General features: G+C 72.8%; 221 protein-coding genes, 9 pseudogenes and 3 riboswitches (2 of these 233 running past the window's edge). Of the genes and pseudogenes, 120 read left to right on the top strand and 110 right to left on the bottom strand.

Going from position 1 to position 225,684, the window contains the following annotated elements:
- A protein-coding gene (locus OHA72_RS39530; protein WP_327001194.1) for a hypothetical protein crosses the window boundary here: on the bottom strand, positions 1–886 show its 5' portion. It extends 170 nt beyond the left edge of the window; the window shows 886 of its 1,056 coding nt (coding positions 1–886); its start codon is at positions 884–886; its stop codon lies beyond the left edge, outside the window.
- 128 nt (positions 887–1,014) lie between these two features.
- On the opposite strand from OHA72_RS39530, the gene OHA72_RS39535 reads away from it, so the two are divergent.
- From OHA72_RS39535 to OHA72_RS39575, 9 genes are all read left to right on the top strand, one after another.
- Positions 1,015–1,356: an LppU/SCO3897 family protein gene (locus OHA72_RS39535; RefSeq protein WP_327001195.1), complete on the top strand. Its 342-nt coding sequence runs from the start codon at positions 1,015–1,017 to the stop codon at positions 1,354–1,356.
- Between the two features lie 85 nt (positions 1,357–1,441).
- A complete protein-coding gene (locus OHA72_RS39540) occupies positions 1,442–2,248 on the top strand; it encodes a class II aldolase/adducin family protein (RefSeq protein WP_327001196.1) in 807 nt (268 codons plus the stop codon).
- A gap of 11 nt (positions 2,249–2,259) precedes the next feature.
- A complete protein-coding gene (locus OHA72_RS39545; protein WP_327001197.1) occupies positions 2,260–3,510 on the top strand; it encodes an amidohydrolase family protein in 1,251 nt (416 codons plus the stop codon).
- 12 nt (positions 3,511–3,522) lie between these two features.
- Positions 3,523–4,290, top strand: a complete 768-nt coding sequence (locus OHA72_RS39550) for a FadR/GntR family transcriptional regulator (protein ID WP_327001198.1) — start codon at positions 3,523–3,525, stop codon at positions 4,288–4,290.
- A 97-nt stretch (positions 4,291–4,387) separates the two neighbouring features.
- Positions 4,388–5,638 (top strand): ROK family transcriptional regulator, encoded by a 1,251-nt coding sequence (locus OHA72_RS39555; RefSeq protein WP_327001199.1) that lies wholly within the window; start codon positions 4,388–4,390, stop codon positions 5,636–5,638.
- A gap of 80 nt (positions 5,639–5,718) precedes the next feature.
- Positions 5,719–6,630 (top strand): LGFP repeat-containing protein, encoded by a 912-nt coding sequence (locus OHA72_RS39560; protein WP_327001200.1) that lies wholly within the window; start codon positions 5,719–5,721, stop codon positions 6,628–6,630.
- Positions 6,546–7,679, top strand: a complete 1,134-nt coding sequence (locus tag OHA72_RS39565) for an RICIN domain-containing protein (protein ID WP_327001201.1) — start codon at positions 6,546–6,548, stop codon at positions 7,677–7,679. Before OHA72_RS39560 ends, OHA72_RS39565 begins: the two co-directional genes overlap by 85 nt.
- A 107-nt stretch (positions 7,680–7,786) precedes the next feature.
- Entirely contained in the window at positions 7,787–8,233 is a 447-nt protein-coding gene (locus tag OHA72_RS39570; RefSeq protein ID WP_327001202.1) for an NUDIX domain-containing protein, read from the top strand.
- 20 nt (positions 8,234–8,253) lie between these two features.
- A complete protein-coding gene (locus tag OHA72_RS39575) occupies positions 8,254–8,688 on the top strand; it encodes a VOC family protein (RefSeq protein ID WP_327001203.1) in 435 nt (144 codons plus the stop codon).
- Between the two features lie 13 nt (positions 8,689–8,701).
- Here OHA72_RS39575 and OHA72_RS39580 read toward each other — a convergent pair whose 3' ends face one another.
- From OHA72_RS39580 to OHA72_RS39590, 3 genes are all read right to left on the bottom strand, one after another.
- Positions 8,702–10,099, bottom strand: coding sequence for a GH1 family beta-glucosidase (locus OHA72_RS39580; protein ID WP_327001204.1), 1,398 nt, complete (start codon positions 10,097–10,099; stop codon positions 8,702–8,704).
- A 67-nt stretch (positions 10,100–10,166) separates the two neighbouring features.
- The gene (locus tag OHA72_RS39585; RefSeq protein WP_327011753.1) at positions 10,167–11,870 is read right to left on the bottom strand and encodes a right-handed parallel beta-helix repeat-containing protein; all 1,704 of its coding nucleotides are present in this window, start codon (positions 11,868–11,870) and stop codon (positions 10,167–10,169) included.
- Positions 11,871–11,896: 26 nt separating this feature from the next.
- Positions 11,897–12,790, bottom strand: coding sequence for an NAD(P)-dependent oxidoreductase (locus OHA72_RS39590; protein WP_327001205.1), 894 nt, complete (start codon positions 12,788–12,790; stop codon positions 11,897–11,899).
- Between the two features lie 107 nt (positions 12,791–12,897).
- Here OHA72_RS39590 and OHA72_RS39595 point away from each other — a divergent pair, with 107 nt between their 5' ends.
- The 5 genes from OHA72_RS39595 (at position 12,898) to OHA72_RS39615 (ending at position 18,974) form a co-directional block, all read left to right on the top strand.
- Positions 12,898–14,805, top strand: coding sequence for a HAMP domain-containing protein (locus tag OHA72_RS39595; RefSeq protein ID WP_327001206.1), 1,908 nt, complete (start codon positions 12,898–12,900; stop codon positions 14,803–14,805).
- A 97-nt stretch (positions 14,806–14,902) separates the two neighbouring features.
- Positions 14,903–15,652, top strand: a complete 750-nt coding sequence (locus tag OHA72_RS39600; RefSeq protein WP_327001207.1) for a hypothetical protein — start codon at positions 14,903–14,905, stop codon at positions 15,650–15,652.
- Positions 15,653–15,679: 27 nt separating this feature from the next.
- On the top strand, positions 15,680–16,708 hold the full coding sequence (locus OHA72_RS39605) for an NAD-dependent epimerase/dehydratase family protein (RefSeq protein WP_327001208.1): 1,029 nt from the start codon (positions 15,680–15,682) through the stop codon (positions 16,706–16,708).
- A 74-nt stretch (positions 16,709–16,782) separates the two neighbouring features.
- Complete coding sequence (locus OHA72_RS39610; RefSeq protein WP_327001209.1) at positions 16,783–17,754, top strand: glycosyltransferase family 2 protein; 972 nt, start codon at positions 16,783–16,785, stop codon at positions 17,752–17,754.
- Positions 17,751–18,974 carry an ATP-grasp domain-containing protein gene (locus tag OHA72_RS39615; protein ID WP_327001210.1) on the top strand — a complete coding sequence of 408 codons (1,224 nt, stop codon included), beginning with the start codon at positions 17,751–17,753 and terminating at the stop codon, positions 18,972–18,974. Before OHA72_RS39610 ends, OHA72_RS39615 begins: the two co-directional genes overlap by 4 nt.
- On the opposite strand, the gene OHA72_RS39620 is transcribed toward OHA72_RS39615, so the two are convergent.
- The 3 genes from OHA72_RS39620 to OHA72_RS39630 are packed head-to-tail and all read right to left on the bottom strand — an operon-like array spanning position 18,958 to position 22,096.
- Positions 18,958–20,241 (bottom strand): phenylacetate--CoA ligase family protein, encoded by a 1,284-nt coding sequence (locus OHA72_RS39620; RefSeq protein WP_327001211.1) that lies wholly within the window; start codon positions 20,239–20,241, stop codon positions 18,958–18,960. The two genes, OHA72_RS39615 and OHA72_RS39620, sit on opposite strands and share 17 nt — an antisense overlap.
- On the bottom strand, positions 20,228–21,499 hold the full coding sequence (locus tag OHA72_RS39625; protein ID WP_327001212.1) for a hypothetical protein: 1,272 nt from the start codon (positions 21,497–21,499) through the stop codon (positions 20,228–20,230). Before OHA72_RS39625 ends, OHA72_RS39620 begins: the two co-directional genes overlap by 14 nt.
- A gap of 33 nt (positions 21,500–21,532) precedes the next feature.
- Positions 21,533–22,096 carry a tetratricopeptide repeat protein gene (locus OHA72_RS39630; protein ID WP_327001213.1) on the bottom strand — a complete coding sequence of 188 codons (564 nt, stop codon included), beginning with the start codon at positions 22,094–22,096 and terminating at the stop codon, positions 21,533–21,535.
- A 63-nt stretch (positions 22,097–22,159) separates the two neighbouring features.
- Here OHA72_RS39630 and OHA72_RS39635 point away from each other — a divergent pair, with 63 nt between their 5' ends.
- Positions 22,160–22,477: a hypothetical protein gene (locus OHA72_RS39635; protein WP_327001214.1), complete on the top strand. Its 318-nt coding sequence runs from the start codon at positions 22,160–22,162 to the stop codon at positions 22,475–22,477.
- A 452-nt stretch (positions 22,478–22,929) separates the two neighbouring features.
- Here the strand turns inward: OHA72_RS39635 and OHA72_RS65080 are convergent.
- Both OHA72_RS65080 and OHA72_RS39640 read right to left on the bottom strand, forming a co-directional pair.
- Positions 22,930–23,412, bottom strand: a pseudogene (locus tag OHA72_RS65080) (AfsR/SARP family transcriptional regulator); the annotation flags it as partial.
- Positions 23,313–24,479, bottom strand: coding sequence for an AfsR/SARP family transcriptional regulator (locus OHA72_RS39640; protein WP_327001215.1), 1,167 nt, complete (start codon positions 24,477–24,479; stop codon positions 23,313–23,315). The pseudogene OHA72_RS65080 and the gene OHA72_RS39640, both read right to left, overlap by 100 nt.
- 200 nt (positions 24,480–24,679) lie before the next feature.
- On the opposite strand from OHA72_RS39640, the gene OHA72_RS39645 reads away from it, so the two are divergent.
- The 4 genes from OHA72_RS39645 (at position 24,680) to OHA72_RS39660 (ending at position 26,961) form a co-directional block, all read left to right on the top strand.
- Positions 24,680–25,141 carry a hypothetical protein gene (locus OHA72_RS39645; RefSeq protein ID WP_327001216.1) on the top strand — a complete coding sequence of 154 codons (462 nt, stop codon included), beginning with the start codon at positions 24,680–24,682 and terminating at the stop codon, positions 25,139–25,141.
- A 156-nt stretch (positions 25,142–25,297) separates the two neighbouring features.
- Positions 25,298–26,026 (top strand): winged helix-turn-helix transcriptional regulator, encoded by a 729-nt coding sequence (locus OHA72_RS39650; RefSeq protein ID WP_327001217.1) that lies wholly within the window; start codon positions 25,298–25,300, stop codon positions 26,024–26,026.
- A gap of 43 nt (positions 26,027–26,069) precedes the next feature.
- A complete protein-coding gene (locus OHA72_RS39655; protein WP_327001218.1) occupies positions 26,070–26,561 on the top strand; it encodes a TFIIB-type zinc ribbon-containing protein in 492 nt (163 codons plus the stop codon).
- Positions 26,562–26,583: 22 nt separating this feature from the next.
- The gene (locus tag OHA72_RS39660) at positions 26,584–26,961 is read left to right on the top strand and encodes a hypothetical protein (RefSeq protein ID WP_327001219.1); all 378 of its coding nucleotides are present in this window, start codon (positions 26,584–26,586) and stop codon (positions 26,959–26,961) included.
- A 7-nt stretch (positions 26,962–26,968) separates the two neighbouring features.
- On the opposite strand, the gene OHA72_RS39665 is transcribed toward OHA72_RS39660, so the two are convergent.
- Entirely contained in the window at positions 26,969–27,352 is a 384-nt protein-coding gene (locus tag OHA72_RS39665) for an STAS domain-containing protein (RefSeq protein ID WP_327001220.1), read from the bottom strand.
- Between the two features lie 189 nt (positions 27,353–27,541).
- Here OHA72_RS39665 and OHA72_RS39670 point away from each other — a divergent pair, with 189 nt between their 5' ends.
- Together OHA72_RS39670 and OHA72_RS39675 are read left to right on the top strand one after the other, a co-directional pair.
- On the top strand, positions 27,542–28,279 hold the full coding sequence (locus tag OHA72_RS39670; RefSeq protein ID WP_327001221.1) for an STAS domain-containing protein: 738 nt from the start codon (positions 27,542–27,544) through the stop codon (positions 28,277–28,279).
- A gap of 145 nt (positions 28,280–28,424) precedes the next feature.
- Positions 28,425–29,953 (top strand): annotated as a pseudogene (locus OHA72_RS39675) (BTAD domain-containing putative transcriptional regulator).
- A gap of 98 nt (positions 29,954–30,051) precedes the next feature.
- Here the strand turns inward: OHA72_RS39675 and OHA72_RS39680 are convergent.
- Both OHA72_RS39680 and OHA72_RS39685 read right to left on the bottom strand, forming a co-directional pair.
- Positions 30,052–30,510, bottom strand: coding sequence for a hypothetical protein (locus OHA72_RS39680; protein WP_327001222.1), 459 nt, complete (start codon positions 30,508–30,510; stop codon positions 30,052–30,054).
- Between the two features lie 71 nt (positions 30,511–30,581).
- Positions 30,582–30,839: a hypothetical protein gene (locus OHA72_RS39685; RefSeq protein WP_327001223.1), complete on the bottom strand. Its 258-nt coding sequence runs from the start codon at positions 30,837–30,839 to the stop codon at positions 30,582–30,584.
- Between the two features lie 324 nt (positions 30,840–31,163).
- Here OHA72_RS39685 and OHA72_RS39690 point away from each other — a divergent pair, with 324 nt between their 5' ends.
- Positions 31,164–31,385 (top strand): hypothetical protein, encoded by a 222-nt coding sequence (locus tag OHA72_RS39690; protein ID WP_327001224.1) that lies wholly within the window; start codon positions 31,164–31,166, stop codon positions 31,383–31,385.
- A 28-nt stretch (positions 31,386–31,413) separates the two neighbouring features.
- Here OHA72_RS39690 and OHA72_RS39695 read toward each other — a convergent pair whose 3' ends face one another.
- A complete protein-coding gene (locus tag OHA72_RS39695) occupies positions 31,414–31,869 on the bottom strand; it encodes a carboxymuconolactone decarboxylase family protein (protein WP_327001225.1) in 456 nt (151 codons plus the stop codon).
- A 180-nt stretch (positions 31,870–32,049) separates the two neighbouring features.
- Between OHA72_RS39695 and OHA72_RS39700 the strand changes: the two genes are divergently transcribed.
- From OHA72_RS39700 to OHA72_RS39715, 4 genes are all read left to right on the top strand, one after another.
- Positions 32,050–32,340, top strand: a complete 291-nt coding sequence (locus OHA72_RS39700) for a hypothetical protein (RefSeq protein ID WP_327001226.1) — start codon at positions 32,050–32,052, stop codon at positions 32,338–32,340.
- Between the two features lie 192 nt (positions 32,341–32,532).
- Positions 32,533–34,035: a DUF4419 domain-containing protein gene (locus tag OHA72_RS39705; protein WP_327001227.1), complete on the top strand. Its 1,503-nt coding sequence runs from the start codon at positions 32,533–32,535 to the stop codon at positions 34,033–34,035.
- Complete coding sequence (locus OHA72_RS39710; RefSeq protein ID WP_327001228.1) at positions 34,032–34,883, top strand: hypothetical protein; 852 nt, start codon at positions 34,032–34,034, stop codon at positions 34,881–34,883. Before OHA72_RS39705 ends, OHA72_RS39710 begins: the two co-directional genes overlap by 4 nt.
- 35 nt (positions 34,884–34,918) lie before the next feature.
- Positions 34,919–35,572 carry a class I SAM-dependent methyltransferase gene (locus OHA72_RS39715; RefSeq protein ID WP_327001229.1) on the top strand — a complete coding sequence of 218 codons (654 nt, stop codon included), beginning with the start codon at positions 34,919–34,921 and terminating at the stop codon, positions 35,570–35,572.
- Here the strand turns inward: OHA72_RS39715 and OHA72_RS39720 are convergent.
- Positions 35,523–36,179 carry an MFS transporter gene (locus tag OHA72_RS39720; protein ID WP_327001230.1) on the bottom strand — a complete coding sequence of 219 codons (657 nt, stop codon included), beginning with the start codon at positions 36,177–36,179 and terminating at the stop codon, positions 35,523–35,525. The two genes, OHA72_RS39715 and OHA72_RS39720, sit on opposite strands and share 50 nt — an antisense overlap.
- 122 nt (positions 36,180–36,301) lie before the next feature.
- Between OHA72_RS39720 and OHA72_RS39725 the strand changes: the two genes are divergently transcribed.
- Positions 36,302–36,505 (top strand): hypothetical protein, encoded by a 204-nt coding sequence (locus OHA72_RS39725; protein WP_327001231.1) that lies wholly within the window; start codon positions 36,302–36,304, stop codon positions 36,503–36,505.
- Between the two features lie 13 nt (positions 36,506–36,518).
- On the opposite strand, the gene OHA72_RS39730 is transcribed toward OHA72_RS39725, so the two are convergent.
- Both OHA72_RS39730 and OHA72_RS39735 read right to left on the bottom strand, forming a co-directional pair.
- Positions 36,519–37,106, bottom strand: a complete 588-nt coding sequence (locus OHA72_RS39730) for a hypothetical protein (protein WP_327001232.1) — start codon at positions 37,104–37,106, stop codon at positions 36,519–36,521.
- Positions 37,107–37,180: 74 nt separating this feature from the next.
- Entirely contained in the window at positions 37,181–37,531 is a 351-nt protein-coding gene (locus OHA72_RS39735; RefSeq protein WP_327001233.1) for a DoxX family protein, read from the bottom strand.
- A gap of 133 nt (positions 37,532–37,664) precedes the next feature.
- Between OHA72_RS39735 and OHA72_RS39740 the strand changes: the two genes are divergently transcribed.
- From OHA72_RS39740 to OHA72_RS39755, 4 genes and pseudogenes are all read left to right on the top strand, one after another.
- Positions 37,665–38,306: a TetR/AcrR family transcriptional regulator gene (locus OHA72_RS39740; RefSeq protein ID WP_327001234.1), complete on the top strand. Its 642-nt coding sequence runs from the start codon at positions 37,665–37,667 to the stop codon at positions 38,304–38,306.
- The gene (locus OHA72_RS39745) at positions 38,303–39,307 is read left to right on the top strand and encodes a LacI family DNA-binding transcriptional regulator (RefSeq protein ID WP_327001235.1); all 1,005 of its coding nucleotides are present in this window, start codon (positions 38,303–38,305) and stop codon (positions 39,305–39,307) included. Before OHA72_RS39740 ends, OHA72_RS39745 begins: the two co-directional genes overlap by 4 nt.
- A gap of 75 nt (positions 39,308–39,382) precedes the next feature.
- Positions 39,383–39,907: pseudogene (locus OHA72_RS65085) on the top strand (MFS transporter); the annotation flags it as partial.
- A 122-nt stretch (positions 39,908–40,029) separates the two neighbouring features.
- Entirely contained in the window at positions 40,030–40,590 is a 561-nt protein-coding gene (locus tag OHA72_RS39755) for an MFS transporter (protein ID WP_327001237.1), read from the top strand.
- A gap of 299 nt (positions 40,591–40,889) precedes the next feature.
- On the opposite strand, the gene OHA72_RS39760 is transcribed toward OHA72_RS39755, so the two are convergent.
- Complete coding sequence (locus OHA72_RS39760; protein ID WP_327001238.1) at positions 40,890–41,120, bottom strand: hypothetical protein; 231 nt, start codon at positions 41,118–41,120, stop codon at positions 40,890–40,892.
- A gap of 46 nt (positions 41,121–41,166) precedes the next feature.
- Here OHA72_RS39760 and OHA72_RS39765 point away from each other — a divergent pair, with 46 nt between their 5' ends.
- Positions 41,167–41,658: a hypothetical protein gene (locus tag OHA72_RS39765; protein ID WP_327001239.1), complete on the top strand. Its 492-nt coding sequence runs from the start codon at positions 41,167–41,169 to the stop codon at positions 41,656–41,658.
- Here OHA72_RS39765 and OHA72_RS39770 read toward each other — a convergent pair.
- On the bottom strand, positions 41,649–42,029 hold the full coding sequence (locus OHA72_RS39770; protein WP_327001240.1) for a response regulator transcription factor: 381 nt from the start codon (positions 42,027–42,029) through the stop codon (positions 41,649–41,651). The genes OHA72_RS39765 and OHA72_RS39770 overlap by 10 nt on opposite strands.
- A 189-nt stretch (positions 42,030–42,218) precedes the next feature.
- On the opposite strand from OHA72_RS39770, the gene OHA72_RS39775 reads away from it, so the two are divergent.
- The 3 genes from OHA72_RS39775 (at position 42,219) to OHA72_RS39785 (ending at position 44,250) form a co-directional block, all read left to right on the top strand.
- A complete protein-coding gene (locus OHA72_RS39775; RefSeq protein WP_327001241.1) occupies positions 42,219–43,301 on the top strand; it encodes an aldo/keto reductase in 1,083 nt (360 codons plus the stop codon).
- Between the two features lie 112 nt (positions 43,302–43,413).
- Positions 43,414–43,575 carry a hypothetical protein gene (locus OHA72_RS39780; protein ID WP_327001242.1) on the top strand — a complete coding sequence of 54 codons (162 nt, stop codon included), beginning with the start codon at positions 43,414–43,416 and terminating at the stop codon, positions 43,573–43,575.
- A gap of 78 nt (positions 43,576–43,653) precedes the next feature.
- Complete coding sequence (locus tag OHA72_RS39785) at positions 43,654–44,250, top strand: TetR/AcrR family transcriptional regulator (protein ID WP_327001243.1); 597 nt, start codon at positions 43,654–43,656, stop codon at positions 44,248–44,250.
- 84 nt (positions 44,251–44,334) lie between these two features.
- On the opposite strand, the gene OHA72_RS39790 is transcribed toward OHA72_RS39785, so the two are convergent.
- Positions 44,335–44,784, bottom strand: coding sequence for a hypothetical protein (locus OHA72_RS39790; RefSeq protein ID WP_327001244.1), 450 nt, complete (start codon positions 44,782–44,784; stop codon positions 44,335–44,337).
- A gap of 101 nt (positions 44,785–44,885) precedes the next feature.
- Positions 44,886–46,001, bottom strand: a complete 1,116-nt coding sequence (locus OHA72_RS39795; protein WP_327001245.1) for a cellulose binding domain-containing protein — start codon at positions 45,999–46,001, stop codon at positions 44,886–44,888.
- Between the two features lie 249 nt (positions 46,002–46,250).
- Here OHA72_RS39795 and OHA72_RS39800 point away from each other — a divergent pair, with 249 nt between their 5' ends.
- Together OHA72_RS39800 and OHA72_RS39805 are read left to right on the top strand one after the other, a co-directional pair.
- Entirely contained in the window at positions 46,251–46,703 is a 453-nt protein-coding gene (locus tag OHA72_RS39800; protein ID WP_327001246.1) for a MarR family winged helix-turn-helix transcriptional regulator, read from the top strand.
- A 38-nt stretch (positions 46,704–46,741) separates the two neighbouring features.
- A complete protein-coding gene (locus tag OHA72_RS39805) occupies positions 46,742–47,200 on the top strand; it encodes a nitroreductase/quinone reductase family protein (RefSeq protein ID WP_327001247.1) in 459 nt (152 codons plus the stop codon).
- Here OHA72_RS39805 and OHA72_RS39810 read toward each other — a convergent pair.
- Entirely contained in the window at positions 47,172–48,386 is a 1,215-nt protein-coding gene (locus OHA72_RS39810) for a sugar kinase (RefSeq protein WP_327001248.1), read from the bottom strand. The two genes, OHA72_RS39805 and OHA72_RS39810, sit on opposite strands and share 29 nt — an antisense overlap.
- Positions 48,387–48,435: 49 nt before the next feature.
- Here OHA72_RS39810 and OHA72_RS39815 point away from each other — a divergent pair, with 49 nt between their 5' ends.
- Genes OHA72_RS39815 through OHA72_RS39850 form a run of 8 tightly spaced genes read left to right on the top strand, consistent with a single transcriptional unit; the run spans position 48,436 to position 56,112 of the window.
- Positions 48,436–49,113 carry a GntR family transcriptional regulator gene (locus OHA72_RS39815; protein WP_327001249.1) on the top strand — a complete coding sequence of 226 codons (678 nt, stop codon included), beginning with the start codon at positions 48,436–48,438 and terminating at the stop codon, positions 49,111–49,113.
- 8 nt (positions 49,114–49,121) lie between these two features.
- The gene (locus tag OHA72_RS39820; protein WP_327001250.1) at positions 49,122–50,006 is read left to right on the top strand and encodes a carbohydrate ABC transporter permease; all 885 of its coding nucleotides are present in this window, start codon (positions 49,122–49,124) and stop codon (positions 50,004–50,006) included.
- A 2-nt stretch (positions 50,007–50,008) separates the two neighbouring features.
- Entirely contained in the window at positions 50,009–50,890 is an 882-nt protein-coding gene (locus tag OHA72_RS39825; RefSeq protein ID WP_327011754.1) for a carbohydrate ABC transporter permease, read from the top strand.
- 31 nt (positions 50,891–50,921) lie between these two features.
- Positions 50,922–52,208 (top strand): ABC transporter substrate-binding protein, encoded by a 1,287-nt coding sequence (locus OHA72_RS39830; protein ID WP_327001251.1) that lies wholly within the window; start codon positions 50,922–50,924, stop codon positions 52,206–52,208.
- Positions 52,205–53,359 carry a mandelate racemase/muconate lactonizing enzyme family protein gene (locus OHA72_RS39835; RefSeq protein WP_327001252.1) on the top strand — a complete coding sequence of 385 codons (1,155 nt, stop codon included), beginning with the start codon at positions 52,205–52,207 and terminating at the stop codon, positions 53,357–53,359. The genes OHA72_RS39830 and OHA72_RS39835 overlap by 4 nt, the downstream gene beginning before the upstream one ends.
- The gene (locus OHA72_RS39840) at positions 53,352–54,089 is read left to right on the top strand and encodes an SDR family NAD(P)-dependent oxidoreductase (RefSeq protein ID WP_327001253.1); all 738 of its coding nucleotides are present in this window, start codon (positions 53,352–53,354) and stop codon (positions 54,087–54,089) included. The genes OHA72_RS39835 and OHA72_RS39840 overlap by 8 nt, the downstream gene beginning before the upstream one ends.
- A complete protein-coding gene (locus OHA72_RS39845; RefSeq protein WP_327001254.1) occupies positions 54,089–55,528 on the top strand; it encodes a glycoside hydrolase in 1,440 nt (479 codons plus the stop codon). Before OHA72_RS39840 ends, OHA72_RS39845 begins: the two co-directional genes overlap by 1 nt.
- Positions 55,525–56,112, top strand: a complete 588-nt coding sequence (locus tag OHA72_RS39850; RefSeq protein WP_327001255.1) for a bifunctional 4-hydroxy-2-oxoglutarate aldolase/2-dehydro-3-deoxy-phosphogluconate aldolase — start codon at positions 55,525–55,527, stop codon at positions 56,110–56,112. Before OHA72_RS39845 ends, OHA72_RS39850 begins: the two co-directional genes overlap by 4 nt.
- Positions 56,113–56,181: 69 nt before the next feature.
- Here OHA72_RS39850 and OHA72_RS39855 read toward each other — a convergent pair whose 3' ends face one another.
- Both OHA72_RS39855 and OHA72_RS39860 read right to left on the bottom strand, forming a co-directional pair.
- Positions 56,182–57,333 (bottom strand): hypothetical protein, encoded by a 1,152-nt coding sequence (locus OHA72_RS39855; RefSeq protein WP_327001256.1) that lies wholly within the window; start codon positions 57,331–57,333, stop codon positions 56,182–56,184.
- Positions 57,330–57,674, bottom strand: a complete 345-nt coding sequence (locus OHA72_RS39860; RefSeq protein ID WP_327011755.1) for a PadR family transcriptional regulator — start codon at positions 57,672–57,674, stop codon at positions 57,330–57,332. The genes OHA72_RS39855 and OHA72_RS39860 overlap by 4 nt, the downstream gene beginning before the upstream one ends.
- 118 nt (positions 57,675–57,792) lie before the next feature.
- On the opposite strand from OHA72_RS39860, the gene OHA72_RS39865 reads away from it, so the two are divergent.
- The 9 genes from OHA72_RS39865 to OHA72_RS39905 all read left to right on the top strand — a co-directional run bounded on the left by OHA72_RS39865 (position 57,793) and on the right by OHA72_RS39905 (position 69,223).
- Positions 57,793–58,152, top strand: coding sequence for a PadR family transcriptional regulator (locus OHA72_RS39865; protein ID WP_327001257.1), 360 nt, complete (start codon positions 57,793–57,795; stop codon positions 58,150–58,152).
- A complete protein-coding gene (locus tag OHA72_RS39870; protein ID WP_327001258.1) occupies positions 58,149–59,516 on the top strand; it encodes a permease prefix domain 1-containing protein in 1,368 nt (455 codons plus the stop codon). Before OHA72_RS39865 ends, OHA72_RS39870 begins: the two co-directional genes overlap by 4 nt.
- A 116-nt stretch (positions 59,517–59,632) precedes the next feature.
- Positions 59,633–59,855, top strand: a riboswitch (cobalamin riboswitch).
- 194 nt (positions 59,856–60,049) lie between these two features.
- Positions 60,050–62,359, top strand: coding sequence for a ribonucleoside-diphosphate reductase subunit alpha (locus OHA72_RS39875; protein ID WP_327011756.1), 2,310 nt, complete (start codon positions 60,050–60,052; stop codon positions 62,357–62,359).
- On the top strand, positions 62,350–63,354 hold the full coding sequence (locus OHA72_RS39880; RefSeq protein WP_327001259.1) for a ribonucleotide-diphosphate reductase subunit beta: 1,005 nt from the start codon (positions 62,350–62,352) through the stop codon (positions 63,352–63,354). Before OHA72_RS39875 ends, OHA72_RS39880 begins: the two co-directional genes overlap by 10 nt.
- 80 nt (positions 63,355–63,434) lie before the next feature.
- Complete coding sequence (locus OHA72_RS39885; RefSeq protein WP_327001260.1) at positions 63,435–64,328, top strand: sensor histidine kinase; 894 nt, start codon at positions 63,435–63,437, stop codon at positions 64,326–64,328.
- On the top strand, positions 64,325–65,026 hold the full coding sequence (locus tag OHA72_RS39890; protein WP_327001261.1) for a response regulator transcription factor: 702 nt from the start codon (positions 64,325–64,327) through the stop codon (positions 65,024–65,026). The genes OHA72_RS39885 and OHA72_RS39890 overlap by 4 nt, the downstream gene beginning before the upstream one ends.
- 179 nt (positions 65,027–65,205) lie before the next feature.
- A complete protein-coding gene (locus OHA72_RS39895; protein WP_327001262.1) occupies positions 65,206–66,276 on the top strand; it encodes an ABC transporter substrate-binding protein in 1,071 nt (356 codons plus the stop codon).
- A 65-nt stretch (positions 66,277–66,341) separates the two neighbouring features.
- Positions 66,342–68,093, top strand: coding sequence for an ABC transporter permease (locus OHA72_RS39900; RefSeq protein WP_327001263.1), 1,752 nt, complete (start codon positions 66,342–66,344; stop codon positions 68,091–68,093).
- Positions 68,090–69,223, top strand: coding sequence for an ABC transporter ATP-binding protein (locus OHA72_RS39905; RefSeq protein WP_327001264.1), 1,134 nt, complete (start codon positions 68,090–68,092; stop codon positions 69,221–69,223). Before OHA72_RS39900 ends, OHA72_RS39905 begins: the two co-directional genes overlap by 4 nt.
- A gap of 396 nt (positions 69,224–69,619) precedes the next feature.
- On the opposite strand, the gene OHA72_RS39910 is transcribed toward OHA72_RS39905, so the two are convergent.
- Positions 69,620–70,189: a DUF1349 domain-containing protein gene (locus tag OHA72_RS39910; RefSeq protein WP_327001265.1), complete on the bottom strand. Its 570-nt coding sequence runs from the start codon at positions 70,187–70,189 to the stop codon at positions 69,620–69,622.
- Positions 70,190–70,580: 391 nt separating this feature from the next.
- On the opposite strand from OHA72_RS39910, the gene OHA72_RS39915 reads away from it, so the two are divergent.
- Both OHA72_RS39915 and OHA72_RS39920 read left to right on the top strand, forming a co-directional pair.
- Entirely contained in the window at positions 70,581–72,149 is a 1,569-nt protein-coding gene (locus tag OHA72_RS39915) for an HAD-IC family P-type ATPase (RefSeq protein ID WP_327011757.1), read from the top strand.
- Positions 72,150–72,159: 10 nt separating this feature from the next.
- Positions 72,160–72,432, top strand: coding sequence for a hypothetical protein (locus OHA72_RS39920; protein WP_327001266.1), 273 nt, complete (start codon positions 72,160–72,162; stop codon positions 72,430–72,432).
- Positions 72,433–72,458: 26 nt separating this feature from the next.
- Here the strand turns inward: OHA72_RS39920 and OHA72_RS39925 are convergent, their stop codons facing one another.
- The gene (locus OHA72_RS39925; protein WP_327001267.1) at positions 72,459–73,397 is read right to left on the bottom strand and encodes a helix-turn-helix transcriptional regulator; all 939 of its coding nucleotides are present in this window, start codon (positions 73,395–73,397) and stop codon (positions 72,459–72,461) included.
- A gap of 63 nt (positions 73,398–73,460) precedes the next feature.
- On the opposite strand from OHA72_RS39925, the gene OHA72_RS39930 reads away from it, so the two are divergent.
- From OHA72_RS39930 to OHA72_RS39945, 4 genes are all read left to right on the top strand, one after another.
- Complete coding sequence (locus OHA72_RS39930; RefSeq protein ID WP_327001268.1) at positions 73,461–74,318, top strand: DNA-3-methyladenine glycosylase family protein; 858 nt, start codon at positions 73,461–73,463, stop codon at positions 74,316–74,318.
- A gap of 213 nt (positions 74,319–74,531) precedes the next feature.
- Positions 74,532–74,846, top strand: coding sequence for a PadR family transcriptional regulator (locus tag OHA72_RS39935; RefSeq protein WP_327001269.1), 315 nt, complete (start codon positions 74,532–74,534; stop codon positions 74,844–74,846).
- On the top strand, positions 74,843–75,808 hold the full coding sequence (locus OHA72_RS39940) for a hypothetical protein (RefSeq protein WP_327001270.1): 966 nt from the start codon (positions 74,843–74,845) through the stop codon (positions 75,806–75,808). The genes OHA72_RS39935 and OHA72_RS39940 overlap by 4 nt, the downstream gene beginning before the upstream one ends.
- A gap of 9 nt (positions 75,809–75,817) precedes the next feature.
- Positions 75,818–76,033 carry a zinc ribbon domain-containing protein gene (locus tag OHA72_RS39945; protein ID WP_327001271.1) on the top strand — a complete coding sequence of 72 codons (216 nt, stop codon included), beginning with the start codon at positions 75,818–75,820 and terminating at the stop codon, positions 76,031–76,033.
- An 11-nt stretch (positions 76,034–76,044) separates the two neighbouring features.
- Here OHA72_RS39945 and OHA72_RS39950 read toward each other — a convergent pair whose 3' ends face one another.
- Together OHA72_RS39950 and OHA72_RS39955 are read right to left on the bottom strand one after the other, a co-directional pair.
- Entirely contained in the window at positions 76,045–76,272 is a 228-nt protein-coding gene (locus OHA72_RS39950; RefSeq protein WP_327001272.1) for a hypothetical protein, read from the bottom strand.
- Between the two features lie 317 nt (positions 76,273–76,589).
- Positions 76,590–77,999, bottom strand: coding sequence for an MFS transporter (locus OHA72_RS39955; protein WP_327001273.1), 1,410 nt, complete (start codon positions 77,997–77,999; stop codon positions 76,590–76,592).
- A 67-nt stretch (positions 78,000–78,066) separates the two neighbouring features.
- Between OHA72_RS39955 and OHA72_RS39960 the strand changes: the two genes are divergently transcribed.
- Positions 78,067–78,651: a helix-turn-helix domain-containing protein gene (locus OHA72_RS39960; protein ID WP_327001274.1), complete on the top strand. Its 585-nt coding sequence runs from the start codon at positions 78,067–78,069 to the stop codon at positions 78,649–78,651.
- A gap of 105 nt (positions 78,652–78,756) precedes the next feature.
- Here OHA72_RS39960 and OHA72_RS39965 read toward each other — a convergent pair whose 3' ends face one another.
- The 3 genes from OHA72_RS39965 to OHA72_RS39975 form a co-directional block, all read right to left on the bottom strand.
- Positions 78,757–79,506, bottom strand: a complete 750-nt coding sequence (locus OHA72_RS39965) for a CbtA family protein (RefSeq protein ID WP_327001275.1) — start codon at positions 79,504–79,506, stop codon at positions 78,757–78,759.
- Between the two features lie 15 nt (positions 79,507–79,521).
- Complete coding sequence (locus OHA72_RS39970; protein ID WP_327001276.1) at positions 79,522–79,737, bottom strand: CbtB domain-containing protein; 216 nt, start codon at positions 79,735–79,737, stop codon at positions 79,522–79,524.
- A 251-nt stretch (positions 79,738–79,988) separates the two neighbouring features.
- Positions 79,989–81,011, bottom strand: a complete 1,023-nt coding sequence (locus tag OHA72_RS39975) for a hypothetical protein (protein ID WP_327001277.1) — start codon at positions 81,009–81,011, stop codon at positions 79,989–79,991.
- Positions 81,012–81,254: 243 nt separating this feature from the next.
- On the opposite strand from OHA72_RS39975, the gene OHA72_RS39980 reads away from it, so the two are divergent.
- Both OHA72_RS39980 and OHA72_RS39985 read left to right on the top strand, forming a co-directional pair.
- Positions 81,255–81,833, top strand: a complete 579-nt coding sequence (locus tag OHA72_RS39980; protein WP_327001278.1) for a class I SAM-dependent methyltransferase — start codon at positions 81,255–81,257, stop codon at positions 81,831–81,833.
- 48 nt (positions 81,834–81,881) lie between these two features.
- The gene (locus OHA72_RS39985; protein WP_327001279.1) at positions 81,882–82,262 is read left to right on the top strand and encodes a hypothetical protein; all 381 of its coding nucleotides are present in this window, start codon (positions 81,882–81,884) and stop codon (positions 82,260–82,262) included.
- A gap of 238 nt (positions 82,263–82,500) precedes the next feature.
- Here OHA72_RS39985 and OHA72_RS39990 read toward each other — a convergent pair whose 3' ends face one another.
- Positions 82,501–82,965 (bottom strand): DIP1984 family protein, encoded by a 465-nt coding sequence (locus OHA72_RS39990; RefSeq protein WP_327001280.1) that lies wholly within the window; start codon positions 82,963–82,965, stop codon positions 82,501–82,503.
- Between the two features lie 69 nt (positions 82,966–83,034).
- On the opposite strand from OHA72_RS39990, the gene OHA72_RS39995 reads away from it, so the two are divergent.
- Positions 83,035–83,448: a hypothetical protein gene (locus OHA72_RS39995; protein ID WP_327001281.1), complete on the top strand. Its 414-nt coding sequence runs from the start codon at positions 83,035–83,037 to the stop codon at positions 83,446–83,448.
- On the opposite strand, the gene OHA72_RS40000 is transcribed toward OHA72_RS39995, so the two are convergent.
- The 9 genes from OHA72_RS40000 to OHA72_RS40040 form a co-directional block, all read right to left on the bottom strand.
- Positions 83,427–83,993, bottom strand: a complete 567-nt coding sequence (locus tag OHA72_RS40000) for a hypothetical protein (RefSeq protein WP_327001282.1) — start codon at positions 83,991–83,993, stop codon at positions 83,427–83,429. The genes OHA72_RS39995 and OHA72_RS40000 overlap by 22 nt on opposite strands.
- 211 nt (positions 83,994–84,204) lie before the next feature.
- The gene (locus tag OHA72_RS40005; RefSeq protein WP_327001283.1) at positions 84,205–84,756 is read right to left on the bottom strand and encodes an NAD(P)/FAD-dependent oxidoreductase; all 552 of its coding nucleotides are present in this window, start codon (positions 84,754–84,756) and stop codon (positions 84,205–84,207) included.
- 27 nt (positions 84,757–84,783) lie between these two features.
- The gene (locus OHA72_RS40010) at positions 84,784–85,116 is read right to left on the bottom strand and encodes an ArsR/SmtB family transcription factor (RefSeq protein WP_327001284.1); all 333 of its coding nucleotides are present in this window, start codon (positions 85,114–85,116) and stop codon (positions 84,784–84,786) included.
- A complete protein-coding gene (locus tag OHA72_RS40015; RefSeq protein WP_327001285.1) occupies positions 85,103–85,540 on the bottom strand; it encodes an SRPBCC domain-containing protein in 438 nt (145 codons plus the stop codon). Before OHA72_RS40015 ends, OHA72_RS40010 begins: the two co-directional genes overlap by 14 nt.
- A 136-nt stretch (positions 85,541–85,676) precedes the next feature.
- Positions 85,677–89,147: a discoidin domain-containing protein gene (locus tag OHA72_RS40020; protein ID WP_327001286.1), complete on the bottom strand. Its 3,471-nt coding sequence runs from the start codon at positions 89,145–89,147 to the stop codon at positions 85,677–85,679.
- A gap of 199 nt (positions 89,148–89,346) precedes the next feature.
- On the bottom strand, positions 89,347–90,270 hold the full coding sequence (locus OHA72_RS40025; RefSeq protein ID WP_327001287.1) for an alpha/beta hydrolase: 924 nt from the start codon (positions 90,268–90,270) through the stop codon (positions 89,347–89,349).
- Positions 90,271–90,388: 118 nt separating this feature from the next.
- Positions 90,389–91,117: a DUF899 domain-containing protein gene (locus OHA72_RS40030; RefSeq protein WP_442788379.1), complete on the bottom strand. Its 729-nt coding sequence runs from the start codon at positions 91,115–91,117 to the stop codon at positions 90,389–90,391.
- A 19-nt stretch (positions 91,118–91,136) separates the two neighbouring features.
- Entirely contained in the window at positions 91,137–92,093 is a 957-nt protein-coding gene (locus OHA72_RS40035) for a sigma-70 family RNA polymerase sigma factor (RefSeq protein WP_327001289.1), read from the bottom strand.
- 323 nt (positions 92,094–92,416) lie between these two features.
- Positions 92,417–92,737: a PadR family transcriptional regulator gene (locus OHA72_RS40040; RefSeq protein ID WP_327001290.1), complete on the bottom strand. Its 321-nt coding sequence runs from the start codon at positions 92,735–92,737 to the stop codon at positions 92,417–92,419.
- 70 nt (positions 92,738–92,807) lie between these two features.
- On the opposite strand from OHA72_RS40040, the gene OHA72_RS40045 reads away from it, so the two are divergent.
- A complete protein-coding gene (locus tag OHA72_RS40045; RefSeq protein WP_327001291.1) occupies positions 92,808–93,368 on the top strand; it encodes a hypothetical protein in 561 nt (186 codons plus the stop codon).
- A gap of 96 nt (positions 93,369–93,464) precedes the next feature.
- Positions 93,465–94,469, top strand: a complete 1,005-nt coding sequence (locus OHA72_RS40050) for a protein kinase family protein (protein WP_327001292.1) — start codon at positions 93,465–93,467, stop codon at positions 94,467–94,469.
- Between the two features lie 7 nt (positions 94,470–94,476).
- On the opposite strand, the gene OHA72_RS40055 is transcribed toward OHA72_RS40050, so the two are convergent.
- The gene (locus OHA72_RS40055; RefSeq protein WP_327001293.1) at positions 94,477–96,762 is read right to left on the bottom strand and encodes a hypothetical protein; all 2,286 of its coding nucleotides are present in this window, start codon (positions 96,760–96,762) and stop codon (positions 94,477–94,479) included.
- A 46-nt stretch (positions 96,763–96,808) separates the two neighbouring features.
- Here OHA72_RS40055 and OHA72_RS40060 point away from each other — a divergent pair, with 46 nt between their 5' ends.
- The 3 genes from OHA72_RS40060 to OHA72_RS40070 are packed head-to-tail and all read left to right on the top strand — an operon-like array spanning position 96,809 to position 100,303.
- Positions 96,809–98,764, top strand: a complete 1,956-nt coding sequence (locus OHA72_RS40060) for a hypothetical protein (RefSeq protein ID WP_327001294.1) — start codon at positions 96,809–96,811, stop codon at positions 98,762–98,764.
- On the top strand, positions 98,761–99,288 hold the full coding sequence (locus OHA72_RS40065) for a GrpB family protein (RefSeq protein ID WP_327001295.1): 528 nt from the start codon (positions 98,761–98,763) through the stop codon (positions 99,286–99,288). The genes OHA72_RS40060 and OHA72_RS40065 overlap by 4 nt, the downstream gene beginning before the upstream one ends.
- Before the next feature lie 46 nt (positions 99,289–99,334).
- The gene (locus OHA72_RS40070; RefSeq protein ID WP_327001296.1) at positions 99,335–100,303 is read left to right on the top strand and encodes an NAD(P)-dependent alcohol dehydrogenase; all 969 of its coding nucleotides are present in this window, start codon (positions 99,335–99,337) and stop codon (positions 100,301–100,303) included.
- 54 nt (positions 100,304–100,357) lie between these two features.
- On the opposite strand, the gene OHA72_RS40075 is transcribed toward OHA72_RS40070, so the two are convergent.
- Complete coding sequence (locus OHA72_RS40075) at positions 100,358–100,498, bottom strand: hypothetical protein (protein WP_327001297.1); 141 nt, start codon at positions 100,496–100,498, stop codon at positions 100,358–100,360.
- 47 nt (positions 100,499–100,545) lie between these two features.
- Here OHA72_RS40075 and OHA72_RS40080 point away from each other — a divergent pair, with 47 nt between their 5' ends.
- The 8 genes from OHA72_RS40080 to OHA72_RS40115 all read left to right on the top strand — a co-directional run bounded on the left by OHA72_RS40080 (position 100,546) and on the right by OHA72_RS40115 (position 110,612).
- A complete protein-coding gene (locus OHA72_RS40080; RefSeq protein ID WP_327001298.1) occupies positions 100,546–100,941 on the top strand; it encodes a LuxR C-terminal-related transcriptional regulator in 396 nt (131 codons plus the stop codon).
- 13 nt (positions 100,942–100,954) lie between these two features.
- A riboswitch (cobalamin riboswitch) is annotated at positions 100,955–101,166 on the top strand.
- A 125-nt stretch (positions 101,167–101,291) separates the two neighbouring features.
- Positions 101,292–103,553, top strand: coding sequence for a 5-methyltetrahydropteroyltriglutamate--homocysteine S-methyltransferase (gene metE / locus OHA72_RS40085; RefSeq protein WP_327001299.1), 2,262 nt, complete (start codon positions 101,292–101,294; stop codon positions 103,551–103,553).
- A gap of 396 nt (positions 103,554–103,949) precedes the next feature.
- The gene (locus OHA72_RS40090; RefSeq protein ID WP_327001300.1) at positions 103,950–104,510 is read left to right on the top strand and encodes a DUF4760 domain-containing protein; all 561 of its coding nucleotides are present in this window, start codon (positions 103,950–103,952) and stop codon (positions 104,508–104,510) included.
- Positions 104,511–104,728: 218 nt separating this feature from the next.
- Positions 104,729–104,929: a hypothetical protein gene (locus tag OHA72_RS40095; RefSeq protein ID WP_327001301.1), complete on the top strand. Its 201-nt coding sequence runs from the start codon at positions 104,729–104,731 to the stop codon at positions 104,927–104,929.
- 167 nt (positions 104,930–105,096) lie between these two features.
- Positions 105,097–106,392, top strand: coding sequence for a ferredoxin reductase family protein (locus tag OHA72_RS40100; RefSeq protein WP_327001302.1), 1,296 nt, complete (start codon positions 105,097–105,099; stop codon positions 106,390–106,392).
- A 91-nt stretch (positions 106,393–106,483) separates the two neighbouring features.
- Positions 106,484–107,731, top strand: coding sequence for an LLM class flavin-dependent oxidoreductase (locus tag OHA72_RS40105; RefSeq protein WP_327001303.1), 1,248 nt, complete (start codon positions 106,484–106,486; stop codon positions 107,729–107,731).
- 132 nt (positions 107,732–107,863) lie between these two features.
- The gene (locus OHA72_RS40110) at positions 107,864–108,991 is read left to right on the top strand and encodes a cation:proton antiporter domain-containing protein (RefSeq protein ID WP_327011758.1); all 1,128 of its coding nucleotides are present in this window, start codon (positions 107,864–107,866) and stop codon (positions 108,989–108,991) included.
- Positions 108,975–110,612, top strand: a complete 1,638-nt coding sequence (locus OHA72_RS40115) for an NAD(P)/FAD-dependent oxidoreductase (protein ID WP_327001304.1) — start codon at positions 108,975–108,977, stop codon at positions 110,610–110,612. Before OHA72_RS40110 ends, OHA72_RS40115 begins: the two co-directional genes overlap by 17 nt.
- On the opposite strand, the gene OHA72_RS40120 is transcribed toward OHA72_RS40115, so the two are convergent.
- The 7 genes and pseudogenes from OHA72_RS40120 to OHA72_RS40150 all read right to left on the bottom strand — a co-directional run bounded on the left by OHA72_RS40120 (position 110,602) and on the right by OHA72_RS40150 (position 116,170).
- Positions 110,602–111,480: an LLM class flavin-dependent oxidoreductase gene (locus OHA72_RS40120; protein WP_327001305.1), complete on the bottom strand. Its 879-nt coding sequence runs from the start codon at positions 111,478–111,480 to the stop codon at positions 110,602–110,604. The two genes, OHA72_RS40115 and OHA72_RS40120, sit on opposite strands and share 11 nt — an antisense overlap.
- Positions 111,395–112,762, bottom strand: coding sequence for a glycosyltransferase 87 family protein (locus OHA72_RS40125; protein WP_327001306.1), 1,368 nt, complete (start codon positions 112,760–112,762; stop codon positions 111,395–111,397). The genes OHA72_RS40120 and OHA72_RS40125 overlap by 86 nt, the downstream gene beginning before the upstream one ends.
- Complete coding sequence (locus OHA72_RS40130) at positions 112,759–113,154, bottom strand: hypothetical protein (RefSeq protein WP_327001307.1); 396 nt, start codon at positions 113,152–113,154, stop codon at positions 112,759–112,761. The genes OHA72_RS40125 and OHA72_RS40130 overlap by 4 nt, the downstream gene beginning before the upstream one ends.
- Positions 113,151–114,269, bottom strand: coding sequence for a molybdopterin-dependent oxidoreductase (locus OHA72_RS40135; protein ID WP_327001308.1), 1,119 nt, complete (start codon positions 114,267–114,269; stop codon positions 113,151–113,153). The genes OHA72_RS40130 and OHA72_RS40135 overlap by 4 nt, the downstream gene beginning before the upstream one ends.
- The gene (locus OHA72_RS40140; RefSeq protein WP_327001309.1) at positions 114,245–114,889 is read right to left on the bottom strand and encodes a methyltransferase domain-containing protein; all 645 of its coding nucleotides are present in this window, start codon (positions 114,887–114,889) and stop codon (positions 114,245–114,247) included. The genes OHA72_RS40135 and OHA72_RS40140 overlap by 25 nt, the downstream gene beginning before the upstream one ends.
- Entirely contained in the window at positions 114,886–115,521 is a 636-nt protein-coding gene (locus tag OHA72_RS40145) for a TIGR04282 family arsenosugar biosynthesis glycosyltransferase (protein WP_327001310.1), read from the bottom strand. Before OHA72_RS40145 ends, OHA72_RS40140 begins: the two co-directional genes overlap by 4 nt.
- Positions 115,518–116,170, bottom strand: a pseudogene (locus OHA72_RS40150) (glycosyltransferase family 2 protein). The gene OHA72_RS40145 and the pseudogene OHA72_RS40150 overlap by 4 nt, the downstream one beginning before the upstream one ends.
- Positions 116,171–116,281: 111 nt before the next feature.
- Between OHA72_RS40150 and OHA72_RS40155 the strand changes: the two are divergent.
- Positions 116,282–117,310 carry an NAD-dependent epimerase/dehydratase family protein gene (locus tag OHA72_RS40155; protein WP_327001311.1) on the top strand — a complete coding sequence of 343 codons (1,029 nt, stop codon included), beginning with the start codon at positions 116,282–116,284 and terminating at the stop codon, positions 117,308–117,310.
- Here the strand turns inward: OHA72_RS40155 and OHA72_RS40160 are convergent.
- Positions 117,307–117,636 (bottom strand): SHOCT domain-containing protein, encoded by a 330-nt coding sequence (locus tag OHA72_RS40160; protein WP_327001312.1) that lies wholly within the window; start codon positions 117,634–117,636, stop codon positions 117,307–117,309. The genes OHA72_RS40155 and OHA72_RS40160 overlap by 4 nt on opposite strands.
- A gap of 46 nt (positions 117,637–117,682) precedes the next feature.
- On the bottom strand, positions 117,683–118,087 hold the full coding sequence (locus tag OHA72_RS40165) for a GNAT family acetyltransferase (protein WP_327001313.1): 405 nt from the start codon (positions 118,085–118,087) through the stop codon (positions 117,683–117,685).
- 56 nt (positions 118,088–118,143) lie between these two features.
- On the opposite strand from OHA72_RS40165, the gene OHA72_RS40170 reads away from it, so the two are divergent.
- The gene (locus tag OHA72_RS40170; protein WP_327001314.1) at positions 118,144–118,551 is read left to right on the top strand and encodes a hypothetical protein; all 408 of its coding nucleotides are present in this window, start codon (positions 118,144–118,146) and stop codon (positions 118,549–118,551) included.
- 3 nt (positions 118,552–118,554) lie between these two features.
- On the opposite strand, the gene ahcY is transcribed toward OHA72_RS40170, so the two are convergent.
- The 3 genes from ahcY to OHA72_RS40185 all read right to left on the bottom strand — a co-directional run bounded on the left by ahcY (position 118,555) and on the right by OHA72_RS40185 (position 124,602).
- Positions 118,555–120,015 (bottom strand): adenosylhomocysteinase, encoded by a 1,461-nt coding sequence (gene ahcY / locus OHA72_RS40175; protein WP_327001315.1) that lies wholly within the window; start codon positions 120,013–120,015, stop codon positions 118,555–118,557.
- Between the two features lie 128 nt (positions 120,016–120,143).
- Positions 120,144–120,923, bottom strand: a complete 780-nt coding sequence (locus tag OHA72_RS40180; protein ID WP_327001316.1) for an SWIM zinc finger family protein — start codon at positions 120,921–120,923, stop codon at positions 120,144–120,146.
- Positions 120,916–124,602, bottom strand: coding sequence for a DEAD/DEAH box helicase (locus tag OHA72_RS40185; protein WP_327001317.1), 3,687 nt, complete (start codon positions 124,600–124,602; stop codon positions 120,916–120,918). The genes OHA72_RS40180 and OHA72_RS40185 overlap by 8 nt, the downstream gene beginning before the upstream one ends.
- Before the next feature lie 388 nt (positions 124,603–124,990).
- Between OHA72_RS40185 and OHA72_RS40190 the strand changes: the two genes are divergently transcribed.
- The 3 genes from OHA72_RS40190 to OHA72_RS40200 all read left to right on the top strand — a co-directional run bounded on the left by OHA72_RS40190 (position 124,991) and on the right by OHA72_RS40200 (position 127,212).
- Positions 124,991–125,524, top strand: coding sequence for an RNA polymerase sigma factor (locus OHA72_RS40190; protein WP_327001318.1), 534 nt, complete (start codon positions 124,991–124,993; stop codon positions 125,522–125,524).
- A complete protein-coding gene (locus tag OHA72_RS40195; RefSeq protein WP_327001319.1) occupies positions 125,521–125,712 on the top strand; it encodes a hypothetical protein in 192 nt (63 codons plus the stop codon). The genes OHA72_RS40190 and OHA72_RS40195 overlap by 4 nt, the downstream gene beginning before the upstream one ends.
- 81 nt (positions 125,713–125,793) lie before the next feature.
- Positions 125,794–127,212, top strand: a complete 1,419-nt coding sequence (locus tag OHA72_RS40200; RefSeq protein WP_327001320.1) for an MFS transporter — start codon at positions 125,794–125,796, stop codon at positions 127,210–127,212.
- On the opposite strand, the gene OHA72_RS40205 is transcribed toward OHA72_RS40200, so the two are convergent.
- Positions 127,187–127,843 carry a hypothetical protein gene (locus OHA72_RS40205; protein WP_327001321.1) on the bottom strand — a complete coding sequence of 219 codons (657 nt, stop codon included), beginning with the start codon at positions 127,841–127,843 and terminating at the stop codon, positions 127,187–127,189. The genes OHA72_RS40200 and OHA72_RS40205 overlap by 26 nt on opposite strands.
- 142 nt (positions 127,844–127,985) lie before the next feature.
- On the opposite strand from OHA72_RS40205, the gene OHA72_RS40210 reads away from it, so the two are divergent.
- Positions 127,986–129,254 (top strand): MFS transporter, encoded by a 1,269-nt coding sequence (locus OHA72_RS40210; protein ID WP_327001322.1) that lies wholly within the window; start codon positions 127,986–127,988, stop codon positions 129,252–129,254.
- Here the strand turns inward: OHA72_RS40210 and OHA72_RS40215 are convergent.
- The 4 genes from OHA72_RS40215 to OHA72_RS40230 all read right to left on the bottom strand — a co-directional run bounded on the left by OHA72_RS40215 (position 129,251) and on the right by OHA72_RS40230 (position 135,401).
- Positions 129,251–131,287 carry a prolyl oligopeptidase family serine peptidase gene (locus tag OHA72_RS40215; protein WP_327001323.1) on the bottom strand — a complete coding sequence of 679 codons (2,037 nt, stop codon included), beginning with the start codon at positions 131,285–131,287 and terminating at the stop codon, positions 129,251–129,253. The genes OHA72_RS40210 and OHA72_RS40215 overlap by 4 nt on opposite strands.
- A 4-nt stretch (positions 131,288–131,291) precedes the next feature.
- Entirely contained in the window at positions 131,292–133,607 is a 2,316-nt protein-coding gene (locus tag OHA72_RS40220; RefSeq protein WP_327001324.1) for a putative bifunctional diguanylate cyclase/phosphodiesterase, read from the bottom strand.
- 128 nt (positions 133,608–133,735) lie between these two features.
- The gene (locus OHA72_RS40225; protein ID WP_327001325.1) at positions 133,736–135,103 is read right to left on the bottom strand and encodes a dihydrolipoyl dehydrogenase family protein; all 1,368 of its coding nucleotides are present in this window, start codon (positions 135,101–135,103) and stop codon (positions 133,736–133,738) included.
- Positions 135,104–135,164: 61 nt separating this feature from the next.
- Entirely contained in the window at positions 135,165–135,401 is a 237-nt protein-coding gene (locus OHA72_RS40230; RefSeq protein ID WP_327001326.1) for an SCO4848 family membrane protein, read from the bottom strand.
- Between the two features lie 305 nt (positions 135,402–135,706).
- Here OHA72_RS40230 and OHA72_RS40235 point away from each other — a divergent pair, with 305 nt between their 5' ends.
- Complete coding sequence (locus OHA72_RS40235) at positions 135,707–137,530, top strand: S8 family serine peptidase (RefSeq protein WP_327001327.1); 1,824 nt, start codon at positions 135,707–135,709, stop codon at positions 137,528–137,530.
- Between the two features lie 64 nt (positions 137,531–137,594).
- Here the strand turns inward: OHA72_RS40235 and OHA72_RS40240 are convergent, their stop codons facing one another.
- Together OHA72_RS40240 and OHA72_RS40245 are read right to left on the bottom strand one after the other, a co-directional pair.
- Entirely contained in the window at positions 137,595–138,392 is a 798-nt protein-coding gene (locus tag OHA72_RS40240) for a serine hydrolase domain-containing protein (protein ID WP_327001328.1), read from the bottom strand.
- A 10-nt stretch (positions 138,393–138,402) separates the two neighbouring features.
- Positions 138,403–140,022, bottom strand: a complete 1,620-nt coding sequence (locus OHA72_RS40245) for a chitinase (protein ID WP_327001329.1) — start codon at positions 140,020–140,022, stop codon at positions 138,403–138,405.
- Positions 140,023–140,991: 969 nt separating this feature from the next.
- On the opposite strand from OHA72_RS40245, the gene OHA72_RS40250 reads away from it, so the two are divergent.
- Together OHA72_RS40250 and OHA72_RS40255 are read left to right on the top strand one after the other, a co-directional pair.
- Positions 140,992–141,531, top strand: coding sequence for a hypothetical protein (locus tag OHA72_RS40250; protein WP_327001330.1), 540 nt, complete (start codon positions 140,992–140,994; stop codon positions 141,529–141,531).
- 197 nt (positions 141,532–141,728) lie between these two features.
- Positions 141,729–142,580, top strand: a complete 852-nt coding sequence (locus OHA72_RS40255; protein WP_327001331.1) for an NAD(P)H-binding protein — start codon at positions 141,729–141,731, stop codon at positions 142,578–142,580.
- On the opposite strand, the gene OHA72_RS40260 is transcribed toward OHA72_RS40255, so the two are convergent.
- The 5 genes from OHA72_RS40260 to OHA72_RS40280 form a co-directional block, all read right to left on the bottom strand.
- Positions 142,549–142,992 carry a hypothetical protein gene (locus OHA72_RS40260; protein WP_327001332.1) on the bottom strand — a complete coding sequence of 148 codons (444 nt, stop codon included), beginning with the start codon at positions 142,990–142,992 and terminating at the stop codon, positions 142,549–142,551. The two genes, OHA72_RS40255 and OHA72_RS40260, sit on opposite strands and share 32 nt — an antisense overlap.
- A 185-nt stretch (positions 142,993–143,177) precedes the next feature.
- Positions 143,178–145,358, bottom strand: coding sequence for an MMPL family transporter (locus tag OHA72_RS40265; protein WP_327001333.1), 2,181 nt, complete (start codon positions 145,356–145,358; stop codon positions 143,178–143,180).
- A gap of 50 nt (positions 145,359–145,408) precedes the next feature.
- Positions 145,409–145,951 (bottom strand): TetR/AcrR family transcriptional regulator, encoded by a 543-nt coding sequence (locus OHA72_RS40270; protein WP_327001334.1) that lies wholly within the window; start codon positions 145,949–145,951, stop codon positions 145,409–145,411.
- Between the two features lie 122 nt (positions 145,952–146,073).
- Positions 146,074–146,412 (bottom strand): hypothetical protein, encoded by a 339-nt coding sequence (locus tag OHA72_RS40275; protein ID WP_327001335.1) that lies wholly within the window; start codon positions 146,410–146,412, stop codon positions 146,074–146,076.
- A gap of 111 nt (positions 146,413–146,523) precedes the next feature.
- The gene (locus OHA72_RS40280; RefSeq protein WP_327001336.1) at positions 146,524–147,003 is read right to left on the bottom strand and encodes a hypothetical protein; all 480 of its coding nucleotides are present in this window, start codon (positions 147,001–147,003) and stop codon (positions 146,524–146,526) included.
- 3 nt (positions 147,004–147,006) lie between these two features.
- Between OHA72_RS40280 and OHA72_RS40285 the strand changes: the two genes are divergently transcribed.
- Entirely contained in the window at positions 147,007–147,411 is a 405-nt protein-coding gene (locus OHA72_RS40285; RefSeq protein ID WP_327001337.1) for a hypothetical protein, read from the top strand.
- Between the two features lie 88 nt (positions 147,412–147,499).
- Here OHA72_RS40285 and OHA72_RS40290 read toward each other — a convergent pair whose 3' ends face one another.
- The 6 genes from OHA72_RS40290 to OHA72_RS40315 form a co-directional block, all read right to left on the bottom strand.
- Entirely contained in the window at positions 147,500–148,741 is a 1,242-nt protein-coding gene (locus tag OHA72_RS40290) for a 6-phospho-beta-glucosidase (RefSeq protein WP_327001338.1), read from the bottom strand.
- A complete protein-coding gene (locus tag OHA72_RS40295) occupies positions 148,738–149,559 on the bottom strand; it encodes a carbohydrate ABC transporter permease (protein ID WP_327001339.1) in 822 nt (273 codons plus the stop codon). Before OHA72_RS40295 ends, OHA72_RS40290 begins: the two co-directional genes overlap by 4 nt.
- 82 nt (positions 149,560–149,641) lie before the next feature.
- Entirely contained in the window at positions 149,642–150,553 is a 912-nt protein-coding gene (locus tag OHA72_RS40300) for a carbohydrate ABC transporter permease (RefSeq protein WP_327001340.1), read from the bottom strand.
- Position 150,554: 1 nt separating this feature from the next.
- The gene (locus OHA72_RS40305) at positions 150,555–151,856 is read right to left on the bottom strand and encodes an ABC transporter substrate-binding protein (protein WP_327001341.1); all 1,302 of its coding nucleotides are present in this window, start codon (positions 151,854–151,856) and stop codon (positions 150,555–150,557) included.
- A gap of 46 nt (positions 151,857–151,902) precedes the next feature.
- Positions 151,903–153,132 carry an ROK family transcriptional regulator gene (locus tag OHA72_RS40310; RefSeq protein ID WP_327001342.1) on the bottom strand — a complete coding sequence of 410 codons (1,230 nt, stop codon included), beginning with the start codon at positions 153,130–153,132 and terminating at the stop codon, positions 151,903–151,905.
- A 73-nt stretch (positions 153,133–153,205) separates the two neighbouring features.
- The gene (locus OHA72_RS40315) at positions 153,206–153,586 is read right to left on the bottom strand and encodes a DnaJ family domain-containing protein (RefSeq protein WP_327001343.1); all 381 of its coding nucleotides are present in this window, start codon (positions 153,584–153,586) and stop codon (positions 153,206–153,208) included.
- A gap of 14 nt (positions 153,587–153,600) precedes the next feature.
- Here OHA72_RS40315 and OHA72_RS40320 point away from each other — a divergent pair, with 14 nt between their 5' ends.
- Both OHA72_RS40320 and OHA72_RS40325 read left to right on the top strand, forming a co-directional pair.
- Positions 153,601–154,191 carry a DedA family protein gene (locus OHA72_RS40320; protein WP_327001344.1) on the top strand — a complete coding sequence of 197 codons (591 nt, stop codon included), beginning with the start codon at positions 153,601–153,603 and terminating at the stop codon, positions 154,189–154,191.
- A gap of 246 nt (positions 154,192–154,437) precedes the next feature.
- A complete protein-coding gene (locus tag OHA72_RS40325; RefSeq protein WP_327001345.1) occupies positions 154,438–155,004 on the top strand; it encodes a chaplin family protein in 567 nt (188 codons plus the stop codon).
- Between the two features lie 119 nt (positions 155,005–155,123).
- On the opposite strand, the gene OHA72_RS40330 is transcribed toward OHA72_RS40325, so the two are convergent.
- The 5 genes and pseudogenes from OHA72_RS40330 to OHA72_RS40350 form a co-directional block, all read right to left on the bottom strand.
- Entirely contained in the window at positions 155,124–155,957 is an 834-nt protein-coding gene (locus OHA72_RS40330) for a PhzF family phenazine biosynthesis protein (protein WP_327001346.1), read from the bottom strand.
- A gap of 83 nt (positions 155,958–156,040) precedes the next feature.
- Positions 156,041–156,259 (bottom strand): hypothetical protein, encoded by a 219-nt coding sequence (locus OHA72_RS40335; RefSeq protein ID WP_327001347.1) that lies wholly within the window; start codon positions 156,257–156,259, stop codon positions 156,041–156,043.
- On the bottom strand, positions 156,174–156,830 hold the full coding sequence (locus OHA72_RS40340; protein WP_327001348.1) for a DUF1800 family protein: 657 nt from the start codon (positions 156,828–156,830) through the stop codon (positions 156,174–156,176). The genes OHA72_RS40335 and OHA72_RS40340 overlap by 86 nt, the downstream gene beginning before the upstream one ends.
- Positions 156,800–157,213, bottom strand: a complete 414-nt coding sequence (locus OHA72_RS40345) for a DUF1800 family protein (protein ID WP_327001349.1) — start codon at positions 157,211–157,213, stop codon at positions 156,800–156,802. Before OHA72_RS40345 ends, OHA72_RS40340 begins: the two co-directional genes overlap by 31 nt.
- Before the next feature lie 90 nt (positions 157,214–157,303).
- Positions 157,304–158,172 (bottom strand): annotated as a pseudogene (locus tag OHA72_RS40350) (LysR family transcriptional regulator).
- 71 nt (positions 158,173–158,243) lie between these two features.
- On the opposite strand from OHA72_RS40350, the gene OHA72_RS40355 reads away from it, so the two are divergent.
- From OHA72_RS40355 to gcvP, 4 genes are all read left to right on the top strand, one after another.
- Positions 158,244–159,134: a dihydrodipicolinate synthase family protein gene (locus OHA72_RS40355; protein ID WP_327001350.1), complete on the top strand. Its 891-nt coding sequence runs from the start codon at positions 158,244–158,246 to the stop codon at positions 159,132–159,134.
- 195 nt (positions 159,135–159,329) lie between these two features.
- Positions 159,330–159,740: a hypothetical protein gene (locus OHA72_RS40360; RefSeq protein ID WP_327001351.1), complete on the top strand. Its 411-nt coding sequence runs from the start codon at positions 159,330–159,332 to the stop codon at positions 159,738–159,740.
- A 136-nt stretch (positions 159,741–159,876) separates the two neighbouring features.
- The gene (locus OHA72_RS40365) at positions 159,877–160,947 is read left to right on the top strand and encodes a hypothetical protein (RefSeq protein ID WP_327001352.1); all 1,071 of its coding nucleotides are present in this window, start codon (positions 159,877–159,879) and stop codon (positions 160,945–160,947) included.
- Positions 160,948–161,049: 102 nt separating this feature from the next.
- Positions 161,050–161,144: riboswitch (glycine riboswitch) on the top strand.
- Positions 161,145–161,218: 74 nt separating this feature from the next.
- Complete coding sequence (gene gcvP, locus OHA72_RS40370; protein ID WP_327001353.1) at positions 161,219–164,050, top strand: aminomethyl-transferring glycine dehydrogenase; 2,832 nt, start codon at positions 161,219–161,221, stop codon at positions 164,048–164,050.
- Positions 164,051–164,071: 21 nt separating this feature from the next.
- On the opposite strand, the gene OHA72_RS40375 is transcribed toward gcvP, so the two are convergent.
- Positions 164,072–164,281: a DUF5999 family protein gene (locus OHA72_RS40375; protein WP_327001354.1), complete on the bottom strand. Its 210-nt coding sequence runs from the start codon at positions 164,279–164,281 to the stop codon at positions 164,072–164,074.
- Between the two features lie 132 nt (positions 164,282–164,413).
- Between OHA72_RS40375 and OHA72_RS40380 the strand changes: the two genes are divergently transcribed.
- Positions 164,414–165,613 (top strand): chorismate-binding protein, encoded by a 1,200-nt coding sequence (locus OHA72_RS40380; RefSeq protein WP_327001355.1) that lies wholly within the window; start codon positions 164,414–164,416, stop codon positions 165,611–165,613.
- 31 nt (positions 165,614–165,644) lie between these two features.
- Here OHA72_RS40380 and OHA72_RS40385 read toward each other — a convergent pair whose 3' ends face one another.
- Positions 165,645–167,360 carry a substrate-binding and VWA domain-containing protein gene (locus tag OHA72_RS40385; RefSeq protein WP_327001356.1) on the bottom strand — a complete coding sequence of 572 codons (1,716 nt, stop codon included), beginning with the start codon at positions 167,358–167,360 and terminating at the stop codon, positions 165,645–165,647.
- Between the two features lie 163 nt (positions 167,361–167,523).
- Here OHA72_RS40385 and def point away from each other — a divergent pair, with 163 nt between their 5' ends.
- The gene (gene def, locus OHA72_RS40390) at positions 167,524–168,021 is read left to right on the top strand and encodes a peptide deformylase (RefSeq protein ID WP_327001357.1); all 498 of its coding nucleotides are present in this window, start codon (positions 167,524–167,526) and stop codon (positions 168,019–168,021) included.
- Here def and OHA72_RS40395 read toward each other — a convergent pair.
- Positions 168,011–169,153 carry a type III PLP-dependent enzyme domain-containing protein gene (locus tag OHA72_RS40395; protein WP_327001358.1) on the bottom strand — a complete coding sequence of 381 codons (1,143 nt, stop codon included), beginning with the start codon at positions 169,151–169,153 and terminating at the stop codon, positions 168,011–168,013. The two genes, def and OHA72_RS40395, sit on opposite strands and share 11 nt — an antisense overlap.
- A gap of 39 nt (positions 169,154–169,192) precedes the next feature.
- On the opposite strand from OHA72_RS40395, the gene OHA72_RS40400 reads away from it, so the two are divergent.
- Complete coding sequence (locus OHA72_RS40400; protein WP_327001359.1) at positions 169,193–170,365, top strand: hypothetical protein; 1,173 nt, start codon at positions 169,193–169,195, stop codon at positions 170,363–170,365.
- Positions 170,366–171,267: 902 nt separating this feature from the next.
- On the opposite strand, the gene OHA72_RS40405 is transcribed toward OHA72_RS40400, so the two are convergent.
- Entirely contained in the window at positions 171,268–172,710 is a 1,443-nt protein-coding gene (locus tag OHA72_RS40405; protein WP_327001360.1) for an IucA/IucC family protein, read from the bottom strand.
- A gap of 236 nt (positions 172,711–172,946) precedes the next feature.
- Here OHA72_RS40405 and OHA72_RS40410 point away from each other — a divergent pair, with 236 nt between their 5' ends.
- The 5 genes from OHA72_RS40410 (at position 172,947) to OHA72_RS40430 (ending at position 176,543) form a co-directional block, all read left to right on the top strand.
- Positions 172,947–173,282, top strand: a complete 336-nt coding sequence (locus OHA72_RS40410; RefSeq protein ID WP_327001361.1) for a hypothetical protein — start codon at positions 172,947–172,949, stop codon at positions 173,280–173,282.
- A 297-nt stretch (positions 173,283–173,579) separates the two neighbouring features.
- The gene (locus tag OHA72_RS40415; RefSeq protein WP_327011759.1) at positions 173,580–174,257 is read left to right on the top strand and encodes a HEAT repeat domain-containing protein; all 678 of its coding nucleotides are present in this window, start codon (positions 173,580–173,582) and stop codon (positions 174,255–174,257) included.
- Positions 174,244–175,245 (top strand): MerR family transcriptional regulator, encoded by a 1,002-nt coding sequence (locus OHA72_RS40420; protein WP_327001362.1) that lies wholly within the window; start codon positions 174,244–174,246, stop codon positions 175,243–175,245. The genes OHA72_RS40415 and OHA72_RS40420 overlap by 14 nt, the downstream gene beginning before the upstream one ends.
- Positions 175,246–175,306: 61 nt before the next feature.
- On the top strand, positions 175,307–176,080 hold the full coding sequence (locus OHA72_RS40425) for a dihydrodipicolinate synthase family protein (RefSeq protein ID WP_327001363.1): 774 nt from the start codon (positions 175,307–175,309) through the stop codon (positions 176,078–176,080).
- Between the two features lie 91 nt (positions 176,081–176,171).
- A complete protein-coding gene (locus OHA72_RS40430; RefSeq protein WP_327001364.1) occupies positions 176,172–176,543 on the top strand; it encodes a nuclear transport factor 2 family protein in 372 nt (123 codons plus the stop codon).
- 743 nt (positions 176,544–177,286) lie between these two features.
- Here OHA72_RS40430 and OHA72_RS40435 read toward each other — a convergent pair.
- From OHA72_RS40435 to OHA72_RS40445, 3 genes are read right to left on the bottom strand one after another with little or no spacing between them, the layout of a single operon-like run.
- A complete protein-coding gene (locus OHA72_RS40435) occupies positions 177,287–179,557 on the bottom strand; it encodes an ATP-binding cassette domain-containing protein (protein WP_327001365.1) in 2,271 nt (756 codons plus the stop codon).
- 37 nt (positions 179,558–179,594) lie between these two features.
- Complete coding sequence (locus OHA72_RS40440; protein WP_327001366.1) at positions 179,595–180,581, bottom strand: endonuclease/exonuclease/phosphatase family protein; 987 nt, start codon at positions 180,579–180,581, stop codon at positions 179,595–179,597.
- A 9-nt stretch (positions 180,582–180,590) separates the two neighbouring features.
- Complete coding sequence (locus tag OHA72_RS40445; protein WP_327001367.1) at positions 180,591–181,769, bottom strand: DNA glycosylase AlkZ-like family protein; 1,179 nt, start codon at positions 181,767–181,769, stop codon at positions 180,591–180,593.
- A 172-nt stretch (positions 181,770–181,941) separates the two neighbouring features.
- On the opposite strand from OHA72_RS40445, the gene OHA72_RS40450 reads away from it, so the two are divergent.
- The 3 genes from OHA72_RS40450 to OHA72_RS40460 are packed head-to-tail and all read left to right on the top strand — an operon-like array spanning position 181,942 to position 184,069.
- Positions 181,942–182,583 carry a class I SAM-dependent methyltransferase gene (locus OHA72_RS40450; protein WP_327001368.1) on the top strand — a complete coding sequence of 214 codons (642 nt, stop codon included), beginning with the start codon at positions 181,942–181,944 and terminating at the stop codon, positions 182,581–182,583.
- Between the two features lie 11 nt (positions 182,584–182,594).
- Entirely contained in the window at positions 182,595–183,554 is a 960-nt protein-coding gene (locus OHA72_RS40455) for a tyrosine-type recombinase/integrase (protein ID WP_327001369.1), read from the top strand.
- Positions 183,551–184,069, top strand: a complete 519-nt coding sequence (locus tag OHA72_RS40460) for a GNAT family N-acetyltransferase (RefSeq protein WP_327011760.1) — start codon at positions 183,551–183,553, stop codon at positions 184,067–184,069. The genes OHA72_RS40455 and OHA72_RS40460 overlap by 4 nt, the downstream gene beginning before the upstream one ends.
- 411 nt (positions 184,070–184,480) lie before the next feature.
- On the opposite strand, the pseudogene OHA72_RS40465 reads toward OHA72_RS40460, so the two are convergent.
- The 5 genes and pseudogenes from OHA72_RS40465 to OHA72_RS40485 form a co-directional block, all read right to left on the bottom strand.
- Positions 184,481–185,722, bottom strand: a pseudogene (locus tag OHA72_RS40465) (acyl-CoA dehydrogenase family protein); the annotation flags it as partial.
- 28 nt (positions 185,723–185,750) lie between these two features.
- Complete coding sequence (locus OHA72_RS40470; protein WP_327011761.1) at positions 185,751–186,389, bottom strand: thymidine kinase; 639 nt, start codon at positions 186,387–186,389, stop codon at positions 185,751–185,753.
- Between the two features lie 95 nt (positions 186,390–186,484).
- Positions 186,485–189,484, bottom strand: coding sequence for an AfsR/SARP family transcriptional regulator (locus tag OHA72_RS40475; protein ID WP_327001370.1), 3,000 nt, complete (start codon positions 189,482–189,484; stop codon positions 186,485–186,487).
- Positions 189,485–189,530: 46 nt separating this feature from the next.
- A complete protein-coding gene (locus tag OHA72_RS40480) occupies positions 189,531–190,910 on the bottom strand; it encodes an MFS transporter (protein WP_442788380.1) in 1,380 nt (459 codons plus the stop codon).
- A gap of 29 nt (positions 190,911–190,939) precedes the next feature.
- Complete coding sequence (locus OHA72_RS40485) at positions 190,940–191,698, bottom strand: glycerophosphodiester phosphodiesterase family protein (RefSeq protein WP_327001372.1); 759 nt, start codon at positions 191,696–191,698, stop codon at positions 190,940–190,942.
- 375 nt (positions 191,699–192,073) lie between these two features.
- Between OHA72_RS40485 and OHA72_RS65090 the strand changes: the two are divergent.
- Both OHA72_RS65090 and OHA72_RS40500 read left to right on the top strand, forming a co-directional pair.
- Positions 192,074–192,820: pseudogene (locus OHA72_RS65090) on the top strand (Hsp70 family protein); the annotation flags it as partial.
- Between the two features lie 415 nt (positions 192,821–193,235).
- On the top strand, positions 193,236–193,430 hold the full coding sequence (locus OHA72_RS40500) for a hypothetical protein (RefSeq protein ID WP_327001375.1): 195 nt from the start codon (positions 193,236–193,238) through the stop codon (positions 193,428–193,430).
- 62 nt (positions 193,431–193,492) lie between these two features.
- Here OHA72_RS40500 and OHA72_RS40505 read toward each other — a convergent pair whose 3' ends face one another.
- Genes OHA72_RS40505 through OHA72_RS40520 form a run of 4 tightly spaced genes read right to left on the bottom strand, consistent with a single transcriptional unit; the run spans position 193,493 to position 198,547 of the window.
- Positions 193,493–194,260, bottom strand: a complete 768-nt coding sequence (locus tag OHA72_RS40505) for a hypothetical protein (protein WP_327001376.1) — start codon at positions 194,258–194,260, stop codon at positions 193,493–193,495.
- A 12-nt stretch (positions 194,261–194,272) separates the two neighbouring features.
- Positions 194,273–196,192: a dynamin family protein gene (locus tag OHA72_RS40510; RefSeq protein WP_327001377.1), complete on the bottom strand. Its 1,920-nt coding sequence runs from the start codon at positions 196,190–196,192 to the stop codon at positions 194,273–194,275.
- The gene (locus OHA72_RS40515) at positions 196,189–197,010 is read right to left on the bottom strand and encodes a nucleotide exchange factor GrpE (RefSeq protein WP_327001378.1); all 822 of its coding nucleotides are present in this window, start codon (positions 197,008–197,010) and stop codon (positions 196,189–196,191) included. The genes OHA72_RS40510 and OHA72_RS40515 overlap by 4 nt, the downstream gene beginning before the upstream one ends.
- A gap of 25 nt (positions 197,011–197,035) precedes the next feature.
- A complete protein-coding gene (locus tag OHA72_RS40520; RefSeq protein WP_203850416.1) occupies positions 197,036–198,547 on the bottom strand; it encodes a dynamin family protein in 1,512 nt (503 codons plus the stop codon).
- Between the two features lie 268 nt (positions 198,548–198,815).
- On the opposite strand from OHA72_RS40520, the gene OHA72_RS40525 reads away from it, so the two are divergent.
- From OHA72_RS40525 to OHA72_RS40535, 3 genes are all read left to right on the top strand, one after another.
- Positions 198,816–200,189, top strand: coding sequence for a P-loop NTPase family protein (locus OHA72_RS40525; protein WP_327001379.1), 1,374 nt, complete (start codon positions 198,816–198,818; stop codon positions 200,187–200,189).
- 74 nt (positions 200,190–200,263) lie between these two features.
- Complete coding sequence (locus tag OHA72_RS40530; protein ID WP_327001380.1) at positions 200,264–201,349, top strand: helix-turn-helix transcriptional regulator; 1,086 nt, start codon at positions 200,264–200,266, stop codon at positions 201,347–201,349.
- Between the two features lie 106 nt (positions 201,350–201,455).
- Positions 201,456–202,007 (top strand): helix-turn-helix transcriptional regulator, encoded by a 552-nt coding sequence (locus tag OHA72_RS40535; RefSeq protein WP_327001381.1) that lies wholly within the window; start codon positions 201,456–201,458, stop codon positions 202,005–202,007.
- Positions 202,008–202,018: 11 nt separating this feature from the next.
- Here the strand turns inward: OHA72_RS40535 and OHA72_RS40540 are convergent, their stop codons facing one another.
- The gene (locus OHA72_RS40540) at positions 202,019–203,911 is read right to left on the bottom strand and encodes a putative bifunctional diguanylate cyclase/phosphodiesterase (RefSeq protein WP_327001382.1); all 1,893 of its coding nucleotides are present in this window, start codon (positions 203,909–203,911) and stop codon (positions 202,019–202,021) included.
- A 207-nt stretch (positions 203,912–204,118) separates the two neighbouring features.
- Here OHA72_RS40540 and OHA72_RS40545 point away from each other — a divergent pair, with 207 nt between their 5' ends.
- Entirely contained in the window at positions 204,119–204,658 is a 540-nt protein-coding gene (locus tag OHA72_RS40545) for a GNAT family N-acetyltransferase (RefSeq protein ID WP_327001383.1), read from the top strand.
- On the opposite strand, the gene OHA72_RS40550 is transcribed toward OHA72_RS40545, so the two are convergent.
- The 5 genes from OHA72_RS40550 to OHA72_RS40570 form a co-directional block, all read right to left on the bottom strand.
- Positions 204,567–205,334, bottom strand: coding sequence for a lysophospholipid acyltransferase family protein (locus OHA72_RS40550; protein ID WP_327001384.1), 768 nt, complete (start codon positions 205,332–205,334; stop codon positions 204,567–204,569). The genes OHA72_RS40545 and OHA72_RS40550 overlap by 92 nt on opposite strands.
- Positions 205,335–206,448: 1,114 nt before the next feature.
- The gene (locus OHA72_RS40555) at positions 206,449–207,234 is read right to left on the bottom strand and encodes a hypothetical protein (RefSeq protein WP_327001385.1); all 786 of its coding nucleotides are present in this window, start codon (positions 207,232–207,234) and stop codon (positions 206,449–206,451) included.
- 94 nt (positions 207,235–207,328) lie between these two features.
- Positions 207,329–207,721 (bottom strand): hypothetical protein, encoded by a 393-nt coding sequence (locus OHA72_RS40560; protein WP_327001386.1) that lies wholly within the window; start codon positions 207,719–207,721, stop codon positions 207,329–207,331.
- A 5-nt stretch (positions 207,722–207,726) separates the two neighbouring features.
- Positions 207,727–207,990 (bottom strand): ribbon-helix-helix domain-containing protein, encoded by a 264-nt coding sequence (locus tag OHA72_RS40565; protein ID WP_327001387.1) that lies wholly within the window; start codon positions 207,988–207,990, stop codon positions 207,727–207,729.
- Positions 207,991–208,103: 113 nt separating this feature from the next.
- Positions 208,104–208,979 carry a hypothetical protein gene (locus OHA72_RS40570; RefSeq protein WP_327001388.1) on the bottom strand — a complete coding sequence of 292 codons (876 nt, stop codon included), beginning with the start codon at positions 208,977–208,979 and terminating at the stop codon, positions 208,104–208,106.
- A 102-nt stretch (positions 208,980–209,081) separates the two neighbouring features.
- Between OHA72_RS40570 and OHA72_RS40575 the strand changes: the two genes are divergently transcribed.
- Complete coding sequence (locus OHA72_RS40575; protein ID WP_327001389.1) at positions 209,082–209,897, top strand: transglutaminase-like domain-containing protein; 816 nt, start codon at positions 209,082–209,084, stop codon at positions 209,895–209,897.
- A 363-nt stretch (positions 209,898–210,260) separates the two neighbouring features.
- Positions 210,261–210,479, top strand: coding sequence for a nuclear transport factor 2 family protein (locus OHA72_RS40580; protein WP_327001390.1), 219 nt, complete (start codon positions 210,261–210,263; stop codon positions 210,477–210,479).
- A gap of 7 nt (positions 210,480–210,486) precedes the next feature.
- On the opposite strand, the pseudogene OHA72_RS65095 reads toward OHA72_RS40580, so the two are convergent.
- Both OHA72_RS65095 and OHA72_RS40595 read right to left on the bottom strand, forming a co-directional pair.
- Positions 210,487–210,984: pseudogene (locus tag OHA72_RS65095) on the bottom strand (DUF3885 domain-containing protein).
- 59 nt (positions 210,985–211,043) lie between these two features.
- Positions 211,044–211,550, bottom strand: coding sequence for a pyridoxamine 5'-phosphate oxidase family protein (locus tag OHA72_RS40595; protein WP_327001393.1), 507 nt, complete (start codon positions 211,548–211,550; stop codon positions 211,044–211,046).
- 100 nt (positions 211,551–211,650) lie between these two features.
- On the opposite strand from OHA72_RS40595, the gene OHA72_RS40600 reads away from it, so the two are divergent.
- Positions 211,651–212,319 (top strand): class I SAM-dependent methyltransferase, encoded by a 669-nt coding sequence (locus OHA72_RS40600; protein WP_327001394.1) that lies wholly within the window; start codon positions 211,651–211,653, stop codon positions 212,317–212,319.
- A 48-nt stretch (positions 212,320–212,367) separates the two neighbouring features.
- Here OHA72_RS40600 and OHA72_RS40605 read toward each other — a convergent pair whose 3' ends face one another.
- From OHA72_RS40605 to OHA72_RS40635, 7 genes are all read right to left on the bottom strand, one after another.
- Complete coding sequence (locus OHA72_RS40605; RefSeq protein WP_327001395.1) at positions 212,368–212,700, bottom strand: ArsR/SmtB family transcription factor; 333 nt, start codon at positions 212,698–212,700, stop codon at positions 212,368–212,370.
- A 10-nt stretch (positions 212,701–212,710) separates the two neighbouring features.
- A complete protein-coding gene (locus tag OHA72_RS40610; protein ID WP_327001396.1) occupies positions 212,711–214,999 on the bottom strand; it encodes a HelD family protein in 2,289 nt (762 codons plus the stop codon).
- 127 nt (positions 215,000–215,126) lie between these two features.
- Positions 215,127–215,891: an ABC transporter permease gene (locus OHA72_RS40615; protein ID WP_327001397.1), complete on the bottom strand. Its 765-nt coding sequence runs from the start codon at positions 215,889–215,891 to the stop codon at positions 215,127–215,129.
- On the bottom strand, positions 215,888–216,775 hold the full coding sequence (locus OHA72_RS40620; RefSeq protein ID WP_442788764.1) for an ABC transporter ATP-binding protein: 888 nt from the start codon (positions 216,773–216,775) through the stop codon (positions 215,888–215,890). The genes OHA72_RS40615 and OHA72_RS40620 overlap by 4 nt, the downstream gene beginning before the upstream one ends.
- 511 nt (positions 216,776–217,286) lie before the next feature.
- Positions 217,287–217,565, bottom strand: coding sequence for a hypothetical protein (locus OHA72_RS40625; protein ID WP_327001399.1), 279 nt, complete (start codon positions 217,563–217,565; stop codon positions 217,287–217,289).
- A complete protein-coding gene (locus tag OHA72_RS40630) occupies positions 217,556–218,830 on the bottom strand; it encodes an MFS transporter (protein ID WP_327001400.1) in 1,275 nt (424 codons plus the stop codon). The genes OHA72_RS40625 and OHA72_RS40630 overlap by 10 nt, the downstream gene beginning before the upstream one ends.
- Positions 218,831–218,930: 100 nt before the next feature.
- Positions 218,931–219,410: a MarR family winged helix-turn-helix transcriptional regulator gene (locus tag OHA72_RS40635; RefSeq protein ID WP_327001401.1), complete on the bottom strand. Its 480-nt coding sequence runs from the start codon at positions 219,408–219,410 to the stop codon at positions 218,931–218,933.
- 103 nt (positions 219,411–219,513) lie between these two features.
- Between OHA72_RS40635 and OHA72_RS65100 the strand changes: the two are divergent.
- Positions 219,514–220,512: pseudogene (locus OHA72_RS65100) on the top strand (Hsp70 family protein); the annotation flags it as partial.
- A gap of 682 nt (positions 220,513–221,194) precedes the next feature.
- Complete coding sequence (locus OHA72_RS40645; protein WP_327001403.1) at positions 221,195–222,025, top strand: hypothetical protein; 831 nt, start codon at positions 221,195–221,197, stop codon at positions 222,023–222,025.
- A 55-nt stretch (positions 222,026–222,080) separates the two neighbouring features.
- Here the strand turns inward: OHA72_RS40645 and OHA72_RS40650 are convergent, their stop codons facing one another.
- Positions 222,081–222,785, bottom strand: a complete 705-nt coding sequence (locus OHA72_RS40650) for a hypothetical protein (RefSeq protein WP_327001404.1) — start codon at positions 222,783–222,785, stop codon at positions 222,081–222,083.
- A 56-nt stretch (positions 222,786–222,841) separates the two neighbouring features.
- Here OHA72_RS40650 and OHA72_RS40655 point away from each other — a divergent pair, with 56 nt between their 5' ends.
- From OHA72_RS40655 to OHA72_RS40670, 4 genes are all read left to right on the top strand, one after another.
- Positions 222,842–222,991, top strand: a complete 150-nt coding sequence (locus OHA72_RS40655) for a hypothetical protein (RefSeq protein ID WP_327001405.1) — start codon at positions 222,842–222,844, stop codon at positions 222,989–222,991.
- 21 nt (positions 222,992–223,012) lie between these two features.
- Entirely contained in the window at positions 223,013–223,174 is a 162-nt protein-coding gene (locus OHA72_RS40660) for a hypothetical protein (RefSeq protein ID WP_327001406.1), read from the top strand.
- Positions 223,175–223,252: 78 nt separating this feature from the next.
- Positions 223,253–223,756, top strand: a complete 504-nt coding sequence (locus OHA72_RS40665) for a hypothetical protein (RefSeq protein WP_327001407.1) — start codon at positions 223,253–223,255, stop codon at positions 223,754–223,756.
- On the top strand, positions 223,757–224,308 hold the full coding sequence (locus OHA72_RS40670; RefSeq protein WP_327001408.1) for a hypothetical protein: 552 nt from the start codon (positions 223,757–223,759) through the stop codon (positions 224,306–224,308).
- 18 nt (positions 224,309–224,326) lie between these two features.
- Here OHA72_RS40670 and OHA72_RS40675 read toward each other — a convergent pair whose 3' ends face one another.
- Positions 224,327–225,133 carry an alpha/beta fold hydrolase gene (locus tag OHA72_RS40675; protein WP_327001409.1) on the bottom strand — a complete coding sequence of 269 codons (807 nt, stop codon included), beginning with the start codon at positions 225,131–225,133 and terminating at the stop codon, positions 224,327–224,329.
- A 139-nt stretch (positions 225,134–225,272) separates the two neighbouring features.
- On the opposite strand from OHA72_RS40675, the gene OHA72_RS40680 reads away from it, so the two are divergent.
- On the top strand, positions 225,273–225,684 hold the beginning of the coding sequence (locus OHA72_RS40680) for a hypothetical protein (protein ID WP_327001410.1). 869 nt of this gene lie beyond the right edge of the window; the window shows 412 of its 1,281 coding nt (coding positions 1–412); it begins with the start codon at positions 225,273–225,275; its stop codon lies off the right edge, out of view.

Here is a 225,684-nt window from a genome sequence, read left to right on the forward strand (position 1 = left end):
GCAGCACGGCCAGCCTGGGGAAGGTGACCAGGGACAGGCCGGTGCCGGCGCCGAGCAGCGTGTTGGCGCCGAAGCCGAGCTGCGAGTTGAAGTTCGTCGTCGGCGGTCCGACCGGCGGCCGGAACCACAGGTAGCCGAAGTACCGCGGCGGCCAGCCGGCGCCCCGCAGCGACTGGTTGTACTGGTACGTGAGCGTGAATCGGGTCCTGAACGGCGCGCCGGCGGAGTTGAAGCAGGCGACGTAGGCGATCTGCCCGGCGGGCGCGGACGTCCAGTTGCGCACCTTGCACCGTGCGGGCGTGCTGCCGACCGCGGTGGCCTGCAGGCTGCCGTCGACCGGGCCGGCCGTCATCAGCCCGGGCAGCTTCACCTCGTAGAGGCCGACGCCCAGCGGGGTGACACTGTTGACCGCGCCGACCGAGTTGTACTGGTCGATCATGGTGCCGGTCGGGTCGTTCCAGTCGACGTAGCCGAACTCGCCGTTGATCGGGCCGGCCGGGCCGGAGCTGCTCTCGAAGAAGGCGCTGAACGCCGCCGGCACCAGCGCGCCGCCGGGCTGGGAGCACAGCACCATGACGATCTCGTCGGCGCCGGACGGCCCCCATTTGACCGCCTGGCAGAACCTGGGGCCGGTGTTGATGGCGGTGACGTGCACGACGCCGCCCTTCGCGGCCTGGCCGGGGAACCTGATGGTGTAGACGCCGGCGGGGCCGCCGACGACGGTGGTCCCGGCGGGCGAGGTGCCCGACGGGACGGTGGCGGTGCCGTTCCACAGCACGAACCCGTGGGCGTCGGGCAGTGCCGCGGCGGCGGGCGGGGCGGCGACGGCGACGCCCGCGAACGTGGTGACCAGTGCGATGAGCAACGCGCCGAACGATCTGCGCATGCGGATCCCCTTCTGGCGGAAAGGAGCGGACAGGACCACCGAAGGGAATCATCATCATCGATCGATAGCCCCGCTGTGACGCTTTGCCGACAGTTGTGTGTCGATGGATGCCCTGGTACCCGTGGGTGATGCCGAAGCTCCTCGCCGTGACCGGTGCGCGTCGCAAGCTGCTCGTCCTGGTGGCCGTGACGGTGATCGTGGCCGGCGCCCTGTGGTGGTTCAACCGCGCCGAGCCGGCCCTCCCCGTCGCCGGGGAGTGCATCAAGGGCCCTTCCGTGACGACCTTGAAGATCGTCTACTGCGGGTCCGCCGGGGCGCGCTACGTCGTCCTCGGCCGCGTCGGGAACCTGCCCGAGGAGGACGCCAGGGCCGTCAGTATCACCTGTGCCCAATGGCCGGACACGACGCTGGTCACCTGGCGCGAGCGGTCCGGCGGCAAGGGCGTGGTGATCTGCATGCGGGACGCGTAGCCGGGCCGCCCCAAAAACAACCAAGCGATTGCTTGATTTACGGGCGACTCACCTCTTAATCTTCTAAAAGATTTGGAGGTGAGCCGTGACACTCACGTCAGCACCGCCCGGAACGGCCGACGCGCCCATGCGCGACGGCGGGACCGCCACCTGGTCGCCGCGCATCACTCCGCCGATCGGCGTCGACCTCACCGAGCGGCAGGCACTGGCCTGTGCGTTCCGCATCCTCGGCCACAGCGGCTTCAGCGAGAACATCGCCGGGCACATCACGATGGTCAAGGACGGCGACACCGACGGCGCCATGTGGGTCAACCCGTGGGGCCTGTGGTGGGAGGAGATCGCCGCGTCCGACCTGTGCGTGGTCGACCGCGACGGCACCGTCCTGGAGGGCCGGTGGGACGTCACCCCGGCCATCCACATCCACACCGAACTGCACCGGGTCCGGCCCGACGCCCGGGTCGTGGTGCACAACCACCCGTACTACGTCACCGTGCTCGCCGCGATCGGTGTCCTGCCGCAGATCGTGCACCAGACCGGATGCATGTACGACGGCGACCTCGCGCTCGTGCACGAGTACACCGGCGAGGTCGACGACGCGGCGCTCGGTGCCGACCTGGCCCGCCGCATCGGCGACGCGTCGGTGGTGATTCTCGCCAGCCACGGCATCATCGTCACCGCCCCGACGATCCAGGAGGCGACGTACCGCTCGGCGAGCATCGACCGCGCCTGCCGCCTGGCGTACGACGTGATGCTGCTGGGCCGCGACCCGCTGGAGATCGCCCCCGGCCTGCGGCACGGGATGAAGAAGTCACTGCTGGAGCGCGGCACCGACGTGTACTGGGCCGGCGCCGTGCGTGCCCTGCTGCGCCGTGAACCCGAAGTACTGGACTGAGAGGCAACGCCATGGCATCGATCGACGAACTGCTGAAGAACACCGCGTTCACCGTCGCCGACCGCTCGAAGGTGACGTTCCTGCCGGACCCGCCGAGGCAGCCGCGCAAGTACACGTTCATCTCCGTCGACGACCACATCGTCGAGCCGCCCGACGCGTTCGAGGGGCGGATGCCGGCGAAGTTCGCCGAGCAGACCCCGAGGGTCGTCGAGCAGGACGGCAGCCACGTCTGGATCTACGACGGCAAGGAGTTCCCGAACGTCGGCTTCAACGCCGTCGTCGGGCGGCCCGTCGACGAGTACAGCATGGAGCCGAGCCGCTTCGACGACATGCGCCGCGGGTCGTGGGACATCCACGAACGCATCAAGGACATGGACCTCAGCGGCGTGTACGCCTCGCTGTGCTTCCCGTCGTTCCTGCCGGGCTTCGCCGGCCAGCGCCTGCAACTGTCCACGAAGGACACCGAGCTGGCCCTCGCCGCCACCCGGGCCTGGAACGACTGGAACATCGAGGCGTGGTCCGGCGCGTACCCCGACCGCATGATCCCGTGCCAGCTGCCGTACTTCCTGGACCCCGAGGTCGGCGCGAAGGAGATCTACCGCAACGCCGAACGCGGCTTCAAGGCCGTCACGTTCACCGAGGCGCCGCACCTGCTGGGCATGCCGTCGCTGCACACCGGGCACTGGGACCCGATCATGCGCGCCTGCGAGGAGACCGGCACGGTCATCAACCTGCACATCGGCTCGTCCGGCACGTCACCGTCGACCGCGCCGGACGCCCCGCCGGACGTCGTGGGCGTGCTGTTCTTCGGGTACTCCATGTTCTCCGCCGTCGACTGGCTGTACTCCCGCATCCCCGTCCGGTTCCCCGACATCAAGATCGTGCTGTCGGAGGGCGGCATCGGCTGGGTGCCGGGCCTGGTCGACCGGCTCAACCACATGCTGAGCTACCACGAGATGTACGGCACCTGGAAGGGCATCGACCTGACCCCGGCGGAGGTGCTGCTGCGCAACTTCTACTTCTGCGCGGTCGAGGACCCGTCGTCGTTCGCCCTGCGCGACGTCATCGGCGTCGACCACATCTTCCTCGAGCAGGACTACCCGCACTGCGACTCGACCTGGCCGCACACCCAGCGCACCATCGAGGAGGAGATCGGCGGCCTGCCCGACGCCGACGTGCGGAAGATGACCTGGGAGAACGCTTCCAGAGTGTACCGGCACCCGGTGCCACCCGCGGTCCAGAACGACCCGGACGCCTACTAAGCTTCTGTCCCCATGACCACCCCACCGCGCGGCGACCGGCTCGCCGAGCAGGTGGCCGACCACATCCGCGGGCAGATCGTGCGCGGCGAGCTCGCCGACGGCGCCCCGCTGCCCAATGCCGAGGAGCTCATCCAGCGGTACCCGGTGAGCATGCCGACGTTCCGTGAGGCGATGCGCATCCTGGAGGCCGAAGGCCTCATCACGGTGCGCCGGGGACGGCTCGGCGGCGCGGTCGTGCACCGGCCCTCCCCGGCGAACCTCGGCTACAACCTGGGACTCGTCCTGGCCGCGCAACGCGTCGGCATCGACGACGTCGCCACCGCACTGCGCCACGTCGAGCCGGCCTGCGCCGCCCTGTGCGCCGGCCGGCCCGACCGCCTGGTTTCCGTGGTCCCCGTGCTGCGGACGCTGCACGAGGAGTACCTCGCCCGCATCGACGACCTGGTCGAGGTCGTCGGCGTGTCCCGCCGCTTCCACGAGGCCCTCGTCGGCCTGTGCGGCAACCCGCCCCTGATCGTGCTCGCCGGCGCCCTGGAAGCCCTGTGGTCCAGCCACGAACAGGACTGGGCGACCCGCATCCGGGAGACCACCGGCGTGCCGCTGCGCGAACGCCGCGCGGCCGGCGAGGCGCACGGACGGATCCTGGCGCTCATCGAGCAGGGCGCCGCCGACGAGGTGCACCGCCTGGTCACCGAACACCTCACGTCCGCGCAGCGCAACCCCAGCCCGGCCGGCCCGTCCTCCGTGATCGACGCCGGCCTGATCCGCCGCCAGCCGTGACACCTGCCGGTTCGCAGTATTTTCGAAAAGCGGCCGGCATCAGGGTGCCCGGCGGCAGCATGCTGTGCGATGCAGGTGGAGTCGGCTGGAGGCACCGATGGTGAGCATGGACCCCACGGGCGTGGGACCGGTCCACGAACCGGCGGACCAGCTCGCCGTGCGCCGGGCCAACCTGAGCCGGACACTGCGGTACATCCGGGCCAACGGGCCACGCTCCCGCGCCGCGATCGCCGCCGCCACCGGCCTGCACAAGACCACCGTGTCCAGCCTCGTCGAGGAGCTGCTCAACCGCCGCCTGCTGCGCGAGACCGGGTTCGAACGCTCCGGCACCGCCGGCCGCCCCGGCCGCGGCGTCGCCCTGTCACCGCAGCTCGGCGCCGTCGGCATCGAGATCAACGTCGACTACCTCGCCGTGCACGGCTGCGACCTGACCGGCCGCACCGTCGTGGAACGCCGGGTCGCCTTCGACGCGCACCGCCGCGACGTCGAGGGCTGCCTGGACGACCTGGCCGACGCCGCCGACCGTACCCTCACCGAACTCGCCGGCCACGGGGTGACCCCGATCGGCCTGACCGTCGCGGTGCCGGGCCTCGTCGACGTCGCGCGCGGCGTGGTCGTCGTCGCGCCGAACCTCCGCTGGCGCGAGGTCCCCGTCGTGTCGCGCCTCGCCAAGGGGCTCGACCCCGCACTGCAGGTCGGCGTGGACAACGACGCCAACCTCGCGGCGCTGGCCGAACACACGTGGGGTGTCGCCGCCGGCACCGCCGACCTCGTCTACCTCACCGGCTCCGTCGGCGTGGGCGGCGGCGCCATCACCGGCGGCCGGTTGCTGCGCGGCGCCGACGGCTTCTCCGGCGAGATCGGCCACCTGCCCGTCGAGCCCGAGGGCGACCCGTGCGGCTGCGGCCGGACCGGCTGCTGGGAGACCAAGGTCGGCCTCGCCGAGCTGGTCCGCCGGATCACCCCTGAGTTCGCGTACGGCCTGGGCGACGGCCCCGTCCCCGACCCGCGGGAACGCATCGCCGAGGTGCGCCGCCGCCTCGACGCCCGCGACCCGGCCGCGCTGGAGGCGGTCGCCGGGATCGGCCGGTGGCTCGGCCACGGCGGCGCGATCCTCGTCAACCTGTTCAACCCGCGCGTGGTCGTCCTCGGCGGCTACTTCGCCGACCTCGCCGACCACCTCATCCCCGCCGCGCAGACCCAGCTCACCCGCCTCGCCATGGCGTCCCCCGCGGCCCGCTGTCACTTCGTCGCCTCCGACCTCGGCTTCACCGCTGCGGCCCGCGGCGGCGCCGGCGCCGTCATCGAGCGCATGATCGACGACCCCGCCGCCGTGGCGTCCGCCTAGGGCTGCCCGAACGTCTATCACTCACGGTCGTCGCCGGCTGACAGAATCGTCGGGAATCGTTCCGATGGAGGGTGCACCGGATGGAAGCGGCGGTCCCGCACGGGCAAGGCGTCGTCGTCGGCGACCAGAACACGCAGTTGAACGTCTGGGTGAACGGCCAGCGCATCGACGCGGCCGCCCTGGAGTCGCGGTCCCCGGCAAGCGCCGCCGACCTGGTGCTGAAGATGCCGCACGACGATGCGGTGAACGCTCTGGTCATGATGTCGCCCGCCGCGTCCGCCGAGGTCACGTGGGTGCTGCTGCACCGGGACGAGGAGTTCGCGTTGTCGGCGCTCGCCGGCATGCACCGCAGCCGTTGCGAGCCCGTGGTCGCCGCGCTCGTCGCCAGGATGCCGTGGCTGGACGGGTTGCCGGCCGCCGCCGAGGCGATCGACCAGCTCGAGCTGCAGCCCGGGTCGAAGCTCGGTGACCGGATCGGCGGGCTCACCTGCGCCAGACCTTCGCCACAGCTGACGCACGGCTTCTCCCAGCAGTACGCAAACGGTCGGATCGTCTGGAGCCCGCGCGGCGGCGCGTGCGTGATGCCCGAGCCGTTCGCGGACTACCACGCTGGGCGGGGCGGCACCGCCGGCCGGCTCGGGTTTCCTGTGTCGCCGGTGGCTTCGGCGACACCGTCGCCGAAGGACAACACGACGGGTGAGTACCAGCAGTACGAGTCGACGTGGAACTACGCCGCCGAGACCCGCAAACGGCTGGGCCGCAAGTGCGGGGCGACGGTCTACAAGTCCGCGCGCGGCGTGTATGCGACCTGGGGCGGCATCGGCGAACTGTACGAACTGGAAGGCGGCACCGGCAGCTGGCTCGGCTTCCCGCTCAGCGAGGAGCTCCCGGCCGGCCGTCGCGGGCGATGGACGACCAGCCCGGCACCACCGGCTGCTGCCAGCGGTTCGAGGGCGGCACGGTGTACTGGTCGGAGCAGACCAACGCCGTGATACCGCTGTCGCAGGACATCGCCGACCACCACGACCGGCTCGGCGGAGCCGGTGGGGCGCTCGGCTTCCCGGTGGGCCACCGGATCCCCGCCGCCGACTCCGTCTTCGGCACCAAGGGCACCTTCCAGCGTTTCGAGGGCAGCTCGGACTACCCGCACGACATCGTCAGCCACTGGACCGAGCGCGAAGGTGTCGGCGGCTGCACCGTCTACGTCAGCAGGCACGGCGTGCACGCCGTCGGCGCCGCCATCGGCGCGCTGTACGAACGGATGCACGGCACCGGCAGCTGGCTCGGCTTCCCCACCTCCGGCGAGATCGACGCCCGCGACACGCCCGACGCGCCGTGGTGCTGCTACGCCACCTTCGAAGGCGGCGCCATCTACTGGAAGCAGCCGTTCGGCGCGGTCGCGGTCTCGCGTACCGTGGCCGACCTGCTGTCCTCGGACGCAGGCCTGGCCCGGCAGCTGGGCTTCCCGACCGCCGCCGAGCAGAGCATCACGCCGGGCGAGCACGAGCGTGTGCAGTTCTTCGAGCACGGCGTGGTGACCACCCGCAACGCCGTCGCCGAGGCCTGGCTGCGCCCCGCGCCCGCCGCGTCCGGAGCGGTTCGACCCCAACGTTCGCTGCCGGACACCGTGTACCTGATCAATCGTGCATGCGGCTTGGCGCTCACGGTCGAGGAGGACAGCAAGCCCGGACTCCTGGTGCAGGCGAGGGCCTTCAACGGCTCGCCGTTCCAGCGGTGGATCCTGCGAACGACCGACCGGCACAGCGTGGTCACGCTGTTGTCCGCCGCGAGCGGTCTCGCCCTCGACGTCGGCGGGAAGAACCGGGGCGGCAAAGACCTGTGCCTGCAGGCCGAGTCCGGTAGGGCCGGCCAGCTCTGGCAGATCACCCCGGATCCGGGTGGCACGTACTCCATCCGTAACCTCGCCGACGGCGGTGCGTACCTGTCGCTCAACGAGAGGGCCGAGGCCGGCTGGAGGCCGTGGTTCAAGCCCGAGGCCGAAACCGACGGCCAACGGTGGGAGCTGCGAGACCCTCGTTGATGCCGGAGTGGAGGTGTCGACTTCGTCACGCTGGCGCCGGAGCCGGCCCCAGCTCCGCAGGCAACCGAGCAGGGCGGCACCCGGGCGCAATGACCTAGGGTGTGCGGATGCCTGCTGAGCGTTTCTGTGTCGCCGCCGCCGTGTACGGCATTCTCCGGGATGAAGGCCGGGTGCTGGTGTTGCGGCGGGACGGGACCGGGTTCCGGCAGGGGCAGCTGAGCCTGCCGGCCGGGCATCTCGACGGCGGGGAGGACGCGGTCAGCGGCCTGGTGCGGGAGCTGCGGGAGGAGCTGCGCGTCGAGGTGGAGCCGGGCGACTGCAGGCTGGTGCTGCTCATGCACACCGCGCCGGAGGACGCCGACGACCAGGAATACCTGCACCTGTTCTTCGACGTGGACCGCTGGCGCGGCGAGCCGGTCATCGGCGAGCCCGGCAAGTGCAGCGAGCTGCGCTGGGTGGATGCCGGAAGGCTGCCGGGCGACGTCGTCGACTACGTCGCCGAGGCGCTGGCGGCCATCGCCCGCGGTGACGCCCTGGCGCTGCGCGGATGGTGAGGAGCACGTATAGATGATGCATGAGTGTCGTGTGGGGGATCGCGGTTGACTGCAGGGACGCGGGCCGGCTGGCCGCGTTCTGGCGGGAGGCGCTCGGTTACGTGGACGCCCCGGTGCCGGAGGGGTTCGCCAGCCGGGAGGAGTGGCTGGTGCGGTGGGAGGTGCCGCCGGAGGAGTGGAACGACAGCGCGTATCTGGTGGATCCGGAAGGGGCCGGGCCGAGCCTGTCGTTTCTGAAGGTGCCGGAGCCGAAGGTGGTCAAGAACCGGTTGCACATCGACATCAAGGCCGGTGGGCGGGACCAGCCGCAGGACGTGCGCTGGCCCAGGGTGACCGAGACGGTCCAGCGGCTGCTGCGGGCGGGTGCGTCGGTGGTCGAGGAGTACTCGGTCGGCGGCGTCCCCGACCACGTGACGATGGCCGATCCCGAGGGCAACGAGTTCTGCGTCGTCTGAACACGGAGGCGACCTACAGGCCGTTGCGGGCGATGACGGTCTTGTACCAGTCGGCGCTGGCCTTGTGGGTGCGGCGCTGGGTGGCGTAGTCGACGTGGATGATGCCCCAGCGTTGCGAGTAGCCCTCGGCCCATTCGAAGTTGTCCATCAGCGACCACAGGTGGTAGCTCTCCAGCTTGACGCCGGCCTGGATGGCGCGGTGGGCGGCGGTCAGGTGGTCGCGCAGGAACGTGATGCGGTCCTGGTCCTGCAGCGGGTTCTCCGTCGCCATGCCGTTCTCCGTGATGGACACGGGGATGTCGCCGTAGTCGCGCTTGATGCGGGTCAGCAGGTCGAACAGGCCGTCGGGGTAGATCTCCTGCCAGGTCGCCTGGGACGTCGGGTGCTGCATGACGCGGGCGCCGGTGCCGGTGAGGTGGGTCGGGCCGTAGTAGTTCACGCCGAGCAGGTCGTTGCGGGTGCCGATGACCGCGAGGTCGCCGTCCTTGATCGCGGCGCGGACCGGTGCGTCGGCGGCCTGCGAGTCCAGCCAGTCCTGCGGGTACCGGCCGCGCAGCAGCGGGTCGAGCCAGCGCCGGTTCTCCTCGGCGTCGGCGGTCGTCGCGGCCGTGCGGGCCCCGTCGGAGTCGTCGGCGGGATAGGTGGGCGACAGGCTGAGCGCGGCGCCGATGCGGCCGTTGCCGCTGGTGGCGCGCAGCGCCTGGACCGCCAGGCCGTGGCCGAGCAGCAGATGGTGACCGACGACGTTGGCCAGCCGGCGGTCCTGCTTGCCGGGTGCGTGGATGCCGGCCGTGTAGCCGACGTCGACGACCGTCTTCGGCTCGTTGATGGTCAGCCAGGTCGGCACCTTGTCGCCGAGGGCGGTGAACATCGCGTGCGCGTAGTCGGCGAACCACTTCGCGCAGTCGCGGTTCTCCCAGCCGCCGAGCTCCTGCAGCGCCTGCGGGGTGTCCCAGTGGAACAGGGTCACCACCGGCGCGATCCCGCGGGCGAGCAGCCCGTCGACGAGCTTGTGGTAGAAGTCGATCCCCTTGGCGTTCACCGTGCCGCGGCCGGTCGGCAGGACCCGCGACCAGGAGATCGAGAACCGGTAGGACCTCAGCCCGAGGTCCTTCATGATGTCGAGGTCCTCGGCGAAGCGGTGGTAGTGGTCGGCGGCCACGTCGCCGGTGTCCCCGTTGCGGATGCGGCCCGGCTGGTGGCTGAAGACGTCCCAGACCGACGGGCCGCGGCCGTCCTCGTTCGCGGCGCCTTCCAGTTGGTACGCCGATGTCGCGGCGCCCCAACCGAAACGGGGAGGGAACGCCAGGGCGGGGGCGGCAGCGGCAGCTTCCGGGCGCGCGGGGCCGCCGCGCGCGCAACCGGCGACCGCGCCTACCGCGGCCAGGGTGAGTACAGATCGCCTACGCATGCGGCGAAAGTAGCGCGCGTCGCTTTATAACCCCAAATATCGCCCGAAAACCGAAAAACCAGTGCGATCAGCTTCCTGTCGCACCGCCAGGGCACGGGTCGATGCCGAGGTTGTGATACCAGCAGCCGCCGACCGGCGCGGTGTCGAACGCGGTGGGGGCGACCGCGTTGTCGGCCAGGTCGTTGCCGTGCACCCGGCCCGCCTCGCAGGTGCCGTCGCCGGTGATGCGCAGGCCGTGCGTCTGGGTCGGGTGCGGGCCGCGGTCCCAGGCCCGGTTGTCCCGCACCGTCGGGGCGAGGGCGGCGGCCGCGAGGGTGATACCCGCCCGCACCGAAGGGGCGTCCGGCAGCCGGTACCGGGTCTCCCGCGGCGGCGTGCCCTCCGGCCACGCGGTGGCGGCGCCGGGACGCACCGGCGCGAGGATCAGCTCCGTGGCCGTGTTCGCCACGACGATGGCCTGCTGCCCGCCCGCGGCGACCATCTTGCCGGTGTGCCCGTCCGGCAGCCATTTCGCCGCCGTGTCGCGCATCGTCAGCCGGGTGTACGAGACCGTCGCGCCGCCGCCGTCCGACCCGGGTGCGGCCTGCAGGCCGTTGCTCCGTACGCGGTTGCCGGCCACGCACACGTCCAGCACGGGGGAGTCGATGAGCACGCCGTCCAGGGCGTTGCCCCAGATGTCGTTGCCGGTGACGGCGATGTCGGCGGCCGGGTGCTCGGCGCTGCCCGCCAGGCGGGCCACCCCGAGCGCGTCCGCGCGGTCCGCCAGGCCGGACGGGCCGAGGCTGTGCTGCCAGTACCCGTACCGGCCGTTGCGGCTGATGCGGTTGCCGTCCACGGTGTACGGTCCGGTCGTGTTGCCGATGGCGACGCCGTCCCAGACGTTGCCGTCGATGACGCAGCCGGTCACGATGCCGCCCCGCCCCGCGACCGACGATGTGCCCAGCGCCGACACGTCGTAGCCGGCCTGATGGTTCGCGGTCATCGTGCACGCCGAGACGATGAGCCCGTCGGCGCCCCAGTCGGAGATGCCGAACCGGTTGCCCTGCGCGTGGCAGCCGATGATGCGGATGCCGCGCGGCGGGGTCCACCGACGCTTCTGCAGCTCGACGAAGATGCCGTTGGTGCCGTTGCCGACCGTGCTGCACCCGGTGATGGTGAGCCGTTCGGTGTCGCCCCAGCCGCCGATGCCGATGCCGATCCCGGCGCCGCCCATCTCCTCGCCGTTGTTCAGCCGGCCGCAGTGCACGGCCAGGACGCCGTCCACGACGGTGTCCTGCAGGAAGTCACAGCCGAAGCCGGTCGCGCCGGTGTCGTGGATGTACAGGTCGTGGAAGCGCCCGCGCAGCACGTACTGCAGGAACAGCCCTTTGGCGTTCACGTCGTACGCGGGCAGCGTCACGCCGGAGCCGTCGATCTCGAAGTGCGCGAAGGTGCAGTCGGCGATGTGGTTGTCGCGCCCGGCGCCGTGGTCGCGGGTGGTGAAGGTGGCAAGGGGGGTCGGTGCGGTCGGCCGCTCCGGGTTGGACAGCGTGAAGCAGGTGGCGGCGGCCCCCGCACCGATGAGCGACACACCGTTGCGCCACCTGACGCCCTCGTCCTGGATGGAGTACGTCCCGGCGGGGCACCGGATCGTGCGGGGGCGGCCGTCCGCGGCGTACGCGGCACCGAGCGATTCGACCAGGGCGGCGAGCGCGGGCTGGTCGTTGGTGGTCCCGTTGCCGGCGAGTCCGTGTGCGTGTGCATCGTAGACGAGCGGGTCGGCGGTGCGCATCACGACCACTTCCTGTCCTGGCGGCGTTACCTGGTGGCGTGGTAGAGCTGGGTCACGGCGGCGATGTCGGCACCGCGCAGCCCCTCGGACGCCGCTTCCTCGTAGCGCTGCCGCACCGCGCCCGCGGCCGGCAGCTCGATCCCGGCCTTGCGGGCGACGTCGAGGGCGAGCCCGGCGTCCTTGGCGCCGAGAGCGGTGGCCCACCACCCCTCCTGCGTGCCGGTCAGCACGTCCTCGAACCGGTTCTGCAGACCGGCCGGCACCACCGGGCTCGACCGGAGCAGGCTGCGCAGCTGGTCGTCGCGCAGCCCGCCGCTGCGGCCGACGGCGAACGACTCGGCCAGGGCGACCACCTCCGACAGCAGCAGCATGTTGGTCGCCAGCTTGGCGGCGATGGCCATCTGCGCCGTGTCGTAGCGCCGCACGGTGTCCGACAGCGAGGCGACGACGGGGCCGATGCGCTTCGCCACGGCGGCGTCGCCACCGGACAGCAGCACCGCGGTGCCGCCCTCGACCGCCGCTGGGCTGCCGACGACCGGCATCGCGAGGAAATGGCCGGGGAAGGCCGCTGCGAGCTCTGCGCTGAGCTCCGGCGAGACCGTCGAGCAGTCGACGTACGTGGTCCGATCGCCGATCGCCGGGAGCAGCGCCCCGAATGCCACGTCCCGGACCGCGTCGTCGTCGGACAGCATGGTGATGACCACGGCGGCGTTGGTCGCGGCGTCGGCGGCGCCGGGCGCCTCCCAGGCGCCCGCCGACACGAGCGAGGCGGCCTTGCCCGGCGTGCGGTTCCACACCGCGACGCGGTGCCCGCCCCGCACGAGCCTGCCGGCGATCGCGCGTCCCATCCGGCCCATGCCCAGCACGGCGACGTCCATGGTGACCCCCGGGGTGTCGGTGTCGGTGTCGGTGTCGATCACGCCGCACGTACCCGCATGGCCGCGCGCAAACGTGCACCAGCCGCCGAGGCGTGAGTGACCCGTTGCGGGGCATCAGCATCAGCCTGAGCGCGGCGGGAGGTGACGGCGTGAAGGGTGCCCAGGGTGGTCTGATCCGGCGGATGGTCCTGGCCACCTGCGTCCTGATGCTGTTCGTCGGTGGCGCCTTCGGCACCCTGCTCATCTCGATCGGCGAGGACCGCGAGACCACCCGCCTGTCCCGGCACTCCCACGAGCTGTTCGCGGCCGCCGACCAGATCCACCGGCACACGGTCGACATGCAGTCGGCCCAGCAGGCGTACGCGCTGTCCGGCGACGGCGTCTTCCTGCAGCGGTGGGAGGCGGCGCACACCGACCTGCTCGCGGCCAACGCGCAGCTGGAAGGGCTCGCCACCACCGCGTCGCAGCAACAGCAGACCGAGCGGATCACGCGGACGAGCGAGTCGTTCGCCGAGGACTACTCGCTGCCGGCGCTGGACGCGGCCCGGCGCGGAGAGCCGACGGCCAGGAGCGCGCAGACCCTGCTGGAGGGCGACCGCCGCATCGAGCGGCTCCGCGCCGACCTGGGGGAGCTGCGGACGTCGGAGCGTGAGGTCATCATGGCCCGCGACGCGCGTGCCGAGGCGATGGCGAACCGGGAGATGCTCGCGATCCTCGCCGGCCTGGCCGGCTCGGCGATCGCCATCGCCCTCGTCGGCGGCTACCAGACCAGACTGCTGGTGCAGCCGATCCGCAGGGCGGCCGCCATGGCCGACCGGCTCGCTGGCGGCGACCTGGGCACCCGGATGCCCGAGACCGGCAAGGCCGAGATAGGGCAGCTCGAGCGGTCGTTCAACGTCATGGGCGCCTCCATGCAGGACAGCCACCGGCAGCTCGGCCGGCTGGTCGAGACGCAGACGGCGCTGCGGCGCGTCGCCACCCTCGTCGCGCAGGGCGGCTCGTCGAGCGAGGTCCTGGCGGCGGTCGTCGAGGAACTCGGGCGGCTCATCGGCGTCGGCACCGCCCGGATCGTGCGGTTCGAGGCCGACGGCACCGGGATCGTGGTCGCCGGGTGGGGCGCACCCGAGCTGGACCTGTCGGTCGGCACGCGCCTGACGCTGCAGGGCGACAGCGTCACGGCGGCGGTGCGGCGCACCGGCCGGACCAGCCGGATGGACACGTACGAGGGGGCGGAAGGCCCGCTCGCCGAGCACCTGCGGGCGTGCGGGGCGCACGCGGCGGTCAGCGCACCGATCAACGTCGAGGGCCGCGTCTGGGGCGCGGTCACGGTCACCGCGTTGGGGGAGCAGGTGATGCCGCCGGACGCCGAGGCGCGGCTGGCGGAGTCGACCGGGCTCATCGGCACCGCGATCGCCAACGCCCAGGCCCACGAAGACCTCATCGCCTCGCGGGCGCGCGTGGTCGTCGCCACCGACCAGGCGCGCCGGCGCATCGAGCGCAACCTGCACGACGGCGTGCAGCAGCGGCTCCTCTCCCTCGGCCTGGACATCCGCCGCGTCCAGCACAGCGTGCCGGCGGACCTGCCGAAGCTGCGGGCGGAGCTGTCCGAGGTGGTCGCCGGGCTCAACGGCACCGTCGACGACGTCCGGGAGATCTCGCGCGGCGTGCACCCGGCGATCCTGACCGAGGGCGGCCTGCGGCCCGCGTTCAAGGCCCTCGCGCGCCGCTCGGCGGTCGCCGTGCAGCTCGACGTGCGCCTGGACGCCCGCCTGCCCGAGCCGGTCGAGGTGGCCGCCTACTACGCGGTCGCGGAGTCCCTCGCCAACGCGGCGAAGCACGCCCGGGCCTCGCTCATCCTCGTCAGGGCGTCGGTCCGCGACGACCACCTGGACGTGACGGTGCGCGACGACGGCGTCGGTGGCGCGGATCCGGGCGGCGGGTCGGGTCTGGTCGGCCTCACCGACCGGGTCGAGGCGCTCGGCGGGACGATCCGCCTCGACAGCCCGCCCGGGCGGGGCACCTGCCTGCAGGTCCGCCTCCCACTGGCGCAAACCTGAGCAAACCCAGGCGCCCCCCTTGCCCGTCCCCTCGATCATTGCCAAACGTCAATATCAAATCGGCCAGTGCAGTGATCCGCGCGTACGCTTCCGGCGTATGAGCCAGGTCCTTCGCCGGAACGCGGCGTTCCTCGTCCTGATAGCGCTCGCGGCCGGCTGTGCCGCCGTCGTGTGGTTCGTGCTGCCGCATGATCGCGAGGTCAAGTCGTTGGGGATCTTCCTGTTCAAGCTGCTGCCGTTCGTCTTCGCCACCGAGGCGATCGCCCGGCTGGACGTGGAGCTGGCCCGGCGCCTGCACCTGGTGCGGATCCTGATCCCGGTCGCGTTCTGCGTGTTCTTCCTGTACTTCGTGCCGAAGATCTTCTTTTACCTGGACGACTTCCCGACCGTCTACTACCACATTCTCGTGCTGACGCCGATCATCATCATGTCGCTCACGCTGGCCTACCGGCTCGGCGGCGGAACACCCGGCAACGTCCGGCGGATCGCCTACGCGATGCTGCTCATCATGGTCTCCGGCCTGGAGGACCTGGCGTTCCTGAAGGTCAACCACCACACCGATCCGCAGTGGGCCACCATCCCCGACGTGTGGACCTGGGCGTCGCACATGACCGTGTTCCTCGGCCACCCCCCGACGAAGAACGAGGCGTTCGCGTTCATCGCCGTGCACGTCGTCCTCGTCGTCTTCCTGCTCGCCGCGCCGTCGCGGTGGCTGACCCTGCCGCAGTCGATGCGCCGCGGCCGGCACGCCGCACCGGCCGCGGACCCGGCCGGGCCACCCGCCGACCCGCCCGCCGTGGCGACCGCCGACGCCGAGCCCGCCGAGGCCCGGCCGACCCGGATCTGACCGCAGGCGACGCGAAGGAGACGTGGCATGGCGATGCCGACGGCGCAGTCGACGGCGCTGGTGACCGGCGGCGCCGGGTTCATCGGCGCGAACGTGGCCCGGTCCCTGCTCGGCGACGGCCACCGGGTGGTGATCCTGGACGACCTCAGCGGCGGATCGCTCGGCAACGTCCCGGACGGTGCGGTGTTCCGGCAGGGCAGCGTGTGCGACCCGGCGGCCGTGGCTGCGCTGTTCGCGCAGTTCCGGTTCGACTACGTGTTCCACCTCGCCGCGTACGCCGCCGAGGGGCTCAGCCACTTCATCAAGCGGTTCAACTACACCAACAACGTCCTCGGCAGCGTCACCCTGCTCAACGCCGCCGTCAACGCGGGCACGGTGCGCTGCTTCGTGTTCACCTCGTCCATCGCGGTCTACGGCAGCAACCAGGTGCCGATGAGCGAGGACCTGGTGCCGGCGCCCGAGGACCCGTACGGCATCGCGAAGCTCGCCGTCGAGCAGGAGCTGCGCGTCACCCACGACATGTTCGGGCTGCCGTACGTCATCTTCCGGCCGCACAACGTCTACGGCGAGTACCAGAACATCGGCGACCGGTACCGCAACGTCATCGGCATCTTCATGAACCAGGCGCTGCGCGGCGAGCCGTTCACCGTCTTCGGCGACGGCGAGCAGGTCCGCGCGTTCACGCACATCAGCGACGTGGCCCCGGTCCTGGCCCGGTCGGTGACGAATCCCGCGGCCTACAACGAGACCTTCAACATCGGCGGCGACACGGTGTACTCGCTCAACGCCCTCGCCCGGGCGACCGCCGACGCCATGGGCGTGCCGCTGCGGGTCACGCACCTGCCCGCCCGCAACGAGGTCCGGCAGGCGTACGCGGACCACGACAAGGTCCGCAAGTGCTTCGGCCTCGCCGACGACGAGATGCCCCTCGCCGACGGCCTCGCGTCGATGGCCGCCTGGGTGCGCCGGCACGGGCCGCGGGAGCCGTCGGTGTTCGACGCGATCGAGGTGCGCCGGAACCTGCCGCCGTCGTGGCGGGCCGTGCTGCGCGACTGAAGTGTCCAGACATCGAGGGAGGTCGGTGGCATGCACCGCAGGTACACCAGCGATCCGGACGGCCGGTGGGCCCCATGACGGCGACGCGGCCCGCGGTCCCGATGCCGCGGACGAGCGACGAGGGGCGCCCGGCCTCGCTGACGGCGTTCATCCCGTGCTTCAACGAGGCCGGGCAGGTCGACGAGGTCCACGCCGCCATCGACGCCGAGCTGTCCGGCTACCCCGGCCTGGAGATCCTGTTCGTCGACGACGGCTCCACGGACGCCACCCTGGACAAGGTGAAAGCCTTGTGCGCCAAGGATCCGAGGGTGCGGTACGTGTCGTTCTCCCGCAACTTCGGCCTCGAGGCCGCCCACGGCGCCGGGTTCCGGTACGCGAGCGGGGAATGGGTGGTGCAGCTCGACGCGGACCTGCAGTCCCCGCCGGCCGAGGCGCCCAAGCTGATCGCCAAGGCCATGGAGGGCTACGACGTGGTGTACGGCATCCGCCGCGAACGCCACGACCCGCTGTTCCGCCGCCTCGGCTCCGCGGTGCAGCAACGCCTCGCGCAGCGGCTGTTCGGCGTCGACCTGGTGTACGGCTCGTCGGTGTTCCGCGTGGTGCGGGCCGCCGTCGCGCGCCGCGCCGTGGACCTGCGGCTGGCCACCCCGTACTTCGTCGCCACGATGCCGCTGCTGGGCGCCCGCTGGGCCACCGTCGACGTGGCACACCGGCAACGCAAGGGCGGCGGGTCCCGGTGGGCGGTGTGGCGGCTGTTCTCCCACAGCGCCGAACTGTTCTTCGGCTTCTCGCTGCGGCCCCTGCTCTGGGTCTATGCGGCGGTCTTCTGCGCGGTCCCGGTGGTGATCGTCGCGGGAGACGCCGGGGCCGTGGCCGGTGAGGTCGTGCTGCTGTGCGCCGTCGGGGTGCTCGCCGCCTACGTGCACCGCCTGGTGCGCGGCTCGGTGCGACCGCGGCTGTTCTACGTCCGCGAGGCGAACATCCCCATCGCCGAGCAGGACCGGCTGCACGCGGGCGGACCCGTGGTGCGGGAGCCGGCCCGATGATGCTGATCCTGGGTGCCAGCGAGGACCAGCTCCCCGTGTACCTGGAGGCGCGCCGCCGCGGCATCCCCACGATCGGGGTCGACGTGCGCGCCGACCGCCCCGCGCTCGCGTACGCCGACACGTGGCTGCCGGTCAGCATCAAGGACCACGAGGGCATCGTCGCCGCGCTCGCCGGTCGCCGGCCGACCGCCGTCGTCGCCGCGGCCAGCGATGCCGGCCTGTGGACCTGGCACGAGCTCAGCAACCGCTACGAGCTGCCGTTCCGCTTCCCGGCCGGCGCCGCCCGCGCGTCGACGGACAAGTCCGCGTTCCACGAGGTCGTCCGCGCCGCCGGCGTCCCCGGCTACCGCTGGCACCAGGGCACCGACCGGGCGGCGCTGACCCGCGCCGCGCACGACATCGGCTTCCCCGTCGTGGTCAAACCGCCGGACACGTCCGGCAGCAAGGGCATCAGCCTCGTCGAGCACCCGGCCGGGCTGCCGGTGGCGCTGGACTACGCGGCCCGCTTCACCACCCCCGGCGGCCCGCTGCTCGTCGAGGAGTTCCTGGCCGGTCGCAACCTCACCGTCGACGTGTTCATGCAGTCCGGGCGGGTCGGGTTCGCCGGCATCACCGAGAAGCGCGTCGTGCCCGGCCCCCGCTTCGTCATCGGCGGCCACATCGGCCCGGCCGCCATCGACCACGCCGTCCGGGAGCGCCTCATCACCGCCGCCGGGCGGCTGTGCCGGGCGATCGACCTCGTCGACGGCCCCGCCAACTTCGACGTGATCCTCCGCGACGACGGCTCGTTCGCCGTCCTGGAGGCCAACGCCCGCCTGTGCGGCAACGCCTTCCCGTTGCTGATGCGGCACATGTACGGCGTCGACACCGTCGCCGCGCTCGTGTCGCTGGCGCTCGGCGAGCCGTTCGACCTCACCCCGACCCGCGACGGCGCCGGCATCATCCACGTGCTGGCCTCGCCCCTGACCGGCGACGGGATCCTGACCTCGGTCGGCGGCGTCGCGCAGGCCCGGGCGCTGCCGGGCGTCGTGTGCTGCGAGGTGTACGCCGAACCCGGCGCGACCGTCCGCCCGTTCGACCAGGCCGCCAACAAGGTCGGCTATCTCGTGGTCACCGGCGCCGACCCGGCCGCCGCGGCGGCGACCCTCGCCGCGGCGCAGGACCTGCTGGTGCTGGGGTTCGCTCCGGCCGTGGCCACGACGCTCAGTCTGCCTGGTTGACCGCGAGGGCCGGCGCGTACTCGCTGACGACGAGGCGGCCCTTGCCGCCGGGCGTGAGCGGGATGCGGTCGCTGAGGCGCATGTCCAGGGGCACCGCCGCGCCGGCCCGCTCCTGCAGCGACCGTCGCGTGCCGGCGAGCACCGTGTCGGCGGGCAGCGAACCGTCCGGCACCACGAACACCCGGATCGTGCCGTCTTCGTCCTGCCGCACGTACATCTCCGCGACCCCGGGCTCGTACATCGCCACGCCCAGGAACAGGTCGCCGAAGAGCTTCCGCCCGTCCGGCAGGACCACGGCGTCGTTCATCCGGCCGTTGGTCAGCGTCATCGTCCGGAAGCGCCGCCCGCACCGGCACGGCTCGGCGTCGATCGCGCCGACGTCGCCGAGCGCGTAGCGGACCAGTGGCATCGCCCGCTCGTCGAACGCGGTCACCACCACCTGTCCCTCGGCGCCGTCCGGCAGCACGGTGCCGTCCTCGCCGAGGATCTCCACGTAGACGCGGTCCTCCGCGATGTGCCGGCCGCCGAGGTGGCATTCGAAGTAGATGTTCAGCGTCTCGTAGGCGGAGTACTCGTCGCGGACCGGCACCCCGAAGCCCTCTTCGAGCAGCGCCCGGCACGCGGGCACGAGCAGCTCCGACTCGGTCAGCACCAGCCGCAGGTGCCGGCGCAGCGCGACCCGCTGCGCGGGCGTCATCGTGCGGACCAGCTCCCGCAGGTGCACGGGGTAGCCGATGAGCACCTTCGGCCGGTACGCCAGCAGCCCGGCGATCCAGTCGGCCGGTGGCGTGGTGGTCAGGATGACGTGCCGCCGGAACAGGCCCACCTTCTCGACCAGCCGGGGCGGCATCGGGAAGGGCTTGAGGTGCGCGAGCCGGTCCGTCGGCAGGTACCGGCGGGTCGCGAAGAACCGGCGGACGCAGGCGGCCATGTGGTAGTCGTGGGCGTTCATGTCGTGCCAGCCGGTGACGCGGTGGCCGGTGGTGCCGCTGCTGGACCACGCGAGGCACGCGTCGGTGTCGACGCCGTCGGCGACGAACTCCCGGTTGGGGGTGCTGCGCATGATCGCCTTGGTCACCAGCGGCACCCGGGCCAGGCCGGCCGTCGATGCCAGCTGCGGCAGGGTGCCCCGGTAGTAGGGCACGCCGGCGTTCGCGTGGGCGAGGAAGCGGTTCAGGCTCCGCAGCTGGTACCGGCGCAGGGCCGCCCGGCTGCCGTACTGGCGCAGCAGCGTCACCGGCACGTACGCCATCTCACGCAGCAACATGGACGTCCTCCTTGACGGGTGGGTGGGCGGGCCGGCCGCGTCCGCCCAGCCGGGCGCGCAGCGTGGCGGCCTGCACGACCTCGGCCGCGGCCAGGGCGATGAGCAGGCCGACGCCGCCGGCGGACGGCACCGCGACGAGACCGGACACGGCGGCGGTGGCCAGGCCCGCGGCGGCGGCGAGCCCGGTGATGCGGGTCGACGCGGCGTCGGTGTTCTCCACCAGGTACCCGGCGAAGATGACGGCGACCAGCATCGGGGTGCGGGCGGCGAACAGGGCCGCCCATACGAGCACGGCGTTGCCGCCGCGGGCGGTGTCGAGCAGGCCCGTCGCGGCGAGCAGCGCGCCGACGGCGGCGAGGTACGCCAGGTCCGCGGCGACGACCCACCGGGTGATGCGCCGGGCCGCGTGCCGCCCGGCCGTGCCGCCCGAGCCGAGCAGCCGCATCGACGCCCACGGCGTGTACACCCGCAGCGTGTACAGCAGCAGGTTGATCCCGGCGGACCAGACGACGTCGACGGCGACGAGCGGGCCGACCTGGTCCCGGAACGCCGACACGGCCAGCAGCGCCACCAGGACGCTGGTGCACAGGTACATGCACACCTCGGGGCTGCCCATCAACGCGACCGTGCACCAGATCCGGCGGACGAACCCGGGCCGGCGGCGGATCGCCAGCGACGGCCGCCCGAGCCGCACCAGCAGCAGTACGCACAGCACGACCTGCGTGCCGACCAGGCAGGCGACGTAGCCGAGGGGTCCGAGCCCGAGCACGACCAGGCCGAGCAGCGCGGCCTGCACGACGGTGAGCACGAAGAAGGTGCGGGAGTCGTGCCGCGGCACCCCGACCGCCCGGTGCAGCCCCACCAGCAGCAGCAACACCCCGGTCGTGGTGCACATCGCGGCGACGCCGAGGTAGACCGCCACCGGGCCGTCCGGCGTCACCGCGGCGGCGACCGCGAACGCCACCAGCGCCGGCACCGGCAGCACCCACAGCAGCGCCGCGGCCGCCCGCAGGATCAGCGGCCCGGTGCGCGGCGCCCGCGGCAGCAGCTTCAGCACCGTCTTCTCCGGGCCGGCGACCAGCAGCGCGACGACCCACGAGCAGATGACGACCGCGGCGGCGTAGGTCGCGTAGCGCTCGGCGCCCCACAGCGGCAGCAGCGCGACGGTCGCCACGAGCTGCACCATCCGGTACGCGCCGCGGCCCGCCAGCAGCGACGCGAGGGTGCGTAACCCGATGCGGGCGGGCCCGGTCACCATGCCGTCGAGTCTGCCCGCTATATGTGCGTCCGTCTATGCGTCTGTCTTCGCCCGGACGGCGCGCACGTCGGGATGGCCCAGCGCGGCGAGCAGCCCGGTCGCGCGCAGCCACGCGGCCCGCGCCTCGCAGTGCCGCCCGAGCGCGGCGTACGTGTCGCCGAGGTGCTCGGTGACGACCGCCTCCATGTAGCGGTCGCCGTGCTCGCGCAGCAGCGCCGCGGCCCGCTCGTAGCAGCGCAGCGCCTGCTCTGGCCGGCCGCTGCGGTGCCGGGAGTAGGCCAGGGTGTCCCAGGTGAGGCCCTCGCCGTGCCGGTCGCCGAGGCGCTGCAGCACCGCGATCGCCCGCACGCAGCACGCCACCGCCTGTTCGTGCTCGCCGAGGTGCGCGAGGTGCCAGCCGATCGCGTTGAGCGTCTGGGCGCGGCCGTGGTCGTGCCCCGCGGCCTCGAACATCGCCAGGGCCCGCCGGTCGTCGGCGAGCGCACGCTCCGGGAGCCCCTGCCGGGCGGAGACCCGTGCCAGGTTGCGGTAGACGAACCCTTGACCCGCGCGGTCGCCGAGCCGCCGGTACGCGTCCAGCGCCGCACCCAGATGCACCCTGGCGTCGTCGAAGCGGCGCAGCCACGTGGCCGCGCGGGCCAGCCCCGGTGCGCGTGCGCGATGCCGGTGTCGTCGGCGAGCCGCCGCGCCGAGCGCAGCGCGACCCGGTGGACCCCGAGCTCCTCGTGCCAGTTGCCGCGCTGGTCGAGCACGTACACCAGCGCCCACGCCAGCTGCCACGCGTGCCGGTGGAAGCCGGCGCCGCCGGCGAACCGCACCGCCGACAGCAGCACCTGCTCCTGCGCCGCGAACCACGCGAGGGCCGTGCGCCGGTCCCCGAACGTCTCCGGCCGCACCCCCGGCAGCGGCGCCGGCAGCAGCAGCGGGTCCCGCAGCGGCTCGAGCCGGCGGGCCGCCGCGCACGCGCTGTGCACGTAGTGGTCCAGCAGCCGCTCCATCGCCCGCCCGGTGCCGGGCCTCGCGGCGGCGACCTCGATGCCGTACAGGCGGACCAGGTCGTGCATCCGGAACCGTCGCGCCGGCTCCTCGACGAGCAGGCTGGCGTCCAGCAGCTCCCGGATCGCGGGCCGCAGCGCGCCCGGGTCGCGACCGGCCAGGCTCGCCACCGCGGGCGCGGCGATGTCGGGGCCGGGCCCGATGCTCAGCAGGCCGAACAGCTCCGCGGCGGGCGCCGGCAGGCGCCGGACCGAACCGGCCATGACCGCGCGCAGGCTCACCGCCAGGTCGCCCGCGTCGAGGGCGTCCAGCCGCGTCGGCCGGGCGCTCAGCTCCGCCACGAGGGTGCCGAGCCGGCAGTGCGGGTCGGTGGCCGCGCGGGCCGCCACGATGCTCAGCGCCAGGGGCAGGCCCGCGCACAGCGGCAGCAACGCCTCCACCGCGCCCGGCTCGGCGGCCACCCGCGCCGGGTCCAGCCGGGCCCGCAGCAGCTCGGCCGCGTCCGCGCGGGACATGCAGTCCAGCATGACCGGCCGGGCGCCGTGGGCGGCGACGAGCCCGGTCAGCCGCCGCCTGCTGGTGACCAGCACCGCGACCGTCGGCGAACCCGGCAGCAGCGGCACGACCTGCGCGCTGTCGCGGGCGTTGTCCAGCAGCACGAGCATCCGCCTTCCGGCGACCAGCCGCCGGAACAGCGCCGCCTGCTCGTCGTGGCCGGCCGGCAGCGCGTCCGCCGCGACGCCGAGCGCGGTGAGGAACGACCGGACGGCGGCGGTGGGGCACAGCGGCTCGCCGGTCGGGTCGAAGCCGCGCAGGTTCACGTACAGCTGGCCGTCCGGGAACCGTCCGCGGTGCTCGTGCGCCCACCGCAGCGCCAGCCAGGTCTTGCCGACGCCGCCGACCCCGCCGATGACCACAACCGGCCCGCCGGCACCGTCCTCGCCGGCCGGCGTCGCCACCGCAATGCCGGGCGTCGCCGCTGCTGTGCCCGCCGCTGCTGTGCCCGGCGTCGCGGTGACCGGCGGTGCTCCCCGGTGGCCGGCGGTGCTGCGGCGGTGTCCAATGGTGGTGCGGCGGTGTCCGGCGGTGAGGCGGCGTCCGGTCGTGGTGCGGCGTCCGGTGTCGTCGCCGCGGTCAGTTCGGCGAGCGGGCCGGTGCGGCCGGTGAACGCCGACGGCGCGACCGGCAGCTGCCGGGGCACCACGCGCCCGGGCACCGGCGGCGAGGCCGCCAGGTCCGGGTCGGCGCGCAGGATCCGGTCGTGCAGGCGGCGCAGGTCGTCACCCGGCTCCACGCCCAGCTGCTCCGCCAGCTGCCGGCGCAGCTCGTCGTACCGCGCGAGGGCCTCGCTGCGCCGCCCGCACCGGTACAGCGCCAGCAGCGCCGAACCGGCCAGCCGCTCGTCCAGCGGCTCCGCGTCGGCGCGGGCCAGCAGCCCGTCGACCACCGTGGCGTGCCGGCCCAGCCGCAGCGCCAGCTCGTCGCGTCGCTGCTGCGCGCTGCGCCGGCGGCGGTGCAGATCCCGGCGGATCCCGTCCAGCCACGGCGTGTCGAGCGAGCCGAACGCGTCGCCGGCCCACAGGTCCAGGGCCGCGTCGAGCAGCTCGACCGCGCTGCGGTCCCCGGCGGCACCGGCCCGCCGGACCAGGTCGTCGAACAGGTGCAGGTCCACGTCGAGCGGATCGATCCGCAGCAGGTAGCCGCCCGGGCGGCGCTCCACCGCGCACCCGGCGGGCGCCAGAACCCGCCGCAGCCGGGAGACGTAGCTGTACAACGCCTCCCGCGGATGCCTCGGCAGCCGGTCGCCCCACGCCCGCTCCAGCAGCACGTCCGCGGGCACCGCCCGGCCCGGCTCGACGAGCAGCGCGGCCAGCACGCACCGCTGCCGCTCGTGACCGAGGTCGACCGGCTCCGGGCAGCCGTCGACGCGCGCGGCGACCTCGCCCAGCAGCGTGACCCGCAGCCGCCCGGACGTCTCCGCCATCCGTCTCACCTCCCGTCCCGGCTGCACTGTCGTGCGGTCCGGGGCGGGCGTCCAAGTCGAATTACGAGGTCACCGGCGGTTGTCGACAACCCGACGCAGCGGTGCTACCGAAGGTTTCCGCAAGGTCCGCGCCAGGTTCGCCGATGGCCCGCGCCGCACGGTGGGGGCCACGAAAGCTCGTCCCTGCCAAGGAGCGAACCATGATCAGCAGAAGGACCCGCGTCCGCGCGGTCACCATGATGCTCGGCCTGCTCGCCGCCGCGACGCTCAGCCTGGCGACGCCAGGCACCGCCCACGCCGGCTGCGTCGCCGGCGTCGAGTTCACCCACTCGCTGACCGTCAACGGCACCGTCTACGTGACCGAGAACCCGGTCAACGGCACCTGCAACGGCAACAACTTCTACCAGACCTACTTCAGCAGCCCGTTCCCCGGCTGGCGTGCCTCCGTGCACTTCCAGAACAACGGGCGGTGGCAGAGCCACTACGGCGGCTACGACACGAACTCCTACTACGCGTCCTACGAGGACGACAACTCCCACTCGCTGATCACGCTGTGCCTCGACCACGGCATCGGCCTCACCTGGTACTGCGGATTCGGCGGCAGCTACACGATCGTCACCGACTTCGACCACACCTACGCCGGCCTGAGCACCGGCTTCTGAACGACCCAGGCCGGGCCGGCGGACGCCGGCCCGGCCACCCGCCGGTGTGGGGTTCGCCACGTCCGGGTCCGGATCACCGGAACCGAAACATTCGTGGTGGACGCTTCGCGCTGACCGGTCCGCGGCCGGCACGGACCTGGTGAGAGGTGGGACCACGTGGAGATCCTGGTAGTCACGGCCCAGCAGGTCGACGGGTCGGCGAGCCGCGTCCTGCCGGCCCTGGACCTGCTGGCGCACTCGCGCCGGGTCGTGGGGTACGACGTGCGCGCCTGCACCACCGGCACCGACCCCGACGTGGTGCTCGTCGACGCCCGGCACCGCCTCGCGGAGGCCCGCGCCTTCTGCCGGCTGCTGCGCACGACCGGCGTGCGCGTGCCGATGCTGGCCGTCCTGGAGGAGTCCGGACTGGTCGCGGTCGCCGCCGACTGGGGCATCGACGACGTCGTGCTCGCGGGCGCCGGCCCAGCCGAGGTCGACGCCAGGATCCGGCTGGCCACCCAGGCCGCTTCGGCGGCGGCGGGCGCGTCCAACAGCCTGATCAACGCCGGCGCGTTGCGCATCGACCCGGACACCTACGCCGCGAAGCTCAAGGGCCGCCCGCTCAACCTCACGTACAAGGAGTTCGAGCTGCTGCGGTACCTCGCGCAGCACCCCGGCCGGGTCTTCACCCGCGACCAGCTGCTGCGTGAGGTGTGGGGCTACGACTACTTCGGCGGCCACCGCACCGTCGACGTGCACGTGCGGCGTCTGCGGGCGAAGCTCGGCAGCGAGTACGAGTCGATGATCGGCACCGTGCGCCAGGTCGGCTACACGCTGGTGCTCCCGGCCCGCTCCGAGCCGCAGCCGGTCGTCGCCGAGGCCGAGGCCCTGCTGGCCAGGGCCTGACCCCGGCTGGACAACCTCGGCGCACCGTCGATAGCGTCGCCGGGTGGGGCAGCCGCGGCGGTACCGCTACGTCGGCCCGGCGGACCTCCTGGAGCAGGTGCCCGCGGTCGACGCCGTCACCGTGGACACCCCCGAGGCGCTGCACCGGTGGCTGGCCGGGCGTGACCGCCGGGACCTCGCCGAACCGGTCACGTTCGTCGTCGCCCCCGATGGGCTGCTCAGGCTCGCGCCGCGCCGCAGCGAGCACGTCACGCTCGCGGGCGGGCAGGACGTCCTCGCCGCCGGGGAGATGGCGTTCGCCGGCGGGCGGGTCGCGGAGGTCACCAACCAGTCGACCGGCTACTGCCCCGACCCGGACTGCTGGCCGGCCGTGGCCGCGGCGCTGGACCGGGCCGGGGTGCCGCACCCGGGCGGCTTCACCGACCGGGTCGTCTTCCGCAGGTGCCCCGCCTGCGGAGAGCGCAACGTCGTGCGCGACGGCGACTTCACCTGCGCCCTGTGTGGCGGCCGGTTGCCCGCGCGCTGGAACTTCTGAGCCGCGCCGGTACGGTGCTGCTGTGGACGGCACAGCACTGCGGGCCGACCGGGCCGACGTCCGGCGTACCGGCGACGAGCACACGCTGATCCTGAGCGCCTCGGGCGTCCACGTGATGCTGATCCGGCTGCGCTACGACGGCTGGGTCGACGAGGTGATCGACGGCGCCGGCACGGTCGCCACGTGGGCGGTGAACGCCTGGACGCTCATTGACCACGACCTGTCCCTGGAGCTCGGCCGGCCCGCGGCCGCGACCCTCGGGGTGCCCTGCGACCTGCGGGTGCGCCTCGACGTGGACGACGACGCGATCGGCCGGGTCCGCGCCGCGCTCCTGGAGATCCTGCAGTCCGCGTGCTTCGTCGTCGACACCCCGGAGGGCCGCGTCACCGACTGGTCGTGAGACCGGATCAGCTGCCCGGCTCCGATTGCAGGCGGTACGTGTCGTGGGGCGGGCAGGTCGGCGTCAGGGTGAACGCGTTGAGCAGCCACCACGCGAACGGCTGCGCCGCGGTGACGGACAGCCGGCCGCCGGCGTCGGCGACGCGGTGATACAGGCGGCGCAGCTGGATCGCGGCGGCAGCGTCGAGGAACGGCACGCCGTCGAGGTCGAGCGCGACCGTGGTGGGGCGGCACTCGGCGAGCGCCCGGTCGGCGTGCTCACGGAGACGGTTGATGCTGAGCGTGTCGAGCTCGCCGACGACGGTCAGGTGCAGCGTGGTCTCGTCACGGCGGGCAAGGACGACCGTCGGCGCCTGCATCGACTGTGGATCGTCCGGCGACGGTGAGCGCATGCCCGACCTCCGGCGTCAGATGCCGGGGTCTGGGGCATGGTCCGTGGAACCCTGGACGTGAATATACCGCAGCGCACCTCGGCGATGCAGGAACCCGTGGCGATGCTCACTGAGCGTAGTATCAATCTGGACAAATGGTGATGAGGCGCGATACGTTGAGGCCGCCATGCCCTCGACCGAGAGATCGACATGGACATTCTCATTCTGAGTGTCGTGCCGCTCGTCGCCCATGACGCGGTGCTGGTGCGTCCCCGCGGCGCGCTGACCAGTCGCAACCACCATCAGCTGCACGGCACCGTCCTCAAATGCCTGATGGACTCGCCGACCGCGGTCATCGTGGACCTCAGCGAGATCGACGTCGCCGACCCGTGCGCGGCCGAGGTGATCCCCGCGCTGCGCCGCGACGCCGCCGCCGGCCCGGGCGTCAACCTGCTGGTGTGCTGCGCCGACCCGGTCCTGGCCGAGCGGCTCCACGCCCTCGATCCGGACCTGCCGCTGTATCCGACCACGGCCGAGGCCATCGACGTCATCCACGACCGGATCCCGTCGACGGACTGGGTGCACCGCAGGCTGCCGCCGGAGCCGGCGTCGTTCGGCGTCGCCGGGTGCCTCGTCGCCGACACCTGCTCGACCTGGCACCTGCCACACCTCGTCCACCCGGCCCGCGCGCTGGTCTTCGGCCTGCTCCAGTGCCTCGACCGGTGCCCCGCCGCCGCCGTGCACGTGATCGCGTCGCGCATCCCGGACCAGCTGCGGATCAGCACGTACACCGAGCTCGACAGCGGGCACCGGGCCGGCTGCCACCCCGACCTGCACGCCCGGTCGCAGATCCTGACCGCCGGCGGGTGCGAGGTGATCCGGCACACGATGGCCACCACGACCCGGCACCTGAGCTGGGCGGTGCTGCCGACGGCGCCGCCGCCGTGACCCGTGCGTCCGCCGCGATGCGGAGGACCCTCAGCCTCGCGGCGGACGACGGCGCGCGGTGATCGCTCTACGGTTCCGGGTGACGCACGATGATCCGGAACCGAGAGGCGAGATGGACGACGTATCGCTGTCGGTGCTGGGGCCGATGCGGGTCCGCGTGGACGGCCGGGAGGTCAGGGTCGGTGCGCCCCGGCCACGCACGGTGCTGGCGCTCCTCGCCGCCGCGGCCGGACGGGTCGTGCCGGCCGGCACGCTCATCGAGCAGGTCTGGCCCGAGCGGCCGCCGGGCCGCGCCGACACCACCCTGCACGGCTGCATCGCCTCCCTGCGGCGGATCCTCGAGCCGGGCGGCGAGGCGCACAGGCTCGTGGTGCGCGACGGCGACGGGTACGCGCTGCGCCTGCCCCGGCTCAGCGTCGACGCGGACCGGTTCGAGCGGGCGGCGGCCGAGGCGCACACGGCGCTGGTCGCGCACCGTCCCGCGGCGGCCGCGGCCGTGCTCGACACGGCGCTGCCGTTGTGGCGTGGCCGGCCCTACGAGGACGTCCCGGACGTGCCGCTGCTCGCCTCGCACGCCGCGCGGCTGCAGGACGTCCGCGCCGGCATGGACGTGGACCGGCAGGCCGCGCGATCGCGCTGGGCGAGCACGCCGCGACGATCGCGCCGCTCACGGCGCTGGTGGAGCGGTCGCCGCTGGACGAGCGGCTGTCGGAGCTGCTGGCGCTGGCCCAGTACCGCGCCGGCCGGCAGGACGACGCCCTCGCCACCCTGCGCGCGGTGCGGCGCCGGCTCACCGCCGAGCTCGGCGTGGACGCCGGTGACCGGCTGCGCCGGCTGGAGGAGCTGATCCTGGTCCAGGCGCCGGTACTGAGCGGCGCGGAGACCGTGCACCCGGCGCCGCGGAGCCCCGGGCAGCTCCCGGCGGCGCTGGACGAGACGGTCGGCCGCGGGCCGGCGGCCGAGCAGGTCGCGACGCTACTCGCCGGGCAGCGCCTGGTCACGCTCGTCGGCCCGGCCGGGGTCGGCAAGACCCGGCTGGCCCTGGACGTGGCCCGGCCCTCGGCGGCCGCCCGGCTGGTCGAGCTCGCCGCGGTCCGCGACACCGAACGGCTCGCCGCGACCGTCGCCGGGGCACTCGGGCTGGTCGGCGTCGAGGACACCGAACGGCTGACGGACGTGCTGCGCACCCGGCAGACGCTGCTCGTGCTGGACAACTGCGAGCACCTGGCCGGCGGCGCCGCCGACCTGGTGACCGCGCTGCTGCAGGGCTGCCCCGGGGTCCGGGTCCTCGCCACGTCCCGGCAGCCGCTGCGGGTCGCGGGCGAGACGATCGTGGACGTCGCCCCGCTGCCCCTCGACGACGCCGCCGAGCTGTTCGTGCGGCGGGCGCGGCCGGCCCGCCCCGGCTGGTCCGCCGACGCCGCCGACGAGCGGCTGATCCGGCGGATCTGCGTGGCCGTCGACGGGCTGCCCTCGCCGTGGAGATCGCCGCGGCCCGCTCGCGGGTGCTGCCCCTGGACCGGCTGGCCGGTGACCTGGCCGCCGGCGCCGGGCTCGGCCTGCTCGACGACGGCGCCCGCGGCGGTCCCGCGCGGCACCGGTCCGTGGCGGCGGCGCTGCGGTGGGGGTACACCCTGCTGCGGCCGGCCGAACAGGACCTGCTGCGGGCGGTGAGCGTGTTCGCCGGCGGGTTCACCCTCGACGCGGTCGACGTCCTGGTCGCCGGCCTGGCCCCGGAAGCGCCCGCCGCGCCGGCCGACGGCATCGGCAACCTAGTGGACCGCTCCCTGGTCGTGCGCGAGCCCGGGGACCGTTACCGGCTGCTGGAGACCGTCCGGCAGTTCGCCGCAGGGGAGCAGGACGACGCGGAACGCGACGCCACGCGCCGCGCGCACCTGCGGTGGACGGTGCAGCTGGTCGAGGAGGCCGACCGGGCGATGGTCGCCGGCGGCGCCGGATACTGGGGTGCCCGGCTGGCCGGGGAGCGCGACAACATCCGTGCCGCGTTCGGCACCGCCCGCGACGACGGCGACCACGAGTCCGGGCAGCGCATCGCGGCGGCGCTGCTGTGGTTCTGGTACCGGTGGGGCGCCGTCGTCGAGGGCACCGCGCTGCTGCGGGAGTTCCTGGCGCACGCGGGCCGCGACGGCGTGCCGGCCGCGGTGACCGCCCGGGCCTGGTTCGCCCTCGGCGCCCTGCGCTACCTCGCCGGTGACATCCGCGAGGCGCACACCCTGACGACGCTCGCCCGGGACCTGGCGTCCCTCGCCGGCGACACGGTCACCGAGGCCCGCTGCCTGGGTTACGCCGCGCACTTCGCGGTCCTGGCCGGCGCGGACCCGCTGCGGGCGGCGGCCGCCGCCGAGCGCGGCACCCGGCTCGCCGCCGCCACCGGGCTGGACTGGGTGCGCGCCGAGGCGTCGGCCTCGCTCGGCCTCGTCCACAGCCTGGTCACCGGGGCGCAGGCGGCAGTGCCGCACCTGGACACCGCGTGGCGGACCGCCGTGCGGTGCGGGCACGAGTGGGTCGCCTGCTCGGCGGCGTGGGCGCTGATCCGCATCGAACGGGAGCGGGGCCGCCCGCGGGTCGCCGCCGCCCTCGGCGCCGCGGTCCTCGCGCACCTGCACCGGTCCGGCGACCGGACGTCCTGGCTGATGATCGCGCAGAGCACCGCGGGCGCGCTCGCGGACCTGCCCGCCTCGGACGGCGCCGACCCGCCGTGCGCGGGGACGGCGCCGACCCGCGGTCCGCCGGGGACGGCGCCGGCCCGCGGTCGGCCTCGGACGGCGCCGGCCCGCTGTGCGCCGGGGACGGCGCCGACCCGCCTTCAGCCGACCCGTCTTCAGTCGGCCCACCCGCGGAGGACGGCGCAAGGGTGGGTGCCTTGCGCGGGCCGGCCGCGGACGCCGCCGTGCTGCTCGGCGCCGTGGACGCCATGGCGGCGGAGCTCGGCGTCGCCGTCGAGCGGATCGACCCGCTGCACGCGCCCGCCGTGCGCGCCGCCGTGCGGGCGGCACTGCCCGCCGGGCAGTTCGACCTCGCCGCGCACCGCGGACGCGCGCTGCGCCGCCCGGACGTCGTCGCGCTGCTGCGGCCCTACCGGTGACGGCCGCCGGTCAGCCGCCGGTCGGCGGTCAGCCGCCGTGCGAACCGGCGACGGCCCGGGTGGCCGCGTTGAGCCGGTTCCACGTGTTGATCGAGGCGATGGCCAGCACCAGCGCCGCAAGCTGCTCCTCGTCGTAGTGCGCGGCGGCCTCGTCCCAGACGTCGTCCGGCACTCCGTCGGCGCGGTCGGCGATCCGGGTGGTCGCCTCGGTCAGCGCGAGCGCGGCCCGCTCGGCGTCGCTGAAGTACGGCGCGTCCCGCCAGCCGGCGACGGTGAAGATGCGCTCGTCGCTCTCGCCGGCCTTGCGCATGTCCGTCGCGTGCATCTCCAGGCAGACGGAGCAGCCGTTGATCTGGCTGGCCCGCAGGTAGACGAGGTTACGGGTGGACTCGGGCAAGGTGTCGCCGGTGGCGCTGCCCAGGGCGTGCAGGGCCTTCAGTGCGGCGGGGAAGACCATGACCGGGTGCTTGATTCGTGCTTGCATGACTGCGACTCCTCCGTGGTGCGTGTTCGTGCGTCAACCACAAGACCCCGCCCGCCGCCGGGATGTGACAGGATCCGGGACATGGATTGGGTGCCGGTGTTCGGCTACGAGAACGTCCCGGGTTGTCCACGGCCGGCGGCGGCGCTGCGGGCCTGACTGCGCGAGCGCGGCATCGACTGGATGCCCATCGCCGACGATCAGTGGATGTTCGGCCTCGCCTGCGGCCGCTACGACGACGGCCGCCCGTGGGGCTACATCGACGTGAGGGTCGACGCCGCCGCGCTGTGGCGGCTCGGGCTGCACCCGGACCAGCCGACGTCGCGTGTCACCGGCCCCTCGCCGCCCGGCTGGTGGCACGCCGCCGCCGAGCGCGGCTGGCACCGGCCCGCGGACGGTTCCGGCGAGCCGCGCCCCGCCGCCGGCCGCACGCGAGCTGAACCGCGCGGCGCGCCCGGCGCCGTCCGTATGTGAGCTGAACCGCGCGGTGCGTCTGGCGCCGTCCGGACGCGAGCTGAACCGCGCGCCGTGCCCGGCCCGCCCGGTGCACCGGCACGCCGCCGGAGAGCGGGCACGGCGACACGCGGGTGCGGCGCCGGCCCGGAGGCGCGGCGGGGCGCCGTCGGTGGGACCGCCCGGCACGAGGCCGGCGGTTATCGTTTCGGCATGGCCACGTTCGCGGTCGACGACGTCACTCCCGCCGGTTCGCGGCTGCCGGAGCGGCCGCTCGGCGACCTGTTCCCCGAGGCTCTCGCGGTCGGCGGCGACCCCGCGCTGCCGGTGCTGGAGCCCGACGGCGTGCACCCGCTGCTGAGCGCCGTCGCCAGGGCGTTCGCCGACCACCGGCCGCTGGTGCTGTCGCCCGACGCGGTGTGGCTGACGATCGCGCAGGGCGTCGCTCAGCACGTCCGGCTGCACGCCGAGGAGCTGCGCCCGCGGCTGGTGCGCCATGCCGGCAAGCGGCGGCTCGCGGTGACCCTCCTCGGCGGCGTGCCCAGCGACGCCGCCGGCTGGGCCGACGCGACCGAGTCGTTCGCGAAGCTGCTCGCCGCCGAGGTCGACGACGCCGACCTGTTCGAGTGTGACTTCTCCACCAGCACCGCCGTCGATCGGGCGGTGGGGCGCATCGTGCTGCTCGACGTGTACTCGCCGTACTTCTCGCTGTGGCTGATCTCGATCTGCGGCATCCCGTCGGTGACGGTGACCGGCACGGTCGGGGACTGGCGGCGCATCCGCGCCCGTCTCGACGCGCTCGACCGCTTCGGCCTGCAGGCGTGGCGCCGGTCGCTGGCGCCGATCGCCGACGAGTTCGTCCGGGCCGCGGCCGGCGAGCCGGACCTGGACTTCTGGCGGCGGATCTACAACCCGGTCGACGCCTACGGCGGCGAGGTCATCACCGGCTGGATCGCCCGCTTCTACCCGTACCTCAAGGGCGCCGCACTCGACCGGCCGAACCCGCTGCTGGAGCTGCCGCTCGGCGAGCCGAGCGGCGTGACCGCGAAGCCGGGCGACCTCTACCACGGTCCCGGCATCGTCAGCAGCGAGGTGCCCGCCACCCTGTCGCGGGTGGTCGTCAACGTCAACGACCGCGGCGGCGGCGACAACCGGGCGGTGGCGCTGCACGGCGGCCTCGTCGGCGTCGCCCAGGACCCCGGCGGCGCCCTGCGTCCCGTCGCCGGCTGGCACGTCGCGCCCGCGGCCGTCGAGATCGACGACGTGCTCGACCGGATGGCGCGCGAGCACGACACCACCCCGCCCGTCGACGAGTGCCATGAGGGGCCCGCCGAGCTGATCGCGCTCTACGACCGGTTCGGCACGGCGTCACTGTTCGGCGGCGACTGGCGGCTGCTGCCGCCGAACGAGCGACCCTCCGTCGACATCGGCACCTGGGACTTCAACATGGGGCTGCTCTTCGACCTGGCCGGCGGCCGGGCCATTGCGTCGCTCACGGACCACGCGACGATGACCACCCGCTGGGTGCTGTGCCGGGTGGAGCACGTCGAGCGCGTGGACGAGTGGCACGCGCCCCGGGCCAACCTGCTCGACGACCCCGCCGACGTGCTGGTGCTCGGCACCTCGCTCGCCATGCTGCTGGAGGCCGCCATGGACGCCGGCGGCAACGTCGCGCACGTGGAGGCCGGCCGCCTCGACGAGCTCCTCGCCACGTGACGCACCCGCGCAGCGCCGACGCGCTCAGCGTGGACGCGTCCGGCATGCTCCGCGGCCTGTTCCCATCCGGTCCGCAGGTCTTCCCGGTCGACCGGGCCGAGCTGATGGCGCTGGATGCCGCGGTACGCGCGGCGAAAAGCGCATGGCGGCAGGTCCCCGGTGCGGCCCCGGCGCAATCGTGGACGGCGGCGCTGGACCGCTACCTCGCCGAGCGTCTGCCGGCGTTCGAGGCGGCGTTGCCCGCCCTGCGGACGGTCGTCGCCGCGCGGACCCTGGCACCGGCCGCCGCCGCGGTGGGCGTGCCGCTGCCCGAGCTGGTGCGGCGCCTGCAACCGGCCGAGGTCGGCGGCGGCCTGGAGCTGCCGCAGGTGACCCTCACGACGCTGACCGCCGCCGCGGCGAAACTGGCCGCCCTCGACGCCCTCGGCGCGCCGGCCGAGATCGTTGCACCGGTCCGCCGGCATGCCCTCGCGGTGTGCACGGCCGGGTGGCGCCCGGCGATCGACCCGGCGGCGTGGATCCCCGGCCCGGTCGAGGTCGCCGCCACCGTGGACGTCGACCGGTGGCCGCCCGGCCCGCCGGTCGTGTACGCCGACATGTCCGACCTCGTGCTGCTCGCCGCGCTGTGCGCCGTCGGCCCCTCGACCCGCGCGGTGACCACGGGTGCCACGGCAGCACAATGGCAGGAGCTCGGCGGGGCGGACCCCGACGTCGACCACGGGCCCCTGCCCGGCGGCACCGTCGTCGCCGGTCTGTCCGTGCACCAGGACAGCGTGGAGCGCCTGGAGTTCGCGCTGCAGCCGGACGGCGGGCTGCTCGCCGTCACCCTCGCCGACGGCGCCGTGTGACGCGCCGCCCGCGACGACCCGGGAGGAGTGATCCCGTGCCAGCATCACCGCGGCCCGGACGCAACGCAGGGCAGGAGCGCTTCGCGCGGGCGTTCGCCGCCGCCGTCCCGCGCATGGACGCCCGCGGCGCCGCCGCCCACCGCGCCAGGCTCCTCGCCGGGCTCACCGGCACCGTCATCGAGGTCGGCGCCGGCACCGGCGCCTGCTTCGCCCACTACCCGCCGCAGGTCACCGCCGTGCGTGCGGTGGAGCCCGACCCGTACCTGCGCGACATCGCGACCCGTGCGGCGGCGGGTGCGCCGGTGCGCGTCACCGTCCTGGCCGGCACCGCCGAGGAGCTGCCCGCGGAGTCCGGCACGTTCGACGCCGCCGTGTGCTCGCTGGTGCTGTGCAGCGTCCCGGATCCCGACGCCGCGCTCAGCGAGATCCGGCGGGTGCTGCGGCCCGGCGGGCAGCTGCGCTTCTACGAACACGTGCGCTCGACCCGCCGGCTGGTCGGTCTCCTGGAGGACGCCGCCACCCCGCTGTGGTCGCGCCTGGCCGGCGGCTGCCACCCCAACCGCGACACCGCCGCCACCATCGCCCGCAACGGGTTCACCCTCGGCGACGTCGAGCGGTTCGGGTTCGCGCCCGCCGCGCTCACGCCGAGGACGGCACACCTGCTGGGTCGCGCATACCTGGCTGCGTGACGCCGGCGGCGCCGCGTGCGCGGAGCATCGCCCATCCGACGAGCGCCGCCGCGACGACGGTGAGCACGGCGCCGCAGACCGTGACCGCCTCCTGGAACTGGGCGGTCTGCCGGGCGCTCCAGTGCGAGGCGGCGATGTCGCCGGTGAACAGCGCCGCGAGGACGGTGCCGGTGACGGCGATGCCGGCACCGGAGGCGAACTCGGTGGCGGTGTCGGTGAGCGCGGCGCCGATCGTGGTCCGGTCCTGCGGCAGGCCGCGCAGCACGTTGACCCCGGCGACCACGCCGACGACCCGCATCCCGGCGGCGACCAGCACCAGCGCCACCGCGACCCACGCGTAGCCGAACCGGCCCAGCGCGCCGTACACGGCGAGCCCGGACACGACCGCGGTGGCGCTGAGCCACGGGGCCCGCTCGAGTCCGACCCGCCGCACGAACGGGCCGACGAACGCGCCGCCCGCGACGAGGACGACGATTTGCGGCAGCATCCCGAGGGCCGCGCGTGCGGGCGTCCACCCCCAGTCGAGCTGCAGCTGCAGCGTCACCAGGTACCCCAGGCCGGCGGTCGCCAGCCCGGCCGCGGCCTTGTACGCCAGGCCACTGGACACCAGGGGACGGGCGCTGCGCGAGCTGCTCCACGCGACGGTGCGGGACTTCGCCAGGCCCCGCCACGGCGCCCTTCTGGCGGCTCGTCGACAGCTCCCCAGCCCTGCGCGACTACGAGTCGAGGATGTGGCTGCGCCACGAGGAGGCCCTGGCGGCCGCGATCGCCGTCGACCTCGGCCTCGCGGAGCCGTCGACGGCCTGCCGGGCGTCCGCCCGCTTCGTCCTGGCCGTCTACCCCCTGGCCCGCGCGGCGGCGGACCCGGCGGCCGCAGTCGACGAGATCTTCGACCTGATCTCACCCGGCTGGGACGCCGCGGTCGCCGGCTGAGTCCCGCTGCGGCTCAGGAGATCGTCATCGAACCGGTCGTGCCGGTGACCCGCCAGCCGGTGCCGGCGGTGTGCTCGACGATGTAGGTCAGCCAGGTGGCGCCGAGGCAGGCGACGTATCCGTTGATGCCGACCTCGACCCGGTCGCCGCGCCCGTCGACCGGCCCGAGGGTGATCAGGATGCCCTCGTCCTTGACGACGCCGCAGCCGCCCTCCGTCTCGATCACCGAGTCCCGGTCCGCCACGAACGACACCGGGCCGAGGTCGGCCAGGGCGCCGGCGATGCGCTGCTGGGTGTCGCCGGGGATGGCGTCGCGCGGGGCCTGGTGCGGCTGCGGATCGCCGATGCCGGGCACCGTGCGGTCGAGGACGAAGACCTTCCGGAACGTGCGTTCGGGGAACGAGTTCTCGTTCGGCGTGCCGAGGTATCGGCGCAGCACCTGCACGTAGACCTCGACGTCCCTGGCATCCGCGGGGGCGGCGACCGGATGGCCCGTCACCGCGGCCGCCGGGTCGCGGGCGACGTCACCACGTGCGCAGGCGGTCGCCAGCGCGAGGACGGCCGTCACACCCGCGAGGGTCTGCCCGAATCTGTTGCGCACGGCATACTCCATCTCGTCGCGGAACCGTTCAGTGGGTTCGACGCACGCGGGCGCCCACCGGATCCTCGACATGCTCACCAGGTGTGGGCCACGTTCACGATGAGCGCGGCGACCGCGGTGGCGAGGAACACGGCCGGGCCGACCAGCTGCCGGGAGCCCACGCGCAGGTGCGCGGCGAACGCGCCGATGAAGTACAGCACCAGGCCCGCGGCCGCGAGGACGCCGAGCAGCGGCACCGCGAACCCGGCCAGCAGCCCCAGCGTCCCCGCCGCCAGCAGCGAGCCCAGCACCGGCACCCACGACCGCGGCACCCGCTTCATGTCCGCCTGCGTCTTCGGGTAGTCGTGGCCGATCAGGTACGTGACGGCGGCGCTGCCGTTGAAAACCACGGCGAGCACGGTGAGCGTGACGTAGGCGGCGAACATGCGTCCTCCTCGACGGGGGTTGTGTGCGCTGAGGACGAGCCGGCCCGCCGGAACGTGACCGCACGGCGCTGTGACCTGAGGCACACGGAGATCACGTCTTGGAACGGCGTTCCAGCTATGTGAGGATGCGTGCATGGCAACCAGGACGGACGCGCTGTCCCGCGAGCGCATCGTCGCCGCCGCCGTCGCGCTGCTCGACGTCGCGGGGGAGAGCGGCCTGACGTTCCGCGCGCTCGCCGCGCACCTGAGGACGGGCCCCGGCGCCATCTACTGGCACGTGGCGAACAAGGACGAGCTGCTCATCGCCGCCACCGACGCCGTCCTCGGCGCCGCGATGGCGGCCGGCGTCACCGGCGACGACCCGCGGGCCACGATCCGGGCGGTCGCGCTCGGCGTGTTCGACGCGATCGACGCCCACCCGTGGGCCGGCACGCAGCTGACCCGTATGCCGTCACAGCGCTCGGTCCTGCGGCTCTTCGAGCGCGTCGGCCGGCAGCTGCAGGCCCTCGGCGTCCCCGCCGCCGCCCAGTTCGGCGCCGCGTCCGCGGTGCTGAACTACATCCTCGGCGTCGCCGGGCAGAACGCGGCGCTCGCCCGCTCGCAGGAGCCGGGCACGGACCGCACCGCAGTCCTCGCCGCGGCGTCGGCCGACCTCGACCCGGACGAGTACCCGTTCACCCGCAGCGTCGCCGCCCAGCTGCGCGACCACGACGACCGCGAGCAGTTCCTCGCCGGCGTCGACCTCGTCCTCGCCGGGATCGCGACCCTCCGATGAGCGGGACCCGGCCGACGATCGAGGACGTCGCCCGGGCGGCGGGCGTGTCCCGCGCGACCGTGTCCCGGGTCATCAACAACGAGCCCGGCGCCTCCGCGCCGGTGCGGGCACGGGTGCACGACGCGATCACCGCGCTGGGCTACCTGCCCAACCCGACGGCACGGGCCCTTGCATCCGGCCGGCAGCGGGTGGTGGACGTCATCGCGGTCACGTTCAGTGCGTCGATCGGCCGGCTGGGGACGCATCCGTACTACAGCAGGGTCCTGGCCGGCGTGATGTCGGTGCTGGAGCCCGAGGACGTGCCGGTCCGGATGCACGCGGTCGGTGAGGACGGCGCCGCCGCGGCGATCGACGCGATCGCGGCGAAGGCCACCCTGGGCGCGATCCTGACGAACGTCCCACCGGCGCTCGCGGCCCGGTTCCACCGGCGGTGCCCGCGGGCGGTGTCGGTGGTGGCGACGGCGGCGTCGGTGCCGGCGGTGGAGGCGGACAACCTCGGCGGCGCGGCTGCCGCGGTCGAGCACCTGCACCGGCTCGGCCGCCGCAGGATCGCGGCGATCCACGGACCCGACGCCAGCACCTGCGCGCTGGACCGCCGGGCCGGCTACGTGCAGGCCGTGCAGCGTCTCGGCCTGCCCCGCATCGAGGTCGACGGCGGCGACTTCCTGCGCGAGCACGGCCACGACGCCGCCCGGCACCTGCTCGACCGGTACCCGGACGTCGACGCGGTGTTCGTGGCCTGCGACCTCATGGCCGCCGGCGCGGTCCAGGCGGTCACCGCCACCGGCCGGCGCGTCCCGCAGGACGTCAACGTCATCGGCTTCGACGACAGCCTGGCCGCGGTGTGCGCCAACCCGCCGCTGAGCACGATGCGCGTGCCCGTGGAGGACATGGCGGCGGCCGCGACCCGTCTCCTGCTGGACGGCGACGTCCCGGCCGGGCTCCGGCGGCGGTTCGCGGTCGAGGCCGTCCTGCGCGGCAGCACCGCATCCTTGTCCTGAGAGCGCTCTCGCCCCTACCGTCCGGCTCGATCAGCTCCCGCCGGGACGCTGCCACGCGAGACTGCGAGCCCCGCCATGCCGCTGAACGCCGCCATCCGCGCCACGTACGTCGTGTTCGCCGCCTGCGGACTGCTGCTGGCGAGCTGGGTCGCCCGGATCCCGCAGCTGCGGGACCACCTGCACCTGAGCCCGGCAGGGCTCGGCTGGGTGCTGCTCGGCGCCGCCGCCGGTTCGCTCGTGTCGCGGCCGTTCTCCGGCCCGGTCCTGGCCAGGCTCGGCCAGCGCCGCACCGTCGCCGCCGCGGCGGTCGTGACCGGCGGCGGGCTGGTCGTCACCGGCCTCGCCGACCTGCCGGGTCCGGCGGCAGGCCGCTTCGTCCTGGTCGCCGGCCTGCTCGTGATCGGCTTCGCCATGTCGGTGTGGGACGTCGCGATGAACGTCCAGGGCGCCGAGGTCGAGCGCCGGATCGGCCGGTCGGTCATGCCTCGCTTCCACGCCGCGTTCGCCGCCGGCACCGTCGCCGGCGCGGCCGTCGCGGCGGCGTTCGTCGCGCTGCACGTCCCGGTCGCGGCGCACCTGACCGCCGTCGCGCTCCTGGTGATCGTGGCCGTGCCCGTGGCGGCCCGCGACTACCTCGCCGAGCCGCCGGTTGCCCGGCGGCACCCGGTGGGGGTTCGCTGCGGGCGTGGCGGGAACCGCGCACCATCCTCATCGGGCTGTTCGTGCTCGCGTTCGCGTTCGGCGAGGGCGCCGCCGGCGACTGGATCGCCGTCGCGCTCATCGACGACCACGGCGCCGCCGCCGCGGTCGGCAGCCTCGGCTACGCCGTCTACCTGGCCGCGACGACCGCCGTGCGCTGGTTCGGCGGTGGCCTGCTCGACCGCTACGGCCGGGTCGCCGTCCTGCGTGCCCTGGGCGCCGTCACGATCGCCGGCCTGCTGCTGTTCATCTTCGGCCCCAACCTGGCCACCGCCCTCGCCGGCGCGCTGCTGTGGGGCGTCGGCACCGCGTTCGGCTACCCGGTCGGGATGAGCGCCGGCGCCGACGACCCCGGCCAGGCCGCCGCCCGCGTCACCGTCGTCTCCACCGTCGGCAAGCTCGCCTCGTTCGCCGGGCCCCCGCTGATCGGGATGGTCGCCGGCCACGTCACCATCCTGCGCGCCCTGCTCGTCGTCGCCGCCCTGCAGGTCGTCGCCATCCTGATCGCCGGTGCCACCCGCCCCCTGCCCCCGTCCACGTCCACCGCCACGCCCTCGGCGACCGGCCTGCCGGCGGGCCTGTGAGGCGCGGCTCGGACGACGTTCCGCCAAGCCGGCGCCGTCGCGACCGGGTCCCGGCGCGGATCCGCCCTGTCCGGGCACGGGCCGCCGAACGCCAGGTCCGTGCCGTCGACGATGCCGGTCTGCCGGATCGACAGGGATCGGGTGCCAGCGGTGCCGCGCCCGGAGGGCAGGAACCGACGTGCGGAGACCGGCACCGGCCGTGGCAACCGCGCCGGGTGCGCCGGCGCGGTCTGCACCGCCTCTCCGCGGCGGGGAACGCCCGATGATCGTCGCCTCGATGCGGTCGAACTCCGCGCCGGTCAGCCTCGGCCGACCTGACAGCACCCGGTCCGCGCCGCCTCCTCGCCCAGGGTGGCACCTGCACCGGGGATCACGGCCGCACGCCCGGCGCCGGTGGACCGGCGGCGGGTCGCGGTGCGTGCGCCGTCGGGCGGCAGGGTCGCCGGCAGGGTGACGGTGACCATGCGCTGCTGCTGCTCGCTGAGCGGTCCGGCGCGGCCGGTGGTGAGCAGTTCGCGGTGGCGTTGCACGGAACGCAACGCACGGGGGCGCCGGCGGTGCCGGTACCGTGCCGGCATGGGCATGTACCTCGTCGACGTCGGGCCCGACAGCTGGGCACACGACGACGTCCTCCGCACGCTGCTGGACCGCGCCCTCGCCGAGCGCGGCCTCGACCCCTACGCGGGCCAGTCGCTGACGGTGCCGCCGCAGGACAGCTTCGAGGAGAAGATCTCGCCGCCGATGGACGGCTTCGCGCGGCTGTGCGACCGGCACGGCGCCGGGGACGTGCTCGAGGCGGCGATGCTGGTCCCGGTGCCGTTCGACGGTCTGATCAGGCTGCCGGCCGGCAACGCGTACGACGACGAGCAGACCGTGGTGCTCAGCGCGCACCGCGCGCTGGACCTGGTGGCGCCGATGGCCGCGGAGGTCGGGCTGCCCGTTGCGCTGCCGCGGGGCACGCTGGCGCTGAGCAACAGCATCGAGGACCCCGTCACGTTCTACGTCGCGGTGTACCGGCAGGCGGCCGAGCACTCGCTGCGCTACGGCTGCCCGATGACCTACATGTGAGGCACGGCGGGGTCGAGGAGCCGCTCGATGCGGTGCAGCAGATCCTTCGGGCTGAACGGCTTGACCACGTAGTCGTCGGCGCCGGCGTCGAACCCCGACGACACGTCCAGCCACTGGCCCAGCGCGGTCAGCAGCACGATCGGCACGTGCGCGGTCTGCGGATGCGCCCGCAGCACCCGGCACACGTCGAGGCCGGACATGCCGGGCATCGACACGTCCAGCACCGCGACGTCGGGGACCCGGTGCAGCGCGTCCTGCAGCGCGGACTCCCCGTCCTGGTGGGCGGCGACCTCGAAACCCGCGGTGCCCAGCACGATCGACAGCATGGTCCGCACACCCTGGTCGTCGTCGGCCAGCAGCACCGTGGTCATCGCATCCCGCCCGTCACACTCTCACCACGAATCAGCGTATGGCGGCGATACCGGCCGGGTCAGGCGTTCCGGCGATCACGTCCGGCGCCGCCCCGGCCCGCATCGTCGGTGCCTCGAGTTCTGGACTGGCGGGTCCATTTTTCCGGAGGCACAGTCGGACCGACGATCCGACGACCCCGGAGGGGCCTCATGCACCACTACTACCTGCTCGGCCGATCCGGACTGCGGGTCAGCCGGCTCGCGCTCGGCACCATGAACTTCGGCGTCGACGGCTTCCACGCCGCCTACGGAAAGACAGAGGAGCAGGTGGAGCCCATGTTCCGCCGGTACCTCGAATCCGGCGGCAACTTCATCGACACCGCGGACTTCTACACGGCGGGGGAGAGCGAACGCATCCTCGGCCGGCTCATCGCCCGCGCCGGCGTCCGCGATCGGCTCGTGCTGACCAGCAAGTTCACCAACAGCGTCGACCCGTCGGACCCCAACGCCGGCGGCAACGGCCGCAAGCACCTCGTCCGCGCCCTCGACGCGTCGCTGCGCCGCCTCGGCACCGACCACCTCGACCTGTACCTGCTGCACACCTGGGACCGCATCACGCCCGTGGAGGAGGTCGTGCAGACCTTCGACGACCTGGTGCGGGCCGGGAAGATCCGCTACGCCGGCCTGTCCGACGTCCCGGCCTGGTACGCCGCCCGCGCGCAGAGCTACGCCGAGGCGCACGCCCTCACCCCGATGGTCACGGTGCAGCTGCCGTACTCATTGATCGCGCGCGGGATCGAACCGGAGTACGTGCCGATGGCCCGGACGCTCGGCATGGGCCTGACCGCGTGGAGCCCGGTCGGCGGTGGCCTGCTCACCGGCAAGTACCGCCGCGGCGCCGGCGGCCTCACCGGTCCCGGGCGCCTCGCCACCGCCGGCGGTGGCCGCGAGGTCCCGGACCGCGACTGGAAGGTGATCGACGCCCTGGAGGCGGTCGCGCTCGAACTGGGCCGCAGCATGGCCCAGGTGGCGATCAACTGGGTGGTCACCCAGCCCGGCGTTGCGTCCGCCGTCATCGGCGCCAGCAGCGTCGAGCAGCTCGACGGCAACCTCGCGGCCCTGGACTTCGAGCTCCCGGCCGAGCACCGCCGCCGCCTCGACGAGGCCGGCGCGCCGCAGCTGGCCATGCCCTACGGCATGTTCACCCCGCAGTACCAGTCGTGGCTGGTCAACCCGGGTCTCGGCGTCGGTGACAAGCCCGCCGGCTACGCGCCGCCGGTGTTCAACGGCTGACCCCCGGGATCCGGCCAGGGTGTGTCCCTGGGGCGACCGCGGGCCGGACGGACCACAGTTGCCGACAGGTACCCCGGAAGGAGCAGAGGTCACGTCTCGGATCCCTGGCCGGGTGGAGCAGGTCGTCTACACCTCGGCCGCCGAGGTGGAGCAGGCGCTGCGGGACGCGGCCGCCGCGCACGGCGAATACGAGAAGGAACTCGGTCACCATGACGCCGACTGGCCCGTCTGGTATGCCGGGTACATGGCCCGCGCGACCGGCCTCGGCACCTGACGCACGGCGGCACGGAGGCACGGCGGTCGGCGTGCGCCGTGCCTCCGCCGAACGTTCACAGGCAGTTCTGGAGGACCGATGACCCGCACGCTGACGAGCAAGGGCGAGCAGACCCGGTCCCGGATCGTGGCCGGCGCCGCCGCCGAGATCCGCGAGCACGGCGTCGACGAGGTTCGCCTCGAGGACGTGATGGCGCACACCCGCACCAGCAAGAGCCAGCTGTTCCACTACTTCCCGGGCGGCAAGGAGGAGCTGCTGCTCGCGGTCGCCCAGTACGAGGCCGACCGGGTCCTCGACGATCAGCAGCCGATGCTCGGCGAGCTCACCACCTGGCCCGCGTGGGAGCAGTGGCGGGACCGCCTCGTCGTGCGCTACCGCGAGCAGGGCACCCAGTGCCCCCTCAACGTCCTGCTGGGCCACGCCGCCCGCCGCACCCCGGCGGCCCAGGCCGTCGTCACCGGGCTCATGCACCGCTGGCAGGCCGCGATCGCCACCGGCATCCGCGCGATGCAGTCCACCGGCGACGTCGCCGCCGCCGTGGACGCCGACCGCACCGCCGCGGCCCTGCTGGCCGGCATTCAGGGCGGCGTCCTGCTGCTCCTGGCCACCGGCCGCACCGACCACCTGGAGGCGGCCCTCGACCTCGCCATCGGCTCCCTGCGCTTCGACCGGTGACCCGTCTGCCACGGGCGGTCACGCCGGGTACCGCACGTTGATGAACGGTGCCGGCCTTCGTGTCCGTTCAGTGCCGTGGCTCCGTCATGGCGTCGCGTTCCGGGCCTCGATGGCCTTCACCGTGCGGCTCAGTGCCTTCTGCAGCTGACCCTTGGCGACGGTGCCGAGCAGAAACCCGATGATCCGCCCTCGCACGTTGCGGCCCTGCCGGACCACGACCGCGTCGACGCCGGTGGTCCCGTCCGGGCGCCTGGTGAAGGTGTACGTGTGCCCCGACGCGCCGCCCCAGATGTTGGAGTCGACGGTCGTCATCACCACCCGGTGCGGGTCGGACCAGTCGTACCGCAGCCGCTCCCAGATGCCGCCCGAACCCTCCGTGACGTCGGCCCGGTCCGGGCCCAGGTCGTGCACCTTGAGGTATTCGTCGGCGCTGTTGCCGAACAGCTGCTGCCGCCCCGGCCCGAAGTCGGTGAGCCCGGCGACGAACTGCTCCGGCGTCGCCGTGGTCGTCTCGCTGAGGTGGATCGTGGGCATGACGCGCTCCTGTGTACTGAGGTCCGCTGGTTGCTCACAGCGTGCCGGGCCCGGGCCCCGGTTCGAGCCCGTGGAACACCCGGGCCGGCACACTGGTGCGCTCAGCTCAGCGTGCAGGTGACCGCCGGGAGCGGGTTGCTGCTGTTGTTCCAGCTGGCGAGGAACCCGAACGACGCCGACCCGCCGGGCGCCAGCACGCCGTTGTAGGTGACGTTGCGGGCCGTCACGGTCGCGCCGCCCTGCGCGACGGCGGTGTTCCATGCCTGGCTGACCTGCTGGCCGCCGGTGAACGTGAAGGTCGCCGTCCACCCCGTGGAGGCGGTGGTGGAGGTGTTCCGCACCGCGACCTCACCCTGGAAGTTCCCGCCCCACTGCGAGATCACCTGGTACGTGGCGGCGCAGCGACCTGAAGCGCTGGCCGACGGGCTCCGTGACGGGCTTGTCGACGGGGACGCGCTTGCCGACCGGGACGGGGATGCGCTCGCTGTGGGCTGGACCCCGCCGTCGAGGACCCGGGTGAGCACCGGGAACCAGGCGTTCGCCATCTTCGTGAAGCCGGCGTCGTTCGGGTGTACCCCGTCGCCGGTGTCCGCGATCGCGTCGAAGCCCGTCCACAGGTCGGCGACGACGATCGGCGACTGCGCGGTCGTCAGCCCCGCCGCCCACCCCGGAATCGCGGCATTGAACGCGACCACGTCCGCCGGGCACGTCGCGCAGGCTCCCGCGCTCATCGGGATGATCTGCGCCACGACGACCTTCACCGCCGGGTTGTTCGCCCGCATCTGCCCGACCAGCTTCGTGAACGCGGCCAGCTTCGTCGCCAGCGGGATGTATCCGCCCCACATGTCGTTCGTGCCCAGGTGCATGAGCACCACGTCGGGCCGGGCCGCGCTCAGCCACGGCGGCAGCTGGTTGTTGTCCGCGATCCCGGTCGCGGAGTACCCGCCGTGCCCCTCGTGGTCGAAGTCGTACGCGTACCCCGGGTTGCACCCGCCACCGTCGGACACCCCGCCGACGAAGTCGACGTTCGCGTACCCACTGGTCTGCAACCGCTGCCACAGCTTGGCCCGCCAGCAACCCGGCCCGGCGGTGATGGAGTCGCCGAGCGGCATGATCCGCACGGGCGCCGCCGCCGACATGGCGGGCCGGGCGACGACGAAGGTGACCGCGACCAGTGCCGCGGCGAGCAGGACGGACAGCGTCGATCTCAACGACATGAGCACTCCTGGGAGACGGTCGTGCGCGGATCCGCCCACGCACGGCGGTGACTGCACCGGCCGGCTCCCATGGCATCGTGCCGCGTCGATGCTACCGCACCCCGCGCCCGCGGCCGCACTGGCGCGGGTCCGTACCGTGTCGCGCTGTGGGCCTGCCCCGCGCCCGCAACCAATACGAGTGACCCGGCCGGCGTCCGCTCGAATGCGTGAGTCAGTCAACTGTTGAGTTGGTGTAGTAATCTGACGCTCGTGAGCGATCAGGAGGCGCGGTTCGCCGAGGCGGGGCGGCTGGTGCGGTTGCTGGTCGACATCGCCGAGCAGGCGAAGGCCGACTTCGCCGCCACGGTCGCCGCGGTCGGTCTGCCGATGCCTCTCGCCCGGGCGATCGTGCTGCTCACCCACCCGGCGCCGATGCGTGACCTCGCTGAACAGCTCGCCTGTGACCGCTCCTACGTCACGAATCTCGCCGACCAGCTGGAGGAGCGCGGACTGGTGGCGCGGGTCCCGGGGGAGGACCGCCGGGTGAAGCTGCTCGCACTCACCGACGCCGGCACGGCGCTGCGCAACCGGATCACCGCGGCAGTGGCGGAGCGCAACATCATCCTGCACCGGCTCACGGACGCGGAGCGCAGGACCCTGGCGCCGCTGCTCGAACGTCTCGCCGGCGAGGGCCGGGGATGCCATCCGGGTGGCACCTGCTAACTGCTCAGGCCGGCCCGGCAACCGGACAGGAGAAACCGATGAGCTTCGACACCCACCGGGGTACCCGTGGCAACCGTCAACCCAAAGGACGGCTCATGCGCTGGGCGAACACGCTGATGGCCCGGCGCGTCCGCAAGCGCGGCGCGATGATGGGCTTCAACACGCTCGTGCTGCTCACCGTCGGCCGTCGCAGCGGCGCCGAGCGCGTCACCCCGGTCGGCTGGTTCCCAGGCCCTGACGGCGCACGGCTCGTCGTCGCGTCCGCCAACGGAGCCGCGGACAACCCCGCCTGGTATTACAACGTCGCCGCGCACCCCGACCGGGTCCGCATCGAGGTCGACGGCCGCATCGTCGCCGTGACCGCCGAGCAGCTGCACGGGGCGCCACGGGAGCAGGCCTGGCAGCAGATCATCGCGGCGGCGCCCCGGTTCGCCCGCTATCAGGAGCAGACCGACCGCGAGCTGCCGATCATCCAGCTGATCGAACGTCCCGCCTGAGCCTGTCAATGGCGTTCGTGGCACCCGACGCGTGCATCCTGCCCCCGGCGGAGCGGCCGACTTCACGGTCCGCGACCCGACCGCCGACGGCGAGGCGCTGACACACTCGACGCCGAGGCCCGCCCCGGCACGCCGCGTCCCTCGCACTCCTCGCAATCCGGGGATCAGATCGGTGACGAGCGGAGGTCTGTGGGCGGATGAGTCCGGCCGCTGGCGGCGACCCTGGCGGCCTCCGTGAGCAGGGCGGCGGCTGACGGTGCCGGCGGCAGGCCGTCGGTGTCGCCGTGGGAGGCGACGACGCCGGCGGCGAACCGGGTGCCGAGCCAGGCGGCGCCGCGCGGGGCAGGCCGGCGAGGCGGGCGGCCAGGTATGCGCCGGCGAAGGCGTCGCCCGCGCCGACCGGATCGACGACCGTCGCGGCGGCCGACGGCAGGTGGCGGGGGCTCTCGGAGCGGCTGCCGCCCGCGTGCCAGCAGCCGTCGGCGCCGGCCTTCAGGACCACCTCCGTCACGCCGGCCGCCGCCGCCCGCGTGAACACCGACGCCGGGTCGTCGGTGCCGAACAGGGGGACCGCCTCGTCGAGGCCGAGCAGCAGGTACGTCGTGAACGGCACCAACGACGTGAGCAGGTCGGTCACCGGTGGGAGGCCCGGCCGCAGGTTGGGGTCGAGGGCAACGGCGATGCCGCGGGCGTGCGCCTGCCTGGCGAGGTGCGTCACGGCCCGGCGCGGCCCGTGCCCGAGTGCGGCCGTGAGACCGGAGACGGCGACGACGGACGGCGTGGCGGCGAGGGCGCGGGAGGCGTCGGCCGTGGACAGAGCGGAGGCGGCCGAGCCGTCCCGGTAGTAGTGGACGCGGCGGGCGCCGTCGGGTCGCACGTCCTTGACGAACAGCCCGGTCGGCCGGGTGTCGTCGACGGCGACCAGGCCGGTGCCGACGCCGAGCGAGGACGCGGCCGAGATCACCCGGCGGCCGAAGGGGTCGGCGCCGACGCGGCTGCAGAACCCGGTGCGCGCGCCGGCGCGGGCGGCCGCGGCGAGCAGGTTCAGCTCCGCGCCGGCCACGTGCACGGTCGCGGAGCCGCAGGTTTCGAGCGGTGCGCCGCCGGCCGGCTGGAACAGCACCATCGCCTCGCCGAAACCCACGATGAGGGCTTGTCCGTCGCCGGATCTCCGTGTCACACTCATCCGCACAAGGTAGATAGTATACTTTCGCCGAACCGGGGGAGTGGAACGCATGGCGCTCGCGGGATTCCAGACCAAGGCCGATCTCGTCTACGAGCGGTTGCGTGACGCGATCCTCAGCGGCGAGCTGAAGCCCGGCGAGCGGGTCAACGTCGACGCCCTGGCCCGCCAGCTCGGCACCAGCAAGATCCCGCTGCGGGAGGCGGTGCAGCGGCTCACCACCCAGGGCCTCGTCGTGCAGCCGAACCCGCACGCCGGCGCGCAGGTCGCGCCGCTGTCGCTGCGGGAGATGCGCGGCGTCTACCTCGCCCGTGGCGCCCTCGAGGGCCTCGCCGCCCGCGTGGCCGCCACGACCGTCAGCGACGCCGAGCTCGCCGAGCTGCAGCAGATGCACGAGCAGATGCGGCAGCGGCTCGTCGACGGCGACCACCGCGACCTGTCCACGCTCAACCGGCGGTTCCACACGGGCATCGCCGACGCCACCCATTACGCGACCTTGCGCGAGCTCACCGACCTGGCCCTGCTGCGCGTGCAGCACTACCGCATCGGCGTGCGCGTCGAGCCCGCCTGGGATCAGGTCATCAGCGAGCACTCCGCGATCCTCGACGCACTGCGCCGCCGCGACGCCGAGCAGGCCGAGCAGGCCGCCCGCGACCACGTCGAGTGGCAGCTGGGCGTCGAGCTGCGCGCGACCCTCGACCCTTCCCTCATCGACCTGGATGACGACTGAGGTACCACATGAATGTTCGTGGCGGTCTGAGCGACCGCACGTTCGGCTTCCTGCTGACGCTGCCCGCGTTGGCCCTGCTCGGCGCCGTGGTGCTGTACCCCCTCCTCGGCGCCCTCACCACCAGCCTGTTCGACCAGAGTCTGGTGCTGCCCGGCCGCTCGTTCGTCGGCCTGGACAACTTCCGAACGGTGCTGGACCAGAACTTCTGGCCGATCCTGCAGCACACCGTGGTCTTCACCGCCGGCGCGACCGTGGCGCCGGTCGTGATCGGGTTCGCCCTGGCATTGGCCCTCAACGCGAAGCTGCGTGGCCGGGCGGTGCTGCGCGGGTTGTTCCTGATGCCGTGGGTGATCCCGGGTGTGGTGGTGTCGTTCGTCTGGCTGTGGATCTTCAACGCGAACTACGGCCTGCTCAACGGCCTCCTGGTCCAGTTGCACCTGGTCGGCGAGCCGATCGTGTGGCTGGGCAGCCCGGGCACGGCGATGGCCGCGATCATCGTGGCGAAGAGCTGGGCCAGTTTCCCGTGGATCATGGTGATGCTCCTCGCCGGTCTGCAGACGGTACCGGTGGCGTTGCACGAGGCGGCGGCGTTGGACGGTGCGGGTGCGATCAACCGGTTCTGGCATGTGACGCTGCCGCACCTGCGGGGGATTCTCGGCATCGTCGTGCTGCTGGAGGTGATCTGGAACGTGCAGCACTTCGACATGATCTACGTGCTGACCGGCGGTGGCCCGGCGGGTTCCACGACGACGTTCGCCGTGGCCGTCTACGACACCGCGTTCAAGGCCTTCGACCTCGGTACCGCCAGCGCGCTCGGCGCACTCTGGCTGGTCCTGATCCTCGCCCTGGTCGTCGTCTACCTGCGGATGTCGGAGCGGGGTGAGCGCGCGTGACCATGACCCAGGAGCGCCCCACCCGCACCGTGCCGACGCCGCGAGCGCCGACCCGCAAGCCGCGCCGCCCGCGCACCCTCGCCCCCGCCATGACCGTTGCGCTGATCGGGATCTTCGCGTTCGGGCCGGTGTACTGGGTGCTGGTCACGGCGTTGACGCCGACGCATGACGTGTTCCGGTTCCCGCCGCATTTCATCCCCGACCGGGTCACCTTCGATCATTTCACCGCGATCTTCGACAACCCGAAGCTGTTGCGGTACCTGACCAACAGCCTGATCGTGTCGACGGTCACGGCGGTGCTGACCGTCATCGTCGCGGCCTACACCGGGTACTCGTTCGCCAAGTTCCGGTACCGGGGCCGCCGTTCGCTGATGTACCTGGTCCTGGCGTCGCAGATGTTCCCGCAGGCGCTGTTGCTGATCACCCTGTACCTGGTGTTCTCGCAGGTCGGGCTGATCAACTCGTATCTGGCGCTGATCCTGTCGTTCACCACGTTCACCCTGCCGCTGTGCGTGTGGATGCTCAAAGGGTTCTTCGACACCATCCCCGACGAACTCATCGAGGCCGCCAAGGTGGACGGCGCCGGGCAGGGCGCGATCATCCACCGCATCCTGCTGCCGGTGTCGCTGCCGGGGCTGGTCGCGACCGGCCTGTTCGCGTTCATCCGCGGCTGGAACGACTTCATCTTCGCCCTGACCCTCGCCGGACCTGACAAGCAGACCCTGCCGCCCGGTCTGGTCAACACCTTCCTCGGCGAGTTCGAGACCGCCTGGCCCGACCTGATGGCCGCCTCCCTGGTCGTGTCCCTGCCCGTCGTCATCGGCTTCACCATCCTCCAGCGCTACCTCGTCGCCGGCCTCACCTCCGGCGCCGTGAAGGGCTGAACACCCCCACACCCCGTTTCCTGGAGCCACCATGCCCTTTTCACTGACCAGAAGATCCGCCCTCGGCCTGCTCGGGCTCGGCGCCCTGGCCGCCTGCGCCCCCTCGACGAACACGCCCGCTCCCGCCGGCACCGAAGGCCTCAAGGACGACGGCGTCAAGGAGTTCCCGCTGACGTCGTGGTCGTTCAACGAGGCCGTGACGAAGCAGCCGATGACGGACGCCATCGCGAAGTACTCCGCCGCCAACGCGGGCGTGAAGATCAGTACTCCTTCGTATCCGTACAACGACTATCTCAACCAGCTGCTGCTGCAGGTCCAGGGTGGACAGTTGACCGGCGCGGTGCAGCTGGACGTGGCGTGGCTGGCCACCCTCGCCGCCACCGGCAAGCTCCTCGATCTCAAGAGCGTCGCCGCCGGTCTGGACTACGCCCCGGCCGCCCTCGCACTGGGGCAGTCCGGCGGCGTGCAGTACGGGCTGCCGTGGACGTTCGCCGGGATCGGGCTGATCAGCAACACCGAACTGCTCACCAGGGCCGGCGTCACCTCCGCGCCGAAGACCGTCGCGGAGTTCGAGGCGGCGCTCACCGCGGTCAAGGGCCTCGGCGGCGGGATCGTGCCCTGGGCCGGCATGACCAAGGTCGACCAGCTCAAGGACATCATCCCGTGGATGTGGGAGTTCGGCTCCCCGATCGTGGCGGGCAACAAGGTCGTCATCGGCGACGACGGCAGCGTCGAGGCCCTCACCTGGTACAAGAAGCTCTACGACCAGAAACTCATCGCCCCCGACGTCAACCGCGTCGACGCCCGCGCCCTCATGTCCCAGGGCAAGACCGCCTTCTACGAAGACGCCATCGGCGGCAAGGCGACCGTCACCAAGTCCTCACCCGACAAGGACCTCGCCGCCAAGATGGTGCCGATCGCCAGGCCGGTGAAGAACTCCGGCGACAAACCCCGGCACCTCGCCTGGGGCCAGGTCATCGCCGTCGTCAACGGCGCCGGCGCGGCCGCCGCGGCGAACTACGCCAAGACGGTCACCACCGACAAGGCCTACAGCATCGACTGGTTCACCAAGACCGGCCTGCCGCCGACCACCACCTCGGGCCTCGCCGACCCGGTGGTGAAGAACGACAAGTTCGCGAACGACTTCACCGAGCGGATCGGCGCGAACTCCAGTGCCAGCCCGTTCTGGGTCTACCCGCAGTTCTCCCAGATGGAGAAGGTCCTCGCCGAAGAGGTCCAGTCGATCCTCATCGGCAAGAAGAACCCCAAGGAGGCCCTCACCTCCGCCCGCGACCGGATGAACGCCCTCATCAAATGAAGCTCACCATCGCCTCCGTCGAAGCCGTCGCGCTCGCCGCACCGTTCGCGGGAATGTACGACGAGGTCCCCGAATGGCTGCTCACCCCGGCCTCCAGTCATCGCGTCATGCCACGGCTGGGCCAGTACACCACCCTCGTTCGTATCCGAACGGTTGACGGTCTCGAAGGGATCGGCGAGGCGTACGGGCTGCCGGAGCCGCGCGTGACGGCGACCATCGTCGGGCAGCTGCTGGCCCCGATGCTGGTCGGCCGGGACGCGGGTGCGTCGGAGGCGTTGTGGGAGCTCATGTTCGGCGCGCAGGCCGGCGCCGGACGCACCGGCGGGTTCTACCTCGAGGCGATCAGCGGGGTCGACCTCGCCCTGTGGGACCTGCGCGGCAAGGCCGCCGGGCAACCGGTCCACCGGCTGCTCGGCGGCCCTGTCCGCACCACCGTGCCCGTCTACGCCTCACCCATCCCATTCCTGCCCTCCACAGCACAGTCCGCCCAAACAGCACTGTCCTTCGTGGACAACGGCTTCCACGCCGTCAAACTCAAACTCGGCCGCGGCGAAACCACCGACCTCGCCCACGCCACCGCCGTCGCCGACGCACTCGACGGCCGCGCCGCCCTGCACGTCGACCTCAACTGCGCCTACGACGTCAACACCGCCATCCGCCTCGGCCACGCCCTGGAACACCTGGGCGTCCGCTGGCTCGAAGAACCCCTCGCCACCGACGACGTCGCCGGCCTCGCCGAAGTCAGAGCCGCCGTCCGGATCCCCGTCGTCACCGGCGAAAGCGAATTCATCCGATACGGCTACCGCGACCTCCTGCTCGCCCGAGCCGCCGACACCGTCATGCCCAACCTCACCCGCGCCGGCGGCATCACCGAAGCCCGCCGCATCGCCGCACTCTGCTCCGCCTTCCACGTCGACGTCTCACCCCACGGCGTCGGCTCCGCCATCGGCCTCGCCGCCGCCCTGCAGTTCGCCGCGGCAACACCCAACGCGACCAGCCTCGAATACAACCGGCTGCCCAACCCGCTCCGCGACGACCTGGCGGCACCACCGTCCCTGGTGGACGGTGCGCTCGTCGTGCCGGACGGCCCGGGACTCGGCGTGACCCTCGACGAGGACCTGATCACCCACTACGAGGTGTTCCGTGCCTGACCTCGCCGTGGTGACGGGCGCCACCGGCGGCATCGGATCCGCCGTCGCCGCCAGGCTCCGCGCGGACGGTTACCGGGTCGCCGGCCTCGACCGCGACGACGGGGACCTCACCGACGAGGCCGAGGTGGCCCTGCTGTTCGCCGGGCTCGGCACCGTCGGGGCACTGGTCCACTGTGCCGGCGTCACGGCCGGCGCACCCGCGCACGAGACGACCCTCGCCGACTGGCGCGCCGTCCTGGACGCCAACCTCACCTCCGCGTTCCTCTGCGCCAGGCACGCGCTGCCCGGCATGATCGCCGCCGGCCGGGGCGTCATCGTGACCATCGGCTCGGTCCACGGCCGCGTCTTCGCACCCGGCTACCCCGCCTACGCCGCCGCCAAGGCGGGGCTCGCCGCCTTCACCCGCCAGCTCGCCGTGGAGTACGGCCGGCACGGCATCCGCGCCCTCACCATCAGCCCCGGCTGGGTCGGCACCCCCGACGCGCTCACCCGCGTCGCGGACCCCGCCGACCTCGCGCGGCTCGCCGAGACCCAGCGCCCCGGCGAGCCGGCGGACGTCGCCGCCGCCGTCGCGTTCGCCGTCTCCTCCGGTGCCGCGCTGCTCACCGGCACCGAGATCGTCCTGGACGGCGGCGCCACCGCCGTCCAGCCCGCCGCCCTGCTCAGGCCCGGACCCCGGGCCCGCCTCGGCCTCCCGCCGCTCACGGAGGCCCCTCCAAAGGAGTCCTGATGCCTCTCACCCGCCGAACCGCCCTGGCCGCCGCCGCCGGGACGGCTGGTGCCCTCGTGGGCGCCGCCGTCCGGCCGGGCCCGTCCGCCGCCGCCGCGTCCGACTACGTCATCCGCCACGACCAGCCCCGCCAGACGATCCTCGGCCTCGGCGTCGAGATCCAGTCCGACTCGATCGGCTCCGGCAACAACGGCCTGCCGACGGCGACCACGTCCGTCCCGCACGACCTGGTCGCGTCCGAGCGCACCCGCATGTACCGCGACCTGCTGAAGATCCGCGACGACCGGGGCTTCCGCTACCTGCGGCTGGCCCTCGGCCTGTACCTGCGGGGCCTGGACAGCACGCAGCAGCAGATCATCGGCCGCTGGCCGACCCAGATGGCGGAGCTCGCCGAACTGATCGCCCAGTCCGGGATCGAGGGCGTGTCGGCCGAGTACTGGTCGCCTGCGCCCGGCTGGAAGTCGAACGGCAACTACGTCGGCGGCACGATCGCCTCCACCGACCCCGGCTGGCTCGACCAGTACGGCGACGCGATCGTGCGGGACCTTGCGTACCTGCGCGACAACGGCGTGCCCGTGAAGATGTTCAGCCTGCAGAACGAGCCCAGCATCAACTACGTCGCCTACTCCTGCTGCAGCTACAGCAACGACCAGTACTACAAGGCGTTCAAGGCCATCGCCCCGAAGATCCGCGCCGAGTTCCCCGGCATCTTCATCCACGCCGACGCCGAGAACGGCCAGCGCGGGCGGGGCGGCGCCCTCATCCGCGCCGACGCCACCGCACTGTCCCAGGTGGACGGCTGGTCGTTCCACCGCATCGGCAGCGACAGCAACGACCAGCTGCAGAACAACTACACCAGCGACGCCGCCGGCAAACCGGTGTTCAGCAACGAGTTCGAGTACCAGGTGCCGACCAGCGACTGGAAGATGGTCAACACCGCGCAGTCCATCATGAACTGGATGACGTTCCAGAACTCGCCGACCTGGTTCTGGCTGCACGCGCTCAAGCCGACCTACAACTCGGAGGCCTCCGGCTACTCGCTCGGCTTCTGGCGGCCCTATGACGACGACGACTTCACGAAGTACCCGAACATCGCCAAGGGACACTGGGACTACAACCCGCGCAACTTCAACGGCATCCACGGGTTCGTGAAGTACCTGCCGTGGAACTCGGTGCGCTACCAGGTCGACGAGGGCACGGTGCGCACCGAGCAGCGCATCATGGCGTGGAAGACCCCGCAGGGCAAGCTGGTCTTCGCCATGACGAACCGCAGCCTGTCCACGGTGACGTACACCGTCGACACCGGCAGCGTCCGGTCCTTCCAGGGGCAGCAGTACACGCCGACCGCCCGCAACACCAACCTGACCGACAAGACCGGCCCGGTGCTCACCGTCACCCTGCCACCGACGTCGGTCCAGTTCTGGATCGAGCGGCTGTGACCCTCGGCTTCGACGAACTGCTTGCGGGGCGCCCGCTGATGGCGATCCTGCGTGGGGTTCCCCTCGCGCGGGCCGTGGAGCTGGCGGGCGCCGTGTGGGACAGCGGCCTGGGCGTCGTCGAGGTGCCCATCCAGACCGGTGACGCCGTCGGCGTGCTGCGGGACCTCGCGTCCCGTGGCGCGCCGGTCGGCGCCGGCACCGTGCGCAGCACCGAGCAGGTCGCGATCGCGGCGGCGGCCGGGGCGGCGTTCACCGTCGCTCCGGGGTTCGACGCCGACGTGGCCCGCGCCAGCCACGATGCCGGGCTGCCGCACCTGCCCGGCGTCGCCACCGCCACCGACGTCCACCACGCGCTGCGGGCCGGCTGTCGCTGGCTCAAGGCCTTCCCCGCGGGGTCGCTCGGGCCGGGCTGGCTGCGGGAGCTGCGGGGCCCGTTCCCCGAGGCGCGCTTCGTCGCCACCGGCGGCATCGGCGCGCACAACGCCCGCGACCACCTCGACGCGGGCGCGGCGGCCGTCGGCGCCGGCGGCGCCGTGACCCGCGACGGCGGGCTCGCCGCCCTCCTCGACGTCCTGCGCGCCTGACGGTCACGTCCTGCGCGCCTGACGGTCACGTCCTGCGCGCCTGACGGTCACGTCCTGCGCGCCTGACGGTCACGTGATGACGATCTGACCCGACAGGCCGAGGAGAGCGACCACGAGACTCAGCGCGACCAGCCACACAACCGGATGCTTGGCGCGCGGCAGGGGACCGGCGGGCACCGCGACCGCCGGCGCGAACGCGGCGAGGACCGCCGTGCCGGCCAGGCCGAGCCCCGCCGCGGACGCCATGATGCTCGCACCGCGCAGCACCGCCGCGGCGATGAGGGAGTCGTGCGGCGACCAGCCGTCGATGGCGGCGAGCCCCAGGACGCCGGCGACGGTGGGCAGCAGCACGGTGACGACGCCGAGGGTCACCGACGACAGGCCGAGGATCATGGTGGCGGTGCGAAGCCGGGAACGGTGCCGGGCCCTGGCGTGCAGCGCCCAGGCGGCCAGGAGCCAGCCGGCGACGGCACCCGCGAGCAGCCCCGCGAGAGCCAGGGTCGTGACGGCGGTGGGTGCCGGGCGGTGCACGCTCACGATGAGATACACCGGGTCGTCGACGCTCCACGAGCCGCCACCGTTGGGGTCGCGGTCCCCGAGCAGCGCCGTGACCCGCACGATCTGGTCGCCCTTCGAGGCCCAGAACACACCGTCGGCGGTGGGCTGGTCGGTGCGCCAACCGGCCGCTGCCAACCGCTCCCGGGCGCCGGCCAGCACGGCGGCGACGTCCTGCGTGCCGGTGCGCAGACGCAGGTGGACCGCGCCGGGCGCGGGCGGCGGGCCGGTGCTGCCCTCGTCGCCCGGCGCCGTGCGGACGCCGAGCCAGTCCAGGTCCAGCGGGTCGCCGGGGTCGACCACGGGTGCCTGCGCGGGCTGCCCGAAGACCACCTGCGCGGTCGCGGCGCTCGCCGCCGCGGACGGCATCGTGCTCGACGCCTGCCAGCCGAGCCAGCCTGCCGCGGCGGCGGCACCGATCCCCATGAGCAGCGCCACGACGGTGGCGAGGACCGCGGCGGCCGCTCCGGGCGGCGGCAGGAACCGCGCCCGGGCACCGCCCGCGAGCAGATCGACGGCATCCCACGCCGTTGGGCGGCGCCGGTCGGGAGGGGCCGCGTCGAGCAGCGTCGTGAGGATCTCCGTGCCCTTGTCCCGCCGGAACCGGCGCGGGTACGCGAGGAGCAGCCACCGGTAGGCGCGCTCCAGCCTCGGGTTGTCGTTCATGACGCGCCGCCGGGCGCGAAGGCGAACCCGCCGGCCTCGTGGGTGCGCAGGCGGGCCGCGGCCATCGACGCGGCCGCGCGCATCCGCACCACCTCGGCGCCGAGCGCGGCGGACCCGGCGTCGGTCAGCCGGTAGTAGCGGCGCAGCCGGCCCTGCAGCGCCTCCTCGCGGTCCACGGCAAGGAGGCCCTCGGTGGTGAGCCGGTCCAGGGCCGCATACAGCGTGCCGGCCCGCAGCATCACCCGCTCCCCGGACAGCCGGGCCACCGTCTGCATGATCCCGTAGCCGTGCTGGGGTCGCTCGGCGAGGGCGGTCAGGATGTAGAACGTCGGCTCGTGCATCGCCATGCCGCCACTATACCGGCCATCGGTATATGCAATCCATAGGTACTTCAGTCGATCATTGCGGAGCTTGATACCTAGAAGTACTATGCATCGTACTTCTAGGGGTGTGATGTCCGTGAAGGTTGCCAAGGACCTGGTGGCCGCGTCGGCCACGCCGCTCGTGCTCGGCATCCTCGCCGAGGGCGAGAGCTATGGGTACGCCATCCTCAAGCGCATCAACGAGCTCTCCGGCGGCGAACTGGACTGGACCGAAGGCCTGCTCTATCCGCTGCTGCACCGCCTCGAGCGGCTCGGCCACGTCGAGTCGACCTGGCACGCGGTGGCGGGGGAGCGGCGCCGCAAGTATTACCGCGTCACCGACCAGGGGCTCGCCGAGCTCGCCGAGCAGCGCCGCCAGTGGGACACGGTCGTCGACACGCTCAAGGAGATCTGGCGCGCCCCCTTCACCGGCATCCCATTGGAGGGCCCGTCATGACGACACCGGACGAGGGCCTCGAGGCGCAGATCGGGCAATGGCGGCAATACGTGCAACGCCGCCGCGAGCTGCAGACGCCCGACGCCGACGAGCTCGAGGACCACCTGCGCGGCTCCGTCGACGAGCTCGTCGCCGCCGGCCTCAGCGAGGACGAGGCGTTCCTCGTCGCGGTCAAGCGCATGGGCAGCCTCGACGAGCTGTCCCGCGAGTTCGCCCGGGAGCACTCCGAGCGGCTGTGGAAGCAGCTGGTCCTCACCGGCGAGCCCGGCACCCCCGCCGCCGACACCCGCTCCCGGCGCACCCTGTGGGTGATGATCGGCTGCGCCGCCGGCGCCGCCGCGACGTTCAAGGTGCCGGAGCTGTTCGGCATGGACCTCGACGACGACGGCGTGTTCTACGCGACCAACATCGCCCTGTTCACCCTGCCGTGGCTGGCCGGGTTCCTCGCCTGGCGCCGGCGGGCGTCGCGCCCGCTGATTGCGGTCGTCGCCACGCTGTTCGTGCTCGGTGCCGTCGCCGCCAACGTCTATCCGCTCGGCGGGGACTCGCAGTCGCTGGTCATCACCGCCATCCACCTGCCCATCGCGCTGTGGCTGGTGGTCGGCCTGGCGTATGTCGCCGACGACTGGCGCTCCACCCGCCGACACATGGACTTCATCCGCTTCACCGGCGAGGTGTTCGTCTACTTCGTCCTCATCGCCCTCGGCGGCGGCGTCCTCACCGCGTTCATGTTCGGCACGTTCGAGGCCATCGGCGTGCAGCCCGAGACGTTCGTCAGCCATTGGCTGATCCCGTGCGGCGCCATGGCGACGGTCGTCGTCGCCGGTTGGCTGGTGGAGGCCAAGCAGAGCGTGGTGGAGAACATCGCCCCCGTCCTGACCCGCCTGTTCACCCCGCTGTTCACGGCGGTGCTGCTCGCGTTCCTCATCGCCGTCGGCGTCACCGCCTCCCGCATCGACGTCGAGCGCGAGGCCCTGATCCTGTTCGACCTGCTGCTGGTCGTGGTCCTGGGCCTGCTGCTGTACTCCATCTCCGCCCGCGACCCCCTCGCCCCGCCCGGCGGCTTCGACAAGCTCCAGCTCGCCTTGGTGCTCAGTGCCCTCGCCATCGACTTCCTGGTGCTCATCGAGATCACCGGCCGCGTGACGGAGTTCGGCACCACCCCCAACAAGGCCGCCGCCCTCGGCGAAAACGTGATCCTGCTGGTCAACCTGGCCGGCTCGGCACTGCTCCTGCTGCGTTTCATCCGCCGCCAGGGCAGGTTCGCCGCCCTGGAGCTGTGGCAGACCCGCCACCTGCCGGTCTACGCCGCCTGGGCGTGGATCGTCGTGCTCGCCTTCCCGCCGCTGTTCGACTTCGCCTGACCGCCAACCCGTGACCACGGGACGATCCTGGCCGCCGGCGACCCCCGGCGGCCGGTGATCGTGATGCGACACGCCGGCACGACATGTGGTGTGCGTGTTCCCGGTTGCCACCAGATATAGTCCGTGGCGCAGCTGGTTCGGCCGGGTATCCAGTCCGGTCGAGGCAAGAGGGAACCCGGTGCGAGACCGGGACTGCCCCGCAGCGGTGAGCAGGAACGAAAGCCGTCGAGTGAACACTGGGCCATCCGGGCCTGGGAAGTGACGGCCGGTAGGAGGTTCGCGGCGAGCGCCGTGACCGTGCCCGCGAGTCCGAAGACCTGCCAGCAGCGCCGCACGCCGGAGGACCGGGTGCGGCGGTCCGAGGCCGCGTGGGACGGCCGACGGCTGTGACGTGCCCGGACCGCCAGGCGAGCCGTGCCGTCCCCGCCTGCGTGTCCCGCGTTCGCCTCTTTCCGGAGACGAGCAAGAGGAGCACCAGGGTGACACTCACGCAGACGACCGCGCAGGATGCGCCGGTCCAGCGACGGGCGCAGATGCAGGTCCGCAAGCGCAACGGCGCGGCCGAGCCGGTCGACGTGAACAAGATCGTGCGGGCGGTCGGGCGGTGGGCGGACGACCTCGACGACGTCGACCCGCTGCGGGTGGCGACGAAGACCATCAGCGGCCTGTACGACGGCGCGACCACCGCGGAACTGGACCGGCTGTCGATCCAGACGGCGGCGGACATGATCGGTGAGGAGCCGCAGTACTCGCGGCTCGCGGCGCGGCTGCTGGCGGCGTACCTCGACAAGGAGGTCCGCGGGCAGGGCATCGCGTCGTTCAGCCAGGCGATCCGGGTCGGGCACGCCGAGGGGCTGATCGGCGCCGGGACCGCGCAGTTCGTGGCGGTCAACGCGCGCAAGCTCGACGACGCCGTCGACCTCACCGCGGACCTGCGGTTCGAGTACTTCGGGCTGCGCACCGTCGCCGACCGGTACCTGCTGCGGCACCCTTCGACGCGGCTGGTGGTGGAGACGCCGCAGTACTGGCTGCTGCGGGTCGCGTGCGGGCTGTCGACCACCCCCGCCGAGGCGATCGGGTTCTACCGGCTGATGTCGTCGCTGGCGTACCTGCCGAGCTCGCCGACCCTGTTCAACTCCGGCACGGCACACACGCAGATGTCGTCGTGCTTCCTCGTCGACTCGCCGCGTGACGAGCTCGACTCGATCTACGACCGGTACGCGCAGGTGGCGAAGCTGTCGAAGTTCGCGGGCGGGATCGGCATCTCGTGGTCGCGGGTACGGTCGCGGGGCGCGCTGATCCGGGGCACCAACGGCCTGTCCAACGGCATCGTGCCGTGGCTGCGCACCCTCGACGCGTCCGTGGCCGCCGTGAACCAGGGCGGGCGGCGCAAGGGCGCGGCCTGCGTGTACCTGGAGCCGTGGCACCCGGACGTCGAGGAGTTCCTGGAACTGCGGGACAACACCGGCGAGGACGCGCGGCGCACCCACAACCTCAACCTCGCCAACTGGATCCCCGACGAGTTCATGCGCCGCGTCGAGGCCGACGCGGACTGGTCGCTCATCGACCCGGCCGGGGCGCCGGAGCTGCCCGACCTGTACGGGGCGGCCTTCGACGAGGCGTACCGCGCAGCGGAGCAGGAGGGGAAGGCGGTGCGGACCGTCAAGGCCCGCGACCTGTTCGGCAGGATGATGCGCACCCTGGCGCAGACCGGCAACGGCTGGATGACGTTCAAGGACCCGTCGAACCGGCTCAGCAACCAGACCGGCACGCCCGGCGAGGTCGTGCACCTGTCGAACCTGTGCACCGAGATCGTCGAGGTGTCCAGCGACGGCGAGACCGCCGTGTGCAACCTCGGTTCAGTCAACCTCGCCGCGCACCTGACCGGCGACGGCATGGACTGGGAGCGGCTGCGGGCCACGGTCCGCACCGCGGTCACGTTCCTGGACCGGGTCATCGACATCAACTACTACCCGAGCGCGGAGGCGGCGGCGTCCAACCCGCGGTGGCGGCCGGTCGGCCTCGGCGTCATGGGCCTGCAGGACGTGTACTTCGCGCTGCGGCTGCCGTTCGACGCGCCAGAGGCGCGGGAGCTGTCGACGCGCATCGCCGAGGAGATCTACCTGACGGCGCTGGAGTCCTCCGCGGAGCTCGCCGAGCGGCACGGGCCGCACCCGGCGTATCAGCTGACCAGGGCCGCCCGCGGCGACCTGCAACCGGACCTGTGGGGCATCACCCCGGCGCAGGAGTCGCGGTGGGCTGCGGTACGGCAACGCATCGCCCTGCACGGGCTGCGCAACTCGCTGCTCATCGCGATCGCCCCGACGGCCACGATCGCCTCCATCGCCGGCTGCTACGAGTGCATCGAGCCGCAGGTGTCCAACATGTTCAAGCGCGAGACCCTGTCGGGGGAGTTCCTGCAGATCAACACGGCGCTGGTGCGGGAGCTGAAGTCCCGCGGGCTGTGGACGGCGCAGATCCGGGAGGAGATCAAGCGCGCCGACGGGTCCGTGCAGGGCATCGCGGCGCTGCCGGAGCAGACCCGGGCGCTGTTCCGCACCGCGTGGGAGCTGCCGCAGCGGGCGCTGATCGACCTGGCCGCGGCCCGCGGGCCGTACATCGACCAGAGCCAGTCGCTGAACCTGTTCATGAGCGCGCCGAGCATCGGCAAGCTCTCCTCGATGTACCTGTACGCGTGGAAGGCCGGCTTGAAGACCACCTACTACCTGCGGTCCCGCCCCGCGACGAGGATCCAGCAGGCGACGGTGTCGCTGGTGGCGCCCCCCGAAGACGCCGTGGCGTGCTCGCTGGAGAACCCCGAGTCGTGCGAGGCATGCCAGTGAGCCTCTTGGACCCCGGCATGGATCTGACGTTGCGGCCCATGCGCTACCCGCAGTTCTTCGACCGGTTCCGTGACGCCATCAAGAACACGTGGACGGTCGAGGAGGTCGACCTGCACACCGACCTCACCGACCTGGCGAAGCTCACCCCGGCGGAGCGGCACCTCGTGAGCCGGCTCGTCGCGTTCTTCGCCACCGGCGACACGATCGTCGCCAACAACCTCGTCCTCAACCTGTACCAGCACGTCAACTCGCCCGAGGGCCGGCTGTACCTGTCCCGGCAGCTGTTCGAGGAGGCCGTGCACGTCCAGTTCTACCTGAACCTGCTCGACACGTACCTGCCGGACGACACGGCGCGGGCGGAGGCGTTCGCGGCGGTCGAGAACATCCCCTCGATCCGCCGCAAGGCGGAGTTCTGCTTCCACTGGATCGACTCGCTCGGCGAGCTGCGGGAGCTGACGACCCGCGACGACCGGCGGGCGTTCCTGCTCAACCTCATCTGCTTCGCCGCATGCATCGAGGGCCTGTTCTTCTACGGCGCCTTCGCCTACGTGTACTTCCTGCGTTCCCGCGGCCTGCTGCACGGACTCGCGTCCGGCACCAACTGGGTGTTCCGCGACGAGTCGATGTACATGGCGTTCGCGTTCGACGTCATCGCCGTCGTCCGCGCCGAGGAGCCCGGCCTGTTCGACCACGAGCTGGCCGCGCAGGTCCGCGACATGCTGGCCGAGGCCGTCGAGTGCGAGGCGCAGTTCGCCGAGGACCTGCTCGGCCAGGGCGTGTCCGGGCTGTCGACCGCGGACATGCGCCAGTACCTGCAGCACGTCGCCGACCGGCGGCTCGCGCAGCTCGACATCGCACCGCTGTATGGCGCCGCCAACCCGTTCGGGTTCATGGACCTGCAGGACGTGCAGGAGCTGTCGAACTTCTTCGAGCGGCGGGTGTCGGCGTACCAGGTCGGCGTCACCGGCACGGTCACCTTCGACGACGACTTCTGAGCCGTCCGGCGGGGGTGCCGCGCGGCGGTGCCCCCGCCGGGGAGTGGACGTGGCGGCCGCAAGCCGCTTAAGTGGCCGGGGTGCAGTGGATCGTTGCTCGAGCGCTCTGGGTGGCCTGGACCGCCGCGGCCTGCGGTGCCGTGGCGGTGACCGGGCTGGGCATCGCCGGGCGCTGGTCGCCGGCGACGGCGGTGGCCGGGCTGGCCGCCGGCGTCGTGGTGGCCGCGGCCGGCACGCACCAGGTCCTGCGGCTGCAGAGGGCGGAGCTGGCCGGGCTGGCGGAGCAGGTCGAGCGGCGGGCCGAGCAGGTCACCGCGCTCAGCCACGAGCTGCGGACCCCGCTGAGCATGATCAAGGGCGCGGCGGACCTGCTGCTGGAGCGCACCCCGGGTCCGCTGACCACCGCGCAGGAGCGGTTCCTGCTGGTGATCGGCCACCAGTGCACCCATGTCGTCGCCCTGTGTGAGAGCCTGCTGACACAGGCGAAGATCGAGGCGGGCCTGTTCACCCCGCGGCTGGAGCGGGCCGACGTCTCCGTGCTCGCCCGGGACGTGGTCACCGCGATGCGGCCGCTGTGCGCCCAGCGGCAGCAGCGCATCACGCTCGACACGCCGCAGGTGACGCCGCGCATCCCCGCCGATCCGCTGCTGATCTCGCAGGCGCTGACGAACCTCGTGTCCAACGCCAGCCGCTTCACCACCGTCGGCGGCAACGTCGACGTGCGGGTGATGGCGGTGGACACCGGCGTCGCGATCTACGTCACCGACGACGGGGCCGGGATGAGCCGGGAGCAGCGCCAGCAGCTGTTCCGCCGGTTCGCCACCGGCCGGCCCCTCGAGGACGGCACCGGCCTGGGCCTGGTGATCACGAAGACCATCGTGGAGCTGCACGGCGGGTCGATCATGGTCGACACGGCGTCGACCCGCGGCACCACGTTCCTGCTGACACTGCCGTCGAACCAGGGGGCCGCGTGAGCACCGCGCTGATCGTCGACGACGAGCCGCAGATGACGATGATCATCGGGTACGCCCTGGAGACGCAGGGCTTCACGGTGCTGGTCGCGCACGACGGCGCCACCGCCCTGCACCTGCTGCGGTCCCGCGAGGTCGACCTCGTCGTGCTCGACGTGCTCATGCCGGCGATGGACGGGCTGACGCTGTGCGAGCGGATCCGGGCCCGCTCCGACGTGCCGATCATGCTGCTGACCGCCCTGGCCCACCACGACGACGTGATCGCCGGGCTGGAACGCGGCGCCGACGACTACGTCACGAAGCCGTTCCACCCGCGCGAGGTGGCGCTGCGCGCCGCGGCGCTGATCCGCCGCCGCCGCGAGACCGGCACCGTCCTGCGCGTGGGCGAGCTGGTCATCGACCCGACGGCCAGGTCCGCGACGCTCGCCGGCCAGCGCCTCGAACTGCCGTACACGGAGTTCAAGCTGCTGCTGCACCTGGCCACCCACCGCGGCAACCCGCAGTCGTGGCAGGACCTGCTGCGCGCGGTCTGGGGCACCACGGAGATCATCGGCGGCCGGGACGTGGTGAAGTCGACCGTGTACCGGCTGCGGTCCCGGCTGACCGGCGACGGCGACGGCACCACCTACGTGCGGACCATCCGCGGCGCCGGATACGTCATGCCCGACCTGCCACCCCCGGCCGGCAGCCCGGCGCCGTGACCGGTCTCGTGACCGGCACCGTGATCGGCCCTGGGCGCCGGTAACACGGCTGTCACCGAAGCCCACCTCGCTGTCACCGCGGCCATGCCTCCCGCCGCATACGTTGACCACACCCCGCCGGCCCCCGCCCGGCACACCCCCCCGCCGGTGGACACCGGCTGCTCAAGGAGGTCGAGTCGATGGCACCGCCTCAGCACCGACGTGTCAGGGCCGCGCTGGCCCTGCTGGCCGCGGCCGCGCTCGCCGCCGCCGCCGGCTGCGCCCGTTCCGACGCCGGCGACCCGGCGTCCGCCAAGGATTCCGGCAAGGTCGTGGTGGCCTGCGGCGCCACCGAGGAGTGGTGCAACGCGATGACCACCCGGTTCACCAAGGCGACCGGCGTCAAGGCCGAGTTCGTGCGGCTGTCCAGCGGCGAGACCGTCGCCCGGCTGCAGGCCGGCAAGGCCAACCCGGAGTTCGACGTGTGGCACGGCGGCCCCGCCGACGGGTTCGTCGCCGCCGGCGAGCAGGGCCTGCTCGACCCGTACGTCTCCGCCAACGCCAAGGTGATCCCCGACCGGTACAAGGACCCGGCCGGCGTCTGGACCGGCGTGTACGTCGGGGTCCTCGGGTTCTGCAACAACACCAAGATCCTCGCGGAGAAGAAGGTCGCCGCGCCCCAGTCCTGGCAGGACCTGCTGAACCCAGGGCTCGCCAAGGACGTCGGCATCGCCCACCCGTCCACCTCCGGCACCGCGTACACGATGCTGTGGACCCAGACGGCCCTGCACCAGGGCAACGCCGACGCGGCGCTGGAGTACATGAAACGCCTGCACCCCAACGTGCTGCAGTACAGCAAGTCGGGGATCGCCCCGGCGCAGCAGGCCGCCCGCGGTGAGGTCGGCGTCGGCGTCATCTTCTCCCACGACTGCGTGGCCACCCAGGAGCAGGGGTTCAAGGACCTCAGCCTGACCTTCCCGTCGGAGGGCACCGGCTACGAGGTCGGCGGCGTCGCGCTCGTCCACGGCGCGCACAACCCGGTCAGCGCCCGCAAGTACATCGACTGGACGCTGACCCCGGCGGCGCAGGAGATCGGCCCGACGGTCAAGTCGTACCAGGTGCCGACGAACCCCGAGGCGAAGCTGTCGGACAAGACCGTCGACCTGACGAAGGTGAAGCTCGTCGACTACGACGTCGCGGCGGCGGGACGGGCGAAGAAGGACCTGACCAAGCGGTTCGACGCCGAAGTGGCCCAGGCCCCGAAGTCCTGACCCGGGCGGCCGGCCACCCCACGCCGGGTGGCCGGCCGGCTCCGGCCCGACGCCAGGAGGATCCGATGACCCTGCTCGCCCCACCCTCATCCGTCCCTGCCCCGGACCCCGCCGTCCGCCGGCCGAGGCGCCGCTCCCGCGACCTCGGCGTCATGGTGGCGGTCGCCGCGAGCGTCCTGCTCGTCGTGGTCGGCAGCGTCTACCCGCTGACCGCGGTGCTGTCCACGGCGCTGTCCGGCGAGGCGCTGCCACGGTACGCCGAGTTCGCCACGTCGTCCGTCGACCTCATGATCCTGCGCAACACGCTCGTGCTCGGCCTGCTCGTCGGCACCTGCGGCACCGCGCTGGGCTTCCTGTTCGCGTTCGTGCAGACCCGGCTCGCGGTACCCGGGAAACGGATCCTGCACGTCGTGGCCCTCGTGCCGGTCGTCAGCCCGCCGTTCGCCGTCGCCACCGCCGCGATCGTCCTCTACGGGCGGCGCGGTGCCGTCACCCACGGCCTGCTCGGCGTCGAGTACGACATCTACGGGCTGGACGGGCTGGTGTTCGTGCTGTCGCTGTCGCTGTTCCCGGTCGCCTACCTCGGCATGCTCGGCATGATGCGCGGCCTGGACCCGGCGATGGAGGAGGCCGCGATGAACATGGGCGCCAGCCGCTGGCAGATCTTCCGGACGGTGCAGCTGCCGCTGCTCGCCCCGGGCCTGGCGGCGCCGTTCCTGCTGCTGTTCGTCGAGGCGATCGCCGACCTGGCCAACCCGCTGGCGCTCGGCGGCGACTACACCGTGCTGGCCAGCCGGGCCTACCTGGCCGTCACGGGGGAGTACGACACGACCAGCGCCGCCGTCTACAGCCTGATCCTGCTGGTGCCGTCGGTCGGGCTGTACCTGGCGCAGCGCTACTGGCTCGGCGGGAAGATCCGCACCACCATCACCGGCCGGCCGTCCGGCAGCGTGCACCTCATCACCGGCTGGGCCCGATGGCCGATCTTCGGGCTCGCCGTGCTGGTGGCGCTCCTGGTGGTCAGCCTGTACGGCACCGTGATCGTGGGCTCGGTGACCCGGGTGTTCGGCGTGGACAACACGGTCACGTTCGAGCACTTCCGGGAGGTGCTGTTCGGCGCGGGCCGCGCGGCGCTGCGGGACACCACCCTGCTGGCGGCCGTCGCGACCCCGGTCGCCGGCGTCTTCGGGCTGCTCATCGCCTGGCTGGTGACCCGGCACCTGCGCCGGTCCGCCGGCTGGCTGGACTTCGCCGGCACCCTCGGCGTGGCCGTGCCCGGCACGGTGCTCGGCATCGGCTACCTGCTGGCGTACCGGCCCGACCGTTACGTCGGCGACCTGCTGGTCCTGCCCGGGCTGGTCGGTGGCACCGCCGTCGCGGGCGGGTCCCTGGCCATCGTGCTCGCCTACATCACCCGCAGCGTCCCGGCCGGCCTGCGTACCGGTGGCGCCGCCCTGACGCAGCTGCACCCGAGTCTGGAGGAGGCGTCGGTGAACCTCGGCGCGGGATCGTTCCGCACCTTCCGCGCCGTGGTCCTGCCGCTGATCCGCCCCGCGCTGCTCACCGGCCTGAGCTACAGCTTCGCCCGCAGCATGACCTCGATCTCCACGGTGATCCTCCTGGTGACCCCGAACACGAAGATCATCACGTCGCAGATCCTCAGCGCCGCCAACACCGGGCGGTACGGGGTCGCGTTCGCCTACTGCACCGTGCTCACCGCCGTCGTCCTGGCCGGTTTCGGCCTCATCCGGTTGCTCGTCGGCGGCACCGTGAGCCTGTACCGCACCGCCGCACCCGCCGGAAGGAAGCCCCGATGACGCTGACGCACCAGCCCGACGACCAACTCGCCCCGGCGAAGGGCCGCGCCGACGCGGGAAGGCTGCGACTGGACCGGCTGACCAAGACGTTCCCGTCGAAGTCGTCGGGCGTCACCGCGGTCGACGACGTGACGCTCGACGTCGCCCCAGGCGAGTTCATCACGCTGCTCGGCCCGTCCGGCTGCGGCAAGACCACGACCCTGCGCATCGTGGCCGGCTTCGAGACCGCCACGAGCGGTCACGTCCTGCTCGACGGCGCGCCCATCGACCACGTGCCGCCGCAGCGGCGCACGATGGCGATGGTCTTCCAGAGCTACGCACTGTTCCCGCATCTGAGCGTCGCGGAGAACATCGCGTACGGGCTGAAGCTGCGCCGCCACGCGCACGACGACGTGCGCAGCGCCATGCAGATCGCCCTGACGAGCATGAACCTGGTCGGCCTGGAGCACCGCGCCCCGCACGAGCTGTCCGGCGGCCAGCAGCAGCGGGTTGCCCTGGCCCGCGCCCTGATCATGCAGCCGAAGGTGCTGCTCTTCGACGAGCCGCTGTCCAACCTCGACGCCAAGCTCCGCGGCGCCATGCGGGCGGAGATCCGCCGCATCCAGCGCCGCCTCGGCATCACCAGCCTGTACGTCACGCACGACCAGGACGAGGCGATGAGCATGTCCGACCGGATCGTGGTCATGAACAAGGGACGCGTCGAGCAGGTCGCGACGCCCGCGGAGATCTACTTCCGGCCCGCGACCATCTTCGTCGCCGACTTCATCGGCCGCGCCAACTTCATCGAGGTCGCTCCGGAGCACGTCCACGACGGCACGGCCGTGGTGAACGCGCTCGGCATGCGGCTCACCGTGCCGGCCCACCCGGCGGTCGACGCCAACCACGCCAGCGCCTATCTCATGATGCGGCCCGAGACGATCTCGTTGCGCCCTGCCGGCGACGGCGGCATCGGCACCGTCCTGCGCTCCACGTTCCACGGCCACAGCGTCGACTACGAGGTCGAGACGATCAGCGGCACGCTGCACGTCACCGACGCCGGCCCGGACCCCGACGGCCTGCTCGGCGTCGGCACCAACGTGGCCGTCACCGTGAACCCGGACCGGGCGTACGTCCTCAACGGCAACGCGTGACCGCCGGCGGCGGGGCCGCCCCAGCGGTGGGGCGGCTCAGCCGCCGGTCAGAGGCTGGGGTCCGACAGGTGTTGTGCACGTCCTGCACAGCAAGATGCACAGCGGGTCGGGGCGTTCCCACGGGGTGCGGCGATACGCTGCGGCGCACTGGGGGAAGGGACCCGAGGACCTGAAGGTGCGCCTTTCAACCTGACCGACGCCGAGCCGTCATCGCGGGTCGACATCCTCGACGAGGCGGCCCGCACCTGCTCGGTGCCCTTCCGGCACATGGACCGCTACTTCGGTGGCATCGACGTCACCCGGACCACGCTCGACGACTCCTACGGGTTCCGGTCGGCGGACCTCGCGCGCCGGGACGCCGTGCCTCGGGCCGGACGCGCTGACCTGCCGCGAGCCCTACTCGAGGTTGTCACGGGACATCGGCGGCCCGATCCGGAAGTCGCGGAAGGTGGCCCGCAGCCCGGCCCGCTCCGGCGAGCAGCACATGACGCCGACGTCGACGGTCGCCGGCAGGTCAAGGTGGCCGAGGCGCACCAGGTGCCACGGCCCGTCGGCGACGCGGTAGTGCACGGTCACCGCGTCGCCGAAGCGGGAGACGCGCATCGCGACCTCGCCCGGTGCCCCCGCGACCGGCGCCATCGACACGTCGGAGCGGCCGCGGGTGAGCACGGTGCTGATCTGCACGGCGCCGGACGTGACCTCCAGGCCGGCCTTCAGCCAGTTGCGCTCGTCGGCCCGCAGCATCATGCCGGCCTGGTCGAAGCGGGTCGTGTGAGCGGCGGACACGACCGCCTCGGCGGTGAAGTCGCCCGTGGCCGGGTGATGGAAGAAGTGCCCGTTGTCGGTGGTCCAGCCGTAGAACGTCTCACGCCAGAAGTCGGTCCGCAGATCCGTGACGGCGCGCAGGACACCGTCCTGCAGCGACCAGTCCTGCGGCTCGTTCAACCACGACATCGCGTCCAGCACGCCGAAGAGCATAGTGACGAGCGGACCGCGCCGCCGCGCATGGTGATGAACCGGCCGCTGGTGGCCCCCGGTTCCCGCTGATCACCCGGGCGCCGAGGTCGTCGCAACAGTCCGCAGCGATCTGCCCGCGCCGGCTCGGACGCGACCGGATGTCGTCATGGGATGCCTTCGCAGCCGGCGCGCCCGGTGTCGGTTGCTCGTCGAAGCGGTCAGAGTCGGTGGGTGGTCTTCACCCGCCGGGTCGTGTTCGCCGCGTACTGCTGGGCCCGGGCGCGGCGACCGGGCCGCGCTGCGGCGTTTTCCTCGGCGCCCGCCTGCCGGGTGCGCCGGTCATGGCAGCAATGCCTCGTCGACTGGGCCCGACAGATCGAATCGACCGTGGCAGCCGGTGATGGTTCACGGCTCGTGGTCCGGCTCGGCCGTGCGCAGCATGACCGGCGCCGGGCCGACCACGACGGCGCTGCTCGCCGCGCTGCCCGGCACCCGCCTGGAGGTCCGTGAGGAGGTGCCGTTCTCCTCCGCGCGCTGCTGGAGCGCGGTCAGCGTCGCCGGAGGCGGGGACGGGCCGGCCGCCGTCCACGTCCTCGGTGCCTTCGAGACGCTCGGCGACGCGCTCCCGACCGAGGCGGTCACCGCCGCCGGGCTGCACACCGCCATGGCCGCCCTGACCGGGCAGGGCCTGCGGGTCCTGCTCTACGCGACGGCCGCCGACCCGCACGCAGCCCTGCACGCCCGCGACGGGGCACCGCACCTGCCGCCGCTGCGGCCCGTGGCACTGGTCGCGCTGCGTGACGAGCTGCGTCCCGGCGTACACGAGACGCTGCGAGACCTGAAGGACCGTGGCGTCGCGGTCAAGGTCATCTCCGGCGACGACCCGCGCACCGTCGCCGCGCTCGCGCACCGGATCGGCCTGCACGACCCCGCACCGCGCAGCGGCGCCGAGCTGGAGGCGATGACCCCGGAGGCGTTCGGCGACGCGGTCGCCGTCGGTGTCGTCTTCGGCCGGGTCGCACCGGGGCTCAAGGAACGCATGCTCGACACCCTGCGCCTCCAGGGGCGTTACACGGCGATGATCGGCGACGGGGTCAACGACCTGCCGTCGCTGAAGAAGGCCCACGTCGGCATCGCCGTGGAGAGCGGCAGCAGCGTCGCCTGCGACGTGGCGGACGTCGTCCTGCTCGACGACGCCTTCGACGCCCTGGCCCCGGCCCGCCACGAGGGCCGGCGCATCGTCTCCGGCATCACGACGTCCATGTATCTGTACCTGGCCCGCGTCGCCGTCTCCATCCTCGTCATCATCGGCGTCGCCATCCTCGGGCTCGGGTTCCCGTACGAACCGGCGCAGGTCGCGATCGTCCTGTTCACCGTCGGCCTGCCCACGATGGTGCTCACCGCCTGGGCCCCGCCCCGCGCGCCGGACCCCGGCCTGCTCGGCTCCCTCGGCCGCTTCGTCGCACCGGCAGCCGTCGTCACGGCGGTGTTCGGCGTCGCCCTGTACGCCATCCTCTACCGCTCCGTGCAGGGCGGCATCGTCGCCCACCATGTGCCGCCCGAACTGGTCGTGCGCTTCGAGGAGTTCACCGGCCTGCTCCGCTCCGACGCGACGTTCGCCGACCAGGTCGCCACCGTCGTGGCGCAGACCGGCCTGACCGTCTTCACGTCGCTGACGGCGTTCACCCTCATCCTCTTCCTGGAGCCGCCCTGGCGCGTCTTCGCCGGCTGGACCACCGTGCGCACCGACCGGCGGCCCGCCGCCCTCGTCGCCGCGCTCGTCGCGATCCTGCTCGTGATCCTCGCCGTACCGGCCCTGTCGCACTACTTCAGCCTGGTGCCGAACCCGCTGGTCTTCATCGGCGTCGCGGTGTTCCTCCCGCCGTGGTTCCTCGCCCTGCGCACCGTCTGGCGCCGCAACCTCCTGCAGCGGATCCTCGGCCTCAAGGACCCGCACGGCGGCGCGTAGGCTCCCGCCCGTGACTGTTGACATCGCAGCTGAGACCCCCGGCGACAGCGACGCCGAGGAGACCTTCGAGACGGCCGCCGAACCCGGCGACGGCCCGTCGATCATCTACACCGCCTACTTCACGGCCGCGGAGGAACTGGTCGAGCACATCCGCGCCGCGGACGTGCTCAACCTCGGCTTCCGCGTCGAGTCCTACGTCGTGACGCCGGAGGAGGCGTCCGACGCGACCCAGATCGAGTTCGAGTTCACCCTGCTCAGCGAGCTGCCCGTCCGCGGCGACTGACCACCGCCCGGCCGTCCGGCCCGGCGTCAGTCGCCGGGCCGGTACAGCGCCGCGACCGCGAGTGCAGCGTCGCGCATCGCGGTGCGCAGCTCCGGTGGGTCGAGCACCTCGACGCGGGTGCCCAGGCCGAGGAGGCTGCCGACGGCGTGCGGGAGCGCGGCGAACGCCAGGCGCACTGTCGTGGAGGAGCCGTCGTCGTCGCGCAGGTGGCGGGCGAGCAGGCGGCGGACCATCGCGGCCGCGTCCGGCGCCGCGGTGACCACGACCGGCACGGCGCGGGGGCGCACCTCGACCTTGTCACGCAGCAGCGACCACGCGGCCTCGAGGGAGAACCCGGCGGGCAGGCGCGCGGGATCCGGCAGCACCGTGCACGAGTGGACCCGCGACACCCGTACCAGTGCCGGTTCTGTCGTGACCAGATACCAGGTGCCGGCCTTCGCGACCAGGCCCGCGGGGTCGACGGTGCGGTGCTCGCGGTTGCCTGAGCTGTCCTGGTAGTCCAGGTCCAGGCGGCGGCCGCGCAGGAGGCCGTCGTGGATCAGCGGCAGCAGCGGGACCGGCGAACCGGAGCGCATCCACGGGTCGACATCGACGAGCACGTGACGGCGGCCCTGGGTGAGGCCGCCGCGCAGGGCCCGGCCGCCGGCGCCGATGATCTTCTCGATGGCGGAGTCGAGGGCGTCGCCGAGGCCGAGGTCGCCGGCGAGGCGGGACTGGCCGACGGCGAGACCGGCGCCCTCGGCGTGGCTGAGGTTGGCCAGGCCCGTGCGGTACGTGTCCAGCAGCCGGATCCCGCCGAAGCGGCCCCGCTCGGTGTACACGGGGATCCCCGCGGCGCTGAGCGACTCCACGTCGCGCAGGACGGTGCGGACCGAGACGCCGAGGCGGTCGGCGAGCTCCGGGGCGGCCGCGTCCGGCCGGGCCTGCAGCAGCAGAACCAGTGACAGCAGGCGGTCGGCACGCACGACGCCGAGTTTATCCGCGAAACATGACAGACGTTGTCGTGTTTGACCGGCGATAGTGCGGTCATGGACGCACACATCACCGGCCCGTTCGACCTGGAACGGCAGAACGAGTACTTCGGCGGCTGGACCCAGCCCGTCGGCGACGCCCGCACGATCGTCATGGCGTTCCCCGTCGAGGGCTGGACGCACTCCGCCGCCGTGCTGCTGCGGCAGAGCGCACCCGACACCGTGACCGGCGAGGTGCAGGGCCCCGCGGCGGCATGGCAGCAGGCGCTCGCCGTGCTGTCCCTCGACGAGGACGGCAGCGGATGGCCGCAGGTCGGCGAGCGCGACCCGGTCATCGGCGCGTTGCAGCGGCGGCACGCGTACCTGCGTCCGGTGCTGTTCCACTCACCCTACGAGGCGGCGTGCGCGTTCATCATCGCGCACCGGCTGCGCATCGAGCAGGGCCGCGCGATCCGGCAGCGGATGGCCCGCGCGTTCGGCGAGCGGTTCGACATCGGCGGGGTGACCGTCCACGCGTTCCCGTCGCCGCAGCGGCTGCTGGGACTCACCGAGTTCCCCGGCATCAACGAGGAGAAGGTGCGCCGCCTGCACGGCATCGCGGAGGCCGCCCTGGACGGCCGCCTCGACCGGGCCCGCCTGCGGAGCCTGCCGCTGCCGGAGGCCCTCGCCGACGTGAAGCGGCTCCGCGGCGTCGGCGACTTCTTCGCGGTCGCCATCGTCATGCGCGGCGCCGGCCTGGTCGACGCGCTGCCCGGCGACGAGCTGTCCAGGGCCGGCATCCAGCGCTGGTACGACCTGCCGGCCCTCCCGTCCGACGCGGAGGTGGCCCGCCTGACGGAGGCGTGGCGCCCGTACCGGATGTGGGGCTCGGTGCTCGTCCACGCCTCGGAGCGACGGGCCCGCGCCGCCGCTTAGGGCGCGTCCAGGGTGACCTGCGGGCGGCCCGGGTCGGCCAGATCCGGGTTCTGCGCCGCGAACACCTGCTCCATCGACGCCCCACCCGTCCCGCCGGATGGCTGCGGCCTCGCTGGTGGTGATCGGTACCAGCCACGTCATGATCACCGGCACCCGCTGATCATCCTCGGGCAACCCGTAGCGCTCGCTTCTCTATGTATATAGAGTTGTCGGGTGACGCGAGCCAGGCAACCATCCCCGCAGACCGCGGCCGTGCTGCGCGCCCTTGCCGCGGACCCCGCGCAGTGGCGATACGGCTATGAGCTGGGCCAGGAGGTCGGGCTCAAGGCCGGCTCGCTCTACCCGATCCTCATCCGGCTGTCCGACCGGGGCCTGCTCGAGGCGTCGTGGGAGACCGACCCGCCTCAGGGCAGGCCGCCGCGGCACCTGTACCGGCTGACCGGCGCCGGCCTGTCGATGGCCGCCGAGCTCGCCCCGGTGGCGGCCCCGGTGCTGCGCCCCCGTCCGGAGCCGCGGGGCGCCTGGTGAGCGGGACGCTGCTGACGCTGGTGGTCCGGCTGCTGCCGGCCGGGCACCGCGACTGGGGCCGCGCCATGCTGGCCGAGACGGCCGCCGTCCCGCCCGGCCGCGAGCGCTGGACGCATGCGCTGGGTTGCGTGGGTGCCGTGCTGTCACTGCCGCCCGTGCTCCGCGCGATCGGGTATCCACTCGTGGCCCTGGCGGTGCTCGCCGCCGTGCTGCAGTGGTCGGCCGGCATCGCCTACGGCCCGCTGCGGTGGGGCGTCGTCGGGATCATCGCGCTGCTGCAGGTCGTGGCGCTGTGGGGGCGGCGCGCCGGCGTGCTGGGCCCGGTCGGCGACGGCCGGACCGCCCGCGCCGTGCGGGCCGGCGGTTGCCTGTTCGTCGCCGCGGCGACCGCGACGTTCGCGGCGGCCGCCGGCACGCACGGCCCGCCGCAGGAGCAGGCGCGCTTCGGCGTGCCCATCTTCGCGGTGTTCCTGACCAGCTACCTGGTCGGGTTCCTCGCGGTCACCGCCCGCCGCACCGCCGTGACCGGCCGTGCCCTCGCCGTCGGCGTGGCGGCCGCGTTCGCCGCCACCGGGATCTGGCTGGTGCTGCAGTTCGCGTTCCCACCGCTGCCGACCAACGTCGGCGGCGCGGTGTTCACGATCGGCTGCGGCGTCGCCGCCGTGACCGTGGTGCTGTCCCGCGCCGACCGATGGCGGGACACGCTGCTCGCGGCGCTGTGCGCGAGCATGCTCGCCCCGCTGCTGGTCTTCACCGCCGTCGTGCTGACGTCGTCCTACGGCCCGGCCCGGCTGATCCCGGACCTGGTGCCGGCCGCGCTGACCCCGGCCGACGACCTCGCCAACAGCCGGATCGAGATCCAGGACCCGTATGTCGCCATGCTCTTCCTGGCCTGCCTCGCCGCGCTGGTCCTCACCGTCGCGAGCGCCACCGCGGGCCGGGCGCGCCGGACCGGGCTGTAGGCTGACCCGGTGCTGATCTTCGGCTGGGGCTGGCGGGTGAAGCACCTGCGCACCCTCACCCTGCGCTGCCCGCGCTGCGGCAACACGGCCGCGCACCCGCTGTACAAGCGCGTGCTGAAGCTGTCGCTGTTCTTCGTGCCCCTGATCCCGCTGCGGGTCAAGCACACCGTCCAGTGCACCGCCTGCGGCGTCGAACGCGACGCCGACCCCGCCCTCGTCGGCTGACCGCCGCCGGTTCATGGCGGCTGGAGGCCGCCGCCGACCAGCAGGACGTCGGGCAGGCCGTAGGTGCCCTGGGCGGAGACCTCCACCCAGGGGTCGGGGACGCGGATGTGTGCGGTCCAGTGCTGGGAGTTCCTCGACACGTCGAGTTCCTGATACGGCCAGCCGTTGGCCAGGGTCGGCGGCGGGCCGGCGTAGGCGCCCGGGCTGGGACCGCAGCGCTCGCGGCGACCGCGGCACACCCGTCGGGTCCGGAGTGGGCGACGAGCGGGTCTCGGGTGCGAGCGTCACGTCGACGGAGAAGTCGGCGTTGCCGGTGCTGCCCGACATCGACAGCTGCTCGACGCCGCCGCCACCAGGACGCGTTGACGTTGACGAGGGTGCGCCGCACGTACAGGTCCGGCTGGTCGGTCCGCAGGATCCTCGCCCAGCGCGGATAGACCCGCACCAGCGTGTCCTGGACCGGATCGTCGGCCCGGTGCACATCGTCGACCAGCAACCGCGCGAGCCGCAGCAGCCCCGGTCCCCGGGCGAGCACGTACTCCTCGAACGTCGCCCTCTACTGACTACCCGGGCGGGCCGAACTGTTGACAGCGGCCGGGCGGCGGGACGGGGAGACGCGGGCGACGGCGAGCAGGAGCAGCCCGCAGCCGGCGACCAGGACCCAGCCGGGCCGCGAGGCGTGGGCGAGCCCGGCCGGGCCGGCACCGGCGACGAGACCACCGGCGACCGCCACGCCGATCGCCGCGCCGAACTGCCGCGCCGTGGACGTGATGCCGCCCGCGACCCCGGCCCGGTCCGCCGGCAGCCCGGCCACCGCCGTGTTGGTGATCGGAGCGTTCGCGAAGCCGATCCCGATTCCCAGGCACAGGTACGCCGCCAGCAGCACCGCCAGCACCGTGTGGTCGGTCAGGGTGGCCAGGCACAGGCCGCCGGCCACCGTGAAGCCACCGGCGAGCAGCAGCGGCAGCCGCGGGCCGGACCGTCCGACCAGGAACCCGGACAGCGGCGCGCACACCGTCGCCGCGACCGCCATCGGCAGCGTGACGAGACCGGCGGCGGCCGGCGTGAGGCCCCTGGCGTGCTGCAGGTACAGGGTGCTCAGCAGCAGGGTCACGTTCAGGCCGGCGAACACGACGACCGCGCCGAGGACCGCCGCCGTGAACGGGGCGCGGCGGAACAGCCGCAGGTCCATGAGGGGTTCGCGCCGCCGCAGCGACGTGACCACGAACCCGGCCAGCGCGGCGGCCACGAACACGTAGCCGGCGGGGGAGTCCCAGCCGGTGTGCGGGCCCTCGATGAGCAGCGCCACCGATCCGCCGACGAACGCGATGAGCAGCAGTTGCCCCGGCACGTCGATGCCGCGGGGCGACGGCGACCTGGACTCCGGGACGTACGCGACGGTGAGTGCCAGGACCGCGGCGATCAGCGGCACGCTCACCCAGAACACGGACCGCCAGCCGAGACCCGACACGAGCAGGCCGCCGGCGACGGGCCCGAGGGCCATGCTGGCGCCGAACACGGCGGCCCAGACCCCGATCGCCTGGGCGCGTTCCTTCGGGTCGGTGATGACGTTGACGACGATCGCGAGCGCGACCGGGCTCAGCATCGACCCGCCGACGCCCTGCAGGACCCGCGCGGCGATGAGCACCTCGATCGAGGGTGCGACCGCGCACGCCGCCGACGCGACCGCGAACACGACCAGCCCCAGTTGGAAGACGCGCCGCCGGCCGAAGCGGTCGGCGATCGCGCCGGAGGAGATCAGCAGACCGGCCAGCACGAGGGTGTACGCGTCGACCGTCCACTCCAGGCCGCGGGTGCCGACGCCGAGGCCCGCACCGATCGAGGGCAGCGCCACGTTGACGATCGTCGTGTCGAGCCCAACCACGAACAGGCTCATCGAGCAGATGGCCAGCACCAGCCGGCGGTGCCGGACGGGCTTCGGCAGGTCAAGGAGCACGGTATCCATGGCAGCGATCGTCACAGGGGACCCCGCCGGACCCGCAGAGAATTTGCGAAGACCGCAAAATGGGGGAGTGGACGCCGACGTGGAGCAGCTCATCAACGACATCGGCCCGCGGCTGCGGGCGCTGCGCCGCCAGCGGGGCATGACCCTCTCGGCGCTGTCGGCGCAGACCGGCATCTCCGTCAGCGCGCTGTCGCGCCTCGAGGCCGGCAAGCGCCGCCCGACGCTCGACCTGCTGCTGCCGCTCGCCCGGGTGCACCAGGTCGCCCTCGACCAGCTGGTCGGCGCGCCGGCGACGGGTGATCCCCGCGTACACCTCAAACCGCGGCGAAACCGCAAGGGCAGTGTCGTCGTGGCGCTGACGCGCTACCCGGGGCCGGTGCAGGTGTTCAAGCAGGTCCTCGGGCCGAGCGAGCCGAACCTCGTCACCCACGCCGGGTACGAGTGGCTGTACGTACTCGCCGGCGACCTGCGGCTCATCCTCGGCGAGCAGGAGCTGACGCTGCGACCGGGGGAGGTCGCCGAGTTCGAGACGAACACCCCGCACTGGTTCGGGCCGAGCGGGGAGCAGGCGGTGGAGATCCTGCACCTGTTCGGCCCGCAGGGCGAGAAGGCGCACGTCCGGGCCAGGGCCACCCGACCGGCGGCCCGATGAAGCTCAAGGCCGGCACCCCGAGCGCGGCGCACGCCTGCCAGGGGCACCGCCGGACATGGCAGTGCCCGGCGGGTGTTGCTCCGCCGGGCACTGTGGACGTTCGGGTCAGACCGCGACCGGGTGGGCACCCGCCACGGCGGACGTGCGCTCGCTGCGTTCGGTGAGGTACCCGAACAGCAGGCCGAGCGTCGCCCACGTGACCGCCTGGGTGCCGAGGGACGCGAGCCGGAACTGCCACAGCAGCACCGGTGAGAAGCCCTCCGGCACCTCGTTGACCGCGGGCAGCAGGGCGATCGCGGCACCGACGACGACCGCGGCGCCGAGCACGCCGGCGATCGTGGCGTTCCAGGTGCCGAACCGCGGCTGCAACGACCGGCTGACGACGATCGCGCCGAGGACGGCGGCGACCCCGATGACCAGCATCAGGAAGTACAGGCCGGTGCGCTGTTGCAGCGTGTCCGCGTTGCCGGTGGCCGGCGGGTTGGCCGGGTACTTCAGGAACGGCACGAGGGCCACCCCGACGAACCCGGCGAGGGCGACGAGCCCGGCGGTGGCGCGGGCGCTGATCCGGCCGATCCGGCCGATCGTGACCGCGACCGCGATGGCGAACAGGCCGCCGAGCGCGACACCGTAGACGATCGAGGCGGTGGCCAGACCGACGGTGCTCTGCACGGTCCGGCTCACCAGCTCGTGCTCGTGCTCACCGGCGGCCACGGGAGCGGCGTGGGCCTCCTCGAACGCGATCGCGTCGTTGATCGGGCCCTCACCGAACAGGTAGGCGAACAGGAACGCGGCGACCCCGGCAACCACGCCGACGATCATCCCGCGCACCAGCAGGGTGCGGGCCTGCAACATGGTCGCTTCCCCGTCTCAGTGACAGGGGAAGCCGAGCAGGTGCCGGCCGTCGTGGACGAACTCGTGCACGGTCTCGCCGGCCACGAGCGAGACGACGCCCTGCTCGGCACCGACGAAGTAGAGCAGGACGACGGCGAGCACGACGCCGAAGGCCGCCCACGGCAGGATCTGCCGCAACGGGATCGGGGCCGGTGCCGCGGCCGGGGTGGGAAGAGCAGAGATCGATGCCATGCTGATGCAGCCTCCTGCGGGATTTCGCGTCCCATCGAGCGTTGTCGTGACAGTGGCCGGGTCTGACTCCCACGGGTGTGTGGTAACAGCGGCGCGACCGTGCCGGGCTTGCACCGGCTTCCGTTCACTGTCACGTTTCGTTTCGGACGGTACGGACGCCGTACCAGCGTGTCAATCGAGGCACCCCTGATCAGGACGCCAGGTGCGCAATCTCTCGTGTGATCAACTTCTCGGCCGGGCTCCGGTGCGGCTCACGTCGACGGCGGCAGGGCGACCAGGTCCGTGCCGACCCGGTGCAGCCCGTCCAGCCGCCTGGTCAGTGACTTGCCGCTGGGGCTGAGCAGCTCGTCGTACTTCGCCCAGATCGTCTTGCCGCTGGCCTTGAACGCCCACGGGTAGTGCTTGTCGGCCGCGGCGACGACCTGCTGGGCGTGGTTCGCCCAGTGCTGCGCGGTGCCGTTGAGCAGCCGCGTGCCCTGCTTCTCCTTCGCCTCGACGTTCAGCGGCGGCACCTCACCGGGCAGCCCGACCACCAGCGCGGTGTGGCGGGCGTCCTTCTCCGCGAAGTCGAAGATGAAGAACGCCCGGTCGCGGTGGGCGCCGGTGACGACGCCGCCGGCGAACGGCAGCGCGTCCTGCCAGCCGAGCCGCTCCGCAAGGTCCTTGTTGAAGCGTTCGTATGTGTGCCCGTGCCGCTTCGCCCACCGCTTGCGCCCGACCCGCGTCCGGAACGCCGAGACGAGACCGGCCACGGCGGCCACGGTGACCAGCGCGCCCGCACCGGCCAGCAGCCAGGTGTAGACGTTGCCGACCTCCGCGATCAGCGCCACGCCGCCCGCGGTCATGCCGGCGCCCACCGCGAGGGCGACCAGCCGGCGCTGGTAGGACAGCATCGCCTGCTGCGGCTCGCGGGCCCCGAACCGGATCACCTCGACCAGCGTCAGCACGAAGCACAGCAGCGTCAGCGCGCCGATGCCCAGCCCGATGTAGCCGGCGATCCGCCAGCCCCGGTCGCGCCCGGCGATCTTCTCCGGCGAGTTGGCCGCCGCGTACTTGTCCATCATGTGCTGGTAGGAACCGCCCTCGTCGCCGCTGCCCCCGAAGACGAGGCACGTGTCGCGCGGCCGCATCGTCTTGCCGTCGCAGGTCGGCCGGTACTCCGCGATCAGCCGCGCCGACTCGCTCGCCTGCTGCTCGGGGGTACTCGTGCCGCTGTCGAACATCTGCCAGCCCACCAGCAGCAGCACGCCGCCCAGGACGATTTGGACGACCATCCCCGTATACCGTGATTTCACGACGAGATGTATAGCAGCCGATGGCTCCGCGTGGGGGGCACGCCGGTTCTGCCTACGGCCGGGCCGCCGGGCGGGCCGGTGGAACCCGGTACCGTCGGCGGATGCACCTGATCGAGATCGCCTCGACGCCGAGGACTACGGGCTGTTCCTCGGCAACGACGTCTACCTGCTGGCCTGCCCCGCCGCCTGCGACCCGGCGGCGATCTGGCCGGTGAACCAGCATTGAGCGGCTGGGACGCCCACGCGGCGACGTTCGACGACGAGGCCGACCACGGCCTGCGCGACCCGGTCGTCCGCGACGCGTGGGCCGCGCTCCTGACACCCGCACTGCCGGCCGCACCCGCCGCGGTCCTCGACGTCGGCTGCGGCACCGGCAGTCTGTCGGTCCTCCTGGCCGGGGCGGGGCACCGCGTGTGCGGCCTGGACGCCTCGCCCCGGATGCTGGACGTCGCGCGGGGCAAGGCCGACCGGCACGGCGTCACGGTGCCGCTGGTCCTCGGCGACGCGGCCCGCCCGCCGTTCGCGGCCGCGTCGTTCGACGTGGTGCTGGCCCGGCACGTGCTCTGGGCCCTGCCCGATCCCGCCGCGGTGCTGGCCCGGTGGGTCGCCCTGCTGCGGCCGCACGGGCGGCTCGTCCTCATCGAGGGGCGCTGGTCGACCGGTGCCGGGATCACCGCGCGGGACTGCGTCTCGCTGGTGCGCCGCCACCGGCAGGAGGCCGACCTCGTGCCCCTTCGCGACGACGCCCTGTGGGGCAGGGCGGTCACCGACGAGCGGTACCTGCTGCTCAGCAGGCGGTGAACGGCAGCGGTGCGCCCGCGCCCGCCGGCCGCCTGGTTCAATGCGGGCATGACCGACGGGGCAGCTGCGGCGCGGCCGCGGCGCGTGGCGCTGCTGGCCGGGCTGCTGGCGTTCGGCGGTCTCGCCACGCTGCTGTCCGTCGCCGTCGGCGGCACCGGCGCGTACGAGGGTCTGCCGCCGTGGATGCTCGTCCTGCTCGCCGTGCCGTACCTGGTCCTCGCCCGGGCGGTGTGGCGGGCCCGGCCATGGGCGTGGTGGGCGCTGGTCGTCCTGCAGGTCGCCGACGGCGCGGTGCAGCTGCTCCTGGCGACGTGGAGCCGGGACAGCGCCGCCGCCAGCCTGGACCTGCTCTGGCCGGCGTGCTACCTCGCACTGCTGGCCAGCCGGCGCACCCAGGCATGGTTCGGCCGCGGCGCGCCGGACCCGTAACGCGCTGCGACCCGGGACGCGGAGTGCCCCTTGCCCGCCCTCACCGTCGTGGATCTGCACCCGGTGGTGTGCTGTTCTCAGTCGTCCGTCACTTGTGTGCCGTGCTGGGCATGCAGTGTGACCGGGGAATCGAACCCCACGCCTGCCCGCGGCGTACCGGAGAAGGGAGCCGGATTGCCCGCCGGCTCTCGGGTCTGCGCACGCCTCCACGTCGGCTACCTGCTCCGCGTCCCGTGGCTCAGTCCAGCAGATCGGCCTCCCAGTTGGTGCGCTGGATGAGGGTGTCGACCTCGCGCAGCTGCCGGGCCAGGTCGTCGGCCCGGCCGCGCAGCTCGGCGACCGGCAGCGCCGAGAGCATCTTCAGCTCGGAGCGCAGCTGCCGGTATCCGCGCTGGCCCTCGCCGGAGGCGGCGTTCGCGGCGGCGGTGACGGTCGCGTGGCGCAGGCGCAGCACGTCGCGGCGGGCCAGGGCGTCGGTCAGCGTGCCACCCTCGATGCGGGTCGCGGCGTTGGTGCGGTTGATCCGCCGGATCAGCGACTCCAGCTCGTCCAGGACCGCGCCGGCCTCGGCGAGCAGCGCCGCCGCGTCCTCGGCCGGGGTCTCGCCCTCCTGGTAGCGGGCGCTGCTGTTGACACGGGCACTGAGCTGCTGGGCGCGCTGCGCCGCATCCGCGCGCAGTGCAAGGGCCTCGGCGAGTTTCACGGGACCAGTATCGCCGACGATGATCGTGTGCGGGTGCCCGCAGTGACGGCGCGCGATATGGTCGGCGGCGTGGGCGTGCTGATGGAGTACTTCGCCGCGACCGGCGAGGAGCTGGCGGCGATGAACCTCGAGCTGGGTCCGGTGTGCAACGACCTGCCGTATGTCGACTGCCGGGGCTGGGTCCTGGAGGTCGAGGAGTTCGTCGCCGAGATCGACGGCCGGGACGTGAGCGAGTTCGGCCCGGACGAGCCCATGTTCGACGCCGCAGACACGATCGACGCCGAGCGCCTCGGCCCGTGGACGGTGCGGGCCAACGAGGCGTTCGTCGCCAGCCTGGTCCGCCTCCAGGAGGACAAGATCCGTGCCTACGGGGACCGGTACCTGCTGGAGGACTGGGAGGTCGACCGGCTCATCGCCCTGGCCTGCCTGGCGCAGGAGGCCCGGCAGGACGGGCGCGACATCTACTCCTGGTGGTCGCTGTAGTCCGTGACCACCAGCGTCCACAGCAGGTCGCGCACGTGCGGCGGCAGCCGGTTGCCGAGCATCCGCCGCCGGATCAGGATGAAGCCGTGCGGATCCCGGTGGGCGCCGGTGCGCAGGTAGTGCACGGCCCGCAGGGCCTGCTCGCACGCGGAGGGGTCCGGCCACTCGTGGTCCGGCTTCGCGCGGATCGCCGCCGCCGCGGACTCGGTGCGCTCGTCGATCCGGTCGATGAGCGCATACTCGTTGCAGTCGCCGGGCCAGGTCTGTGCCCGCAGGTCGATGTTGCTGAAGGCGACGTCGACCAGGTCCGCGCCGCTGAAGTCGTTGCCGCGCCACTGGTTGTCGGGCCGGTCCGGGTCGGCGGCGAAGCCCTCGGGGGCGCCGAAGAACATGGTGTGCCACACCCGTCCGTGGAACACGCAGTCGATGAACTCCGTGGAGTCCACGCGCAGGTCGCGCAGCCGCGCATGGTCGAAGCGGCACCGTTCGAAGCGGGTGTTGCCGAGGTACGTGTTGCCGAGCGGAAACCGCGTCCGCCGGAACACGCAGTCGATGAAATGGGTCTGCCCCTGATGTCCGACGCTGAACTTCCCGAATGACGTCTCGGTGAAGTCGCATCGCAGGAATGTCCCACCATATGCACCGAAAGTATCGAACGTCTGACCTGAGAAGTCGACGTCGGCCAATTTCACGTGACGGTGTTCCACTCGTAGCAGATCCACCATTGGACCGTATCAGCGTTGTGCGACAGGGTCGTTACGCCGCCGGAACCCATTCGTGGCCGAACCAGCGGCGGATCCGATCCGTGCCGAATGCGCTTTTGTCGGCGGCGAGCGCCGTCGATGGTCCTTCCAGGCCGCCGACGGGCCGCTCGCCGGGGCGGAACGTGACGTCGACCTTCGCGACCCGGTCGTGGCCGAATTCCAGGTAGCAGATGCCGCGACCGTCGTACCGCGCGGCGGAGGTGCCGCCCTGGACGGTGGCGACGATCCGCTCGGCGACGACTGCGGCCTGCCCCTCGGCGAACACGCCCGCCTTCGGCGTGCCGATGCTGGTCACGTCGCCGACCGCGTACACGCCGGGGAACGCCGTCTCGCAGGTGCCCGGGTCGACCGGGATCCAGCCGTCGACGGCCAGCCCCGAGGCGGTCACGACGTCGGGCGCGCGGTCCAGCTTGGAGAAGCCGAACACGAACCCCTCGGCCTGGTCGACGAGCGTGAGCTCCACGTCGGTGCCGCACCGCTGCGCCACGACCGTCGAGAGCTCCAGTCCGCCGAATCCGGCGCCCAGCACCACTACCCGCGTCACCACCACATGAGAGTAGCCCGCTCTGGATCATGAATTCAGCCGGTCCCGCAGTGCCGCGAGCGGGCCGTCCCAGTCGCGGGCCAGCGCGGCGAGGAACTGCTGCGCCACCTTCATCGAGCCGGAGTCCAGCCGGTACCGGACCCGGCGCCGCTCGCCCGGCTCGGCCACCACCAGGCCCGCCTCGGCGAGCAGGGCCAGGTGCTTGGCGATGGCCTGCCGGGTGATCGGCAGCTGCCGGGCCAGGTGGGTGGCGGTGGCCGGGCCCCCGGCCGCGAGCGCGGCGAGGATCCCCCGCCGGCTCGGGTCGGCCAGGGCGGCGAAGACCTCCTGCGCCACCGCCTCCGGGTCAGGCCTGTCCATCGAGGTATGCGACCAGCTCGCCGAGCTCGCTGAGCCAGCCCTTGGTGTTGCCGTCGAACGCCGTGGAGTGGGCCTCGGCGTCGGCCACCTGCGCGAACCCGCTCTCCACCATCGTCAGCGTGGTGCCGGCGCCGTTCGGCTCGAGGGTGAACTCCACGTAGGTGCGCCGCGGGTCGCCGTCGGGCAGGCCGTTGACGGGCCAGCTGTAGGCGAAGACGCGGGGTGGCTCGAGGCGCTTGATGGTGAGGGTGGCGGTGTCGCCGCTGTCCCAGATGAGCGTCGCCTGGCCGCCGACGCGCAGGTCGACCTCGGCCCGGTTGCCGAACCAGGTGCCCAGGCCCTCGGCGGTGGTCAGCGCCGCCCACACCTTCTCCGGCGAGTGGGCCAGCTCCAGCGTGCGCTCGATCCGATCGGGGAACGTCATGTCCGCCTCCTTATAGCAACCATCCAGTTGCCACCAACGTATAGCAATCAACTGGTTGCGTCAACCGGATCGCACATGCATACCGCGGGCCGGGAGGAGGCGGCGTGCGGCGGCGCCGCCTCCTCGTCGAGGGGGGTCAGCTCACGGGCTCGACCCAGATGTTGCGGTAGAACACGTTCGCGCCGGCGTCGCCGTGGTCCTGGAGACGGAACTTGCCGGCGCTCGGGCCTTCGGCGGCGCCGTTGCCGGTCGGGCCGTCGATGGCGACGTTGTTGTGCACGGTGACGCCGTTCCACACGACGGTGACCCGGGCGTTCTCCGTCTTGGTGCCGGAGGTGTTGAACCGGGCCGCGCGGAAGGTCACGTCGTAGGTCTGCCACGTCTCCGGGGCCGTGGCGGCGTTGCTGGTGGCCGCGACTTTGTTGTAGATCGACGCGCAGGTGTCGATGCCGGGCGCGGAGGCGACCCCGAAGGAGTCCAGCACCTGCAGCTCGTAGCGGTCCTGCAGGTAGATGCCGCTGTTGGCCCTGGCCTGGCCGGTGACGCTGCCCGGCAGGTTCGGCAGCCAGAACTCGATGTGCAGCTTGAAGTCGCCGAAGCTCTCCTTGCTGCGGATGTCGCCGCCGAGGACCTCGACGCCGCCGTTGCCCAGCGGCCACGTCACCGCCGCGCCGCCGGCGCCCTCGAAGTTGTTCATGTTGGAGCCGTCGAACAGCACGGTGCGGTTGGTGCCGGTCGTGCTGTACGCCTCGAACTCGTAGATGCGGGCGGCCCCGTTGCCGTCGCTCGCCGGTGTGGTGACGTTGAGCCGCAGGTACCGCGCCTGCGTGGTGGTGAAGTTGTGCGTCGTGGTGCCGGCGGTGTTGGCGGTGACGGTCGCGACCGTCGTCCAACTGGTGCCGTTGGTGCTCACCTGGAGGTTGAAGTCGCGGGTGTTCCAGGCGGTGTTCTCCCCACCGGCGCTGGCGTGCTTGAGCACGATCCGGCTCACGTCCTGGCCGGCGCCGAGGTCGACCTGCATCCACTTGGTGGCGCCGGTCGAGCACCACTTGTCGGCGTTGCCGCCGGAGACGCTGCCGTTGACCGCCTTCGCCGGGGTCTCCGTGGTGGCGCAGGAGCTGTCGGCGGTGGCCGTCTTGTTCAGCGCGAGGTTACCGGTGGGCGGCGCGGTGCCGCCGTACACCTCGAAATCGTAGATCCGCGCGGCGGTGTTGCCGTCACTGGCCGGCGTGGTGACGTTGAGCCGCACGTATCTGGCCTGCGTCGCAGCGATGGTGTGCGTGGTCGTGCTGGCGGTGTTGGCGGTGACGGTCGCGACCGTCGTCCACGCGGTGCCGTTGGTGCTCACCTGGATGTTGAAGTCGCGGGTGTTCCAGGCGGTGTTCTCCCCGCCGGTACCGGCGTGCTGCACGACGAACTTGTTGACGCTGGAAACGCTGCCCAGGTCGACCTGCAGCCACTTGGTGGCGCCCTGCGAGCACCACTTGTCGAGGTTGCCGTTGGTGGTGGTGCCGTTGACGGCGCGGGCCGCCTTCTCCGACGTGGAGCAGTTGCTGTCGGAGGTGGCGGGCTTGCCCAGGGCCAGGTTGACCGGCGGGGTCTGGCCGGGGATGGCGTTGAGCGTGTACCAGACCTCGGTGCTCCACAGCGACTGGCCGTTGGCGGCGGCGAACGGCTTGGGGGAGCGGATGTGCACGACCCGGCCGGCCTTGAGGCCGTTGATGACCAGGTTGACCTTCTTGCCGTCGGCGGACAGCGTCGCCGAGGATACCGTCAGGGTCTCCTCGTCGACCTTCGGTCCGCCGTAGGCCGCGGTCGGCACGTAGCGCCACTGCTTGACCCGGTACTTGGTGGCCAGGGCGGACGCGGTGGCGGCCGACAGCGGCTGGGTGTATTCGATCTCGAAGCCGTTGGGCGTGGCCCGGGTCGCCAGCATGTCGAAGGTGTTGCCGCCGTTCGGGGTCAGCTTCTGCAGGCCGTAGGTCAGCTTGCCGGTCTGGCCCCAGTTGCCGCCGGCGCCGAGACCGCCGACGTAGATGGCGCCGTCCGGGCCGAGCCCGACCTCGGAGATGCCGGCCTCGAGACCCTGGGTCATCCGGTACAGCGCGCCCTGGTACTCGCCGTTGACCTTCTCCACGTTGGCGCGCTGCAGGCCGCCGTAGGTGACGTCACCGATGAGGAACTGCCCGGCGTAGATGCCGCTGGGCATGTACAGCGGCGTGCTCGGCGAGTTGCCGATCTCGTTCTGCGGCAGCCACAGCACCGGCTGGGTCACCGGGGCGTCGTCGAACAGGGCCTGCGGGTTGAGGTAGTGGTTGAAGAAGCGGCCCTGCTTGATGTGCAGCAGCTTCGACGCGGGCTGGTAGCCGCCCTGGTTGTCGGTGACGAAGATGCCGTTCTCCGGGCCCCAGCCGATGCCGTGCGGGGTGCGCAGGCCGCCGGCGACGTAGGTGAACGTGCCGTCCGCCGGGTTGATCTTGATGGTGGTGCCGCGGTTGACGACGCCCTGCGGGTTCGTGGTGGCGCCGCCGTAGTCGATCGACACCGACAGGTTCAGGTAGAAGAAGCCCGCCTCGTACAGCAGGCCGAACGCGAACGAGTGGAAGTTGCCGTCGAACGGCATGGTCGCGACGGTCTGGTACTGGTCGGCGACCTCGTCGCCGTTGGTGTCGACCAGGCGGGTCAGCCGCTGCTTCTCCGACACGTAGACGACGCCGTTGACGATCTTCAGGCCCATCGGCTCCTTGAGGTTGCTGCCGATGCGCTTCGTCGTGACGTTGCCCGGGGAGGTCGCGCCACCGGTGTTGCCGAGGATCCAGACCTCGCCGGCCTGGGAGGTGCCGGACTGGTCGCTGCCGCCCCAGGTGGAGATGACCAGGCGGCCGTCGGGCAGCCAGTCCATGCCGGTGACCTTGGGCTCGAACCCGCCGGGCCGCAGGTTCGTCAGCGTGAAGTTCGGGTTCACCGAGGTCAGCGGCAGCCCGTCGCCGGGGGAGTCGCCGGCCGTCTCGCACTCCTTGCGGCCGGGCGCGGTGACCCGCACGACGCCGGCGTCGGTGCTGAGCACCGAGTTGGGCACCGTCACGAACGACGACGAGCCGGGCGTCTGCCACTGCAGCGTCAGCTGCTGGCCGCCGCCGGCCTCGAAGAAGTCGATGCGCAGCGCGTGGTACCCGGTGGTGAGCTGGATGGCGCCGTCCTTGGCGGTCGCGCCGTGCAGCCCGTCATGATTGATGACAACGTTGTCATCGACAAGAAGACGCGAGCCGTCGTCGCTGATGAGCCGGAACGTGTAGTTGCCGGCCGTCGCGATGTTGACGTAGCCGAGGGCCTGCGTGAGGAAGTTGTCCTCCAGGCCGAACTGGGCCGAGGTCGTCCAGTCGATCGTCGGCATGAGCTTGTCGACGTTCGGCGTCTGTGCGGGCTTCAGCGTGCAGATGCTGCTCAGCGCGGTCTGCAGGTCGAAGGTGCGCAGGGTGATGCCGGGCTCCTGCGGCGGTGGCGCGGCGGACGCACTCGCCGCGGGCAGCACGAGGGCGGCGGCCGCGAGGGTGGAGGCGAGCGCACCCAGGATCGGGATGCGCGTGCGCCGGGGCGGGACGGACACGGTTCCTCCAGGGGAGAGCGGGATGCTCCGCCGGAGGCGCGGCACGCGACAACAGGCGGGGCATCACTGTCGATGTCCTGCGGGTTGCCCGGCACGCCGATGCCTGGCGCGGCCAATCTACGAGTCTTTCATTTCGATGTCTAGATGTTTTGTTCGAGATCAGCGAACTTTCCTGCGCAAATGACCAAAGATTTAAGGTTCAGCGGGCCGTCGGCCGCAGCGCGTCGATCTGCGCCCGCAGGAACGCCTGCGCGACGCCGGTCCTGGTGAAGATCGCGTCGAAGCCGTGGAACGCCCCGTCGACGACGGTCAGGTCGCAGGCGACGCCCGCCTCGCGCAGCCGCCGCGCGTAGTCGAGGTCCTCGTCGTGGAACAGGTCGTTCGTGCCCACGCCGATCCACGCGGGCGGCAGTCCGGCGAGATCCTCGCACCGCGCCGGCGCCGCGTAGTCGCTGACGCCCGCACCGCCGGGCTCGCGGCCCAGGTAGGCGGTCCAGCCGAACCGGTTGTTCTGCGGGGTCCACGCCCGCAGGAAGGTGGTGTCCACGTCGTCGCGCAGCACCGTGCGGTCGTCGAGCATCGGGTACACCAGCAGTTGGAACACCGGCGAGACCACGCCGCGGTCCCGGGCGAGCAACGCCAGGCCGGCGGCGAGACCACCGCCCGCGCTGGCGCCGCCGATCGCGACCGCCCGCGGGTCGACGCCGAGCCCCGCCGCGTTGCCGGCCAGCCACTGCAGCCCGGCGTACACGTCGTCCAGCGGGGCTGGAAACGGATGCCCGGGCGCGAGCCGGTAGTCGACCGAGGCCACGACGATGCCGAGCTCGCGGGCGAACGCGATGCAGGTCCGGTCGTCCTGCTCCGGCCGCCCCTGCACGAAGCCCCCGCCGTGGATCCAGTACAGCGCCGGAGCCGGTCGCCGCAGCGCCTTCGGCCGGTAGAGCCGCAGCCGCACGGCGGGCTGTCCGGGCGGGCCGGGCACGCTGCGGTCCTCGATCGTCATGTCGTCGGGGGTACGGGCGGCCGGCGCCCCGATGCGCTGCACGATCCGGACGAGCCACGGGCGCAGCTTGATCCGGGGGATGAACCGGGCGCGGGTCAGCTCGGGGTGGAACTGCGGCATCGTGCCTCCTCGGCGCGCACCCCCGCACGGATACCGGACATTAATGTCCGGACCCGTGGCCTGTCCACCCCGTCCCGTGGCCGCCCGCCCCCGTCGTTGCACGGACGGCCGCGGGCACTCAGCTGAAGTCGGGGACCGCGCCGCGGGCCGTGTCGGAGCGGCCCTTCGGCTCCTCCCACTCCTCCTGCCGGCCGAGCGCGGTCATGTCGAGGATCCCGTAGGCGCCACCGAGCTGTTCCGTGCCGCGGGCGAACGTCGAGTAGGTGTGGAAGACCTCGTCGCCGTCGCGCAGGAAGCAGCTCATCCCCGGCTGCTCGATCGGCTGGTCGCCGGCGTCGAGGATCCACGCCATGCCCGCCGCGCGCAGCTCGTCCGGGCCGCGGTAGTTGAACTCGACCGGCGCCACCGACGCGTCGAGCGTCACGTGGAAGTCGTAGTTGAAGTCCGACCCGAACGACGAGTACAGCGGGATCGTCCAGCCCCGCTTCGCCCGGTACCGCTCCAGCGTCGCGAGCGGCGCCCGCGCGACCACGGCGTACACCGTGCTGCGCGCCCGCAGATGCCGCAGCAGGCCGTCGGACAGCTCGTCGACCGCGGCCGTGCAGCTGCCGCAGCCGTCCTCCCAGTCGGGCCTGAACATGAAATGCTGCACGACCAACTGGCGCTGGCCGTCGAAGAGGTCCAGCAGCCCGACCTGCCCGTCCGGGCCGTCGAAGCGGTAGTCCTTGTCGACCCGCACCATCGGCAGTTCGCGGCGGCGCGTGTTCAGCGCGTCCTTCGCCCGCACCGCCTCCTTCTCACTGATCAGCAGGTCCCTGCGCGCCGCCAGCCACGCATCGTGGGACACGACATCCGGTCTGTTGGTTTCACCCATACCGGTACGACGAACGGGCGCCCGCGAAATACACGGTCGGCAGCCCGAAAATCGGGAACAGTTCGGTATCGAGGAAACTGTGCAGCCCGGTGACCCGCCCGTGGCCGACCTCCAGCACCTGGATCGCCCACGGCAGGTGCCGGTCGCCGTGGTTGCGGTACTGCCCGAACGCCGCCGCCCCGTTCGCCTGCACCGGCACCAGGATCGAGCCGGCGCACTCGGCACCCGGCCCGCGCAGGAACCGCCCGATCTCCGCCGCCCCCCGCAGCCACAGCGTGTACGGCGGCATCGACTGCACCGCGTCCTCGTGCAGCAGCCCGACCAGCGCGTCGACGTCGTAGCGTTCGAACGCGTCGACGTAGCGTGACAGCAGCCGCCGGTCGTCGTCGCTGAGCTCCCCGTGCCGCCGGTCCCGGCCCTGCCGCGCGTCCAGCGTGGCGCGCGCCCGCAGGAGCATCGCGTTGACCGCGCCCACGCTGACCCCGAGCAGCCCGGCCGTCTCCGCCGCCGACCACGTCAGCACGTCGCGCAGGATCAGCACGGCCCGCTGCCGCACCGGCAGGTGCTGCAACGCCGCCACGAACGCCAGCCGGACCGTGTCGCGCGCCGCGGCCGCGTCACCCGGGTCCGTCGGCAGCGGCGTCAGCCACGGCTGCTCCGGCGACCCGCTCGCGCCGAGGAACGCGGCCGCCGTCGACGCGGGACCGAGGTCCATCGGCACCGCCCGCCGCCGCCGCTCCCGCAGCAGGTCGACGCACACGTTGGTGGCGATGCGGTACACCCAGGCCCGCACGGACGAGCGCCCCTCGAACGCGTCCCCGCGCCGCCACGCCCGGACCATGGTCTCCTGCACGGCGTCGTCGGCCTCGAACGCCGAGCCGAGCATCCGGTAGCAGTAGCCGACCAGCTCACCCCGCATCGTCGCGAGCTCATCGACGTCCACGCCCATACGCCCGATGCTATCCACCCTCTCGCCCGGGTGCCCGCTGGAGGGCGGCCCACACCATGCTCCTGCGCCACGCGGGAGAAGATCAACGGCCTTCACCGTCATCGGGGCCGTCGTGCGGCCCAGGCCGTCACCCGCCGCACCGCCGAGGCCGGCGACCTGCGGTGATCTGATCAGGCCTGCTCCACCAGTTGGCCGCGCTCCGCCCGGGCCGGCGCAGCGCGGCGCGTGGGCCTGCGCCGCCCACGCTCGGTGCGTCTCCTCGCGCAGGTCCGCCGATCAGCGCAGGGCCGGTCGGCGCGCCGGCAGCAGGGCCGGCCGGGCGGTCACCACGCCGGGCTCGGGTCCGTCGCCGTGGCCGGGCCGCCGCCGAGCTGGGCCCGCAGCTCCGCCAGGGCCTGCCGGGCCTGGGTGGCGCCCTCGCCGGTCAGCCGGTACAGCCGCCGCGCCGGCCGGCCCGCCTCGGACGGGTCGATGCCCTCCCACTGCCGCTCGACCCATCCCGCGTCGCTGAGCCGTTGCAGGATCGGATACAGCGTGCCGCTGGCCAGGCCGCAGTGCTGCATCAGCTCAAGGCCGTAGTGGTCGGCGTGCGGGTCGGCGAGCAGCGCCGCCAGCACCCGCGCCGTCGGCACGGTGATTCGCATCCACGCACTATATCGCCGGTCTACATAGGGCGCCAACGCGCCCGCCCGCGGCTCTGCGGGACTCGCGGTCATGGACGAGGACCGCCTGCGCATCGACGACTTCGTCCCCGCGGCGGGCGGCGAGTGGTACGGGCTGCTGTTCGCCAACCCGACCCTCGGGCTCCCGCCGCAGCTCACGTGGTCGTTCACGTTCCCGTTCCAAGAGGTCCCACGCTACGACGACACGGTGCTCTCGCTCACCGTCGAATGGCTGCCCATGCCTGCCGCCGCCGACTGGCGCAGCGTCGCCGGGCAGCACCTGACCTGCGCCGGGTTCGCCGAGCCCGCCGAGGCCAGCGTGTACCACTCCATCCACCACCGCTTCGAGAAGGTCGACCTGCACCTCGTGGAGCAGCGGGACCGGTCGCTGCGAGCCGCCGCCACCGTCTCCGGCGACATCGACCGCCTCGGCGTCGACCCCGTGCACGCCGACGCCTGGCTCACCTTCACCGGCATCCTGGTCCAGCTGCCCGACGTGACCGACCCCGACGAGGCACTGACCCGGCTCGCCGACGTCACCGACACCAGCCACCTGACCTTCGACCCCACCGGCAGCACCGCCGCCCTCCGCTTCACCCCGCGACAGGACTGACCTTCGTCGAACCTTGACGCCACCCCTACCGTCGGTGGTGTCGCGCCTGCTGAAGACCGTTGGGAGTTTGGTCACTGAGTCGGCATGATGGGTGCGGTGTTCACCGACCGGCGGTCCCGCCACGACCGTGTCTCCGCCTCGCTTGCCGCCCGTGATGACGACGAACTGACGGCGCTGCTGCAGGCGGCGCCCGGCGGCGCCGTGGGTGTGGGTGGTGGCGCCGCGACGGTCCACGTCGACGGTGTGGCGGTGTTCGCCAAGCGCATCCCGATCACGGACCGGGAGCTGGCCAGCCCGCACAGCACGGCGAACCTGTTCGACGTGCCGGTCTGCTGCCAGTACGGCATGTACGCCCTCGCCGGCCCGGGCTTCAGTGCCTGGCGTGAGCTGGCCGCGAACGCGATCGTCACCGAGGGGGTCCTCGCCGGCGAGACTGCGTCGTTCCCGCTGCTGCACCACTGGCGGGTGCTGCCCGGCCGCCCGCCCGTCGCGTCCGAGCACCTCGACGTCGACGCCGTCGTCGCGCAGTTCGGCGGTTCGCCGGCCGTGCGGCGACGCCTGGAGGAGCTCGCCCGCGCCACGTCCAGCCTCGTGCTGTTCCTGGAGCACGTGCCCCTGCCGCTGCCCGACGCCCTGACCGACCCGGTCGGCAGTGCCGAGACGATCGAGCGGCAGCTGTTCGAGATCGTGGCGTTCCTGCGCGGGCGCGAGCTGCTGCACATGGACGGGCACTTCGGCAATCTGCGCGCCGACAACGACAGGATCTACCTCGTCGACTTCGGGCTCGCCACGTCACCCCGGTTCGACCTGTCGCCCGCCGAGCGTGACTTCGTGGCGTACCACGCCGCCCACGACGCCGACTACGCCTCGATGCGACTGGTGAACTGGCTGGTCACCGCCGTGTGCGGGGTGCCGGTCCGCGGTGCGCCGGTCGCCCGCAACAGCTACGTGCGCCGCTGCGCGACCGGCGCCATCCCACCGGACGTGCCGGCGCCCGTGGCGGCGATCCTCGCCCGGCACGCGCCCGCGGCGGCCCGGATGAACGACTTCACCTGGCGCCTCTTCGCCGGCGACATCCACGCGAGATACCCCGCCCCGTAGCGGCGGCTCAGCCGGGGCCACGGACCTGCAGCAGGCCGCGGTCGCGGAGCAGGGCGAGGCGATCGGGGGGCAGGCAGGCGGGCAGGTTCCGTTCAAGGTCCGCCAGCTCCACGTCGACGGCGTACACGACGAAGTCGTCGGTGGGCGGCAGCGACCCGGTCCAGTCGAGAGTGTTGAGGTCCGCGGCGACGGCGCAGAACAGCCGCCGGGCGCGTTCGCTCCCGCGTGGGCGGGGCCCGCCGACGTCCTCGGCGTCGATGAGGGCCAGTTCCTGCCCGAGCAGCCGGGCCGTGTCCGCCACCGCGTCGAGGTCGGCCTGAGCCTCCGCCGCGAGGTCGTCGGGGTTCCAGACGGCGTCGCCGGAACCTTGCGCCAGCAGGGTCCTGCGGTCTGCGTCGAGGCCCACGTGCACCAGCACGTCGAGCGGGTTCGCGGACGCGTACGCCAGCACGACGCAGTACGCGGCGCCGTCGGCGGCCAGTGCGGCGACGGTTGCCGGGATCGTCCTGACCAGTTCCCGGTGGACCGCCCGGCAGGCCTCGTCGACGGTGAATGCGGGTGGCGGGCGTTCGTAGCGCAGGTCCGCGGCGTCACCGGAGTGGACCTCCAGGCGGCGCAGGCCGTCGGCGTCGTGCTCGGCGCTGATCGACGTGAAGGGCCTGACCGGCTCGAGCCGCCGTCCCGGGGTGCCCGTCGCGCTGCCGTGGTACACCCAGATCCAGGTCACGTGCGGGCCCGTGTACCGGTACGCCTCGTACCCGCCGCCGTGCCGGGCGACCGTGGTGGCGGAGCGGATCCGTCCCGCCTCGAACCGGTACCGGTGCAGGTAGATCGGCGTGCCGTCGGCGTAGAAGTGCGCCTGCTCCACGAGCCCGGCGCCGGCGTCATGGTCGCGGTAGGTCTCGTAGTACAGCCGGCCGTGCAGGAAGCCGCTGTACTCCAGGAACGCGACCGGCCGGTCGGCGGCGTCGAAGCCGATCCGGCAGTGGTCCCGGTCCAGCGGCGGGCGCTCGGCGAGCGGCCGCCCCGGTTTGCGCAGGTCCCGTTCGTAGTGCAACGGCCGGAGGTCGAACGCGTCGTGGCTGTACCAGTCCCAGCGGACCACGGCGTCGTGCGCGGCGGACCGGCGCGACGCGTACTCCCCGGCGAGGCCCTGGAACCGGGTGTCGAGGTCGGACACCTCCGTGCCGGCCGTGTACGAGACGCTGCCGAGCCCCTGTGCGAGCCAGTCGGCGCCTTCCGGGAGGAGGTCCGCCAGCGCGGTCCGGGCGTCACCGTCGAACCTGAAATCGCCGTGCGTCCCGAAGCAGCGACGAGCGAGCAGGTCGAGCAACGCCCGCTGGTCGCTGCCGAGCGGGACGCCGTCCGGGAACGGGAACACCTTGCGGCGCAGCTGGACGGCCCATTCGTCGGCCTGGTAGACGACGCCGCTCGCGGTACCGAGCAGCGCGTCGAGAGCGGGGACCAGATCCGCCAAGGGCACCCGGTCGACGGCGGCGGGCAGGATCCGGAACAGGTACAGCGGACCGTACGGCGGCAGCAGCGTCTTGTACCACCCGGCCGCGTCCGCCTCGATCAGCGCGTCCCGCAGCGCCCGCGTGCCGGCTGCCCCTCCGGTGTGCACCGGCGAGAGCGCGGCGGCGGCCCGTACCAGCGGATCCGGATCCGAGGCGATGACCGGCGTCGTGTCGTAACCCCATTCTTGCAGGCTGACCACCACGACGACCCTGGTGGTCACGTCGAGGGCGGCAAGGGCGTCGCCGCGCAGCCAGCCGGCGGCCTCCGACCGGTGATGGGCCAGCTCCGGCGCGTCGAGCAGGCAGGCGTGCAGCGCTTGCAGGGCCTTGCCCGCGACCACCGGGTCGGCGTCGGTGCGCAGCGCGACCGCGGCGGGGTACACCGACGGCCGCAGTGCCCGGCAGGCCGCGACGTCGTCGGGGCAGCCGGCCAGGCGATCCTCCGGTTCGGCGGCGGCACGCATGACCGACGCCACCCAGCGCAGCAGGGCCGCCCGCACCGGCACCACACCGTCGCGGGTGCTGACGGGTGCCAGCGTGCGGGGATCGCCGAGCGCGGCGACGGCGAACGTCACCGCCGGCGCCGTCGCGCTGCAGAGGCTGCCCGAATGGTGGACCATCGAGTACAGGTCGGACAGCGCCTGGTCGCGACGGCCGGCGTCGCCGTCCAGCAGCGCCGCGAGGATCTCGGGCGTCGAGGGGGACACCGAGTCCCCGTCGTAGCTGTGCTGGACCGCGGACCAGTCGGTCTGTGCCAGCACGTCCTCGGGTCGCATCGGCGCAGCATAGAGCGGCCCGGACCGGGTGTTCTACGCTTCGGCCGTGTACGACGACCTCGACTTCGCCGCCACCGGGATGCCCGGCCTGCTGCGCGGGCTGATCGACCCGGACCCGGAGGTGCGCGGGGTGTCCCTGGACGCGATGCGCAACGTGGGCGACCTGGACCGCATGCTCGCCACGGTGCCGTTCCTGCTGGAGGTGCTGCGAACACCTGGGGTTCCGGGCCGGGACGGGATCGCCGAGCTCCTCGCGAGCATCGGCGCCGCCGGCAACTGGCCGTTCGAGGTGGCCGGTGACGATGACGAGTTCGGTGCGACGGTCGCGCGGATCGGGCGGGCGCGGCAGCTGATCGCCGGCGGCGACCTGCTCGGCCTCGCCGCCGACCCCGACCCCTGGCTGCGGGCCGCCATGCCGCCGCTGCTGACGATCCGCGAGGACGATCCGCGGGTCGCGGAGGTGTTCACGAGCCGGTTCGATGTGGAGACCGACGGCGACGCGCGGCGGGCGCTGCTGGACGGGCTCGGCCGGATCGCCGCCCGCACCGGCGACGCGGGCATCGTCGCGTACCTGCTCGGCGTCGCCGCCGCGGCACCGGAGGCCTCCGTGGCGGCCGCCGCACTCATCGCCGCCGCTCGCGCCGATCCCGCCCTGGTACCCGTCACCGGCGCCGCCGGTCTGCTGGAGCGGGCGTATGCCGAGCCCGCCGGATTCACCACCGAGACAATGACCGGTGCGGTCCCGGAAGGCCGCCGCGCACCGCATGCGGCCCGCATGATCGACGGGCTCACCGACGCCCTCGGCCCGCGCGTCGCCGACCGCGGCGCGATCCTGCGGGAACTGCTGGGTTCGCCGCACGCCGACGTGCACGGCGACGCACTGCTGGGCGCCATCACACTCGTCGAGCGCTGGCGGGGCGAGCACGCCGAGGTCATCCGCGCGATCGGGCGGCGCCTCTCGCACCCGGACCCGCGGGTCGTCGGCCACACCGCGGTCACACTGCGGTGCTGGGCGCCGCTGACCGCCGTGGTCGCCGAGCCCGTCGCGGCGGCACTGTCCACTCTGGACGCACTGCCGTGGCGGGACGGGCTGCCGACGTGGACCGTCCCGTCCCGGTCGGAGCCACCCGGCCTGCACCCGACCCTGGAGGTCCTCGCCCGGCTCGCCGACGAGCGGGCGCTGCCGATGCTGCTCACCACGCTGGAGCTGCGGCAGCGGCCGCGCGACTCGGGGTACCTGCTGGCCCGGTACCCGCGGCACGCCGAGCGGATCGTCGCCGCGATGCTGCCGGTCCTGTCCGCACCCCGCGCGGCCGGACGGCACGGGATCCACGTCGCACTCCAGGCATTCGGCGTTGCGGCGGCTCCGGCGGTACCGTGGCTGCTCGCGGCGCCGCTGGACGATGACGCCGCCACGACGCTGGGTCGCATCGGCCCCGCGGCCGCCGAGGCCGTCCCGGCGCTGCGGGCCGCGGCGACCGGCGACGACGCGAGACTCGCCGTCGCCGCGGCCGGCGCGTTGTGGCGGATCGAGGGTTCGCCGGCGGTGCTGCCGTTGCTGGCCGCGCACATCGACGGACCGTGGGGCACGGCTGCCCTCGCGGCGATCGCCGAGCTCGGCGCCGCGGCCGCGGACGCCGCACCGGTTGTCGCGACGGTCCTGGGCGCCCCGGACGGGGACCGGTGGCGGCCCATGCACGCGGCCGTCGCACTGTGGCGGATCACCGGCGACGCCGACCGGACGGCGCCGGTGCTGACCGCCGCCTGGCACGGCAACCCGCACACCCGCAACGCAATCGTCGCCGCTCTCGCCGGCCCTGGCGCGCTCACCGCCGGCCCGCTCGCCGCGGCCTTGGAGCCGCTGCTGCGCGCCGAATCGGCGGACCCGCGCCGGTACGGTGCCCGGGAAAGAGGCTGGTCCAGCAATCAGGTGACCAACGACGAACGCCTGCTCGCCGCGTGCCGCGCCGCACTCGCCGGCACCGGCGGAGTCCCGGCATGACGATCGAGGTCCACGACTACGACCCGGGCTGGCCCGAGCTGGCGCGGCTGGCCGTTGCCGAGCTGGCCGCCGCGCTGCCCGGGCGGCTCCAGGCCATCGAGCACGTGGGCAGCACCGCGGTGCCGGGTCTGGCCGCGAAGCCGGTCATCGACCTGATGGCCGCGACGGCCGCCCTCGACGCCGTGACGGCGGCCGACGACGTGCTGGGGCGGCTCGGGTACCGGCGGCTGGAGACCGGCATGCGCGAGCGGCTGTTCTACCGGCGGGAGGGCGAACCCGCCGCCTACCACCTGCACGTCGTCACGGCCGAGTCGTGGGACACCCGCAACGAGCGGCTCCTGCGCGACCACCTGCTGCGGCACCCGGCCGACCGCGACGCGTACGGCGCGCTCAAACGCGAGCTCGCCGCCGCCGGGCACGACGGTGACACGTACACCCGCGCCAAGACCGCGCTCATCCAGCGCATGGTCGACGCGGCGCGGGCGGGCAAGGGCCTGCCGCGGGTCGATGTCTGGGAGGACTGAGCGGCACTCAGCGTCGTAACAGCAACGCTGCCGCATGATGTCGCGCATGCGAGCGGTCATGTTCCATGCGTACGGTCCGCCCGAGGTCCTCACCGAGGCGGAGGTGCCGGCGCCGGTGCCGAAGGGCGACCAGGTGCTCGTGCGGGTGCATACCACGACGGTGACGTCCGCCGAGTGCGGGATGCGCCGCGGGGAGCCCCGGTGGGGGCGGCTGATCCTCGGGCCGCGCCGCCCGCGCAAGGGCATCCGCGTGCTCGGGCTGGAGTTCGCCGGTGAGGTCGCCGCGGTCGGCCCGGCCGTGCGCCGGACCCAGGTCGGCGAGCGGGTCTTCGGGTTCACGGGCTTCGGCGTGGGCGCGAACGCCGAGTACAAGTGCCTGTCCGAGCGGGCGTCGTTCACCACGATCCCGCCCGGCGTCAGCTACGCGGACGCGGCGGCCAGCGTCGACGGGTTCACCACCGCCTGGTACTTCCTGCACACCCTCGCCAAGATCCGGGCCGGGCAGCGGGTCCTGGTCATCGGCGGGTCCGGCAGCATCGGCACGTACGCCGTCCAGGTCGCCGCCCACGCCGGCGCGGAGGTCCACGCCGTCTGCAGCGGCCGCAACGCGGCGCTGGTGAAGGAGCTCGGCGCCGGCCGCGTCTTCGACTACACCGTCGAGGACTTCACCACCAGCGGCGAACGCTACGACGTCGTCTTCGACACCGTCAGCCGCAGCTCGTTCGCCGCGTCCCGGCCGGTCCTGGCCCCGCGCGGCTGCTACCTGCCGACGACCGGCCTGGTGAACAACGTCCACGCGTGGCGGACCGCGGTCACCGGCGGCCCCCGCGTGCGCACCGGCATGTCGGTGCGCAAGCACGCCGCCCTCGCCGAGCTGCGCGAACTGCTGGCCCAGCAACGGATCCGCGTCGTCATCGACCGCACGTACCCGCTGTCGGAGATCGTCGAGGCCCACCGCCAAGTCGACAGTGGACACAAGACCGGCAACGTCGTCATCACGGTCGTCGAGGGCTGAGCGCGGGAACTCCCCGGCCGCCCGGCGTGGCGGTCGGGGAGTCCGCGTGCGCGCTCAGGCGGATGCGGTGAGCACGGGAGAGCGCGGCGACGACGTGATCACCGAGGCGGCGATCAGCCACAGCGGCAGCAGCAGGTACACCACCATCGCCGCGGGGCCGAGGACGCCGGCGACGCCGAGGACGACGGTGGCCACGGCGAACCACTTCGGCAGGGTCGACGGCCGCGGTCGTGGTGCTGACGATGTTCGAGGACGACGACTCCGTCTTCGCCGCCATGCGCGCCGGCGCCCGCGGCTACCTGCTCAAGGGTGCCGAGCAGGACGAGATCGTCCGCGCGATCCGCGCCGCCGCCGCGGGCGAGGCCATCTTCGGCCCGCAGATCGCCCAGCGGATCATCGCCCACTTCGCCGCCGGCGCCGGGTCGGTCGCGGCGGCGTTCCCGTCGCTCACCGACCGGGAGCGGGAGGTCCTGGACCTCGTCGCCGCCGGCAAGGGCAACGCGACGATCGCCCACGACCTGATGATCAGCCTCAAGACCGTGCGCAACCACGTGTCGAACATCTTCACCAAGCTGCAGGTGTCCGACCGTTCCCAGGCGATCGTGAAGGCCCGCGAGGCCGGCCTCGGCGGCGCCTGAGCCGCGGCGACGTATCATGGCGCGCAGTGCTGGTTCGCTCCTGCCACCGCAGGGGCGTCGTAAGAGGGAACCCGGTGAGAATCCGGGGCTGCCCCGCAGCGGTGAGCAGGAACGACCGCCGTCATGAGCACTGGGTCCGCGAGGGCCTGGGAAGCGACGGCCAGTAGGTGACCGGAGACGGTCGTGCCCGCGAGTCCGAAGACCTGCCCGCACCGCGTGCGCGACCCCGCGCACGCCGCCGACGGCTGCGCGGGCTGGCCAGGGCGACCCGGTGCGGGTCTCGCGCCGCGGTCCGCCGTGCTGTGTCCTCCCGGGTGGTCGTCGACCACCTCGAGGGAAGGGACACCGGCGTGACCACGACGCCATTCGGCCTGAGCACCGTGCTCGGCTACCCGCGCATCGGCCCCGACCGGGAGCTCAAACGAGCCCTGGAGTCCTACTGGGCCGGTCGCATCGACGCGGCCGCACTGCACCGCGTGGGCGCGCAGCTGCGCGCCGGCGTGTGGCGGGACCTGCGCCGCACCGGCGTGGACGCGATCCCGTCGAACACGTTCTCGTTCTACGACCACATGCTCGACGCCGCGGTCGCCGTCGGCGCGGTCCCGGACCGGTTCCGGCGCCTGGGCCTCGGCGAGCTCGACACGTACTTCGCGATGGCCCGCGGCACCGTCGGCGAACCGGCGCTGGAGCTGACGAAGTGGTTCGCCACCAACTACCACTACCTGGTCCCGGAGATCGGCCCGGACACCGTCTTCGTCGCCCGGCCGGGCAAGCCGGCCGCCGAGTTCGCCGAGGGCCGCGAGCTGGGCATGACGACCCGCCCGGTGCTGGTCGGCCCGGCCACGTTCCTGCTGCTGTCCAAGGCGGCGGCCGGCGCGCCGGAAGGGTTCCGGCCGTTCGACCGCCTGGACGACCTCGTCACCGTGTACGGGGAGCTGCTCGCCAAGCTCGCCGACGCCGGGGTCGTCTGGGTCCAGCTGGACGAGCCGGCGTACACCGCCGACCGCACGGCCGCCGAGGTCGACGCGTTGCGGGCCGCCTACACGCGGCTCGGCGCCCTGCAGCAGCGGCCGCGGCTGTTCGTCGCGTCCTACTTCGGGGAGCTCGGCGACGCGCTGCCGGCGCTGCTGGCCACGCCCGTCGAGGCGGTCGGCATCGACCTGGTCGCCGGCCCCGGCAACGTCGCCCGGCTGGCCGGCTGCGGGCCGATCCCCGGCCGGACGATCGTCGCCGGGCTGGTCGACGGGCACAACATCTGGCGCACCGACCTGCGCGCCGCCGTCGCCCGCGCCGCGGTGCTCACCGGCATCGCCGACGACGTCGTGGTGTCCACGTCGTGCTCGCTGCTGCACGTACCGGTGGACCTCGACGACGAACCGGGCCTGGACCAGCAGCTGCGGGCGCGGCTGGCGTTCGCGCGGCAGAAGGCGGGCGAGGTCGTCCAGCTCGGCCGGGCCCTGCGCGACGGGGTGGCGGTCCTGCCCGAACCGCCAGGGGCACCGCCCGCACAATGGCGCGACGACGAGGTCCGGTCCCGCCTCGCGCAACTGCCGGCCACCAGTCGCGGCGCGTACCCGGACCGCGCGAAGGCCCAGCAGGAACGGCTCGGGCTCCCGCCGCTGCCGACCACGACGATCGGATCCTTCCCGCAGACCGGCCGGCTGCGCCAGGCCCGCGCCGCGCTGCGTGCCGGTACCCTCGACGCTGCTGGTTACGCCGAGCGGATGCGGTCCGAGATCGCCGAGGTCATCGCCCTGCAGGAACGGCTCGGCCTGGACGTGCTCGTGCACGGCGAGCCGGAGCGCAACGACATGGTCCAGTACTTCGGCGAGCAGCTCGTCGGCTTCGCCGCCACCACGCGTGGCTGGGTCCAGTCCTACGGGTCCCGCTGCGTGCGCCCGCCGATCATCTACGGCGACGTCAGCCGCCCCGAGCCGATGACGGTCGGCTGGGCCACCTACGCCCAGTCGCTGACGAACCGCCCGGTGAAGGGCATGCTCACCGGCCCGGTCACGATCCTCGCCTGGTCGTTCGTGCGCACCGACCAGCCCCTGGCCGACACCGCCAACCAGGTCGCGCTCGCCCTGCGCGACGAGGCCGCCGACCTGGAGGCCGCCGGCATCGGCATCATCCAGGTCGACGAACCGGCGCTGCGGGAGCTGCTGCCGTTGCGCCGGGCCGGCCAGCGGGCGTACCTGGACTGGGCGGTGGCCGCCTTCCGGATCGCCACCGGCGGCGTCGCCGACGACACCCAGATCCACACCCATCTGTGCTACTCGGAGTTCGGCGAGGTGCTGCCCGCGATCGACGCCCTCGACGCCGACGTGACCAGCATCGAGGCGTCCCGCTCGAAGCTGGAGATCCTCACCGACCTGCGCACCGCCGGCTACGCCCGCGGCATCGGACCCGGCGTGTACGACATCCACTCGCCGCGCGTACCGCAGCAGTCCGAGATCACCGGTGCGCTACGGCACGCGGCCGCGGCCGTGCCCGCCGACCGGCTGTGGGTGAACCCGGACTGCGGGCTCAAGACCCGCGGCTACCCCGAGGTCGAAGAGGCCCTCGCCCGGCTCGTCGCGGCCGCGGTGGAGGTCCGCGCCGAGCTGAGCTGACCGTCCGCGGCGGGGACATCCCCGGATGTCCCCGCCGCGCGGACGTCGCTCGCGGCGCACGGGCGTATCAACCTGTCCGATCATCCGGCGACATGCGCTTTCTGCCCTGCAACACTGGGATGCGGAATCGATCCCACAAACCCTCCGGGTGAACTGCGCAGTGGTGGCCCCGAGCGCGGGGTATTTCCAGATGTCTTCGAACGGCGCCTGAATGCAGAATCACAGAATGGGGCGAATGGTGAGCAAGCGCGATGACTCGAAACCAGTGAAACCGCAGCGGGCGACGGACAGTTCCGCGTCGTCGGGGCGAAGCGAGCGCGAGCAGGAGATGCGGTCCGCACGCCGGGAGATGGTCGAGCACCTGATGCGGGAGGACGCCAAGAAGAGGCGGAAGCGTTGAGCCCGTTCGAATGGGTGACGACCGCATTGGGGGTCGCGACGCTGGTCATCGGCATCGGGTCGCTGCTGTTCGTCGGGGTGCAGCTCCGCCAGGGCGCGAAGGAAACGCGAAAGGCCGCGTTCGCCGAGGAGGAAGAACGCGCGCGGCAGCGCAAGCGGGAGACGATCGACGCGGTCGCGAAGACGGCCCGGTACCGGCAGGAGTTGAAAGCGGCGCTGCCATGGAACGATCGTGATGCCGCGAGTGTGAAGCGGTTCCTGGAAGAGGCGGAGAACGACCCGAAGACCAAGGCGGCGATCCGCGCGTATTTGGATTACCTGGAGATGCTGGCAGTCGGTGCGAATGAAGGCGTCCTCGACGTCGACACCCTCGCCCGGATTCACGGCGGACGCATCGTGGCCATCGCGACGAACTACGCCGAATACATCGACCGGCGGCGCGAGGAACTGGGCACCACGACGCTGTACTCGGAGATCGGGGCGCTGGCCGACGCGATCCGGGCGTCGCCGAACGCGCCGCGGCAGGCGGTGCGACCGAACGAGCCGTCCGTGCGGTGACGCACCGGGTGGCCCCGGCGCGCCGTGCCGGCAAGCCGGCCAGTGCTCGCGGAGCAGGCGCCCGGCGTCGGGGCGGTCGGTGATGCAGTGTCCCGCAGCGTGGTGGCGTTGATGGTGACGGCGGCCCAGCTCCTGCTCGGGGCGATCGGCGTGGGCGACGAACTCGGGGACGCGGGCGATGTCCGTGGCGGTCGGGCAGGTGCACCGGCCAGTACCCGGTGGCTATCCCGAACCTCTCCTTCATGGTCAACTACGAGTCGCTCGGCGGGAACGGCCTGGCGCTGTCCTCCGGCATGGCGTCGTCCATGCACGGCGACTTCGTCAACGCCTGGAAACCGGAGAACCTCGGCCCGCTGGTGAAGATCTGCCTCGACGCGAAAGCGAAGTGCGGCATCGTGCCGTCGTTCGCCGGCGGCTGACCTTCCTTCCATACGCCCGCGGCCCCGCCATTGCGGCGGGGCCAGAGGTGTTTCCGGATGGAATTCCCATGACGATTCCAGGCCCTGCCGATAACGCTTATCTGAGAACCGTTGACATGTTCACAAGCGGTGCCGCACGCGGGGCGGGATTCGTACATTCAACGACCGTGAACATCGTCGCGGCGGCCAGTCTGTTCGTCGTCACCGCACTGTGGGCGGCCGGGCTCGACACCGCCCCGGCGGGCATCGCCGCGGCCGGCCGGCTGGCCGCGCTGTGGTCGGCCGATCTCCTGCTGATCCAGATCGTGCTGATGGCCCGCATCCCGCGGCTGGAGCGCCGGTACGGCCGCGACACCGTGGCCCGCTGGCACCGCTGGACCGGGCACGCCTCGATCCAGCTGCTCCTCGCCCACGTCGTCCTCGCCCTCGTCGCCTCGGCGAGCGCCGCCGCCGACCCCGCCCGGCACCTGTGGGCGCTGCTCACCGGCCACAGCATGCTCCTGGCGCTGCTCGCCCTGGTCGCCCTGCTGCTCGTCGTGGTGACATCGGTCCGGTCGGTGCGGCGGCGGCTGCGGTACGAGTCCTGGCACCTGCTGCACCTGTACGCCTACCTCGGCGTCGGCCTCGCCCTGCCGCACGAGCTCCTGCTCGGCAGCGACTTCCGGTCGCCGGCGGCGCGCGCGTACTGGTGGGGCGCCTACCTCGTCGCCGCAGGCTGCACGGTGGTGTTCCGCGTCGGCCTGCCGATCTGGCGCACGCTGCGGCACCGCCTCGCCGTCGACCGCGTCGTGACCGAGGCGCCGGGGCTGGTCTCGGTGTACCTGACCGGCCGCCGGCTCGACCGGCTCGACGCGCGCGCCGGGCAGTACTTCGTGTGGCGGTTCCTCGACGGGCGCGGCGCCCTGCGCGGCAACCCGTTCTCGCTGTCCGGGCCGCCCCGCGCCGACCGGCTGCGCATCACCGTGAAGACCGTCGGCGACGGCACCGCCCGCGTCGCGGCGCTGCGCACCGGCACCAGGGTGCTCATCGAGGGACCGTACGGGCGGATGACCGCCGACACGTACTCCGGCGGACCGGTCACCATGCTCGCCTGCGGGGTGGGCGTGACACCGCTGCTGGCGCTGCTGTGGGACCTGCCCTACGGCCACGCCAAGGCCACCCTCGTCTACCGCACCCGCCACCCCGACGAGGTCGCGTTCCTGCCCGAGCTGGAATGGCTCGCCCGGCAGCGCGGCGTCCGCCTCGTCCCGCTCGTCGGCCCGCGCGCCGCGCCCGGCTCGTGGCTGCCGGTCGGCTACGCCGACTACACCGACACCGAGGCGCTGCGGTCCCTCGCCCCCGACATCGCCGAGCACGACGTGTACGTGTGCGGCCCCGACGCCTGGACGCAGGCGGTGTTCCGCGCCGCGCGGCACCTCGGGGTGCCGCCCGCCCGCCTGCACCTGGAGCGGTTCGCCTGGTGAAACGGGCCCGTCGCGCGACAGCAACATTGGCGATCGACTATGGCCCGGGTTAGTGTGCAGGGGAGTGGACGCGTGCCGACGGGGAGGACGCATGGGCCGCATCGGCTTCGGGGTGCTCATGTTCCCGATCCACCGCCCCACCCACAACCCGACCCTGCAGCTCGAAGGCGACCTTGAGCTCGCGGTGCTGTGCGACCGGCTCGGCTTCGACGAGTTCTGGTTCGGCGAGCACCACTCCGGCGGCTGGCAGATCATCGGCGCGCCCGAGCTGATGATCGCGGCCGCCGCCCAGCGCACCGCCCGCATCCGGCTCGGCACCGGCGTGAGCACCCTGTCCTACCACCACCCGCTGACGCTGCTCGACCGGATCATCCAGCTCGACCACCTCACCCGCGGCCGGCTCATCTTCGGCGTCGGCGCGGGCGCGCTCGCCCTGGACGCCACCATGATCGGCCACGATCCGATGGAGGCGCGGCGGATGATGGAGGAGTCCCTCGAGGCGATGACGGAGCTGCTGCGCTTCGAGGGTGCGGTCAGCCGCAGCACCGACTGGTTCGAGCTGCGCGACGGCTACCTGCACCTCGCGCCGTATCAGGAGCGGCTGGACATCCGGGTCGCCGTGTTCCGCTCGCCGTCGGGTCCGCGGCTGGCCGGCCGGTTCGGCGCCGGCATGCTGTCCTTCGGCGCGTCCGCCGCGGTCGGCCTCGGCTCCGAGAACCCGATGACCACCGACTGGGAGATCGCGAGCGAGCGGGCCGCGGCGTTCGGCCAGGTCGTCGACCGGCGCCGGTGGTCGGTGATGAGCCCGATGCACCTGGCCGAGACCGAGGAGCAGGCGCGCCGCGAGGTGCGCTGGGGGCTGCCGTCCTACATCGGCTACATCCGCCAGATCCTGCCGATGAACGTGCCCGTCGACCTCGGCGACACCGACGCCGTCGTCGACGTGCTGCACACCGTCGGCCACGCCGTCGTCGGCACCCCGGAGATGGCCATCGAGCACATCGAGCGGCTGCAACGCATCAGCGGCGGCTTCGGCACATTCGTCATCGAGCACGCCGACCTCGCCGACCCGGAGGCGACCCGCCGATCCTACGAGCTGTTCGCCCGCCGGGTGATGCCGCACTTCACCGGCGCGCTGCGGCCGCGGGTCGCCGCGCACGAGCGGGAGCTGGCGCACGACGGGCTGACCCGCCGCACGATGGCCGCTGCGCAGGCGAAGGCGGGCGTGGAGCACTCCCGCGAGCGCGCGGCGCTGCGGATCCCCCGCCGGCGGCTGCCGCAGCACGACGCGCCGCCCACCGGGCACGGTGCGGACCAGTCATGGGCCCCGGAAGGTTGATGCGCCGATGACCAGTGCCGCGCTCGCCCAGGTGTTCCTCAGCCTCGCCGTCGTCGTCGGGCTCGCCGCATCGGCGCCGCGCTGTTCGAACGGTTCGGCCAGCCCGGCGTCGTCGGGGAGATCGTCGCCGGCATCGCCGCCGGGCCGTCGCTGCTCGGCGCCGTCGCGCCGGGCGTCATGGGCACGCTGATCCCCGAGTCGGTGCTGCCGTCGCTGCAGGTCGTCGCGCAGCTCGGCCTCATCGTGTTCATGCTCGTCGTCGGCGCCGAGGTGGAGACGATCCTCGCGGGGCGCAACGCCCGGCTGATCGCCGCCGTGGCCGTCAGCGCCTCGGCGGTGCCGTTCGGGCTGGGTGTGCTGCTCGCCCTCGGGATCTGGCCGCTGTACCGCACCCCGCCCGGCCTGCCGGCGTTTCTGCTGTTCATCGGCACCGCCCTCGCCGTGACCGCGTTCCCGGTGCTGGCCCGCATCGTGCGTGACCGCGGCCTGGCCGGCACGACGATGGGCACGGTCGCCCTGGCCTGCGTGGCGTTCATCGACCTCGCCGCGTGGAGCGTGCTGTCCGTCGTCGTGTCGATCGCCGGGAAGGGCGGCCACGGCTGGACGCCGCTGCCGCTCGCCCTCGCCTTCATCCTGGCGATGATGTTCGTGGTCCGCCCGCTGCTGGCCCGGGCGCAGCGCACCGGCAGGCTCGACCGCATCTCGCCGCAGGCGGTCCTCGTCATGGTGCTGGTCGGCGCGGCGCTGAGCGCCTGGTACACCGAGACGATCGGGCTGCACAGCATCTTCGGGCCGTTCGTGCTCGGGCTGGCCCTGCCCCGCCACAAGCCCACCATCGAGCTCATCACGACCCGGCTCGCCGACACCAGCAGCGCCCTGCTGCTGCCCGCGTTCTTCGTCATCGCCGGCATGGCCGTCGACGTGCCCGGGCTCGACCCGGTCGACCTGCTCGTGCTGCTCGGCACCGCCGTCGTCGCGGTCGCCGGCAAGGTCCTCGCCACCGCGCTGCCGGCCCGGCTGTGCGGGATGGGGCCCCGCGACGCGTGGACGCTCGGCGTGCTGCTCAACACCCGCGGCCTCACCGAGCTCGTGGTGCTCAGCGTCGGGCTGTCACTCGGCCTGCTGCACCCGCACCTCTACACCATCCTCGTCGTCACGGCCGTGCTCACCACCGTGGCGACCGGCCCACTGCTGGCCTTGCTCGGCAACCGCGGGGCGCCGGCCGCTCTTCGAGAGGACGTTCATGAAGACGCACGTTGAGGTGATGGTGCTGGGCAGCGGCATCGGCGGCAGCACCGTCGCGGCCATCCTGGCCCGTCTGGGGGTCTCCGTCGGCATCGTCGACGCCGCCCGGCACCCGCGGTTCGCGCTGGGGGAGTCCACGATCGGCGAGACGTCGTTCCTGCTGCGGATGCTCGCCGCGCGGTACGACGTGCCGGAGCTCGCCCAGGTGTCCACCAGCGGCGGCATCCGCGAGCACGCCAGCCGCCGGTGCGGGATCAAGACGAACTTCGGCTTCGTCTACCACCGCCCCGACGTCGAGCACGACCCGTACGAGGTCACCCAGTGCTCGGTGTCCGAAGGACCGTTCGGCCCCGAATCGCATCTCATGCGCGCCGACATCGACCAGTACCTGTTCGAGGCGTCGGTGCGCTACGGCGCGACCGCCCGCGAGGGCGTGCGGGTCCGCTCGATCGGCTTCACCGACGACGGCGCCACCGTCGAGCTCGACAACGACGAGGTCTTCACCGCCGACTACGTCATCGACGCGACCGGCCGCACCTCGGTCCTTGCCGACGCGTTCGGCCTGCGCGACGAGCCGTGCCGGTTCAAGACCGACTCCCGCACCATCTTCACCCACATGCGCGGCGTGGTGCCCTACGACGCGGTCGAGGAGTCCAGCGGCCAGCCGAACCTGTGGCACCAGGGCACCCTGCACCACCTGTTCGACGGCGGCTGGCTGTGGGTCATCCCGTTCGACAACCACGGCGCGTCGGAGTCCGACCTCGTCAGCGTCGGGCTCAGCCTGGACACCAGGCGCTTCCCGAAGCGGGACGGCGTCACCCCCGAGCAGGAGTGGGCCGAGTTCCTGTCCCGCTACCCGGCCGTCGCGCGCCAGTTCGCCGGCGCCACCTCCGCATTCCGCTGGATCTCCACCGGCCGCACCCAGTTCTCCTCGAAGCGCACCGTCGGCGACCGGTGGGTGCTGATGAGCCACGCCGCCGGCGCGATCGACGCGCTGTTCAGCCGCGGCATGGCCAACACGATGGCGGTCATCGAGGCGTTCGTGCCGCGGTTCCTGGCCGCCCGCAAGGACCGCGACTTCAGCGCCGCCCGCTTCGACTACCTGGAGACGCTCAACCAGCGGATTCTGGAGAACAACGACAAGCTCATCGCCGGCTCCTACATCGCCTTCCGCGACTTCGACCTGTGGCGCGCCTGGTCGAAGATGTGGTACCTGGCCTGGAACCTCGGCGTCATCCGCATCGCCGGCACCTACTACCGCTACCTGGAGACCGGCGACGAGCAGGTCTTCGACCGGCTCCACGGCGGGCCGCTGCCCGGCTCGTTCTGCCCCGACCTGCCCGCGGCGCAGGCCCAGTTCGAGGCGTGCTTCGACGTCATGGAGCAGGTCGAGCGCGGCGACCTCGACCCGGCCGCGGCGGTCACGCGGCTGGCGTACCTGCTCGGCGACGGCGAGGCGTCACCGGAGCCGCTCAACCTGCACGACGTGCTGCGCCGCTGGCACGACGGCTCGATGGAGACGCAGCGGCTCATCCACCAGTGGGGGCGCACGGTCGGCCCGCAGCCGCTGCGGCAGTTCTTCGAGTACGACCGGGCCACCATCCCGGTGGCCGCCGCGAACGTTCTCAGCGCATGAACCGTTCGGCAATCGCGTCGACGATCGCCGGGTCCTCCGTCCACACCGGGTCGCCCGGGCGGGGGTCGTGGAAGACGATGTCGGTGAAGCCGAGCGCGGCGTACCGCCCGGCGAAGTCCTCGAACGCCGCGACGCTGGCGAGGGGGCGCTCGGCGGTGTTGCCGACGAGGTAGACGCGGTCCATCGACGCCGGGTCCCGGCCGAGTTCGGCGCAGCGCTCCTCGAGGATCGCCGCCTGCCGGCGTACCGCGGCCTCGATGGCGGCGGGCGACTGGTCGGCGGCGTCCGGCTCGCCGTACGTGATCCACGCGTCGCCGAGCCGCGCGGCCAGTGCCAGGGTCTTCGGTCCGGCGGCCGCGATCGCGAGCGGCAGCCGGGGCTGCTGCACGCAGCCGGGGACCATCCGCGCGTCGTCGACGGTGTAGTGCTCACCACGGTGCGAATACGCCGGCTCGCGCAGCAGCCCGTCGAGCACCTCGACGAACTCGGTGAGCCGCTCGGCCCGCTGCCGCGGCGTGCGCACCTGCTCGCCCAGCACGGTGGCGTCGAAGCCGGTGCCGCCCGCGCCGATGCCGAGCGTGACCCGGCCGCCGCTGACGTGGTCGAGCGTCATCGCCTCCTTGGCGAGGGCCACCGGGTGCCGGAACGTCGGCGACGTCACCATCGTGCCGAGCCGCACCCGGCTGGTCACCCCCGCCAGGCCGGTCAGCCACGGCAGCGCCGCGTGCCACGGCAGCTCCCGGTACCGCCGCCACGACAGGTGATCGTAGGTCCACAGGTGGTCATACCCGAGGGCCTCGAGATGTCGTGCCCGTGCGACGGTCTGCGGCCACGGGTCGGTCGGCAGCAGCAGCACCCCGATACGCATCCCATGATCCTATGCCAGTCGCCCCGCGACGCCGGCGCAGCAGCAGCCCGGCGGCCATGACGAGCAGGGCGGCGGCGTACGCGGCGCGCTGCACGGCGGACTGGGCGAGGCCCAGGTCGGTGGCGAGCTGCGTGAGGGTGCCGGCGAGCGCGAGGGCGAGCCACTCGGCCGGCGCGCCGTAGGCGACGAGCATGACCAGCAGCAGCGCGTACCACGGGTAGGCGGGCGCCGTGACGAGCAGCGCGGCGGCGACCATGACGGCCGCGCCGCGCCACGGCCGGTCCGCCTCGGCGGTCCGCAGCACGTACAGGGCGGCCGCGGCCAGCAGCAGCACCGCGGCCGGCGCGACCACCGGCGCGGGCAGCAGCAGGCTCAGCAGCGCGAACCGGGAGCCGTTCGAGTACCCCTCCTCGTGCAGGTAGCCCGGCAGGTAGCCGAGGACCGCCGGGCCGGCGGCCAGCACGTGCGGCAGGTAGACGGCGGCGACCGCGCCGGCGGCGGCGAGCCCGACGGTCACCGGCCGGCGGCGCAGGACGGCCGGGCCGAGCAGCGCCGGGGTGAGCTTGGTGGCGACGGCCAGCCCGAGCAGCAACCCGCCCAGCACCGCCGCCCGCCGGTCGGGGGCCCGGGCCAGCACGTACAGGGCGGCCGCCGCGAGAGCCACCGCCACCACGTCGACGTGGGCGTTGTTGCCGGCCTCCAGGGCGACCAGGGGGCACCAGGCCCACAGGACCGCCCGGCGAGGGTCGCGGCCGAGGCGGCGCAGGGCGTACCAGAGCAACACCCCGGTGGCGAACGCGAACGCGGCCATCGTCAGCTGCATCGGGCGCTGCCGCCCACCATCCGGCACGGCGGCGAACAGGGCCTCGGCGACCGGCGGGTAGATGGTGGGCACGTCCGGCCGGTTGATCAGGGTGCAGCCGCCGGGCACGCACCAGTTCGAGGCGTCCGGCCACAGGAAGTCATCGCGCAGCCCGGCCAGCTCCGGCGCGGACGGCGCATACGCATACGGGTCGATGCCGGCCCGCTGGACGCGGCCGTCCCAGACGTAGCGGTACATGTCGTCGCTGCTGTTCGGCGGCTCCAGGCCGGCGGTCAGCGGCAGCGCGGCACCGCCGAGCAGCACCAGGACGAGCGCGGTGCGGCGGTCCAGCCGGCACACCAGGTACGCGCCGGCCGCGAACGGCACCCACATCAGCAGGTACCAGCGGCCCGGCAGGAACGCCAGGGCGGCGAGCATCGCGGCGAGGCAGCCGATCGCGGCGGCCCTGCGGGCGGTCACCGCCGCCGCCTCAGGTTGACCGCGGTCCATGCCGCCGCGACCACCCAGACGACGGCGAGGATCACGGCCAGCCCCCGGCCGTAGGACTGCGGGAACGCGGACGGGTTGTCGGCGATCCGCCCGGCGCCGACGATGAACGGCAGCGCCACCAGCGTCACCGCGGCGCTGACGGCCAGGGCCGCCCGCACCGGGGTCCGGGCCGCGCCGGGCACCCAGCGGACGAGGACCACGCCGGTCAGGATGACGGCGGGCACGACGACGAAGTCATGGGTGACCAGCAGGACGCCGAGGAAGATCAGCTGCCCCAGCGGCTGGGCACCGTCCTGGGTCAGCCAGCCGTACGCGCCGTAGCCGGTGACGGCGAGCCCGATGAGCAGCAGCGCGGCCCTCATGCGGACATCACGGTCAGGGCACCGACCCACTTCGTCTGCAGGACTCCGGGACGGTTCGGCGCGATCAGCCGGCACGGGTAGCCGTGATCCGGGTGCAGCGGCTCACCGCCGATCCGCAACGCGAGCAGCGTCAACGGGTCGCGGGCCGGGCCGGGGTCGAGCGTCGAGGTCCGGTACGCGCCTTCCGGCTGCAGCGACTCGACGGTGACCGGCAGGTCCAGGTCGGCGGCGCCGACGAGCCTGAGCAGGTCGACGACCCGGACCCCGGTCCACTGCGCGCCGGCGCTCCAGCCCTCGACGCACGCGATCGGCAGCGACACGGTGTGCTGCGGCAGCCCTTGCAGGTCGCTGAGGCTCAGCGCGTGCCGGCCGCCGGGCCCGCTGACGATCAGCCGGTAGCGGCCGTCCACAGTGGACACACGGGCCGCCGCCGCGGTCTTGTTGACCGGCACGCCCTGCGGCCCGACGCCCGGCAGCCGGGGCGCCAGCACCGACAGGTGCCGCAGCGGCCGGACGGTCTGCCCGACGGTGGCGACCGTGATGACGCCGGCGGCCGTGCCGACGAGGGCGAGCACGCCACGCCGCGACGGGTCCGTGCCCTGTGCGGTCCGGATCACCGGCAGCTTCGCCGCGACGTGCAGCAGCATCGCGCCGGCGAGCAGCCACGCGGTCCAGTAGTGCGCGCCGACGAACCCGAACGGCATCAGCGAGTACCAGTAGGCGATGTTCAGCAGCCCGGTGACGAGCTCGAACAGCGCGGCCCCGGACAGCAGCGCCACCGCGCCCCGCTCCAGCGCGTGCGGCACGCTGCGCGCCGGCGGCCACGTGAACAGCTTCGGGAAGACCGACCACACCTTCGCGGTCAGCAGCGGGAAGCACGCCAGTCCGGTGGCGATGTGCAGTCCCTGCGTGATGCGGTACAGCTGCACCGGCCGCGACGGCCAGTGGAACCAGCCGGGCGGATGCTGGATCGCGTGGCTGAGCAGGCCCGTCACGAAGCACACCGTGAACGCGGCCGCGAGCCACAGGCCCAGGTGCGCGGTCAGCCGCGGCGAGCGCAGCGGCGAGGTGAACCGGCGCGACAGCGTGGTCAGGGCGTCAGGTGGGCGAACCATCGGCCGGCCTCCGTCCAGGTCTCGGCGACCCGCAGCGCGGCGTCGCGGGCGATGGCGGCGATGTCGTCGGCGCTGACGAACGCCCACGCGAACGTGGTGCTGGTCCGCTCGGCGCCGGCGAGGGAGACGTGGCCGCTCCAGGTCCGGCTGCCCGGCGGGTCGACCTCGACGTGCACGCTGCCGGCGGTCGCGATCAGGGCGCGGCAGCGGGCGAGCAGGCGCGCCGGGTCACCGCCGATGCCGATGTTGCCGTCGGCGAGCAGCGCGCAGCCCCAGGCGCCCTCGCCGGGCAGCGGCCCGAACAGGTTGGCGCGGATCACGGCGGCGCCGCGGCGCCGGGCGAACCGCACCGCCTGCGGGCTGACGTCGACACCGAGGGCCCGGCGGCCGGTCGCGGCCACGGCCTCGGTGAGCCGCCCCGGGCCGCAGCCGAGGTCGAGGGTGCCGTCGACGCACCGGTCGATGAGCTGATGGTCGCCGGGCCTCGGCCGGCCCGACCAGGCGCCGGCGTCCAGCGGCCGCACCACGGCGCCGTCCGGGCCGACCAGATCCATCGCCGCGGGCTCGCCACGCGCCGCCCGGCGCAGTGCCGCGCCGTACACGGCCACCGGCGCGTTCATGCGGCGATCCCCGTTGCGACGGACCGGGCGAACCGGCTCTGCGGGCACTCGGCGGCGACGGCCCAGGCGTCGTCGGCGGTGTCGACGTCGCGCAGGGTCGGCAACCCCGCCACGTCCAGCCCCTGCCGGCGCAGCGCGTCGCGCGTCGCCGCCCCGGTGTCCGAAGTGGACATCGGCACGTCGCGCAGGACGCCGGCTGCGGCCGGGTCGCGCAGGCCGAGCGCCCACCAGCCGCCGTCCTCGGCGACGCCCAGGACCGCGTCGGCCGTCGCCAGCGCCGCGGCGGCCCGGACGATGTGGCCGAGCCGCAGCTGCGGGGTGTCCATGCCGACGAGCACGGTGGCGACGCCCGGCAACGCGGTGTCGGCGTACGCGGCGGCCAGGCGCTCGCCGAGGCCGTCGCCGCGTTGCGGGCGGCGGTGCCAGCCGGGCGGCGCGACGAGGTCGCCGTCCACCACGAGCGTGCGGCGCTCGGCGGGCGCGGTGGTGAGCACGTCGACGGTGTCGGCGAGCATCGCCGCGGCGACCGCGGCCGCCTGCTCGGGCGTGTACGGGGGACACAGCCGCGTCTTCACCCGCCCCGGCACCGGCGTCTTGGCCAGCAGCAGCAGCTGCAGTCTCGGCGCGCTCATCGGCTCAGCACCTTGGTCATGTCCCGCACCGCCCGGGCGGTGCCACGGACCGTGCCGGTCACCTTCGACCGGCCGCCGGCGATCCGCGGCGCGTAGTCGATGTCGACCTCGGCGATGCGCCACCCGGCCTCCGCCGCCCGGACCATCATCTCCAGCGGGTAGCCGAACCTGCGGTCGAGCAACCCGAGCGCCAGCAGCGCCTCGCGGCGGGCCGCGCGCATCGGGCCGAGGTCGTACACGGTGATCCCGGCGGTGCGGCGCAGCCGCCACGCCACGACGGCGTTGCCGACCCGGCCGTGCACCGGCCACGCCCGGGGTCCGTCGGACGGCGGCGGCCCAGCGTCAGGTCGAGCCGGCGCTGCAGGACCGGCTCCGCGACCCGCGGCAGCTGGCGCGGGTCGAACGAGCCGTCGGCGTCCATGAAGCACACGACGTCCGCGGTCGCCGCCGCCAGGCCCGCGTGCGCGGCGGCGCCGAATCCGCGGGGGGCGGCGTGGACGACCACGGCACCGTGCGCCGCGGCGATCGCCGGCGATCCGTCGGTGGAGCCGTTGTCGGCGACGATCGCGCGGTAGCCGTCCGGCAGCCGGGACAGCACCCAGGGCAGCGCGGCGGCCTCGTTGAGACAGGGCAATACGACATCTGGCACGGATCGGACGCTACCCACGATCCGCGGGCGAAGATCTTACGAGCGGCGAACCAATCATTACGAAGCGCGAACACGGCCGCCGGACCGCTGCGGATTGCTTACGGTCAGGACATGCGGATCCTCGTCACCGGCGGAGCCGGGTTCATCGGTACCCACATCACCGCGGCCCTGCACGACGCCGGCCACGACGTCACGATGCTCGACCTGCTGCACCCGGCCGCGCACCGCACGCCCGACCCCGCGTTCCCGCGCGCGGACGTCCGCGACCCCGACGCGGTCCGCGCCGCGCTGGACGGCGCCGACGTGGTGGTGCACCAGGCGGCGATGGTCGGCATGGGCGTCGACCTCGCCGACCTGCCCGAGTACGTCGGCTGCAACGACCTCGGCACCGCCGTGCTGCTCGCCGGGATGGCCCGCGCGGGCGTGCGCCGGCTCGTCCTGGCCAGCTCGATGGTCGTGTACGGCGAGGGCGCCTACCGCTGCGACGTGCACGGCCCGACCCCGCCGGCGCCCCGCACCGCCGCGGACCTCGACGCCGGCCGGTTCGAGCCGGGCTGCCCCTCCTGCGGCCGGCAGCTGTCGCCGTGCGACGTCGACGAGGACGCGCCGCTGCGGCCGCGCAGCGTCTACGCCGCGACCAAGGTCGCCCAGGAGCATCTCGCGCTCGCCTGGGCCGTCGCCGGCGGGGGCACGGCGGTGGCGTTGCGCTACCACAACGTGTACGGGCCGGGCATGCCGCGCGACACGCCGTACAGCGGCGTCGCGGCCATCTTCCGATCCGCCCTCGAGGCGGGCCGGGCACCCCGCGTGTTCGAGGACGGCGCCCAGCGGCGCGACTTCGTCCACGTCACCGACGTCGCCGCGGCCAACGCCCTCGCCGTCGACGCCACCGCTTCCGTGGACGGGTTCCGGGCGTACAACGTCGCCTCGGGCACGACGACGACCGTCGGCGCGATGGCGTCAACCCTCGCCGCCGTCATGGACGGACCCGCACCGGTCGTCACCGGCGACTACCGGGCCGGCGACGTCCGCCACGTCGTCGCGTCCCCGGCCCGCGCCCGCGAGGAGCTCGGCTTCACCCCCCGCGTCGGCCTCGCGTCAGGGATGCGGGACTTCGCCACCGCCGCCCTGCGCGGCTAGCCGCGCAGCGCCGCCTGCTTCTTGGTCTCGAACTCCTCGGCCGTCAGGATGCCCGCCGCCTTCAGGTCGGCGAGCTGCAGCAGCAGCGTGAGCCGGTCGCCGGCCGGGTGCGACTTGAGGACGTCGAACTCGGCCCGGGTCAACGCACCGGTGCTGCGCAGGCGTTGCAGCCGCCGCAGGTCGGCGTCGCCGACGTGCACCGGCACGCTCGCCTGCCGGCGCTGCCAGGTGCGCCGGCCGCCGCGGCCGGCCACGACGAGCTGGGCGACGCCGACCACGCCGAACGCCAGGCCCAGCGGGATGAAGACGGCGGCAGCGATGGACATGCCGAGCTTCGCGCCGGGGTCGATGCGGGCCTGTCCGGAAACCGACTCACGGCAGTGCCTTGGTGCACAGGACGTCGGGGCACGGCAGGTAGCCGAGCTCCTGCCAGAAGCGCAGCCCGGCCTCGTTGTCCGGCGCGGCGAGCAGGTTGATCCGCGGGCAGCCGAGCGCGGCGAGGCGACGTTCGACCTCCTGGACGAGCCGGGTCGCGATCCCTTGTCTGCGGTGTTGCGGGTGTACGGCCAGCCGAAGGATCCATCCCCGCCGCCCGTCATACGTCCCCATCACGACGCCCGTCACCGCGTCGCCGGTCTCCGCCACCAGGAACAGCTCCGGGTCGCGGGTCAGCTTCGCCTCCAGCTCGGCGCGGGACACGACCTCGCGGCCCGTCACCGTCCACACCGCGACGACGGCGTCGTGGTCGCTCCACTGGAACTGCCGGATCTGCGTCACGACTGGGCTTCCCCGTTTCTGCGCGTACGGTTGAAAGTGCCAAGGGGGTGGTCCGCATGATTGTCACCCAGGACGAGATGCGGGTGGGCGTGCCGCCGATGTCCGCCTACGAGCATCTGGTGCGCTTCAGCGAATACGCACGGTTCATGTCCGGGGTGCTCGGCGTCACGCCGGTGCACGACACCGCGGCACATCTGGCGTTCGACATCGGCGGGCGGCGGGTCGAGGTCGACGCGGTGCTCAACGACGTCGAGCCGGGCCGGTTCGTGCGGTGGGACAGCGACGCGCTGGTCGAGTCGTTCTGGCTGTCGGCGGCCGGCGACAACGCCACCGACGTGGTCGCGGTCGTGGAACTGGACGACAGCATGGTGCAGATGTATGAGCGGCAGCCGGACGCCGCGTTGCACGCCCGGCTGCACATGGACCTCAAGGGATTCAAACGCTTCTGCGAGGAGAGCGCCTGAGTCTCAGTAGCGGTAGTGCTCCGGCTTGTAGGGGCCGGCCACGTCCACGCCGATGTACTCCGCCTGCTCCTTGCTCAGCTCGGTGAGCCGCACGCCGAGCGCCTCGAGGTGCAGCGCGGCGACCTTCTCGTCGAGGTGCTTCGGCAGGCGGTACACCTGGCGCTCGTAGCCGTCCGGCTTCGTGAACAGCTCGATCTGCGCGATCGTCTGGTTGGTGAAGCTGTTGGACATCACGAAACTCGGGTGACCGGTCGCGTTGCCCAGGTTGAGCAGGCGGCCCTCCGACAGCACGATGACGGCGTGGCCGTCGGGGAACGTCCACTCGTGGACCTGCGGCTTGATCTCGTTCTTCACGATGCCCGGGACCTTCTGCAGCCCCGCCATGTCGATCTCGTTGTCGAAGTGGCCGACGTTGCCGACGATGGCGTTGTGCTTCATCCTGGCCAGGTCGTCGGCCATGATGATGTCCTTGTTGCCGGTGGTCGTGATGAACAGGTCGCCCGTCTCCACGACGTCGCCGAGCCGGACAACGGGCAGGCCGTGCATCGCGGCCTGCAGCGCGCAGATCGGGTCGATCTCGGTGACGACGACCCGCGCACCCATGCCGCGCAGCGCCTCCGCGGCGCCCTTGCCGACGTCGCCGTAGCCGCAGACGACGGCGAGCTTGCCGGCGAGCATCACGTCCGTGGCACGGTTGATGCCGTCCAGCAGCGAGTGCCGGATGCCGTAGGTGTTGTCGAACTTCGACTTGGTGACCGAGTCGTTGACGTTGATCGCGGGGAACAGCAGCTCACCGGACTCGGCGAGCTTGTAGAGCCGCTTGACGCCGTTGGTGGTCTCCTCCGTGACGCCACGGATGCCGGCGGCGAGCTTGGTGAAGCGCCGGTTGTCCTTGGCGAGGCTGTCGGCGAGGGTCCCGAGGACCAACGCGAACTCCTCGGAGTCCTCGGCCGTCGGCTGCGGGACCCGGCCCGCGGCCTCGAACTCCACGCCCTTGTGCACCAGCAGTGTGGCGTCGCCGCCGTCGTCGACGATCATGTTCGGCCCGAGGCCGTCACCGAAGTCGAAGAGCTGGTCGGTGCACCACCAGTACTCGGCGAGGGTCTCGCCCTTCCACGCGAACACCGGCGTGCCCTTGGGCTCCTCCTGCGTCCCGTCCGGGCCGACGACGACCGCGGCGGCCGCCTCGTCCTGGGTGGAGAAGATGTTGCAGGAGACCCAGCGGACCTGGGCGCCGAGCGCGACGAGCGTCTCGATGAGCACCGCGGTCTGGACGGTCATGTGCAGGGAACCGGCGATCCGCGCGCCCCGCAACGGCTGCGCGTCGGCGAACTCGCGCCGGGTCGCCATCAGGCCCGGCATCTCGTGCTCGGCGAGGCGGATCTGCGTGCGGCCGGCGGCCGCGAGGGAGAGATCGGCAACGGCGAACTCGATCCCGTTGCGCGTCTGCAGGAACTTGTGCATAGCCTAAGGTCACCTCCCGGTGACAGGAGGCGCCCTTAACGGTCAAGGGTAGTCATCGGCCGAGCGTGGCGAACCCTCGCGGGCCCGTCGCAGCGCCTCTCGGCCGTGACCGCGGCGTTGCCTTTTGCTCAGCCGCGATTGGATTCGACGGTACCGTCATGGTTGTCGTCGCCGCAACCCAGTGTGCGGTAGACGTCACGGAGCAGGTCGCCGACCTCGAAGCGGCCGACGGTGAGGGCCGGCGCGTCGAGCTGGTCGAGGATGGCGTCGCTCCTGATGACGGTGCCGGGCAACGGTTCCGCCGGTTTCGGCAGTCTCGGGCCGGCGGTCCAGAACCCTGCTGTCGCCGGTGCGTCCGGTGGTTGCGCCGCTCTCGGTGTGATGTGGCTCAACGCCGACACGCGGTGGCCGCGCAGTTGTTCGAGGAGCTCGTCGCGGCCCTTGCCGCGCCAGGCGAGGATCTGGAACGGGTCGTTGTCGAACTCCTCCGCCAGGACGTAGCAGGCGGCGGTGAGGTGCCGGCACGGTTTCTGCCAGCCGGGGCAGTCGCAGTCCATGACGAGCTCGGCGAGGCTCTGGGGAAAGAGCGACAGGCCGAATCCGGCGAGGAGCCGGTCGAGGTCCTGCGGCAACTGCCCGGCGAGGAGTTTCGCCGCGTGGCGGGCCTCCTGGGCGAGGGCCCGTTCGATGCGGGACCAGTCGGCCGCGGAGAACGCCCGTGTCGCGATCCGCGACCGGTAGGTGTCGCCGTCCTCGTCGAGCACCAGCGCCGTCACGATGCTGCTGGAGATGGTGAGTGAGCGCACGTTGCCGGCGCGGGCGTACCGGCGGCCGACGGAAAATGTCGTACCCATCCGCAAGGATTCCAGCATGGCGATGAACTGCTGGGACCACCTGGTGTCACTCATCGGTCGCCTCCGGGCGCAGCGTCATCAGGTCCAGGAGGTCGTCGGTGGACAGCCCGGTGAGCCACCCTTCGCCGCTGCCGACGGCGACCCCGGCGAGCGTGCGTTTCTCGGCCATGACCGTGTCGACGCGTTCCTCGATGGTGCCGACGCAGACGAAGGTGTGCACCTGCACGTCGCGGCGCTGCCCGATGCGGAAGGCACGGTCGGTGGCCTGCTGTTCGGTGGCCGGGTTCCACCAGCGGTCGACGTGCACGACGTGGTTGGCGGCGGTGAGGTTCAGCCCGGTCCCGCCCGCCTTCAGCGACAGCAGCAGCACCCCGGGGCCCGTGCCGGATTGGAAGCGTTGCACCATCGCGTCGCGGGCGCCCTTCGCGGTGCCCCCGTGCAGGAACTCGACGGTGGTCCCGAGCCGCGCGGCGAGATAGGGCGTCAGCAGGTGGCCGAACTTGGCGAACTGGGTGAAGACCAGCGCCCGGTCCCCGGCGTCGAGGGCGGTCGCGAGGATCTCCTCGAGGCGGGCCAGCTTCCCCGAGCGCCCCGCCAGCGGTGTGCCGTCGCCCATCAGGTGCGCCGGATGGTTGCACACCTGCTTGAGTTTCGTCATCGCCGACAGCACCAGGCCCTTGCGCTGGTCGCCGGCGCGACCTTCGCGCAGCTTGACGAAGAGCTCGTCGACGACCGCCTTGTAGAGCGTCGCCTGTTCGAGGGTCAGGTTGCACCACTGGCGGCGTTCGAGCTTGTCGGGCAGGTCGGCGATGACGGCCCGGTCCGTCTTCACCCGCCGCAGCAGGAAGGGCCGGGTGACCCGGCGCAGCCGTGCGGCCGCGTCCGCGTCGGCGTAGCGCTCCACCGGCACCGAGTAGCGGGCCCGGAAGATGCTGGCCGGCCCGAGGATGCCCGGGTTGAGGAAGTCGGCGATCGACCACAGCTCCGTGAGGCGGTTCTCCACCGGCGTCCCGGTCAGCGCGACCCGGTGCCGCGCCGGGATCTCCCGCAGCGCCCGGGCCGCCGCGCTGGTGCTGTTCTTCACGTGCTGCGCCTCGTCGAGCACGACGCGGTCCCAGTCCTTCGCCGCGAGCCGCTCCACGTCGCGGGTCGCCACCTGATAGGTGGTGAGGACCAGGTCCACGTCGTCCCGCAGCGCCCGCTCGGTGCCGTGGTGCACGGCGACCCGCAGCCCCGGCGTGAAGCGTTCGATCTCCCGGCGCCAGTTGCCCAGCACCGACAGCGGGCACACGACGAGCGTCGGCGGCCGCGGCCCACGCTCCCGCAGCAGCGCCTCCAGCGCGAGCACCTGCACCGTCTTGCCCAGCCCCATGTCGTCGGCGAGCAGCGCCCCGACCCCGAGCCCGTCGAGGAAGGCCAGCCACGACAGCCCCTTGCGCTGGTAGGGGCGCAGCGTCGTGGCGAGCGACGCGGGCGGGTCCAGCAGCTCGAGGCGCTCCACGGCCCGCCCGGTCAGCAGGTCCGCGAGCCAGCCGGTGCCGTCCACGCCGGTGACCGGCAGCGGCAGGTCGCCCTCGGGCACCAGCCGCACCAGGCGCATCGCCTCACCGGCCGACATGTGCCCCTGCCCGCCGCGGGCCAGGAAGGCCAGGCCGGCCCGCAGCCGCTCCCGGTCCAGGTGCACCCAGCGCCCCCGCAGCCGCACCAGCGGCACCTTCGCCCTGGCCAGCTCCTGCAGGTCGGCCTCGCTGAGGAACTCGTCGCCGATCGCCAGCCCCCACCGGTAGCGCACGATCGCGTCGCGGTTCGCCGTGGTGTCCCGCAGCACGGGCGCGGCCGGCTGCGCGGTGTGCGTCGTCAGCGTCAGCCCCAGATCCTGCCGCCGCTGCCACTGTGCCGGCAGCAGCACCCCGAAGCCCGCGTCGTGCAGCACCCCGGCGTGCCGCAGGAAGCCGTAGGCACCGATCGTGTCCAGCCGCAACTGCTCGGGCCGCGCCTGCAGCAGCGCTTCGTCAAGCTCGGGCCACAGCCGGCTGGCCCGCCCGAGGTCCTCCAGCAACACGTCCTGCGGGTAGTCCACCCACCGGAAGAGCGGCGACGACGCATCCAGCCACACGTCCCGCGCCGGCACGAGCAACCCGGGCTCGGCAACCGGCTGCAGCAGAAACTCCACCAACCACCCCGACGCATCCCGCCCGTCATCCACCCGCACCGCGGCAACCCCCGGCGTCCCCGCGTCATCGTCCCCGCCGTCGTCGAACTCCTCGACGAACGTCAGCCGGAAGCACAACCGCACGGCCGCGGGCCGCCCACTCGCCGCCCACCGCCGGACCGCATCACGGACCCGCCGCACGTCGGTGCTCTCCCGCACCGCCCGCCCACCGACCTCGTCCCGCCCACCCCCGCCGCCGCCCGCCCCCGATCCAGCACCGCCGCCGGTCACCCCCACCGGCCCACCCACCGCGTCCCCGCCCGCAGCCGCCGTCACCGCAGCCTGTGAGGCGTCCGCCGGTGTTGGTGCTGGTGCAGCGGGCGTCGTGGCGGGCGTTGGTGCCGGTGTGTTGGTGAGCGTCGGGCCGGTGTCGCTGGCCGTCCCCGTTGGCTCGTGCGCCGCTGACCCATCCGACGCCGCCGATGGGGCGCCCGCCGCCTGTGCCGTCGCGGTGGCCTTCGTCGCCGGTGTCGTCGTGCCGGGCGTCGGTGCCGGTCGGGTGGTGAGCGGCGGGCGTGTGTCGGCAGTCTCCGCCGGCTCGCGTGCCGCAGACCCGTTCGCGGCTGCCGTCGCCGCCGCCGTTGGGGTGCCCGCGGCCTGTGCTGTCGCAGCGGCCGTCGCCGGCGCTGGTGTCGTCGTCGCCGGTGCGGTCGTGGTGGGCGTTGGTGCCGGCCTGGTGGTGAGCGGCGGGGCGGCAGGAGCTACGGCCGGGGGCTTGGGGCGTTCGCGGAGGGTCGGGTCGGGGCCGGTGAGTGCCGCGAGCCAGGAGCGGACCGTGCTGTCCTGGCTCACCTGTCCTTCCGCCACGATCGGCCGGTCGCCCAGCCGCGCCCGGACGAGGGCGTCGACCTGGTGGTCGAGGGCCGCGCGGACGGCCTCCTCGGGCGACCAGTCCCCGGCGCAGCACGCCACCCCTGGCACCGCCCGCCAGAGCGCCTCGAACGTCATCGCGTCGTCGGCCCAGAGCACAGGCCGCCACCGTGCCTCGATCGGATGGTCGAGGAGGTCCGGCAACACCCGCCCCCGCCCGACCAGGTCCACCGCGAACGTCACCAGATCCGTCAACGCCCCGATCGACGCACCCGCCACCGGCGCCCACCCGCCGCTCCGACCACCCGCGGGCGCAGTGGTGGTCGATCCGCTCGTGCCCCCGCCCGGCGCGCCGGCAACAATGGCCGGCCCAGCGGCCATGTCGGCGGTGGCCAGGGCAATCTCGAGGTCGGTGCCGGCCGGGACGTACACGATCGGGACGGTCCACAGCATCGTGCCCGCGGCCTCGCCGGCGGTGTCGAATCCGGCCGGTGCGCCGGGCAGGCCGGGGGAGGGAAGCGGCCGCGCGCCGACGGTCGGCAGTGCGAGGTCGGCGGTGCCGACGTCGCCGGCGAGGGGAGCGAGCACGGCGAACGGGTGCGGGACCGGCCGCCGAGGCCGTCGCCGCAGGCCGGAGGCAGGCCCCGGGACCGTCTCGGCCCAGCAGGCAAGCCGGCCTCCGGCAGTGATGACCCCGTGCACGACACTCACCCGAAGACCGTACTCCGCGCGGCGGCCGCGTCAGTTCGTGTCGCTCGCGGCCATGCCGAGCGCCACAACGAGGCACACCGCGAAACCACACCCCAGCATGACGACAACAACGGACCCGGTAGCGGCGTAGAGCGCACCGACTCCGGTGAAGGCGACCTTGACCGCCAGGACGACGCTGCGTCCGTGACGCCCCGGCATCCGCCGGTGACCCGGACCGCCCCCTCGACGCGCGGGCGATCGACGCGCTGCATTGTGACTGTTCATGCCGTGGAGTGCCGGCACCGTCGCCGGTCGTGCAATCCCGGCACCCGTGAGACGGATTCGGAACGCCTTTGCACGCCGGCGCGGTCGTGTCGCTCAAGAGGACAGCGAAAGGGGTTTCGAACCTATGGCTTTCACCCCGGAGGGGTATGACGGGTTCTTCCGCAGGGCCTTTGCCCGTCTCGTCCTGTTCTTGATCAAGATCGGTGCGAGCAGAGAGGAAGCAGAAGACAGTGCCCAGGAGGCCATGACGAAGGCGTACGAGCACTGGGACGCGATCGAACATCCAGAGGCGTGGGTGCGAGTGGTTGCCGAACGGATGTACCTGGCTGCCTCTGCTCGAGCGAGAGCCGCTCCGGTGAAGGCGGTCGCGGGCGGCTGGGCCGGCGACGGCACGCACACGGACGTCGATCCGGTCGTTTTCGGGGAGCAGCAGGGCAAGGTGTTCAACCTCCTCAGGCGCTTGCCGTACGAACAGCGCCGGGTGATGGCTTGGTATTACGACGGGTTCGCGATCGCCGAGATCGCCGCCCGGGTCGGCAGGACGGAGGCAACTGTCCGATCTCACTTGCGCCATGCGCGTCAGCGCCTCCAGCGCGAGTTGTATGTCGAGAACGCCGTCGCTCGGGACGCAGCGGGGGCCGGGGAAGGGACGAATTGAATCTGCGTGAGTTCACTGACGAGTTCGCCGAGTTGGACGGGCAGCTCCTGCAGGCCAGCGCGCAAGCGGAGGCGTCGCTGTCCGGGCAGCTCGACATCGAGTCGCGGCTGGCCCAGGTCAAGCGCGTGACGCGGGAGGAGGTCGGCGACCGGTCCAGCCCGGGTCTCGCCGGCGACGCAACCGAGTAGCCGCCGCCAGCGGGTCGGCGACGGACCGCGGCACCGACGGCCGGTGGCACCTCACGTCGTTCCGGCCGAAGGGTGAGCGGGGTGGCGGGCGGGGGCGGCATCCGGTTAGGTGAATGGATGTCGCGGCGGGGGCAGGCGGGGAAGGGGCTTGGCAGGCGGTTCAACCGGTTGTGGGCGGCAGCGGCGGCGGGGAACCTCGGGGACGGGGTCTACCGGGTGGCCATCGCGTTGCTGGCCGCGCGGCTGACCAGTGATCCGGTGGCGTTCTCGGTGCTGGCGGCGCTCGGGTTTCTGCCGTGGCTGGTGCTGGGGTTGCCGGCCGGAGTGCTGGTGGACCGGTATGACCGGCGGCGGCTGGCGTTGGTGGTCGGGGCGGTGCGCACCGGGGTGATCGCGGCGCTGCTCGTGGCCGTGGCGCTGGACAGGGCGTCGTTGTGGCTGCTGTACACGGTGGTGCTGGTGCTCGGCGCGTGCGAGACGGTGTACGACAACGCCGTGGGTTCGATGGTGCCGGCGGTTGTCGGGGACCGGGAACGGTTGGAGACGGCGAACGGGCGGCTGCAGGGTGCGGGGCTGCTGGCGCAGGACTTCGTGGGGCCGCCGCTGGCCAGTGCCGTGTTCGCGGTGGCGGCGGGTGCGGCGTTCGGCATCAACGTGGCGTGCTTCGCGGTGGCGGCGGTGCTGATGGTGGCGTTGCCGGGCACGTACCGGGCCGAAGGCGGCGAGCCGGTGCGGATGGGCAAGGCGATGAGGCAGGCGGTGCGGTTCGTGCGCGGGGACGCGCTGCACCGGGCCATGCTGTCGGTGGTCGTGGTGCTGGGCTTCGCCAACGCGATGGCGATGGCGCTGGTGGTGCTGTGGACGCGGGAGGTGCTCGGGATTCCGGAGGCGGCGTTCGGGTTCTTCCTGCTGACGGCCGCGGTGGGGGCGCTCGCGGGCAGCCAGAGTGCGGCGTGGGTCGCGGCGAGGACCGGCCGTGGGCGGGCGATGGCGGTGTCGGCCGTGGTCACGGGGCTCGGCATGCTGCTCGCGGCGGCCACGCGGTCGCCGTACGTGGCGGCGGTCGGGTGGGCGCTGGCGGGCTGGGCGATCCTGGTGTGGAACGTGGTCTACGGCTCGCTGCGGCAGCGGCTGACGCCGGACGCGCTGCTCGGGCGGACCATCGGCATCTACCGGGTGGTCGCCTGGGGCGTGATGCCGCTCGGGGCGATCACCGGTGGCGTGCTCGCCGACGTCGGTGACCTGCGCACCCCGATCCTGGTGGCGGCGCTGCTCACGCTCGCCGCGGGCGGGTACGCGGCGATCCGCCTCACCAACGCCCGCGTCGACGCCGCGGTCACGAACGCGGACGCCGCGATCACCAAGGCGGACGCCGCGATCACGAACGCGGACGCCGCGGTCACCAACGCGGACGCCGCGATCACGAGGGCGGACGCCGCGGCGACGAGCGACGCAGAAACGGCGGGACAGGCGGTCAGTGGTGATCGCGGCGCAGCGTGAGCTGGAAGGTGCGCGCCGACGGTGATGGCTCGGTGCTGAACGCCGCCAGCAGCGTGCACGACAGCGGCGCCGCCGGAGCGGTGATCTGGTGGGCGGTCACGTGCGCGGAGTCCCAGTGGATGCGGGGCAGGTCGCGTGACGGGCCGAAACACGCGTCGAGCTCCGCCCGGGTGAGCGCGGGCTCGATGAAGTGGATGACGACGGCGGACAGGCCGGCGCGGTCGTTCACCGACAGTTCGAGCCGGGCGGTGCCGGGCGGGCTGGGCTGCACGAACAGGCGCCCGAAGTCGTCCTGCGTCGGCGCGGGCAGGCCGAGCAGCGCCGCGACCTCGGCCGGGTGCTCGGTGGTGACGCCGCAGATGCGCCGCGCCCAGGTCCACAGCAGATCTGTGGTGATCGGGCGGGCGATCAGGTCCAGCAGGTGCGCCGGCACGGGCGGACGGCGCCAGACCGTCGGCCAGTCGTCGAGGTCGACCAGTTCCGCCCCGTCGACGATCAGGGTGTACAGCGGCTCCGCCGGGAAGTCGTTGACCCGCACGGTGAGGGTGCGCCCGTCGACCTGGGCGTGGTAGGGGAACTCGCCGTCGCCCGAGTGCTCCCACCGGATGGGAGTGGCGGTCAGGTCGCTCATGGCACGATCCTCAAGGGCCGGAGGCAGACGGTGGACAGGCGTGGCGGACCCGGACAGCGTATGGGGTGTCCGCAAGCCCACACTTGAGCGCCGTCACAACTGGCACCGCTGCGGCTCCGCAAACGCTAGCGTCCCTGGTGCCATGCGTAGACATGTCATGTGGGCGATCGGGCTCACCACGTACATCATTGCCGTGTTCCACCGGTCCTCGCTCGGGGTCGCCGGGGTCACCGCGGCGGACCGCTTCGGGGTCGGCACGTCACTGCTGGCGATCCTGTCCGTGGCGCAGCTCGCCGTGTACGCGGGCATGCAGATCCCGGTCGGGGTGCTGCTGGACCGGTTCGGGTCGCGCCGGATGCTGGTCGGCGGCGGGCTGCTCATGGTGGCCGGGCAGCTGCTGTTCGCCTACGCCGGCGACATCGGGCCCGCGATCGCGGCCCGGGTGCTCATCGGCGTCGGCGACGCGATGACGTTCATCAGCGTGCTGCGGGTCGTGGCGATGTGGTACCCGCCGCGCCGAAACCCGCTGATGGTGCAGCTCACCGGCATGGTCGGGCAGCTCGGCGCGCTGTCGTCGGCGGTGCCCCTCGTGGTGCTGCTGCGCGACGCGGGGTGGACGGCCACGTTCCTCGGCGCGGCCGTGCTCGGCGCCGCCGCGGTCGCCCTGGTCGCGCTGACCCTGAAGGACGCCCCGGCCCAGCAACAGGGCAAGACCGACAAAGCGCCCAAGGCGTTGAAGCGGTCCTGGGAGCACCCCGGGACCCGGCTCGGCCTGTGGACCCACTTCGCCGCGCAGTTCTCCGGCAGCGTGTTCGCGCTGCTGTGGGGGTTCCCGTTCCTGACGCAGGGGGAGGGTCTCGCCCCGGCGACCGCCGCCCTGCTGCTGTCGCTGCTGACCGTCGGCGGCATCGTCCTCGGCCCCGTCATCGGGCATTTCTGCGGGCGCCTGCCGTATCACCGCTCGACCCTGGTGCTCGGCATCGTGGCCGGTTCGGCCGTCGCGTGGGCCGTCGTGCTGCTGTGGCCGGGCCGGGCGCCCCTCGCGGTGCTGACCGGGTTGGTGCTGGTCCTCGCCGTGAACGGGCCCGGCTCGATGATCGGGTTCGACTACGCGCGGTCGTTCAACCCGGCGGCGCGGCTCGGCGGGGCGACCGGCATCGTCAACGTCGGCGGGTTCGCCGCGTCGATCGTCGTGATCGTCAGTATCGGCGTGCTGCTCGACCTGCAGACCCCGGCCGGCGCCGCCCACCCGTCGCTCGGTGCGTACAAGTGGGCGTTCGCCGTGCAGTACGTGCTGTGGGGCATCGGCGCGGCGCAGGTGTGGCGGTACCGCCGGACCACCCGGCGCAGCATGGCACCGGAGCACCTCGCCGCGATGCGCCGCGGCGAGGCGCTGCCCGCGCACGGTTAGGACCGCAGGGTCCGCCACAGGAACTCGAACGCCAGGGCCCACTTGAACGCCATCTGCGCGTTGTCGGCCGCGCCGCCGTGGCCGCCCTCGATGTTCTCGTAGTAGCTGACGTCGTGGCCGTGTTCACGCAGGCGCGCGACCATCTTGCGGGCGTGGCCGGGGTGCACCCGGTCGTCGCGGGTCGACGTGGTGATGAGCGTCGGCGGGTACGGCACGCCCTGCCGCACGTTCTGATACGGCGAGAACAGCTGCAGGTACGCCCAGTCGTCGGCGTCGTCCGGGTCGCCGTACTCCGCCATCCACGACGCCCCGGCGAGCAGCAGGTGGTAGCGGCGCATGTCCAGCAGCGGCACCGCGCACACGATCGCGCCGAACAGGTCGGGGTACCGGGTCAGCATGACGCCCATGAGCAGCCCGCCGTTGGAGCCGCCCTCGATGCCGAGCTGGGCGCGGGTGGTGATGCCCCGCTCGACCAGGTCCGCGGCGACCGCGGCGAAGTCCTCGTAGGCGCGCGGCCGCTTCTCCCGCAGCGCGGAGCGGTGCCACTGCGGGCCGTATTCGCCGCCCCCGCGGATGTTCGCGACCACGTACGTGCCGCCGCGGGCGAGCCAGCCACGGCCGATGATCGAGTTGTAGGACGGGACCCGCGACACCTCGAAGCCGCCGTACCCGCTCAGCAGCGTCGGCCCGGGCCCCGCTGCGGGGTTGCCGACCACGAAGTACGGCACCTGCGTACCGTCGGCGGAGGTGGCGAAGAACTGCCTGGTGGTGATCCCGTCGGCGGGGAAGTGGGCCGGGCCCTGCTTGAGCAGCACCGGCGGGTCGCCGCCGAGGACGCCGTGGCGCAGCGTCGGCGGCAGCGTGAAGCCGCTGGACAGCAGCAGGTACTGCTCGTCGGTGTCGGCGTTGGTGTCCCACACGTCGGTCTGGCCCAGCTCGAGGCCGCCCAGCACGGTGCGCTCCCAGCGCCCGTCGACGAACGACAGCATCTCCAGGCGGCTCTGCACGTCGGCGAGCAGGACCAGGATCAGCCCGTCGCGGGTCCAGTCGCTGTAGGACAGCGACGTGTGCGGGTCGGGCGTGAACAGGGTCGTGAGCTCGCGGCTACCGGCGAGGAACGCGGCGAGGTCGACGATGAGCAGCGACCCTGCGGGGTGGGTGGCGCCGCCGACGGCCCAGTCGGTGCGGACCCGGATGAGCAGCCAGTCGCGGTGCAGGTCGACGCCGGCGTCGTCGGGCACGTCCAGCTTGGTCAGGACGCCGTCGGCGAGCAGGTGCCGCTCGGCGTGGAAGAAGTCCAGCGACCGGCGGATCAGGGCCCGCTCGCCCGCTGCGGACGGGTCGCTGGACGCGCGGACGGAGACGTCCTCGGCCGTGCCCTCGAACACCACCGGCGCGTCCGGCACGGGGGTGCCGCGCCGCCACCGCCGGACCTGCCGCGGGTAGCCCGACGACGTCATGGAGCCCGGGCCGGTGTCGGTGCCGACGAAGATCTCGTCGATCGAGATCCAGCTCACGTCGCTCTTCGCCTCGGGCAGCGTGAAGCCGTCGTCCATGAACGCCTTGCGGTCCAGGTCGAACTCGCGCACCACGGCCGCGTCGGCGCCGCCGCGGGACAGCGACACCAGCGCGCGGTGGTCCCCGGCGAGCGGGCCGCGGCGCAGGTAGGTGGCGCCCTGCCACACCCAGTTCTCGTCCTCGGCGGCGGCCAGCGCGTCGAGGTCCAGGATCGTCTCCCACGCGGGCTCGTCCGACCGGTAGTCGGCAAGGGTGGTGCGCCGCCACAGGCCGCGCGGGTGGGTGGCGTCCTTCCACAGGTTGTAGACCCGTTCGCCGTGCCAGGCGATCATCGGGATGCGGTCGTCGGCGTCCAGCACGGTGCGGATCTCGTCGCGCAGCTCGGCGAAGCGGGCCTCGCCGGTGAGCGCGGCGACGGTCTCGGCGTTGCGGTCACGGACCCAGGCCATCGCGTCGGCGCCGTCGACCTCCTCGAGCCAGAGGTGGGCGTCCTCAGCGGTGATCGTGTCGGTCATCGGTTCAGTCTGACGGAACGGCGGCGGGCAGTGCCACGCGGACCGCCTGGATGCCGGCCTGTCCATCGGACCAGGTGCCGGCGAACGTCGCGGGGTCCACGGCCCTGCCCCACAGCCAGCCCTGCGCGAGCGGTACGCCCAGCGCCATCAGCACGTCACGCTGTGCCGGGGTCTCCACGCCCTCGGCGACGACCGCGAGATGCAGGGCGCTGCTCATCGCGACGACGGCCCGCACGATCTCCTCGTCCTCCGCGCTGGTGCCGAGGCCGTTGACGAACGACCGGTCGATCTTCACCCCGGTGACGGGGTGGCGGCGCAGGTAGCCCAGGGCGGAGAAGCCGGTGCCGAAGTCGTCGACGGAGATCCGCACGCCGAGGGCCCGCAGGTCCACGAGGACCCGCTCGGTCAGGTCGCTGCCCTCGACCATGACCGACTCGGTGATCTCCAGCACGAGGTTTTCCGCCGGTACGCCGGACTGGCGCAGCGTGGCGCCGAGCCGCTCCGCGAACACCGGGTCGCCGAGCTGGCGGGGCGAGACGTTGACCGACATCCAGAAGGTGTCATCGACCACACCGTCGGCGCGCCACCTGGCCAGCTGCGACACCGACTCGCGCAGCACCCAGGCGCCGAGCGCGGAGATCAGGTTGGAGTCCTCGGCGACCGCGATGAACATGTTGGGCCCGATCCAGCCGCGGACCGGGTGCTGCCAGCGGCACAGCGCTTCGGCGCCGGCGGGCCGCCCGGTGGTCATCGTGATGATCGGCTGGTAGGCGATGCTGAGCTGCTCCTGCGCGACGGCGGCGCGCAGCGCGACCTCGATCTCGACCCGCTCCCGGACCGCGTCGCGCATCGAGGCGTCGAAGACCGTCCACCGGTTGCGGCCGGACTCCTTCGCCCGGTACATGGCGGTGTCGGCGTCGCGCATGAGGGCGTCGGCCAGCCCTTCGGCCCGCTCGGCGCGCCCGCCGCCCTTCAGCGACTGCACGATGCCCATCGACGCGCCGATCACGACGTCGGCCGTGCCGCCCTCGGCGGTGACCACGACCAGCGGCCGCTCGACACACTCCATGATCCGCCGGGCGTTGGCCATGGCCTCGGGCTCGGTGCAGCGCTGCACGACGACGAACTCGTCGCCGCCGACCCGGGCGATCGTCGCCGCGGCCGGCAGGGCGTGCCGCAGCCGGGTGCCGACGTCGATGATGAGCTGGTCGCCGGCCGGGTGCCCCCACGAGTCGTTGACCAGCTTGAACCCGTCGAGGTCAAGGTAGAACATCCACACGTTCGCGCCGCGGTCGGGCCGCTCCTCGCTGAGCAGCCGCTCGACCATGATGCTCAGCATCCGGCGGTTGGGCAGGCCGGTGAGCGGGTCGTGGGTGGCCTGGTGCTCGAAGCGGCGCTGCGCGGCGGCGTGGCTCTGCACCGCGTCGGAGGCCCGCACCAGCAGCAGCACGACGATCGCGGCGCCGCCGAGGCCGAGCGCCCAGCGCTTCACCGGCGTCTCGGCGCCGAGCGTGACGGTCAGGACGAACGGCATCGCCACCGCCGGGCCGATCAGCAGCATCCGCGGCAGCGACCACGCCTGGATCGGTAGCGGCGTGGCCCGCGCGAGGGCCTTCGCGGTCGGGTGCAGCGCGGCGGCGCCGCCGAGGGTGAACGCCAGCAGGAACGGCAGCGCCATCAGCCGGGGCCCGGTCACGTCACCGTTGCGCCCGATGATCGCGTAGCCCAGGTCGCCGCAGAACACCAGCAGCATCATGGAGCCCATCAGCATGAACGACGGCTGCCGCACGGCGGTGGTGAACGCCAGGTTGGCCACCAGCAGCACGGTGACGGTGTCCAGCAGCGGATACAGCCCGGCGATCACGGTGACGATCCCCGGCCGGCCGGGGATCGACGCGGTCGGCAGCACGAACAGCAGCGTCGAGGCGAGCGCCGCGCCGATGCACACGATGAGCCCGTCGAGCAGCGCGTGCCGGTCCATGCCCCACCGGCTCTGGAACGTGACCAGCGCCGCGATGAAGAACCCGAAGCCGCAGACGGTGAACGCGTCGCCGATCTGCGCGATCGGCGCCGGCTGCTCGACCAGCATGGCCCGCACGATGATCCCGACGAGGAAGAACGACGCGGCCGCCGTCATCAGCCGCCACGGCCGGCGCGGCCGCACGCCGTGCAGGCGCGGCCCGAACGCCCAGGCCAGCACGCATACGCCACCGATCACCGCCGAGGCCAGGTCGGCCGCGACATTCACGGCGAACAGGACGGTGCAGATGGCGCCGAGCGCGAGGAACGCCAGCCAGAGCCGGTCGCGGCGCAGGCTCACCCGGCCACCTCCAGCCTTCTCGTCGTGCGCATCCTATCGGCGGCACCGAGTGCTGGTTGAGGTCTTTGCGGCTGGGCGCGCCGCACCGGACGGACCGCACAGCGTCGGCCGTCCGGTGCGGCGCCGGGTCAGGACAGGTCGCGCAGAGCGTCCTCGATGCCGCGGTGGAACGTCGGATAGGCGTAGATCATGTGGCGCAGCGTCTCGACCGGGACCTCGGCGTGCACCGCGACCGCGAGCGCGGACAGGACCTCGCCGCCGACGGGGCCGGCCGAGGTGGCGCCGACGAGGACGCCGCGGTCGGCGTCCTCGACGAGCTTGATGAAGCCCTCGTTGCCGGCCTTGTGGATCCAGCCTCGCGACGACGACGGGACCTGGCCCGTGCCGACCCGCACCCGCAGCCCGCCGGCGCGGGCCTGCGCCTCGGTGAGGCCGACGGCGCCGATCTCCGGGTCGGTGAACGTCACCCTCGGTGTCGCCCGGTAGTCGGCGGGCGGGCCGTCCTGGCCGAGGATGTCGCGCACCGCGATGCCCGCCTGGTACATCGCCATGTGGGTGAACGCGCCGTGGCCGGTGACGTCGCCGACGGCCCAGACGCCCTCGCCGGCGCGCATGCGGTCGTCGACGGTGATGCCGCGGGCCGCCGGGTCCAGGCCGAGCCGGTCGATGCCGAGCCTGGACAGGTCGGCCTTGCGCCCGGTCGCGACCAGGAGCTTCTCGGCGGTGACCGTCCCGCCGTCGGACAGGGTCATCGTGAATCCGGCCGCGTCGTGGCGCACCGAGGACGCCTTGACCCCGACGTGCACGGTGACGCCGTCCCGGGTCAGCGCCTCGCGGGCCAGGTCGGACGACTCCGGCTCCTCCAGGGCGACGAGCCGGTCGAGGGCCTCCACGACCGTGACGGCGACGCCGAAGCGGGCGAAGACCTGGGCGAGCTCCACGCCGATCGCGCCGCCGCCGAGCACGACCAGAGACGCGGGGAGGGTCTCGGCCTCGATCGCCTCCCGGTTCGTCCACAGCGGGGTGCCGGCGAGCCCGTCGATCGGGGGGACCGCCGGCTCGGTGCCGGTGCCCAGGACGATCCCGCGGGTCGCCCGAAAAACTCTGGGCGCCCGGTCGCCGACGGTGACCTCACCCGGCGCGGTGATCGTGGCCCAGCCGCGCACGAACGTGGCACCCTTGCCGACCAGGCGGTCGACGGCGACCTTGTCGTCCCAGGAATCGGTGGCCTCCTCGCGGATGCGCCTGGCGACCGGCGCCCAGTCGGCGCGCACGTCGGCGGCGCCAGCCAACTGCGGCACCCGGCGCGCCTCGGCGAGGGCGTTGCCGGCCCGGATCATCATCTTGCTCGGCACGCAGCCCCAGTAGGGGCACTCGCCGCCGACGAGCCTGCCCTCCACGCCGACCACGCTGAGACCCGCCTCGGCGAGGCGCCCGGCGACCTCCTCGCCGCCGACACCCAGCCCGACCACCACCACGTCCACGGTTTCCGCCATGGCGCAACCCTATGGCCTGCCGGCGCCCGCAACCGTTACAGACCGCGAATGCGCGCGGAGGCTAGCGGTCGCGGTGGCGGGACGCGCGGACGCCGAGGATGCCCAGCACGCCGACCGCGGTGCCGAAGGCCAGCGACACGGCGATCAGCCCGACGTGGATCCAGAAGAACGCCGAACCGTGCGCGACCGTCCACGACCGGTCGTCGTCCCAGATCGCCAGCAGGAACCGCGGCCAGATCAGCCAGCTCCACACGGCGACCGCGATCAGCAGCAGGGACCAGCGCCGGGACAACACCACCGGCGCAGTATGCCAGCGCCCGGTGTCAGGCGATCGGGGTGATGGCCGGCAGGGGGGATTACAGCAGGTCAGAAAGCCTGTCGGGTGTTCGGCGCATTCTGGTCACCGGCTCGTGACTTTCGGTGTATGACCCCGGATCGTGGTGATTCGAACGCACGGAGTGAGTGCGTTCGTGCTCCATGGATGGGGAGATGCGGATGATGAAGCCGATGACGGGCCGTCGTCGACTGCGCGCTGGCGCGTCGGGACTTGTTGCCGTCGCGACGTCGTTGGGGTTGCTCGCGTTCGGTGGTCCTGCTGCCGCCGTGACCAGCCCCGAGCCCACCGGCGGCAGCGGCCGCCCAGGTGGTGGCTGGTCTGCCGACGAATGGCCGGCGGGTGCCGGCACCACGCTCAAGAGCGTGCGGTCGATCATCAAGGCCGACAGCGGCGCCGCGGCGTCGCTGACCGGTCAGGGTGTCGGTATCGCGCTGATCGACACGGGGGTCGCTCCGGTCGCCGGGTTGCCGGCCGCCCAGCTCGTCAACGGCCCGGACCTGTCGTTCGAGTCGCAGTCCGGGCAGCTGCGCTACCTGGACACGTTCGGCCACGGCACGCACATGGCCGGCATCATGGTCGGCAACGACACGGCGTCCGGCACGAACGGGCTGGCGCCCAAGGCGAAGGTGACCTCCGTCAAGGTCGGCACGGCCACCGGCGCGAACGACGTGTCGCAGATGATCGCCGCGATCGACTGGGTGGTGCAGAACCGCAACCACGACCCGTCGAGCCCGATCCGGGTGCTCAACCTGTCCTACGGCACCAGCGGCATGTCGGCCTCCACGGTCGACCCGCTGATGTTCGCCGTCGAGCAGGCCTGGCAGGCAGGCATCGTGGTCGTCGTCGCCGCAGGCAACGACGGCAGCACGACCACCGCCCTGACCAACCCGGCCATGGACCCGTTCGTCGTCGCCGTCGGCGCGTCCACGACCAACAACACCATCGCGACCACGGACGACGACCTGGCCACGTACACCAACAACTCCAACGCGGCCCGCAAGGTCGACCTGCTGGCACCCGGCACGTCCATCGTGTCGCTGCGCGACCCGGGCTCCAACGTCGACCAGCAGTACCCGACGGCCCGCGTCGGCGACACCGGCTTCAAGGGCAGCGGCACGTCGCAGGCCGCGGCCGTCACCGCCTCCGCGGTGGCGCTGCTGCTGCAGCAGCGGCCGTCGCTGACCCCCGACCAGGTCAAGAAGCTCCTGGTGTCCGGCGCGACGACGCTGACCACCGGCACCGCCGGGCAGAAGGGCATGAAGGAGCTCAACGTCGCCGCGACCGTGGCGCTGGCGACCCCGTCGGCCACGCAGACCACCGCGAAGGGCACCGGCACCGGCTCGCTGGAAACCACCCGCGGCGGCAACCACCTGTCGTTCAACGGGATCGAGCTCAGCGGCGAGCAGTCGATCTTCGGCCCGTTCAACGGCACCGCCTGGGCCAGCCTCGCCGGGCAGAAGACCAGCTGGAACGGCGGCATGTGGATGGGCTACCGGCTGGCCGGGGACACCTGGACCGGCGCCGGCGGCACGGGCGGCACGGGACAGATCACCGGCTACGCCGGCAAGTGCGTCGACGTGCAGAACCGGCAGAACATCAACGGCACGCCGATCCAGCTGTACGACTGCAACAACACCCCGGCGCAGTACTGGGTGCTCGCCGCCGACGGCAGCGCGCAGGCCCTGGGCAAGTGCCTGGACGTCACCGCCGCCGGCACGGCCAACGGCACCAAGGTCCAGCTGTTCGACTGCAACGGCACGCCGGCCCAGCAGTGGCGGGTCAACACCGCCCGCCAGCTGGTGAACGTCAACGCGAGCAAGTGCCTCGACGTGGACGGCTGGAACACCGCGAACGGCACCCAGCTGCAGATCTGGGACTGCCTCGACCAGGACAACCAGCGCTGGGTCCCGCCGTCGACGTCGCGGACCTGGGCCGCCGCCTCGTGGCAGGGCACGCCCTGGACCGGCACCGGCTCGTGGAGCGACCCGGAGTGGTCCGAGCAGTACTGGACCGGCCACTACTGGTCCGGGCACTACTGGAGCGGGCACTACTGGTCCGCCGACGACTGGTCGACGTCCAGCTGGTCGTAACGCTTCAACCGGCACCGCACAGGCGGGGCGCCCTCACCCACGAGGGCGCCCCGTCGCTGTGTGCTCAGGCCAGGACGGCGTCGGACAGCACCGGCCACACCTGCGCGGACCACTCGCCGAAGTCGCGGTCGGTGAGGCACGCGCAGGCGAGGCCCGCGACCGGGTCGACCCACAGGAACGTGCCGCTGCGCCCGAAGTGGCCGAACGTCGCCGGCGAGTTGCGCGAACCCGTCCAGTGCGGCGACTTCCCGTCCCGGATCTCGAAGCCCAGACCCCAGTCGTTCGGGTCCTGACGGCCGAAGCCCGGCAGTACCCCCGAGACACCGGCGAACTGCACGGTGACGGCCTCCGGCATCAGCTCGGGGACCAGGCTCGGGTCCAGCAGCTCCTGGCCGAGCAGGGCCAGGTCCGACAGCGGACCGCGGGCCCCGGCGGCCGGCGAGCCCTCCAGGGTGGTGCCGCCCATGCCGAGCGGGCGCAGCACCGACTCGGTCAGCAGCTCCGCGAACGTGCCGCCGGTGCGCGTGAGGACGAAGTCGGCGAGGAGCTCGAACCCGCGGTTGGAGTAGATCCGCTTCCGCCCCGGCGCCGCCACCTGCGTGTCGTCGTCGAACGCGACCCCGGACGTGTGCGCGAGCAGGTGCCGCACCGTCGCACCCTCCGGCCCGGCCGGCTCGTCGAGCGTGACGTCACCCTTGTCGACCGCGACGAGCACCGTCAGCGCCGTCAGCAGCTTCGTGACCGACGCCCACGGCAGCGGATCGTCCGGGCCGGTGCGGTCGCGGACCCCTTCGGGACCCACGACCGCGACCGACGCGGTCTTGACTGGCCAGGTGCTGACGAGATCCAGGGCGCTGCTCACGCCCTCGAACCTACGGCAGGGCGTTGAGGAACGGTTCCTGGGTGTTCATGAACTCCCAGTTGTAGTAGCGGTCCCAGTTGATCGACCAGGTCATGAGCCCGCGGAAGGCCGGCGAGGTGCCGCCGCGCAAGGTGTACGACCCGCAGCCGCTGCCCTTCACGAGACAGTTGACGGCGGCCTGGACGACGGCCGGTGCGACGTAGCCGTTGCCCGCGCTGACCGCGGCCGGCACGCCGAACGCGATCTGGTCGGCGCGCAGCCCCGGGAACGTCTGGCCGGTGTTCGCGACCGGGAAGCCGGCCTTGAGCATGTCCGTCATCGCGATGTGGAACGTGGCGTCGCCCATCTGGTGGTACTGGTTGTCCAGCCCCGTGATCGGACCCGAGTTGTAGTCCTGGACGTGCAGCACCGTGAGCGAGTCCCGCAGCGCGTGGATGACCGGCAGGTAGGACCCGGCCCGGTTGTCCCCGGCGCTGGTGCCGCCGTAGAACTGGTAGCCGAGCTGCACGAAGAACGTCTCCGGCGCCATCGTGAGCACGAACTTGGTGCCGTACTTCGCCTTGAGCGACTTGAGCGCGGCGATCAGGTTCACCACCACCGGCGTCGTCGGATTGCGGAAGTCGCTGTCGCCGGCGTTGAGGTACAGCGAGTGCCCCTCGAAGTCGATGTCAAGCCCGTCGAGCCCCCACCGGTCGATGATCGCGCTGACGGAGTTGACGAACGCGTCCCGGGCCGCGGTGGTGGTGAGCTGCACCTGGCCGTTCTGCCCGCCGATGGAGATCAGGACCTTCTTGCCCTGGGCCTGCTTGGCCTTGATCGCGGCGAGGAAGTCCGCGTCGGACTCGACGTTCGGACACTCGGCGGCGGGGCAGCGGTTGAACCGGATGTCACCTGACGTGACCGACGTCGGCTCACCGAACGACAGGTTGATGATGTCCCACGCGGCGGGGATGTCGGCCACCCGGATGTAGCCGGAGCCGTTGGCGAAGCTGGCGTGCAGATAGCCGATGAGCGCGTGCTTCGGCAGGCCGGTCACCGGCGGCTGGCTGGTGCTCGGGCTGGGACTGGTGCTGGGACTCCTGCTGGGGCTGGCGCTCGGGCTCGCGCTCGCCGACCGGCTCGGCGACGGCGACGCGGTCGTGGGCGACGCGGTCGGCTGCCCGCCTGGCCCGTCGAGGGAGACGTCGTCGGCGTTGTAGGCGCCGGTGCCGTACCACCCGTGCAGGTACACCTGGACCGACGTCTGCCCGGCGGCGGTCGTGAACGGGACGGTGAGCTTGCTGTACGCGGTCCCGCTGGTCCAGGTGGAGGCGCCGCCGGTGATGCCGAGGTACACGTAGGAGCCGCGGACCCATCCGGTGAGCGTGTACGCGGTGCTCGGCTGGACCGCCACCGTCTGCGTGCACTGGGCGGTGTCGGAGGCGGTGGCGTTGCCGTTGAGTGCGTAGGAGCCGGAGTGCACGGGGCTGGTCACGGCCCCGGACCCGCTGCCGGTGCAGGACCACCCGGACAGCGACCCGCTCTCGAATCCAGGATTGGTCAACAGGTTGGCGGCGTAGGCGTTCGTCGTTACGAGCAGGCCGGTCACCAGCAGGATCCCGGCGCCGAGGATGAGCGCGATGCGCTTCATGGGGGTGAACCTCCATCGACGGTGCTCGCCATTATTAAGTTTATTAACAGTTCTTGTCCAGTCCTCGCTTCGGGCGGCTGGCGCAGTCACCAGCTTCGGCGGCTGCCGCCGCGGCGGCCGGGGGGTTCCCACCCCGGAGCCCCCCATGCTCGCTGCGCTCGCACGCCCTGCGCTGCGCGCGGCCGCAACACGCGCGGGCGCGCCGCAACCGAAGGATCCCGGCTTGAGGTGTTCGAGCCTCACGGTAGGTCTGACGTTCGATCCGAGCAGTGAGACCGTTCATCCCGCCGCCGCGAGTCGTGCGCTGCGCGCCGACGGGTCGAAGTCGTCTTGTGGCCGTGCGAGCGACCAGCCCGCGCCGTTGATCACGGCAGGGCGGCGTGCTGCGGTGCTGGGGTGTTCTTGCCGGTGGGTGCGTGTTCGGGTCGCTGAGCGTGCGCCGGCTGCGGGGTCCGGCCCGCCGATGATTGGTGTTTGCCAGCGTCGGGTGTTGCCGTGGCCCGCGGGCGGGCGCTGGACGATCTTGCGGCCGTGATCGAAGGACGGCGGTGGTCGTCCCGGTGGCCAGGGGCGTCCTTCGATCAAGCGGGGTGGGGGAAGGTCGCTGTCTGGGGCGTGGTACCCACCGGTCCGGTCATCGACGGCCGGGACTTCGCAGCGGTCCTGGAGGCGCCGGCACCGGCCGGTTCGGCGCCACCGCCGATGACAAGCCGTTCACAGATCGAAGGCGCGGGCTGGCCGCCCGGACGGACGGCCCGCGGCGTTGATCACGGCGCAGCGGCGAGGTGGTGGGGTGGCGGCCCGCGCACGGGAGTTTTCCTGCTGGCGCGCGTGGTTCGGTGCCGACGGACGATCTTGCGGCCGTGATCAAAGGACGGCAGTGGTCGCCCCGGCGACCACGGGCGTCCTTCGATCGGGGTCGCGCTCAAGTCGGTCGCTTGGGTGGGGGGTTGCGGGGAGGATCGTGGGGTGGACGACCTGTTTCAGGACAACATGCTGTGGCCGGTGCGGGTCGTGCTGACGAAGCGGGCCGGGTGGTCGCTGTGGGGTGGCAACACGCCCGATGCGCGGGACTTCCTGCTGCCGGTCGGGGCCAGGTACGCGCTGTTCGACACCGCCGAAGGGCTCTGCGAATTCCTGCGGCGGGACCGGACGAGCCACGTGCTGGCCGACACGTTCGGCTGGGAGGGGCTGCGGCACGGGCTGCGCGGGCGGATGCCGGACGTGCTGGACGTGGCCGAGTTCCGGTTCGACCGGTTCGCCGGGTGGAGCCCGCGGTATGAGGGCGGGGGACTGGTCGACTGCCTGGACCTGATCCGTGATATCGGGGACCAGTTCGGCGACGACCTGCTGATCGGTTTCGGTCGCCGGGGCGGGGCGCTGCGGCAGCTGTACGACGTGCTGTGGGGCGAGGCGGAGCGGGTCGTAAAACCGGAGCGGGTCGCCAAGGCGGCGCAGCAGGCGGTGGCGCGCCTCGAGGTGCTCGCGAAATGGAATCCCAGGAACTGAGGCGCCGCGCTACGATCGGGGCGCCTGTGATCGAAAGGACGTGGTCGCGAGACACGACAAGCCGGAGACGGGGCCCTGGTCGGGGAGCTGACCAAGGGTCGGGGTCTGGAAACGCCGTGCCCTGTGCGGGTGACGGCGCCGCTCCCTTGTAGTTCTCGCTCGGCGTGAGACAGCGCCGCGATCACCCTTGGAAGATCATGATTCTCGTCATCGGTGCCACGGGCACCATCGGTTCTGAGCTCGTTCCCCTGCTTGCGCGGCGGCACGCCGTGCGGTCCATGACCCGCAGGCCTTCCCTGCCCGGCCAGGTCCACGGTGACCTGGACCGGCCCGAGACCCTGCCCGCCGTGCTCGACGGTGTCACGTCCGTGTTCGTCCTGGTGCCCGGGTACGGGCCGGACGGTCCGGTGCAGGAGCGGGCGCTCGTCGCCGCGGCGCGGCGGGCCGGCGTGCGGCACCTGGTCAAGCTGTCCACCAGCGGCGTCACGTTCGGCGCCACCGACGCGATCTCAAACGGTCACCGCGGCGGCGAGGACGTCATCCGCGGGTCGGGGATCCCGTGGACGATCGTGCGGCCGGGGACGTTCATGACGTATCTGGAGCAGTACGCCACCGGCATCGTCCGGGAACGCACCATGACGGTCACCGAGACCGACCCGGTGTCCGCGATGGTGCACCCCCTCGACGTGGCCGCCGTCGCCGCGGCCGTGCTGACCACGCCGGGGCACGAAGGGCGGGAGTACACGGTCACCGGGCCGGAGGCGCTGTCGCCCGCCGCGCAGGCCGCCGCCGTCGCCGAGGCGATCGGCGAACCGGTGCGGCTGGCGGTGCGGACCGTGGCGGAGACCAGGGCGGCGTTCGAGGCCCGGGGCTGGGGCGGGCCCAGGCTGGAGTCGCTGCTGGAGCTCAAACGCCAGTCGTGCGCCTGGGACCGCACGGTGCTGGACACCGTGCCCCGGCTCACCGGCCGGCCGGCGCTGACGTTGCGCGACTGGCTCGAGGAGCATGCCGGGCCGTTCAAGGGCGGCGACGGTACCGGTCGTCCCTGACCAGCACGTCCATCTCCAGGTCGCCGGCGAGGGATCCGTACAGGCCGAGCAGCAGCGCCGCACCGTGCCGGCGGACGTCACGGAGGCGGGGCACCGAAGCCGTGGCGGCGGTGACGGCGTCGCCGAGGTGGAACAGGGCACGCGGCGTGCCGGTCAGGAACAGCGTCGCCGCGTGCTCGGCCACCCGCATCCGTGGCGGGGCGTCCCATCCGGGGTCCCGCCACGGGCGTGGCGCGGGTGAGCGCAGCGTGGCGGGCCGGCCGGTGGACAGGCCGGCCCGCACCGCCTTCCACGCCGAAGGGCGAAGTGCGGCGTCGGTACGGGCGAGGACCAGGTCGAGCCGGTCAGGGCCGGACGGCCGTCGGGCAGGTGGACGACGCTGTGCGGCGAGACCGCGGCGACACGGCACCACGCGGCGAACTCGACCAGCGCGCCGCGGGACCCGGCGAGCAGGCCGTAGCCGTCGGGGGCGAGCGGCGACCGCACCGCCAGCTCCGGCAGCGGCGACCGCGGGCGCAGCACCCGCACGGTCGGAGACCGGTGGATCTGCGCCCGCAGGTTCGCCGCCGCGTGCGTCACGTCAGTGGATGCTCGAGGTCAGACGCGCACCGGTTCGGCGGCCGGGTCCGGTGCGGCGGCGAGGTGCTCGCGGAGCTTCTCGCCCTCGATGTCGACGTTCGGAAGGATCTTCGACAGCCAGCCCGGCAGCCACCACGCGGAGCGGCCGAGCAGCGACACGACGGCCGGCACGATCGTCATGCGGACCACGAACGCGTCGATGGCCACGCCGATGGCGAGGGCGAAGCCCATCGACTTGATGACCGGGTCGTCGAGCAGGATGAAGCCGGCGAACACCGACGTCATGATGAGCGCCGCCGCGGTCACGACCCGGGCGCCGTGGCCCATGCCGCTGATCGTCGCTTCCTGCGGGCCGGCGCCGTGCACGTAGTCCTCCCGCATCCGGGAGACCAGGAACACCTCGTAGTCCATGGCGAGGCCGAACAGGATGCCGATGAGCAGGATCGGCAGGAAGCTCACCAGGGGCCCGGGTGTGTCGAGGCCGACGAGCGAGGCCAGGTGCCCCTTCTGGAACACCAGGACCGTGATGCCGAAGGTCGCGCCGACGGTGAGCAGGAAGCCGGCGGCGGCCTTGAGCGGCACCAGGATGGAGCGGAACACCAGCATCAGCAGCAGCACCGACAGCCCGACGACGAGCAGCAGGTAGCGCGGCATGGCGTCGGACAGCTTCTCCGACACGTCGATGCCGACGGCGGTCTGGCCGGTCAGTGCGATGTCGGCGCCCTGGACCTGCTTGACCTTGGTGCGCACGTCGTGCACGAGGGTCTCGGTCGCCTCGTCCGTGGGTCCGGTCTTGGGGATGATGCCCAGCAGGGCGGTCTTGCCGTCGCGGCTGAAGTTCGGCGGGGTCGCGGCGAGCAGGTTCGGGGTGCCCTGCAGGACGCCGAGGGCCTCCTGTGCCTTCGCCTTCGTCGTGTCGGCGGAGCCGGTCGACACGAGCAGGGCGAGGCGGCCGTTGAAGCCGGGGCCGAAGTGCTGCTCGATGACGTCGGCGGCCTTGCGGGCGGGGGAGTCGGTCGGGCCGGCGCTGGCCCCGGGCAGCGCGATGCGCATGTCCGCGGCGGGGATCGCCAAGGCGCCGAGGCCGATGACGCCGATCAGCAGCACCGGTACGCGGAAGCGGGTGATCGCCCGCGCCCAGCGGAACCCGAACCCGTCGACGTGCTTGGTGATGGGCGCGCCCGCGCCGGTGCGGCGCAGGCGGCGCGGCAGGATCCGCTGGCCGGCGAAGCCGAGCAGCGCCGGCTGCAGCGTGATCGCGACGAGCACCGCGACCGCGACCGTGCCCGCGGCGGCCAGGCCCATCACCGTCAGGAACGGGATGTTGACCACGGCGAGCCCGGCCAGGGCGATGACGACGGTGGCGCCGGCGAAGACGACCGCGGAGCCCGCGGTGCCGACGGCGCGCCCGGCCGCCTCCTCGGGGCTGAGGCCGTCGACCAGGTTCTGCCGGTGCCGGGAGGTGATGAACAGCGAGTAGTCGATGCCGACGGCGAGGCCGAGCATCAGCGCGAGCACCGGCGCGGTGCTGGTGAGCTGGACGGCGCCGCTGAGCGCGAACAGCCCGGCCATGCCGGCGCCGACGCCGATCAGCGCGTTGAGCATGGTCATGCCCGCCGCGACGAGGGTACCGAACGTCACGACCAGCACGACGAGGGCGATGAGCACGCCGATGCCCTCGGTGCCACCGACCTCGGGCTCGGCGTTCATGACCTCGCCGCCGTGCTCGACCTGCAGGCCGGCCTGCAGGGCCGCGGCGCCGCTGGCCTCGTAGGCGGAGCGCTGCTCGTCGGTGACCTTGTCGGCACGGTCGACGAACTGGACGGTGATCATCCCGTACCGGCCGTCCTGCGACAGGGCGCCGGTCTGGAACGGGTCGAGCGCGCCGAGGACGCCGGGCAGCTTGGAGGCCTCGGCGACCAGGCCCGCCACGGTGCTCTTCGACGCGGCCAGCTGCTGGCCCTGCGGCACGCCGATGACGATGGTGCCGGTCGCGCCGCTGGCCTCCGGGAACTGCGACTTCAGCGCGTCGATCGCCCGCTGCGACTCGGTGCCCGGCATGGTGAAGTCACTCGAGGTGGCGCCGCGGAACGCGGCGGCGGCGCCGCCGAGCCCGCCGAGGATCACCACCCAGATGATCAGCACGGTCCAGCGGTGCCGGAACGAGGCCCGCCCCAGCCGGTAGAGCACGGTTGCCATGTCGGTCGTCCTTTGTCCTGGTCGGTGCCTCAGAGGGATTACTGCAGGGGTTACTGCAGGGGTTCCAGCGCGCGCTCGGCGGTCGCGATGAGCGCCGAGCGCATGGTGGCGTCGTCGAACTCGGTGCAGGCGAAGACGACCGCGGGCAGACCGGCGAGCACGAACTTCGCCGACAGCCGGGACGCGGCCGAGCCGGAGCCGCCGGCGAGGGCCGCGAGCAGCTTCTCGGTGAGCTCGTTCACCGGCCGCAGGACGGGCTGCTGCAACAGGTAGGGCAGGTCGCCGTAGATGACCTGGATCTCCTTGCGGTAGCGCAGCGCGAGATCCACGAACCCCTCGATCCCGATCGCGCGGGCGGCGCGCGGGTCGGGCGCGGCGGCGACGCGGACGTCGAGGTCCGCCAGCTCGCCGAGGGCCGGCGCGCACATGGACGTGAGGATCGCGTCCTTGCTGTCGAAGTGGTAGAGCAGCGCGGCCTTGGAGCAGCCGACCTCGGCCGCGATGTCCTGCAGCGACGTGCCCTTGTAGCCGGCGGCGGCGAACTGGCGCGCGGCGGCCGACAGGATCTCGTCGCGGGTGTTGTTGCGGACCATGCGGGCTCACCTCCGACGGCCAGCATGCCTGACCGATCGGTCAGAACCTGACCGATCGGCCAGTTCTGTGCCCGACCTCACAAACCCATCGGCGGCTCGCGGCCGGGTCTGAGCCCTGGGCGTCAGCTCGCGACGGCCAGCGGGGCGCCCGTGGTGTCGTCCACGACGAGCCGGCCCCGCAGCGGCAGTTCGAGCCGGATGGTCACGACCTGCGACGTCGTGTCCACCGTGCCGCACGTGACCAGGTCGTGCACGTAGGCGATCATCCGGATCAGGTTCAGGGTCTCGTCGACATGGAGCCGCACGAGCTCCTGGCAGCTGGAGTACCTGAGATGGACCTCGAGGGTGCGCTCGCCGCTGCCGGGCGCGACGAAGACCATGTCGATCGGCACCCGGGGCAGGTCCGGCGGGCGGGTCAGCCACATCACCGCCGCCGCGACGACCACCGCGCCCGCCGCCACGACCGGCCACCTCCTGCGCCGCCGGTTCATCCGGAGCCCCCGTTCCGTACCACCGTCACCTCACACGCACGGTAACGGTGGTCGATACGTTCTGTCTGCCCTGGCCGGGCCTCAGAGGGCGGCGCGGACGGCGGCCTCCACCGCGGCGGGGACGGGGCCGCCGTGCAGGGCGTCGAGGGCGAGCAGCGCCGCGCCCGCGACCGGCGGCGACGTGAGCACCGTGACCGTCGCCTGCGGCGACAGCGCCGCGAGCCGGTCCACGATGTCGGCGTGCAGCTGCGGGTGGCGGGCGGTGAGCACGCCGCCGCCGAGCACGACCGTGTAGGGCGAGTCCAGCAGCGACAACCGCCCCGCCGCGACCCGCACGAGCGCCTCGATCTCGGCGGCGAGCCGCGCGACGACCCGCGACGCGACCGCGTCGCCCGCCGCGGCGACGGCGAACAGGACCTCGCACAGCTCGTCGAGGCGGGCGGCCGGCACCTCGCCGAGGTGCAGCGCGACGCTGACCGCCTCCACGCTGGGCTGGCCGAACGCGGCGGTGACGGCCTCGGACAGTGCTGTGGCGGGTCCGCGGCCGTCCTCGCCGCGCACCGCGTGGTAGAGCGCGAGCGCGGCGAGGTGCTGCCGCCGCCCCAGTCCCCGGACAGCTGGCCGAGGGCCGGGAAGCGCGAGGTGTGCCCGTCGCGGCGGCGGCCGGCGGCGTTGATCCCGGCGCCGCAGACGACGCCGACCGCGTCGGGTGCGGCGGTGCCGGCGCGCAGCAGCGCGAACAGGTCGTTGTCGACGGTGACCGCCTCGGCGAGGCCGAGACCGGCGACACCGGCGTCGAGCCGCTCGACCTCGACGGGCAGGTCGGCGCCGGCGAGGTACGCCGACAGCCGGCTCAACGGCAGCGCCGCCGGGATCGCGGCGGCGGCGCGGGCCCGGCGGACCAGGTCGCCGAGCTGCTCCAGGCAGCCCGGCAGCCCGACGACGTGCGGGGAGACGGTGGGTCCGTGAATCCGGGCGAGGATCCGGCCGTCGGAGTCGCCGAGGACCACGTCGGTCTTGGAGTTGCCCCCGTCGACCGCGGCGAACAACTGTGCGGTCACGAGAGCCACGCGAGGTGGTCGCGGTTCGCGGCGAGCAGGTCGTCGGTGAGCCGGGTCGCCTGCGCGTGCTGGCCGACGAGGGGGTGGGCGAGCAGCGCCTGGTACACGCGGTCCCGGCCGCCGTGCACGGCCGCCTCGACGGCGAGCTCCTCGTATGCGCTGACCGCGCCGACGAGCCCGCGATGGTGCGGCGCGAGGGGGGTCACCGGCAGCGGGGTGGCGCCGGCGGCGCCGACGCGGCAGGTGACCTCGATGACCGCGTCGTCCGGCAGGAACGGCATGGTGCCGTCGTTGCGGACGTTGACGGCGTGGATGCCGCCGTCGTCGTGCTGCAAGGAGGCGATCAGCCCGACGGCCGCTTCGGAGTAGAACGCGCCGCCGCGCTGCCCGAGCAGCTCGGGCTTCACCGTGAGCGTGGGGTCGGCGTACATCTTCAGCAGCTCGGTCTCGATCTCGGACACCTTCGCGCCCCGGGTCGGCTGACCGCGCTCCTCGGCGACCACGAGGTCGTGGCAGTAGAAGTACCGCAGGTAGTACGACGGCACGTTGCCGAGGGAGGCCAGCACGTCCGAAGGGATCTGGACCTCGGCCGAGATGTCCGAGATATGCGATGACAGCAGCTCAGGCAGCCGGTCGACGCCGTCGACGTACACGGCCCGCTCCCACGTCAGGTGGTTCAGCCCGACGTGGTCCAGCACCACCGATGCGGGATCGGTCCCCAGGGTCGCGGCGAACCGGCGCTGGAAGCCGATCGCCACGTTGCACAGCCCGGCGGCCTTGTACCCGTGGTCCAGCAGCGCCCGGGTCACGATCCCGACGGGGTTGGTGAAGTTGACGATCCACGCGCCGGGGTCGGCCCGCCGGGCGATGTCCAGCACGACCGGCACCGTGCGCAGCGCCTTGGCCAGGCCGCCGGCGCCGGTCGTCTCCTGTCCGACGCAGTCGCAGGCCAGGGGGAACGTCTCGTCGCTGATGCGGGCCGCCTGCCCGCCGACGCGCAGCTGGATGACCACGGTCGCCGCGCCGGCCAGGGCGTCGTCGACGTCGGACGTCCACCGCAGCTTCCCCGGGTGGCCGTGCGCGGCCATGAGCCGCCGCGCGAACGCCCCGACGACGTCGAGCCGCTCCTGGGCGGGGTCCAGCAGGACGATCTCCGAGGCGAACGGGGCGAGCCGCGCGAACCCGTCGATGAGCTCCGGGGTGTACGTGGAGCCACCCCCGACGACGGCGATTTTCAACCTTTGACTCCTGTCAACGTGACACCTTGCACGAAGGCGCGCTGGGCGAAGAAGAACAGCACCACGACGGGCACCATCGTGAGGATGGTGGCGGCGCTGACGAGGTTCCACTGCACATGATGCAGCGTCTTGAACGAGGCGAGGCCGAGCGACAGCGTCCAGTTGTGCTCGTTCTCGCTGGTGTACAGCAGCGGGCCGTAGTAGTCGTTCCAGGCGTAGAAGAACTGGAACAGCGCCGCGGCGGCGATCCCGGGTCGCGCCATCGGCAGCACGACGCGCAGCAGGGTCCGCCACTCGCCGCAGCCGTCGACGCGGGCCGCGTCGAGGTACTCGCCGGGGATGGTGAGCAGGAACTGCCGCAGCAGGAAGATCGAGAACGCGTCGCCCAGCAGCATCGGCAGCACCAGCGGCCACAGCGTGCCGGTGAGGCCCCAGTTCGCCCACATCAGGTACAGCGGCACCGTCGTGACCTGCGGCGGGATCATCATCATGCAGACGATGACGACCAGGTAGGCGCCCTGCCCCCGCCAGCGCAGCTTCGCCAGGGCGTACGCGGCGGGGACGCTCGCCAGCAGCATGAACGCGGTGGCCGCGACCGAGTAGAGCACGGTGTTGAGCAGGTACCGCGGCAGCGGCGTCTTGCTGAACACGTCGGCGTAGTTGGCGAAGCGCCACTCCCGCGGCCAGTAGTTCGCGGTCAGTGCCTGCGAGTCGGTCATCAGCGAGGTCAGCAGCAGGAAGATCACGGGTGCGACGAACATGACGCACAGCGCGATCGTGAGGCTGTGCCTGGCCGTCCACAACAACCAGCGGTTCATGCCGCCACCTCCGCTGCGCTCCGGTGTCGGCCTGAACCCGACCTGTCACATGATGAGCGGGCCAAGCCGCTGCGCTGCCCGCTCATGTCACCTTCAGGGATCGGCGCAGGAGCAGCAGCGAGACGGCGAACGCGACGAGGAACAGCACCACGGCCATCGCGTTGGCGTAGCCGAGGGCGCCGTAGCGGAAGCCCACGACGTACAGCCACAGCGGGTAGGTGAACGTGGAGCCCTCGGGGTAGCCGAAGGTGGAGGAGATCCCGGCGCCGACGGTGGCCTGCCCGCTGGCGGCGGACGCGGCGACCGCCGCCTGTGCGAAGTACTGCAGGGTCGTGATGACCCCGATGACGGCGGTGAACACCACGACGGGCGAGACGTGCGGCAGCGTCACGTGCCGGAAGCGCTGCCACGCGTTGGCGCCGTCGATCTGGGCCGCCTCGAGGTGCGCCTGCGGCACGTCCAGCAGCGCCGCCAGGTAGAGCACCATGACGTCGCCGACGCCCCACAGGCCCAGCAGCACCAGTGACGGCTTGGACCAGTCGGGGGAGTTGAACCACAGGGGCCCGTCGATGCCGACGTGCGCCAGGGCGGTGTTGACCGGGCCGACCCCGGGTTTGAGCAGGTACACGAAGGCGAGGGTGGCGGCGACCGGCGGTGCCAGAGCCGGCAGGTAGAAGATCGTGCGGACGATCCCGGCGCCGCGCTTCACGGAGGTGAGCAGCATCGCGGTGGCCAGGCCGCCGATCATGCGGGCCGGGACGAGGATCGCGCACAGCCACAGCGTGTTGGTGGCGGCGCGGGTCAGGAACGGGTCGTCGAACAGGTGCCGGTAGTTGCGCAGCCCGACCCATTCCGGGGTGCTGAGCAGGTCGAACTTCGTGAAGGAGAAGTAGACCGCGGACAGCAGCGGATACAGGAAGAAGACCACGATGCCGACCGTCGCCGGCGCCATGAACGAGGCGACGGTCAGCGCGTGGCGGAGCTTGTGGTGCACGCTACCCGCCCAGCTGCAGCAGCGAGTTGACCTGCTTGTCCACTTCGGACAGTCCCTTGCCGAGGTCGGCGGCGCCGCCGCTCTGCCACGTGTCGCAGAACGTCTGGAACGTCTCCTGGTACGCCGGCCCGGCCGACGACGGCGGCGTGGTGGCGGTCTTCGGGTGGTTGAAGATGTCCACGAACACCTTGAACTCCGCGTCGAGGTGCAGGTCCGGCGAGGCGAGCGCCTCCTTGGTGGACGGGATGTTCTTGAGGGTGTTGGCGAGCTTGACGATCGCCTTGGTGTCGGTCGTGAGGTACTTGATGAGCTCCCACGCCGCCTCGGGGTTCTTCGCGGTGCGGGAGATGCCGATGACGTTGCCGGTGACGTAGCCGGAGCCGTAGCGCTCCGGGCTGGACGTCGGCATCGGCGCGACCCCGAACTGCAGGTCCGGCGCCTGGTCCTTGGCGAACGCGATGCGGTACTCGCCGTCGAAGTTCATCGCGACCTGGCCCTTCTGGAAGGCGTTCGCGTCGGAGTACTCGTCGCCGAGGGAGGCGCGGAAGGCCTCCAGCTTGTCGTAGCCGTACCAGTCGACGAGGTCCTTCTGCCACTTCAGCAGCGTCTGCCAGGCAGGGTCGCCGCCGATCGCGGACGTTCCGTCGCCCTTGAGCCACTGCCCGCCGACCATCGGCCCGAGGTGCGACGGGGAGTTCTCGTAGAAGCCCCACAGCGGCAGGAACCCGGCGGTCTGGATGGTGCCGTCGGCGGAGCGCTTGGTGAGCTTCTTCGCCGCGTCGGTGAACTCCTCCAGGGTCTTCGGCGGGCCGGCGATCCCGGCCTCGGAGAACAGCTTCTTGTTGTAGTAGAGCCCGTACGCGTCGGCGAGGACCGGCATCGCGCAGCGCTTGTTCTTGTACTGGGTGTACTCCTTGACGGTCTGGGGGAAGCCGTCGAGGCTCACCTTGTCGCGGGTCAGGTACTGGCCGAGGTCCAGCCAGGCGCCGCTGGCGCAGAACTGCCCGACGATGTCGGTGGAGTAGGACAGCCCGACGTCGGGGCCCTGCCCGCCGCCGATCGCCTGGGTCATCTTCGAGTCGTCCTGGCCGGACTTGACCACGACCTTGATCTTCGGGTGGGACGCCTGGAAGTCCGCGACGACCGCGTCGATCGCGGTGGCCTCACGGTCGGTGAAGAAGTGCCAGAACTCCACGGTGCCGGAGACGTCGGCGCCGGGGTCGGCGATCGGCTTGTCCTTCGGGCCGGGGGTGCAGGCGGTGGCCAGCAGGGCCACCGCTAGGAGAGGGACGATGCGACGCAAGGGGTTCCTCCTGGGGGTCGGAACAGGGGCACGCGGAGATCGCCGGTCAACAACGTATTGACCAACGTGATTTGCATGGGGGATCGTGATGGGGTAGCGCGCGGACGTCGGTCGATGCCGCCAGATCGGCCGACGTCCGCGGTCCGGTGGCTAGACGCCCGGCTGCCGCAGGGTGTCCAGCAGGGCCTGCCGCACGGCGGACAGCGCGGCGTCCGCGGCGCCCAGCAGGGGAGCGTCGTCCTCGACGGTGCTCACGGCGATCTCGGTCTCCAGCGGCGCCGCCCGCGACATCGCCTTCGCGACCGCCTCGCCGAGCGCGCCTCCGCCGGCCCGGCCGATCTCCCCGCCGAGCACGACGAGGGTGGGTCGAGCACCGCGACGACCGCGGCGAGGCCGAGCACGATGCGCCCGGCCAGCTCGCGCAGCACGCGCTGTCGGTGAGCGGCACGCCCCGCTCGGCGGCGAGGGTCCGCACGGCGTCGCCGCTGACCAGGTCATGGAAGTCGCGGGCGCCGTCGGCGGCGACCGGCATGTAGCCGATCTCGCCGGCGCCGCCCCGGGCGCCGCGCAGCAGCTTCCCGCCGCCAAGGTCGATGGCCAGACCGAGGCCGCCCTCGCCGAGCCACAGCAGCACGAACCCGTCGTCGTCCGGCAGGCGCTGCGCGGCGCCGTGGGCGCGTTCGGCGAGCGCGGCGAGGTTGACGTCGTTGTCGACCTCCACCGGTACGCCGGCCGCCGTGGCGAGGTCGTCGACGAGGCCGCGGCGGCTCCAGCCGGGCACGTCGACGTGGTGGATGACCCGGTCCCGGGGGTCGAACGCGCCCGCCACGGCGAGCTGGACGTGCGCGACCGGGCCACGGCCGACCCCGGCGGCCGCGCACAGCGCGTCGATGGTCCCGCCGACCGCGGTGGCCGGGTCGGTGTTGGCGAAGTCGACGGGGAGGGCGAGCCTGGCCCGCTGGACGCCGCGCAGGTCGTGCAGCGACGCGGTCAGCGACGGTGTGCCGTCACGCACCGACATGGCGACGGCGTACGCGGCGTCGGGGTTGACCGCGTACACCTCCGCGTTGGGGCCGGGCCGGCCGGTCTCGTGTCCGGCGCCGACGACCAGGTCGGCGTCCGCGAGCCGCCGGACCGCCTCGGAGATCGTCGGCTTGGACAGGCCCGTCAGCGTGCGCAGCTCGGCCCGGGTGAGCTGGCCGTGGTCGAGCAGATGCCCGAGCGCGGCCGCCTCGTTGAGCGCCTTGAGCAGCTTCGAGGATCCCCCGAGCGGCATTTGCTGCCTCCGCCAACTAATAGGCAAACTGACTAACAGTTGTGGAGAACGTAAGCGGCGTCACGCCGTCGTGTCAACGGCCGGTTCGCCAGTCGCGCACAACCGCCTCCGCGTCCAATGCCGGCAGGATCGTCGCCGGGCCCTCGAGGAGCCCGCGCCGGGCCTGCTCAATGCGGGTGTTCAGGTCCGCGACCACCGCCCGCACCCGTTCCTCGGTGCGCAGCGTCGGCAGCAGCGACGGCAGGTCCTCGACCTCGCGGCGCAGCCGCAGCGTCGGCGGGACCCCACCCGGCAGCCCCTGCCGGCGGGCGAGGTCGCGGATCCACCAGTCCTCGTCATAGAGCTCACCGCGGTCCGGCAGCGGCTTCCCGGCGCCCGGCAGGTCGTCGAACTGCCCGGCCTCCTGCGCCTCCCGGATCTGCCGGTCGATGTGCGACTCGTACCAACTCGACATGATCTCATTGTCCGGTGGAGCAACTGGAGCGCTACGGCTATCCCGCCCTCGCACTGCTCGTGCTGCTGGAGGGGATCGGCATCCCCACCCCGGCGGTGAGCGTGGTGGTGGCGGCCGCGGTGCTCGCCGGGCACGGCTCGATGAGCCTGCCGCTGGTCGTCGCGGTCACCTTCGCCGCGGCGGTCGCCGGCGACAACCTCGGCTTCTGGCTCGGCCGCCGCGCCGGTCGTCCGGTGATCCTGCGGTGGGGCCGGCGGGTCGGGCTGACCGAGCCGCGGCTGACCCGCGCCGAGGACTTCTTCGCCCGCCGCGGCCGCAACATCGTGGTCGTGGCCAGATTCATCGACGGCCTGCGCCAGACCAACGGCCTCATCGCCGGCGCGATGGCCCTGCCCTGGCGCCAGTACGCGGTCCGCGACGCGATCGGCGGGGCGCTGTGGACGGCGTTGTGGGTGTCGGTCGGCGCGCTGGCCGGCGGCAACCTGGACCGCTTGCACGCCCTCCTGCGCCGCTATGAGACGCCCGCGCTCGTCGGGGCCGGGGTGCTGCTGGTCTCGTTGCTGCTGGTGTACGTCTGGCGCCGTCGCCGCCGCGTCACCTCCTGACCGGGCCGGCAGGCGTCGTCGGCCTGCTCGCGCCGGCCGTCCGGGGGCACGGGTCCGAGGATCGCGATGATCGATCGTCGTCGCTGACCCGTCGGCGCCACGCCGGAGGCGACTACATTACGTAACCTTCCGGGTGCATTGCGTGACTGTTTTTCGTGAAATATCCGTCCAGCGCTCGCATTTCGGGGTTAAGTGGGGGTCGCGACGGACGTTCACCCGTCGAAAACTCGTCGAAAGGTCGTCATCATGAATCGCTGGCTCATCCGGTCGGTGCAGATCGCCGCGCTGTCCTTGGGTGGCCTCGCGCTCACCGGCACCGCCGCGCACGCCGACTGGATCAGTGGACCCAATGTCGGGTTCGGCAACGGCAACCAGACCTCGACCACGGTCCAGGTGCCGGTGAACATCTGCGGCAACGCAGTGGCGATCGTCGGCTTCGCGAACGCCAACTGCTCCGGTGGCGCCTACGCCTACAACGGCAGCGGCGGCAGCTACAGCGGTGCCGGCAACTCCAACGGCAACGGTAACGGCAACACGAACGCCACCAGCCACAAGAAGAAGCACAAGAAGCACAGCGCGAACAGCAACTCGTACGGCAACAACAACTCGTACTACCACAACAATTCGTACGGCAACTCCAACGGCAGCAACGGTGGCGGCGGCGCGTACGCGTACAACAACAACGGCGGCAACTGGACCACCGGCTACAACGTCGGCTTCGGCAACGGCAACCAGACCTCGACCACCGTGCAGGTGCCGATCAACGTGTCCTGCAACTCGATCGCCGTGATCGGCTTCGCGTCGAGCTGCTGACCCGTCAGTTGGTACGCAGAGGCACCGCCTGCCTCGCCTCGTAGAGCGTTGGCCGATGTCCGCGGTTGGATCAGCCCTCCCCGCGGTGCACCGGCCAACGCTTCCGGCGTCTCCGGGTGTTATCCGATCGGCACGGCGGTGCCGGTGACGGCCACGCCGCTCGCCGGATCCGCGTCCAGCTCGACCGTGACGAGGCTGGGCCGGCCGAGGTCGTCACCCTGGTGGATGCGCAGCGTCGCGGGGACCTCGACGAGCCCGAGCTCGCGCAGGTAGCCGCCGAACGCGGCGGCCGCCGCGCCGGTCGCCGGGTCCTCGTAGACCCCGCCGGGCGGGAACGGGTTGCGGGCGTGGAAGACCGTCGCGGACTCCCGCCACACCAGGTCGATCGTGGTCCAGTCGTGCCGGGCCATCAGGGCGGTGAGCGCCGGCACGTCGTAATCGAGGTCCGCGAGGCGGGCCCGGGTGGCGGCGGCGACGATCGGGTGGCGGGCGCCCGCGTACGCCACCCGCACCGGCAGCGCCGGATCCAGGTCGGTGGCGTTCCAGCGCAGCGCCCGCAGCAGCGCGTCGAGGGCGTCGGCGTCGATCGGCTCGGTGTGCGGCGGCACGCTGCGCAGGGTCGCGGTCAGCCCGTCCACGCCGACCCGCGTCTCCACCTCGATCGTGCCGACCTGCGAGCGCAGCCGCAGCGGCCCGAGCCCGAAGCGTTCCGCGTACGCGGCGGCGGTCGCGATCGTGGCGTGGCCGCAGAACGGCACTTCCGCCAGCGGGCTGAAGTACCGCACGGCGATGCCGTCCGGCTCGTGGAACAGGAACGCGGTCTCCGAGTACCCGACGTCGGCGGCGACCGCCTGCATCGCGGCGTCGTCGAGGCCGGCGGCGTCGAGCACCACCCCGGCAGGGTTGCCGCCCTTGGGGTCTGTGGTGAACGCGCTGTACCGAAGGATTTCCATGCCTTCGACGCTAGGCCCGCCCCGGCCCGGCGGCGCGGTCCAATCCGCCTCGGGTGGTTGTGGGCGGTGCCACTGTGCCGGGTTCAGGCGCGGGCCGCGACCAGGCCGAACGAGGACGGGGTGACGTTGGGAAACACCTCGGCGAGCGAGCCGAGACCGCAGCGGCGCTGCAGGATCTCCCCGATCACCGACCGGTAGTCCGTCGTGGTGGCCAGGTCACCGGCGGTCAGCCTCGCCGGTGCCAGGCCCGGCCAGGTGCCGTGGACGCGGCCGCCGCGGACCCCGCCGCCGAGCAGCAGCATGGCGTTGCCGTTGCCGTGGTCGACGCCGCGGGAGCCGTTTGGGCTGGCCGACGGCCTGGACCGCGCCGAACGTGCCGGCCTTCCAGCGGGCCAGCAGCGGCGCGAACGCGGGGTGCAGGCCGAAGGTCCCGTCACCGGCGATCACCGACGCCTTCGGCACGGCGATCGTGGGGCGGGCCGTGTAGTAATCGGGGTCGCCGATCGGCACGACGGCGGACAGCCCGTCGAACCCGCCGCGCAGCGACAGCACGACGACGGTGTCGCCGGTGTACGGGGTACCGGTCGCGTGCCGGTTGGCGTCGAACTTGTACGTGCCGGTGGTCTTGTCGACGGTGAGGCCGGTGAGCAGCCGCGCGGCGTCCTTCACGTCGGCCTCGGTGTAGATCAGCCCGACGGTGTGCAGCTCCATGAGTTCACGCGCGTAGTTCTCGTTCGGCTTCGCCTTCGTGGAGGTGCGGTTGTCCAGGTAGGACAGCATCGCCGGGGCGGTGGCGGTCGCCTTGAGCAGGTCGGCGAACCGGCCGAGCGCGTGCCTGCGGATCAGCACGTCGTAGGCAGGCGGCTGTCCCACACCTCGCCGGTCGGGCAGGTGACGTTGAGGTGGTTGGACCACACGTCGACCATGACCTCGAGCAGCTGCCGCCTGCTCCACGCGGCCCGGGCGACGGCCGCGGATCCCAGCTGCTGCATGGCGTCCCAGGCACCGAACTTCATGGTGCCGGCCTTGACCTTCGCCCGGATGCCGCCGATGTCCAGGCCGATCAGGGGGTACCGGGTGAGCAGCGCGTCGCACGCGGCGTCGTCGACGGCGGCGGGGTTGAGCTGCCGGTCCAGCCAGGCGGTGACGCCGATGCCGCGCAGCTCGGCCTCGGTGGCGGGGGTCGGTCCGTAGGTGGCTCGGCGCAGCAGGTGCAGCGCCGGTCCTGCGAGGTGAAGGCGGTCACGCCGACCCACGTCGACACCGCCGGGCCCGGTCTGACGACGACGGCCGTCACGCTCCCGCCCGGCACCCGCTCCGCACCGGGGCGTGCGCCGGTCCGGCCGTCACTGCGTGGCGCTGCGCACCGCGGCGGCGAACGCGGCGATGGACAGGTGGGCGGCGGTCCCGGCCCGGTACGCGAACCGGGTCCTGCGCCTGGTCCGCAACGCGGTGAGCACCACGCCCTCCGGCACCGCCGGCGGGCGCAGCGCGAGCTCCGGCACGACGGCGACGCCCTGGCCGGCGGCGACGAGGGCGAGCACGGTCACGAAGTCGTCGGCGTGGTGCCGGGCGCGGGGGAGGAACCCCTCGGCCTCGCAGGCCCGGACCGTCATCGTGTGGCACAGGGTGCCGGGCCCGGCCAGGATCCACCGCTCGTCGCGGCAGCCGGCCAGGTCCAAGGGGCGGGTCGCGGCCAGGTACATCGTCTCGTCCAGCAGCGGCGCGGTGTCCAGGGCGGGGTCGGGGGCGATCGGGACGAGGTCGTAGTCGTGCACGAGCGCGACGTCGAGGGTGCCGTCGCGCAGCCGGGCCGGCACCAGCGCCGGGTCGAGCTCGTCGACGGTGAGGTCGAGCGCCGGGTGCTCCCGGGCCAGCGAGGCGAGCGCGGCGGGCAGCAGGGTCCGCATCGCGGTCGGGAACGCGCCGATGCGCAGCGGCCCGGACAGGCCGGTGCAGGTCGCGGCGAGGGCGGCGGTGGCCCGCTCCAGCGCGGCGAGGACCTCCTCGGCGTGCGCGGCCAGGACCGCGCCGGCGGGGTGAGGGTGACGCCGCGGCCGGTGCGGGCCAGCAGCGGCGTGCCCGCCTCCCGTTCCAGCGCGGCGAGCTGCTGCGACACCGCCGACGGCGTGTAGTTGTGGGCGGCGGCCACCGCGGCGATGGTGCCGCGGCCGGCGAGGTCGCGCAGGAGGCGCAGCTTGCGCACGTCGAGCATCAGGTCAGCTTATGCTCGCCGGTACGAATGTGAACTGGACCTTCCGCTCGGCTCGCGTGACGCTGGACGGCATGGAGCTTTCGGGGATCTTCGTGCCACTGGTGACACCGTTCGACGCCGACGGGTCGGTCGTCCTCGAGGCACTGTCGTCGCTGGCCCGGCGCGTGCTGGATGAGGGCGCGGCGGGCCTGGTCGCGCTGGGCACCACGGGGGAGCCGGCGACGCTGAGCGCGGCGGAGCGGGCGGCGGTCGTGGACACCTGCCGGGTGGTCTGCGCGCGGCACCGGGTGCCGCTGCTGGTCGGCGTCGGCGGCAGCTCGACCGCGGGGACGCTCGAGGCGGTGCGTGCCGTGCGCGGCGACGTGGCGATGGTGGTCGTGCCGCCCTACACCCGCCCGGGCGCCGCCGGGGTCCTGGCACACCTGCGGGCCGTCGCCGCCGCCTCGCCGGTGCCGGTCGTGGTCTACCACGTGCCGTACCGGACCGGGCAGAGCCTGGACGTGGCGTCGCTGCTGGAGATCGCGGCGATCCCGAACGTGGTGGGGATGAAGCTGTCCGACGGCGCGATCAGCGGCGACACCGTCGCGTTCCTCGGCGCGCTGCCGCCCGGGTTCTCGGTGCTCGGCGGCGACGACGCGGTCATCGCGCCGCTGCTCGCCCTCGGCGCCGCCGGCGGCATCCTGGCCTCGGCGCACGTGGCGACGGGTTCGTTCGTGGCCCTGTCCGACGCGTGGCGCTCCGGCGCCGCCGCCTCCGCCCGGGACCTGGGCCCCAGGCTCGCGGCGGTGTCCGCGGCGCTGTTCGCCGAGCCGAACCCGGCCGTCATCAAGGCCGTGCTGCACGCGACCGGCCGGATCCCGACCCCGTCGGTGCGGCTGCCGCTGCTGCCCGCCTCCGCACCGGCGACGACCGCGGCGCTGCGGGCCCTCGATCGTGTCGCGGCGCTCGCCACGTCCGGGTGAGCGCACGCACCGGACATCGATGCATCGTCACGTCGTGATCACCCACCGGGGTCGATGGCGCGCTTGCCCCACGCGATCACATACCGGACGGTTCGACCAGCTTGTCACGGTGGCACGTTCGGAGGATTCCGCCCTGCTGGACAGCCCGTACCGTCGATGGCGTCACCAAGTGTTAGCAACTGAGGGGGAAATCCCATGAGCGACTTCGACACCGGCGCCGACTACGGCCACGTCGAGGCGGGTCAGGAGCACGAGTCGCTGGACCAGCTCCACCAGGTTGAGGGCAGCGAGAACGACTACAACTCGCAGTTCGGCGTGTACGAGCAGGACCACGCCTCGGCCGAGTCCACCAGCTTCGACCAGGGCCACCACGTGGAGTACTCGAACCCGTCGGGCGAGCACTACGAGGAGTCGGACTTCACCTCCTACGACCACAGCGAGGCCGAGGCCGACCACATCTTCGCCGCCGAGGGCTCGGAGTCCTCGCACGCCTCGGAGTTCGGCCAGCTCGACGCCCTCCAGCACCAGCTGGACTCGTCGTTCGCCTCCGCCACCGAGCTGCACACCGGCGGCGGTGCGGGCGAGCTCGGCGTCGCCTCCAACTGAGCTTCCGCACCACCCCGAAGCCGGTCAGCCCCGCAGCTGGCCGGCTTCGCCGTTGCCGCCCCGGCGCGGTCGGACAGTGGGTGCGGGTATCGTCCCGGCTGGTCCGCGAGGATCGGGGGCCGACCCGAGGAGGATCATGAGGCGCAGTGCCGCGCTGGCGGTCATGGTGGCGTTCGCGATGAGTGCGGGCGCGGGTGTGAGCGGTTGCAGCTCGTCCGGCGGGTCCGGCGCCGCCCCGGCCGCGGGCCTGTCGGCCTCGACGTCGGGTGCCCCTCCGGAGTCCGCGGGTCTGCAGTCGTCCGGTGCCACGTCGCCTGTGTCGTCGGGCGCCCCCCAGGCGGGCTGCACGATCTTCCCCGCCGACAACGTCTGGCACGCCGACGTGTCGAAGCTGCCGGTCCACCGTGACTCGGCCGCCTGGGTCAACAGCATCGGCGCCGCCGCGCATGCCCATCCCGACTTCGGCGCCGGGCTCATCGACGGCGCGCCGTTCGGCATCCCGGTCACCACCGTCGGGGCCGGCCAGGCCTCGGTGAAGGTCACCTTCGACTACGCCGACGAGAGCGACAAGGGCCCCTACCCGGTTCCGCGCAACGCCCGCATCGAGGGCGGGGCGAACGCCGACGGGGACCGGCACGTCATCGTCCACGACACCGCGGCGTGCAAGGCCTACGAGCTCTACGACGCCCACCCGAACGGTGACGGCTCCTGGAAGGCCGGGTCGGGTGCCGTGTTCGACCTGCGCCGCAACGACCTGCGCAAGGCCGGCTGGACGTCCGCCGACGCGGCCGGGCTGTCGGTCCTCGCCGGGCTGCCGCGCGCCGAGGAGGTCGCGGCCGGGCGGATCGACCACGCGATCCGCTTCACCGCGCCGAAGACCCGCAAGTCCTACGTGTGGCCGGCCCGGCACGCCGCCTCGAGCTCGACCGACGCGGCCCTGCCGCCGATGGGCGCCCGGTTCCGCCTGAAGGCGTCGGTGGACATCTCGAAGTTTCCCGCGCAGGCCCGGGTGGTCGCGCAGGCGCTCAAGCAGTACGGCGCGATCCTCGCCGACAACGGATCGCCGTGGTTCTTCTCCGGCACCCAGGACGACAAGTGGAACAACGGCCAGCTCAACGCCCTGAAGGGCCTCACCGGCAAGGACTTCGAGGCGGTCGACGGCTCGCTGCTGATGGTGGAGGCCAACTCCGCCCGCTGCCGCCCATGAGGTTCAACCTAGCATCCTAGGACGCGTTAGCGGCTGTGGCGTCGACCACGCGGTCGCGACCATGGTCAGATTCGCGGCAGTTGGTAGATTGGGCGTGCCGGCAATACCCGCGCGGGAGAGATCGTCTGCAGCCAGGACGGCGCCGAAGGGGCAAATCCTCCCCGGAACCTCTCAGGCAGAAGGACCGCGACGGGTTGGCACCTCTGGAGGCCACACGACAGAGGGGGAGGGCGCGCGCTTCCCCGACCCTGGATCCGAAAGAGTGTGGCCAATGACCAACTTTGCCAGCAGGCACATCGGACCGTCGCCTGACGAGCAGTCGAGGATGCTCAAGACCGTCGGGTATGACTCCGTCGAGGCGCTGATGACCGCGGCGATCCCCGGCTCGATCCGCTGGCACAAGCCGCTGGCGCTGCCCCCGGCGGCGTCCGAGGCCGAGGTGCTGGGGGAGCTGCGGGCCCTCGCCTCGGCGAACCGGACGCTGGTCAGCATGATCGGCGTCGGCTACTACGGCACGCACACGCCGCCGGTGATCATGCGCAACGTGCTGGAGGACCCGTCGTGGTACACGGCGTACACGCCGTACCAGCCGGAGATCAGCCAGGGGCGGCTCGAGGCGCTGCTCAATTTCCAGACGGTGATCGCCGACCTGACCGGGCTGCCGGTCGCGGGGGCGTCGCTGCTGGACGAGGCGACCGCGGCCGCCGAGGCGATGACCCTCGCGCGCCGCTCGTCGAAGGTGAAGGCCGACGTGTATGTCGTCGACGCCGACGTCCTGCCGCAGACCCTGGCCGTGATCCGCACCCGGGCGGAGCCGCTGGGCATCACCGTGCACGTCGCCGACCCGGCGGGCGACGACCTGCCGGAGGAGTACTTCGGCATCCACCTGCAGTATCCGGGCGCGTCCGGCGTGGTCCGCGACTTCGAGCGGCTCACCGCGCGGGCGCATGACCAGGGTGCGATCGTGACGTTCGCCGCGGACCTGCTCGCGCTGTGCCTGCTGCGGGAGCCGGGCGCGTTCGGCGCCGACGTCGCGGTCGGCAGCGCGCAGCGCTTCGGGGTGCCGATGGGCTTCGGCGGGCCGCACGCCGGATACATGTCGGTCCGCAAGGGCCTGGAGCGCACGCTGCCCGGCCGGCTGGTCGGCGTGTCGAAGGACGCGGACGGCGCCCCGGCGTACCGGCTGGCGCTGCAGACCCGCGAGCAGCACATCCGGCGGGAGAAGGCGACCAGCAACATCTGCACCGCGCAGGTGCTGCTCGCCGTCACGGCCAGCATGTATGCGGTGTACCACGGCCCGGACGGGCTGCGGGGGATCGCGTCGCGGACCCACGACATGGCGGTGCGCCTGGCCGCGGGGCTGCGTGCCGGTGGGGTGCGCACGCAGCACGCGGCGTTCTTCGACACGGTGACGGCGGTCGTGCCGGGGCAGGCGGCGAAGGTCGTCGCGGCCGCCGCGGACCGGGGGATCAACCTGCGGCACGTGGACGAGGACCGGGTCGGGATCGCGTGTGACGAGACCACGACGTTCGGGCATCTGCGTGACGTGCTGTCGGCGTTCGGGCTGGCGCACGTGGACGTGACGGCGCTGGACACGGCGGACGTGGTGCCGGCGCAGCTGCGGCGCACGAGTGACTTCCTGAGCCACCCGGTGTTCGGCACGCACCGGTCGGAGACGGCGATGCTGCGGTACCTCAAGCGCCTCTCCGACATGGACTACGCGCTGGACCGGGGGATGATCCCGCTGGGGTCGTGCACGATGAAGCTCAACGCGACCGTGGAGATGGAGCCGATCACCTGGCCGGAGTTCGCCAACGTGCACCCGTTCGCGCCGGCGGCGCAGACGCAGGGCTACCGGAAGCTGATCGGTGACCTGGAGCGGTGGCTGGCGGAGGTGACCGGTTACGACGCGGTGTCGCTGCAGCCGAACGCCGGTTCGCAGGGGGAGCTCGCGGGGCTGCTGGCCATCCGGGCGTATCACCACTCGCGGGGCGACACGGCCCGGGACATGTGCCTGATCCCGTCCAGTGCGCACGGCACCAACGCGGCCAGCGCCGTGATGGCGGGCATGCGGGTGGCGGTCGTGGCGTGTGACGAGCTGGGCAACGTGGACCTCGACGACCTCGCGGCGAAGATCGAGCTGCACCGGGACCGCCTGGCGGCGATCATGGTGACGTATCCGTCGACGCACGGGGTGTACGAGACGGGCATCGCCGACCTGTGCGCCAAGGTGCACGAGGCGGGTGGCCAGGTGTATGTCGACGGCGCGAACCTCAACGCGCTGCTCGGCTATGCCAAGCCGGGGCAGTTCGGGGCGGACGTGTCGCACCTGAATCTGCACAAGACGTTCTGTATCCCGCACGGCGGTGGCGGCCCGGGTGTGGGCCCGGTGGCGGTCCGCGCGCACCTGGCGCGGTTCCTGCCGTCGCACCCGGTGCTGGAGCAGGACGGTGTGCCGGCCCCGGTCGGTCCGGTGTCGGCGGCGCCGTGGGGTTCGGCGGGGATCCTGCCGATCCCGTGGGCGTATCTGCGGCTGATGGGCCCGGATGGGCTGACGAAGGCGACGGCGACGGCGGTGCTCGCAGCGAACTACGTGGCGGCGCGGCTGCGGGAGCATTATCCGGTGCTGTACAGCGGCAGCGAGGGCCTCGTGGCGCACGAGTGCATCCTGGATCTGCGGGCGATCACGAAGGCGACCGGGGTGAGTGTCGCGGATGTCGCGAAGCGGCTCATCGACTACGGCTTCCACGCCCCGACGATGTCGTTCCCGGTGTCCGGCACGCTGATGGTGGAGCCGACCGAGAGCGAGGACCTGGCGGAGCTGGACCGGTTCTGTGACGCGATGATCGCGATCCGTGAGGAGATCGACCGTGTTGCGGCCGGGGAGTGGCCCGCCGGGGACAACCCGTTGGGCAATGCGCCGCACACGGCTGCGGTGGTCACCGCCGACGAGTGGTCGCACGCCTACCAGAGGTCGGTGGCGGCCTACCCGGCCGGCGTGTCGGTGGCGAAGTACTGGCCACCGGTGCGGCGCATCGACGACAGCTACGGAGACCGGAACCTGGTCTGCTCGTGCCCGCCGGCGTCAGCCTACGAGGAGTAACTGATTACGGAGTGTGATGACTCAGGCGGCTCGGACCAGGACGTGCATGGCCGGGCCGCGGTGCGGTTCGATCACGCTGCAGTCGGGGAGAAGCTCCCCGGTGTCCTCGAAGACGATCACGCCGTTGCACAGGAGGCTCCACCCCTGCTCGGGGTGCGCGGCCATGATTCTGGCGGCTTCGTGGTCCAGGTCGGCGGCTGAGGGACAGGATGGTTGGTGCTGGCAGAGCATCGGGGGTCTCCGATTGAGAGGTTCAGTTGAGGCCTGTGTGGTTGTTCACATGACCAGTGATGCACGCTACTACGGCCAACGACACAATTCCGGACATGTGACGGCACAACTTGGGGATAATCCGCCATTCGTATGAGCACATTAGGACCGGTCGTCGGGTATCGACCCGGGTTGGTGGATCTCCACCCTCCCGGGTCGGCGTCGTCGTGCATCCCACAAGTATGGGAGCGTTCCCGGCTCGAGTGGCATTCCCGCGACGGCGGTGACCCGCTGTCGATCCTGTCGGCGTTCCTGACGGCGGCCGGTCTTCCCGTCAACGATCTGTCGCAATCACGGACGGTGACGGACACGGTGTGCGGCGCGGCGGTGCTTCTCGCGCCGCCGTCGTGCGTGGCGTCGCCGGCGCCGGGCGTGCCGGACCTCGTCGCCGTCGTCTACGGGCACACGCCCCCGCCCGCGCCGCCGGTGCCCGCGGCCCGTCCGGTGCCCGCGGCGCGGGTCGGGCTGTGGACGCCGAGCTGGAGCCCCGCCGAGCACGCGGCGGCGGTCTCCGCGGTGCGGGAGGCGATCGCCCGCGGCGACGTGTACCAGGCCAACGTCGTCGGTCACGCGAGCGCCCCGTTCGCCGGTGACCCCCGCGCCGCCCTGGCGAGGGTGGCGGCCCTCCCTGGCGCCCGCTACGGCGGTGTGCTGTCCGGTGGGGGTACCGCGGACACCGCGTCGTGGTGGGTGGCGTGCGCGTCGCCTGAGACGCTCGTCGAGGTCGCCGACGGCCGGGCGGTGACCCGGCCGATCAAGGGCACCCGGCCCGCGACCCCACAGGGCCGCGCCGAGCTCCTCGCCTCGGCGAAGGAACGCGCCGAGCACATCATGATCGTCGACCTGGAGCGCAACGACCTCGGCCGGGTGGCGCGCACCGGCACCGTGCGCGTCGAGGAGCTGTTCGCGATCCGCCGCTGGTCGCGGCTGTGGCAGGCCGAGTCGACGGTCAGCGCCCGGCTGGCCGCCGGTGTGGGGCTCGCGGAGCTGCTCGGTGCGGTGTGGCCGGGCGGTTCGGTGACCGGCGCGCCGAAGCTCGCCGCGATCGACGTGGTCAGCGCCCTGGAGCCGGTCGGCCGCGGCCCGAGCATGGGCGCGGCCGGCTGGATCGGTCACGGCCCCGACGGGCGGCTGCGCCTGGACCTGGGCCTGACCATCCGCACGGTCGCGGTCGCCGACGGGCTGGCGCACGTGTGGGCGGGTGGCGGCATCGTCTGGGACAGCGACCCGGTCGCCGAGGTGGCGGAGGCCGCGGCGAAGACCGCCCCGATCAAGGCCGCCCTGGCCGCCTGACCCGTGCGGGCCGGCGGCCGGGGCCGGCCCGTCAGACCTTGCCGAAGATGGCCGTCAGCAGGACCTCGTTGATGTCGAACGCGGTCTTGGACGTGTACAGGGCGCCGCCACTGACGCGGGAGATCTCCTGCAGGGACGTGAAGTCCGCGTCGTTGCCGTATCCGACGGTGACGATGGGGACCTTCCTTTCGCTGGCGGCGTTCGCCTCCAGCTTGGGCCGCAGCTGGTCGAGGGTGAGCCCGCCGGTGGGGTCGTCGTTCTTGCCGTCGGTCATGAGCACGACCAGGTTGGTGGCGCCGGGCTTGTACGCGTCGACGACGGCCTGCTGGGCCGCGGCGGCGGTGTCGTAGAGGCCGGTGTCGCCGACCGGGGTGAGCTTGTCGATCGCGGTGACCATCTGCTCCCGGCGTGCCTTGCCGTTGACCTGGTCGCCGACGCGGCCGATCGGGATCAGCTGCTTGTAGTCCTGCTGCCCGTTCTGCCGGGTGGAGAAGACCCACAGGCCGGCGTCGACGTCGCCGTCGAAGAGCTGCACGGCCTCGCGGGCGGCGTCCTTCGCCAGCTGCATGCGGTTGCGCCCGGTGCCGGGGACCTGCTCGGCCATGGAGCCGGAGATGTCCAGCACGAGCAGGACGTTGGTGGGGCGGGTCAGCGCCGTCCACGAGTCCATCGACTGCTTCACCGACTCGGGCAGCAGCACCGCCCGCGGCACGGTCTTGATCTTCGGGCTGAATGCGGCGTTGCCGGTGATCGCGGCGCCGGCGTCGCGGTTCGGGTCGCGGAACCCCGCGTCGAGGAACACCTTGCGCCCCGCCGGTCCGCGCAGGTAGGCGAGGAACTGCTTCGCGGCGTCCTGTTTGTCCTTCTCGGCCCACGGCGCGTCGAGGATCAGGTACGGGTTGTCGGCGTCGGCGCTGCCGTTGGACGGGTACACCGCGACGAGCGGGACCTTCGGGTTGGTCTTGTTGTACGCCAGGACGTCCTGCTCGAGGGCGGGGAACGCCGAGATGTACTGCAGCGCCTTGGTGCCGTCCTGGTCGTCGGCCTTGCCGAGGTCGTCCAGCAGCTGCGCGGTGGTGTCGGTGTAGACGGCGCGCTCCTGCTTGAGCTTGGCGAGGGTCGCCTGCTCCTCGGCGGTGACCTCCCCGTCGTCGTTGCCGTCGAGGATCGCCATGAGTGCGAGCAGCCCCGCGGTGGACTGCAGCGGGTCGCTCATCCCGAACTTGAACGGTCCCCAGTCGCCCTTGCCGTACTTCGCCCAGCCCTGCGGGTCCGCGGCGACCTTGTTGATGACGTCCTGCCAGGACAGCTCGCCGCCGGGCCAGCCGAGGGCCTCGGCCATCGGCTTGGGCATCGCCAGGACCGACGGGGTGCGCGCCAGCATCGGCTGGAGGTCCGGCATCATCCGCTCGGCGATCGCCGCGGTCGACGCCCGGCGCACCCAGGCGGTGGAGTCCGGCACCCACACGTCGGGCGGGGAGCCGGCCTTGCTGTCCCAGTCGGTGCCGAGGGCCTGCGCCATCGAGGCGGTCTCCCGGCCGGCGACATCGACGCGGGCGCAACGGCCCGCGACGGTCGGGTTGCTGTCCGTCCATGACCGGGCGAGGGACTGCAGCAGCGTCGCGGTGCCCGGCGACGCGACGATCTTCGCGGTGACGGTGCCGTTACAGGAAGCTTTGACGAGCCGGTTGACGCCGTATGCGGCGCCGCCGCCGACGAGCACGACGACGACCACGCTGATGATCAACGCCAGGCGTCGTGATCTGCGCTGAGCTGGGCCTCTGCGGTGTGACCGCACGTCCGCCCTGTCGGCCTGGTAGGCCATGGGTGTGCCTCCGGGGGTGGGAAGTCGGCATAGTTTAGGCCCTCGTCAACAGGGGTTCACGTCGCCCCGAAGTACGCTGTGACGTGTGACGATCCGACCGATCCGGGTGCTCGGCGACCCCGTGCTGCGCACCCCGTGCGAGACCGTGACCTCGTTCGATGCGGAGCTGCGGGCGCTGGTGCGCGACCTGCTGGACACGGTGACCGGTGAGCCGGGCCGCGCCGGCGTCGCCGCCCCGCAGATCGGGGTCGGCCTGCGGGTGTTCTCATACGCGGCGAACAAGCAGGTCGGCTACCTGATCAACCCGACGATCACGGCGGTGGACGGCGCCCAGGACGGCGAGGAGGGCTGCCTGTCGATCCCGGGCCTGTGGTTCCCGACGCCGCGGGCGATGCACGCGACCGCGGAGGGCTTCGACGAGCACGGCGAGCCGGTGACGGTGTCCGGCAGCGGCCTGCTGGCGCGGGCACTGCAGCACGAGACGGACCACCTCGACGGCGTCCTGTACGTCGACACGCTCAAGGGCGACGCCCGCCGCCAGGCGCTGCGCGCGGTCCGCTCCCAGTTCGCCGTCAGACGATGACGAACCGCGGGTGGGTCAGGCGCAGGAAGTCGTGGTGCGCCACCTCCCACCCGTAGGCGCCGGTGTTGGCGAAGACCAGCACGTCCCCGGCCCGCACCGACGCGACCGGCACGTCGCGGGCCAGGACGTCACGCGGGTTGCACTGCTCACCGGCGACGTCGACGGCCGCGTCGCTGACCTGTGGCCGCTGGAACGGGTAGGGCCACGCGTCGACGGGCAGCACCGTGAACGGGTGGCTGTACCCCCATGACGCCGGCAGCCGGAAGTGGTGGGTGCCGCCGCGCACGACCACGAACCACCGGCCGTGGGTCTGTTTCACGTCGAGGACCTCGGTGGCGTACCAGCCGGCGGCCGCCGTCACGAACCGGCCCGGCTCCACGACCAGCGTCGCCCCGTCAGGGAGATCAAGATCACTCAGCCCGGCGGCGAACGCGTCGAGGTCGAATCGTCCGGCACCGGCGATGTCGACCCCGAACCCGCCGCCGACGTTGATGATCGGGGCCGGCACGCCCCACCGCTGCGCGGCGCCGGCGGCCCACGCGACCGCGTCCCGCACGTACGCGGCGTGCGCGACCGCGTCGAGGTTGTTGGACACCGCGTGCAGGTGGAACCCGGCGACGTCCAGCCCGCCGGCGCGGGCGATGCCGACCGCCTCCGGCAGCAGCGCCTCGTCCAGCCCGAACTGCGTCGCCACGCCCGCCATCGCGTGGGTGCCCGGCAGCGCCGGGTGCGCCCGGTTGATCCGCAGGCAGACCCGCGCGGCTCCGTACACCGTGAGCCGCCGCAACTCGTGGAGGCTCTCGACGTTGACGACGGCCCCGGCGGCGACGGCCGCGCGCAGGTCCGCGTCGGTCTTGCCAGGCCCGCTGAACAGCGTGAACCGCGACCCGGCGGCGACGGCCGCGGCGAGCTCCCCGCCGGAGGCGACCTCGAGGCCGTCGACATGCGGCAGCAGCGCGGCGAGGACCCGGTCGTCGCCGTTGGCCTTCATCGCGTACGCGATCCGGGTCCCGGCCGGCAGCGCGGCACGCAGCGCGGCGACGTTGGCGTGCAGCACCGCCCGGTCGTACACGTACACGCAGACGGGCCGGTCGGCGGCCAGTATGGCGGCGGCCACGTGCGGGGGAACCACCAGAAGACTCCAGTCCGTGCACCGGTACGCTTGCCGACGATGCAGCTCGACGTTAGCGACCCGATCGCCCTGTGGCAGTACGCGGAACGGTATCTCGGCGTCGGGACCCGCACCTACAGCCCCTACGCCGGTGACCTCGACATCGACGACGCCTATCACCCGCAGCGGGGCGCTGCTTCGTTCCAGCTCCCGACGTTCCTCGTCCCCGGCAGCGTGCACGTGACCGCGCCGGGTGTGCTGTCGCTGTATGAGGGGCTCGTGCCGGTCCATCCGAACGCGCTGGACGCCCCGAACCTGGTCGGCCGTGACGTGCTGCTGGCCTCGCCGCCGGGCCCGGTCCTGACGGCGGTGCCGTCGGCGAACGCACGGACCGTCTTCGTCACGGCGGTCGACGGGACGCCGGTCGAGCCGCACTTCGTGAAGCTGCACTACCCGCGCCGCCTGTCCCGCTTCACCCGCCGCCTGCGCCGCCCGGTGATCGAGCTGCAGCTGTGGGTGTCCGACGAGCTCGTCCGCATCGGCGCGCCGGTCCTGCCGGAGGTCGGCGGCGGCTGGTTCGGGTCCGGCGAGGACGCGTGGGGCTACCTGCTGCGCGCCGCCCGCCCGCTTGCCCCGGCGCCGGCGTGCACGGTGCCGCTGTTCGCCCTGTACGGCCGCGACCTGCACCACCCGTCGGACCCTCCGCTGCTGGAGCAGCTCGTCGCCGCGTTCGGCGAGGACCCGACGTCGTTCGTGGCGGAGCGGATCGTGGTGCCGATGGTGCGGCTGTGGGCGTCGGTGGCCCTTGCCACCGGCTGCCCCCTGGAGACGCACGGGCAGAACACGCTGTTCGCCTTCGACGTGCAGCGCCGCGAGACCCGCATCCTGTACCGCGACTGCGCCATCTACGTCGACGCGGCCCAGCGCGCGAGCCTGGGCCTGACGGGCCCGCTGCCCCCGACGAACGTGATCCCGCGCGACGTGCCGATGGCCGCCGACGAGGTGTTCAGCCTCACGTACGACAGCTTCATGGGCCACCACGCGCTGTCCTACGTGGCCGCGCTGGCCTCTGACCGCTGGGGCGTGCGGCCGGCGTCGCTGCACGCGGCGGCCAGGGCTGCTTTCACCGCCCGGGACCTCCTGCCACCGACGGTCTTCTACTACGACAACGTGCTCTACGAGAACAACGACTGGAAGCTCGTCGACACCGGCGAACGCCCCGACTGGCGCTGAGCCACCGCCCCGCTTTTTCGCATGACGACAGTCCTGCGGCGTCATGCGCTCTGGAGCGTCCTTGAGTGGTGTTTGCCCTCGCTGGGTGTCGCCACGGCCGCCGGGCGATCTTACGACCGTGATCGAAGGACAGCGGCGGTCGTCCCAGCGGCCAGGGGTGTCCTTGGATCAAGCGATGCGTTGACCACGGCCCAGCGGCGGGGTGGCGGCCCGCGCACGGGAGTTTTCCAGTCGGCGGCTGCGGTTCGGTGCCGGCGGACGATCTTGCGACCGTGATCGAAGGACGGCAGTGGCCACCCCAGCGACCACAGGCGTCCTTCGATCAAACGGGCGAGGTGAAGATTGCCCGCACCCCACCGCAGGGTGAGTCCAGGTATGCACGTCGAGGCGCGCGGCTGACCTGCTGCGCCCGAAATCCTTCCGTGGTCGGCCGGGCGACCAGACCGCGGCTCCGATCACGACGGCGTGGCATGCGGCACGCCCGCCCGCCGCCATCGGCGGGCGGGGATACCGCGCGATGACCGCATGTCCGGCGTGGTGAACGGATCCGTTGTTCGCTCGCGAGGTCTCAGCGCGCAATGGCGGCCGGACTTTGAGCGGGTGCCCGCGCAGGCGGTTGGCACACCGGAGGCGCCGCTGTCCGCGCCGCGGAGTGCGTGACAGCTGCTCGGCGCGGCCGTGTGACCTTGGCGACGCAGCCTCTCAGCTCTGGAGCAGTGCCGGTGTCTGCCTGCCGCTGCGGTGCCCGGACCGCGAAGTGCCGACCCAACGGGCGGAGTGATTGCCGGGCCTTGGCACCGTCAGGCCGCCGACGCCGACGCCGACGCCGGAGCCCTTGCCCTGTCGCCTCGCCCTGCCCGGCCCGGCCCAGCCAGTCTGCGCGTTCTGCGTGATCTGTCAGGTCAGCGCAGCGGGTTGGGGATCTGGCACCACAGGTCCTGGAGCGGGTCGTCGGCGAGGCGCATCGCCGTGGTTGCCTTCAGGGGCCAGGTGCCGGCGAAGCACGCCTTGCGGTCGTCGGTGTCGGTGACGGCGTCGCGGACGGTCGCCGCGACCACGTCCCACGCGACCTCCGCGTGCCGGTCGCCCAGGGCGTGGACGAGCTCGGTCAGCACGGTCGACAGCGCCGCGGCGAACAGTTTCGTGCGCAGCTCGTCCTCGTCGTGGGTGGGCAGGGCGCCGATGAGCGGCGGCATCGGCAGCCCGGCGCGGTCGAGCCGCCCAGGGTGGACGTGCAGGCCGCCGAGGTCGCGATACCAGATCGTGTGGGGTCGTCCGGCGCGGATCTCCAGGAGGGTGTTCTGCCCGTGGGCCTCGAGGGCGACGCCGTCGCGGAGCAGGTCGAACAGGGGCGGCAGCAGCAGCTGCACGAGCTGGGCGAAGAACGTGGGGGTGAGCAGGTCGGGCCGGTGCGGCAGCAGGGCGAGGGGCAGGACGAACGCGCCGGCGGGCGGTGCCTGGCGCCAGACGGCGCCGAGGGTGCGTTGCGGGGCGCCGTGCGCGTCCAGGACGGTCGCGGCCGTGGTCTCGCGCAGGATGCGCAGGCCTCGGGTGCGTGCGGCGAGGGTGGCGACGAGGTCGGAGGCGAGGGGGCCGTTGTGCACGGCGGCGGCGGACAGGGTCCGCACGGCGCTGGTCATCTGGACCTCGACGGCGGTCTTGACGTGCTCGCCGGGGGTGTCGAGCGGGGCGAGGGTCCGCAGCGACATGAGGGGCCTGGCGGGCAGGTCACGGCCGGTGTCGCGGACCAGGCCGGTGGCCAGGGCCCGCTCCAGCTGCCACGGGTGGACGGGCAGCAGCGGCGGGCGGGGTGTGCCGCCGGTGCGCCACCGGGCGGGGTCGACCTCGACGACGCGCAGGCGGACGGTCGGGTGGTGCTCTGGTGCATACGCCAGCACGTCGGCGGTGGTCATCCCGATCCTGGTGCGGCAGCACGGGTGCAGCGGATGGCCGTCCACGACGGACTGCTCCAGCGCGACGAGGTCGCTCCCGGCGGCGGGGGCCGCTACGGCAAGACCCAGGGCGAGGTTGGCGACGCTGTTGTCCAGCTCCCGCACGAGCCGGTCGACGTGCCCTGCGGGGCGCAGCGACTCCAGGAGCCGGGCGGGGTGCGTGTGTGCGACACCGTCGGCGACGACCGTGTCCGGCACGGCGCCGAACAGCGCCGGCGCGGGCGTGCTGAGGCGCCGGGTGTCGATGACGCCCTCGCGCCACAGGGCGCCCCACAGGCGGCGCAGCACTCCCGCCCGAGCCTGCGGCAGCGCGTCTGCAAAGGCCAGGTGCAGGCCTGTATGGCGCAGTGCCTGCAGGGTCGTTCGTTCGTCTGGTGCCACCTGCGGTTCCACACGCTAATCCTAGCATCCTAGGACGCCTTAGACGACGTGCCTGACGGCACGCCTATGACCCTTGTCTGCGACAAGGAGCGGCTCGGGGCGGCTCGGGGCGCGAAGGGCTGCTGGGAATCGCGTCGGCCGTTCGGTCAGATATGTCCCTGCGGCGAACGGGCATCGCGTTCACCTGCGGAAATGCTGTGATGTACGCGAGGATCAGCTTGGAGCACGGACGCTTCGGGAGGCACCCCATGGAGATTCGACAGTTGTCGTCGGCCACGCACGCCGCTGTGCAGTCCAAGACGACGAACTCGCCGGCCGTCGAGCCGGTCGCACCGCCGCCGAAGGGTGGGCTGCCGGGGTCGCAGCAGGTGCTCAGCCAGCTGACTCCGGGGGACCGGGCGGCCATTTCCGGTCTGACGGGCTATCACCTGTCCCCGACGGGCGCGGTGACGAACGTCGGGGGGATGCCGCCGTGGTCGTTCATCATGGCGTTCGCCGCGTCGCGGACCGCCGCGCAGCCGCCCGACGAGGATGCGAAGCCGTCGGACGTGAGCGTCGTCGAGCACGTCGACGTGACGGTGTAGCAGGTTCGCGCCGGGCGTTGAGCGCGCCGTGGTGCTGGGTGTAGGTGACCTGGTGACGACGGTTGGAGACGCCGATGTCCGGTGTTCGTGCTGTTGAAGGCGCAGTGGGTGGCGTGTTCGACGCACTGCCGTGAGCGGGTCACGGTGCGGTGGGTGGCCGACGGTCCCCGCCGGCGGGGCGCTCGCCCCTCATGAGACGTGCGCCGCCGGCCGGGAGACGGTCGGCGGCGCTTTCATGTTCGGCCCCTTGACCTTGTCACTGTGACAAGGTCTTGACTGGGCGCGGAGGTGATCGCAGTGAACTCGACACACGGCACTGCACAGGACCCGCGGCTGGTGGATGCTTTGGGTGCCGGCGATTCGTCGGTACGGCTGCAGGCGGCGCTGGCCGCCGGCACGCGTCCGGATGGGGGTCTGGTCGATGTGCTGGTGGAGCGGTGCGCGGTGGAGCCGGACTTCTTCGTGCGGGACATGCTGACGTGGGCGTTGACCCGGTTGCCGGCGGAGGTGACGGTGCCGAGGCTGCGTGAGGAGTTGCGGTCGGGGCGTGCGCAGGCGCGGAGTCAGGCGTTGCACACGCTGTCGAAGATCGGGGACCGTGGTGTGTGGCCGGCGATCACGCGGTCGTTGCTGCACGACGCCGACGATGAGGTCGCGCGCAGCGCGTGGCGTGCCGCGGTCGTGCTGGTGCCCGCCGGGGAGGAGCAGGGGCTGGCGGTGGATCTGGCCGCGCAGTTCGGGCGTGGTGACCGGCACGTGCAGTTGAGTCTGAGCCGGGCGCTCGTCACGCTCGGCGACGTCATCGAGCCGGTCCTGCGGGCGGGTGTGGCGAGCGCTGATCCGGTGGTACGCGCGCATGCCCGTGCGACACAGCGGCTGTTGCTGGACCCGGACGCCGGTTGGGAGCCGGCCGTGGACGAGGCGAAGCGGATCGTTGCACTCGGTGCGGATGGGGTACGGCGTGCTGATCGGTGAGGTGGCGCGCCGTTCGGGTGTGAGCACGCGGATGTTGCGGCATTACGACTCGTTGGGGTTGGTGCGGCCGACGGGCCGGACGGTGGGTGGCTACCGCGAGTATTCCGGTGAGGACATCCGGCGGATCTTCCATGTGGAGAGTCTGCGGTCGCTGGGGTTGTCGCTGCGGCAGATCGGTCGTGCGCTGGAGGATCCGGGGTTTGCGCCGGCGGCGTTGGTCGCGGATCTCATCCGGCGCACGGAGGAGCGGTTGCGGCGGGAGCAGGAGCTGCTGGAGCGGTTGCGTGCGGTTGATGGGTCGGCGGCGTCGGGTTGGCAGGGTGTGTTGCGCATCGTGGAGCTGCTCAACGGGTTGAGCTCGCCGAGTGCCGCCCGCCGGCAGCAGGCTGTGCTGGCGCCGTCGGAGGGTGTACCGGTGCCGGTCGAGGTTCTTGCCGGGGCGGTGCTGGCGGAGTCGGATCCGAATGTGGCTGGTGCGTTGCGGTGGGCGCTGGCGCGGGCGGGCGGTGACGGTGTGGCGAGTGTGGCGTCGGGTGTCGTTTCGGAGGATGTGGAGGTGCGGCGGCGTGCGGTGCTGGCGCTGGCCGCGTTGTCCGGTGATGAGGCGTCGGCGGTGCTGGCGGGTGCGTTGGAGGATCCGGACGTGGTGGTGCGGCGGCGCGCCGCGCTGGCGTCGGGTGCGCGTGGTGAGACCCGGGCGGTGCCGACGCTGGTGGGGATGGTGGTCGAGGGTGTGAATGACGTGGAGGCCGCGGAGGTGCTGGGGGCGTTGTCGCTGGATGCCGGGTCTGCGGAGCGGATCCTGGGTGCGTTGGTGGATGAGCTGGGCGTGCATGCCGCGGATTCGGCGGTGCGGATCCGGCTGGTCCAGGCCCTGGCTGAGCTGCCGGTGGGTGTGGCGGAGGGTGTGCTGCGGGATCTGACCGGCGATGCTGATCGGGCGGTTGCGTTGTTCGCGGCGGCGTTGGTGGGTGGGTCGGGCGGTTGATGGGTGGGTGCGCCGGCACGCCGACGGCCTGCGCACCCAGGTTCCAGCTTAGGGTTCGGGTATGACTGTGGAGCGGAATCCGTTGTGGCGGGGTGTCGCGGTGGCGTTGGTGACGCTGTTCGCGGAGGACGGTTCGGTGGATGTGGCGGCGACGGCGCGGCATGCCGAGCGGTTGGTGGCGTCGGGTGTGCGGGCGGTTCTGGTGGCGGGGTCGACGGGTGAGGCGGACGCGCTCGGTGATGGTGAGCGGGTGGCGTTGGTGTCGGCGGTGCGGCAGGCGTGTCCCGGGGTGCCGGTGATTGCTGGTGCGGGTGGTGCGTGGGCGGGTCCTGCGGCGGAGCTGACGGCGGCGTCGGTGGCGGTGGGTGCGGATGCGGTGCTGGTGGCGCCGCCGCGGCGGGCGGGTGATCTGCGGGTGTTCTATGAGCGGGTGGTGTCGGCGGCGGACGGGCGGCCGGTGCTGGCGTATCACTTCCCGATGGTGGCGGGTGGTGCGGTGCCGGTGGAGGTGTTGCCGTCGTTGCCGGTGGCTGGGGTGAAGGATTCGACGGGGGATGCGGAGCGGTTGCTGCGGTTGCTGTCGGAGTGGGACGGCGCGGTGTACGTGGGTTCGTCGGCGCTGGTGTCGACGGCGGGGATGCTGGGTGCGGCGGGTGCGATCCTGGCGGTGGCGAACGTGGCGGCGGAGGACTGTGTGGCGGCGTGGGAGGGTGACGCGGCGGCGCAGCTGCGGTTGACGGGTCCGCATGTGGCGGCGAAGACGGGTTTCCCGCACGGGTTGAAGCGTCTGGTGGCGGCGCGGTTCGGCACGTCGACGGCGTCGCGGATGGGCTGAGGCGGGCCGTCCGGGTTACGGTCCGGTTTCGGGGTGTAAGAAGCAGCTGCGGTGTGTTGACCGGGCGTGGTCGGCGGATTTCCATGGGTGTATGGGTGACGACGCGCTGGTGGCGGAGCGGTCGGGTTTGGTCTCGTCGATGTTGGCGGTGATCGATCGTCGCGACTGGGGTGACCTGGCGGCGCTGGTCACGCCCGATGTGGTGTATCACCGGCCGGGTTGCCCGCCGATCGAGGGTGCGGACGCGTTCGTGGCGTTCTACCGGCGGCGGTGCATCGTGTCGTCGGGGCGGCATGCGGTGGAGCGCTGGGTCGACGGCGGCGACCAGGTGTTCTGCTGGGGCCGTTTCGACGGTATGTCGCATGCCGGTGTGCCGTTGAGTGAGCTGTTCGCCGACTGGTTCGAGCTACGCGACGGACGTATTTCCCGCCGCCGCACGTTCTTCTACCGCCCGGCGATCTGATCCGGCGGCTCCCTGCCGCCGGCCGCTGCGGTGATTGGGCCGTCAAGGGGGATGCCGGTCGGTTGATGGGGAACCGGCGGCGGGCGTCGGCCCGCTGTCCCGAGCTGCGGCTGGCGGGGCCGTCAGCATGCGGGGACCGGTGATGGGTCAACTCCGGTGCGTCGGGGCTGGCACGGGTGCGCCGCTTCGCGGGCGTTGCCCGCGCCGGGTCCGCGTCGGTGTGCAGGGCATCCCCGGAGTGGTGCACCGGCCGCAGGGTTGCCGTCGGTGATGAGACCACCGGCGGCCGCAGCGCCCGGCGGCCGTCAGAGCGCAGTGGGCGGTGGCGAGGCTGCTCGAGCGCACACAACGCCGTCGTGCTGTTGCCGGCACCGCACGGTGCGTGCCCGCGCGACGTCCCCCAGCAGGACGTCACCCGGCTGGGGGTCACCGCATCCGCACACGACGCCACCGCTCCGGCGGCTCGGCAGCGCCCGGTGACCCCGATGTCCGGTGACCCCGGTGCCTGGACCTGCTGCCGGATCGCCGCTCCGCGGACTCCGCAGACCTCGCCGACTCCGCGGCGTCCGGCCACCTCCTTGCCTTGCCGGACGCCTCTGCCTGGCGCCATCCTCGGATCTCCCGGGCCGGCGAGCCTGCGCTTCCACGGGCGGCTCCCCGACGTAGGTCGCGCCGATTCCCCGCCCGCGGTCGGACTCCGCTGGCCCTTGGCCTCCGGGTGTGGCGTCAGTGGAGGGCTGCGCTCACTGGAGGGCGAGGTCGCGGCGGAGGGCGGCGGCGGTGTGGGAGCCGTCGGTGCGGGTGAGTTGCTCGGGGGTGCCTTCGAAGACGATGGTGCCGCCGCCGGTGCCGCCTTCGGGGCCGAGGTCGATGATCCAGTCGGCGTTCTTGATGATGTCGAGGTTGTGTTCGATGACGATGACGGAGTTTCCCTGGGTGACGAGCCGGTCGATGATGGCGAGGAGGTGGGTGATGTCGGACATGTGCAGGCCGGTGGTGGGTTCGTCCATGACGTAGACGGTGCTGGTTTTGTGCAGTTCGGTGGCGAGTTTGACGCGTTGGCATTCGCCGCCGGACAGGGTGCTGAGGGGTTGGCCGAGGGTGAGGTAGTTGAGGCCGACGTCGTTGAGGGCGTGCAGGGTGGGCTGGAGTTTGGGTTCGGGGAAGAAGGTGGCGGCTTCTTCGGCGGTCATGTTGAGCACGTCGGCGATGGTGTGGCCGCGGAGGGTGTGGCGGAGGACTTCGGGGCGGAAGCGGGCGCCGTTGCATTCTTCGCAGGTGGTTTTGAGGCCTTCCATGAAGGCGAGGTCGGTGTAGATGATGCCGAGGCCCTGGCATTTGGGGCAGGCGCCTTTGGAGTTGAAGCTGAACAGGCCGGCGTTGACCTTGTTGGCTTTGGCGAAGAGGGTGCGGATGTCGTCCATGATGCCGGTGTAGGTGGCGGGGGTGGAGCGGGTGGAGGCGCCGACGGCGGTCTGGTCGATGACGATTGCGGTGGGGTGTTGGGTGAGGAATGCGGTGTTGATGAGGGAGCTTTTGCCGGAGCCGGCGACGCCGGTGATGACGGTGAGGACGCCGGTGGGGATGTCGACGGTGAGTTTTTTGAGGTTGTTGGTGTTGGCGTCGGTGATGGTGAGGGTGCCGGTGGGGGTGCGGACGTGGGTGTTGAGGGGGAGTCGGTGGCGCATGTGGCGGCCGGTGGGGGTGCGGGCGTAGGGGAGTGCTTCGAGGGTGCCTTCGAAGACGATTTCGCCGCCGTGGGTGCCGGCGCCGGGGCCGAGGTCGATGATGTGGTCGGCGATGTCGATGACGTCGCGGTCGTGTTCGACGACGAGGACGGTGTTGCCTTTGTCGCGGAGTTTGCGTAGCAGGGTGTTGAGGCGGGTGACGTCGCGGGCGTGCAGGCCGATGCTGGGTTCGTCGAAGATGTACAGCATTTCGACGAGGGCGCTGCTGAGGTGGCGGACCATTTTGATGCGTTGGGATTCGCCGCCGGAGAGGGTGGCGGTTTCGCGGTTGAGGCTGAGGTAGCCGAGGCCGATGTCGATGAGGTTGCCGACGCGGTGGCGGAGGCTGTCGACGATGGGTGCGGCGGTTTCGTCGGTGAAGAGGCGTAGGACTGCGACGAGTTCGTCGGCTTCCATGGCGGTGAGGTCGGCGATGGAGTAGCCGTCGATGCGGCAGTTGCGGGCGGCTTCGTTGAGGCGGGTGCCGCGGCAGGTGGGGCAGGTGGTTTCGGTGATGTAGTGCTGGGCGGCGGTGCGGGTGCGGTCGGACATCTGTGAGGTGTCGCGGCGGATGTAGAGGCGGTTGAATTTTTCCACGACGCCTTCGTAGGTGGCGTTCATGGTGGAGCCCTGGATGTCGAGGGGGACTTTGCCGGTGTGGTGCAGGAGTTTGTGCCACTCGTCGGTGGTGTAGTCGGTGAGGGGTTTGTCGAGGTCGAAGTAGCCGGAGGCCTGGTACATCTTCCAGTACCAGGTGGTGGGTTGGAAGTCTGGGTGCAGGAGGGCGCCGTCGTTGAGGGAGCGGTTGCGGTCGATGAATCGGTCGAGGTTGAGGGTGGTGGTGCGGCCGATGCCTTCGCATTCGGGGCACATGCCTTGGGGGTCGTTGAAGGAGAACTTGTTGGATGGGCCGAGGTGGGGTTGTCCGGCGCGGGAGAACAGCAGGCGGAGGATGGCGGCGATGTCGGTGATGGTGCCGACGGTGGAGCGGGAGCCGCCGCCGAGGCGTTTCTGGTCGACGATGACGGCGGCGGAGAGGTTGTCGATGGAGTCGAGGTCTGGCTGGCCGTATTTGGGGAGGCGGGCGCGGGCGAAGGCGGTGAAGGTCTCGTTGAGTTGGCGTTGGGCTTCGGCGGCGATGGTGTCGAAGACGAGGGAGGATTTGCCGGATCCGGAGACGCCGGTGAAGACGGTGATGGCGTGTTTGGGGATCTGGACGGTGATGTTCTTGAGGTTGTTTTCTCTGGCGCCGATGATGGTGATGCGGTCTGTGGCGGGTTGGGTCAACGTCGCTCCTCGTGTGCGGGGACGGCGGAACGTTACACTATACGCCGTAGACTGTTGGTAGGTGCAGTTCAGCGAACACGGCCCGGTGGTCGCTGCCGGGCACGGCGCGGGTGCCGACGTCGCCGATGCCGATGCGCCGGTCGGCGAGCACGTGGTCCAGGGTCACCCACGGCACGACCGGCAGCAGCAGCGGCTGCCGCTGGAACGGCCACGTGGGTGCGAGGCCCCGCCCGCGCGTGGCCGCCGCGTCGCGGTAGCCGGTGCGCAGCAGCCGCCGCAGCGGCGCGTGGTCGAGGGTCGCGTTGAAGTCGCCGAGCAGCACCCGCGGCACGTCGCCGCCGGCGGGTGGCTGCACCGACAGGTTCTGCGCCCAGCAGGCGGTCTGCCGCCGCGGCGCGCACGGGTGCACCGACTCGACCAGGACCGGTCCGGCGCCGGGCACGTGCACGGTCGCGCCGGCCTGCAGCATCCCGCACGGGTGCCGCCGGGCGATGCCGTCGGTGCCGTGCGGGGTCAGCGGGTGGCGGCTGAACAGCGCCGAGCCGTTGCCGCGGCCGGCGGGGTGCGCGACCCGGAACGGCAGGAGCCCGTCGACGCCGGCCTCGTCCAGTGCGGCGAGCCCGCCGGCGGTCAGCTCCTGCACGGCCAGGACGTCGACGTCGTCGACCTTCGCCTGCTCCAGCACCGCGGCGACGTCACCGCGGTCGTAGAGCACGTTGGCGGTCATCACCCGTAATGTCGCCCCCTGCCGGGGACCCCCGGCATCCCCGGTATCCGCGGCGGCGCCGCTGGAGGCGAGCAGCCGCGGCACCACGACCGCGGACAGCGCCGCCCATGCCAGCACGCACACCAGCCACGGCCCGGTCGCTCCCGTCACGGCCGCCCACGCCGCGCACAGCAACGCGACCGGCGCCGCATAGGGCGTGAACGCCATCAGTTGCACCAGCGGCGTGCCCCGCTCCGCGCCGGTGAGCCGGACCACCGTGAACGCGGCCAGCACGGCCGCGACCCCCCACAACACCATGCGGCGAACCTACCCGCCAGGTGTGACGGTTTCGCTCAACCGCCGTTCCAGCGGGGTACGGAACCGGGGTGTCACCCGCACCGGCCCGATCCACGCCGCGAGCCGGTCCGCGGCCGCGGACACGGACACCTGCGACGCCTGCGGCACCTCGGACAGGAACTCGACGGCGACGCGGCCCGGCAGGTGCGCCCAGCCGCCGACGACGCGCCCGTCGGCCCACACCGTCGGGCCCGGGTTGCCGGTCCGGTCGAACAGTGCCGGCGCGTGCGGCCCCAGGTACCAGTCGCGGCAGGCCCACCCCATCATCGTCGGGTCCAGGGCCGGCAGCAGCGCCACCCACGGCGGCGGCTCCGGCACGTCGTCGACGTCGTCGGCGAGGACGACCCCGGTCCCGGCCGGCCCGTCGAGGGTGACGGTGACGGTGTCCAGGGCGGCGAGCGTGGCCCTGGTGTGGGTGAGGGTCCACCCGGTCCACCATTTGAGGTCCGTGACGGTTCCCGGCCCGTACCGGGCCAGCCACGCGTGTGCCAGCGCTGCCCGGGCGGCGGCGGGGTCGAGGTCCGGCAGCGGGCCGGGCAGCCATCCGTCCAGGATCTGCCACGTGTACTGGGTGCTGGTCCACGACCCGTTCGGGCGGCCCCGCACGATGCGGCCCTGCGCGGCGAGCAGCAGCAGGACCCGGCTGGTCACGTACTGGCTGCCCTGCGGGAACACCAGTTCGGTGCGTAACCGGGGCACGTCGGTGGACAGTTGCGCCGCTGTCGCCGCGCCGCCGCGGGCCAGCAGCGCCGCGAGGGTGGCGGCCTCGACGTCGGCGAGCCAGGCGGCGTCGCCGGCGCCGCACTGCTGCAGGTGCTTGATCAGCAGCCGCCGCTGCTCGGCGGCGACGGCGGCGGTCGCGGCGGCCTGCACGACGGGGGCGGTGCCGGTGGGCACGACGAACATGGTGCGGCGCATCCCCAGCATCCGCAGCAGGGTGCGCCGCGTGTACAGGGCGTCTTCCAGGGACGGCACGGTCGGTGCGGCGAGCCGGGCGGCGGCGGACAGGTACACGGTGGCGGCGTCGGTGGCGTGCAGCGCCACGAGGTCCGCCGCGACGCTGTCGGGGCCGGCGGTGCAGGGCGCGGCGAGGCCGTGGCGCCACCCGAGCCTCGCCCGGCGCTGCGCGTCACTGATGTGGGGGATCACCGGTGGAACGATAGTCAGCGTCGCAGCGAGTCCACGTACAGCGTGATGAGGACCAGCACGACGACGGCCAGGCCCAGGATGATCCAGACGAGCCCCGCCCCCATGCATTCGACGGTACCGATGAACGCCCCCGCGGGGCGTCGCACGTGCGGGTGACATACGCTGCCAGCCGATGAGCACCGCATTCGTCCTGGCGCACACCAGTCTGTCCCCGGTCCCGCTGGTGCCGGAGGTCCGGTTGCAGCTCGCCGACGAGGCGATCGAGCTGTGGCAGTACACGGAGAAGTTCGCCGGTGGGGTGCAGCTGCCGCCGCCGTTCTGGGCGTTCGCGTGGGCCGGTGGGCAGGCCCTGGCCCGGTATGTCCTGGACAATCCGCAGATCGTGCGGGGCCGGCGGGTGCTGGACGTCGCGGCCGGGTCCGGGCTGGTCGCGATCGCGGCGGTGAAGGCCGGCGCGGCGCAGGTCACGGCGGTGGAGATCGACCCGCTGGCGGTGACGGCGATGGCGGTCAACGCCGCCGCGAACGACGTCACGATCGACGCGCGGCTCGCCGACGTGCTGCCGGGTGACGGTGGTGACGCCGAGGTCGTCCTGGCCGGGGACGTGTTCTACAGCCGGGAGATGACCGCGCAGGTCCTGGGATTCCTGCAGCGGATCACGGCGAGGGGCGCGGACTGCCTGGTCGGTGACCCGGGCCGGGCGTATCTGCCGAAGGAGCATCTGCGGCTCGTCGCGGTGTATGACGTGCCGGTGCCGCAGAGCCTGGAAGACACGCCGGTGAAGCGGACCACCGTGTGGCGGCCGGTTCTCTAAACTGCGCATCGATGCGCCCCCTGCAGCCCGTCCAGCATGCCCTGACGCCGGCGTCCGGTGACTTCACCGACGCGTGGCTGGCCAACCGGCGCCTGTCGGCGCACACCCGCGCGGCGTACCGCCGTGACGTGCACCAGTTCCTGCACTGGTGCCACGGGCGGGACCTGGACCCGTTGCGGGCGTCGTTCCTGCACGTCAACGCGTATGCGCGGGATCTGGAATCCACAGTGGACGCCCGGACGGGGAAGGTCCTGGCGCCGGCGAGCGTGGCGCGGAAACTGTCGGCGTTGTCGAGCTGGTACGCGTTCCTGCTGCGGCTGCAGGCGGTGGCCGCGAACCCGGTCGGTGGCGCGGACCGGCCCCGGGTGGACCGGGACTCCTCCGCGACGGTCGGGCTGACCGGCGGGGAGGTCGACGCGATCCTCGCCGCCGCCGCGGCGCAGGGCGGGCCGACGGCGTTGCGGGACCTGACGATCCTGGCGTTGCTCGCCGACCTCGGGTTGCGCGTCGGTGAGGTCGTCGCCCTGGATCACGCCGACATCGGCACCGAGCGGGGGCACCGCACGGTGCGGTTCGTCGGCAAGGGCGGCAAGCCGCGGCGGCGGGCGCTGACCCCGAACGTGGTCGCGGCGTTACAGGAGTACCTGGCGGTGCGTGGTGACGGTGACGGGCCGCTGTTCACGACCGCGACCGGTGGCCGGGTCGACCGGCATGCGGTGTTCCGGCTGGTGCGGCGCCTGGCGAAGGAGGCCGGGGTGCCGGCGTGGGCGCGGTTGTCGCCGCACTCGCTGCGGCACGCGTTCGCGACGTCCGCCCGCGACGAGGGTGTGCCCCTCGAAGACGTGCAGGACGCGATGGGGCACGCCGACCCGCGCACGACCCGCCGCTACGACCGGGACCGGCACAACCTGGACCGGGACCCGGCGTACACGATCGCCGCGGCCCGGGCCCGACGCGGGAGGACGGCATGATCATCCGGGTGGCGGAGGTCGGGGACGTCGACGCGATCGCGGCGCTGCACGCCGACAGCTGGCGGCGGTACTACCGCGGCGCGTACGCCGACGCCTACCTCGACGGTGACCTGGACGCGGAGCGCCGCGCGGTGTGGCGGGCGCGGTTCGCGGACCGGACCGGGACCGTCACGTTGGTGGCCGAGGACGCGCAGGGGCTGATCGGGTTCGTCCACGTGAACCTCGACGACGACCCGCACTGGGGCAGTCTCGTGGACAACCTGCACGTCACCAGCGGCCGCAGGCACGGCGGTGTCGGCACCGCCCTGCACACCGCGGCCGTCGCCGCGGTCGTGGAGCAGGCGGCCGGCGCGCACCTGTACCTGTGGGTGCTGGAGCAGAACGTCGCCGCGCAACGGTTCTACCGCTCCCGTGGCGGCATCCACGCCGGGACGGTCCCGGTCGGTGGGGACCCGCGGCGGCTCAACGGGTCCCCGAACAAGCACCGGATGGTGTGGCGGCAGCTGCTCAGATGAGCTGATCGAAGTGGGTGTGCAGGTCCGCTGACACGTCGGCGCCGCCGAGGCGGCGCAGCGTCCACAGCGACGCGAGCAGCGCCGGCCGGTCGTCGCCGCGGTCCGCGGCCCACGCGGCGTGCTCCAGCAGCAGCGCGGCGGTGAGGGTGTCGGCGAGGCGCAGCGCGAGCCCGCGGGCGCCGGCGACGACGCGGCCGCTGCGGGGTCGGCGGCGGCGGTCGCGACGTCGGCGGCGACGCGGCGGGTCGCGGCGGTGAGGGCGTCGGCGACGCCGGGCAGGTGGGTGGTGGCGGCGTCGGCGGCGCGTTCGGCGCGGTGCAGGACGGGCCGGGCGCCGCTGCCGGTGGTGAGGGCGCGCAGCACGTCGACGGACAGCACGTTGGTGGTGCCCTCCCAGATCGGCAGGACCTGCGCGTCGCGGAGCAGCCGGGGGATGCCGGTGTCCTCGACGTAGCCGGCGCCGCCGAATGCCTCCAGGTATTCGCTGGCCGACGCGACGGCGAGCCGGCCGGTGAGCAGCTTCGCCAGGGGCGCGACGAGGCGCAGTTCGTCGCCGGTGGGGTCGGCGCCGAGGAGGGTGAAGGCGTGGGCGGCGAGGGCGAACGCGCCGGCGGCGTCGACGGCGAGGCCGCCGAGGGTGGCGCGGTGCAGCGGGTTGTCGGCGAGGACCCCGCCGGCGACGTGCCGGTTCGCGGCGTGGCTGAGTGCGTACTCCAGGCCGCGGCGCATCCCGCCGGCGGCCGCGGCGGCGTTGTGCAGGCGGGTGACGACGACGAGGGTCATCATGCGGGCCAGGCCGGGGACGGCGGGGTCGCCGAGCGGGATCGCGGGGGTGTCGTCAAGGCGGACCTCACCGGTGGGCACGGCGCGGGTGCCGAGTTTGTCCTTCAGCCGCAGGACCTGCAGGCCGGGGGCGGGCAGGGCGCCGTCGCCGGTGTAGCGGGGCACCAGGAACGGTGCGAGGTTGCGGCTGCCGGGGCCGGCGCCCTCGGGGCGGGCCAGGGCGACGGCCATCGCGGAGTCGATCGCGGAGCAGAACCACTTGTCGCCGGTGAGCAGCCACGTGCCGTCGCCGGCGGGTCGGGCGGTGGTGGTGGAGCGGGCGATGTCGGAGCCGCCCTGTGATTCGGTCATCCACTGGCCGCTGGTGACGGCGACCGCCGGGTCCATCGACGTGAGCCGGGCCAGCCACGGTGAGGTGGGTGCGACGGTGGACAGCAGCGCGGCGGCGCCGTCGGCCATCGCGACCGGGCAGGAGAACGTCGCGGACTCCGGCCCCCACAGGTGCAGCAGGGCGTGCTGCACGATGCGGGTGCCGGGGCCCCACGTGGTGGCGGCGTCGCGCTGGTAGGGCAGGGCGACGACGGCGTGCCGGGCGGCGGCGGCCCGTTGTGTCTGCCATCCGGCGGAGGTGTCGACGCGTTCGATCCGCTGGCCCCACGGGTCGAAGCGGGTCAGGGTCGGCGGGTGGGTCTCCGCGTCGTGGTGCGCGGCCCGTAGCGGGCCGAGGACGTCGGCGGACAGCGCGGCGAGGCGCCCTTTGGCCGCGGCGTGCCCGTCGGCGCCGAGGAGCCGGTCGAGCCAGCCGTGCAGCTGCCAGTCGCTGGTGTACGGGTCCCGCAGCGCCGGGCCGTCCTGCACGAAACGCGTCATGCCCTCGAGGTTACCGTCCGGTAATCGGCTAGACGAGGCGGAGTTGCCCGTCCGGGCGGGACGCGGGGCCGAGGTCGCCGACGCGGTGGTGGCGGCGGCACAGCACCTGGTAGCGCACGTCCGCGGTGGTGGTGTCCTCGTCGGTCTCGTCGGTGTCGCCGATGACGACCTGGTCGCCCTCGCGGGCGATGCCGCCGTTGACGACGCGGGCGTTGAGCAGCCCGGGCCGCCCGCACCAGCACAGCACCTCCACCTGGACGCGGGTCACCTCGTCGGCGAGTTCGAACAGCCGCTGCGCGGCCGGGAACAGGCTGGTGCGGAAGTCGGTGGCCAGCCCGAACGCGTACACGTCGACGTCGGAGGTGTCGACGAGGTCGGCGAGCTGCTCGATCTGCGCGACGGTGTAGAAGCTCGCCTCGTCGCAGATGAGGTAGTCCACGCGGATGCCCTGCGACCAGCGTTGCCGGACCAGGCCGCGGATGTCGAGGTCCGCGCCGACCTCGACGGCCTCCTTGCCCAGGCCGATCCTCGTGGACAGCCGGCCGGGGCCGGCCCGGTCGATGGTGGTGAGGACCAGGCCGCGGCGGCCCTGCCGGGCGTGGTTGTAGTCCATCTGCAGTGCCAGGGTCGACTTGCCGCAGTCCATCGGACCGTAGAAGAACTTCAGCGAGCCACCGCGTCGTAGCCGGCTGTCACCGGCGGCGACACAGGCGAGTGGATCTTCGTCGAGGGCGGGGGTGGAGGACGTCACGACACGGCAGCCTACTGTTCCCGGCGCAACGCCACCTGCTCCAGGCGGGCCCGCACGTCGTGACGTTCCGGGGTGCCCATCGCCTCGAACAGTTCCAGGGCCGCGCGGAGCCGGTCCGCGGCCAGCCGCGGGTCGTCGGTGCACACACCCAGACCCCGGTAGGCGCGGGCCTGCTCGTAGCGGTGCCCGATGCGCATCGCCCGGTCCAGGACCTGCGCGTGCACGAGCTTGCCGTCGGCGTACCGGCCGACGGCGGCGAGAGCCTCGCCGTAGTTGTTGCCGGCCTGGCACGCGACCGTCGGGTCCAGCTGCTGACCGTCCTCGTACGCGGTGCGCAGCAGGTCCAGGCCCCGTTCCCGCACGCCGAGCGCGACGAGGCTCGCCCCGAGGTGGCAGCGGGCCTCCAGCTCCGCGGCGGGGCCGAGGTCACCGCCGAGCTGCCGGCGCGCCCACGCCAGCAGCAGCACCGCCTGCCGGTGCCGGCCGAGGCGCTGCCGGGCCAGGCCGAGCTCGACGGCGCCGACCGCGGCCGGCCAGGTCAGGCCGGTGCGCCGGCCGTAGCCGACGATGCGCTGCGCGACCAGCGCCGACTCGGTGAACCGGCCGACCGCGCGGAGCATCCCCGCCAGGGCCGTCCACTGGACGCTGACGTGCCAGGTGTCCTCACCGGCGACCAGGGACCGTTCCATGAGGCGCAGCGCCTCGTCGAAGCGGCCGACGTTGAGGTACACGTAGGCGAGGTTCGTGCGGGCGCGTACGCCCCACGTGGGGTGCGCGACGAGGACCGCGAGGTGCCGCGCGGCGGAGGCGAGGTCACCGCCGCGGGCGTGCGCGGACGCGAGGTAGTTGTGGCTCATCGCGATCAGGTCCGCGTCGCCGAGGGTGGTGGCCGCGGCGAGGGCACGGCGGTGCAGGTCCAGGGACACGTCGTTCATCGAGTTGCGGAACAGGTACCCCCACAGCGCCCTCGGCAGCAGGACCGTGTGCCGGTGCCAGCCGAGCCGGTCGGCGAGGTGCGCGGCGCCGACGACGTTGGCCCATTCCAGGTCCAGCCACCGCCGGGTGTCGATCATGTCGGTGAACGTGGGCACGTGCGGGCCGACGACGGCGAAGTCGACCGGGTCACGGTCGCGGTTGCTCTCCCACACCTTCGTCGCCGCCGCGGTCGCCTGCAGGTAGTAGTCGAGCATCCGCAGCGTCGCGGGGTCCCGTTCGGCGTCGGTGTCGGCGAGGTGCGCGGCGTACTCGCGCAGCAGGTCGTGCAGCCGGAACCGGCCGGCGACGGGTTCGTTGAGCAGGTGCGCGTCGACGAGCTGCGCCAGCAGCGCGTCGGTGTCACCGGCGCCCAGGCCGGCGATCGTGGCGGCGACCCGCATCGACAGCTCCCCGGCCGGGTGCACGCCGAGGAGCCGGAACAGCCGCTGCGCGGCCGGGGGCAGCTGCCGGTAGGACAGTTCGAACGCCGCCTGCGGGGAGCGGCCGTCCACGGCGAGGTCGACGGCGGCGGGGTGGGCGCGGCGCAGCCGGTCGGCGAGGTCCTTGACGCTCCACGACGGGCGGTGCGCCAGCCGCGCCGCCGCGAGCCGCAACGCGAGGGGCAGGTGCCCGCAGAGGCGGGCGACCTCGGCGGTCGCGGCCGGGTCGGCGGCGGCGCGGGCCCCGACGACCGTGGTGATCAGGCGGCGGGACTCGAGCGCGGACAGCACGTCCAGGGACACGGGCCGGACCCCGTCGAGACCGGCGATGCGGCGGCGGCTGGTGACGATGACGAGACTCGCCGAGGACCCCGGCAGCAGCGGCAGCACCTGCGCGGCGTCGGCGGCGTTGTCGAGCACGACCAGGACCCGGCGGCCGGCGAGCTCGCTGCGCCACCGGGCGACGCGTTCGTCCGGGTCGGCGGGGACCCGGGCCGGTTCGACCCCGAGGTGCCCGAGCAGCAGCGCGAGGGCCTCGTGCGGGGGCAGCGGCGGGCGGTCGCTGTGGGCGCGCAGGTCCAGGAACAGCCGCCCGTCGGGGTAACGCTCGGCGACCCGGTGCGCGACGTGGACGGCGAGGGTGGTCTTGCCGACCCCGGCCATCCCGTCGATGCTGAGCACCGTCGGCACCGCACCGTCGAGGGTGAGGTCGCCCTCAGCGTCGTCGGCGGCGTCGGTACCGGCGGCGACGAGGTCCGCGACGAGGTGGTCGCGGCCCGCGTAGTCCGCGACGTCCCGGGGCAGCGTCCACGGCCGCGCCGCCGCCCGCGCCGGCGCTGCGGGGGCCGCGGCCGGTGACGGGTCGGGGTGGGGTTGCAGCAGGTCGTGGTGCAGGCGTTGCAGGCGGTCGCTGGGCGGCAGGCCCAGCTCGTCGTCGAGGGCGTCACGCAGCCGCCGGTACACCGCGAGGGCGTCCGCGGTCCGCCCGGCCCGCGTCAACGCCGTCATCAGCTGCTCGGCGGGCCGTTCCCGCAGCGGATGCTGCTCCACCAGCGCGGTGAGCTGCCCGATGAGCTCCGCGTGCAGGCCCAGGCGCAGCTCCACGTCGACGCAGTCCTCCAGGGCCGCGTCGCGGCGCTCCTCCAGGGCGACGGCGTGCGCCTGCGCGGCGGGACTGTCGACCCCGGCGAGCGCCGGGCCCCGCCACAGCTCCAGCGCGGAACGCAGCCGCGCGCGCGGTGCGCAGGTCCCCGGCGGCGGCGGCGGCGGCGGCGGCGGCCGGCCGGCGGCGACGAGCGCGGTGAACGCGAGCGTGTCCAGGTCACCGTCGGCGACGGCGGCGCGGTACCCGGCGGTGTCGGTGCGGATCACGTCCGGCAGCAGCCGCCGCAGCCGCGACACGCACGTGTGCAGCTGCGCCCGGGCCGTCGCCGGTGCCTGGTCGCCCCACACGGCGTCGACGAGGCGGGCGAGGGTGACGACCCGGTTCGGTTGCAGCAGCAGCATCGCCAGCAGCACCCGGTCGCGGGCCGCGGCGATCTCCACCGGCTGCCCGCCGACATCGACCGCGAGGGGACCGAGCAGCCGGTAACGCACAGATGGTCAATGTAGTCCGCGGGCCGCCGCTGTGGCTACAAGCGCGCTACAGGCGGGCCGGGGGCGTGTTCCCGGCCTGTTCGATGGCCTTGCGGATCGGCACCGCCAGCAGCGCGACGAACCCGACGACGAAGAACACCAGCAGCGAGATGATCGCGACGCGGTAGCTGCGGGTCGTGTCGTAGGCCAGGCCGAACAGCAGCGGCCCGAGCCAGCTGGTGCCCTTGTCGGAGATCTCGTAGATGCCGAAGTACTCGCCTTCGCGGCCCTTCGGGATCAGCTGCGAGAACAGCGACCGTGACAGCGCCTGCGAACCGCCGAGGACCAGGCCGATGCCGCCGCCGAGCGCGACGAACAGCACCGGCTCCTTCGCCGGCAGGAAGTAGGCGATGACGACGATCACCGTCCACAGCACGAGACTGCCCAGCAGCGTCTTCCACGCCCCGTACCGTTTCGCCAGCCACCCCAGCAGCAGCGCCCCGGCGAACGCGAGGAACTGCACCATCAGGATCGTCGGGACCAGCACGTCGTCGGACAGCCCGAGCTCCTTCGTGCCGTACTGGCTGGCCAGCGCGATCACGGTCTGGATGCCGTCGTTGTAGACGAGGTACGCGACGAGGAAGAACAGGGTCAGCGGGTACGCCTTCAACGAGCGCAGCGTGTGCCACAGCTGCCGGAACCCGTCGGTGAGCGGGTTCACGCCCGGTGCGGGTGGCTCCAGCGGCGGCCGGTTGCGCAGCCGCAGCAGCGGGATCGTGGTGAACCCGGCCCACCACAGGCCGGCGGACACGATGCTGTACCGGGCGACCTCCCCGGTGCTCATCCCCAGCGAGTCCTTCATGAGCACGGCGATCACGTTGAGCAGCAGCAGCAGGCCACCGCCGAGGTACCCGAACGCCCACCCGAAGCTGGAGACCCGGTCGCGGTCCTGTTCGGAGGAGATCTGCGGCAGGAACGAGTTGTAGACGACGACGGACGCGCCGAAGGAGATGTTCGCGATCAGGAACAGGGCGGCGCCGAGCAGGTACCGGTCGCCGGTCAGGAACAGCATCCCGGCGGTCGCGGCGGCACCGATGTAGGCGGACAGGGCCAGGAGCTGCTTCTTGCGGGGGGACCGGTCCGCGATCGCGCCGACGACCGGCAGCACGAACACGGTCAGGAACACCGACAGGCTCACCGTGTACGGGAACAGCGCACCGGGGGCGATCGCGATGCCGAGGGGGTGGATGACGGCGTCGTGGCAGGCGTCCTCGACGCAGCCGGCGGCCTTCTCCGCGATCGAGGTCAGGTACGGGCCGAGGAACACGGTGACGACGGTCGTGGAGAACGCCGAGTTCGCCCAGTCGTAGAAGTACCAGCCGACCCGTTCGGATCTCGTGCTGAGCTGCGGCGTCTCAGGCGTCTGTGGCACCTCGACAGCGGACACGGGCGGGGCCTCTCCTGAAACGACGGACCTTAGGCGGGGTTCCAGATGCCGCGGGCGTCGTACACGTCGCGGAGCACCTCGATGTGATCGGTCATGATGCCATCAACACCGAGGTCCAGGAAGTGCCCGATCTGGGTCGCGTCGTCGATCGTCCACAGGTGCACCTGCAACCCCAGCCGGTGCGCGTAGGCGATGAACCGGGGCCCGGCGAGGGTGAGCCGCCCGTACCTGGGCGGGATCTGCACGGCGACGACCCCTTCGGCGACCTTGACGGGCCGTCCGGTCAGGGACCCGGCGTAGAGGACGGCGACCTCCCGCATGCCCACCGACGTCGCCACCCGCGGCCCCGTCTGCGCGCGGATGCGGGCCAGGCGGGCGGAGGAGAACGACGCGAGCAGCACCCGGTCGTGCGCGCCGGTGCGGTCCAGCACCCGCAGGGTCGGCGCGACGGCCGCGTCGGTCTTGCAGTCGATGTTGAACCGGACGTCCGGCCATGCCTCCAGGACCTCCTCCAGGCGGGGCACGGCGGCGGCGCCACCGACGCGGACGGTCTGCAGGTCCGCCCAGCGAACGTCGATCATCCGACCCGGACGCCCCAGCATCCGTTGCAGCGTGTCATCGTGGAAGACGACCGCGACACCGTCGGCAGTCGCGTGCGTGTCGGTCTCGATGTACCGGTAGCCGAGTTCGACCGCACGGGCGAACGCCGCTGTCGTGTTCTCGTCACCGGCCGCCGCGCCGCCGCGGTGGGCGAAGCCCAACGGTCCTGGCAGGTCAAGATAGGCCACGCCGACAGTATGTAGTGATCATTGGTGGAGTTTGCGTAACGGCGGGTTACCGGGGGCTTTCCAGCAGTCTCCCTCAGGCTTGCCGGGCGACGCAGCGTGTGGAACGGCAAAGGTAGGGTGACGCACATGCGCGTGCTCGGCATCGACTTCGGCACGTCGAACACGGTCGCGATGATCCGGACCCCGGACTCACGGATGCGGCCGCTGCTGTTCGACGGTTCTCCCTTGCTGCCCTCTGCTCTGTACTTCAACACCGACGGCAAAGTCCTGGTCGGGCGGGACGCCGAGCGCAACGCGCGGCTGGACCCGGCCCGGTTCGAACCCAACCCGAAACGTCGCATCGACGACGGCGAGGTGTTCATCGGTGACCATCCGATGCCGGTGCCGCGACTGTTCGCGCACGTGCTGTCGCTGGTCAACACCGAGGCCCGCCGGCAGCTCGGCGCCGCACCCGACGAGGTGCGGCTCACCCACCCGGCGCGGTGGGGTGAGCGGCGCCGGTCCCTGCTGGTCGAGGCGACCCGCATCTCCGGGCTCGGCACGCCCAGACTGATCGCGGAGCCGGTCGGTGCCGCGTCCTACTTCACCGCCGTGCTCGGCTCCGCCGTCCCGGTGGGGCGCAGCCTCGCCATCTACGATCTCGGCGGCGGCACGTTCGACGCGACCGTGGTCCGGCGCACCCAGTCCGGGTTCGAGGTCCTCGCCGAGGACGGCCTCGCCGACGTCGGCGGCCTCGACTTCGACCACGCGATCGTGGAGCACCTCGGCAAGGTGTACTCCGAGAGCCACGCCGACAAGTGGTCCTCGATCGCGAACCCGTCGGACGCGAACGCGCGCCGGCAGCGGCGGCTGCTGTACGAGGACGTCCGCGGCGCGAAGGAGATGCTGTCGCGGACCGCGTCGACCGACATCCACCTGCCGTCCCTGGAGGTCGACGCGCACCTGACGCGGGAGGAGCTGGAGGGGCTCGTCAAGCCCTACCTGGAGCGGACCGTGTCGTGCCTGCGCCGGGCGATCGAGTCGGCCAGGTTGCAGCCGAAGGACCTCGTCGGGATCTTCCTCGTCGGCGGGTCGTCGCGGATCCCCCTCGCCGCGCACCTGATCCACACCGAGCTCGGGGTGGCACCGACGACCCTGGAGCAGCCGGAGACGGTCGTCGTGGAGGGCGCGCTGTGCATCGGCGCGCCGTCGGCGCCGGTCCGGGCGTCCGGGATGCCGCGGACCGTCACCCCGCCCCCGCCGCAACAGCAGCAGCAGCGGCCGGTGTCGGCGGTGCCGGTGTCCCCGGCGATGAACCCGGCCATGAACCGGCCCGGGCCCGTGCAGCAGCAGCCGCCGATGCAGCAGCGTCCCCCGGTGCAGCTGGTCCGCCAGCAGCCGCCCGTGCAGCTGGTCCGGCAGCCCCCGCCGCCGGTGCAGCAGCCGCCCGTGCAGCTGGTCCGCCAGCCGCAGCAGCAGCCCCGCCGCCGCCCGTGCAACTGGTCCGGCAGCCCCGCCGGTGCAGCAGCAGCCGGTGCAGCAGCCGTACCGTCCGCCGGTGTCGCCGGCGCCGGTCGCGCAGCCGGCCCGCCCGGGACCGTTCCCGCCGCAGGTCGCCCGGCCGCAGCCCGCGCCGCAGCCGCAGCAGCAGGCCGACGAGGGGGAGCGCAACTGGGTCGCGGTCATCATCGTCGTGCTGGTCCTGGTCGCGGTGCTGTTCGTGATCCTGCTGATGACCGCGTTCAACGGCTGACCCACCCGCGACACGAAAAGGCCCGCCACGGTGCACCGTGGCGGGCCTTTCGCTGTGCCTGGCTACGTGTTGGGGGCCCAGAAACCGGCGAGGGAGCTCGTCGCCGGGTCGTCGGAGTTCAGCAGCAGGCTCCACGGGTCCGTGCCCGCGGGCAGGTCCACGCCGTCGGTGCCGGCGTCGTAGCCGGCCAGGTCCGCCGGGTTCGCCGGGTCGGTGTGCGCGGCCGGGTCGTACGCCGCGGACAGGGAGTGATCCGGGCCGCCGAGGACGTCGGCGTCGCTCCACGGGAACCCGTCGACGGGTTCGGGCGGGCCGTCCAGGTGCAGCTCCTCGGGGAAGACCGGCTCGGGCCAGCCGTCCTCGCCGTGCAGGTCCGGGTCGCTGCCGAACGTCTCGGCGTGCTGCACGACGCCGACGTCGCCGTCGGTGTCACCGGCGACGTCGGTACCGGGGTCACCCGCGTCGCCGGTGTCGCCGTGCAGGTCCGGGTCGCCGGTGTGGTCGGTGACGGGTTCGAACCCGGCGTGCTGCGCCGGGTCACCGTCAGCGGTGGTGAACCCGTCACCGTCATGGCCGGACTGGTCCACGGACTGGTCGTAGGCCTCCGCGGCGTGCTCGGTGCCCAGCGGCTCCTCCAGGTCGTCGCCGCCGCCGTGCGCGTCACCGCCCAGGGCGTCACCACCGCCGAAGTCGTCGTGACCGTCGAACGTGTGCCCCTGATCGAAGGTGTGCTCGAAGCCCTGCCCGTACCCCGGGTCGCCGCCGAGGTCGGCGGTGTCACCGGTGTCCGGCTCGTCACCCGACTCCGACCATTCCCAGTGCCCGTCCATGATCCAACCCCCTTACGCTTCGGCCGGCGCGTCGGCCGCGTCCGCGGGTGCGTTCGGTGCCAGTGCACGTACCCGCACCAGGACCTCGTCAACCTGCTTGATGCGGGCGCGGAGACCTTCCCGTTCGGTGTTCAGCGCCGCCTTGCGCTTCGCCCGTTCCGCCTTGTCCTCCGCCAGGGACTTGTCGATGTTGGCGATGTGCGCGTCGAGCTGCTTGAGCCGCCGCTCGATCGCCTCGTCCAGGGCGAGGGTCAACGCGTACTGCAGGTCGGTGAACCGGTGCATGATCTCGTCGGCGAGGGCGGCGCGGGCCTCACCGAGGACCTCCCGCAGCCACGCCCGGGTCGCGACCTTGTCCGTCATGCTCTTCCGCTTGAAGATCATGTACGCGCCGGCGGCGAGACCGAGGCCGATACCGATGACGGGGATGACCAGACCCGCCCCGGCGACCCCGGCCAGGCCGAGCGCGCCGGCACCGGCCATCGCGCCGCGGCCCGCCATCATCGCCATACCGGCCGAGGACATCACGACCATCGCGCCGTCACCGCCGCCGCCGTCACGGCGGGGTTTCGTGCCCAGCGCGTGGCGCAGCTTCGCGTTGAGCTGCCGCAGCACGTGCTGCAGCTCGTTGGGGTGGAACACCTGCGCGAGGACCCGCTCACCGACCTTGCGGAAGCGGAACTCCAGGTCGTGCGACAGGCGCACCGACAGCGCGTACAGGGCCTTGTCGACCTCGGCGGGCAGGTCGCTGATGTCGCCCCGCCCACCCTTGTCGATCTTCTCCATGAACTGTTCCTGCAGCTGCGTCATGTACGACCGCAGCCGGGTCGTCGCCTCGACCCGGGCCCGCTGGGTCTCCGTCGACAGGGCCAGGGACCACTGCCGGGACTCGGTGCGTTTGCGGGTCGCGACCTGCGCCCGCTCCTCCTTGGCCCGTTCGGCGTCCTTCGGGTCCGGGTCGGTGGCCTTCATCCGGTCGCCGAGCTCCTGGTCGACGCGGATGTACTCCGACCGCACCGAGCGCAGCACGTTCGCCTGCTGCAGCAGGTGCCCCTTCTTCGCCAGGTCGATCAGGGCGTGCTGCAGCTCCGCGATCCGCGACTCGCGGATCAGCTCACCGGCCGCCTCCTTCGGCAGCGTCATCGCCAGCTCCGCCAGCCGCGCCGACACCGGGAACCACGGCGCGGACCCGAACCGGGGCGCGTGCGTCTGCAGCTGCCCCTTGTTGTCGGCGAGGATCGTGCGCCACCCCGGGTACGCGTCGACCTTCGTCAACGCGAACAACACGAAGTTGACCTTCTTGCTGGCCTCGATGAGGAAGTTCATCTCCGGCTTGGAGAACGGTGAGGAGGAGTCCACGACGAACAGCAGCGCGGTGGCCCGCTCCACGGCGTCCATCGCGACCTCGGCGTGCATCGAGTCCAGGCCGCCGGTGCCGGGGGTGTCGGTGAGCGTCAGGTACTGCAGCAGCGGCGCGGAGTGGTGCACCTCGATCCGCCGCGGCGGGCGCATCCCGTCCGGGAGCCGCCCGAGGACGGTGCCCCAGTCCCGCAGGTCACCGAGGTTGATCGGGATCGGGTCCTCCCGGCCCGGCACGAACGCGCGGGCGCCGTGCTGGGTGTTGTGCGTGAACTCCAGGTACGACGCGGTCGCCACGGCCGCGTCGACCGGCGACAGGTTCGGCACCCCCATCAGCATGTTCGTGAGGCTGCTCTTGCCGCGTTTGGTCTCACCGACCACGACGATGCGTGGGCGTTGCACGTCGCGGCGGCGTTCGGTGTCCACGTCCGCGGCCGCGTCCGGGTCGATCTTGCGCAGGTACGCCAGGGACCCGTCGACGCCGGCCTTGAGCAGCTTGCCGAGGGCCGCCTCGGGGCTCGGTGGCTTCGGCTTGCCGTTCGCGGGCGGCGCCGCGTTCTCGGTCGAGGTCATCGTGGCTGCTCTCTGCGTGGTTGCGGGCTGGGCGTGTGCTGCTGGGCGTGCTGCTGGACCGTCGGGTGCGCGCCGGTCGGCCCGCCCGGGTTGCGGACGGCCTGGTAGACGGTGACGATCGGGGCGCGCAGGACCCGCCCGTCACGGTCGAGGTAGCCGGGGACCTCCACGGCGGCGATCGACCCGATCAGCTTCGGGTCGTTGGACGGTGCGGCACCGCCGGCCTCGTGGTGCGCCGGGTCGAACCGGACCCCGGTCGGTTCCAGGGTCGTGACCCCGGCGTCCTGCAGCGCGGCGCCGAGCCGGTCGCCGAGGGCCTTGGACGTGACCCGGTCCCGCACGTAGATGCACGCCTGCACGAGGGCCCGCCGGTCGGCGTCGGCCGGGCCGGTCCCGTTGCCGCGGGCGGCGACGGGCACCTGCACCTGGCGGGGACCGCCACGGGAGGACAGCAGCAACAGCAGCAGCAGCGCCGCACCGACGAGCAGCGCACCGACGAACGCGGTCAGCGCCGCGGTGACCCCGAACGGTTCCTGCGCGGTGCACGCGCCGTTCGCGGCCAGCGCGACCGGCCCGACCGGCGCGGCGGCCGTCGTCGGCTGCTGTTTCGGCGGCTGCCCGGGGCGCCGCCGCCACCGTTGACGGAGTCGCCGATGCCGGCGCCGCCGTTGGCGGTCGTCGGGGCGGGCCGCCGTCGCCGGCGCCGCCGGGCAGTCGGGGGCGCCGCTGAGCAGGCCGGTCGCGGCGCCGGTGAGCACGGCGACGATCAGGGCAACAGCCACGGCGACGAGACGCAGGCTGTTGGAGGACGAGAACATCGTCGGCTCCTGGGGGTAGGTGCCTTCAGTTGACACGGGCTTGGCCACGGATACGTTGGGACAGCAGGTAGAAGCCGCGGTGCGCGACGAGCGCGACCCGCGACTGGGACGGGCTGGCACCGGCGACGGCGTAGGCCCGCCACCGGGTCGCGGCGTCCAACGCGGCCCGGACCATCTGGTCACGGTCGGATCCTTGCAGGTTCAGGATCCAGCCGGGGTCGTTGGACAGTGCGAGCCGGGTCAGTTCGCCCTCCATCTGGTCGGGCAGGTCCACGGCGCCGGTCGTGACGAGCTGCGCGACCTCGAGCAGGCGCAGCCGGTGCGACTCCGGCTGCTGCAGGACCCGTTCGATCGCGTCGCGCAGCAGCTCCCGGTCGTGGGGGCGTTCGGCGTGGCTGGCGATCTTCTCCAGGCTCGACAGCGCCCACCCGGCCTTGATCGCGTCGGTCCGCCACCGGAACGCGTGGTCGAGGGTCTGCCGCAGCCGCGGGAACCCGGACGCCTGGAACAGCATCCGGACCAGTTCACCGGTCGCGAGGGTCGGCTTGTTCACCAGCTGCGCGATCGCGAAGGAGATCCCGTACAGGTCCAGCAGCCGCAGCAGCCGCTCCCGCGACTCGCGGGTGATGCCGCACTCACGGGTCGTGAACAGGTCCACGGAGGCGAGCAGGACGGTGCGTTCCCCCTGGGGGAGCGCGGCGAGCTGCCGCAGCGCCTCACAGTCCGCGGCGGTCAACCGGCCCGCCTCGGTCGTCTCGGCGAGCAGCCCGACGACCGGTACCACATCGGACACGACCCGGCGCAGCACCTTGGACTGGTCACCGGCCAGGGGCGCGACGATCGGCCACGGGTCCTGCCCGCCACCGGCGAGCTTGTCGACCTTGTTGAACAGGCCCAGGGAGTTGATCGGGTTGCTGGACAGCCGCGCGGAGATGGACCGGAACGCCTCCAGCGCCTGCACGTCGTCCTCACGGACCGACTGCGTGAACACGTAGATGATCGCCTCGGCGCCGGACAGCGCACCGGCGGAGTCGGAGTCCAGGTCGTCGTCGATCGGCGCCTCGGAGAACAGGAACCGGCGCGCCTGATCCGACACCGACGTGTTCGCGCTGGACAGGCCGGGGGTGTCCACGACGGTCAGGTCCCGCAGGTGGTCGCTGGTGAGGGTCACGTCGACGTAGGCGACGTCGTGGCGGGCCACGCCGAGCCGCTGCGGGATCATGCCCGCCTCGTCGAGGGGGAGACTGACCCGGGCGCCGTTGCGTTTGACGACGTCGACCCGGTCGGAGGTGCCGTACCGGAACTGGGTCACGATGCGGGTGCACTCACCGACCTCCGTCGGGGCGACCCGCCGGCCGATGAGCGCGTTGACGAGGGTCGACTTGCCGGACTTGAGCCGGCCGGCGATCGCGACCCGCAGCGGCTCGCCGAGCCGTCGGCGCACGTCGACGACCTGGGCCTGGGCGCCGCCGCCGAGCCGGTTGCCGACCTCCGCGCACAGGTCCGCGACCCGGGAGCTGAGTGGTCCTGGAGCCACGTCGTCAGCCCCGGACCGCGCTGCCGCGACCCGGCCCGAGACCCGGTACGCGGCCAGATACGTCCCCGGGGAGACTGATCACCGACTGCGCGAGGCCGGTGTGTTCAGCCAGAATGCCGACGTACCCTCGGGTTTCCAAGGGGTGGTCCTCGCTCATTACTCGCTCCCGGGTGGAATCAGACCGTCATGTCACGCACGTACGGCACACACATTACGAATATCCTGCGCGCGCAGGATCCCATGTTCGTGCCACGAATGGAGGCGAGAAGTGCCTGAGGCACCGACTGACGAGCCAGTCGCCGCGGCTGTGCCGGTCAGCGGGACGGTCGGCCGGGCGACGGTGGGTGCCACCGCGTGGCCACCCGCCGACCTGGTCGCCGCGGCGGTTGAAGCCCTGCGTAACCCCGGTCTGGTGGTTGTCGCGGGAGCGCCCGGCACGGGCCGCTCGACGGTGCTCAGACGCCTCGGAGAGACGTTCCGCGGCACCGTGTTCACCGGTGGTGCCCTGGCGATGCTGCGTGGCGTGCCCGCGTTGCCGCTGTCACGGGCGGTGCGGGTGCGACTGCCGTCACACGAGGCGCCGCTGCTCGCCGAGGCCGTCAGGTCCCGGGTCCGTCACGGTCTGCTGCTCCTGGATGACCTGCAGTGGGCGGATCCGCTCACGATCGCCGCGTTGCCGGCCATCGCGGAACACTGTCGGATAGCCGTCACGTTACGCACGCCGCACCGGCTGCCCGGCGACGCCGAACAGGTCCTGCGGGCCGCCGCGACCGCCTGGCTGAACGTGCCCGCGATGCCCGCCGACGCCGCCGCGGCCCTCGTGCGGCAGATCGCGCCCGGCGCGTCCAGCGCCGTCGTGGCCGACCTGGTCCGCCGGGCCGGCGGCGTGCCGCTGGCCGTGTCCGCGCTCGCCAAGCACGTCGCGCAGGGCGGCACCCCGCTGGACTCGGACAAGGGCCTCGCCTACACCGTCGCCGGGGCCCTCGCCGACCTCAACCGCCCCGCCCGCACCGCGATGGCCGCGCTGGGCCTGCTCGGCCGGCCCGTCACCGCGACCGTCCTCGGTGAAGGCATCACCGAGCTCACCGCGACCGGGCTCGTCGAGGTCGACGCCGCCGGGATCGCCGCGCCCGTGTCGCCGTACACCGCCGAGGTCGCCGCCGGCCTGCTCGAACCCGCCGAACGGGTCGCGCTGCACCGGCGCCTCGCCGGGCTGGTCCCGCGGGAGGCGGCCCGGCACCTCGCCGCCGCCGGCGCGTCCGGCGACGCGTACCAGGTCGCGGTCCGCGCCGCCCGCACCGCCGCGTCCACCGGTGAACGCGCCGAGCTGCTGCTGCTGGCCTGCGACCTGCCCGGGGTCACCGCCGCCGCCGACGTGCGCCTCGACGCGGCCCGCGCCGCGCTCGCCGCCGGCCGGCCCGGCTCCTGCCTGCGGGTCCTCACCCCGACGCGGTCGACGACCCCGCGATCGGCGCCGTCGGCGCGGTCCTGCGCGGTGAGGCGCTGCTGCAGCAGGGCAACGCGGCCGCCGCCGCGCAGGCCGTCACCACCGTCGGCGACGACGCCCCGGCCGACGTCCTCGGCGCCCGCGACCGGGTCCGGCTCCTCGCCACCCTCGCCGGTGACCCTGACGCGGCCCTGACCCGCGCCGAGGAACTCCTGCGCGTCCACGGCGACGCACCCGCGCACCCGGGGCTGCGGGCCGCGATCGCCGCCGTGCGCGCCGGCACCCGCCGCCCCGGCTGGGAGTACGGGCTGGCGTCCGCCGCGTCCGCCGCCGGGCAGGCCGGTGACGTGCTGGCCGCCCGCTGGTCGGCGTGGCTGCTGGTGGAGACCCTCACCGCCGACGCCCGCCTCACCGAGGCGTCCAACGCCGCCGCCGCCGCGGCCGCCGCGTGCGCCGGTGACCTCGCCTACTCGTGGCAGACCCGGTTCATCGCCGCGCAACTGTGGTGCGACGCGCTGCGCGGCGAGGAGATCGACGAGGTCGTGCGCCGCGCCGGTGACCTCACCGACCGGACCCTGCCGGCCGTCGCCCGCGGCTACGCCGTCGCCGCCGCCAGCCTCGCCGAGGCCGACGGCGGGCTGCTCGCCCCGGCCCGCGCCCGCCTCGACGCCCTCACCGGCCGCCCCGCCTCCACCGGGCCCGTCCTGGACTGGGTGACCCGGGAAGCGGCATGGCTGGACGGGCAACCCGACCACGCGACCAGCCGCGCCACCGACCTGCCGGCACCGCCGCTGGTCGACGGGCTGCGCCGCATCACCGCCCGCTGGGCCGCGTACGACGCGGGCGACACCGGCGGTGCCGGCCTCGCCGCCGGCGACGCCGGGGACCGGCCCCTCGCCGCCGTCGCCGCGACCCTGGACGCGTGGAAGGCCCCCGACCTGTTCGCCGCGGCCGCCGCCGCCTGGCACGACCTCGCCCGCCGCGAGGAGGTCCGCTGTCTGCTCGCCCAGGGCATGCTCGAGGAGGACGCCGAACTGGCCGTCCCGGCCCTGCTGGAGGCCGAGCGGCTCGCCGAGGAGGCCGGGCTCGTCGTGCTGCTCGGCCGGACCCGCCGCGCGCTGCGCCGCCACGCGATCCGCCGCGACACCCGCGGCCGGCGCGCCGGCGACGAGCTCACCGACCGGGAACGTGACGTGCTGCGCCTGGTCGCCAACGGCGAACCGACCCGGCGCATCGCCGGGCAGCTCGGCATCTCCCGCGAGACCGTCGAAACCCACATCCGCTCCGGGATGCGCAAGCTCGGCGCCCGCACCCGCACCGAGGCCGCCGCGCTCGCGATCGAGGAACTTGGATGAGTAATGGTGTGCTCTTGTGCGTTTGCACCTCCGCACCGCATCGTTGGCGGATGACACCCGCTGGACTGCCCCGACCGACCGGTTGCACCCCCGGTCAGGGCCGCTGATGGCGGGCGACCCCGCACACGCACCCCGCTACGTGGTCGCGTCCGGAGGCGACGCCACCACCGTGCTGCGCAAGCTCGCCCGGGCCGGCTGGACCACCCGCGAAGGGTTCGCCCTCACCGACCAGGCATGGGACGTCTCCGACGCCCGCCTCGCCCTCTACGGGCGCGTCGCGGAGGCCGACACCGCCGAACTTGCCCTGCTCGCCGCCGCCCGCGGCGCCGGGATCGTCGCGATCTGCGACGCCGGCGGCGACATCGGCCGGGCCCTGCTCGCCGACCTCGCCCGCATCGGCCCCGTCACCACCGACCCCGACGCGGACCTCGGCACCACCCCCGAACCCGACGGCAGCGGCCCCCAGCTCGCCCCCGAGCAGCGGGCCCTGCTCGAACGGCTCGCCGGCGGCGAGACGATCGCCGCGGCCGCGGCCGCGGAGTTCCTGTCGCTGCGCACCGCGAACCGGCGCATCGCCGAGGCCCGCGAGGCCCTCGGAGTGCGGACCACCCGCGAAGCGGTCCTCGCGTACCTGCGCATCCGCCGCGAAGGCGGCTGACCCCCGCCCCGTCAGTGCACCGGAGCCGGCTGCAGCCAGCGTTGCAGGCGGTCCGCCGGCTCCGGCCGCGCGTAATGGAACCCCTGCGCGATGTCGCACCCGAGCCGCCGCAGCGCCTCGACCTGCCCCGCGTGCTCCACCCCCTCCGCCACCACCGTCATGCCCAGGTTGTGCCCCAGGTCGACCGCTGAGCGCACCAGCACCGCGTCATCGTCGTCGGCGCCGGACAGGTTCACCACGAACGACCGGTCGATCTTCAGCTCGTCCACCGGCAGCTGCTTCAGGTACGCCATCGAGGAGTACCCGGTGCCGTAGTCGTCGATCGACAACCGCACCCCGAGCCGGTGCAGCCCCCGCAACGTCGCCGTGGCCAGCGCCGGGTTCGCCATCACGGCGCTCTCCGTCACCTCCAGCCGCAGCAGCCGCGCCGGCAGCCGATGCTGCACCAGCAGCCCCTCGACCCGCTCCTGCAGCGTCGCGTCCGTCAGGCACCGCGGCGACAGGTTCACCGCCACCGGCACGTCCACACCCGACGCCCGCCACGCCGCCGCCTGCGCGACCGCCCGCGCCAGCACATGCGTCGCCAACAGGTTGATCAGCCCCGTGTTCTCCGCCATCGGCACGAACTCACCCGGCACGACCATGCCCCGCGTCGGATGATGCCACCGGATCAGCGCCTCCACCCCGCACAGCTCTCCGGTCGCCAGCGCGATCTTCGGCTGGTAGTACAGCTCCAGCTCCTCCCGCTCCGACAACGCCCGGCGCAGATCACCGAGCAGCAGCAGCCGGCTCGGCGGGGCAGCGGTCGTCGCCGGCTCGTACACCACGGCGCCGTGCTTCGTGTCCTTCGCCTCATACATCGCGACGTCCGCCGCACGCAGCAGCTCATCCGCGGACCTCGCGGCCGCTGCCGCGTCCCGCACCGCGATACCGATGCTCGCCTCCACGTCCACCGTCACGTCCCGCAGCACGAAACTCTGATGCAACCGCTCCTGCAACCGCCCGGCGAGGCTCCTCGCGTGGTCCACGTCCGCACCCGGCAGCAGCACCGCGAACTCGTCACCGGACAACCGCGCCACCGTGTCCCCGGCCCGCACCTCACCCGTCAACCGCGCCGCCACCTGCACCAGCAGCTCATCACCGTAATGATGACCGAGCGTGTCGTTGACCTCCTTGAACCGGTCCAGATCCAGCAGCATCACCGTCACCACCGCATCACGCACCGCCAGCACCTGCTCCAGCCGCTCCGTGTACAGCGTCCGGTTCGGCAACCCCGTCAACGCGTCGTGCCGCGCCGCGTGCTCATGCCGGTCCGCCTGCGCCATCATCGTGTTCTGGTACCGCATCACCATCAGCCCCAGCCCGATCAGCAGCACCCCACCGACCCCGACCGCACCCAGCAGCGCCGCGAACACCAGCGCCTCCACCCGCCGCAGCTCCTCGATCGCCGCGGTCGCCCGCCCCGCATGCAGATCCGCCGCCCGCTGGATCTCCGCACCGAGCTGGTAGAAGATCCGGTCGACGTCGTTGTTGTTGATCCGCGCCGCCTCGACCAGGTCCCCGTTGTCGACCGCCGCGAACACCCGCAGCACCGCATACCCGTACTCGTCGTGCACGTGCCGCAACCGCAACGCCAGGTCCCGGTCCGTCGCCCCGCCACGGGACTCCACGTCCGACAACGCCGAATGCAGCGCCGCACCCGCGATCGCGTGCCGCGCCCGCACCTCGTCACCGCGGTCCAGGCGGTACTTGCGCTCCAGGGACTCCTCCTCGGCGATCGCCTTGTTCGCCCGCGCGTACGCGTCCGACAACGCCGTGGACCGCGCCACCGTCTCCGCCGCGTGCCGCGTCCTGGCCACCCCGACGACCCCGAGCCCCGCCACGGACAGCAACACAACGATCACGCCACCGATGGCCAGCCGCCACCGTCTGCGGGTGCGGGCAGACGTGTTCATCCCCGATGCCCCTCTCCGCGCCGCGTCACCGCCGGCCTGCGCCGACCTGTCGTGTCCACGTCGGCAGGGCACCGGCGCGGGGGAGCGGTCCACCAGGTTCGGTTCGGGTGCCCTTCGGGTCCCACCCCGGCGCGACGCCCCTGCGATACTTCGGCCATGCCCGCGCAGTGGACGGCCCGACCCGCCACCCCCGCGGACGTCGAACCGATCGCCGAACTCCGGGCCGTCGTGCTCCGCGCGGACCTGGAGCGCCTCGGCCGCTTCGACGAGCACCGTGTCCGGCAGCGGCTGCGCGACTCGTACACCCCGCGGCACACCACCGTCATCCTCGCCGCCGGCACCTTCGCCGGCTGCGTCGCGCTGCGCCCAGCGGGGCCCGAACGCTGGCTGGAGCACTTCTACCTCGACCCTGCCCTGCAGGGCCGGGGGATCGGCACCGCCGTGCTCCGCACCGTCCTGCGCGACGCCGACGGCCTTCCCGTCCGGCTCAACGTGCTACAGGGCAGCGCCGCGCTCCGCCTCTACGAGCGGCACGAGTTCGTCGTGCAGACCCAGGACCCGGTCGACGTCTTCATGCTCCGCCCACCGGCTTCTGCCGCCGCGCTCAGCGGGCGGGCCGGTGCCGGCGCTGCATCGACAACGGCCGGACCGGATCGACGTACCGCGGCAGCCTCGGCTCCTCCACCCGCAACCTGACCAGATCCGCCGTGATCGCGTCGATGATGCGGTCTGTGGCCCGCTGCGCCGCCCCCGGCGTCGCCACGTCCAGGTCCGACAGGTCGACCGGCGCGCCGAAATGCACCCGGACCACCGGCCGGTGCAGCAACGACCGGCCGAGCGTCCGCATCGTCGGCCCGAACCCGCCCCACGCCGCGACCTCATGCGCACCCCACTGCGCCACGGGCACCACCGGCGCCCCCGTCCGCAACGCGATCCGCGCCAGCCCCGTCTTCCCCCGCTCCGGCCACATCCCCGGATCCAGCGTGATCCGCCCCTCCGGATACCCCAGCACGTGCGACCCGACCGCGACCGCGTCCGCGACCACGTCGACGGCGTTGCCGACGTCCGCCTGCCGCCGGTTGATCCTGATGTGCCCCGCGGCCCGCATCACCGACCCGACCACCGGCGCCCGGAACAACCCGCCCGTCGCCATCAACCGCGGCGCCAGCCGCGCCACCCGGCACGCCGCACTGATCGCCACCGGATCGAACGGCCCGATGTGATTCGCCGCGAAAATCACCGGCCCGTCCCGCAACGCCTGCGGCACGTCCCCGGTCACCCGCAACCGCGCCACCGGCATCACCACGGCCCTGGCCAGCACCAGCAGAAACCGCCACGTCCCCGGCGCCCGCCACGGCCCACCGCCGCCCACGCCGGCGGCCCCAGCGGGTGCAGCCTCTCTGGGTGCCGCCGACGATGTGGTGGGTGCATCGGCCCGCCCTGCCACCACGGCAGTTCCGGCAGGCCCGACGCCCCCGGTCACGGTGGTCACGTCGGCCCGCCCTGCCACCACGGCAGTTCCGGCAGGCCCAAGGCCCCCGGTCACCGTGGTCACGTCGGCCCGCTCACTCGCCGCGGCCAGTCCGGCAGTGACCGCGTCAACCCTGGCCGCAGCAGCCGGGTCGGCGTGCGCACCCGGGGGAGCCGCCTCGCCCCGCTCCGCCACCACCGACACAGACTCAGCCGCTGCGCCACGCTCCGCCACCGCCACCGCCACCGCCACCGGCTCAGCGGCTGCGGCGGGCTCGGCTGCCGCCGCCGCAGACGCAGCCGCTGCGGCGGGCCCGGACGACGTTGCCACGTCGGCCCGCCCGGCCATCGCGGTCGGTCCGGCAGGCTCACCGGCAGCCGCCGCGGCGCCTCGAGCGGGTCCTCCCGGGTCGGCATGCACACCCGAGGCGGCCGTCCCGGCAGTCCCGGCGCCCGCCGTCCCAGCCGGCGACTCCAACGGCGACCCCGACGACGCGGCAAGCCCTGACCCAGCCGGCCGCGCCTCGGCAAGCGCAGCCGCAGTCGCCACCGCGGCCTGCTCGGCCGGTGCCGTCGTCGGCTCGGCCGGCGCGGCGGGGGAGACCCCCACCCGAACGCCCGGTCCGCCTACCGCGGGACTCGCTGTGGGGTCTGCCGCGCCCTGCTCCACGTCCGTCATGCCCCGCCACCGTTGAGTCCGAATTCGACCCCGGAACGGTAGCGCTGTTGCGCTGCCACGCAAATCCCTCTGCCGGACCGCGGACACAGGCCGCTGACCCGGCACGACGGGGTGCCGCACCGATCCGCCCTCACCGTCACCGAACCTGAGGGCGGATCGTGTCCTCGCGCTACCCGGCCTTCTTCACCTCACCGGCCCACGCGCCGTGCCCGCTGCGGCCTGCCCCGCAGCGGCGCTACCGTGCCTCGCTACCCAGCTCGTTTCCCGGTCTGTTCCCCAGGTCCGTTGCCAGGCCCCGTCACTCGGTCCCGTCACTCGGTCCCGTCACTCGGTCCCGTCACTCGGCCTCGCGGAGCTCAGCCAGGCGGGCCTCGATCTCGGCCAGCTCCGCCCGCAGCCGCTCCGCCTGCGACTCCGCCTCGGCCCGCGCGGCCGACACGATCTCCTCGACCGCCTCGTGCACGCCCGGCACGTCGAGCATCCCGACCATCTTCAACGCCTCGCTGGCCTTGATGACATACGGCTTCGCAAGGGACTTCGCCCCCTGGTTGGCCGCGACGGTCCACTCACCGTCCGCATACGCCAGGGTCACCGTCAACCCCGCCGGCGCCTTCGGCTTCGCCGCCGCCTTCTTCGCCGGTGTCGCCCTCGGCGCCGGCACCCCCGCGGACTCCTTCACCGGCTCCTTGTCCTTTGCCACGTCCTTTGCCACGTCCTTCGCCGGGGCAGGGGACGGCTCGACCGGTGCGGCGGCCGCGCCGGGCTCGGCGGCGACGTCGGCCGGGGCAGGGTCGGTGGACGGCTCGACGGTGGACGGCGCGGCCACGGGGGTCTCCTCACGAGGTGCTGGAACGGTCGGGGTGCGACGCGCCGGCGCCGCCTTCGGTGCGATCTTCAGATCAGCGGGGGAGAAGGGCAGCTCGTCCCGGCCGAACCGGACGACCACCCACTCCTCGGACAGTTCGGGGTCGGTCAACTGCACGACCTGCCCCAGCTGCCCGGCAATCTGGCCGGCAGCCTCCGTGAACACGACCTTCGGCTTCCGGCCGGCCGCGAGGGTGTCCCGGATCTGCTCCAGCTCCACCGTCGACAAGCCCCCGGCCGCGGTCCGCGCGGCTACCATCGCACCCTCCTCAATCGAACATGTGTCGGAAACGTTCTACCAGTCAGGTACGACATTTTCCGAACGCGACACACCGTACGACAGGATCAAGCACTCACGGCAGCTCGTCGATCTCCGCATACGGGTCGAGGGTCCGCAGCACCTCCGGGCGGTCCGTGACGATCGCCCAGCCCGGACGAGCCTGCGCACGGCGTACCACATGCGCGGCCGCCACCAGAGCGGGACCGCCCTCACCGGAGAACAGCGCGCCACTGTCCACGGCGTCAGCGGCGGTCAGGTCGTCCACAACCACCACCGGCAGGCTCAGCAACACCTTGAGCACGTCGTAGTCCTTGGGCGACGTCTGCGCCCACGCCTCGGCCAGCGCCGCCGCCGGCACCGCAAGGACCACACCCTGGTCCACCGCGTGCCACACGATCGCCGAGCTGTACGGCGCGCCGGCCACGAACCCCAGAATCGCCGAACTGTCCAGGATGCGGCCGCCCACGGCGGTCACGACACCGGCCCGGCGGGTGCTGCCACCCCCAGCACCTCACGCGCCCACGCGTGGTGCTCCGGGTCCATGCGCACCCCACGCCGCGCATACAGCTCGTTCAACGCCAGCAACGCCCGGTCCCGGGCCAGCCGGCCACGCACGGCCTCGGCCACATACGCCGACACCGACTCCGCGCCACCCGCATCCACGAACCGCCGCACCGCGGCAGCCTCATCGGCGGGCATCGTCACCGTGACCCGCTCCTTGCGCACCTCACGCATACGCACAGGGTAGCGGCTGCATACGCCGATCACCTAGCGTGCCGTCACCCAAGTGGGGGACATTCGTGCCGACCTGCGCCGATCTAGCACACCCATCCGGAAATCCATCACGGTCAGTGACCCGCATCTCGACGGTACGACTTCCACAGCCGCCGCGCACGGTGCCGTTCCCGCTGCCCGTACCGGCGATCGTCCTGCACCACCTGGAGCGCGCCGGCCAGGTCCTCGGACATGGGAAGACCCTGCTCGAGCCATTCGAGCGCCAAGCGGGCACGCCAGTCCCCGCAGACCAGCGCGTGACGCACGATCGTCTGGAGCGCCGGCGCCTGCGGGGGCAGGCCCGACCAGCGCCGCGCGGTCGCGGGCCACGACCCGGCGAGGACCTCCAGGAGCGTGTCCAGGCTGTCCTCGGCGGGGTCGGCGCGGCGGTGGGGGACACCGACCACCCACGTGCCGTCGGGCGTGCGGCCGAGCCAGTGCCAGCGGTCACCCAGTGCCAGCACCGGCGTCCAGGAGCCGGGCGGCGGGTCGTCGGGGCGTGGCACCCGCACCCAGGTCGCGGTCAGGTCGGCGCAGACCACGACGACCCGGCCGCGGTGCCCGGCGATCTCGTGCCGGCAGCCTTCCGGCGCGGGCAGGATCTCGTCCAGCATGATGTGACCGATCAGGCCCGGCCCGTAGACCTTGCCGGACCCCTCGGAGGGGTCACCCGCGTCGACGTCGAGGCGGGTGACGCCGGTGTACTGCACGATCAGGTCCTCGTCGTGTTTCCACGGATTGCCGGCGTACCGGATGCGCACGGTGCCCGCCGGTCCGTCGTGCAGCAGTTCGCTGACAGCGAGGTCCTTGACGCACCGCGAGCCCGCGAGGTCGTAGTGGCCCGGGTCGGTCGCGAACCGTGCCGCGCCGGTCGGCAACTGTCCGGCGAACTGCGGCAGGGCGCCGAGGTAGGCGCTGGCGTCGAAGCTCGACGCGACGACATGACGCACGCACGGCAGGATATCGGAGCGTCCCTCTGGATGTTCGATAATGCACATTATGTCAACTAGATCGACGGGAAAGTGTCGTACCCCGGCGGTAGGTTCCTCGGCATGACGGGGATCGACTACACCACGCCTGGACCGCTCACCGATCTGTCTTCCGTGCCGCCCGCCGCCCTCGAGGCGGTGCCCGCCGACGCCGACGGCATCAACCGGCTCGCGCACACCCTCATCGTGCACCGCGACGAGACATCCGGGCTGGACCTGCCCGAGGCACGGTTCGCGGACAACCAGCTGCGACACGCCGACCGGATCGTCGCGGCGATCCTGCGCCTGGACGACACGCCGCTGCACGTGCCCCGCGAGGCCGCCCGGCGGGTCGTCGGCACGTGCCGGCACTTCGCGGTGCTCACGGTCGCGCTGCTGCGCTGGCGTGGCATCCCGGCGCGCGCCAGATGCGGGTTCGCCACCTATTTCCAGCCCGGTCTGGGCCTGGACCACTGGGTCGTCGAGCACCACCGCGACGGCCGGTGGGTCCGCACCGACACGGAGATCATCGGCGGCACGGTGCTGCCGCACCCCGAGGACCTCACCGACGGCCTGTTCCTGACCGGCGGTGAGGCGTGGACCGCGTGGCGGGAGGGCCGCATCGACGCGGCGAAGTTCGGCGTCGCCGGCACCGACAACTTCGGCCCTGCCGAAATCCAGGGCAATGCGGTGCGCGACCTCGCCGCGCTCAACAAGGTGGAGCTGCTGCCGTGGGACGAGTGGGGCCGGATGGGCGCCGCGTACAAGGGCGAGACCGGCGCCGACTACGACGAGCTCATGGACCGCGTCGCCACGGTGACCGCCGGCGACGACCCGCAGGAGGTCACCGACCTGTATGCGGCTGCGGACCTGCGGGTGCCGGAGGCGATGCTGCGCTGAGGCGGCGGGGGCGTCAGGCGGGCAGGCGGGCCGCATCCGGCACAACAGCGTCGTGAGGCGGAGCAGCATCGTGTTTTGGACGGCGGTGCTGCCGCGCGGGTGGGCGTAGCGCCATGCGCCGACCCGGCGCCCGCCGAGTCGCAGGGAAGTGGGCGTAGCAGAGGCGGTTGGCAGCCTCCCCCGCTCCCCCTGTGTCGCAGTTGTCAACTGCTGGCGGTTGAGTGTCTTTGGCGGGAAGGCCGTCCTCGGTCAGAGCGGGAGTGCGGAAACGCGGCACGGCACCCGCCGGTCAGACCGGGACCGTCCCACCGCAAGGTAGGACCTCCGATCGTGTGCTCCCTGGAGCGCACTGAAAGGTAACGGATGGAGCGGATCGTTCGGGACGTGATCGGTGCGGTCGAGCGGCAGGACTGGGTGCTGGTGAAGGCGTTCCTGCATCCGTACTTGCATTGGAGCGAGCCGGGCGTGGCGATGCGGGGGCGCACGAAGGTGCTGGCCCGGCTCGCGGAGGGGCCGGTGCCCACGGCGCCGGACTTCTACGAGGTGCGGGACGGGCAGATCTACCGCTGGACGGTGCGTTGAGCGAGGGTCACCTCGGCGGCAGCCAGTCGCAGTGCCGGTCGCGGGCCGTGGCGCTGCCGGTGAAGGTGTCCGCGCCGCAGTCGTAGGGATGGCAAATCCACGTGCAGGCGGCGTCGGTCAGCAGGACGTCGGCCGTCATGTCGTCCGCGCCGCAGCGCAGGAGTGAGTCCAGGAGCGGGTCGTCGAGCCTCATGCCGGCGACGTAGTGGTGCCGTCAGAAGCGGAAGCCGTGTTCGGTCGCGAGGTCGTCGCTGCGCCAGTACACAGCGCCGGGTGTCGTGGCGGCGACCGTGGTGTCGCGGGGCGTCGGCCGCGCGGTCGCCGACCACGGGCAGGTGACCACCGTCAGCGGACCGCCGCCCCGACCGGTCTCCCCCACGAGTTCCGTCAGCAGCGTGCGGTGCCGGTGCAGGATCTCCGCGTGTTCGGCGTCGGTGGTGGCGTACCGCTTGGCGTCGGGCAGCGTGTGGAACCGGGCCCACCGCGACGCGAACCCGTGCTGCATCAGGCCGGCGTCGGGTGGGCAGCCGGGCCACGCGCGGCGCCGCGCCGCGTCGGGTGCGGTCACGGAGTTGAGGCGCGCTGGCGTTCGGCGCGTTGCCGGACCAGTTCCTCCACCGCGCTCGGCAGTGTCGTTTCGAAGTCGATGAGCTTCGCCCAGGTCGGGGTGACGACGATGCGGACCATGCCGTCGTAGAGGGAGCGGATCTCGGCCTCCCAGTGCACGCGCTGCTCGGGTGTCATCTGGTAGGTGCCGTTCATCTGCAGGTACTCCTCCGGGATGCCGTCGACGACGTCGAGTTCGGCGTGGCCGCGGATGAGCAGGATCTTCGGCGGGTGGACCTCGGTGTCGATGGTCAGGGCGACCGCTGGGGCGGCGCGCAGCGCGTGAAGTTTCGGGGCGTTCTTCGTGGTGCACATGACGATCGTCGAGCCGTTCCAGGTGAAGGCGATCGGGATGGTGCGAGGTGTGCCGTCCTTGGCGACGTATGCGAGGCGGGTCAGGTCGCGGGCCAGCAGTTCCTGGCTGAGCGGTCGGTTGAGCACCTCGTGGATCTCGTTGGGCTGCACGGTCGTTGCCTCCTTGCGTCGGTGGGTCGACGCTGGGACGGAGCCGTGGCCAGGTTCTCGACATCTTCCGGGTTCACCGTATCGGCATAGACTGTCCGATATGTCAGATGGGCTGGACGGGTTGCTGGACGGGCAGTTGGCGTACTACCGGGCGAGGGCCCCGGAGTACGACGAGGTGTACGACGAGCGGGGGTTCAGCTCCCTGACCAACCTGGTCGACGAGCTGCCGATCGGCGGGGACGTGCTGGAGCTGGCGTGCGGCACGGGCCAGTGGACGGTGCGGCTGGCGCCGCGCGCCGCGCAGCTGACGGCGGTGGACGGGGCGCCGGAGATGCTGGACATCGCGCAGCGGCGGTTGGAGGCGGCGGGGCTGACGGCGACGTTCCGCCAGGAGGACCTGTTCGCGTGGCGCCCGCAGGCGCGGTACGACACGGTGTTCTTCGCGTTCTGGTTGTCGCACGTGCCGCCGCAGCGGTTCGCGGCGTTCTGGGCGGCGGTCGCCGCGGCGGTGCGGCCAGGAGGTCGGGTGGTGTTCGTGGACACGGACGCGGCGGAGCGGCGCACGGAGCGGGCGGCGCCCGGTGGCCGGGAGACGGTGCTGCGCAGGTTGAAGGACGGCAGCGAGCACGAGGTCGTCAAACTCTTCCATGACGCCGCTGGGCTCGCCGGTCAACTGGGGAAACTGGGGTGGACTGCACAGGTGGACCCCGCCGACGGAGGGTTCATCCGGGGGGTTGCTACGCTCACGGACAGGTCGGCACGGGACTAGGCATCCCGGGTCGGCGCCGGTTCGGTGAGCGTGCTGGAGTCCGACCCATCACGCTCCCACCGAGAAGCTTCCAGGGGTGTCCCCCGCTGTTTCGTCCAGGACGCGTTCGAGCGCGTCGAGGTGCGCTGTCCACAGCCGCCGGTAGGGCGTCAGCCACGCGTCGAGTTCGGCGAGGGGTTCGGGGACGAGTTCGTACCAGCGGCGTTGGGCGTCCTGCCGGACGGTGACGAGCCCGGCCTCTCGCAGCACCCGCAGGTGTTTGGAGGTGCCGGGCTGGGTCAGGCCGGTGCGGGCGGTGAGCTCGCCGACCGGCTGCGGGCCTTCCAGGAGCAGGTCCAGGATGCGGCGCCGCGCCGGTTCGGCGAGCACGTCGAAAATCACCCGGTCAACGTTATATGCCTACCACGGCATGCAGCGAGTCCGGGAGGGTGCCGGGGTGCAGGACGCCGAGGCGCTGGGTGGCGCGGGTCAGGGCGACGTAGAGGTCGTTGGCGCCGCGGGGTGACTCGTTGGCGATGCGGTCGGGGTCCACGACGATGACGCCGTCGAACTCGAGGCCCTTGGCCTGTTTGACGGTGAGGACGACGACCTTCGCGGCGAGTTCGGGTTCGTCGCCCACGGCGGCGTCGGGCAGGACCTTGAGCACCGCCGGTACCAGATCCGCGAAGGAACCCGCGGGCAGGATGACGCCGAGGCGTCCGTCGCCGGCCAGTGCGGCCTCGGCCACGGCGGCCTCGGCGAGCGCGTCGGGCAGGCGGGACGGTGCGACGCCGCGGATCCATGGGTCGACGCCGGAGGCCCGCACGGAGCGTGGTGGCTCCAGGTCGGGGTCGATGCCGGCGAGGACTCCGGCGGCGACGGCCATGATCTCCGTGGGGGTGCGGTAGTTGACGGTGAGCTCCCGCAGCCGCCAGCGGCCGGGGACGTACGGGTCGAGCGCGGACGCCCAGGAGGCGGCGCCGCCGAGGTCGCCGGTCTGGGCGACGTCGCCGACGACGGTCATCGAGCGGGACGGGCAGCGGCGCATGAGCAGCCGCCAGGCCATCGGTGACAGTTCCTGGGCCTCGTCGACGATGACGTGGCCGAAGGCCCACTTGCGGTCGGCGGCGGCGCGTTCGGCCGGGGTGAGGGCGGATGCCTCGTCCTGGCGTTCGGCGAGCCGGTCGGCCTCGAGCAGGTCGGTGACGGACAGCAGCTCGGGGTCGTCCTCGTCCTCGACGTCGATGGACCGGGACCCGAAGGCGATCTCCAGGGCGCCTTCGGCGTAGGCGATCTGCCGTTTGCGTTGCCGTTCGGCGATGATCTCGCGGATGGTGTCGTCCTCGCCGAGCAGTTCCGCGGCCTCGTCGAGCAGCGGCACGTCGGCGGGGGTCCACCCGGAGCGGGCGGAGCGTTTCAACTGCGGCGGGGCGCCCGCGGACTGCAGCCTGGAGGAGGAGGCGAACAGGCCGGCGACGAGCTGCTGCGGGGTGAGGATCGGCCACAGCCAGTCCAGTGCGCCGAGGACCTCGGCCTCGCCGCGCAGCTCGCGGCGGATCTCGGCGAGGTCGGCCTCGTCGAGGATCTGCGGGTCGCCGGGGGCGTCGTCGCCGCCGAGGGGGTCATCCGCGTACGGGTCGATGCCGATGGTGTCGGCGACCAGCAGCGACAACGCGTGGATGATCTCGGTGTCGAAGGCGGGGCGGGCCAGGTTGTGCAGTTTGCCGGAGCGGCGGGCCTGGTCGCGGGCGTCGGCGATGACCTCGGGGTCGAGCATGACGGCGGCGCCGTCGAGGATGTCGAGGTGGATCGCGACGGCCTCGTCCGGGACGCGCTGGCGGTCCTGGACGGCGGCGGCGAGGACGTCGGCCATGGCGGCGCGGCCCTTGACCTCGGCGATCTCGGCGGGTTCGTCGGTGTGCGCGACGATGCCGGGGAACAGGTCACCCATGGTGCCGAGCAGGACGCCGGTCTCGGCGAGGGACGGCAGGACCTGTCCGATGTAGCGCAGGAACGTCGGGTTGGGTCCGACGATGAGCACGACCCGGGAGGACAGCATCTGCCGGTGCGTGTAGAGCAGGTACGCGGCGCGGTGCAGCGCGACGGCGGTCTTGCCGGTGCCGGGGCCGCCCTGCACGACCAGGACGCCGTTGAGGTCGGCGCGGATGACGTGGTCCTGTTCGGCCTGGATCGTCTCGACGATGTCTTTCATCCGGCCGGTACGGGATGCGTTCAGCGCCGAGAGCAGCGCGGCTTCGCCGGCGACGCCGTCGTGTGCGCCGCGCCCGGTGTGGTGCGCCTCGGCGAGGTCGAGGACCTCGTCGTCGACGCCGGTGACGGTGCGCCGCTCGGTGCGGATGTGGCGGCGCCGCCGCACCCCTTCCGGTGCGGCGGCGGTGGCCAGGTAGAACGCTCGTGAGGCGGGGGCCCGCCAGTCGATGAGCAGCGGCTCGTAGTCGTTTGCTTCGTCGAAGATGCCGATCCGGCCGATGTAGCGGACCTCATCGTCGTCGTGGAAGTCGAGGCGGCCGAAGCACAGCCCGTTCTCCACGGCGCTGTACTGGGCTATGCGGTCGGCGTACAGCGCGGTCGCCGAGTCCCGGTGGGATCGGTCGCCGGGCGTGCCGCCGGTCTGCAGCAGTGCCCGTTGCAGTTGGCCGGCCGCTTCCTCCCGCAGCGTGTCGAGGTGCCCGTACAGCATCGTGAGATGCGCTTGCTCAATTGCGAGCTCGGATGCGTTTGACAACCCGTCTCCAGTCGGCTAACATTTCCATCAGTCAGGCGCCCGAGGGCGCCTTTTTTGATGCCCGAACGGTCCACTCTACCGCCTACCGCGACAGTCTTCGGTACTGCCGGATGGACAGTGGCACGAACACGACCGTGAGGACCGCCGGCCACAGCAGCGCCGGCCAGGTCGCGCCGCCGCCGGGGTTGCCGAAGAGGGCGCGGGTCGCGTCCGCGGTGGCGGACAGCGGGTTCCAGTGTGACAGCGTGCCGAGCCACGCGGGCATGTCCTGCGGTGAGGCGAGCGCGCTGGACAGGAACGCGACCGGCCACACCAGGATCTGCACGGCGACGAGCAGCTGCGGGTTGCCGCTGAGCAGCCCGAGGTAGATACCGATCCACAGCACCGCGAAGCGCAGCCACAGCAGCAGGCCGACGGCGGTGAGCGCGCCGGCGAGCCCGTCGTGCCAGCGCCAGCCGACGGCGAGGCCGCAGCCGAGCATGACCAGCAGCCCGAGCGCGGAGGTGAGCAGGTCGGCGACGGCCCGGCCGGTCACCTGCGCCGAGGGTGCCATCGGCAGGGACCGGAACCGGTCGGTGACGCCGCGGCCGGTGTCGGTGGCGATCGCGGCGAACGTCGACTCGACCCCGAACAGCATCGTCATCGCGTACATGCCGGGCAGCAGGTATTCGCGGTAGTCGCCGCCGCCGGCGACGCTCATGCCGCCGCCGAGGACGAACCCGAACATGAGCACCAGCAGCACCGGGAACAGCAGCATGACCACGATCTGTGCGGGTTGCCGGGCCAGGTGCGCCAGCTCCCGCTGCGTCATGACCCAGCCGTCGTGCATTGTCCATCTGAGGTTCATGCGGTCACCAGTTTCAGGAATGCCTCGTCGAGGGTGGGGCGGCGCACGGTGATGTCCTCGACGTCGGGCAGCGCGGCGGCGAGGGTGAGCGCGGCGATCCGGTCGTGGACGGCGACGCTGACCCTGTCGCCGTCAACCGTGACCGGGCCGAGCACGGCCAAGCGGGCCGCCACCATGTCGGTGGCGCTTGTAACCACCTCAAGCCGGTCGGCGCCCTTGAGGTCGGCGGGCGTGCCGTCGGCGATGACCCTGCCGTGGTCGATGACGGTGACCCGGTCGGCGAGCTGGTCGGCCTCGTCGAGGTACTGGGTGGTGAGCAGCACTGTGGTGCCGCCCGCGACGAGCCGCCGCACGGCCGTCCACACCTCGGCGCGGCCGTGCGGGTCCAGGCCGGTGGTCGGCTCGTCCAGGAACAGCACCTTCGGGGTGAGGATCATCCCCGCGGCGAGGTCGAGGCGGCGGCGCATCCCGCCGGAGAACTGGTTGGCCGGCTTCTCCCCCACGTCGGCGAGCCCGAACTGCTCCAGCAGCACGTCCGCGCGGCGCCGCGCGGCGGCCAGGCCGAGGTGGCTGAGCCGCCCGAACATGACGAGGTTCTGCCGGGCGCTGAGCAGCTCGTCGACGGCGGCGTGCTGCCCGACGAGCCCGATCGCGGCGCGGACCCGCCCGGGGTGGCGCCGCACGTCGTGCCCGGCGACGGTGGCCGTGCCCGCGTCGAGGCGGACCAGGGTGGCGAGGATGCGGACCAGGGTGGTCTTGCCGGCACCGTTGGGCCCCAGCAGCCCGTGCACGGTCCCGGCCTCGACGGTGAGGTCGACGCCGTCGAGTGCGGCGCGCCCGTCGTAGCGTTTGCGGATGTCTCGAACAACAATCACGCTATACAGTGTATAGAGTTAGAGTGGAAGTTGCGACTCGATGTTCCGAGCACTGCTCCGTCTGACCACCCGCCCCACGCCCCGCGCCCGGCCGCTCACGGGCGAGGCCCTTCCACTACGCGACTTCCCGTGATCGAAGTCGCGCGGCGGCCGTCCACGCGGCCAGAACGCGACTTCGATCACGGGAAGTCGGGGGTGCCGGGTCCGGTCGAAGACGTGCCGGGCTCGGCAAAGCACGGACGGCCGCTCGCAGCGAACCCGAAGCCGGCACCTCCGACATCCCGTGATCGAAGTCGCGGGGCGGCCGCTCGGGTGGCCATCCCGCGACTTCGATCACGAGGCACCCCAGGCCAACGGACGCCACCCGGCGCCTCGGTGATCGAAGTCGCGCGGCGGCCGTCCCCGCGGCCATCCCGCGACTTCGATCACCGAGGCGCCTCAGACCACCGGACGCCGCCGGGCGGCCCGCCGTGATCGAAGTCGCGGGGCGGCCGTCCCCGCGGCCAGAACGCGACGTCGATCACCGAGATGCAGGCGCTGGCCTCGTTTCCGGGCCTGCCGCTGCGGTCGACGGCGCAGGCGCGTCGACGGCAGCGGCCGACAGCGTGGCCGGGCTCGACTCCCCGGCAGTCAGCGCCGCCGAGCCCGACTCTCCGGCGGCCGACGCAGCCACCGAGCCGGAATTCCCGGCCCCCGGCGCCGCCGGCGAGCGCAGCACCAGCGCGGCGACCGCGATCGACGCGACCAGCAGCGCCGCGCTGACCGTGAACGCCAGCCGGTACCCGGCCGTCAGCGCCACCGCCTCCGACGCGCCCGCAGCGAGCCGCCCGCGGTCCGCGACGCCGCGACCGTCGACAGCGCCGCCACCCCCAGCGCCATGCCCAGCTGCTGGGTGGTGTTGAACAGCCCGGACGCCAGCCCCGCGTCGTCGGCCCGGGCGCCGGACATCCCCAGGCCCGTGATCGCCGGCAGGGCCAGGCCGCCGCCGGCGATGAGCAGCATCACCGGCAGCAGGTCGGGGGCGAAGCGAGCGTCGACCGGCAGCCTGGTCAGCCACGCCATTGCGAGGACCAGCAGCGCCAGGCCGGCGATCAGGGTGACCCGCTCGCCGAAGCGGGCGATCACCCGCGCCGACACGACGAGGGACACCACGGCGATCGCGAGGGCGGCGGGCAGCATCGCCAGCCCCGTCTGCAGGGCGGTGTAGTGCAGGACACGCTGCATGTACAGGGCGACCAGGATCTGGAAGGAGAACATCGCGCCGATCATCAGGATCTGCAGGACATTTGCGCCCGCGACCTGGCGGGAGCGCAGCACGCGCAGCGGCATGAGCGGGGTGCGGGCGGTGGCCTGCCGGGCCACGAACCCGGCCAGCAGCAGCACCGCCGCCACGGAGAAGAGCACGCGGCCGGTGGACTGCACGACCGCGGCGATGCCGGTCATGAGCCCGGCGGTGACGAGGAACGCGCCGAGGACGTCGGCGCCGGCGCGCAGGCCGAGGCCGCGGTCGGCGGGCACGAACGGGAAGGTCAGCACGAACGCGGCAACGCCGATCGGCACGTTGATCAGGAAGATCCAGTGCCAGCTGAGCAGGTCGGTGAGGACGCCGCCGAGGACCTGGCCGATGGAGGCGCCGGCGGCGCCGGTGAACGCGAACACCCCGAACGCCTTGGCGCGCTCGGCCGGGGCGGGGAACAGGGTGACGATGATGCCGAGGCTGACGGCGCTGAACATGGCGCTGCCGGCGCCCTGCAGGAAGCGGGCCGCGATCAGCATGGCCGGGCTGGTCGCGAGGCCGGCCAGGACCGACGCGAGCACGAAGACGAACGTGCCCGCAAGGAGCATCCGGCGGCGGCCGAGCAGGTCACCGAGGCGCCCGGCGAGCAGCAGCAGGCTGCCGAACGCGATGAGGTACGCGTTGACGACCCAGGTCAGTCCGGACGCGGTGAAGCCGAGGTCGGCCTGCATGACGGGCATCGCGACGGTGACGATGCTGCCGTCCAGGACGGTCATGAGCATGCCGGTGGCCAGGACGGCGAGGGCCGCCCCACGGTTGGTGTCCATGGTTCGACCGTAACAGATAGTCCGCTACGGAACCATCCGCATGTGACCTACAAGAAGCATGTGACCTACAAGAGGTATGTGACCTACAGGGGCAGGTGACCTACAGCGCGGCGGCGCGTGCCCTGCGGACGCCCGGCGCCTCGACCGGGGCGGCGAGGTGTCCCGTGGTCAGGCGGGTCAGGGCCCGCACCAGCACGTCGCGCTCCGCGGCCGGCAGGGAGTCCAGCGCGGCGGCGTGTACGCCGTCCGCGATCTGCTGGCTGCGCGCCGCGATCTGCGCCCCGGCCGGGGTCACCGCGATGATCCGGGCCCGCCGGTCGGTGCTGGACGGGCGCCGCTGCGCGTAGCCGGCCTTCTCCAGGGCGTCGACGGTCACGACCATCGTCGTCTTGTCCATGCCGCCGATCTCGGCCAGCTGGATCTGGGTGCGCTCGGCGCCGAGCGCGTGCACGAGCACGCAGTGCATCCGCGGCGTCAGGCCGATCTCGGCCAGTGCCGCGGCCATCTGCGTGCGCAGGACGTGACTGGTGTGATCGAGCAGAAACGAGAGGTCAGGCTCGACCCGCGTCGGTGCGGTCATACCTTCGAGCGTATCAATGCACCGGGGAGCGGATGATCTGTCAGCAAACCGTCTGCGACGTTCCGGACGCCGAGCGTGGGCGTAGGGTGCCCGAGTGATCGCTGTGCGGTACCGCCTCGGGATCGATTTCGGCACCTCGAACACCGTCGCCGTCATCCACGAGGAGGACGGGCGCACCCGCCCGGTGCTGTTCGACGGCTTCCCGCTACTGCCGTCGTGCGTCTGCGTGTCCCTGGACGGTGAGAGCCTGCTCGTCGGCCGCGAGGCGACCCACGCCGCCAGGGTCCGGCCGGAGCGGTACGAGCCGCACCCGAAGCGCCGCATCGACGACGGCACCGTCCTGCTCGGCGACGTCGAGTACCGCGTGGATACGCTCATCACCGCCGTCCTGGCCCGGGTCAGGGCCGAGACCGTGCGGACCATGGGCGGCGAACCCGGCGCCGTCGTGCTCACCTACCCGGCCGCGTGGGGTCCCCGCCGCCGGTCCGTCCTGCTCGAAGCGGCCGGCAAGGCCGGTCTCGGCACCCCGCAACTGATTCCCGAGCCCGTCGCCGCGGCCGCGTTCTTCGTCGCCGCGACCGGCGCCGCGGTGCCCGTCGGCAGCCGCGTCGTCGTGTACGACTTCGGCGCCGGCACGTTCGACGCGTCCGTCGTCACCCGCACCGCCACCGGCTGGGACGTCATCGCCAGCGAAGGCCTCGACGACGCCGGCGGCCTCGACGTCGACGCCGCGATCGTCGACTACCTCGGCCAGGTGCACGCCGCCACCCACGGCGAGGCCATGCGGCAACTCACCCACCCGCAGACCGTCGCCGACCGCCGCGCCCACCGCAACCTGTGGGAGGACGTGCGCACCGCGAAGGAGATCCTGTCCCGGTCCGCGTCGACGTACATCCACCTGCCGCTCATCGAGCAGGACGCGCCGCTCGGCCGGGAACAGCTGGAGCGCCTCGCCCGCCCCGTCGTGGACCGCACCGTCGCGCTGACCCGCACCGTGTTCGCCGCCGCCGAACCCAACCGGCCCCTCGCCGGGCTGTTCCTGGTCGGCGGGTCCAGCCGGATGCCGCTGGTCGCGACCCTGCTGCACCAGGCGACCGGGGTAGCCCCGACCGTCCTGGAGCAGCCGGAGCTGGTCGTCGCGGAGGGCGCCGCCCGGCCCCTGGCGGCGACCGGAGCGCAACCGGTTCTCGACGCCGCGGGTGTACGCCAATCCGCCGACGCCCCGCTGTGGCCGACCACCGCCGCAGCCGCGCCGGGCACGGCGGGCGCGCACGTCCCCGGCCGGTGCGGGCAACGACCACTCGGTCCGCGGCGTCGCCAGCGTCCGCCCGTCGCAGCCGTCCCGGCCGCCATCGCCGGCACCCCAGCAGCCTCCGGCTGCGGCGCCAGGCGGCGGGTCTACGGCACGCCCGCCGCGGCATCCGCCGGCGCACCCGGTAGCGCGTCCGGAAGTGCGCCCGGTGGCACGCCCATGTTCTCGATCCCGCCGGTGTCCGGCCGGCCGGCAGCCGGTCAGCCGCAGCCTGGCGCCGGATGGGGCGGCGGCATGCCGGTCTCCGGCCCGCCGGACGCCGCCTGGTCGACCTCGGCCCAGCCCAGCCCGTCCTGGCCGGTCTCCCCCCGCGACCGGCCCCGCGAGCCCGACCAGCCCAGCCGCCGGCCCCACCCAAGGTGCCGGCCCTGCCCACGATGCCGGCCCGGCACGCGGCGCCGACCCCGCCGGTCCCGTCAGCCCGGCCGGCGGAACGGGCCCGGCCGCCGCGACCGGCCCCGCGTCCCCGGCCATGGCCGCGTTCGGCGCCGGGCCACCACCCGCGACCGCCACCCCGCCCGCGACCGGCCAGGCGCCCGGCACCACGACGGAGCCCGCACCGCCCGGAGCGATCCGCCAGGTCCTCGTCACCGCCGCCGTCACGCTCGGCGCGCTGCTGCTGTTCGGGTACCTCGGCCGCAAGGCCCGCGACGGCGAGTGGTCGCTGCCCTACGAGGTCGCCGCCTGGAACGACTGGGTCGGCGAGGCGCGCATCTACCTGTACCCGGGATTCCTGCTGTGGCTGGCCTACCTGTTCGCCGCCCCGGCCGGCAAGGCCGTGCCCCGCGCCGTCACCTACGGCCTGCTGCTCATCCCCGCGATGATCGTCATGCAGGAGTTCGCGATCGTGTTCGCGTGGGCCGGCGGCCGGATCGCCCTCTACGCCCTGCTGGTCATCGGCCTGCTCGCCGCGGTGATCCTGCTCGCCGCCCGGCGCCGCCTCGACGGGACCGAGGTGCAGCCGATCTTCGGCCGCGCAGACGCCGGCGGCCTCGCACTCGGCGTGTTCATCGCGATCCTCGCCTCGGCGCCGGAGGTCCGGTACGCGATCGAAAGCCTGGAGGACGGCGACGTCGGCCTCGCCGACGCCCTGAGGATCGACGAGGTGCCGGCGCTGCACTGGTTCGTGTTCGGCCCGTCGGTGACCCTCGCCTTCGCCGGGCTGGGCGCCGCGATGGGCCGGTTCGTCGCGCTGACCGCCCCGGGCCAGGCCCGCTGGCTGCCCCGCATCGCGTCCGCGGCGCTCCTGCTCGGCGCGCTCGTGGCGCTGTCCCGCATCGGCACCGGCCTGTTCGACTGGTAACCGCGGCGCACACAACACCAGACGCGGACGGGGCCCACCACAAGACGCGGCCGCGTCACGCCGCCAGGGCGTGCCGGCCGCGGTACGTCCACCGGTACACCCACCGGCCGTGCCGAAGGCGCCAGCCACGGCGGCGGCCGAGCAGCGCCAGGACGATGCCGATCAGGACCGCCCACGTGCCCAGGGCCGCGACCGTGCCGACCGGCCCGCCGGTCACCGGCAGCGACCGCGCCGCCGCGGACACGGCGACCGGCACGGTCAGGTACCGCAGCGTGTTGTCCGCGGCGAGCCCGGCCGCCAGCAGCGTGTGCCCGCCCCGGTGCAGGTCTTCGGGGACCACGACGAGCAGCGTGAACGTCCCGTCGGCGCCGGCGAACGCGGTGCCGAGCCGCCGCGGCGTGGAGTACACCACGACCTGCACCGCCGTGCCGGGCTTGTAGCCGCCGCCGTGCAGGGTGATCGCCGCCCCGGCCGCCGTGGCGTCGCCCGCCGCGTTGCGCAGGCCACCCGCGGTGGGTGGCGCGGCGGCCGGGACCGTCACGGGCACGGGGTCCTGCAGGACGGTCAGGGTGGCGGTGACGTCGGGTGCGGCCGCGAACCGCCGGTCGCCGTCCTGCCGGGCGACCAGCGGGCACGCGCCGGCGGCGAGGAGGGTCACGGTCGCACCGTCGACGGTGCAGGTGCCGGCGCTGGTCGTGCTGTACGTGACCGGCAGCCCGGACGTGGCGGTCGCGGTGAGCGTGACCGGCCCGTCGGACACGGCCGCCGGCGGCGGCGGCGAACGCGACGGTCTGCACCGCCGGGGCGATCCGCACCGTGCGGGTGACCCGGGGCGCCGGCGCCCAGTCCCGGTTGCCCGGCTGGTCGGCGCGCAGGATGCAGGCACCCGCGGCGACCGGGGTGACGGCGTACCCCTGGACCGTGCACACCCGCGGGCTGCCGCTGCTCAGCACGACCGGAAGGTAGGACGACGCGGCCGGCGCGACCGTGAGCGGCCCGTCGGTGAAGGACCTGCCGGGTGGCTGGGCGAAGGTGATGCGCTGCCCGCCCCGGGTGACCGTGAACGTGGTGCGCTGCGTGCCACGGCCGACGGTGAAGCGGACCTCGACGTCGGGTGCCGCGGTCCAGTTCGGTGCGGCGGGCCGCTGAGCGCGCAGCACGCAGGTACCGGTGGCGTGCAGGGTGACCGTCGTCCCGGCGACGGTGCACACGGCCTGATCAAGACCGGTGACGGTGACCGGGAGCCCGGAGTTGGCGGCCGGCGCGATCGTCACGGTGCCGTCGGCGAGCGCGGCCGGGCCGGGCGCAGGGAACGTGATGCTCTGCCGGCCGCGGCCGACGGCGAAGGACCGCACGACCCGGGGCGCCGCCGCGTACCGGCCGTTGCCGCGCTGGTCGGCGCGCAGCACGCAGGTCCCGGTGCCGACGAGCGTGACGCGGTGGCGTCGCACGGTGCAGACGTCGCGGGCGGCGCTGGTGACGGTGACCGTGATGCCGGACGTGGCGGCCGGGTCGATGCGGACCGTCCGCGCGTTCATCGACGTGTCGTCCGGGCGGGCGAACGTGATCGTCTGCGGGGTCTTCGCGATGTGGAAGGTGTCGGCGGCGCGGGGCGCGGCGGCGTACTCGTCGTCGCCGCGCTGGTCGGCGTGCACGGTGCAGGTGCCGCCGGCGACGAGGGTGACGGTGTGGCCCTTGACCTTGCAGGTCCGTGGCGTCGCGCTGGCGTAGGTGACGGCGAGGCCCGACGTCGCGGTCGCGGACACCTGGACCGTGCCGGCGGCGACGGCCGTGTCCGGGGTCGGTGACCAGGTGATCGTCTGGGCGCGGCCGAGCACGGCGAAGGTGTCGCTGGCCGGTTCGGCGGCCGCGAAGGAGCCGTTGCCGGGCTGGGTGGCGCGGATCGTGCAGCGGCCGTGCCGATGCAGGGTGACCACGTCGCCGTCGGCGGTGCACACGTCGGTGCTGGTGCTGGTGTACTGCACGGGCAGCCCGGACGAGGCGACCGCGGCGACCGAGACGGTCCCGGCGGTCAGCGGCGTGTCCGGGGTGCCGGTCCAGGTGATGCGCTGCTCGGCGAGCGCATCCGCGGCGGCGGCCGGTGTGGGCGACATCGCGCCGAGGAGGATCAGGACCGACGCCGCCGTCGCCGACAGGGTCCTCACCGGCCCGCGCCGCAGCAGCACGCCGAACGCCGTCATGGCGGTCTCCCCCGTCCGTCTCCGGTTGGAGGGCGGCCGGCCTACCCGCCGCCCCGCAGTCGAAGACCGTAACGTAGAGTGATCTCCAGGCTACGCGGAATCAGGGTGACTGCTCCTGAAGGAACGCGACCAGAGCGGCGTCGTACGCGTCAGGCTGCTCCAGGTTGAGCATGTGCCCGGCGCCGGGGATCCCGGTCCGCCGCGCGCCGGGGACCTCGCGCAGCGCACGCTCCGTGACGGCAACGATGTCGGTGGAGTCGGCGTCGCCGATGAGCAGCAGCACGGGCGCGGTGACCTCGCCGAGGCGGTGCAGCGCGTCGCGTCCCAGCATCCGGCCCTGCGCGGTCGCGTGCTCGGCCACGTTGTGGGCGGCCATGTCCGCGCACCGGACCCGCACCGACGCGGCGACGTCGGCGGGCTGCCGGTGCGGGCCGTCGACCCACGCCCGCAGGAACGCCTCGACCACCGCGGGCGCGTCGCGCTCCTGCGCGGCGCGGGCCAGCTCCCGGTTGCGCTCGGCGATGTAGGGGTCGGTGAACGTCATCCCGCTGATCCCGGTCGCCGCCGCACACAGCGCCCAGACCCGCTCCGGACGGCCGACCGCGAAGTCGAACGCGATCCGCCCGCCGAGGGACAGCCCGACCAGCGCGGCGCGTTCGATGCCGAGGGTGTCCAGCACGACGGCCAGGTCGTCGTCGTGGCGGAAGTCGCCGGTGGCGGTGCTGGACCGGCCGTGGGAGCGGACGTCGACGCGGACCACCCGGTGCGTGGCGGCCAGCAGCTCGAACTGGTCGTCCCACATCCGGCAGTCGAGCAGCCCGCCGTGCAGCAGCACCACGGCGGGTCCGTCCCCGACTGCTTCGTAGTAGAGCCGGCCGTCAGCGACTTCGATGTGCCCCGTCCCCATCAGCCGACCCTACGGCGTGTATCGAAGTCAGGTGCAGATGCTCGCGGATTGCAGTTGTTGACGTGTCGGTCACCGGCATCGATGTGGTCTGGATGGTGCGGGTCAGCAAAGCCAAGCATATGGCCGTATGCTCTCATCCGTGGCGAACGGGGTGGGTCCTCGGCGGCGGGGGCCGAAGGTGGCGGCGGCGTGGCGGTATGACGGTCCGTTGTCGGTGTTGCGGCTGCCGCTGGACGTGTCGGACCCGCAGTCGCGGCGGCAGTTGGAGCGGGTGTTCGCCACGGCGTTCAGCGTGCGGCGGGCGGTGCAACGCGATGCCCGGGCCCGGTTGGCCGCGTTCCGGGCGGCGATCCATGAGCGGGCGGCGGTCGGGGCGGCGGCGGTGCGGGACCGGGTCGGTCTGACCCCGGCCGGGTTGCAGTACGCCGCGTACCGGCATGTGGATGCTGCCGCGCATGTGCGCCGCTATCTGACCAAGGCGATGGCGATGCATCTGGCTGACGGGGTGTGGCAGGCGGTGGACCGGCATCTGTTCCCGGACCGGACCGGCC

Origin of the sequence: Dactylosporangium sp. NBC_01737 (assembly GCF_035963215.1) — a bacterium.
Taxonomy (GTDB): domain Bacteria; phylum Actinomycetota; class Actinomycetes; order Mycobacteriales; family Micromonosporaceae; genus Dactylosporangium.

Bases quoted from the DNA above. Each gene is read 5' to 3' on its own strand.
- OHA72_RS39535 (WP_327001195.1), top strand. From the start codon at position 1,015: ATGCCGAAGCTCCTCGCCGTGACCGGTGCGCGTCGCAAGCTGCTCGTC.
- OHA72_RS39545 (WP_327001197.1), top strand. From the start codon at position 2,260: ATGGCATCGATCGACGAACTGCTGAAGAACACCGCGTTCACCGTCGCC.
- OHA72_RS39550 (WP_327001198.1), top strand. From the start codon at position 3,523: ATGACCACCCCACCGCGCGGCGACCGGCTCGCCGAGCAGGTGGCCGAC.
- OHA72_RS39555 (WP_327001199.1), top strand. From the start codon at position 4,388: ATGGTGAGCATGGACCCCACGGGCGTGGGACCGGTCCACGAACCGGCG.
- OHA72_RS39560 (WP_327001200.1), top strand. From the start codon at position 5,719: ATGGAAGCGGCGGTCCCGCACGGGCAAGGCGTCGTCGTCGGCGACCAG.
- OHA72_RS39565 (WP_327001201.1), top strand. From the start codon at position 6,546: ATGGACGACCAGCCCGGCACCACCGGCTGCTGCCAGCGGTTCGAGGGC.
- OHA72_RS39570 (WP_327001202.1), top strand. From the start codon at position 7,787: ATGCCTGCTGAGCGTTTCTGTGTCGCCGCCGCCGTGTACGGCATTCTC.
- OHA72_RS39575 (WP_327001203.1), top strand. From the start codon at position 8,254: ATGAGTGTCGTGTGGGGGATCGCGGTTGACTGCAGGGACGCGGGCCGG.
- OHA72_RS39580 (WP_327001204.1), bottom strand. From the start codon at position 10,099: ATGCGTAGGCGATCTGTACTCACCCTGGCCGCGGTAGGCGCGGTCGCC.
- OHA72_RS39585 (WP_327011753.1), bottom strand. From the start codon at position 11,870: ATGCGCACCGCCGACCCGCTCGTCTACGATGCACACGCACACGGACTC.
- OHA72_RS39600 (WP_327001207.1), top strand. From the start codon at position 14,903: ATGAGCCAGGTCCTTCGCCGGAACGCGGCGTTCCTCGTCCTGATAGCG.
- OHA72_RS39605 (WP_327001208.1), top strand. From the start codon at position 15,680: ATGGCGATGCCGACGGCGCAGTCGACGGCGCTGGTGACCGGCGGCGCC.
- OHA72_RS39610 (WP_327001209.1), top strand. From the start codon at position 16,783: ATGACGGCGACGCGGCCCGCGGTCCCGATGCCGCGGACGAGCGACGAG.
- OHA72_RS39615 (WP_327001210.1), top strand. From the start codon at position 17,751: ATGATGCTGATCCTGGGTGCCAGCGAGGACCAGCTCCCCGTGTACCTG.
- OHA72_RS39620 (WP_327001211.1), bottom strand. From the start codon at position 20,241: ATGTTGCTGCGTGAGATGGCGTACGTGCCGGTGACGCTGCTGCGCCAG.
- OHA72_RS39625 (WP_327001212.1), bottom strand. From the start codon at position 21,499: ATGGTGACCGGGCCCGCCCGCATCGGGTTACGCACCCTCGCGTCGCTG.
- OHA72_RS39635 (WP_327001214.1), top strand. From the start codon at position 22,160: ATGCCGGTGTCGTCGGCGAGCCGCCGCGCCGAGCGCAGCGCGACCCGG.
- OHA72_RS39640 (WP_327001215.1), bottom strand. From the start codon at position 24,479: ATGGCGGAGACGTCCGGGCGGCTGCGGGTCACGCTGCTGGGCGAGGTC.
- OHA72_RS39645 (WP_327001216.1), top strand. From the start codon at position 24,680: ATGATCAGCAGAAGGACCCGCGTCCGCGCGGTCACCATGATGCTCGGC.
- OHA72_RS39665 (WP_327001220.1), bottom strand. From the start codon at position 27,352: ATGCGCTCACCGTCGCCGGACGATCCACAGTCGATGCAGGCGCCGACG.
- OHA72_RS39670 (WP_327001221.1), top strand. From the start codon at position 27,542: ATGGACATTCTCATTCTGAGTGTCGTGCCGCTCGTCGCCCATGACGCG.
- OHA72_RS39685 (WP_327001223.1), bottom strand. From the start codon at position 30,839: ATGCGGATCAGCGCCCACGCCGCCGAGCAGGCGACCCACTCGTGCCCG.
- OHA72_RS39695 (WP_327001225.1), bottom strand. From the start codon at position 31,869: ATGCAAGCACGAATCAAGCACCCGGTCATGGTCTTCCCCGCCGCACTG.
- OHA72_RS39700 (WP_327001226.1), top strand. From the start codon at position 32,050: ATGCCCATCGCCGACGATCAGTGGATGTTCGGCCTCGCCTGCGGCCGC.
- OHA72_RS39705 (WP_327001227.1), top strand. From the start codon at position 32,533: ATGGCCACGTTCGCGGTCGACGACGTCACTCCCGCCGGTTCGCGGCTG.
- OHA72_RS39725 (WP_327001231.1), top strand. From the start codon at position 36,302: ATGTGGCTGCGCCACGAGGAGGCCCTGGCGGCCGCGATCGCCGTCGAC.
- OHA72_RS39735 (WP_327001233.1), bottom strand. From the start codon at position 37,531: ATGTTCGCCGCCTACGTCACGCTCACCGTGCTCGCCGTGGTTTTCAAC.
- OHA72_RS39740 (WP_327001234.1), top strand. From the start codon at position 37,665: ATGGCAACCAGGACGGACGCGCTGTCCCGCGAGCGCATCGTCGCCGCC.
- OHA72_RS39745 (WP_327001235.1), top strand. From the start codon at position 38,303: ATGAGCGGGACCCGGCCGACGATCGAGGACGTCGCCCGGGCGGCGGGC.
- OHA72_RS39765 (WP_327001239.1), top strand. From the start codon at position 41,167: ATGGGCATGTACCTCGTCGACGTCGGGCCCGACAGCTGGGCACACGAC.
- OHA72_RS39770 (WP_327001240.1), bottom strand. From the start codon at position 42,029: ATGACCACGGTGCTGCTGGCCGACGACGACCAGGGTGTGCGGACCATG.
- OHA72_RS39775 (WP_327001241.1), top strand. From the start codon at position 42,219: ATGCACCACTACTACCTGCTCGGCCGATCCGGACTGCGGGTCAGCCGG.
- OHA72_RS39785 (WP_327001243.1), top strand. From the start codon at position 43,654: ATGACCCGCACGCTGACGAGCAAGGGCGAGCAGACCCGGTCCCGGATC.
- OHA72_RS39790 (WP_327001244.1), bottom strand. From the start codon at position 44,784: ATGCCCACGATCCACCTCAGCGAGACGACCACGGCGACGCCGGAGCAG.
- OHA72_RS39795 (WP_327001245.1), bottom strand. From the start codon at position 46,001: ATGTCGTTGAGATCGACGCTGTCCGTCCTGCTCGCCGCGGCACTGGTC.
- OHA72_RS39805 (WP_327001247.1), top strand. From the start codon at position 46,742: ATGAGCTTCGACACCCACCGGGGTACCCGTGGCAACCGTCAACCCAAA.
- OHA72_RS39810 (WP_327001248.1), bottom strand. From the start codon at position 48,386: ATGAGTGTGACACGGAGATCCGGCGACGGACAAGCCCTCATCGTGGGT.
- OHA72_RS39815 (WP_327001249.1), top strand. From the start codon at position 48,436: ATGGCGCTCGCGGGATTCCAGACCAAGGCCGATCTCGTCTACGAGCGG.
- OHA72_RS39820 (WP_327001250.1), top strand. From the start codon at position 49,122: ATGAATGTTCGTGGCGGTCTGAGCGACCGCACGTTCGGCTTCCTGCTG.
- OHA72_RS39825 (WP_327011754.1), top strand. From the start codon at position 50,009: ATGACCCAGGAGCGCCCCACCCGCACCGTGCCGACGCCGCGAGCGCCG.
- OHA72_RS39830 (WP_327001251.1), top strand. From the start codon at position 50,922: ATGCCCTTTTCACTGACCAGAAGATCCGCCCTCGGCCTGCTCGGGCTC.
- OHA72_RS39835 (WP_327001252.1), top strand. From the start codon at position 52,205: ATGAAGCTCACCATCGCCTCCGTCGAAGCCGTCGCGCTCGCCGCACCG.
- OHA72_RS39845 (WP_327001254.1), top strand. From the start codon at position 54,089: ATGCCTCTCACCCGCCGAACCGCCCTGGCCGCCGCCGCCGGGACGGCT.
- OHA72_RS39855 (WP_327001256.1), bottom strand. From the start codon at position 57,333: ATGAACGACAACCCGAGGCTGGAGCGCGCCTACCGGTGGCTGCTCCTC.
- OHA72_RS39860 (WP_327011755.1), bottom strand. From the start codon at position 57,674: ATGCACGAGCCGACGTTCTACATCCTGACCGCCCTCGCCGAGCGACCC.
- OHA72_RS39870 (WP_327001258.1), top strand. From the start codon at position 58,149: ATGACGACACCGGACGAGGGCCTCGAGGCGCAGATCGGGCAATGGCGG.
- OHA72_RS39875 (WP_327011756.1), top strand. From the start codon at position 60,050: ATGCAGGTCCGCAAGCGCAACGGCGCGGCCGAGCCGGTCGACGTGAAC.
- OHA72_RS39880 (WP_327001259.1), top strand. From the start codon at position 62,350: ATGCCAGTGAGCCTCTTGGACCCCGGCATGGATCTGACGTTGCGGCCC.
- OHA72_RS39895 (WP_327001262.1), top strand. From the start codon at position 65,206: ATGGCACCGCCTCAGCACCGACGTGTCAGGGCCGCGCTGGCCCTGCTG.
- OHA72_RS39900 (WP_327001263.1), top strand. From the start codon at position 66,342: ATGACCCTGCTCGCCCCACCCTCATCCGTCCCTGCCCCGGACCCCGCC.
- OHA72_RS39905 (WP_327001264.1), top strand. From the start codon at position 68,090: ATGACGCTGACGCACCAGCCCGACGACCAACTCGCCCCGGCGAAGGGC.
- OHA72_RS39915 (WP_327011757.1), top strand. From the start codon at position 70,581: ATGGTTCACGGCTCGTGGTCCGGCTCGGCCGTGCGCAGCATGACCGGC.
- OHA72_RS39930 (WP_327001268.1), top strand. From the start codon at position 73,461: ATGGACGCACACATCACCGGCCCGTTCGACCTGGAACGGCAGAACGAG.
- OHA72_RS39955 (WP_327001273.1), bottom strand. From the start codon at position 77,999: ATGGATACCGTGCTCCTTGACCTGCCGAAGCCCGTCCGGCACCGCCGG.
- OHA72_RS39965 (WP_327001275.1), bottom strand. From the start codon at position 79,506: ATGTTGCAGGCCCGCACCCTGCTGGTGCGCGGGATGATCGTCGGCGTG.
- OHA72_RS39970 (WP_327001276.1), bottom strand. From the start codon at position 79,737: ATGGCATCGATCTCTGCTCTTCCCACCCCGGCCGCGGCACCGGCCCCG.
- OHA72_RS39975 (WP_327001277.1), bottom strand. From the start codon at position 81,011: ATGGTCGTCCAAATCGTCCTGGGCGGCGTGCTGCTGCTGGTGGGCTGG.
- OHA72_RS39985 (WP_327001279.1), top strand. From the start codon at position 81,882: ATGACCGACGGGGCAGCTGCGGCGCGGCCGCGGCGCGTGGCGCTGCTG.
- OHA72_RS40010 (WP_327001284.1), bottom strand. From the start codon at position 85,116: ATGGACAGGCCTGACCCGGAGGCGGTGGCGCAGGAGGTCTTCGCCGCC.
- OHA72_RS40015 (WP_327001285.1), bottom strand. From the start codon at position 85,540: ATGACGTTCCCCGATCGGATCGAGCGCACGCTGGAGCTGGCCCACTCG.
- OHA72_RS40025 (WP_327001287.1), bottom strand. From the start codon at position 90,270: ATGCCGCAGTTCCACCCCGAGCTGACCCGCGCCCGGTTCATCCCCCGG.
- OHA72_RS40035 (WP_327001289.1), bottom strand. From the start codon at position 92,093: ATGGGCGTGGACGTCGATGAGCTCGCGACGATGCGGGGTGAGCTGGTC.
- OHA72_RS40040 (WP_327001290.1), bottom strand. From the start codon at position 92,737: ATGCGAATCACCGTGCCGACGGCGCGGGTGCTGGCGGCGCTGCTCGCC.
- OHA72_RS40045 (WP_327001291.1), top strand. From the start codon at position 92,808: ATGGACGAGGACCGCCTGCGCATCGACGACTTCGTCCCCGCGGCGGGC.
- OHA72_RS40055 (WP_327001293.1), bottom strand. From the start codon at position 96,762: ATGCGACCCGAGGACGTGCTGGCACAGACCGACTGGTCCGCGGTCCAG.
- OHA72_RS40065 (WP_327001295.1), top strand. From the start codon at position 98,761: ATGACGATCGAGGTCCACGACTACGACCCGGGCTGGCCCGAGCTGGCG.
- OHA72_RS40070 (WP_327001296.1), top strand. From the start codon at position 99,335: ATGCGAGCGGTCATGTTCCATGCGTACGGTCCGCCCGAGGTCCTCACC.
- OHA72_RS40080 (WP_327001298.1), top strand. From the start codon at position 100,546: ATGTTCGAGGACGACGACTCCGTCTTCGCCGCCATGCGCGCCGGCGCC.
- OHA72_RS40105 (WP_327001303.1), top strand. From the start codon at position 106,484: ATGGGCCGCATCGGCTTCGGGGTGCTCATGTTCCCGATCCACCGCCCC.
- OHA72_RS40115 (WP_327001304.1), top strand. From the start codon at position 108,975: ATGAAGACGCACGTTGAGGTGATGGTGCTGGGCAGCGGCATCGGCGGC.
- OHA72_RS40120 (WP_327001305.1), bottom strand. From the start codon at position 111,480: ATGCGTATCGGGGTGCTGCTGCTGCCGACCGACCCGTGGCCGCAGACC.
- OHA72_RS40130 (WP_327001307.1), bottom strand. From the start codon at position 113,154: ATGAGGGCCGCGCTGCTGCTCATCGGGCTCGCCGTCACCGGCTACGGC.
- OHA72_RS40135 (WP_327001308.1), bottom strand. From the start codon at position 114,269: ATGGTTCGCCCACCTGACGCCCTGACCACGCTGTCGCGCCGGTTCACC.
- OHA72_RS40140 (WP_327001309.1), bottom strand. From the start codon at position 114,889: ATGAACGCGCCGGTGGCCGTGTACGGCGCGGCACTGCGCCGGGCGGCG.
- OHA72_RS40145 (WP_327001310.1), bottom strand. From the start codon at position 115,521: ATGAGCGCGCCGAGACTGCAGCTGCTGCTGCTGGCCAAGACGCCGGTG.
- OHA72_RS40155 (WP_327001311.1), top strand. From the start codon at position 116,282: ATGCGGATCCTCGTCACCGGCGGAGCCGGGTTCATCGGTACCCACATC.
- OHA72_RS40160 (WP_327001312.1), bottom strand. From the start codon at position 117,636: ATGTCCATCGCTGCCGCCGTCTTCATCCCGCTGGGCCTGGCGTTCGGC.
- OHA72_RS40170 (WP_327001314.1), top strand. From the start codon at position 118,144: ATGATTGTCACCCAGGACGAGATGCGGGTGGGCGTGCCGCCGATGTCC.
- ahcY (WP_327001315.1), bottom strand. From the start codon at position 120,015: ATGCACAAGTTCCTGCAGACGCGCAACGGGATCGAGTTCGCCGTTGCC.
- OHA72_RS40180 (WP_327001316.1), bottom strand. From the start codon at position 120,923: ATGAGTGACACCAGGTGGTCCCAGCAGTTCATCGCCATGCTGGAATCC.
- OHA72_RS40190 (WP_327001318.1), top strand. From the start codon at position 124,991: ATGGCTTTCACCCCGGAGGGGTATGACGGGTTCTTCCGCAGGGCCTTT.
- OHA72_RS40205 (WP_327001321.1), bottom strand. From the start codon at position 127,843: ATGAGCGACCTGACCGCCACTCCCATCCGGTGGGAGCACTCGGGCGAC.
- OHA72_RS40210 (WP_327001322.1), top strand. From the start codon at position 127,986: ATGCGTAGACATGTCATGTGGGCGATCGGGCTCACCACGTACATCATT.
- OHA72_RS40215 (WP_327001323.1), bottom strand. From the start codon at position 131,287: ATGACCGACACGATCACCGCTGAGGACGCCCACCTCTGGCTCGAGGAG.
- OHA72_RS40225 (WP_327001325.1), bottom strand. From the start codon at position 135,103: ATGGCGGAAACCGTGGACGTGGTGGTGGTCGGGCTGGGTGTCGGCGGC.
- OHA72_RS40245 (WP_327001329.1), bottom strand. From the start codon at position 140,022: ATGAAGCGCATCGCGCTCATCCTCGGCGCCGGGATCCTGCTGGTGACC.
- OHA72_RS40255 (WP_327001331.1), top strand. From the start codon at position 141,729: ATGATTCTCGTCATCGGTGCCACGGGCACCATCGGTTCTGAGCTCGTT.
- OHA72_RS40265 (WP_327001333.1), bottom strand. From the start codon at position 145,358: ATGGCAACCGTGCTCTACCGGCTGGGGCGGGCCTCGTTCCGGCACCGC.
- OHA72_RS40270 (WP_327001334.1), bottom strand. From the start codon at position 145,951: ATGGTCCGCAACAACACCCGCGACGAGATCCTGTCGGCCGCCGCGCGC.
- OHA72_RS40295 (WP_327001339.1), bottom strand. From the start codon at position 149,559: ATGAACCGCTGGTTGTTGTGGACGGCCAGGCACAGCCTCACGATCGCG.
- OHA72_RS40310 (WP_327001342.1), bottom strand. From the start codon at position 153,132: ATGCCGCTCGGGGGATCCTCGAAGCTGCTCAAGGCGCTCAACGAGGCG.
- OHA72_RS40315 (WP_327001343.1), bottom strand. From the start codon at position 153,586: ATGTCGAGTTGGTACGAGTCGCACATCGACCGGCAGATCCGGGAGGCG.
- OHA72_RS40325 (WP_327001345.1), top strand. From the start codon at position 154,438: ATGAATCGCTGGCTCATCCGGTCGGTGCAGATCGCCGCGCTGTCCTTG.
- OHA72_RS40330 (WP_327001346.1), bottom strand. From the start codon at position 155,957: ATGGAAATCCTTCGGTACAGCGCGTTCACCACAGACCCCAAGGGCGGC.
- OHA72_RS40335 (WP_327001347.1), bottom strand. From the start codon at position 156,259: ATGCTGCTGCTCGGCGGCGGGGTCCGCGGCGGCCGCGTCCACGGCACC.
- OHA72_RS40355 (WP_327001350.1), top strand. From the start codon at position 158,244: ATGGAGCTTTCGGGGATCTTCGTGCCACTGGTGACACCGTTCGACGCC.
- OHA72_RS40360 (WP_327001351.1), top strand. From the start codon at position 159,330: ATGAGCGACTTCGACACCGGCGCCGACTACGGCCACGTCGAGGCGGGT.
- OHA72_RS40365 (WP_327001352.1), top strand. From the start codon at position 159,877: ATGAGGCGCAGTGCCGCGCTGGCGGTCATGGTGGCGTTCGCGATGAGT.
- gcvP (WP_327001353.1), top strand. From the start codon at position 161,219: ATGACCAACTTTGCCAGCAGGCACATCGGACCGTCGCCTGACGAGCAG.
- OHA72_RS40375 (WP_327001354.1), bottom strand. From the start codon at position 164,281: ATGCTCTGCCAGCACCAACCATCCTGTCCCTCAGCCGCCGACCTGGAC.
- OHA72_RS40380 (WP_327001355.1), top strand. From the start codon at position 164,414: ATGAGCACATTAGGACCGGTCGTCGGGTATCGACCCGGGTTGGTGGAT.
- OHA72_RS40400 (WP_327001359.1), top strand. From the start codon at position 169,193: ATGCAGCTCGACGTTAGCGACCCGATCGCCCTGTGGCAGTACGCGGAA.
- OHA72_RS40410 (WP_327001361.1), top strand. From the start codon at position 172,947: ATGGAGATTCGACAGTTGTCGTCGGCCACGCACGCCGCTGTGCAGTCC.
- OHA72_RS40425 (WP_327001363.1), top strand. From the start codon at position 175,307: ATGACTGTGGAGCGGAATCCGTTGTGGCGGGGTGTCGCGGTGGCGTTG.
- OHA72_RS40430 (WP_327001364.1), top strand. From the start codon at position 176,172: ATGGGTGACGACGCGCTGGTGGCGGAGCGGTCGGGTTTGGTCTCGTCG.
- OHA72_RS40440 (WP_327001366.1), bottom strand. From the start codon at position 180,581: ATGGTGTTGTGGGGGGTCGCGGCCGTGCTGGCCGCGTTCACGGTGGTC.
- OHA72_RS40450 (WP_327001368.1), top strand. From the start codon at position 181,942: ATGAGCACCGCATTCGTCCTGGCGCACACCAGTCTGTCCCCGGTCCCG.
- OHA72_RS40455 (WP_327001369.1), top strand. From the start codon at position 182,595: ATGCGCCCCCTGCAGCCCGTCCAGCATGCCCTGACGCCGGCGTCCGGT.
- OHA72_RS40460 (WP_327011760.1), top strand. From the start codon at position 183,551: ATGATCATCCGGGTGGCGGAGGTCGGGGACGTCGACGCGATCGCGGCG.
- OHA72_RS40505 (WP_327001376.1), bottom strand. From the start codon at position 194,260: ATGGACGGGCACTGGGAATGGTCGGAGTCGGGTGACGAGCCGGACACC.
- OHA72_RS40510 (WP_327001377.1), bottom strand. From the start codon at position 196,192: ATGACCTCGACCGAGAACGCGGCGCCGCCCGCGAACGGCAAGCCGAAG.
- OHA72_RS40515 (WP_327001378.1), bottom strand. From the start codon at position 197,010: ATGTTCTCGTCCTCCAACAGCCTGCGTCTCGTCGCCGTGGCTGTTGCC.
- OHA72_RS40535 (WP_327001381.1), top strand. From the start codon at position 201,456: ATGGCGGGCGACCCCGCACACGCACCCCGCTACGTGGTCGCGTCCGGA.
- OHA72_RS40545 (WP_327001383.1), top strand. From the start codon at position 204,119: ATGCCCGCGCAGTGGACGGCCCGACCCGCCACCCCCGCGGACGTCGAA.
- OHA72_RS40555 (WP_327001385.1), bottom strand. From the start codon at position 207,234: ATGGTAGCCGCGCGGACCGCGGCCGGGGGCTTGTCGACGGTGGAGCTG.
- OHA72_RS40565 (WP_327001387.1), bottom strand. From the start codon at position 207,990: ATGCGTGAGGTGCGCAAGGAGCGGGTCACGGTGACGATGCCCGCCGAT.
- OHA72_RS40575 (WP_327001389.1), top strand. From the start codon at position 209,082: ATGACGGGGATCGACTACACCACGCCTGGACCGCTCACCGATCTGTCT.
- OHA72_RS40580 (WP_327001390.1), top strand. From the start codon at position 210,261: ATGGAGCGGATCGTTCGGGACGTGATCGGTGCGGTCGAGCGGCAGGAC.
- OHA72_RS40600 (WP_327001394.1), top strand. From the start codon at position 211,651: ATGTCAGATGGGCTGGACGGGTTGCTGGACGGGCAGTTGGCGTACTAC.
- OHA72_RS40610 (WP_327001396.1), bottom strand. From the start codon at position 214,999: ATGCTGTACGGGCACCTCGACACGCTGCGGGAGGAAGCGGCCGGCCAA.
- OHA72_RS40615 (WP_327001397.1), bottom strand. From the start codon at position 215,891: ATGAACCTCAGATGGACAATGCACGACGGCTGGGTCATGACGCAGCGG.
- OHA72_RS40630 (WP_327001400.1), bottom strand. From the start codon at position 218,830: ATGGACACCAACCGTGGGGCGGCCCTCGCCGTCCTGGCCACCGGCATG.
- OHA72_RS40635 (WP_327001401.1), bottom strand. From the start codon at position 219,410: ATGACCGCACCGACGCGGGTCGAGCCTGACCTCTCGTTTCTGCTCGAT.
- OHA72_RS40645 (WP_327001403.1), top strand. From the start codon at position 221,195: ATGGCCGCGTTCGGCGCCGGGCCACCACCCGCGACCGCCACCCCGCCC.
- OHA72_RS40675 (WP_327001409.1), bottom strand. From the start codon at position 225,133: ATGGGGACGGGGCACATCGAAGTCGCTGACGGCCGGCTCTACTACGAA.